The 220,475-nt window shown below is 61.5% G+C and carries 240 protein-coding genes and 5 tRNA genes (2 of these 245 cut by a window edge); 173 read left to right on the top strand and 72 right to left on the bottom strand.

The genetic code is table 11. The features are described 5' to 3' along the window. Window positions 1–696, bottom strand: partial view of a M20/M25/M40 family metallo-hydrolase gene (locus AB8B20_RS08765; protein ID WP_439072288.1) — the 5' portion only. Its footprint begins 438 nt before the window's first position; only the first 696 of its 1,134 coding nucleotides appear in the window; it begins with the start codon at window positions 694–696; its stop codon lies beyond the left edge, outside the window. A gap of 330 nt (window positions 697–1,026) precedes the next feature. Here AB8B20_RS08765 and AB8B20_RS08760 point away from each other — a divergent pair, with 330 nt between their 5' ends. Beyond that, on the top strand, window positions 1,027–2,646 hold the full coding sequence (locus tag AB8B20_RS08760; RefSeq protein ID WP_439073047.1) for an ABC transporter substrate-binding protein: 1,620 nt from the start codon (window positions 1,027–1,029) through the stop codon (window positions 2,644–2,646). Here the strand turns inward: AB8B20_RS08760 and AB8B20_RS08755 are convergent. Further along, window positions 2,643–2,873 carry a hypothetical protein gene (locus tag AB8B20_RS08755; protein WP_089264939.1) on the bottom strand — a complete coding sequence of 77 codons (231 nt, stop codon included), beginning with the start codon at window positions 2,871–2,873 and terminating at the stop codon, window positions 2,643–2,645. The genes AB8B20_RS08760 and AB8B20_RS08755 overlap by 4 nt on opposite strands. A gap of 169 nt (window positions 2,874–3,042) precedes the next feature. Here AB8B20_RS08755 and AB8B20_RS08750 point away from each other — a divergent pair, with 169 nt between their 5' ends. Continuing rightward, window positions 3,043–4,668 carry an ABC transporter substrate-binding protein gene (locus AB8B20_RS08750; protein WP_439072287.1) on the top strand — a complete coding sequence of 542 codons (1,626 nt, stop codon included), beginning with the start codon at window positions 3,043–3,045 and terminating at the stop codon, window positions 4,666–4,668. Between the two features lie 212 nt (window positions 4,669–4,880). Further along, window positions 4,881–5,078, top strand: a complete 198-nt coding sequence (locus AB8B20_RS08745) for a hypothetical protein (protein WP_089264937.1) — start codon at window positions 4,881–4,883, stop codon at window positions 5,076–5,078. Between the two features lie 5 nt (window positions 5,079–5,083). Here AB8B20_RS08745 and AB8B20_RS08740 read toward each other — a convergent pair whose 3' ends face one another. Next, window positions 5,084–5,647, bottom strand: coding sequence for a helix-turn-helix domain-containing protein (locus tag AB8B20_RS08740; protein WP_439072286.1), 564 nt, complete (start codon window positions 5,645–5,647; stop codon window positions 5,084–5,086). Between the two features lie 329 nt (window positions 5,648–5,976). Between AB8B20_RS08740 and AB8B20_RS08735 the strand changes: the two genes are divergently transcribed. The 8 genes from AB8B20_RS08735 (at window position 5,977) to AB8B20_RS08700 (ending at window position 13,882) form a co-directional block, all read left to right on the top strand. After that, window positions 5,977–6,324 (top strand): RidA family protein, encoded by a 348-nt coding sequence (locus AB8B20_RS08735; RefSeq protein WP_439072285.1) that lies wholly within the window; start codon window positions 5,977–5,979, stop codon window positions 6,322–6,324. 200 nt (window positions 6,325–6,524) lie between these two features. After that, a complete protein-coding gene (locus tag AB8B20_RS08730; protein ID WP_439073046.1) occupies window positions 6,525–7,781 on the top strand; it encodes an MFS transporter in 1,257 nt (418 codons plus the stop codon). 155 nt (window positions 7,782–7,936) lie between these two features. Continuing rightward, entirely contained in the window at window positions 7,937–8,452 is a 516-nt protein-coding gene (locus AB8B20_RS08725; RefSeq protein WP_439072283.1) for an MOSC domain-containing protein, read from the top strand. Beyond that, entirely contained in the window at window positions 8,449–9,405 is a 957-nt protein-coding gene (locus AB8B20_RS08720) for a PDR/VanB family oxidoreductase (protein WP_439072282.1), read from the top strand. Before AB8B20_RS08725 ends, AB8B20_RS08720 begins: the two co-directional genes overlap by 4 nt. A 285-nt stretch (window positions 9,406–9,690) precedes the next feature. Continuing rightward, window positions 9,691–10,719 (top strand): 2-keto-3-deoxygluconate permease, encoded by a 1,029-nt coding sequence (locus AB8B20_RS08715; RefSeq protein ID WP_439072281.1) that lies wholly within the window; start codon window positions 9,691–9,693, stop codon window positions 10,717–10,719. 1 nt (window position 10,720) lies between these two features. Further along, on the top strand, window positions 10,721–11,971 hold the full coding sequence (locus tag AB8B20_RS08710; protein ID WP_439072280.1) for a four-carbon acid sugar kinase family protein: 1,251 nt from the start codon (window positions 10,721–10,723) through the stop codon (window positions 11,969–11,971). Next, window positions 11,968–12,969, top strand: coding sequence for a 4-hydroxythreonine-4-phosphate dehydrogenase PdxA (gene pdxA, locus AB8B20_RS08705; RefSeq protein WP_439072279.1), 1,002 nt, complete (start codon window positions 11,968–11,970; stop codon window positions 12,967–12,969). Before AB8B20_RS08710 ends, pdxA begins: the two co-directional genes overlap by 4 nt. A 148-nt stretch (window positions 12,970–13,117) precedes the next feature. After that, entirely contained in the window at window positions 13,118–13,882 is a 765-nt protein-coding gene (locus tag AB8B20_RS08700; protein ID WP_439072278.1) for a DeoR/GlpR family DNA-binding transcription regulator, read from the top strand. A 45-nt stretch (window positions 13,883–13,927) separates the two neighbouring features. Here AB8B20_RS08700 and AB8B20_RS08695 read toward each other — a convergent pair whose 3' ends face one another. Further along, window positions 13,928–15,874 carry a glycosyltransferase gene (locus tag AB8B20_RS08695; protein WP_439072277.1) on the bottom strand — a complete coding sequence of 649 codons (1,947 nt, stop codon included), beginning with the start codon at window positions 15,872–15,874 and terminating at the stop codon, window positions 13,928–13,930. Beyond that, complete coding sequence (locus tag AB8B20_RS08690) at window positions 15,871–17,238, bottom strand: HlyD family secretion protein (protein WP_439072276.1); 1,368 nt, start codon at window positions 17,236–17,238, stop codon at window positions 15,871–15,873. The genes AB8B20_RS08695 and AB8B20_RS08690 overlap by 4 nt, the downstream gene beginning before the upstream one ends. A gap of 212 nt (window positions 17,239–17,450) precedes the next feature. Between AB8B20_RS08690 and AB8B20_RS08685 the strand changes: the two genes are divergently transcribed. The 3 genes from AB8B20_RS08685 (at window position 17,451) to AB8B20_RS08675 (ending at window position 18,483) form a co-directional block, all read left to right on the top strand. Then, a complete protein-coding gene (locus AB8B20_RS08685) occupies window positions 17,451–17,774 on the top strand; it encodes a c-type cytochrome (protein WP_210185290.1) in 324 nt (107 codons plus the stop codon). A gap of 126 nt (window positions 17,775–17,900) precedes the next feature. Next, window positions 17,901–17,987 (top strand) — tRNA-Leu (locus tag AB8B20_RS08680). Window positions 17,988–18,069: 82 nt separating this feature from the next. Next, complete coding sequence (locus AB8B20_RS08675; protein WP_439072275.1) at window positions 18,070–18,483, top strand: twin-arginine translocation pathway signal; 414 nt, start codon at window positions 18,070–18,072, stop codon at window positions 18,481–18,483. Between the two features lie 10 nt (window positions 18,484–18,493). On the opposite strand, the gene AB8B20_RS08670 is transcribed toward AB8B20_RS08675, so the two are convergent. Continuing rightward, complete coding sequence (locus tag AB8B20_RS08670) at window positions 18,494–19,660, bottom strand: FAD-dependent monooxygenase (protein WP_439072274.1); 1,167 nt, start codon at window positions 19,658–19,660, stop codon at window positions 18,494–18,496. A gap of 9 nt (window positions 19,661–19,669) precedes the next feature. Next, window positions 19,670–19,915, bottom strand: a complete 246-nt coding sequence (locus AB8B20_RS08665; RefSeq protein WP_089265655.1) for a zinc-finger domain-containing protein — start codon at window positions 19,913–19,915, stop codon at window positions 19,670–19,672. Window positions 19,916–20,144: 229 nt separating this feature from the next. Between AB8B20_RS08665 and AB8B20_RS08660 the strand changes: the two genes are divergently transcribed. The 4 genes from AB8B20_RS08660 (at window position 20,145) to AB8B20_RS08645 (ending at window position 23,620) form a co-directional block, all read left to right on the top strand. Then, a complete protein-coding gene (locus AB8B20_RS08660; RefSeq protein WP_439072273.1) occupies window positions 20,145–21,353 on the top strand; it encodes a hypothetical protein in 1,209 nt (402 codons plus the stop codon). 67 nt (window positions 21,354–21,420) lie between these two features. Next, window positions 21,421–22,173 carry an alpha/beta fold hydrolase gene (locus tag AB8B20_RS08655; RefSeq protein ID WP_089264925.1) on the top strand — a complete coding sequence of 251 codons (753 nt, stop codon included), beginning with the start codon at window positions 21,421–21,423 and terminating at the stop codon, window positions 22,171–22,173. Window positions 22,174–22,399: 226 nt separating this feature from the next. Beyond that, complete coding sequence (gene cysE, locus AB8B20_RS08650) at window positions 22,400–23,227, top strand: serine O-acetyltransferase (protein ID WP_068736178.1); 828 nt, start codon at window positions 22,400–22,402, stop codon at window positions 23,225–23,227. A 174-nt stretch (window positions 23,228–23,401) separates the two neighbouring features. Then, window positions 23,402–23,620 carry a DUF3126 family protein gene (locus AB8B20_RS08645; protein WP_068736180.1) on the top strand — a complete coding sequence of 73 codons (219 nt, stop codon included), beginning with the start codon at window positions 23,402–23,404 and terminating at the stop codon, window positions 23,618–23,620. Between the two features lie 77 nt (window positions 23,621–23,697). Here the strand turns inward: AB8B20_RS08645 and AB8B20_RS08640 are convergent, their stop codons facing one another. Next, complete coding sequence (locus tag AB8B20_RS08640; RefSeq protein ID WP_439072272.1) at window positions 23,698–24,348, bottom strand: response regulator; 651 nt, start codon at window positions 24,346–24,348, stop codon at window positions 23,698–23,700. Then, window positions 24,345–25,724 carry a histidine kinase gene (locus tag AB8B20_RS08635; protein ID WP_439072271.1) on the bottom strand — a complete coding sequence of 460 codons (1,380 nt, stop codon included), beginning with the start codon at window positions 25,722–25,724 and terminating at the stop codon, window positions 24,345–24,347. Before AB8B20_RS08635 ends, AB8B20_RS08640 begins: the two co-directional genes overlap by 4 nt. 194 nt (window positions 25,725–25,918) lie before the next feature. On the opposite strand from AB8B20_RS08635, the gene AB8B20_RS08630 reads away from it, so the two are divergent. The 3 genes from AB8B20_RS08630 to AB8B20_RS08620 are packed head-to-tail and all read left to right on the top strand — an operon-like array spanning window position 25,919 to window position 27,925. After that, on the top strand, window positions 25,919–26,680 hold the full coding sequence (locus tag AB8B20_RS08630) for a MotA/TolQ/ExbB proton channel family protein (protein WP_231080120.1): 762 nt from the start codon (window positions 25,919–25,921) through the stop codon (window positions 26,678–26,680). Further along, window positions 26,677–27,315 (top strand): hypothetical protein, encoded by a 639-nt coding sequence (locus AB8B20_RS08625; RefSeq protein WP_439072270.1) that lies wholly within the window; start codon window positions 26,677–26,679, stop codon window positions 27,313–27,315. The genes AB8B20_RS08630 and AB8B20_RS08625 overlap by 4 nt, the downstream gene beginning before the upstream one ends. 4 nt (window positions 27,316–27,319) lie before the next feature. After that, complete coding sequence (locus AB8B20_RS08620; protein ID WP_089264920.1) at window positions 27,320–27,925, top strand: hypothetical protein; 606 nt, start codon at window positions 27,320–27,322, stop codon at window positions 27,923–27,925. A gap of 1,053 nt (window positions 27,926–28,978) precedes the next feature. Here the strand turns inward: AB8B20_RS08620 and AB8B20_RS08615 are convergent. Then, window positions 28,979–29,686: a hypothetical protein gene (locus AB8B20_RS08615; protein WP_439072269.1), complete on the bottom strand. Its 708-nt coding sequence runs from the start codon at window positions 29,684–29,686 to the stop codon at window positions 28,979–28,981. A gap of 229 nt (window positions 29,687–29,915) precedes the next feature. Here AB8B20_RS08615 and AB8B20_RS08610 point away from each other — a divergent pair, with 229 nt between their 5' ends. Beyond that, window positions 29,916–30,245 (top strand): DUF6949 family protein, encoded by a 330-nt coding sequence (locus AB8B20_RS08610; protein WP_089264917.1) that lies wholly within the window; start codon window positions 29,916–29,918, stop codon window positions 30,243–30,245. A gap of 48 nt (window positions 30,246–30,293) precedes the next feature. Beyond that, the gene (locus AB8B20_RS08605) at window positions 30,294–30,824 is read left to right on the top strand and encodes a gamma carbonic anhydrase family protein (RefSeq protein ID WP_089264916.1); all 531 of its coding nucleotides are present in this window, start codon (window positions 30,294–30,296) and stop codon (window positions 30,822–30,824) included. A 120-nt stretch (window positions 30,825–30,944) separates the two neighbouring features. Here the strand turns inward: AB8B20_RS08605 and AB8B20_RS08600 are convergent, their stop codons facing one another. The 3 genes from AB8B20_RS08600 to AB8B20_RS08590 are packed head-to-tail and all read right to left on the bottom strand — an operon-like array spanning window position 30,945 to window position 31,655. Next, window positions 30,945–31,118, bottom strand: coding sequence for a hypothetical protein (locus AB8B20_RS08600; protein ID WP_170849843.1), 174 nt, complete (start codon window positions 31,116–31,118; stop codon window positions 30,945–30,947). Continuing rightward, a complete protein-coding gene (locus AB8B20_RS08595) occupies window positions 31,087–31,365 on the bottom strand; it encodes a hypothetical protein (RefSeq protein WP_439072268.1) in 279 nt (92 codons plus the stop codon). The genes AB8B20_RS08600 and AB8B20_RS08595 overlap by 32 nt, the downstream gene beginning before the upstream one ends. An 8-nt stretch (window positions 31,366–31,373) precedes the next feature. Beyond that, a complete protein-coding gene (locus AB8B20_RS08590; protein ID WP_093762019.1) occupies window positions 31,374–31,655 on the bottom strand; it encodes a hypothetical protein in 282 nt (93 codons plus the stop codon). A gap of 108 nt (window positions 31,656–31,763) precedes the next feature. Between AB8B20_RS08590 and AB8B20_RS08585 the strand changes: the two genes are divergently transcribed. From AB8B20_RS08585 to AB8B20_RS08575, 3 genes are all read left to right on the top strand, one after another. Further along, on the top strand, window positions 31,764–32,060 hold the full coding sequence (locus tag AB8B20_RS08585) for a hypothetical protein (RefSeq protein ID WP_175365517.1): 297 nt from the start codon (window positions 31,764–31,766) through the stop codon (window positions 32,058–32,060). A 155-nt stretch (window positions 32,061–32,215) separates the two neighbouring features. Then, window positions 32,216–32,587 carry a hypothetical protein gene (locus AB8B20_RS08580; protein ID WP_439072267.1) on the top strand — a complete coding sequence of 124 codons (372 nt, stop codon included), beginning with the start codon at window positions 32,216–32,218 and terminating at the stop codon, window positions 32,585–32,587. A gap of 65 nt (window positions 32,588–32,652) precedes the next feature. Then, window positions 32,653–32,892 (top strand): hypothetical protein, encoded by a 240-nt coding sequence (locus AB8B20_RS08575; protein WP_439064307.1) that lies wholly within the window; start codon window positions 32,653–32,655, stop codon window positions 32,890–32,892. 247 nt (window positions 32,893–33,139) lie between these two features. Here the strand turns inward: AB8B20_RS08575 and AB8B20_RS08570 are convergent, their stop codons facing one another. From AB8B20_RS08570 to AB8B20_RS08560, 3 genes are all read right to left on the bottom strand, one after another. Further along, on the bottom strand, window positions 33,140–33,763 hold the full coding sequence (locus AB8B20_RS08570; protein ID WP_089264910.1) for a transglutaminase-like cysteine peptidase: 624 nt from the start codon (window positions 33,761–33,763) through the stop codon (window positions 33,140–33,142). Between the two features lie 331 nt (window positions 33,764–34,094). Next, window positions 34,095–34,709, bottom strand: coding sequence for a PilZ domain-containing protein (locus AB8B20_RS08565; protein ID WP_093762168.1), 615 nt, complete (start codon window positions 34,707–34,709; stop codon window positions 34,095–34,097). 155 nt (window positions 34,710–34,864) lie between these two features. After that, window positions 34,865–35,422, bottom strand: a complete 558-nt coding sequence (locus AB8B20_RS08560; RefSeq protein ID WP_089264908.1) for a PAS domain-containing protein — start codon at window positions 35,420–35,422, stop codon at window positions 34,865–34,867. Between the two features lie 588 nt (window positions 35,423–36,010). On the opposite strand from AB8B20_RS08560, the gene AB8B20_RS08555 reads away from it, so the two are divergent. Together AB8B20_RS08555 and AB8B20_RS08550 are read left to right on the top strand one after the other, a co-directional pair. Beyond that, window positions 36,011–36,784, top strand: coding sequence for a rhomboid family intramembrane serine protease (locus AB8B20_RS08555; RefSeq protein WP_231080204.1), 774 nt, complete (start codon window positions 36,011–36,013; stop codon window positions 36,782–36,784). Window positions 36,785–37,021: 237 nt separating this feature from the next. Further along, a complete protein-coding gene (locus tag AB8B20_RS08550; RefSeq protein WP_093762031.1) occupies window positions 37,022–37,450 on the top strand; it encodes a CBS domain-containing protein in 429 nt (142 codons plus the stop codon). An 11-nt stretch (window positions 37,451–37,461) separates the two neighbouring features. Here AB8B20_RS08550 and AB8B20_RS08545 read toward each other — a convergent pair whose 3' ends face one another. Next, complete coding sequence (locus AB8B20_RS08545; RefSeq protein ID WP_170849844.1) at window positions 37,462–38,514, bottom strand: patatin-like phospholipase family protein; 1,053 nt, start codon at window positions 38,512–38,514, stop codon at window positions 37,462–37,464. Window positions 38,515–38,740: 226 nt separating this feature from the next. On the opposite strand from AB8B20_RS08545, the gene AB8B20_RS08540 reads away from it, so the two are divergent. Beyond that, window positions 38,741–39,811, top strand: coding sequence for a hypothetical protein (locus AB8B20_RS08540; protein ID WP_439072266.1), 1,071 nt, complete (start codon window positions 38,741–38,743; stop codon window positions 39,809–39,811). 239 nt (window positions 39,812–40,050) lie between these two features. Then, window positions 40,051–42,519 carry a putative bifunctional diguanylate cyclase/phosphodiesterase gene (locus AB8B20_RS08535; protein ID WP_439072265.1) on the top strand — a complete coding sequence of 823 codons (2,469 nt, stop codon included), beginning with the start codon at window positions 40,051–40,053 and terminating at the stop codon, window positions 42,517–42,519. Window positions 42,520–42,526: 7 nt separating this feature from the next. On the opposite strand, the gene AB8B20_RS08530 is transcribed toward AB8B20_RS08535, so the two are convergent. The 3 genes from AB8B20_RS08530 to thrS form a co-directional block, all read right to left on the bottom strand. Then, on the bottom strand, window positions 42,527–43,093 hold the full coding sequence (locus AB8B20_RS08530) for a nitroreductase family protein (RefSeq protein WP_439072264.1): 567 nt from the start codon (window positions 43,091–43,093) through the stop codon (window positions 42,527–42,529). A gap of 122 nt (window positions 43,094–43,215) precedes the next feature. Continuing rightward, on the bottom strand, window positions 43,216–43,428 hold the full coding sequence (locus tag AB8B20_RS08525; protein WP_068731927.1) for a hypothetical protein: 213 nt from the start codon (window positions 43,426–43,428) through the stop codon (window positions 43,216–43,218). A gap of 4 nt (window positions 43,429–43,432) precedes the next feature. Next, on the bottom strand, window positions 43,433–45,466 hold the full coding sequence (thrS, locus tag AB8B20_RS08520; protein WP_439072263.1) for a threonine--tRNA ligase: 2,034 nt from the start codon (window positions 45,464–45,466) through the stop codon (window positions 43,433–43,435). A 197-nt stretch (window positions 45,467–45,663) separates the two neighbouring features. Between thrS and AB8B20_RS08515 the strand changes: the two genes are divergently transcribed. Beyond that, complete coding sequence (locus tag AB8B20_RS08515; RefSeq protein ID WP_439073045.1) at window positions 45,664–46,788, top strand: MFS transporter; 1,125 nt, start codon at window positions 45,664–45,666, stop codon at window positions 46,786–46,788. Here AB8B20_RS08515 and AB8B20_RS08510 read toward each other — a convergent pair. Next, entirely contained in the window at window positions 46,785–47,111 is a 327-nt protein-coding gene (locus AB8B20_RS08510; RefSeq protein ID WP_093762042.1) for a GrlR family regulatory protein, read from the bottom strand. The genes AB8B20_RS08515 and AB8B20_RS08510 overlap by 4 nt on opposite strands. 202 nt (window positions 47,112–47,313) lie before the next feature. On the opposite strand from AB8B20_RS08510, the gene AB8B20_RS08505 reads away from it, so the two are divergent. Next, a complete protein-coding gene (locus tag AB8B20_RS08505) occupies window positions 47,314–47,685 on the top strand; it encodes a DUF3574 domain-containing protein (RefSeq protein WP_439072262.1) in 372 nt (123 codons plus the stop codon). Here the strand turns inward: AB8B20_RS08505 and yidD are convergent. Then, window positions 47,682–48,020 carry a membrane protein insertion efficiency factor YidD gene (yidD, locus tag AB8B20_RS08500; RefSeq protein WP_439072261.1) on the bottom strand — a complete coding sequence of 113 codons (339 nt, stop codon included), beginning with the start codon at window positions 48,018–48,020 and terminating at the stop codon, window positions 47,682–47,684. The genes AB8B20_RS08505 and yidD overlap by 4 nt on opposite strands. A gap of 237 nt (window positions 48,021–48,257) precedes the next feature. Here yidD and AB8B20_RS08495 point away from each other — a divergent pair, with 237 nt between their 5' ends. Then, entirely contained in the window at window positions 48,258–49,196 is a 939-nt protein-coding gene (locus AB8B20_RS08495; protein ID WP_439073044.1) for a hypothetical protein, read from the top strand. Between the two features lie 11 nt (window positions 49,197–49,207). Here AB8B20_RS08495 and AB8B20_RS08490 read toward each other — a convergent pair whose 3' ends face one another. Both AB8B20_RS08490 and AB8B20_RS08485 read right to left on the bottom strand, forming a co-directional pair. Continuing rightward, window positions 49,208–49,672: an iron-sulfur cluster assembly scaffold protein gene (locus AB8B20_RS08490; RefSeq protein WP_439072260.1), complete on the bottom strand. Its 465-nt coding sequence runs from the start codon at window positions 49,670–49,672 to the stop codon at window positions 49,208–49,210. Between the two features lie 256 nt (window positions 49,673–49,928). Next, complete coding sequence (locus tag AB8B20_RS08485; RefSeq protein WP_439072259.1) at window positions 49,929–50,459, bottom strand: hypothetical protein; 531 nt, start codon at window positions 50,457–50,459, stop codon at window positions 49,929–49,931. Window positions 50,460–50,946: 487 nt separating this feature from the next. On the opposite strand from AB8B20_RS08485, the gene folE reads away from it, so the two are divergent. Both folE and hisI read left to right on the top strand, forming a co-directional pair. After that, window positions 50,947–51,669, top strand: a complete 723-nt coding sequence (folE, locus tag AB8B20_RS08480) for a GTP cyclohydrolase I FolE (protein ID WP_089264896.1) — start codon at window positions 50,947–50,949, stop codon at window positions 51,667–51,669. Window positions 51,670–51,772: 103 nt separating this feature from the next. Beyond that, window positions 51,773–52,213, top strand: coding sequence for a phosphoribosyl-AMP cyclohydrolase (gene hisI, locus AB8B20_RS08475; RefSeq protein WP_309944859.1), 441 nt, complete (start codon window positions 51,773–51,775; stop codon window positions 52,211–52,213). Between the two features lie 18 nt (window positions 52,214–52,231). On the opposite strand, the gene AB8B20_RS08470 is transcribed toward hisI, so the two are convergent. Further along, window positions 52,232–52,927, bottom strand: coding sequence for a hypothetical protein (locus tag AB8B20_RS08470; protein WP_439072258.1), 696 nt, complete (start codon window positions 52,925–52,927; stop codon window positions 52,232–52,234). 227 nt (window positions 52,928–53,154) lie between these two features. On the opposite strand from AB8B20_RS08470, the gene AB8B20_RS08465 reads away from it, so the two are divergent. Further along, window positions 53,155–54,144 carry a transglycosylase SLT domain-containing protein gene (locus AB8B20_RS08465; RefSeq protein ID WP_439072257.1) on the top strand — a complete coding sequence of 330 codons (990 nt, stop codon included), beginning with the start codon at window positions 53,155–53,157 and terminating at the stop codon, window positions 54,142–54,144. A gap of 296 nt (window positions 54,145–54,440) precedes the next feature. Beyond that, window positions 54,441–55,613, top strand: a complete 1,173-nt coding sequence (locus tag AB8B20_RS08460; protein ID WP_439072256.1) for a DUF2336 domain-containing protein — start codon at window positions 54,441–54,443, stop codon at window positions 55,611–55,613. A gap of 148 nt (window positions 55,614–55,761) precedes the next feature. Here the strand turns inward: AB8B20_RS08460 and AB8B20_RS08455 are convergent, their stop codons facing one another. From AB8B20_RS08455 to AB8B20_RS08435, 5 genes are all read right to left on the bottom strand, one after another. Continuing rightward, complete coding sequence (locus AB8B20_RS08455) at window positions 55,762–56,343, bottom strand: Hpt domain-containing protein (protein WP_231080216.1); 582 nt, start codon at window positions 56,341–56,343, stop codon at window positions 55,762–55,764. Between the two features lie 22 nt (window positions 56,344–56,365). Continuing rightward, entirely contained in the window at window positions 56,366–56,911 is a 546-nt protein-coding gene (locus AB8B20_RS08450; protein ID WP_068731951.1) for a response regulator, read from the bottom strand. An 87-nt stretch (window positions 56,912–56,998) separates the two neighbouring features. After that, entirely contained in the window at window positions 56,999–57,778 is a 780-nt protein-coding gene (locus tag AB8B20_RS08445) for an NAD kinase (RefSeq protein WP_093762060.1), read from the bottom strand. Window positions 57,779–57,900: 122 nt separating this feature from the next. Beyond that, a complete protein-coding gene (locus tag AB8B20_RS08440) occupies window positions 57,901–59,289 on the bottom strand; it encodes a serine hydrolase domain-containing protein (RefSeq protein WP_439072255.1) in 1,389 nt (462 codons plus the stop codon). 115 nt (window positions 59,290–59,404) lie between these two features. After that, the gene (locus tag AB8B20_RS08435) at window positions 59,405–59,965 is read right to left on the bottom strand and encodes a tetratricopeptide repeat protein (protein WP_120286901.1); all 561 of its coding nucleotides are present in this window, start codon (window positions 59,963–59,965) and stop codon (window positions 59,405–59,407) included. A 292-nt stretch (window positions 59,966–60,257) separates the two neighbouring features. Here AB8B20_RS08435 and AB8B20_RS08430 point away from each other — a divergent pair, with 292 nt between their 5' ends. From AB8B20_RS08430 to AB8B20_RS08410, 5 genes are all read left to right on the top strand, one after another. Continuing rightward, on the top strand, window positions 60,258–60,542 hold the full coding sequence (locus AB8B20_RS08430) for a His-rich protein BRANT (RefSeq protein WP_093762066.1): 285 nt from the start codon (window positions 60,258–60,260) through the stop codon (window positions 60,540–60,542). Between the two features lie 213 nt (window positions 60,543–60,755). Next, window positions 60,756–61,187 carry a hypothetical protein gene (locus AB8B20_RS08425; protein WP_439061759.1) on the top strand — a complete coding sequence of 144 codons (432 nt, stop codon included), beginning with the start codon at window positions 60,756–60,758 and terminating at the stop codon, window positions 61,185–61,187. 33 nt (window positions 61,188–61,220) lie between these two features. Next, window positions 61,221–61,514, top strand: coding sequence for a hypothetical protein (locus AB8B20_RS08420; protein ID WP_439072254.1), 294 nt, complete (start codon window positions 61,221–61,223; stop codon window positions 61,512–61,514). Beyond that, window positions 61,511–62,230, top strand: coding sequence for an outer membrane protein (locus tag AB8B20_RS08415; RefSeq protein WP_089264886.1), 720 nt, complete (start codon window positions 61,511–61,513; stop codon window positions 62,228–62,230). Before AB8B20_RS08420 ends, AB8B20_RS08415 begins: the two co-directional genes overlap by 4 nt. 1,255 nt (window positions 62,231–63,485) lie before the next feature. Further along, window positions 63,486–63,560, top strand: a tRNA-Thr gene (locus AB8B20_RS08410). Between the two features lie 60 nt (window positions 63,561–63,620). Here AB8B20_RS08410 and AB8B20_RS08405 read toward each other — a convergent pair. After that, window positions 63,621–63,932 (bottom strand): hypothetical protein, encoded by a 312-nt coding sequence (locus AB8B20_RS08405; RefSeq protein WP_439072253.1) that lies wholly within the window; start codon window positions 63,930–63,932, stop codon window positions 63,621–63,623. A 467-nt stretch (window positions 63,933–64,399) separates the two neighbouring features. Between AB8B20_RS08405 and AB8B20_RS08400 the strand changes: the two genes are divergently transcribed. Then, window positions 64,400–64,621 carry a hypothetical protein gene (locus AB8B20_RS08400; protein ID WP_141137104.1) on the top strand — a complete coding sequence of 74 codons (222 nt, stop codon included), beginning with the start codon at window positions 64,400–64,402 and terminating at the stop codon, window positions 64,619–64,621. A 9-nt stretch (window positions 64,622–64,630) separates the two neighbouring features. Here AB8B20_RS08400 and AB8B20_RS08395 read toward each other — a convergent pair whose 3' ends face one another. Both AB8B20_RS08395 and AB8B20_RS08390 read right to left on the bottom strand, forming a co-directional pair. Further along, on the bottom strand, window positions 64,631–64,834 hold the full coding sequence (locus AB8B20_RS08395) for a hypothetical protein (RefSeq protein WP_089264883.1): 204 nt from the start codon (window positions 64,832–64,834) through the stop codon (window positions 64,631–64,633). 94 nt (window positions 64,835–64,928) lie between these two features. Continuing rightward, on the bottom strand, window positions 64,929–65,192 hold the full coding sequence (locus AB8B20_RS08390; protein ID WP_439072252.1) for a hypothetical protein: 264 nt from the start codon (window positions 65,190–65,192) through the stop codon (window positions 64,929–64,931). A 287-nt stretch (window positions 65,193–65,479) separates the two neighbouring features. Here AB8B20_RS08390 and AB8B20_RS08385 point away from each other — a divergent pair, with 287 nt between their 5' ends. Together AB8B20_RS08385 and AB8B20_RS08380 are read left to right on the top strand one after the other, a co-directional pair. Further along, entirely contained in the window at window positions 65,480–65,905 is a 426-nt protein-coding gene (locus tag AB8B20_RS08385) for a hypothetical protein (protein ID WP_439072251.1), read from the top strand. A gap of 50 nt (window positions 65,906–65,955) precedes the next feature. Then, the gene (locus AB8B20_RS08380) at window positions 65,956–66,588 is read left to right on the top strand and encodes a hypothetical protein (RefSeq protein WP_439072250.1); all 633 of its coding nucleotides are present in this window, start codon (window positions 65,956–65,958) and stop codon (window positions 66,586–66,588) included. Window positions 66,589–66,712: 124 nt separating this feature from the next. Here AB8B20_RS08380 and rlmB read toward each other — a convergent pair whose 3' ends face one another. After that, the gene (gene rlmB / locus AB8B20_RS08375; RefSeq protein ID WP_439072249.1) at window positions 66,713–67,576 is read right to left on the bottom strand and encodes a 23S rRNA (guanosine(2251)-2'-O)-methyltransferase RlmB; all 864 of its coding nucleotides are present in this window, start codon (window positions 67,574–67,576) and stop codon (window positions 66,713–66,715) included. Between the two features lie 244 nt (window positions 67,577–67,820). Between rlmB and AB8B20_RS08370 the strand changes: the two genes are divergently transcribed. Further along, window positions 67,821–67,906 (top strand) — tRNA-Tyr (locus AB8B20_RS08370). A gap of 853 nt (window positions 67,907–68,759) precedes the next feature. On the opposite strand, the gene AB8B20_RS08365 is transcribed toward AB8B20_RS08370, so the two are convergent. Further along, window positions 68,760–69,572 (bottom strand): hypothetical protein, encoded by an 813-nt coding sequence (locus AB8B20_RS08365; protein ID WP_439072248.1) that lies wholly within the window; start codon window positions 69,570–69,572, stop codon window positions 68,760–68,762. A 568-nt stretch (window positions 69,573–70,140) separates the two neighbouring features. Here AB8B20_RS08365 and AB8B20_RS08360 point away from each other — a divergent pair. From AB8B20_RS08360 to AB8B20_RS08350, 3 genes are all read left to right on the top strand, one after another. Then, window positions 70,141–71,190 (top strand): YeeE/YedE family protein, encoded by a 1,050-nt coding sequence (locus AB8B20_RS08360; RefSeq protein WP_439072247.1) that lies wholly within the window; start codon window positions 70,141–70,143, stop codon window positions 71,188–71,190. A gap of 133 nt (window positions 71,191–71,323) precedes the next feature. Beyond that, entirely contained in the window at window positions 71,324–71,752 is a 429-nt protein-coding gene (locus AB8B20_RS08355; RefSeq protein WP_439072246.1) for a DsrE family protein, read from the top strand. A gap of 30 nt (window positions 71,753–71,782) precedes the next feature. Then, window positions 71,783–72,235, top strand: a complete 453-nt coding sequence (locus AB8B20_RS08350) for a DsrE family protein (protein ID WP_184518027.1) — start codon at window positions 71,783–71,785, stop codon at window positions 72,233–72,235. 6 nt (window positions 72,236–72,241) lie between these two features. Here the strand turns inward: AB8B20_RS08350 and AB8B20_RS08345 are convergent, their stop codons facing one another. The 3 genes from AB8B20_RS08345 to AB8B20_RS08335 all read right to left on the bottom strand — a co-directional run bounded on the left by AB8B20_RS08345 (window position 72,242) and on the right by AB8B20_RS08335 (window position 74,232). After that, complete coding sequence (locus AB8B20_RS08345) at window positions 72,242–73,351, bottom strand: YeeE/YedE family protein (protein ID WP_439072245.1); 1,110 nt, start codon at window positions 73,349–73,351, stop codon at window positions 72,242–72,244. Between the two features lie 69 nt (window positions 73,352–73,420). Continuing rightward, window positions 73,421–73,798, bottom strand: a complete 378-nt coding sequence (locus tag AB8B20_RS08340) for an ArsR/SmtB family transcription factor (protein WP_068731992.1) — start codon at window positions 73,796–73,798, stop codon at window positions 73,421–73,423. Window positions 73,799–73,833: 35 nt separating this feature from the next. After that, window positions 73,834–74,232: a thioredoxin fold domain-containing protein gene (locus AB8B20_RS08335; RefSeq protein WP_165826790.1), complete on the bottom strand. Its 399-nt coding sequence runs from the start codon at window positions 74,230–74,232 to the stop codon at window positions 73,834–73,836. A gap of 49 nt (window positions 74,233–74,281) precedes the next feature. On the opposite strand from AB8B20_RS08335, the gene AB8B20_RS08330 reads away from it, so the two are divergent. Next, window positions 74,282–75,025, top strand: a complete 744-nt coding sequence (locus tag AB8B20_RS08330; protein WP_439072244.1) for a cytochrome c biogenesis CcdA family protein — start codon at window positions 74,282–74,284, stop codon at window positions 75,023–75,025. Window positions 75,026–75,046: 21 nt separating this feature from the next. Further along, complete coding sequence (locus AB8B20_RS08325; protein WP_439072243.1) at window positions 75,047–75,634, top strand: SoxW family protein; 588 nt, start codon at window positions 75,047–75,049, stop codon at window positions 75,632–75,634. 8 nt (window positions 75,635–75,642) lie between these two features. Here the strand turns inward: AB8B20_RS08325 and AB8B20_RS08320 are convergent, their stop codons facing one another. Genes AB8B20_RS08320 through soxA form a run of 3 tightly spaced genes read right to left on the bottom strand, consistent with a single transcriptional unit; the run spans window position 75,643 to window position 77,628 of the window. After that, a complete protein-coding gene (locus tag AB8B20_RS08320) occupies window positions 75,643–76,143 on the bottom strand; it encodes a GlcG/HbpS family heme-binding protein (protein ID WP_439072242.1) in 501 nt (166 codons plus the stop codon). A 22-nt stretch (window positions 76,144–76,165) separates the two neighbouring features. Further along, window positions 76,166–76,792, bottom strand: coding sequence for a sulfur oxidation c-type cytochrome SoxX (soxX, locus tag AB8B20_RS08315; protein WP_439072241.1), 627 nt, complete (start codon window positions 76,790–76,792; stop codon window positions 76,166–76,168). 11 nt (window positions 76,793–76,803) lie between these two features. Further along, entirely contained in the window at window positions 76,804–77,628 is an 825-nt protein-coding gene (soxA, locus tag AB8B20_RS08310) for a sulfur oxidation c-type cytochrome SoxA (RefSeq protein WP_439072240.1), read from the bottom strand. 165 nt (window positions 77,629–77,793) lie between these two features. Between soxA and soxY the strand changes: the two genes are divergently transcribed. The 6 genes from soxY to AB8B20_RS08280 all read left to right on the top strand — a co-directional run bounded on the left by soxY (window position 77,794) and on the right by AB8B20_RS08280 (window position 82,927). Next, the gene (soxY, locus tag AB8B20_RS08305; RefSeq protein WP_092151766.1) at window positions 77,794–78,258 is read left to right on the top strand and encodes a thiosulfate oxidation carrier protein SoxY; all 465 of its coding nucleotides are present in this window, start codon (window positions 77,794–77,796) and stop codon (window positions 78,256–78,258) included. A gap of 48 nt (window positions 78,259–78,306) precedes the next feature. After that, entirely contained in the window at window positions 78,307–78,636 is a 330-nt protein-coding gene (gene soxZ, locus AB8B20_RS08300; protein ID WP_089264796.1) for a thiosulfate oxidation carrier complex protein SoxZ, read from the top strand. Between the two features lie 102 nt (window positions 78,637–78,738). Then, complete coding sequence (gene soxB, locus AB8B20_RS08295) at window positions 78,739–80,436, top strand: thiosulfohydrolase SoxB (protein ID WP_439072239.1); 1,698 nt, start codon at window positions 78,739–78,741, stop codon at window positions 80,434–80,436. A gap of 38 nt (window positions 80,437–80,474) precedes the next feature. After that, window positions 80,475–81,752 (top strand): sulfite dehydrogenase, encoded by a 1,278-nt coding sequence (gene soxC / locus AB8B20_RS08290; protein WP_439072238.1) that lies wholly within the window; start codon window positions 80,475–80,477, stop codon window positions 81,750–81,752. Next, the gene (locus AB8B20_RS08285) at window positions 81,736–82,437 is read left to right on the top strand and encodes a c-type cytochrome (RefSeq protein ID WP_439072237.1); all 702 of its coding nucleotides are present in this window, start codon (window positions 81,736–81,738) and stop codon (window positions 82,435–82,437) included. The genes soxC and AB8B20_RS08285 overlap by 17 nt, the downstream gene beginning before the upstream one ends. 73 nt (window positions 82,438–82,510) lie before the next feature. After that, on the top strand, window positions 82,511–82,927 hold the full coding sequence (locus AB8B20_RS08280; protein WP_439072236.1) for a c-type cytochrome: 417 nt from the start codon (window positions 82,511–82,513) through the stop codon (window positions 82,925–82,927). On the opposite strand, the gene AB8B20_RS08275 is transcribed toward AB8B20_RS08280, so the two are convergent. Beyond that, window positions 82,914–84,881, bottom strand: coding sequence for a methyl-accepting chemotaxis protein (locus tag AB8B20_RS08275; protein ID WP_092151755.1), 1,968 nt, complete (start codon window positions 84,879–84,881; stop codon window positions 82,914–82,916). The genes AB8B20_RS08280 and AB8B20_RS08275 overlap by 14 nt on opposite strands. A 968-nt stretch (window positions 84,882–85,849) precedes the next feature. On the opposite strand from AB8B20_RS08275, the gene AB8B20_RS08270 reads away from it, so the two are divergent. Both AB8B20_RS08270 and AB8B20_RS08265 read left to right on the top strand, forming a co-directional pair. Next, the gene (locus AB8B20_RS08270) at window positions 85,850–86,305 is read left to right on the top strand and encodes a type II 3-dehydroquinate dehydratase (RefSeq protein ID WP_093762104.1); all 456 of its coding nucleotides are present in this window, start codon (window positions 85,850–85,852) and stop codon (window positions 86,303–86,305) included. 11 nt (window positions 86,306–86,316) lie between these two features. Further along, entirely contained in the window at window positions 86,317–87,231 is a 915-nt protein-coding gene (locus AB8B20_RS08265) for a 2-hydroxyacid dehydrogenase (RefSeq protein WP_439072235.1), read from the top strand. Here the strand turns inward: AB8B20_RS08265 and AB8B20_RS08260 are convergent. Continuing rightward, entirely contained in the window at window positions 87,199–88,146 is a 948-nt protein-coding gene (locus tag AB8B20_RS08260; protein ID WP_068732018.1) for a LysR family transcriptional regulator, read from the bottom strand. The two genes, AB8B20_RS08265 and AB8B20_RS08260, sit on opposite strands and share 33 nt — an antisense overlap. Before the next feature lie 91 nt (window positions 88,147–88,237). Here AB8B20_RS08260 and AB8B20_RS08255 point away from each other — a divergent pair, with 91 nt between their 5' ends. The 7 genes from AB8B20_RS08255 (at window position 88,238) to AB8B20_RS08225 (ending at window position 94,710) form a co-directional block, all read left to right on the top strand. Beyond that, a complete protein-coding gene (locus AB8B20_RS08255; protein ID WP_089264772.1) occupies window positions 88,238–89,698 on the top strand; it encodes a 4-hydroxyphenylacetate 3-hydroxylase family protein in 1,461 nt (486 codons plus the stop codon). Continuing rightward, window positions 89,695–90,198, top strand: a complete 504-nt coding sequence (locus AB8B20_RS08250; RefSeq protein ID WP_093762112.1) for a flavin reductase family protein — start codon at window positions 89,695–89,697, stop codon at window positions 90,196–90,198. The genes AB8B20_RS08255 and AB8B20_RS08250 overlap by 4 nt, the downstream gene beginning before the upstream one ends. Before the next feature lie 11 nt (window positions 90,199–90,209). Then, on the top strand, window positions 90,210–90,620 hold the full coding sequence (locus AB8B20_RS08245) for a RidA family protein (RefSeq protein WP_089264770.1): 411 nt from the start codon (window positions 90,210–90,212) through the stop codon (window positions 90,618–90,620). Window positions 90,621–90,795: 175 nt separating this feature from the next. Further along, window positions 90,796–91,833: an ABC transporter substrate-binding protein gene (locus AB8B20_RS08240; RefSeq protein ID WP_116661736.1), complete on the top strand. Its 1,038-nt coding sequence runs from the start codon at window positions 90,796–90,798 to the stop codon at window positions 91,831–91,833. Window positions 91,834–91,911: 78 nt separating this feature from the next. Continuing rightward, the gene (locus AB8B20_RS08235) at window positions 91,912–92,766 is read left to right on the top strand and encodes an ABC transporter permease (RefSeq protein ID WP_093762116.1); all 855 of its coding nucleotides are present in this window, start codon (window positions 91,912–91,914) and stop codon (window positions 92,764–92,766) included. Further along, window positions 92,763–93,578, top strand: a complete 816-nt coding sequence (locus AB8B20_RS08230; RefSeq protein ID WP_089264767.1) for an ABC transporter permease — start codon at window positions 92,763–92,765, stop codon at window positions 93,576–93,578. Before AB8B20_RS08235 ends, AB8B20_RS08230 begins: the two co-directional genes overlap by 4 nt. After that, window positions 93,562–94,710: an ABC transporter ATP-binding protein gene (locus tag AB8B20_RS08225; RefSeq protein ID WP_439072234.1), complete on the top strand. Its 1,149-nt coding sequence runs from the start codon at window positions 93,562–93,564 to the stop codon at window positions 94,708–94,710. The genes AB8B20_RS08230 and AB8B20_RS08225 overlap by 17 nt, the downstream gene beginning before the upstream one ends. A gap of 11 nt (window positions 94,711–94,721) precedes the next feature. Here AB8B20_RS08225 and AB8B20_RS08220 read toward each other — a convergent pair whose 3' ends face one another. Then, entirely contained in the window at window positions 94,722–95,375 is a 654-nt protein-coding gene (locus AB8B20_RS08220) for a DUF1028 domain-containing protein (RefSeq protein WP_439072233.1), read from the bottom strand. A 39-nt stretch (window positions 95,376–95,414) separates the two neighbouring features. Here AB8B20_RS08220 and argE point away from each other — a divergent pair, with 39 nt between their 5' ends. Genes argE through AB8B20_RS08200 form a run of 4 tightly spaced genes read left to right on the top strand, consistent with a single transcriptional unit; the run spans window position 95,415 to window position 98,688 of the window. Next, window positions 95,415–96,590 (top strand): acetylornithine deacetylase, encoded by a 1,176-nt coding sequence (gene argE, locus AB8B20_RS08215; protein ID WP_439072232.1) that lies wholly within the window; start codon window positions 95,415–95,417, stop codon window positions 96,588–96,590. Continuing rightward, on the top strand, window positions 96,590–97,597 hold the full coding sequence (locus AB8B20_RS08210; RefSeq protein WP_439072231.1) for an NAD(P)H-quinone oxidoreductase: 1,008 nt from the start codon (window positions 96,590–96,592) through the stop codon (window positions 97,595–97,597). Before argE ends, AB8B20_RS08210 begins: the two co-directional genes overlap by 1 nt. A 48-nt stretch (window positions 97,598–97,645) precedes the next feature. Continuing rightward, window positions 97,646–98,071, top strand: a complete 426-nt coding sequence (locus tag AB8B20_RS08205; protein ID WP_439072230.1) for a GlcG/HbpS family heme-binding protein — start codon at window positions 97,646–97,648, stop codon at window positions 98,069–98,071. A gap of 8 nt (window positions 98,072–98,079) precedes the next feature. After that, on the top strand, window positions 98,080–98,688 hold the full coding sequence (locus AB8B20_RS08200; protein WP_439073043.1) for a glutathione S-transferase: 609 nt from the start codon (window positions 98,080–98,082) through the stop codon (window positions 98,686–98,688). Between the two features lie 8 nt (window positions 98,689–98,696). Here AB8B20_RS08200 and AB8B20_RS08195 read toward each other — a convergent pair whose 3' ends face one another. After that, the gene (locus tag AB8B20_RS08195; RefSeq protein ID WP_439072229.1) at window positions 98,697–98,969 is read right to left on the bottom strand and encodes a hypothetical protein; all 273 of its coding nucleotides are present in this window, start codon (window positions 98,967–98,969) and stop codon (window positions 98,697–98,699) included. A 73-nt stretch (window positions 98,970–99,042) separates the two neighbouring features. Beyond that, window positions 99,043–100,188: a diguanylate cyclase gene (locus tag AB8B20_RS08190; protein WP_439072228.1), complete on the bottom strand. Its 1,146-nt coding sequence runs from the start codon at window positions 100,186–100,188 to the stop codon at window positions 99,043–99,045. A 219-nt stretch (window positions 100,189–100,407) separates the two neighbouring features. Here AB8B20_RS08190 and AB8B20_RS08185 point away from each other — a divergent pair, with 219 nt between their 5' ends. Together AB8B20_RS08185 and AB8B20_RS08180 are read left to right on the top strand one after the other, a co-directional pair. Next, window positions 100,408–100,656, top strand: coding sequence for a hypothetical protein (locus AB8B20_RS08185; RefSeq protein WP_439072227.1), 249 nt, complete (start codon window positions 100,408–100,410; stop codon window positions 100,654–100,656). Between the two features lie 171 nt (window positions 100,657–100,827). Further along, complete coding sequence (locus AB8B20_RS08180) at window positions 100,828–101,097, top strand: hypothetical protein (RefSeq protein ID WP_231080251.1); 270 nt, start codon at window positions 100,828–100,830, stop codon at window positions 101,095–101,097. A 9-nt stretch (window positions 101,098–101,106) separates the two neighbouring features. Here the strand turns inward: AB8B20_RS08180 and AB8B20_RS08175 are convergent, their stop codons facing one another. After that, complete coding sequence (locus tag AB8B20_RS08175) at window positions 101,107–101,520, bottom strand: hypothetical protein (RefSeq protein ID WP_439072226.1); 414 nt, start codon at window positions 101,518–101,520, stop codon at window positions 101,107–101,109. A 210-nt stretch (window positions 101,521–101,730) separates the two neighbouring features. Here AB8B20_RS08175 and AB8B20_RS08170 point away from each other — a divergent pair, with 210 nt between their 5' ends. Genes AB8B20_RS08170 through AB8B20_RS08150 form a run of 5 tightly spaced genes read left to right on the top strand, consistent with a single transcriptional unit; the run spans window position 101,731 to window position 106,283 of the window. Then, window positions 101,731–102,738 carry an ABC transporter substrate-binding protein gene (locus AB8B20_RS08170; RefSeq protein WP_089265637.1) on the top strand — a complete coding sequence of 336 codons (1,008 nt, stop codon included), beginning with the start codon at window positions 101,731–101,733 and terminating at the stop codon, window positions 102,736–102,738. A gap of 42 nt (window positions 102,739–102,780) precedes the next feature. Further along, the gene (locus AB8B20_RS08165) at window positions 102,781–103,596 is read left to right on the top strand and encodes an ABC transporter permease (RefSeq protein ID WP_068732044.1); all 816 of its coding nucleotides are present in this window, start codon (window positions 102,781–102,783) and stop codon (window positions 103,594–103,596) included. Between the two features lie 4 nt (window positions 103,597–103,600). Beyond that, window positions 103,601–104,386, top strand: coding sequence for an ABC transporter permease (locus AB8B20_RS08160; RefSeq protein WP_439072225.1), 786 nt, complete (start codon window positions 103,601–103,603; stop codon window positions 104,384–104,386). Beyond that, window positions 104,383–105,444 (top strand): ABC transporter ATP-binding protein, encoded by a 1,062-nt coding sequence (locus tag AB8B20_RS08155; protein WP_439072224.1) that lies wholly within the window; start codon window positions 104,383–104,385, stop codon window positions 105,442–105,444. Before AB8B20_RS08160 ends, AB8B20_RS08155 begins: the two co-directional genes overlap by 4 nt. After that, window positions 105,441–106,283 carry a phosphodiesterase gene (locus AB8B20_RS08150; RefSeq protein ID WP_439073042.1) on the top strand — a complete coding sequence of 281 codons (843 nt, stop codon included), beginning with the start codon at window positions 105,441–105,443 and terminating at the stop codon, window positions 106,281–106,283. Before AB8B20_RS08155 ends, AB8B20_RS08150 begins: the two co-directional genes overlap by 4 nt. Window positions 106,284–106,453: 170 nt before the next feature. Here the strand turns inward: AB8B20_RS08150 and AB8B20_RS08145 are convergent, their stop codons facing one another. Both AB8B20_RS08145 and AB8B20_RS08140 read right to left on the bottom strand, forming a co-directional pair. Then, a complete protein-coding gene (locus tag AB8B20_RS08145; RefSeq protein WP_439072223.1) occupies window positions 106,454–107,932 on the bottom strand; it encodes a GH1 family beta-glucosidase in 1,479 nt (492 codons plus the stop codon). Window positions 107,933–107,963: 31 nt separating this feature from the next. Next, the gene (locus AB8B20_RS08140) at window positions 107,964–108,800 is read right to left on the bottom strand and encodes a siderophore-interacting protein (RefSeq protein WP_439072222.1); all 837 of its coding nucleotides are present in this window, start codon (window positions 108,798–108,800) and stop codon (window positions 107,964–107,966) included. 315 nt (window positions 108,801–109,115) lie between these two features. Here AB8B20_RS08140 and AB8B20_RS08135 point away from each other — a divergent pair, with 315 nt between their 5' ends. After that, window positions 109,116–109,937, top strand: a complete 822-nt coding sequence (locus AB8B20_RS08135) for an aspartate dehydrogenase (RefSeq protein ID WP_439072221.1) — start codon at window positions 109,116–109,118, stop codon at window positions 109,935–109,937. A gap of 3 nt (window positions 109,938–109,940) precedes the next feature. On the opposite strand, the gene AB8B20_RS08130 is transcribed toward AB8B20_RS08135, so the two are convergent. The 3 genes from AB8B20_RS08130 to AB8B20_RS08120 form a co-directional block, all read right to left on the bottom strand. Continuing rightward, on the bottom strand, window positions 109,941–110,615 hold the full coding sequence (locus AB8B20_RS08130; protein WP_093762138.1) for a peptidoglycan recognition protein family protein: 675 nt from the start codon (window positions 110,613–110,615) through the stop codon (window positions 109,941–109,943). 121 nt (window positions 110,616–110,736) lie between these two features. Then, window positions 110,737–111,552 carry a MetQ/NlpA family ABC transporter substrate-binding protein gene (locus AB8B20_RS08125; protein WP_093762140.1) on the bottom strand — a complete coding sequence of 272 codons (816 nt, stop codon included), beginning with the start codon at window positions 111,550–111,552 and terminating at the stop codon, window positions 110,737–110,739. Window positions 111,553–111,585: 33 nt separating this feature from the next. Beyond that, entirely contained in the window at window positions 111,586–112,494 is a 909-nt protein-coding gene (locus AB8B20_RS08120; RefSeq protein WP_089265635.1) for an aliphatic sulfonate ABC transporter substrate-binding protein, read from the bottom strand. A 423-nt stretch (window positions 112,495–112,917) separates the two neighbouring features. Between AB8B20_RS08120 and AB8B20_RS08115 the strand changes: the two genes are divergently transcribed. The 9 genes from AB8B20_RS08115 (at window position 112,918) to AB8B20_RS08075 (ending at window position 121,327) form a co-directional block, all read left to right on the top strand. Then, window positions 112,918–113,880: an aliphatic sulfonate ABC transporter substrate-binding protein gene (locus AB8B20_RS08115; protein WP_439072220.1), complete on the top strand. Its 963-nt coding sequence runs from the start codon at window positions 112,918–112,920 to the stop codon at window positions 113,878–113,880. Between the two features lie 207 nt (window positions 113,881–114,087). Next, window positions 114,088–115,209 carry a methionine ABC transporter ATP-binding protein gene (locus AB8B20_RS08110; protein ID WP_439072219.1) on the top strand — a complete coding sequence of 374 codons (1,122 nt, stop codon included), beginning with the start codon at window positions 114,088–114,090 and terminating at the stop codon, window positions 115,207–115,209. Continuing rightward, window positions 115,199–115,864 carry a methionine ABC transporter permease gene (locus AB8B20_RS08105; RefSeq protein WP_068732062.1) on the top strand — a complete coding sequence of 222 codons (666 nt, stop codon included), beginning with the start codon at window positions 115,199–115,201 and terminating at the stop codon, window positions 115,862–115,864. Before AB8B20_RS08110 ends, AB8B20_RS08105 begins: the two co-directional genes overlap by 11 nt. 45 nt (window positions 115,865–115,909) lie before the next feature. Continuing rightward, complete coding sequence (locus tag AB8B20_RS08100; protein ID WP_439072218.1) at window positions 115,910–116,704, top strand: MetQ/NlpA family ABC transporter substrate-binding protein; 795 nt, start codon at window positions 115,910–115,912, stop codon at window positions 116,702–116,704. 1,119 nt (window positions 116,705–117,823) lie between these two features. Continuing rightward, window positions 117,824–117,897: transfer RNA gene (locus tag AB8B20_RS08095), tRNA-Gly, on the top strand. Window positions 117,898–118,185: 288 nt separating this feature from the next. Next, window positions 118,186–118,695: a hypothetical protein gene (locus tag AB8B20_RS08090; protein WP_439072217.1), complete on the top strand. Its 510-nt coding sequence runs from the start codon at window positions 118,186–118,188 to the stop codon at window positions 118,693–118,695. Between the two features lie 2 nt (window positions 118,696–118,697). After that, entirely contained in the window at window positions 118,698–119,054 is a 357-nt protein-coding gene (locus tag AB8B20_RS08085; RefSeq protein WP_439072216.1) for a hypothetical protein, read from the top strand. Between the two features lie 473 nt (window positions 119,055–119,527). Continuing rightward, window positions 119,528–120,652: a serine hydrolase domain-containing protein gene (locus AB8B20_RS08080; RefSeq protein WP_439072215.1), complete on the top strand. Its 1,125-nt coding sequence runs from the start codon at window positions 119,528–119,530 to the stop codon at window positions 120,650–120,652. Between the two features lie 507 nt (window positions 120,653–121,159). Next, window positions 121,160–121,327 carry a hypothetical protein gene (locus AB8B20_RS08075; RefSeq protein WP_439072214.1) on the top strand — a complete coding sequence of 56 codons (168 nt, stop codon included), beginning with the start codon at window positions 121,160–121,162 and terminating at the stop codon, window positions 121,325–121,327. A gap of 30 nt (window positions 121,328–121,357) precedes the next feature. Here AB8B20_RS08075 and AB8B20_RS08070 read toward each other — a convergent pair whose 3' ends face one another. Then, complete coding sequence (locus AB8B20_RS08070) at window positions 121,358–121,972, bottom strand: hypothetical protein (protein WP_439072213.1); 615 nt, start codon at window positions 121,970–121,972, stop codon at window positions 121,358–121,360. A 189-nt stretch (window positions 121,973–122,161) separates the two neighbouring features. Between AB8B20_RS08070 and AB8B20_RS08065 the strand changes: the two genes are divergently transcribed. Next, window positions 122,162–122,395, top strand: a complete 234-nt coding sequence (locus AB8B20_RS08065) for a hypothetical protein (protein ID WP_093762152.1) — start codon at window positions 122,162–122,164, stop codon at window positions 122,393–122,395. Window positions 122,396–122,512: 117 nt separating this feature from the next. On the opposite strand, the gene AB8B20_RS08060 is transcribed toward AB8B20_RS08065, so the two are convergent. Then, the gene (locus AB8B20_RS08060) at window positions 122,513–123,241 is read right to left on the bottom strand and encodes a YkgJ family cysteine cluster protein (protein WP_439072212.1); all 729 of its coding nucleotides are present in this window, start codon (window positions 123,239–123,241) and stop codon (window positions 122,513–122,515) included. A gap of 85 nt (window positions 123,242–123,326) precedes the next feature. Then, a complete protein-coding gene (locus tag AB8B20_RS08055) occupies window positions 123,327–123,998 on the bottom strand; it encodes a TetR/AcrR family transcriptional regulator (RefSeq protein ID WP_089265633.1) in 672 nt (223 codons plus the stop codon). A gap of 269 nt (window positions 123,999–124,267) precedes the next feature. On the opposite strand from AB8B20_RS08055, the gene AB8B20_RS08050 reads away from it, so the two are divergent. The 5 genes from AB8B20_RS08050 to AB8B20_RS08030 all read left to right on the top strand — a co-directional run bounded on the left by AB8B20_RS08050 (window position 124,268) and on the right by AB8B20_RS08030 (window position 130,091). Beyond that, a complete protein-coding gene (locus tag AB8B20_RS08050; RefSeq protein WP_068731553.1) occupies window positions 124,268–125,503 on the top strand; it encodes an acyl-CoA dehydrogenase family protein in 1,236 nt (411 codons plus the stop codon). A gap of 22 nt (window positions 125,504–125,525) precedes the next feature. Next, on the top strand, window positions 125,526–126,587 hold the full coding sequence (locus AB8B20_RS08045) for a phosphotransferase family protein (protein ID WP_439072211.1): 1,062 nt from the start codon (window positions 125,526–125,528) through the stop codon (window positions 126,585–126,587). A gap of 119 nt (window positions 126,588–126,706) precedes the next feature. After that, on the top strand, window positions 126,707–127,618 hold the full coding sequence (locus tag AB8B20_RS08040) for a DMT family transporter (protein WP_439072210.1): 912 nt from the start codon (window positions 126,707–126,709) through the stop codon (window positions 127,616–127,618). A 199-nt stretch (window positions 127,619–127,817) separates the two neighbouring features. After that, on the top strand, window positions 127,818–128,729 hold the full coding sequence (locus AB8B20_RS08035; RefSeq protein ID WP_439072209.1) for a DMT family transporter: 912 nt from the start codon (window positions 127,818–127,820) through the stop codon (window positions 128,727–128,729). Between the two features lie 105 nt (window positions 128,730–128,834). Then, a complete protein-coding gene (locus AB8B20_RS08030; protein ID WP_439072208.1) occupies window positions 128,835–130,091 on the top strand; it encodes an MFS transporter in 1,257 nt (418 codons plus the stop codon). Between the two features lie 29 nt (window positions 130,092–130,120). Here the strand turns inward: AB8B20_RS08030 and AB8B20_RS08025 are convergent, their stop codons facing one another. Continuing rightward, a complete protein-coding gene (locus AB8B20_RS08025; RefSeq protein WP_439072207.1) occupies window positions 130,121–130,906 on the bottom strand; it encodes an SDR family NAD(P)-dependent oxidoreductase in 786 nt (261 codons plus the stop codon). Window positions 130,907–131,040: 134 nt separating this feature from the next. On the opposite strand from AB8B20_RS08025, the gene AB8B20_RS08020 reads away from it, so the two are divergent. Beyond that, window positions 131,041–131,784: a histidine phosphatase family protein gene (locus AB8B20_RS08020; protein WP_093762162.1), complete on the top strand. Its 744-nt coding sequence runs from the start codon at window positions 131,041–131,043 to the stop codon at window positions 131,782–131,784. Window positions 131,785–131,976: 192 nt separating this feature from the next. Next, window positions 131,977–132,744, top strand: a complete 768-nt coding sequence (locus AB8B20_RS08015) for an SDR family NAD(P)-dependent oxidoreductase (protein ID WP_439072206.1) — start codon at window positions 131,977–131,979, stop codon at window positions 132,742–132,744. A gap of 156 nt (window positions 132,745–132,900) precedes the next feature. Here AB8B20_RS08015 and AB8B20_RS08010 read toward each other — a convergent pair whose 3' ends face one another. Continuing rightward, window positions 132,901–134,124 (bottom strand): serine hydrolase domain-containing protein, encoded by a 1,224-nt coding sequence (locus tag AB8B20_RS08010; RefSeq protein ID WP_439072205.1) that lies wholly within the window; start codon window positions 134,122–134,124, stop codon window positions 132,901–132,903. A 174-nt stretch (window positions 134,125–134,298) separates the two neighbouring features. Between AB8B20_RS08010 and tuf (AB8B20_RS08005) the strand changes: the two genes are divergently transcribed. From tuf (AB8B20_RS08005) to AB8B20_RS07990, 4 genes are all read left to right on the top strand, one after another. Further along, window positions 134,299–135,489: an elongation factor Tu gene (gene tuf / locus AB8B20_RS08005; RefSeq protein ID WP_184517871.1), complete on the top strand. Its 1,191-nt coding sequence runs from the start codon at window positions 134,299–134,301 to the stop codon at window positions 135,487–135,489. 7 nt (window positions 135,490–135,496) lie between these two features. Then, window positions 135,497–135,748, top strand: coding sequence for a hypothetical protein (locus AB8B20_RS08000; protein WP_439072204.1), 252 nt, complete (start codon window positions 135,497–135,499; stop codon window positions 135,746–135,748). A 142-nt stretch (window positions 135,749–135,890) separates the two neighbouring features. Then, window positions 135,891–135,966: transfer RNA gene (locus AB8B20_RS07995), tRNA-Trp, on the top strand. 496 nt (window positions 135,967–136,462) lie between these two features. After that, entirely contained in the window at window positions 136,463–137,737 is a 1,275-nt protein-coding gene (locus AB8B20_RS07990) for a hypothetical protein (protein WP_439072203.1), read from the top strand. A 117-nt stretch (window positions 137,738–137,854) separates the two neighbouring features. Here the strand turns inward: AB8B20_RS07990 and AB8B20_RS07985 are convergent, their stop codons facing one another. Together AB8B20_RS07985 and AB8B20_RS07980 are read right to left on the bottom strand one after the other, a co-directional pair. Further along, a complete protein-coding gene (locus AB8B20_RS07985) occupies window positions 137,855–138,058 on the bottom strand; it encodes a hypothetical protein (protein ID WP_439072202.1) in 204 nt (67 codons plus the stop codon). 132 nt (window positions 138,059–138,190) lie between these two features. Further along, window positions 138,191–139,342, bottom strand: coding sequence for a diguanylate cyclase (locus AB8B20_RS07980; RefSeq protein ID WP_439072201.1), 1,152 nt, complete (start codon window positions 139,340–139,342; stop codon window positions 138,191–138,193). A gap of 323 nt (window positions 139,343–139,665) precedes the next feature. Between AB8B20_RS07980 and AB8B20_RS07975 the strand changes: the two genes are divergently transcribed. The 6 genes from AB8B20_RS07975 to AB8B20_RS07950 all read left to right on the top strand — a co-directional run bounded on the left by AB8B20_RS07975 (window position 139,666) and on the right by AB8B20_RS07950 (window position 145,108). Continuing rightward, window positions 139,666–141,822: a hypothetical protein gene (locus AB8B20_RS07975; RefSeq protein WP_309945074.1), complete on the top strand. Its 2,157-nt coding sequence runs from the start codon at window positions 139,666–139,668 to the stop codon at window positions 141,820–141,822. Between the two features lie 247 nt (window positions 141,823–142,069). Beyond that, window positions 142,070–142,261 carry a preprotein translocase subunit SecE gene (gene secE / locus AB8B20_RS07970; protein ID WP_068731532.1) on the top strand — a complete coding sequence of 64 codons (192 nt, stop codon included), beginning with the start codon at window positions 142,070–142,072 and terminating at the stop codon, window positions 142,259–142,261. A gap of 12 nt (window positions 142,262–142,273) precedes the next feature. Further along, a complete protein-coding gene (gene nusG, locus AB8B20_RS07965; RefSeq protein ID WP_068731530.1) occupies window positions 142,274–142,804 on the top strand; it encodes a transcription termination/antitermination protein NusG in 531 nt (176 codons plus the stop codon). A gap of 129 nt (window positions 142,805–142,933) precedes the next feature. Continuing rightward, window positions 142,934–143,362, top strand: coding sequence for a 50S ribosomal protein L11 (rplK, locus tag AB8B20_RS07960; protein WP_068731528.1), 429 nt, complete (start codon window positions 142,934–142,936; stop codon window positions 143,360–143,362). Between the two features lie 6 nt (window positions 143,363–143,368). Then, complete coding sequence (gene rplA, locus AB8B20_RS07955; RefSeq protein ID WP_089268281.1) at window positions 143,369–144,061, top strand: 50S ribosomal protein L1; 693 nt, start codon at window positions 143,369–143,371, stop codon at window positions 144,059–144,061. 96 nt (window positions 144,062–144,157) lie between these two features. After that, entirely contained in the window at window positions 144,158–145,108 is a 951-nt protein-coding gene (locus AB8B20_RS07950; protein ID WP_309945085.1) for a 2-hydroxyacid dehydrogenase, read from the top strand. Between the two features lie 76 nt (window positions 145,109–145,184). Here AB8B20_RS07950 and AB8B20_RS07945 read toward each other — a convergent pair whose 3' ends face one another. Further along, window positions 145,185–146,249, bottom strand: coding sequence for an FAD-dependent oxidoreductase (locus tag AB8B20_RS07945; RefSeq protein WP_439072200.1), 1,065 nt, complete (start codon window positions 146,247–146,249; stop codon window positions 145,185–145,187). Window positions 146,250–146,356: 107 nt separating this feature from the next. On the opposite strand from AB8B20_RS07945, the gene AB8B20_RS07940 reads away from it, so the two are divergent. From AB8B20_RS07940 to AB8B20_RS07890, 11 genes are all read left to right on the top strand, one after another. After that, window positions 146,357–147,037, top strand: a complete 681-nt coding sequence (locus AB8B20_RS07940) for a TetR/AcrR family transcriptional regulator (protein ID WP_120286931.1) — start codon at window positions 146,357–146,359, stop codon at window positions 147,035–147,037. Between the two features lie 161 nt (window positions 147,038–147,198). Then, window positions 147,199–147,663, top strand: a complete 465-nt coding sequence (locus AB8B20_RS07935) for a (2Fe-2S)-binding protein (RefSeq protein ID WP_068731522.1) — start codon at window positions 147,199–147,201, stop codon at window positions 147,661–147,663. Window positions 147,664–147,666: 3 nt separating this feature from the next. Beyond that, complete coding sequence (locus tag AB8B20_RS07930) at window positions 147,667–149,832, top strand: molybdopterin cofactor-binding domain-containing protein (protein WP_439072199.1); 2,166 nt, start codon at window positions 147,667–147,669, stop codon at window positions 149,830–149,832. Further along, on the top strand, window positions 149,829–150,470 hold the full coding sequence (locus tag AB8B20_RS07925) for an Isoquinoline 1-oxidoreductase subunit (protein ID WP_231080285.1): 642 nt from the start codon (window positions 149,829–149,831) through the stop codon (window positions 150,468–150,470). The genes AB8B20_RS07930 and AB8B20_RS07925 overlap by 4 nt, the downstream gene beginning before the upstream one ends. Window positions 150,471–151,126: 656 nt before the next feature. Next, window positions 151,127–151,645, top strand: a complete 519-nt coding sequence (rplJ, locus tag AB8B20_RS07920) for a 50S ribosomal protein L10 (protein ID WP_089268275.1) — start codon at window positions 151,127–151,129, stop codon at window positions 151,643–151,645. Window positions 151,646–151,699: 54 nt separating this feature from the next. Then, window positions 151,700–152,077 carry a 50S ribosomal protein L7/L12 gene (gene rplL / locus AB8B20_RS07915; RefSeq protein WP_089268274.1) on the top strand — a complete coding sequence of 126 codons (378 nt, stop codon included), beginning with the start codon at window positions 151,700–151,702 and terminating at the stop codon, window positions 152,075–152,077. A 430-nt stretch (window positions 152,078–152,507) separates the two neighbouring features. Next, window positions 152,508–156,623: a DNA-directed RNA polymerase subunit beta gene (gene rpoB / locus AB8B20_RS07910; RefSeq protein ID WP_089268273.1), complete on the top strand. Its 4,116-nt coding sequence runs from the start codon at window positions 152,508–152,510 to the stop codon at window positions 156,621–156,623. 125 nt (window positions 156,624–156,748) lie between these two features. Beyond that, a complete protein-coding gene (rpoC, locus tag AB8B20_RS07905; protein ID WP_093762211.1) occupies window positions 156,749–160,948 on the top strand; it encodes a DNA-directed RNA polymerase subunit beta' in 4,200 nt (1,399 codons plus the stop codon). A gap of 94 nt (window positions 160,949–161,042) precedes the next feature. Continuing rightward, complete coding sequence (locus tag AB8B20_RS07900; protein ID WP_439072198.1) at window positions 161,043–161,504, top strand: GNAT family N-acetyltransferase; 462 nt, start codon at window positions 161,043–161,045, stop codon at window positions 161,502–161,504. Window positions 161,505–161,770: 266 nt separating this feature from the next. Next, a complete protein-coding gene (locus AB8B20_RS07895; protein WP_439072197.1) occupies window positions 161,771–163,825 on the top strand; it encodes an FAD-dependent oxidoreductase in 2,055 nt (684 codons plus the stop codon). 125 nt (window positions 163,826–163,950) lie between these two features. After that, entirely contained in the window at window positions 163,951–165,981 is a 2,031-nt protein-coding gene (locus AB8B20_RS07890) for an ABC transporter ATP-binding protein (RefSeq protein WP_439072196.1), read from the top strand. Between the two features lie 25 nt (window positions 165,982–166,006). On the opposite strand, the gene AB8B20_RS07885 is transcribed toward AB8B20_RS07890, so the two are convergent. Then, a complete protein-coding gene (locus AB8B20_RS07885) occupies window positions 166,007–166,579 on the bottom strand; it encodes a TetR/AcrR family transcriptional regulator (RefSeq protein ID WP_439072195.1) in 573 nt (190 codons plus the stop codon). Between the two features lie 134 nt (window positions 166,580–166,713). On the opposite strand from AB8B20_RS07885, the gene AB8B20_RS07880 reads away from it, so the two are divergent. From AB8B20_RS07880 to AB8B20_RS07720, 33 genes are all read left to right on the top strand, one after another. Beyond that, the gene (locus AB8B20_RS07880) at window positions 166,714–167,112 is read left to right on the top strand and encodes a RidA family protein (protein ID WP_175365590.1); all 399 of its coding nucleotides are present in this window, start codon (window positions 166,714–166,716) and stop codon (window positions 167,110–167,112) included. Between the two features lie 734 nt (window positions 167,113–167,846). Further along, entirely contained in the window at window positions 167,847–168,218 is a 372-nt protein-coding gene (gene rpsL / locus AB8B20_RS07875; protein WP_068731626.1) for a 30S ribosomal protein S12, read from the top strand. A gap of 15 nt (window positions 168,219–168,233) precedes the next feature. Continuing rightward, window positions 168,234–168,704, top strand: coding sequence for a 30S ribosomal protein S7 (rpsG, locus tag AB8B20_RS07870; RefSeq protein WP_068731502.1), 471 nt, complete (start codon window positions 168,234–168,236; stop codon window positions 168,702–168,704). A 31-nt stretch (window positions 168,705–168,735) separates the two neighbouring features. Beyond that, window positions 168,736–170,808, top strand: a complete 2,073-nt coding sequence (gene fusA / locus AB8B20_RS07865) for an elongation factor G (RefSeq protein ID WP_089268268.1) — start codon at window positions 168,736–168,738, stop codon at window positions 170,806–170,808. A 39-nt stretch (window positions 170,809–170,847) separates the two neighbouring features. Beyond that, complete coding sequence (gene tuf, locus AB8B20_RS07860) at window positions 170,848–172,038, top strand: elongation factor Tu (RefSeq protein ID WP_184517871.1); 1,191 nt, start codon at window positions 170,848–170,850, stop codon at window positions 172,036–172,038. Window positions 172,039–172,121: 83 nt separating this feature from the next. Further along, complete coding sequence (gene rpsJ, locus AB8B20_RS07855; RefSeq protein ID WP_013166261.1) at window positions 172,122–172,430, top strand: 30S ribosomal protein S10; 309 nt, start codon at window positions 172,122–172,124, stop codon at window positions 172,428–172,430. 51 nt (window positions 172,431–172,481) lie between these two features. Further along, window positions 172,482–173,207: a 50S ribosomal protein L3 gene (rplC, locus tag AB8B20_RS07850; protein ID WP_068731496.1), complete on the top strand. Its 726-nt coding sequence runs from the start codon at window positions 172,482–172,484 to the stop codon at window positions 173,205–173,207. Between the two features lies 1 nt (window position 173,208). Continuing rightward, window positions 173,209–173,829 (top strand): 50S ribosomal protein L4, encoded by a 621-nt coding sequence (rplD, locus tag AB8B20_RS07845; RefSeq protein WP_089268169.1) that lies wholly within the window; start codon window positions 173,209–173,211, stop codon window positions 173,827–173,829. Beyond that, window positions 173,826–174,125 carry a 50S ribosomal protein L23 gene (locus tag AB8B20_RS07840; RefSeq protein WP_068731492.1) on the top strand — a complete coding sequence of 100 codons (300 nt, stop codon included), beginning with the start codon at window positions 173,826–173,828 and terminating at the stop codon, window positions 174,123–174,125. The genes rplD and AB8B20_RS07840 overlap by 4 nt, the downstream gene beginning before the upstream one ends. A gap of 12 nt (window positions 174,126–174,137) precedes the next feature. Then, window positions 174,138–174,971 (top strand): 50S ribosomal protein L2, encoded by an 834-nt coding sequence (gene rplB, locus AB8B20_RS07835; protein ID WP_068731490.1) that lies wholly within the window; start codon window positions 174,138–174,140, stop codon window positions 174,969–174,971. Window positions 174,972–174,983: 12 nt separating this feature from the next. Then, entirely contained in the window at window positions 174,984–175,262 is a 279-nt protein-coding gene (rpsS, locus tag AB8B20_RS07830) for a 30S ribosomal protein S19 (RefSeq protein ID WP_089268170.1), read from the top strand. A 10-nt stretch (window positions 175,263–175,272) separates the two neighbouring features. Next, window positions 175,273–175,659, top strand: coding sequence for a 50S ribosomal protein L22 (gene rplV, locus AB8B20_RS07825; RefSeq protein ID WP_068731486.1), 387 nt, complete (start codon window positions 175,273–175,275; stop codon window positions 175,657–175,659). 19 nt (window positions 175,660–175,678) lie between these two features. Further along, window positions 175,679–176,377: a 30S ribosomal protein S3 gene (gene rpsC / locus AB8B20_RS07820; protein WP_068731624.1), complete on the top strand. Its 699-nt coding sequence runs from the start codon at window positions 175,679–175,681 to the stop codon at window positions 176,375–176,377. A 32-nt stretch (window positions 176,378–176,409) separates the two neighbouring features. Then, window positions 176,410–176,823: a 50S ribosomal protein L16 gene (rplP, locus tag AB8B20_RS07815; protein WP_089268171.1), complete on the top strand. Its 414-nt coding sequence runs from the start codon at window positions 176,410–176,412 to the stop codon at window positions 176,821–176,823. Between the two features lie 4 nt (window positions 176,824–176,827). After that, window positions 176,828–177,037, top strand: a complete 210-nt coding sequence (gene rpmC / locus AB8B20_RS07810) for a 50S ribosomal protein L29 (protein ID WP_089268172.1) — start codon at window positions 176,828–176,830, stop codon at window positions 177,035–177,037. A 10-nt stretch (window positions 177,038–177,047) separates the two neighbouring features. Further along, the gene (rpsQ, locus tag AB8B20_RS07805) at window positions 177,048–177,296 is read left to right on the top strand and encodes a 30S ribosomal protein S17 (RefSeq protein WP_089268173.1); all 249 of its coding nucleotides are present in this window, start codon (window positions 177,048–177,050) and stop codon (window positions 177,294–177,296) included. A gap of 41 nt (window positions 177,297–177,337) precedes the next feature. Then, on the top strand, window positions 177,338–177,706 hold the full coding sequence (rplN, locus tag AB8B20_RS07800; RefSeq protein WP_068731479.1) for a 50S ribosomal protein L14: 369 nt from the start codon (window positions 177,338–177,340) through the stop codon (window positions 177,704–177,706). Beyond that, window positions 177,706–178,020, top strand: a complete 315-nt coding sequence (gene rplX / locus AB8B20_RS07795) for a 50S ribosomal protein L24 (RefSeq protein ID WP_068731477.1) — start codon at window positions 177,706–177,708, stop codon at window positions 178,018–178,020. Before rplN ends, rplX begins: the two co-directional genes overlap by 1 nt. Continuing rightward, window positions 178,013–178,573, top strand: a complete 561-nt coding sequence (rplE, locus tag AB8B20_RS07790; RefSeq protein WP_120291946.1) for a 50S ribosomal protein L5 — start codon at window positions 178,013–178,015, stop codon at window positions 178,571–178,573. The genes rplX and rplE overlap by 8 nt, the downstream gene beginning before the upstream one ends. A gap of 43 nt (window positions 178,574–178,616) precedes the next feature. Beyond that, the gene (gene rpsN, locus AB8B20_RS07785) at window positions 178,617–178,922 is read left to right on the top strand and encodes a 30S ribosomal protein S14 (protein ID WP_089268175.1); all 306 of its coding nucleotides are present in this window, start codon (window positions 178,617–178,619) and stop codon (window positions 178,920–178,922) included. A gap of 12 nt (window positions 178,923–178,934) precedes the next feature. Next, a complete protein-coding gene (rpsH, locus tag AB8B20_RS07780) occupies window positions 178,935–179,333 on the top strand; it encodes a 30S ribosomal protein S8 (protein ID WP_089268176.1) in 399 nt (132 codons plus the stop codon). Window positions 179,334–179,346: 13 nt separating this feature from the next. Further along, a complete protein-coding gene (rplF, locus tag AB8B20_RS07775) occupies window positions 179,347–179,880 on the top strand; it encodes a 50S ribosomal protein L6 (RefSeq protein WP_089268177.1) in 534 nt (177 codons plus the stop codon). Window positions 179,881–179,891: 11 nt separating this feature from the next. Further along, a complete protein-coding gene (gene rplR, locus AB8B20_RS07770; protein WP_068731467.1) occupies window positions 179,892–180,254 on the top strand; it encodes a 50S ribosomal protein L18 in 363 nt (120 codons plus the stop codon). A gap of 87 nt (window positions 180,255–180,341) precedes the next feature. Then, window positions 180,342–180,914, top strand: a complete 573-nt coding sequence (rpsE, locus tag AB8B20_RS07765) for a 30S ribosomal protein S5 (RefSeq protein ID WP_068731465.1) — start codon at window positions 180,342–180,344, stop codon at window positions 180,912–180,914. An 80-nt stretch (window positions 180,915–180,994) separates the two neighbouring features. Then, entirely contained in the window at window positions 180,995–181,189 is a 195-nt protein-coding gene (gene rpmD, locus AB8B20_RS07760; protein ID WP_068731463.1) for a 50S ribosomal protein L30, read from the top strand. Window positions 181,190–181,304: 115 nt separating this feature from the next. Continuing rightward, on the top strand, window positions 181,305–181,790 hold the full coding sequence (rplO, locus tag AB8B20_RS07755) for a 50S ribosomal protein L15 (protein ID WP_068731461.1): 486 nt from the start codon (window positions 181,305–181,307) through the stop codon (window positions 181,788–181,790). A gap of 150 nt (window positions 181,791–181,940) precedes the next feature. After that, window positions 181,941–183,272, top strand: coding sequence for a preprotein translocase subunit SecY (gene secY, locus AB8B20_RS07750; protein ID WP_089268179.1), 1,332 nt, complete (start codon window positions 181,941–181,943; stop codon window positions 183,270–183,272). Further along, window positions 183,269–184,198 (top strand): adenylate kinase, encoded by a 930-nt coding sequence (locus AB8B20_RS07745; RefSeq protein ID WP_439072194.1) that lies wholly within the window; start codon window positions 183,269–183,271, stop codon window positions 184,196–184,198. Before secY ends, AB8B20_RS07745 begins: the two co-directional genes overlap by 4 nt. Before the next feature lie 179 nt (window positions 184,199–184,377). Next, window positions 184,378–184,746, top strand: coding sequence for a 30S ribosomal protein S13 (gene rpsM / locus AB8B20_RS07740; protein ID WP_068731455.1), 369 nt, complete (start codon window positions 184,378–184,380; stop codon window positions 184,744–184,746). A gap of 108 nt (window positions 184,747–184,854) precedes the next feature. Continuing rightward, the gene (rpsK, locus tag AB8B20_RS07735; protein ID WP_068731453.1) at window positions 184,855–185,244 is read left to right on the top strand and encodes a 30S ribosomal protein S11; all 390 of its coding nucleotides are present in this window, start codon (window positions 184,855–184,857) and stop codon (window positions 185,242–185,244) included. Between the two features lie 99 nt (window positions 185,245–185,343). Further along, complete coding sequence (locus tag AB8B20_RS07730; RefSeq protein ID WP_089268181.1) at window positions 185,344–186,375, top strand: DNA-directed RNA polymerase subunit alpha; 1,032 nt, start codon at window positions 185,344–185,346, stop codon at window positions 186,373–186,375. A 123-nt stretch (window positions 186,376–186,498) separates the two neighbouring features. Next, window positions 186,499–186,912: a 50S ribosomal protein L17 gene (gene rplQ, locus AB8B20_RS07725; protein WP_320444597.1), complete on the top strand. Its 414-nt coding sequence runs from the start codon at window positions 186,499–186,501 to the stop codon at window positions 186,910–186,912. Between the two features lie 136 nt (window positions 186,913–187,048). After that, window positions 187,049–187,843, top strand: coding sequence for an SDR family NAD(P)-dependent oxidoreductase (locus AB8B20_RS07720; protein WP_120291950.1), 795 nt, complete (start codon window positions 187,049–187,051; stop codon window positions 187,841–187,843). A gap of 95 nt (window positions 187,844–187,938) precedes the next feature. Here AB8B20_RS07720 and AB8B20_RS07715 read toward each other — a convergent pair whose 3' ends face one another. Beyond that, window positions 187,939–189,384 carry an OprO/OprP family phosphate-selective porin gene (locus tag AB8B20_RS07715; RefSeq protein WP_309945172.1) on the bottom strand — a complete coding sequence of 482 codons (1,446 nt, stop codon included), beginning with the start codon at window positions 189,382–189,384 and terminating at the stop codon, window positions 187,939–187,941. Between the two features lie 366 nt (window positions 189,385–189,750). Then, complete coding sequence (locus AB8B20_RS07710; protein ID WP_439072193.1) at window positions 189,751–190,764, bottom strand: zinc-binding alcohol dehydrogenase family protein; 1,014 nt, start codon at window positions 190,762–190,764, stop codon at window positions 189,751–189,753. Window positions 190,765–190,883: 119 nt separating this feature from the next. Here AB8B20_RS07710 and AB8B20_RS07705 point away from each other — a divergent pair, with 119 nt between their 5' ends. From AB8B20_RS07705 to AB8B20_RS07645, 13 genes are all read left to right on the top strand, one after another. Next, window positions 190,884–191,288: a winged helix-turn-helix transcriptional regulator gene (locus tag AB8B20_RS07705; protein ID WP_115029367.1), complete on the top strand. Its 405-nt coding sequence runs from the start codon at window positions 190,884–190,886 to the stop codon at window positions 191,286–191,288. A gap of 65 nt (window positions 191,289–191,353) precedes the next feature. Next, window positions 191,354–192,766 carry a DegQ family serine endoprotease gene (locus AB8B20_RS07700; RefSeq protein ID WP_439072192.1) on the top strand — a complete coding sequence of 471 codons (1,413 nt, stop codon included), beginning with the start codon at window positions 191,354–191,356 and terminating at the stop codon, window positions 192,764–192,766. Next, window positions 192,763–194,094: a replication-associated recombination protein A gene (locus tag AB8B20_RS07695; protein WP_439072191.1), complete on the top strand. Its 1,332-nt coding sequence runs from the start codon at window positions 192,763–192,765 to the stop codon at window positions 194,092–194,094. Before AB8B20_RS07700 ends, AB8B20_RS07695 begins: the two co-directional genes overlap by 4 nt. Next, window positions 194,091–195,548 carry an RluA family pseudouridine synthase gene (locus AB8B20_RS07690; RefSeq protein WP_439072190.1) on the top strand — a complete coding sequence of 486 codons (1,458 nt, stop codon included), beginning with the start codon at window positions 194,091–194,093 and terminating at the stop codon, window positions 195,546–195,548. Before AB8B20_RS07695 ends, AB8B20_RS07690 begins: the two co-directional genes overlap by 4 nt. A 52-nt stretch (window positions 195,549–195,600) precedes the next feature. Further along, the gene (bluB, locus tag AB8B20_RS07685; protein WP_439073041.1) at window positions 195,601–196,233 is read left to right on the top strand and encodes a 5,6-dimethylbenzimidazole synthase; all 633 of its coding nucleotides are present in this window, start codon (window positions 195,601–195,603) and stop codon (window positions 196,231–196,233) included. Window positions 196,234–196,262: 29 nt separating this feature from the next. Next, complete coding sequence (locus AB8B20_RS07680) at window positions 196,263–196,586, top strand: hypothetical protein (RefSeq protein WP_439072189.1); 324 nt, start codon at window positions 196,263–196,265, stop codon at window positions 196,584–196,586. A gap of 76 nt (window positions 196,587–196,662) precedes the next feature. Then, window positions 196,663–197,454 (top strand): ATP12 family chaperone protein, encoded by a 792-nt coding sequence (locus AB8B20_RS07675; RefSeq protein WP_439072188.1) that lies wholly within the window; start codon window positions 196,663–196,665, stop codon window positions 197,452–197,454. Between the two features lie 57 nt (window positions 197,455–197,511). Next, on the top strand, window positions 197,512–199,236 hold the full coding sequence (gene fliK, locus AB8B20_RS07670) for a flagellar hook-length control protein FliK (protein ID WP_439072187.1): 1,725 nt from the start codon (window positions 197,512–197,514) through the stop codon (window positions 199,234–199,236). Continuing rightward, window positions 199,233–199,499: an EscU/YscU/HrcU family type III secretion system export apparatus switch protein gene (locus AB8B20_RS07665; protein ID WP_093761235.1), complete on the top strand. Its 267-nt coding sequence runs from the start codon at window positions 199,233–199,235 to the stop codon at window positions 199,497–199,499. The genes fliK and AB8B20_RS07665 overlap by 4 nt, the downstream gene beginning before the upstream one ends. A gap of 237 nt (window positions 199,500–199,736) precedes the next feature. Further along, window positions 199,737–200,186 (top strand): hypothetical protein, encoded by a 450-nt coding sequence (locus AB8B20_RS07660; protein WP_439061716.1) that lies wholly within the window; start codon window positions 199,737–199,739, stop codon window positions 200,184–200,186. Then, complete coding sequence (locus AB8B20_RS07655) at window positions 200,179–201,408, top strand: HlyD family secretion protein (RefSeq protein WP_439072186.1); 1,230 nt, start codon at window positions 200,179–200,181, stop codon at window positions 201,406–201,408. The genes AB8B20_RS07660 and AB8B20_RS07655 overlap by 8 nt, the downstream gene beginning before the upstream one ends. Before the next feature lie 111 nt (window positions 201,409–201,519). Further along, window positions 201,520–202,005, top strand: a complete 486-nt coding sequence (locus tag AB8B20_RS07650; RefSeq protein WP_439072185.1) for a hypothetical protein — start codon at window positions 201,520–201,522, stop codon at window positions 202,003–202,005. Further along, window positions 201,981–202,187 (top strand): hypothetical protein, encoded by a 207-nt coding sequence (locus AB8B20_RS07645; RefSeq protein WP_439072184.1) that lies wholly within the window; start codon window positions 201,981–201,983, stop codon window positions 202,185–202,187. The genes AB8B20_RS07650 and AB8B20_RS07645 overlap by 25 nt, the downstream gene beginning before the upstream one ends. Window positions 202,188–202,197: 10 nt before the next feature. Here AB8B20_RS07645 and AB8B20_RS07640 read toward each other — a convergent pair whose 3' ends face one another. Further along, entirely contained in the window at window positions 202,198–202,656 is a 459-nt protein-coding gene (locus AB8B20_RS07640) for a DUF4260 domain-containing protein (protein WP_120291964.1), read from the bottom strand. A gap of 179 nt (window positions 202,657–202,835) precedes the next feature. Between AB8B20_RS07640 and AB8B20_RS07635 the strand changes: the two genes are divergently transcribed. From AB8B20_RS07635 to AB8B20_RS07620, 4 genes are all read left to right on the top strand, one after another. Continuing rightward, the gene (locus AB8B20_RS07635) at window positions 202,836–204,368 is read left to right on the top strand and encodes an acyl-CoA carboxylase subunit beta (protein ID WP_439072183.1); all 1,533 of its coding nucleotides are present in this window, start codon (window positions 202,836–202,838) and stop codon (window positions 204,366–204,368) included. Window positions 204,369–204,466: 98 nt separating this feature from the next. Then, window positions 204,467–204,841 carry a hypothetical protein gene (locus AB8B20_RS07630; RefSeq protein ID WP_439072182.1) on the top strand — a complete coding sequence of 125 codons (375 nt, stop codon included), beginning with the start codon at window positions 204,467–204,469 and terminating at the stop codon, window positions 204,839–204,841. A gap of 33 nt (window positions 204,842–204,874) precedes the next feature. After that, window positions 204,875–205,168, top strand: coding sequence for a hypothetical protein (locus AB8B20_RS07625; RefSeq protein WP_439072181.1), 294 nt, complete (start codon window positions 204,875–204,877; stop codon window positions 205,166–205,168). A 99-nt stretch (window positions 205,169–205,267) separates the two neighbouring features. After that, window positions 205,268–205,579 carry a twin-arginine translocation (Tat) gene (locus tag AB8B20_RS07620; protein ID WP_439072180.1) on the top strand — a complete coding sequence of 104 codons (312 nt, stop codon included), beginning with the start codon at window positions 205,268–205,270 and terminating at the stop codon, window positions 205,577–205,579. Window positions 205,580–205,602: 23 nt separating this feature from the next. Here AB8B20_RS07620 and AB8B20_RS07615 read toward each other — a convergent pair whose 3' ends face one another. Continuing rightward, window positions 205,603–205,872, bottom strand: a complete 270-nt coding sequence (locus AB8B20_RS07615; protein ID WP_439072179.1) for a hypothetical protein — start codon at window positions 205,870–205,872, stop codon at window positions 205,603–205,605. A 122-nt stretch (window positions 205,873–205,994) separates the two neighbouring features. Between AB8B20_RS07615 and AB8B20_RS07610 the strand changes: the two genes are divergently transcribed. After that, window positions 205,995–206,627 carry a trimeric intracellular cation channel family protein gene (locus AB8B20_RS07610; RefSeq protein WP_439072178.1) on the top strand — a complete coding sequence of 211 codons (633 nt, stop codon included), beginning with the start codon at window positions 205,995–205,997 and terminating at the stop codon, window positions 206,625–206,627. A 9-nt stretch (window positions 206,628–206,636) separates the two neighbouring features. Here the strand turns inward: AB8B20_RS07610 and AB8B20_RS07605 are convergent, their stop codons facing one another. The 4 genes from AB8B20_RS07605 to AB8B20_RS07590 form a co-directional block, all read right to left on the bottom strand. After that, on the bottom strand, window positions 206,637–207,881 hold the full coding sequence (locus AB8B20_RS07605) for a glycerophosphodiester phosphodiesterase family protein (RefSeq protein WP_439072177.1): 1,245 nt from the start codon (window positions 207,879–207,881) through the stop codon (window positions 206,637–206,639). A 120-nt stretch (window positions 207,882–208,001) separates the two neighbouring features. Next, the gene (locus tag AB8B20_RS07600) at window positions 208,002–208,262 is read right to left on the bottom strand and encodes a GCG_CRPN prefix-to-repeats domain-containing protein (RefSeq protein ID WP_439072176.1); all 261 of its coding nucleotides are present in this window, start codon (window positions 208,260–208,262) and stop codon (window positions 208,002–208,004) included. A 187-nt stretch (window positions 208,263–208,449) separates the two neighbouring features. Continuing rightward, complete coding sequence (locus tag AB8B20_RS07595) at window positions 208,450–209,457, bottom strand: alpha/beta fold hydrolase (protein WP_439072175.1); 1,008 nt, start codon at window positions 209,455–209,457, stop codon at window positions 208,450–208,452. Window positions 209,458–209,527: 70 nt separating this feature from the next. Continuing rightward, entirely contained in the window at window positions 209,528–210,241 is a 714-nt protein-coding gene (locus AB8B20_RS07590; protein ID WP_439072174.1) for an ArsR/SmtB family transcription factor, read from the bottom strand. A gap of 70 nt (window positions 210,242–210,311) precedes the next feature. On the opposite strand from AB8B20_RS07590, the gene AB8B20_RS07585 reads away from it, so the two are divergent. Next, window positions 210,312–210,620, top strand: a complete 309-nt coding sequence (locus tag AB8B20_RS07585) for an NIPSNAP family protein (RefSeq protein WP_439072173.1) — start codon at window positions 210,312–210,314, stop codon at window positions 210,618–210,620. A 59-nt stretch (window positions 210,621–210,679) separates the two neighbouring features. On the opposite strand, the gene AB8B20_RS07580 is transcribed toward AB8B20_RS07585, so the two are convergent. Next, a complete protein-coding gene (locus AB8B20_RS07580; protein WP_439072172.1) occupies window positions 210,680–211,141 on the bottom strand; it encodes a hypothetical protein in 462 nt (153 codons plus the stop codon). Here AB8B20_RS07580 and AB8B20_RS07575 point away from each other — a divergent pair. Next, a complete protein-coding gene (locus AB8B20_RS07575; protein WP_439090607.1) occupies window positions 211,131–212,042 on the top strand; it encodes a formyltransferase family protein in 912 nt (303 codons plus the stop codon). The genes AB8B20_RS07580 and AB8B20_RS07575 overlap by 11 nt on opposite strands. On the opposite strand, the gene AB8B20_RS07570 is transcribed toward AB8B20_RS07575, so the two are convergent. Further along, window positions 212,039–212,290, bottom strand: a complete 252-nt coding sequence (locus tag AB8B20_RS07570; RefSeq protein ID WP_184517809.1) for a hypothetical protein — start codon at window positions 212,288–212,290, stop codon at window positions 212,039–212,041. The two genes, AB8B20_RS07575 and AB8B20_RS07570, sit on opposite strands and share 4 nt — an antisense overlap. A 210-nt stretch (window positions 212,291–212,500) precedes the next feature. On the opposite strand from AB8B20_RS07570, the gene AB8B20_RS07565 reads away from it, so the two are divergent. The 3 genes from AB8B20_RS07565 to AB8B20_RS07555 all read left to right on the top strand — a co-directional run bounded on the left by AB8B20_RS07565 (window position 212,501) and on the right by AB8B20_RS07555 (window position 218,117). After that, the gene (locus tag AB8B20_RS07565; RefSeq protein WP_439072170.1) at window positions 212,501–213,988 is read left to right on the top strand and encodes an RAD55 family ATPase; all 1,488 of its coding nucleotides are present in this window, start codon (window positions 212,501–212,503) and stop codon (window positions 213,986–213,988) included. Window positions 213,989–213,990: 2 nt separating this feature from the next. Beyond that, entirely contained in the window at window positions 213,991–214,356 is a 366-nt protein-coding gene (locus AB8B20_RS07560; RefSeq protein ID WP_068731403.1) for a response regulator, read from the top strand. A 272-nt stretch (window positions 214,357–214,628) separates the two neighbouring features. Continuing rightward, window positions 214,629–218,117: an indolepyruvate ferredoxin oxidoreductase family protein gene (locus AB8B20_RS07555; RefSeq protein WP_439072169.1), complete on the top strand. Its 3,489-nt coding sequence runs from the start codon at window positions 214,629–214,631 to the stop codon at window positions 218,115–218,117. 880 nt (window positions 218,118–218,997) lie between these two features. On the opposite strand, the gene panC is transcribed toward AB8B20_RS07555, so the two are convergent. Further along, window positions 218,998–219,849, bottom strand: a complete 852-nt coding sequence (panC, locus tag AB8B20_RS07550) for a pantoate--beta-alanine ligase (RefSeq protein WP_231080316.1) — start codon at window positions 219,847–219,849, stop codon at window positions 218,998–219,000. 234 nt (window positions 219,850–220,083) lie between these two features. Here panC and AB8B20_RS07545 point away from each other — a divergent pair, with 234 nt between their 5' ends. Beyond that, window positions 220,084–220,475: the start of a division plane positioning ATPase MipZ gene (locus AB8B20_RS07545; protein WP_184517799.1), read on the top strand. Its footprint extends 532 nt past the window's final position; the window shows 392 of its 924 coding nt (coding positions 1–392); it begins with the start codon at window positions 220,084–220,086; its stop codon lies beyond the right edge, outside the window.

Genomic DNA, 220,475 nt, shown 5'->3' with positions numbered 1-220,475 from the left:
GCTGAACGTGCAGTCCGGTCCGGTCATCTCGTCGATCTGCACGATCTTCTTCGCCATTTCGCGAATCGCAGAGCGGCCGTTCGACAGCGTCGCGCCCGAATGGCTGGGCCGGCCGATGGTTTCGAGATTGAAGCGGGCGATCGCATAGCGGCCAGTGGTGACACCGTTGCCCGCACTACCGGGCTCCGGCACCAGCACGTATTTGTTCCGCGCGGCTTCAGCTTCGATGATGTCGCGGGTCGATGGCGTGCCGACTTCCTCGTCGGGCGTGAACAGCACGGTGATGGGTAGCGGCGTCGCATAGGAGATGCGTGCGAGCTGGCGGATGGCTTCCAGCGATAGATAATTACCGCCCTTCATGTCGCAGATCGCCGGGCCGTAGCAGCGCTCGCCATCGCGGCGCCACTTCAGCTTTTCAATGGTGCCAACCGGATGAACCGTATCCATGTGGCCCGCGATCAGGATACCGGGTTCGCCGAATTTCGGATGTGGAAAACGGGCGCGGATGCAGCCGCCGAATCCCTCACGTCCCGCGATGCGCTCGATGGTCGCACCCATGATTGCCATGTCGCGTGCAGCGAGGTCGAGCATGCTGTTGACCGCATTCGCGTCCCATGTGGGGCTCTCGCATTCGACCCAGATGCGCAGGCCCTGCAACATGTTCTCGAGATCAAACGGGAGTTCGGCGGGGTTCATCAAGTCATTCCTCTTGGATGAGAATTTCGTCACGGATGATCAAGGCGCTCCGTGCCTGCGCACATTGCGAGAGTTTGTCGGCGAGAGTTCGCGCATGACTTAGCAGCAGCGCAATCGCCTTTGCAAATCGACAATGTGCATTGCAATGCATTCTACACCGTGTGGATGTATCGCGTGGAAAACGCGATTGACGCGCATCACGCTTGATGCCAAGTCCTTGAAGCCTAAATGATAAAGGCAATACGCGAAGGCGCCTAAAATTCTATCGCGTTGCATAATCGATCATCGATCGATGGTCAGATTCCAGTCAGGAGAGATTGAGTGTCCTACATGTCACGTTGGCAGCATTCTGCGGCCTTCACGAAATTTGCGCTGCCCGGTCTGGCGGTCGCCGTTGCGCTCGCGCTGCCGGTGCTGTCGTCGCCCGCGCATGCTGCAGGTAAGACCATCACTGCAGTGATGCATTCCGATCTGCGTGTGATCGATCCCGGTATCACCACCGGTTATATCGTCCGCGACCACGGCTACATGGTTTACGACACGCTGCTCGGCATGAACTCGAAATACGAGATCAAGCCGCAGATGGCCGACTGGAAGGTCTCCGACGACAAGCTTGTCTATACATTTACCCTGCGCGACGGCCTGCTGTGGCATGACGGCAAGCCGGTCACCGCCGAAGACTGCGCCGCGTCGCTGCAGCGCTGGGGCCGCAATGACGGCATGGGCCAGAAGCTCATGGATTTCACCAAGAGCATCGAGGCGCCCGACGCCAAGACCATCGTGCTGACGCTAAAGGAGCCCTACGGCCTCGTTCTGGATTCGATCGCCAAGCCATCGTCGCTGGTGCCGTTCATGATGCCGAAGCGTCTGGCTGAGACGCCTGCCGGCAAGGCGATCGCCGAGCAGGTCGGTTCGGGTCCGTTCAAATTCGTGCAGTCGGAATTCCAGCCCGGCGTGAAGGCCGTCTACGAGAAGTTCAAGGAGTACAAGCCGCGCTCCGAGCCGACCGACTGGCAGGCCGGCGGCAAGGTGGTGAAGGTCGATCGCGTCGAATGGATCACCATGCCCGATGCACAGACCGCGGTGAATGCGCTGCAATCGGGTGACATCGACTTCATGGAAAATGGTCCCTACGACCTGCTGCCGGTCCTGGCGAAGGATCCGGAGCTTAAGATCGAAGTGCTCAACCCTCTGGGCTTCCAGACCTTCGGCCGCATGAACTTCCTTAACCCGCCCTTCGACAATCCGAAGATTCGCCGTGCCGCGTTTTTGGCAATGAGCCAGAAGCCGGTGCTGGATGCGCTGGTTGGCGATCCCAAATATTACAAGGTCTGCGGCGCGGTGTTCGGTTGCGACACGCCGAATGCGACGGATGTCGGTTCGGAAAGCCTTGTGAAGGGCAATGGCGTCGAGGAAGCCAAGAAGCTGCTCGCCGAGGCCGGTTATGACAGCACGCCGGTGGTGATCATGGCGCCGACCGACGTGACGACGTTGAAGGCGCAGCCAATCGTTGCGGCGCAACTGCTCCGCAATGCCGGCTTCAAGGTCGAAGTGCAGGCCACCGATTGGCAGACGGTGCTCAGCCGTCGTCCGAGCCAGAAGCCCATCAAGGAAGGCGGCTGGAACATGTTCTTCTCCAACTGGGTCGGCGCCGACATTCTCAACCCCATCAGCAATGTCGCGACCTCCGGCCGCGGCAAGAGCAATGGCGGCTGGTTCGGCTGGAGCGAAGATGCCGAGCTGGAAGTGCTGCGCGACAAATACGCACGCGCGACCACGCCGGAAGAGCAGAAGAAGCTCGCCGCCGAGATCCAGAAGGAGATCTATGACAAGGTCATCTACATCCCGCTCGGCGAATACAAGGTGCCGAGCATCTGGCGCACCTCGCTGACCGGCGTCACCCAGGGCGCTGCCATTCCGATGTTCTGGAACATCGACAAGAAGGACTAACCGGCGCCGCTGTCGCGGTTCGTGTGAAGTAACAGAACGCCGGCCTGAGTGATCAGGCCGGCGTTCTTGTTTTTGCGAATGACCTCTCCACGAGCGATGCGTTCGATGGTCGCACCCATGATTGCCATGTCGCGTGCAGCAGGGTCCAGCATGCCGTTGACTGCGTGCGTGACTTGGCAGCAGCAGGCAATCTCCTTTGCAAATTGACGATGTGCATTGGAATGCATTCTGCAGCATGTGGATGTCGCGCGTGGAAAACGCGATTGACGCGCATCACGCTTGATGCAAGTCTTTGATGTCTAAAAGATAAAGGCAACGCGTGGTCGCGCCTAAATTTCTATCGCGTTGCACAAGCAATCATCGACCGATGGTCAGTTTCAAGTCAGGAGAGATCGAATGTCCTACATGTCACGTTGGCAGCGTTCTGCGGCCTTCACGAAATTGACGCTACCAGGTCTGGCGGTAGCCGTTGCGCTCGCGCTGCCGGTGCTGTCGTCGCCCGCGCATGCTGCCGGCAAGACCATCACCGCAGTGATGCACTCGGATCTGCGCGTGCTCGATCCGGGCATCACCACCGCCTATATCGTGCGCGATCACGGTTACATGGTTTACGACACGTTGCTGGCGATGGACGCAAACTTCAAAGTCCAGCCGCAGATGGCGGAGTACAAAGTCTCCGATGACAAGATGGTCTACACTTTCACGCTGCGCGACGGCCTGAAGTGGCACGACGGCAAGCCTGTCACTGCGGAAGATTGCGCCGCCTCGTTGCAGCGCTGGGGCCGCAATGACGGCATGGGCCAGAAGCTCATGGACTTCACCAAGAGCATCGAAGCCCCCGACGCCAAGACCATCGTGCTGACGCTCAAAGAGCCCTACGGCCTAGTGCTGGATTCGATCGCCAAGCCATCGTCGCTGGTGCCGTTCATGATGCCGAAGCGTCTCGCCGAGACGCCCGCCGGCAAGGCCATTCCAGAGCAGATCGGTTCGGGTCCGTTCAAGTTCGTGCAGGCTGAATTCCAGCCGGGCGTGAAGGCGGTCTATGAGAAGAATAAGGACTACGTGCCGCGCTCCGAGCCTGCGAGCTGGGCGGCCGGTGGCAAGGTCGTCAAGGTCGACCGCGTCGAATGGGTCACGATGCCCGATGCGCAGACGGCGGTGAACGCGCTGCAGTCCGGCGACATCGATTTCATGGAAAACGGTCCCTACGATCTGCTGCCGATCCTCGCCAAGGACAAGGAGTTGAAGATCGAGGTGCTCAACACGCTTGGCTACCAGACGCTGGGCCGCATGAACTTCCTGTTTCCTCCCTTCGACAACGTCAAGGTTCGCCGCGCAGCCTTCCTGGCGATGAGCCAGAAGCCGGTGCTCGATGCGCTGGTCGGCGATCCGAAATACTTCAAGACCTGCGGTTCGGTTTTCGCCTGCGGCACACCGTTCAGCAACGAGGCTGGCGGCGAGACCCTAGTGAAGGGCAACGCAATGGCCGAAGCCAAGAAGGCGCTCGCGGAATCCGGCTATGACGGGACGCCCGTCGTGATCATGGCGCCGACCGACGTGAGCACGTTGAAGGCTCAGCCGATCGTGGCGGCGCAGTTGCTGCGCGATGCCGGCTTCAAGGTCGAGGTGCAGGCCACCGACTGGCAGACCGTCGTGACGCGCCGCGCCAGCCAGAAGCCCGTCAAGGAGGGCGGCTGGAACATGTTCTTCACCAACTGGGTCGGTGCGGATATTCTCAATCCGGTCGGCAACGTCTCGATCTCGGGGCGCGGTACCAAGGGCGGCTGGTTCGGTTGGTTCGACGATCCGAAGATCGAAGAGCTGCGCGACAAGTTTGTGCGTGCCACCGACCTCCAAGAGCAGAAGAAACTGGCTGCGGAAGTCCAGGCCCGCGCCTATGAACAGGTCGCCTATCTGCCGCTCGGCGAATATACTCTTCCGAGCGTGTGGCGGAAGTCGCTGACCGGCGTGCTGCCGGGCGCCGCCACTCCGGTGTTCTGGAACATCGACAAGACAGAATAACCGGCGCCGCTGCGGCGGGCAGGTTTGAATAAGAAAGCGCCGGCCTGAGTGATCAGGCCGGTGCTTTTGTTTTGAGGCAGGCTTTGCCCGTCCTGCGGTGTTGGTATAAACAGATTTAAAGTTGCTCTCGCCCACGCCCGATCTGTTCGACATGCCTATGGGAACGAAGCGCAAAGCCCAGCCAGCAGCCGCTAGCAAGAAGAGATGGCCACATGACGTATGACGAGCGCGTTGAGCAGGCGATCATGGCCCATGACGTCGATGCGTTGATTGAATTTGCTTATGGTTATCCCTGCAAATGCACCACGCGCAGGGGCGAGCCGATGTGCGTCTGCAAAATGCAGGCACAGGCCTTGCGCAAGAAGGTCGCGCCGCGCGCGCTTTTCAGCGGAAGAATTGAACGCGTCTAGGAAACTCAGCGCTCGGGCGAGGCGGCGGACACGACCAGCAGCACATCGGCCTTGGGCTTGCCGATGCTGCGCACCCAGTGCGGGGTCTCTCCGGAAAAGTACAGGCAGTCGCCTTTCTTCAGGACGATCTCTTCGTCCTCGATCTTGATCGCCATCTTGCCTGATATGACGAACAGGAATTCCTCGCCCGCATGCGATGCGCGCGGCGCGAATTTCAGCGGCGGCCGGATCAGGAACGGCTCCATCATCTTGCGTGTGCGTCCCGCAGCCAGGGCCAGCAGATCGACGCCGTCGTCCTGCATAGGCGTTTGCTGTTCGTCCTGGCGGAATAGCGTGTAGCGCGGCGCCGGCGTTGGGTTGGGATCGAACAGATAGGTGACGTTGACATCGAGCGCGGCGGCGAGCCGCAGCAGCGCATTGACCGACGGCGTCTTCAAGCCGCGCTCGACAAGCGAGATATAGCCGCGCGTCAGCTCGCTCTGCGTGGCGAGCTGATCCAGCGTCAGTCCCTTGGCGGTGCGTAGCTGGCGCAGGTTGAAGCCAACCGCATTCTTGCTGACGTCGAGCAACGTCGATCTCCTGATGAAGCACCCGTTCTTTTAGATGGCGCGCGGCGATGACGGAAGGGCCGTCTCGCTCATCTCCTCGAAAGAACTCCAGGGCGGTGCCGGAGTGTTTCTGCTGGAAAACATTGCTGCAGATATTTCCAGCACGGGCAAGGATAATTTAGGCAAAATTGCCCGAAAGTGCATATTTTTCGCCTTCCGTATGTGCACTGGCTGCTTTCTGCCAGTTTAGTCATCAGATGCCGATTTTCGTGACGTTGATTTCTGTCAGTAAACATGTTGGATTTTGATGACGGGAATATGTCCTCAGAAAACGACACGAAGGCAGATATATGATCAAGCGTTTGAAGCCCGGTAAGCGGCTCAGCATGGCCACGGTGCATGGTGGTCTCGTTTATCTCGCAGGGCAAGTGCCGGACGATCTGTCTATCGGTGTCGAAGCGCAGGCCGCCGAAGTGCTCGCCAAGATCGATGCACTGCTCGGCGAAGCCGGCACCGACAAGTCATCGATCCTGAGCGCCACGGTGTGGCTGCCCAACATCGCGGATTTCGCGGCTTTCAATACGGTCTGGGATGAGTGGGTGCCGGCAGGCGCATCGCCTGCACGCGCCTGTGTCGAAGCGCGGCTCGCCAATCCCTCGATCAGAGTCGAGATCGCAGCCATCGCTGCCATTCCTTAAGCATCGCCGACGCCTGCGCTGAGGCGACTGAAGCAACAGCGAAAGTTCACGAGAAGACCCGGACTGCGCCGCGAGATGTCGTGGCACGGAACGAGCCCACGCGCCTGAAACTGAACATGTCTTTTGAAGGAGTGAACATGACCGTCGCAGAAGAATTCAATACAGTCACCGCCACGGCGGAGAATCCCGACGATGCGGCCATGCGCAAGATCGTCTGGTCGAGCGTGATCGGCACCGCCGTCGAATGGTACGACTTCCTGATCTACGGCGCGGCCACCGCGCTGGTGTTCAACAAGGTGTTCTTCGCCGCTGGCGATCCGGCGCTCGCGACTATTGCAGCCTTCGGCACCTATGCGGTTGGCTTCCTCGCGCGTCCGCTTGGTGCCGCGATCTTCGGTCACTATGGCGACCGTGTCGGCCGCAAGGCGATGCTTGCGATTACGATCATGGTGATGGGCCTCGGCACTTTCGCCATCGGCCTGCTGCCGACCTATGCGCAGATCGGCATCGCGGCGCCGATCCTGCTCATCGCACTCCGCTTCCTGCAGGGCATCGGCCTTGGCGGTGAATGGGGCGGCGCGGTTCTGATGGTGGTCGAGAATTGTCCTACGCATAAACGCGGCTTCCTCGGCAGCATGGTGCAGGTCGGCAATCCCGTCGGCAATCTCGCAGCCATCGGCATGTTCGCGCTAGTGTCGCAACTGCCTGAAGAAGACTTCATGAGCTATGGCTGGCGTATTCCGTTCCTGATCTCGATCCTTCTGGTTGGCGTCGGCCTCTGGATCCGCATGAGCATGGAAGAGACTCCGGCCTTCCGCGCGCTCAAGGTGAAGAATGAAGTCGCCAAGATGCCGATCGTTGACATCTTCAAGTATCACCGCCGTCCGTTCTTCACCGCCGTCGGTCTGAAGATCTCGGAGATCGCTTATGCCAGCATCGCCGGCGTGTTCATCATGTCCTATGCGACGTCGAAGCTCGGCCTGTCGCGCGGGCTGGTGCTGAACGGCGCCTTCATCGCATCCTTCGTTGCGTTGTTCTCGATCCCGTTCTTCGGCTGGCTGTCGGACAAGGTCGGGCGCAAGGCGATGTTCTATGCGAGCTGCCTCTTTTGCGCGGCTTTCGCATTCCCGATGTTCTGGCTGCTCGATACCCGCGATCCGACCATCGTGATCCTCACCATCGTCGTCGCAATCTCGTTCGGCCAGATGGTGATGTTCGGCATCGGTGCGCCCTGGTATTCGGAGCTGTTCACCGCGAAGCTGCGCTATAGCGGTGCCTCGCTCGGCTTCCAAGTCGGAGCGGCTATCTCTGGCGGTCTCAGCCCGCTCATCGCGGCGTCGCTGATGACCTGGGCCGGTGCGACCTGGCCGGTGTCGGTGTTCCTGATCTTCTGCGCCTGCATCACCGCGATTGCGACGTCCTTTGCGCCGGAAATGGCGAACAAGGAACTGACCTGAACGCAGTCTTCGTCATGCCCGGCGCATGCCGGGCATCCACGTCTTTGACCGCATGAAGACGTGGATGGCCGGGACATCCAGCGAAGCCGCGCTTCGCGCTTTACCCGGCCATGACGAAGTGATGTGTCGCCCAAGCCTCTACAAGGACGAAAGCAATGCTCGATACCGTTACTTCCGCAACCACTGCCGTGGTCCCGTCATGGACTGGCGTAGTGCGCTATCTCCACATCACGCCGCGCGCGTTCCTGCCGATGCGCGAAATGCCCGAACTCACGCTGGTCGCCGGCAAGGGTATCGAGGGCGATCGCTACATGATCGGCCGCGAGGAGGGGTTCTATTCGCACAAGCCTGAAGAAGGGCGCCAGGTCACGCTGTTCGAATATGAGACGCTGGTAGCGCTGAAGCGTGATCACAATATCGATCTCGCCCCCGAAGAACATCGCCGCAATGTCACTGTATCCGGCGTACCGCTGACGCATCTTGTTGGCCGTCAGTTCTGGCTCGGCGAGACGCTGCTGGAATCGACGCGGTTGTCGATCCCGTGCCGGCATATCGAGGAGATCACCGGCAAGGCGATCTTCGATCCGCTGATCAATCGCTCCGGCCTCAACTGCAGGATCCTGCAGGGTGGCACCGTGCGCGTCGGCGACGCCGTGCGGAACGTGCAATGAGCGCCGTGGCGATCACCAGGGTCAGGACCGTCGTCGACAAGATCGAGGACGGCGGCCAAGGCATCAAGCTGTTCTCGCTGGTCGATCCCGATCACTGGGAGCTGCCGCCGTTCCGGCCGGGTGCACATATCGATCTGCATTTGCCCCGTGGATTGGTGCGGACTTACTCGCTCTGCAACGATCCCGCCGATGACAAGCGCTATGTCGTGGCAGTGAAGCGCGAGGCCGAAGGGCGGGGCGGTTCGATCGTGCTGCATGATGAGGTCAAGGTAGGCGACACCATCGGCGTGACGCTGCCGCGTGGCGGGCTAGATCTGCCGGAGGATGTGACGCGCTTTACATTCGTTGGCGGTGGCATCGGCGTGACGCCGTTCCTGTCGGCGGCGGCCTTCCTCAAGCGCATGGGCCGTTCGAAATTCACGCTGCACATGATTGCACGCGGTGAGCCGCCACTGGCCGATCTGCTCGCGCCGCTGCGCAAGTCCGGTCATGTGGTGATTCACGACACGTCGAGCGGGCAACGCCCGGATATCGCGGCACTGGTCGGCCGGCCGCTGTCGGATGTCGCGCTTGCCTGCTGCGGCCCTGACGGCATGATCGATGACTTCGAACAGGCGTCACGCAACTGGCCCGCCGATCGCGTTCATATCGAGCGCTTTGTGCCGCCGCCGCTGCCGGTCGATCCTGACGCCAAGCCCTATGTGCTCGCGCTCGCAAAATCGAACCGGGAAATCACCGTGGCCGCAGGGCAGACCATGCTGTCGGCGCTGACAGATATCGGCATCGACGTGCCGGCATCCTGCTGCGGCGGCATCTGCGGCTCCTGCAAGGTGGACTGGCTGGAAGGGCAGCCGGTGCATCGCGACCGCGTGCTGTCGCCGGCGGAACGCGAACGCAGCCTGCTGGTCTGCGTGGCGGGTTCCGCTGGGGATCGCCTGGTTCTCGATCTCTGACTGCTGATCTGACGGCCAAACAGGCGGCAACGGTCATCCGTTGCCGCCTGTTTGCGTTTCATGCAGCGCATCGCGACGCGCGACGTTCCGGTCAGCGAAGCGCCCGCTTTGGATGGCTTACAAACATACCTTGACCGCTTAACTAATTTTTAGAAATTGCGCAAAGTGCGCAAAAAGTGTTTGATGTCTGCGCAATTTGCGCATATCGGGCGGTGTGCGCAGGGGCTCCTGAGGGAAATTGCGCAGAATAATGAGTGATGCGCACGGCGCGGGAAGGAAATAACCATGCAGATTCCAATTAAGCGGGCGATTGAGAAGGTGCCGGGCGGCATGATGACGGTGCCGCTGCTGATCGGCGCGCTGTTCGCGACCTTTGCCCCCAACACCCCGAAATTCTTCGGCTCGTTCACTGGCGCGCTGTTCTCCGGCGGCGCTCTCAGCATTCTCGCCGTGTTCTATGTGTGCATGGGTGCGAGCATCGACTTCAAGGCGACGCCTTACATCGTGAAGAAGGGCGGCGCCCTGATGATCGTGAAGGTCGGTACCGCCATCATCCTCGGCCTGATCTTCGGCCGCTTCCTCGGTGAAGCGCCGGTCACCGCCGGCATCTTCGCAGGCGTGTCGACGCTGGCGATCGTCGCCGCCATGAACGACACCAATGGCGGTCTCTACATGGCGCTGATGGGCCAGTATGGCCGTCCGCGCGACGTCGGTGCCTATAGCATCATGACGCTGGAAAGCGGTCCGTTCCTCACCATGGTGACGCTCGGCGTTGCCGGTCTGTCGTCGTTCCAGTGGCCCGCGCTCGTCGGCGCGATCCTGCCGCTGGTGGCCGGCATGATCCTTGGTAATCTCGATCGCGAGCTGCGTGACTTTCTCAGCAAGGCCGTGCCTGTGATGATCCCGTTCTTCGCCTTCGCGCTCGGCACCGGCCTGAACCTGACGCAGGTCTGGCAGGCGGGTCTGCTCGGCGTCGGCATGGGCGTGGCCGTCGTGATCGTGACCGGCATCCCGCTGTTTTTCGTTGACCGTCTCACCGGCGGCAACGGCGTTGCGGGTGTTGCTGCAGCGTCGACCGCTGGCAATGCGGCGGCTGTGCCTGCGATCGTCGCTGCGGCCAATCCGGCCTATGCGGCTGCTGCCGGTCCGGCGACCATCCTCATCGCGGCCTGCGTGGTCGTGACGGCGATCCTGACGCCGATCCTCACCTCGTGGGTTGCCGGCATCGTCGGCCGTGATGTCGAGCCGGAAGCGGAGGCGGCGGCGCCTGCCGCGCCGAGCGTCGCAGCACCCGCACCAGTGGCTGGGCACTAAGATGGCGGGACGCTGGCTGATCCTCGCCGATGATCTCACCGGTGCAGCGGACTGCGCCATCGCCTTCGGTCGCCGGGGCCTTGCGGCTGCCGTGACCTGGGGCGACGTCGCAAGCGCCGGGGATCGCCAGCATCCGGTTATCTCCTATGATGCAGCGAGCCGCGGCCTCACGGCCGAGGCCGCTGCGCGTCGGCATGCCGAGATATTGCAGCAGTTGATGGAGCCGGATCGGCTCCTGTTCAAGAAGATCGACTCCACGCTGCGCGGCCAGCCGGCCTCCGAGACGGCCGCTGCGCTGGCGCATCTCAAGGCGCAGTCCGGTTCGGCCTTAGGCATCTTCGCGCCGGCCTTTCCCGCGACCAACCGGACCACCATCAATGGCCGCGTCGTTGTTGGCGGCCGTCCGCTTGAGGAAGCCGAGGTCTGGAAGCGCGATCACACCTACGACAATGCCGACATCGCTGATGTATTGGCATCGGCTGGTATTCGCAGCGAGAAGGTGCTGCTTGCGACGATCCGCGGCGGCCATCTCAAGGCTCACTTGGCGCGTATCGCGTCCGAGGACAGCGTCGTTGCGATCTGCGATGCGGAGACCGAGCACGATCTGCATCTGATCGCGGAAGCCAGTTTGAAGATTTCACCGGCGACAGTGTTCATTGGCAGCGCCGGGCTCGCGCATGCGCTGGCGGCGCTCGATGACACCAGTGCCACCGAGAAGCTGGAAATTTCCACTAGCACATATGGCACGCTGATCGTGGTCGGCTCGCTCGCCGGCGCGTCGCGCTCTGCAGCGCGCAAGCTGGTCGCCAGCGGCACCGTGACCCATCTGCCGGTCACACCGGAAGTCCTGCTCGGCGACAAGGCAGGGCAGGCGGCGCTGGCTGCACGCGTGACCGAAGGATTGACTGCAGGCGGCGATGTCCTGGTTGAGATCGTGATGGACGACAATCCGAAAATGTCGCTCGGCCCGCAGCTCGCGCAGAATCTTGCCGATGCGCTGATGCCCGTGGCGTCCAGCATCGGCGCCTTTGCAGCAACTGGCGGCGAGACCGCCGCTGCACTGCTGTCGCGCTTCGGTGTCAACGGAATCCGTCTGGCCGACGAGATCGAGCCCGGCGTTTCGCTCGGGCTTACGCTCGGCGCATTGTCCGTGCCGATCGCCACCAAGGCCGGCGCCTTCGGCGACGAGAACAGCCTGATCAAAATTCGCGAACGTCTTCACACCGTCCGAACTCAAGGAAGCTTCACATGACCCGTCCGACCATTGCGATCACCATGGGCGATCCCGCAGGCATCGGGCCCGAAGTGATTATGAAGGCCTTCGCCCATCCGGAAATGCTCGCGATGTGCAATCCGCTGGTGATCGGCGATGCCAATCGTCTGCGCAAGGCCGGCGAGATCGTCGGCGCCAAGATCGGCGTCGACTCGCTCAGCGATGCAAAGGCTGCGAATTTCGCGTCGAAGAACGTCCAGTGCGTGGACTTGAAGATCGTGCCGGATGATTTGCCATTCGGGCAGAACTCCCCGGTGGCAGGCGAGGCGGCTTACCGTTTCATCGAGAAGGCCGTCGAAATCGTTCAGGCCGGCATCGCCCAGGGTATCTGCACCGCACCGCTCTCCAAGGAAGCGCTGCATGCAGCCGGTCACAAATATCCCGGGCATACCGAACTGCTCGCACATCTGACCGGCACGCCTGAAGTGTCGATGATGCTGGTGTCGCCGAAGCTGCGCGTCATTCACGTGACGACGCATATCGGCCTGATCGATGCCATCAAGAAGATCGAGCCGGGCCTGGTCGAGCGCGTCATCACCCGCGGCCATGAAGTGCTGGTCAAGGCCGGCATCAAGAATCCGAAGATCGGCGTTTGCGCCATCAATCCGCATGCCGGCGAGAACGGCCTGTTCGGCTATGGCGAAGAAGCCGAGAAGATCACGCCCGCGGTCGAAGCCTGTCAGAAGAAGGGCTGGGACGTCCGCGGTCCGCTGCCCGCCGACACGCTGTTCTTCCTCGCCGGCCGCGGCGACTACGACATGGTGGTGGCGATGTATCACGATCAGGGCCATGGCCCGATCAAGGTGCTGGGTCTGGAATCCGGCGTGAACATCACGGTCGGACTTCCCGTCATCCGCACCTCGGTCGATCACGGCACCGCCTTTGACATCGCCGGCAAGGGCATCGCCGATGAGCGCAGCCTTCTCGAGGCGCTGCGGCAGGCGGTCGATCTCGCACCGGGATCCAAGGCGGCTTGACGCATCCTTCGTCATTCCGGGGCGCGCGCTCTTGCGCGCGAACCCGGAATCTCGAAGTGTCTGTCACATATCGAGGTTCCGGGTTCGTCGCCGCGAAGGCGCGGTGACGCCCCGGAACGACGAGCGTGATGAGAGGGCAGGGACATTCATGTCGATGCGGAGCAAGGAGCGTCACGCCCGCTTGTTGGACGCCCTGAACGCCGGCGAGATCGATGTCGACGATCTCGCACGGCGCTTTGGTGTGTCCGGGTCCACCGTGCGGCGCGACCTGCAGCATCTCTCCAAGAACAATGCGGTGCGCCGTACTTACGGCGGCGCGATTCTCACCGGCCATGTCGCAGAGACCACGCTCGACCAACGCTTCGCGGTCCAGGGCAAGGAAAAACAGGCCATCGCGCGTGCCGCGATCGACCTGATCGAGGACGGCGATACGCTGATCCTCGATGCCGGATCGACGGTCGCCGCTTTCGGCAAGCTGCTGCTGCAGCGCCGCCTGCGCATCATCACCAACAATATCGCGCTGCTGCCGTTTCTCGCCAAGGCACCAAGCATCGAACTCGTGGTGCTGGGCGGCGCGCTGCGCTCGACCAGCATGAGCACCATGGGACCTCTGGCCAGTGAGGGACTGCGGCGTCTCACCGCCGACCGCGCCATCATGAGCGCCGACGGTGTCGTGAGCGGTCGCGGGTTGTGCGAGGCCGACCTCGATCAGGTCGCCTTGAAGTCCCTGATGATGCAGCAGGCCAAGGAGGTCATCGTGCTCGCCGACGCCGGCAAGCTCGGCCGCGCCGAACAGGACGCCTGGGCGCCGCTCCCGCCGCGCTGGACGCTGGTGACGGGCGCTGGCGCCTCGACGGAGCAGCGCAGGCTGATGGAGCATGCAGGGGCGCATATCGTCGTGGCGGGGGCGTAGCGCGGCTGTATGCGTGTTCTGACGCCGTGCCGATATGGGTATGGTTCAATTGAACAGTCGCATCAGTAAGGCTTTGCCAACCGGGACTGCCCGGACACCGTGAAAAGCGCGAACATATTCTCCCGCGTAAAAGGCGCGTACAACGCGAATTCGCGTTGCAGCGGCTTCTTCGAAGCGAACGCCGAAACCATCGCTCGTTCGTCGCATGACCGTTGCCGACACATTCTGACCGTATACATTGCACTTGAGAACAGTCCCCACCTGCGGCGGCGCAGGATCGATAAAGCGAGCGCCGGTTATCGAGATGTCTGCCATGCGAACCAGCCGCGGGGCGCTGTCCTCGTGAATGAGGACGGGCTCATTGCGCTCAAATCGCTCGGCTTTCCGACGGCGAGGCTGCTCGATACAGATGAAGCACACGATTGCGAGGACGACGCAGTTGTACAAACTCCAGCCAAGCGCTAGTCCGCCGTAAGCAATGCTCTCTCCCTTCAGATTGATAATGAAAGCGTAAGCGATCGCCAGCATGGTTATCAGCAACGCGGATCCGTAAAGCCGCAGAAGCGGCCACTCGATGAACCTCTGATTGCGATCGCCACCTTTGGCGGTGACCTTGAACTTGTGACCCTTTGGTCTGATCAGACCCGTGATGATTGCTTTCAGGACTGCTGGCGCCGCGATGTACTGCGAGACGTCCGTCATAATCGCCAGCGAACGACCACGGGAAATCCAGGTCATCGTAAATGCGTGCCAGACGTAGAAGGGCAGGAAGTATGTCAACAGTTCGGAGAGATCGGCGTAAATCGCCTTGATCCCGAACAGGAGATAGAGCCACGGCACGATCAGGCCAAGCATCTTCGTTCCATAAGCCCCGGCCCAGCTCATGAAAGCGTCGACGAGCGAAAGCCGGTCGATCAGGGCGAGTTTTGATTGCGATGAAAAGGGCCCGCTTCGGCCTCTTACGATCTGCATGAAGCCGAGGCACCATCGACCGCGTTGGGTGATGTATTCCTTGAGGCCTTCGGGCGCCAATCCAAGCGTGAGCCGTTCGTTCAGATAGACCGTGAGATAATTACGCTCCTTCAGACGCAACGTGACGAGATAGTCCTCAGTCACCGAGTCCGTCGGGAATCCACCGATCTCCATGAGGCCTGAAAAGCGGATCACCGACGATGTGCCGCAGCAGAAAGCCACCCCCCAGGCGTCTTTGGCCGGCATCAGAATATCAAAAAAGAAACGTTGCTCGTCGGGCCATACCTCGGTGGCGGCCAGATTGGACTGGATCGGATCCGGATTGATGAAGTGCTGCGGCGTCTGCACGATGCCAATGGTCTTGTCTTCCATCAAACTGGTCGCGCGCGTGAGAAACTCCGGCAGAGGGACGAAGTCGGCATCCAGGATGGCAACGAAATCCGGTTTGTTGTCCAATCCGGCGACATGACGCAAAGCGTGATTGATGTTACCTGCCTTTGCATGCTGATTGTCTGGACGAGTCAGGTAATGACAGCCGAGCACTTCGGTCAGGCGTTTGAGCCATAGCCGTCGCCCATCATCCAGGACCCAGACACGATAGTTGCCGTAGTCCAGTCCCGTGGCGCCGATGATCGTGCGTTCGAGGATCGCTTGCTCCTCGTTATAGGTGCAGATGAAGACATCGACGAGCGGAACCCGCGCGGCGGCCGCGGCTTTTTTTATTCCGACCTCGACGTCGGCAGAGCGATCAATCGTTCGGCTGAGAAACAGCATCGACAGGCAGACGCCAAGTAACGAGGCAGCTTCCGCCAGCATGAAGGGGTATCCGACGAGAAAGTCGGCGGTAAAGCCGGGTGGCGGAAGCGTCTGCGTGACACGCCACGTGAAGTATCGGATCAGCAGAATGACGGATATCCCGGTCATCAATGATCGGGCGAACGTGCTGTCGCGCCTCAGCATCGGCGTGATTGCGAGACAAGCACCGAGAGCGGCGATGCCTGGTGCGAAGGCTGAGATCATGGTTTTGACGTGTCGTGATTGAACACGACCCGTCCCGTGCGCCCCACTGCGCAGTCTTTGCCCGTGGTATCGAGATTGGGCATCGAGACCGTCACACGATAGGGTTCCTTGTTCAGCGTGTCGGGATTGATGGCCAGGTTCGCGGGCGCACCAGACGCGCCAGTGAGATTCACGATCGACCCCTCTATCGCCGGACTGCCGTCATTTGGCTCAAAAGTCGCCTGCTCGCCCAGCCTGAGCCTGTTATAGACACGTTCGGTGACATTCGCCGTTACCACAGCGCCGCTGCAATCAAGTAGCTTCAGCAATGGTTGTCCGGCCCGGACATCCTCGCCCGGCGACGTCATCATCTCCCAGATCCGGCCAGTCACGGGCGCTTTGATGTCCGCTTCCGATCGGCTGACATAAAGCAGTTGCTCGGACGCGATCTCGCTCGCGAGCCACGCGATCTGGGCATTCGCATGCGCCAGATCGGCTTGGAGATCATTTGCACGTTGCCGCATCTCTTCTTCGCGCTGGACCGAACTTGGGCGGTCATTGTAGCTATCGCCCAGATACGTGCCCTTCTGCGCGGCAATGAGCTCGATCTTGGCGGCATCAAGTCTGCGACGGGCGCCGATTTCGGTTTGCTGGGCGACCGATTGTTCCCGGGTCAAGCGGGCGAATTCCACGCTGGAGACGCTGCCCGACTTGATCAGCGACGATGCCCGCTCTACGGCGGCGGTTGCCTCTTCCCGCCGGGACGCAGCGGCTTCGATCACCGACTGTATTTCAGCGATGCGCGCTTCCAGTTGGAGGGTACGGCCTTCCCTGAATTGGGAGGCCTGCCGCGCGAGATCTTGCTGTGCGGCTTGAGCTGAGGCGAATTTGGTCGCCAGACTTGGGCGCTCATTGTCCAGTCGCGACATCTGTCGTCTGAGATCATCCAGCCGATTTCGATCGCCCCGTGCATTCACGACGCGAAGGAGGAGGTCACCTTCATTCACTGCGCTCGACGTCGAACGGCCGGACTTCGAACTGACTTCGCCATCGATCGGCGACCTTAGCGTCACGAGTCTGGCGTTGACCACCGCCTCCACGCTGGAGGTCTGCAGGATTGCCCTGAGTGGCAGCCATCCGAACACGGCAACAATGGTGAGACCGGCAGCGATCTTCAGCACCCGCCGAACGGTGCTATATGAGCGCGGAGGCGTTGTCTGATCAGGCGAACCGCGGTTTGCGGGCTCGTCGATATCCGGCTTCAGCCGGTCTTCCAGATCGCGCTGCAATCCTCTGGCGCCGGGATCGAAGGATGGAACATCTTCCTCGACAACGGACGAAGGTGCGAACCCCGAAGGAAATTGAGTCTTTTGCGCACGATCCATGGCAGCCGAACCCAAATTGTCGGTGAGCGGACCAACTCGGTCCTTCGAAGCGATTCCATGTCAGGTGAGTAGAGTGTGCGCCCGCTTAAGAGCCCGCTAAGGTAGACCCCGCATCTTTCGATAAAACTGCGCAATCTCGGAGGCCGGGCGCTATGATACCTAGGAAGGGAGGCATTGCTGCTGCATTAGCGATCGTGCTTTGCATGCCGTCGATGTCTCTTGCAGACAACAGGAATGGCGAGCGGATTTTCTTGAGCCGCTGCGCGATGTGCCACGGAAATGACGTTAAGGGCACAGGGCCTTTGGCTGATAAGAGCAATCCGCCTGCACTCGATCTCACGACACCCGAGTTCAAGAAGCGCCTGCTTGATTATCCCGGCGTGATCGTATCGTCCGTCATACTCCGTCCCAACGGCGATCTCATTCCAAGAACCTTGCGCGAAAACGGCGTGAAATTGCCTCCGTTCGCATGGACGGTCAGGGACTTTCGGGATCTGAATGAGTACCTGACTGACAAGATCGCCAAGGCCAAATAATCTGGATGTCGCGCAATTCCTGATGACTCGTTGCTGACGGGGCTCAGTGCGGTCTGCAAAACACGACGGAAAAGCTGCAAAACATGCGTTGACCGGAAGGCCAAAAGCCTAGAAGAAACAACGCGCGCGGACGTGGCGGAACTGGTAGACGCAAGGGACTTAAAATCCCTCGATGGCAACGTCGTGCGGGTTCGATTCCCGCCGTCCGCACCAGCCTTCAGGGGAACTTCGGCCTCAATCCGGCCACCGGCGGCTGCTTTACGCAACCTCAATACTGCCCGGCTAGAAAGTCCCGATGATCGACCGTTACCCTCTTTTCCGCCTGCCGACGCGCGCTGCTGCGATAGTGTCGTTGTTTGTCCTTGCCGGCTATCTCGGCGGCTGCGCCAGCATGGGCGATGGCATGGTGTCGGGCGCTTTCGTCGATCCTGCGAAATATGACCTCTATGACTGCCCGCAGCTTGAGACCGAGCGCAAGACGCTTGCGACGCGGACGGCCGAATTGCAGGGGCTGATCGACAAGGCGCAGACCGGCACGGGCGGCGCGGTGGTCAGCGAACTCGCTTATCGCAACGATTACATCTCGACGCGTGCGCAGGCCAAGCTGGCAGAAGAGAACTGGCAGAAGAGCAAGTGTGTGGCGAGTGCGCCGGCCGCTCCTGTCAAGCCAGCGCCTGCCGCTGCGAGACGATCAGGCGCGCGTTCCTGAGCCATCCGGTTCAAAGCTTCCAGTCGTAGATCCAATCCTGCCGCGCCTGTAGACGCTCTGCACCGAGCGCGCGCATGGCGAGGTCGCGCGCTAGCGCCATGGGGCCACGCAGATGATAGATCTGCCCGGATTGCCGGGCGGTGCGCTGTATCAGGGTGACGCGCGGCTGGCGCAGCGCGGCGTAGCGCGCCAATGCGGGCGCGATCGCTGCGGCATCGTGGCCAGCGGCGGCAAGGCACTCCGCCAGCACCGCCGCATCCTCGATGGCCATGCCTGCGCCCTGCGCGGCGAAAGGCAGCATCGCATGGGCGGCATCACCCAGTAGCGCCACGGATCCCTCGTGCCACATGCCGCCGTCCGGCATCGTGAACAGCGGCCAGCGCCGCCAGTTATCGACGCTGTCGATGATGCCGCGTGCATTGGCGGGCCAGCGCGACGCTGCAAAATGTTGGCGGATCTCGCTGGCGTCGCCAGCATCGCTGCCGCCCGGCTGTATCGCGGCGCCGGGCATGATCGCGACCATGTTGATCCGCTCGCCCGATGACACCGGATAGACAACGAGATGGGCCTTCGGCCCCATCCAGAGCTGGACGCCATGGGGGACCAGGTCGCTTTTCGGCCGGCTCGTTTCCAGCGTCCCACGCCAGGCGATGAGACCGGAGAAGTGCGGCTGCGTTTCGGGAAACAGTTGCCGTCGCACGAAAGACCACGCGCCATCGGCGCCGATCAAGGCCAGCACCGACTCGCCGTTGACGATGATACCGGCGGGCGTGGCGCGGAGGTTGTCCACGGGACAGCCAAGGCGCAGTTCGATGTCGGAATGCGCGGTGACCGCACCAAGCAAGGCCGATTGCAGATCGGCGCGATGCACCAGCCAGTAGGGTGCGTCATCGCGGGCGCTGCCGAGTGGCAGGCGGATCACTTCGCCGCCGCTGCGCGCGGTCATGATGCTCACACTGGCCGGCGTCGTGACATGGGGCGCAAGGCGTGGTTGCAGGCCAAGGCCGATCAGTATGCGGGTCGCATTGGGCGAGAGCTGCAGTCCGGCGCCGGCTTCTTCAAGCCGTCCGGTCTTCTCACAGATGAGGACGCGAAAGCCCCGGGCGGCCAGCGCCAGCGCGGCCGTCAGTCCGCCGATGCCCGCACCAGCGATGACGATGGTGCGCGGCGCCGTCACGGCCGGAAATCAGGCAACCTTGTCTTTCACCACGCATTCCGGCGGACGTGACTGGCCGGCGCCGAGATCGGCGGCAAAGCGATACAGGGTCGAGCAATACGGGCAGATGATCTCGTTGTCGTTGCCGAGATCGAGGAAGACGTGCGGATGGTCGAACGGCGGATTGGCACCCACGCACATGAATTCCTGCGAGCCGATCTCGATGATCGGGACGCCGGCGTCATTGTGAAAGTGCGGAACCACGTGGTCGGACATCTTCTCTACCTTTGCTCGCAATAGCCGCGGGCGTATGAGCCGGCGCGCCATTCAGTGCGGCGCACCATACTGGTCCGGAACCATGATTCCTAGACCGTGCAGGGGTCATTCATCCGTACAAATTCGACACAATTCGGGTGTCTCCGAATAGCCCTTCTTTCGTCGGGGCAGTTGTGTCCACGATGTGACGCACCATTTCTAAAGAGGTGCAAGGATAGGGTTTTCCGCCATGTGGTTCCGGCTCGACACAGCTTTGACGGGGGTAGCGGTCTGCGCGACCGCCGGCCTGCTGTTGCTGCCGCATGCGCGCGACGCCGGCGCCGTGCTGACCGCGCAGGATGACCCCGTTGCTCTGGCCGATGCGCAACTCAGCTCTGCATTGCGGAATGATCCCGCGGTGCTCGCCCGCAATATCGAGGAGGCGCTCGCGGCCAGGGATGCCGACCTCGCCAAAAGCTTTGCTGATGTTGCGGCTGCCAGACATGTTCAACTGCCGGACGATCTCGCTAGGCGCGTGACCGAGGCGGTTGCGGACGAGAATTCGGCGTCCCATTTCGCCAGCCGCTTTGCGAATGGCTTTGTCACCGGCAATGCCGACGATGTCGGCAGCCTGTCGGGTACCGTCGCCGGCGATCTGTTCGTATTCGGCGATATCCGCGACGTCGTGCGCGAGGGCAAGCACATGGCGATGGGTGAGGACACCGATCACCTCATTCTCGGCCTTGCTGCTGCAGGTCTCGCTGTGACCGCCGCGACCTATGTCAGCGTCGGCGGCGTCGCGCCGGTGCGCGCGGGCCTCACGCTGGTGAAGGATGCACGCAAGGTCGGGCGGATCGGCGAGGGACTCACCACCTGGGCGGCGCGCTCGGCGCGCGGCGTGGTGGACGGGCCCATGCTGCGCGCCGCGGTGGCCGATGCGTCGATCCTGCGGCCGGGGCAAACTATCACTGCGGTGAAGGCGGCGTTCCGCACCGAGAAGGCCGGCGGCATCGTGCGTCTTGCCGGGGATGTCGGCCGTGTCGGCGAGAAGGCCGGCACGCGCGGCGCGCTCGATACGCTGCGTATCGCCCAGAGCCCGAAGGACGTCACGCGCGCGGCACGACTCGCCGAAGTCAAAGGCGGCCAGACCCGCGCCATCATGAAGATGTTTGGCCGCGGCGCGCTGCTGCTGGCGGCTGGCGCGTTCAATCTTTCGATGTGGGTGTTCTGGGCATTGTTCGCGCTGTTTGGATTTGTCGTGTCGATCAAGGCAACCACCGAGCGCGTCACCTGGTCGTGGCTGCAGCGCTCCAAGGCGAGGCGCGCGCGCCGCGACCTGGCGGTACGACAGGATGCTCTGCTGCAGGACATCTCACGCAAGGACGCATTACTCAGGGACATGGCTCTCCGCCATCCCGCGCCGGCTCACTCACTGGCGCCGGTGCTCGTCCACGGGTAAACTGCGCGCTTCCCATCACCATTCATTCTCTCAATCACCCCATCTCTCAATCGTAACGGAATTCTGGATGCCGAGCTTTCACAACGGCGCTGTCGAAATTGCTTATCTCGATGAAGGCGAGGGCGATCCAATCGTTCTCGTGCATGGCTTTGCATCGAGCAAGAACGTCAACTGGGTCTATCCGACCTGGGTGTCGGAATTGAAGAAGCACAATCGCCGCGTCATCGCGCTCGACAATCGCGGCCATGGCGATTCCAGCAAGCTCTACGATTCCGAACAATACAGCATCGGTGCGATGGCCGCCGACGTGCGCGCGCTGCTCGCGCATCTTGGTATCGTGCGCACCGACATGATGGGTTATTCGATGGGCGCGCGCATCACTGCCTATATCGCCTATAGCCATCCCGAATTGATCCGCAGCGCGATCTTCGGCGGTCTCGGCATTGGCCTTATCAAAGGCGGCGGTCCCGGCGAGAATGTCGCCCTCGCGCTCGAGGCGGACTCGCTCGACGACGTCACCGATCCCGTCGGCCGCACCTTCCGCGCTTTTGCCGATCAGACCCGTTCGGATCGCCGCGCGCTCGCAGCCTGTTTGCGCGGTTCGCGCCGGCTGATGACGAATGAGGAAGCCGCCGCCATCAAGGTGCCACTGCTGATCGCGGTGGGAACGACGGACGAGATCAGCGGTTCCGCGCAGGAGTTGCAGAAGGTCATCGCCGGCTCTGAAGTGCTGGATATCCCGAACCGCGATCACATGCGGGCGGTCGGCGATCGCGTTTACAAGGAAGGCGTGCTGGATTTCCTGTCCCGCCGCCCGTGATGACAATTGGCGAGGGGCGCACCTTGTTTTGATCACACGAGCGCCCACTTCTGATGCACGCCCGGTTTGTGGGCGGGGTGGGGTCGTCCCGGGAATGTCTGCGCTTTCAACATGTTAGCGGGGGATTGCCGGGTAAGCCACCGTTCACGATGGCAGGAGCCGTGTCACGACAGCGACGCGTCTTGTGCTATAACCGATGCACTATTCAGGAAATTGCGAGTCCGCCATGGCCGTGCAGAGCATCAATCCGCAGAATTCAAAACTCGCAACGCTGGATCCGATCTGGGATCGCATCCGTTCCGAGGCGGAAGACATCGTCCATCGCGAGCCTGAACTCGCATCCTTCATCTATTCGACCGTGCTGCATCACAACCGTCTGGAAGATTCGGTGGTGCACCGCGTTGCGGAACGTCTCGATCATGCGGCGCTGTCCGGCGACCTGATCCGCCAGACCTTCGACGAAGCGCTGCGCGACGAGCCGGATCTTGGCAATGCGTTCCGCGCCGACCTCGTCGCCGTGTTCGACCGCGATCCTGCCACCACGCGCTTCATCGATCCGCTGCTGTACTTCAAGGGCTTCCACGCCATCCAGGCGCATCGTCTTGCGCATTGGCTCCACAAAAAGGGCCGCAAGGACTTTGCGTGGTATCTGCAGAGCCGCTCGTCGGCCGCTTTCCAGACCGACATCAATCCCGCCGCCAAGATCGGCCGCGGAATCTTTCTCGATCACGCGACGGGCTTCGTTGTCGGCGAAACCGCGGTCATCGAGGACGATGTCTCGATCCTGCACGGCGTGACGCTCGGCGGCACCGGCAAGGAAAACGAGGACCGCCATCCGAAGATTCGCCACGGCGTGCTGATCGGCGCCGGCGCCAAGATTCTCGGCAATATCGAGGTCGGCCATTGCGCGCGGATTGCCGCGGGCTCGGTTGTCGTCAAGCCAGTGCCGCACAACGTCACCGTGGCCGGCGTGCCGGCGAAGATCGTCGGCGAAGCCGGCTGTTCGGAGCCGTCGCGCACCATGAACCAGATGCTGAACGCGATCGGGCTCTGATTTTCAGGGGCTGAGACTTCTGGGCTTGCGATTTGCAAGCGCTGATATTGCACGCGTTTTCGTTCACTTGTGGGATGGCGTGATTTTTCGAGAAACGGCCTAGCCGTGGCCGTCATCTCGCATTAAAGCTTCTCTCCATCAGCTCAACAGACATCAATTGCATTGGAGACACCTGTGGACGTTCAGGAAGTCAGAAAGCTCGACGCCTATCTCAAGCGCGTGTTCGGCAACCAGAAGCTCCGCGTGGTGCCGCGCCCGAAGAAGGACGACTCCGCCGAAGTCTATATTGGCGAGGAATTCATCGGCGTGCTGTTCGTCGATGACGAAGACGACGATCGTTCGTTCCAGTTCCAGATGGCGATCCTGGAAGAAGACCTCGTCGATAACGGCTGAGGAGGCACCTTGCCCCGCTTGGCGGCGGCGAGATCAGCGCAAGCGCTGTGCGGGCCTTCGCGCTTAGGCACCAGACGCTAGGCCGCGTTGTCCGGCGCGACCAGGCCGGCGGCGGTGGCAAGCCAGACCAGGTGCGCGTCGGTGCGCGCGCCGATCTTCGATTTGATCTGGTAGTGATAATTCTGCACGGTCTTTGTGCTCAGATTGAGCGACGTCGCGATCTGCTCCGTGGTCCAGCCTGACGCCACCAGCCGCAGGATTTCCGTTTCGCGCGGCCCGAGATCTTCCACCACCGACCGTTCGTTGCCGAGCCGCTCGCTGGCGATTTCGCGCGCGATGTCTTCGCTCAATGCGCGTCCGCCGCGGGCGACGGTGGCGATGGCGCGCACCAGTTCGTGCGGCGCGCTGCTCTTTGTGATGTAGCCGCAGGCGCCAGCCTCGAACGCTTTCAGAGCGAACGCGGCGCTCGCATGCATGGTGAACACCAGCAGGCGCGCGGTGCGATCCCATTGCCGGATATGCCGGATCGCTTCCAGCCCGCCGGGGCCGGGCAGCGACAGATCCATGACCACCACGTCCGGGCGCTCTGCCTGATAGGCGCGATAGGCCGCAGCGGCATCCTCGGCCTCGGCGCTGACGCGAAAACCGGGCTGCCGTTCCAATAGCCGGCGATAGCCTTCGCGCACCACCGGATGGTCATCGACCAGCAGGATGCTGACGGCGGTCATGCCGCCGCCTGTCGTGGCAGCAGCGGAATCACCGCGGCCACGCGGATACCGTGTGCGGCCGGAGCGATCGACAGGCTGCCCCCAAGCGCTGCGATGCGTTCGCGGATGCCGAGTATGCCGTGGCCGGAGGCGGTGTGGGCCTGCGCGGCGTCGCCGCCGCCGTCATCCTCGACGCTGACGGCGACGGCATCGCGGATCTCTTCCCCATGGTTGACGCGGAGATGAACGTGCTGCGGCCGGCCGTGGCGTGCGGCGTTGGTGAGGCACTCCTGCGCGATGCGGTAGATGTTGACGGCGGCTTCTGCGGGGACGGCGGTGAGATCGCCGGTTACGTCGAGATGAAACACGGCGCGCCGCGTTGTGCTCGCATTCCACTGCGCCACCAGTTGCACAAGGCTGGCCTGCAATCCCAGTTCCTCGAGATCCTGCGAGCGCAGCCGCGCCAGCGCGCTGCGCAGCGTCGTCATCATTTGGCCGGTGATGCGGGCGACGGCGCGGGCATCGTCGGCCAGATCGGGACGGGACGGCGTGGCGCCGGTCTCGATGGCTGCGGCGAGCGCCGCGGTGGCGGTGAGGCACTGGCCGAACTCGTCGTGCAGATCGCGCGCCAGTGCGCGGCGTTCTTCTTCCTGTACCTGAAACAGTCGCTTGGTCAGCGCGACGCGTTCGGCAGTGGTGGCCGCGAGACGGCCGGCGAGATCGTTGACGGCGCGGGCGATATGGCTGAATTCGGTGGCGCCAAAAGCGGGCAGGCGATGGCGGTGGTCACCATGTTCGAGGCGGCGCAGGCCGCGTACGATGCTCCGGGCCGGCATCAGCGCATGACCGATCAGGAGGATCGCGAGCAGACTGATGCCCAGCGCCATCGCCGCGGCGATGCTGACCATCACGGTCACCTGCCGCCATGCCTGACGCACGGCGGCGACAGGTTCGACACGGGCTTGCACGGTGCCGGCGTCGCGCTGCCGTACGGTAAGCGGCCGCGTCTCCGTGGCATGTGGCCCGAACAGCGCGCCGTAGAGACTGACGAACCATGATGGCGCCGGGCTGCCGATGTCTTCGGTCTGGCTGCACAGGTCGAACGGCGGCGCGCTGCCGAGCCGGAAGTCAATGCACACGCCTGGCGCGATCACCTTCATGGTGGCAATGGATTTCCAGTCCGGCAGCGGCAGCAGTGCATCGCGGTAAGTGCCGTCGCGCCACAGCAATTCGCGCCAGTACAGGTTCTGCAGGGTTGTCGCGACGCGGTCGGCGGAGGCGGCGGTGTCGGCCTCGATGGTGCGGTGCGCATCGACCAGAATCCATCCGATCGTACAGGCCAGACAGAGCAGCACCACGGCGACGAGACGAAGAACGAGATGTATCAGCAGGCGCATGATCGCATTCCCCGCGGTGAGACACTGATATTAAAGCGGCACGCACCGCGGTCTGGCAAGCGGTTCTGCATCGTTTGGGCAATTTGCCCGGTATGTCGCGGGTGCGATGCCCTTGGAGGCTCAGTCATACAGGCGGCAGATTGAAGCCAACCGCCGATCGTGATCGGTGAAACAACCAGCAGGAGGGACATGTGGTGAGCCGGCATCATCTCGATCCGGCGGATCGCGCGCCGCTGCTGCACTGGTTGATCTTTACCGGGCTCTGCCTGTTCGCCGCGGTTCTGCTTTGGCACTATGGCCTGGTGCGGCAGATGCTTGCCGTCGATCGCACCTATATCTCGTCAGTGATCGTCCTGCTCTATTTCGGTGCGTCGCTGCATTGCCTGTGGCGCCTGATCGCAGTGTCGCGCGAAGCCGACGCGGCGCGGGGTGCAGCGGAGCTATTCGCGGAGGGCGGCCAACGCATCGTCGTGGCCGGCGACGGTGTCGCGATCGACGGCGTCGGTGCGTTACCAAAAGGCTTGATGGCGTCGCATATCCGCGACCTCGCCGTGAAGTCCGCACTGCAAAGCGGTCGGCAGCTCGACCAGACGCTGCTGCTGCGTCGTCTCGCCGGAAATTTGCGCGGCTCGAACGGCTTCGGCGGCTTTGCCGGTGACACGCTGATGAAACTCGGCCTGATCGGCACGATAGTTGGCTTCATCATGATGCTGGCGCCGATCGCTGGCCTCGACACCGGCAATCAGGGCGCCATCAAGGCCTCCATGAACCTGATGAGCGAGGGCATGGCGGTGGCGATGTATACCACGCTGGCGGGGCTGATCGGTTCGATCCTGATCCGCATCCAGTATTACATGCTGGAGGATGCGACCGCCAAACTGTTCGCCTTTGCCGTCGGCGTCATCGACGTCCACGCCGTGTCGCTGCTCGAACGTGAAGCGGAGCATGCGAAGTGATCGACGAGTTTGAATTCTCTGGCAAGGAAGCACCGTTCGATCCGCTCGGCGTCATGCTGTTCAAGGCGCTGCAGGTGATCGCCTTCCTGTTCTTCATCGCGCTGCTGGCGATCAAGACCAAAGACGACGAAGGCAAGGTCGATCCCAAGCTGGAATTCATAATCACGGTGAGCTGGCCCGACAAACACCCGGACGACATCGACATGTTCGTGCAGGATCCGCTCGGCAACATTGTATGGTACCGGCGGCGCGAGACCGGCTTCATGGTGCTCGACCGCGATGACCGCGGCGGGCTCAACGATTTCATCATGGTCAACGGCCAGAAGGTGCTCTCGCCGATCCGCCAGGAGATCGTCAGCCTGCGCGGCATCGTGGCCGGCGAGTACATCGTCAACATCTACCATTTCGCCGCGCTGACCGGACAGCCAGTGCCAGTGACGGTCAAGGTCGAGAAGCTGAATCCGAAAGTACAGGTGGTGCACTACGACACCGTCAATGTCGATCATGGCGGCGCCGAGACCACCGCGGTGCGCTTCATCATGGACAAGACCGGCAACGTTACCGAGGTCAATCACGACCAGACATCGCTCGTGCAGATGCTGAACAAGCGGTACAGGGAGCGCAAGGCCGGATGAAGCGATGAGCCTGCAAACCAGCATTATCGGTCTGTCGCTCGGCTACGTGCTACTCGGCCTGTTGCTGTTGCTGGCGGTGGTGCGGACGCGGCTGCCGTGGCCGGTGAAGGCCGGCGCGGTGGCGGTGACTTCGGCGTTTTACGTGCTGGTGTTCTTCCGCACCCAGGGCCTGCTAGGCTGGTCGGCGGACGATCCGCTGCCGCCGAACTTCCAGTTGTTGTGGGTGCGCAGCGTCGAGCCCAACATCGCCCAGGGCGAGCCCGGTGCCATCCACATGTGGGTCGAGGCCCTCGACGACGACAATCTCCCGAGCGGGGCGCCGCGGGCCTATCGGCGGCCTTACTCCACTGCGCTCGCGCGCAAGGCCGAGCGTGCGCGCACCGAGATCGCCGCGGGTCATCCGCAAGGCGGGCGTGCCGCGCAATTCGGATCCGGCGAGGGCGAGTTGCCACCTGGTGGCCCGCCAGGTGCGCTGTTCGCCAGCGGGGAGCCGGGTGGCGATCCGTCCGGCGGTGGCCTGCTGGACCCCGCTTTCATGCGCGGCGACTCCCAGTCCATCACATTCGCCCCGCTGCCCGTGCCCGTCCTGCCAGCCAAAGATGTGCCGTAGCGGCGATGGCCGGCGCGAAGGTTAGCTCCGCGCAGCTCCGCTTGGGGTGGCGGTCGGATCTCGTCATTCCGGGGCGCGCGTCGCCGGCGAAGCCGGCAGAGCGCGAACCCGGAATCCCGGAATGTTTTGCGCAAAGCACGCCGGGATTCCGGGTTCGTCTGCGCGAAGGTGCGCAGCCGCCCCGGAATGACAGTTTGGGGTTGGAAAGGCGCCAAACATTTTTTCCTATCTCCCGTTGACACCATCCCCATCAGGTTTATATTCCCCATCGTCCTGCCCCACCGAGAGGGGCGATCGCGATCGTCACGTTCGCGGGGTGGGATGCGGTGGACGCCGGAGATGCGGCGTCACGCGGTTCATGGGTGACGTCTGTCTTCGGGCAGGACGGATCTGCGCCAGGACTGCCACTGGCAAGGACACGGCCGACCTTGAGATGGAAAGAGCCTTGGACAGTGTGACGGACGACCAAATCGAAACGCGTTCGGCCAAGTGCTTTGCGGCTACCCTGTCCCTCCGCCCTGGGACATTAATTTTGGTGATGGGACCGTTCGCCATGGCAGATGTGCAAGCAACCGAAAAAACACCGCATGCGGAACGCCGGGCAATCGCTCGGCGCCTCCGAAAGTCCTGATGCACACTAACCTGCGGAAGACCGCATTCGCATCAGGCCCAAGGGTGCAACGGGCACCCGGCGTTCCGCACGCCCTCTCACAAGAGGGTGGGAATGCAAGCGACGACGGCGCCCCCGCGCCGCAAACAATGGGGGTGATGACGCATGTCTGAAGAGCAGTGGCTGTTTGGCAGTTGAATCTGAACTAGCGTGACGCGCGCACGCTCAAACCAAACGCCGTCATGCCCGGCGAATGCCGGGTATCCACGCCTTGGCCGCGGAGAAAGGCGTGGATGGCCGGAACATCTAGCGAAGCTCACTTCGCGCTATCCGGCCATGACGACGGAGAGGGTTAAGCAAGATCGTGGGATGGAGTGAGCGCAGGCGCATCGCGCAGACGCTCACCCCACATCCTACGATCAACGCAATCACGACGAGGGCGTTTACCGCAGCCCGCTGAGCTGCGTCGTCAGTCGATCCATCGCATTGCCGACATCGCGCCATTGCGCGAGCCAGCTACGCGGAAAGCGGAAGATGAGATCGGCGCCGCCGATGCGGCGTTCGCTCATGCACATGCCTTCCGTGGCACCGTCGCGCGTGCAGCGCGCCACCAGCGCTGGCGTCGTGCCGAGAAACAGATCTTCATTGCTGTAGGACGAGTTGTCGCGGAATGGCTGCGTGGTCAGCCCGTCTTCGCTTGATGTCGCACGGTCGATATAGCGCGGATAGATCGTGCGCAGGCGGGTGTCCGGCGAGGTCGCATCGTGATGCGCCGAGATCGAGACGAAGATGCGATCGATCGGCTGCGCGTTCTCATCGAAATTCTCGACGCTGACATGCCTCGGCAGGTTGCTCGCTTCCAGCGATGGATAGACATAGCTCAGATCGACGCGTTCCTGCGGCCCTGAATGTTTCTGCACCTTGCGGCGAAACGCATGGGTCGGGACGTTGAACAGTGTGGCGCCCACGCTCACCGGGATGCGGTCGGGATCGCCGGGCTTCTGGCTCTGCCAGGTCGGCCACAACAGATAGGCCACCACTGCGATAGCGGGGGCTGCAAGCGCTGCACCGATCAGCATCGGTACGACGTGGTTGCGGCGGTGGCGGCGCCGCGGCCGCGTCGTCGGGTGGGTCGGAAACAGCAGAGACATGCGCACGCTAAATTGGAACTGGGACGGTGTACCGGGTGGGCGAATCAACCGCGAATATGCCAGCCGATGGTTAACGGCCTCGCGCGCCTCGCCGCAGGCGGTATCCGGGAGCCATGCACCGCACGCGGTTCCCGACCGTGCCGTTAACCCTTTATTAACGTTGTGCTGGCGGGGAGCTTCGCATTTTGCGATGCAGGGCGGTGTTTGTATGTGCCGTGAAAGAGCTTCGATGTCCCCCGATGCGTTGAATTCATTCTTCCAGCTATGCATTGGCTTCGCGCTCGCAGGCGCCATTGCAAGCGCCTATCAGGCCTTTGCCAAACGTCCCCCGAGCTTCAGCCTGCTCCAGCAGGGGCCGTCCCCTGAAGCCTTCGCAGCCGTGCCGCTGCTGGTCTTCACGGCGCCCTTCATCATCATGCGCAACACCCTGCGCAACGGCGCGGCCGAGCAGCATCGCGTTCAGTTCGTGATGATCGCGACAGTGCTGTCGGGCATCTGGAGCCTGATGTCCGGCACCTTCATCGTGATGACCCTGGAAGCGCTGGGCATACTGGCCTAAGCGCAAGAATCCGTGGCAGTGTCTCCCGCAAAGGGAGACCACTAAATCATGGCAATCTACGAACTCGACGGGCAGGGACCGGATCTTCCGGCTAGCGGAAATTACTTCATCGCCGACACGGCCGATGTGATCGGCAAGATTCGTTTGCTGGAGCAGGCGAGTGTCTGGTTCGGCGCGGTGCTGCGCGGCGACAACGAATGGATCGAGATCGGTGAAGGCTCCAATGTGCAGGACAACTGCACGTGCCATACCGACAAGGGCTTTCCCCTGACCATCGGCAAGAACTGCACCGTCGGCCACAACGTCATCCTGCACGGCTGCACCATCGAGGATGGCGCGCTGATCGGCATGGGCTCGATCGTGATGAACGGCGCAAAAATTGGCAAGAACAGCATCGTGGGCGCCGGCTCGGTGATCACCGAGGGCAAGGAATTTCCGGAGAATTCGCTGATCATCGGATCGCCGGCGCGCGTCATTCGCACGCTGTCGCCGGAGCAGGTGACGGCTATGGGCAGCGCGGCGCGGTTCTACGCGGCAAACGGCCCGCGCTTCCAGAAAGGTCTCAAGAAGATCGGCTAGAGCGTTTTCGAGCGAAGCGGGTACCGGGTCGCATCAAGAAAACGCGTCAACAAAAGGCCAGAGCCTCGGTTCTGATTTTAAGATCCGAAAAGGCTCTCGTTGTGATCGTGCTGCGCGCGATCACGTCCCTTCGGACTCATTGGCTTCTGTTTCGCCGGCCACGCGCTCGTGGCCGGCGCTCCATAGCGAATGCTCCTCGGTGCCGTCCTGATAGGGATTGGCCTCGGCAGGAATGCCCTCGCTGGCGGCACGCTCGCCTTCCTCAAATGGATCTTTTTGCGGATCGTTTGGCATGGGCCTTCTTCCTTGCTGGACGTGACGAGGCGGGGCGCATCGCAGTGTTGCGGCTTGATGCCGATGATGGACCGGTGGCTTTCACGCTCTTGCGGAGCGCATCCTTGAGATCGATCGGAACGCCGTGCTTCTTCAGGAGGTCGGCGAAAGCTTCATCGGCAAGTTCTTGCGCCGTCGCCATGCGGTCGCGGCCGAGCTGGATGAGCTTGTCGAGGGTCTCGTCGTCGAAGTCGATCAGCTTGCGCATGACATCTGCTAACTGAGGCCCGGCTTGCGCCAGCGCGATCGCTTGCGCGTCGGGTCGAATACTTTCTCCTGATGGCGATGCAGTGCCTGTGCAACGCCGAGCCGCGCGAAACTGATGGGGCCGCCGTAGTCGGCCGCCTCGATCAGGCAATGCATCGCAGTCTGCCACTCCTTTGCATCGTGTTCAGATGGTGACAGCTGTGTGATGTAAGCGCCGGCGTCGCGCAGCGACACCAGCGTGTTGCCGTCGGGCAATTCGATCGGTTCGCGAAACGGCTTGTCCCAGGACACGCAGGCTTCTCCTCGGCAATGTCAGGGATTCAAGCCGCCGGCGCCAAATTCGTTCCCGCAACGGAACCCGTTTCCGCTGGTCTCGTTGAACGCCAAAGGAGATTTCCAATGGCGCATTCCTCGAAACTCATCGCGGCTGCAACGGCTACCGTCCTGTTGTCTTCAGTCGCGGCGTTCGCCCAATCCGGCAGTGCAGGTGGCGGCGCGACCGGTGGCGCTGCGGGTACCAATAGTGCAGGCACGGCGAATGCGAGCGGTGGACGCGCCGCGACCGGGATCACGGCAGGCGCGAGCGGGACCGGACAGGCGTCGCCCGATGGCAAGCCGGCGACAGGCGATGCAGCAGTCGATGCGCAGGATCGTGCCGTCGATCGCAAGGTGAAGAGCATCTGCAAGGGTTGCTAGCGCAGCTTTGCGAGACAGGCGTTCAGCAACACACCGTAACCGACAGTCGCGAACAAGTGACGGCTATTGATCGTAGCACCGTGGCGGTTCGCGAACGAAAGAGCTACCTATTTGACTGGGCGGCGCTGTAAGTGACCCGTGACGGAGTGTAGTTGATGTTACGCAAATTGGTGTTTGGTCTGTTGACCCTTGCCGCAGTCGCGCTGGTCGCGCCGACAGCCGCATCGGCGCGCGGTGGCGGCGGGCATGGTGGCGGCGGATTCCACGGCGGTGGATTCCATGGTGGTGGTGGCTGGCATGGCGGCGGCCCCGGCCGTGGATTTCGCGGTGCTGGAATAGGATTGGGATTTGGCCTCGCCGGCGCCGGCCTTTATGGCGGTTACTACGGCTACGGCCCCTATGCGTATTACGGTGGGTACCCCTACGCTTATGGCGGTTATGATGACGATGGCGGATGTTACATAACGCGTAAGCGCGTACGGACACCGGCTGGATATCGGGTGCGTCGTGTCGAGGTTTGTGACTGATTGGCCTTGAGCGACGCCACCTGATTACCTCGTCGGCTCCAGCATAGCTGTGCTGGAGCCACATCATGGCTGGTCAGATTGTCTGGTACGCGTTTTGCAAAATCGAAACGATGACCATGACCCTCGACATTGCCAGTCTCACGCTACTGTTTGTCACCACCGTCTTTGCGCTGGTGATGGCTTTCGTCTGGATGTTCTGTGAGTTCGAGCGCCGGTTCGGGAAGCGGTTGACAGCGATTGCACTCGTCCGCTTCGGCTATCGGCCCGACGGCACCATCGACCGAAACGCAAACCGCCGCGACTAGCGCGGCGATTTTTTGTCGGTTCGGGTTTCTCAGACAGCAGTCCGGGATCAGCCCAGCACTTTGTACTTTGTCAGCCAGGCCTGCATCTGCTTCCACGCGTCGTCGGCCGTTTCCTGTCGGAGGCTGCGTGGCCACCACCTCAAAAAGTTGCGCCCGAACCTTGGGGGAGGTTCGGGCGCGCGCGATCCGGTCTGGGACGGGGAGGGGTGGGGATGTGACCGGGTCGCGTGTCTCGAATTCGTGTTGTTTAGCGATCCCGCGCGCTGGCCGTAGCCACTGCAGGACGGTTGTCGCCGAGCGAGACCCACACATTCGGATCGCTCTGTGACTGGCGTTTGACGAAGCGGTAGCCGGTCTCGGTCCAGGCGAGGACGTTCTCATTCTGGTTGTCCAGAACGTATTCGCCCTTGTCCGTCTTCACCGTGAGTACGGCGTGGCCTTCGCCCTTCTTGTCACGCACCACGGTGATCAGCAGCGCCTCACGTGGCCAGCCTGCTTCGATCAGCATCTTGCGCTTCAGGAGTACATAGTCTTCGCAGTCACCGTAACCGTCTGATGGCAGCGACCACTTTTCGATCACGCCCCAATGATCCATGTCGGTCATTGGCTTGATGGTCTCGTTGACCCAGCGATTGACCCGCACCAGATCCTTCCACGCAGTCTGCGTGATGACGATGTCACGTGCTTGCGTCGCACCGCCGCGGCAGTCGGCCGGATTGTCTGAACAGAATTCGACCCAGCCGATCGGTGCGCGTGTGCTGTCGCCCAGGCTTGCGTAGAGTTTTTCGTTGCCGGCACGTGCCGACGAAGTCACTCCAAGAAGGACTGCTAAAACGGCCAGTCCGAAGTATCGCCCCTTGTTACCAAACATTGTGGCCCCCGTTTTCTTGTTGGGACCATGTTTCGCACAAAGGATTTTCGTCGCCGCTAAATCGCTCAAGTACAATTGAAGCGATTACAAGTAAAAGGCGCGGCGAATTCGAACTATACTTGAATCGAATGTGATTCAAATTTTAGCTAATTGTATTTGATTCAAATTTTACGCGTTAATGGCTTGAATGCTGCAATTCAGGAACTTGCGTGCGCAAAGCGGCGTGAAATTAACCCCTCGCGCCCGCGTGCAGATGACGCGCAACGGTATCCGCTGACGCATATAGCGCCTTCAGGACATTGAAAAACGAGGATCGGGGGCGTTCGGCCGTTTACCGGGCGTTGACGCTGTCTTCGAGCGTCTCTGCCAACTGCTCGTGGAAGAACTCCAGCGCGAAGCCTTCTTCGAGATGGCGGACCACGCGGGACTGGATTCGGCCGAGCATGACAATCGAGTTCAGCGGCGGACGCTTCTCTGCCGCAATAGCGGCGCCGGACAGCGACAGGTCGATAATGCGGCCGTTCATCTGGACGCCATCCTCGAGGGTGAGGAGCACCATCGGATTGCGCGGCACGATACGGTCGTGGCGGCGGTCTTCCGGCAGATTGAGAATGTCGCGGTTGGCCAGCCAGGTCAGCTGGGCTGCCAGTTTGTCGCGTTTGCGCGGTGTCGCACCCACGGTCATGGCGAAGCCGTTGTCGATGATCCGGGTGATTTTACCTTCGACACGGCCGATATGATCGAGATAGGCGATGACGCGGTCGCCCACATTGCCGATGCCGGGACCGAGCAGCGCGAGGCCGCCGGGCGACATATTGATGACCTGACACGGAAACTCGCGGCGATCCGGCAGCATATAGCGGCCAAGCAGGTGCACTTTCACCCGCTGAAAGCGACGGCGTTCTTCTGCAGACGGAAGAATCGATTTTGTTTGCGCGAACGCCATCAGTGTCGTGCCGGTCATGCTGGTCGAGTTTCGACCGACCCTACGGCCCGTAGGGTTAACGCCGCGTTAGCAAATACCGAACTGGCGCAACCAGTTGGCGTGATTGTTCTGCGCGACACTTATACTTATAATGAGCAGCGTATGTAGAAGGCTGCTCAGCGCAGCCCTTCATAGACCATCAGGCCGCGGGCAACCTGCAGTTTGCGCAGGGCGCGCGGCGCAAAGCGCTGCGGCTGGTGGGCGAGATAGCGGAACGACGTCAGCTGGAATGCGCCGAGCCGGCCGCGGACTTCATACATGGGCGCCAGCAGGCCGGTCAGGCTGATAGGGGAATGCGCGCGCGTCGCGAATGGCAGCAACAGCAGTTCCAGATGCGCCTTCTGACCGAATTCGGTCATTGCGGTCACGCCAGCAACGGCGACGAGTTGCTCCTCGGATACGACGGTGATCATGTCCCGGATCTCGTCGCGACACTCGGGGGCGAACAGCAACGGAAACGGCTGGTTCTTCAGGTCGCGGCCCAGCAGGGCACAAACTCTTGTGCCGGCCACGCGGAACGGGAATTCGACGGGCTGGTCATAGGACAGCACGAAGATATCGCCGAGCAATTCGCGCACGGGGCCGGGTTCCAGCTCGCTCCGATCGGGAGCGCGTGCAAAACCGCGTTTGTCGTCCCAATAGGCGAAGAACGCGCGGCTGGATGGATGTTTCATTCGCCTGATCCTGACCCGGCTTGCAGTGGATCGGGGACATTTCTGTCCCGAATCCATCCATCGCTCGCCGCTACATGTTGTGCAGATCAGTCATTGCAGCGTCCATGCCGAAGGCGCGTTTTCCACCGCGTTCGGGCGGGTATCCGCCGTTAAGGTTAAGTTTACTATGATTGTTAGGATCTCATTAACCGTCCGGTTTCGGAGCGGGTGGACCGGTTCGCCGTTAACTCTAAGTTAAGCATGCGCTTGGCAACGCGGGGATTGCCGGTAGTCTCCTGCTCACTCCAGAGCGGAGCGGACTGTCTCCAGCAGTTCGTGACGCGCTTCGATAAACAGGTGGCTGAAAACAGAATTGGTCATCACGCGGGGAGGGGTGGGGATGTCGGCTTGTCCGGCACACCGGGACATCCATCCGCGGGAAAAGATCAAGACGGACCCGGGGAGAGCCTTTCTCAGAGGCTCTCCCTTTTCTTTTCGGGTGGGTTTGCTGCCCCGCGGCGATCCCGAGCTTGCGTGGTACCGGCAAAGCCGACTATCTGGAGCATCGCTCGCCAGAGCCGCTGACAGGCCGTTATCCCCTTGGACACCTTGGATTCCCCCGCTCCCCCGCGCGAACCGATCCTGACCCTGCCGGGTGCCCTGACGGCCTATGTCGGGTTGCTTGCCGTGATCCACATTATCCGCATGTTGCTGCCGGTGGATCTGGAATACTGGACCATTGAGGTCTTCGGTTTCATTCCGAAGCGCTACGACCAGACGCTGCTGTCGATGCCTTTTCCCGGCGGCAATGGCGCCAAAGTATGGAGTTTCGTCACTTACTCCCTGTTGCACGCCAATCTCAGCCATATCGGCTTCAACGTGTTGTGGCTGCTGCCGTTCGGCAGCGCGCTGGCGCGGCGCTTCGGCGCGGTCCGCTTCTTCATCTTCATGGCGGTGACGGCTGTGGCTGGTGCCGCCGCGCATCTGGTTACCCATGAACACGCACTCGCACCGATGATCGGCGCCTCGGCTTCGGTCTCCGGCGCCATGGCCGCGGCCATCCGTTTTGCCTTCGTGCGCGGCAGCTTCCTGTCGTTCAACCGCGGCGATGCCGATGAAGCGGCACGTGTGCCGGCGCTTCCTTTGTTGCGTTCGTTGCGCGATCCGCGCGTGATCGGATTTCTGGCGGTCTGGTTCGGCGTCAATATCATCTTCGGTGTCGGCTCGATTGCGATCGGCGCGGAAGGGGCGAGCGTTGCGTGGCAGGCGCATATCGGCGGCTTCTTCGCCGGGCTGCTGCTGTTCTCGCTGTTCGATCCTATTCCGAGGTTGCAACGCACGGGTTCGCAAACATCGTCTCCGGACATCTCCGACCTGCATTAAGCGCGTACCGGCTTCTTGCGAGGCCGACGCATTTGATCCATCTTATGTATTCGACAGGTGACTCACGTTGGCAGGTTCGGCCCTTGAGGTCGATCCCGTTCCCGGCGCGAACGGTGTTTCAGTGCGATCACCACATCTGAACGACTGTTGAACTGCGCTGTTACACTGCATCTGTCTGACGACCCTAGAATGAAAGACCGCGCCCGACAAAGGGCATGGTCGACTTAGGAGGCGACAATGACGGTACGTGCAATTCTCGATTCCAAAGGCCACCAGATCATCAGCGTCTCGCCGAACGATAAGGTCTCGTCGGTGGTGCAGATGCTGTCACAGCGAAGAATAGGTGCCGTGCTGGTGATGAGCCATCACCACATCGATGGTATCCTGTCTGAGCGTGATATCGTGCGGGTGATCGGAGAACGCGGCGCCTCGGCGCTGGATGAAGACGTGAGCGCCGTAATGACGCGCAAGGTCATTGGCTGCAAACCGGCCGATACGGTCGGTGCAATCATGGAAAAGATGACGACCGGAAAATTCAGGCATCTGCCCGTTATCGAGGACGAGAAGGTCGTTGGTCTGATCTCGATCGGTGACGTCGTCAAATTTCGCTTGCGCGAATTCGAACGCGAACAGGAAGCGCTGCGCGAATATATTGCGACGGCCTGAGCCCGCCGCGCTCAACTCTGCGAAGTGGTCGGCTTCTGCGCAACGACGGGCGCAGGTGAGTTTGCCACTTCGGGGGCGAGGATCTCGATCGCCTCTTGAATGGACTCGACGGCGCGTTCTGCAGCACGCGCGCCGAGCGTGATCATTTCTTCGGCGCGGTGGAAATCAAACCAGCCGATGCGGCCAACGCGCGGTGCGATCAGGAGATCCGGCGGATCGCCGGCAAGGCGCGCGCGGGTGATGCGATCCTGCATGATGTTGAAGGCATCGACCATTACGGTAGAGATGCCCGGTCGTCCGCCGCCACCGAAGAATTCGCGTTTCATGGTGCGCTCGGCCGAGAAGAACTTGCTGAAACCGCGCTTGGGCTCTTCGACTTCGATGATGGGCTCGGCCATTTCAGGTCCCGTGCCATGGTCGAAAATCGTGGTCGAATGGCCAAACACGTCATTGCTGAGATTGGCTGCGATGACAATCTCAGCGCCCAGCGCGCGCGCCGCCGATACCGGCACCGGATTGACCAGCGCGCCGTCGACCAGCCAGCGATCGCCGACCAGAACCGGAGAGAAGATGCCCGGCAGCGCATAGGACGCGCGCATTGCATCGACCAGGCGACCATGAGTCAGCCAGATTTCATGACCGGTGCGAACTTCAGTGGCGACGCTGGCGAATTTCAGCGGGAGATCTTCGATCAGTGTATGGCCCAGCGACGCTTCGAGCTGTGCGGCCAGCTTGTTGCCGCCGATCAGGCCTGAGCCGTTCAGGCGAATGTCGAGATAGCTGAGAATATTGCGGGGCTGCAGACTGCGCGCCCATTCCTCGAGCGTATCGAGGTGGCCGGCGGCGTAGGATCCGCCAACTACGGCACCGATCGAGGTGCCCACCACGACGTTCGGGACGATGCCATGGGCGAGCAAAGTGCGGAGGATCCCGATATGGGCGAAACCGCGCGCCGCACCGCCGCCCAGCGCCAGACCGATGATCGGACGTCGAACGCTTCCCAAACCAGGCTTGTCGCGACCGTTCGCGCCATTCTGGCCGCGCCCCATCAAAATCTCCAGCACACAAAGCTCCTCGACACAGCCGATATTAAATGCAGCTGCGCCATCATTCCAGACGGTAGCTAATTCATGATTTATGTCGCGTTTGCGAGGTTTAGGCACCAAATGTGACTGCAGAGCGACCCGTTACCGCACGGTGCACCGGTTCCTGGGGGCCTCACGCGATTGTGGGTCTGGCGGCGAGACATCCGCGTCAAGGCTTGAATTTGTCGCGTTTTAGGTGAAAAGCATGACCATGACTGCACGGGGCCATGATTTGCGAACATCCGGCCGGAGCGGACGGCTGGCCATGGTGCTGGCCCTCGCTCTGCTGCAGGCTGTTGCCTTGCCCCGGATAGCGTCCGCACAGTTCTTTTCGGACCGCCCGGCACCGGTTCCGCCGGGCTCGATCCCGGATGTCCCATCGGGGCCGGCCATCAGCCTCGCGCCGCCGTCCGGTCCTGCTTCCACCCCCCTGTTGCCGGCACCGCTGACGCAACCGCCGGTGGCCAATGTCGCACCGCCCGTGCCATCGCCGGTCCAGGCTGCTCCAACGGGCCCCGCACAGGGCGTGCTGGCGCTGACGGCGCGCTACGGCAAGGATATGCCGGTCATCAATAGCGGGCTGGTCTGGCGGGTCTATTCGGATCGACCGGACGAGACTGGTGCCTTCAAGCTGATCCGCGAGGATCGCGGCGCCACGCCCAATATCGTGCTGCCGCCGGGCAGCTATGTGGTCCATGTGGCGCTGGGCCTTGTGAGCGCCGTTCGTCCGGTGACCATCAAGTCCGAGACCGATCGTGAAGCGTTCGTGCTGCCCGCAGGCGGATTGCGGATCGAGGGCCGCGTCGGCACCACGAAGATTCCGCAGAACCAGATCTCGTTCTCGATCTACAAGGGCAGCCAGTTCGAAGGCGGCGAGCGCACGCCACTGCTGCCGAGCGTTCCCGCCGGCGATGTCGTGCTGCTGCAGGAAGGCACCTACTACATCATCTCGAATTACGGCGACGCCAATTCGGTGGTGCGCTCCGACATCCGCGTGCAGGCGAGCAAGCTCACCGACGTGACCATCACGCATCGTGCGGCAGTCATCACCATGAAGCTGGTGAGCGACAAGGGCGGCGAGGCCCTGGCCAACACCGCATGGTCGGTGATCACGCCGGCCGGCGACGTCATCAAGGAATCGATCGGCGCCTTCCCGCGCGTCACACTGGCGGAAGGCGAGTACCGCGCGATCGCCAAGAACGAAGGCAAGGTGTTCGAGCGCCCCTTCAACGTCGTGAACGGCGTCGACGGCGAGATCGAAGTCGTCGCGCGCTAACTGCTGCTCGCAAGCTACTCAACAATCTTCCAGAACAAAGATCTCGTTGCAGACAACACGCTTCAAACGCGAATGAATTGTCATGCGCGTGTCATGGTCCTGAATCGCCAACTAACCATCGTGCCAGTTTATCGCGTTACAACACGTCGTTGCCGTGCGCGGCCGCGGAACGTTTACATGACGTTAATCCCCATAGCCCGAATAGCAAGTATCGCTACAAGTGTTCCGAAGGGGATGTCGTGACCGCGGCCAGACAGTTATCCGGAAGCCCGGACGTCAAGTTGTTCGACGACATTCCCGCCTTGCAACGCAAATGGCGGGCGGCCGTTCGTCCCGGCCAGATTCTGCCCGGCTATGAAGAAGTAATGCTCGGCAGTCTTGGCCGGATGGCCGATCACATCGTCCTGCTGAAGGTCGAAGGTGAGACGCTCGAAGTGTCACGCAGCGGCCGCTATGTGCAACAGTGGTTGGGTGACGATCGCTGGGGCATTCCGCTCGACGTGCTGGCACCTGATTGCGTGCGTGCGCTAACGGAAGCCGCAAACTGCGCGTTGCAGGCCAACAGGCCGCATCTGATGGTGGCGCATTGCGTGCGTGACGGTCTCGTCCACACCTATGACATTCTGGCGCTGCCGACAGCGTCACGCTGGGGTGGCCGGTTGGTCGGCGTCTATGTCAACGAGCAGGGCACCCGTTACAATCTGGTCGATGCGATCTTCTCGTCGACGGACGAAGGCATCGTGTCGCTTGCGGCAATCCGGGATTCCGCAAGCCAGGCTTTTGACTTCCAGATCGTGCATCATAATCAGGGCGCTTCGCGCCTGCTGAAAGTATCACCTACCGACCTTCAGTGGCGCAAGCTGAGTGCAGGCGGCCACGCATTGTCGCTGCCGAGCGTGACGAAATGGCTGCTGTCCATGATCGCCAATGGCCAGAGCGGTCAGCTTGAAATCGACAGCGATGATCGCAACCTTCGGCTCAGCGCCACCGCTTTTGGCGACCTGGTGTCGCTGACTGTGTCTGACGTCACCGACATTAAGCGCCGCGAGGCCTCGTTCCGGCTGCTGTTCGACAGCAATCCGATGCCGATGTGGGTGTTCGATGCCGAGACGATGGATTTTCTCAGCGTCAATGACGCGGCTGTCGCGCATTACGGATACGATCGCGCCACTTTCCTGCGCATGCAACTCAAGGAAATCTGGCCGCGCGATGAATGGGAGCTCCACACGCGTGCGCTGATGCAGCTCGGAGATATCTATCAGTCGGATCGCAACTGGCGCCACCTGAAGGCCGACGGAAGCGAGATCGAGGTGCTGACCTATGGCCGCCGCGTGATGTTCGAAGGCCGCGACGGCTTCCTCGTGGCTGTCGTCGACATTACCGAGCGTCGCAAGGCCGAGGCGCGTGTGGCGCATATGGCGCATCACGATGCGCTGACGGATTTGCCGAATCGTGTTTTTTATCAGGAGCGTCTGGCCCAGGCGCTGGATCACGACAATCCGACCAAACATGTCGCGGTTCTCTGCATTGATCTCGATCTGTTCAAGAACGTGAATGACTCATTCGGTCATCCGATGGGCGATCGGCTGCTGAAGATGGTCGCCGCGCGAATGCGCGCCGAGGTCCGTGGCAACAATCTCGCAGCCCGGCTCGGCGGCGACGAATTTGCCGTGGTGCTGGCAGCCGATATCACGCCGAACGAAGCCAACGATTTTGCCGCGCGGCTGATCGAGATCATCAGCGCGCCCTATGACATGAACGGCGTCGAGGTTGTGATCGGCGCCAGCATCGGTATCGCCATGTCACCTGGCGATGGCGATACCAGCGAAGAGCTGATGCGCAATGCCGACATGGCATTGTATCGGGCCAAGTCCGAAGGTGGCGGTGTGCATCGCTTCTTCGAGCGCGAGATGGATCGTCAGGCGCAGAAGCGCCGCGACATGGAGCTCGATCTGCGTAGCGCTTTCGCTGATGGTGACTTTGAATTGCACTACCAGCCGCTGGTCGATCTGGCCGCCGATCGCATCACTGGATTCGAAGCGCTGCTGCGCTGGAAACATCCCGAGAAGGGCATGATCTCGCCGGCGGATTTCATCCCGGTCGCCGAGGATATCGGCCTCATCGTCACGCTCGGCGAGTGGGTGCTGCGCAAGGCCTGCGCCGAAGCTGCCAAGTGGCCGGACGATATCAAGGTCGCGGTCAATCTCTCGCCGGTGCAGTTCCGCAGCCGCAACCTGGTGCAGGTCGTGGTCGCTGCGCTGGCCTATTCCGGCCTGTCGCCGCATCGTCTTGAGCTGGAAATCACCGAGTCAGTCTTTCTTGCAGAAACCGAGGCCAACCTGGCTATCCTGCATCAGCTACGCGCGCTGGGCGTCCGCATCTCGATGGACGATTTCGGCACCGGCTATTCCAGCCTGAGCTATCTGCGGAGTTTTCCGTTCGACAAGATCAAGATCGATCGGTCATTCGTGAAGGATCTGATCGAGCGGCCGGATTGCGTTGCCATCGTGCGCGCGATCTCCGGGCTTGGTCGCAGCATGAACATCACCACGACGGCTGAGGGCGTCGAGACGATCGATCAGCTGGACTGGCTGCGCGCGGAAGGCTGCAACGAGGTGCAGGGTTTTCTGTTCAGCCCCGCCAAGCCAGCTTCGGAAATCGAGAACCTGCTGCGCCGGTTCGGCAGCCAGGCGTCCCAGGCCGCGTGAATCCGGTTCAGAACCGGGTCACGACGTCCTTGAGTTCCGGCCGCGGCCGGTCCTCGATCACCTTGTCGGGTTTGCCGCCGATATGGATGAAGCCGGCCAGTTTTTCATTGGCGGCGAGGCCGAGGCCTTCGAGCACGTCGCGGTCATAGACCATCCAGCCGGTCAGCCAGTTGGCGCCATAACCCATGGCTGTGGCGGCCGACACAATATTCAAGCAGCTCGCACCTGCGGACAGTTCCTGCTCCCATGGCGGAATCTTCGGATGCGGCTTGATGATGCTCACCACGCCGATCACCAGCGGCGCTTCCGTCAGCTTGTGTTTCTGCGCCTCGATCTCCTCGACAGGTGCATCGGGATTCTTCCGTGCGAACACGGTGGCGATGACGTTGCCCGCGCGTTTGCGGGCGTCACCCTCGAAAATGATGAAGCGCCATGGCGCCAGCTTGCCGTGGTCCGGCACGCGTGCCCCAATGGTCAGGATGGTTTCGAGTTCGGCGGATGAGGGGCCGGAGCCGGTCATTTCGCGCGGCTTGACGGAGCGGCGGGTCTTCAGGAAGTCGATGATGTCGGGCACGGGCAGTTCTCACAGATGAGGATGCAAAGAATTTGCAGGAATTGAATGACCGCTTACCACGCGAAAAGGCCCGCCACGAGGCGGGCCCTGCTGATTTAGACGGATTGTGACCGTGCATCCGCTCAGCTAACCGTTTTGTGCTCCGGCATCTTGGAGGCACGGTCCAGCAGATCACGGCCCAGATCCTCCAGCACGGCCCGCGAGGCCAGATAGAGGCTATGGCCACGCTCAGTCTCGAATGCCAGCGCGACCACGTCCGGCCGGTTGGGATCGGCGATCAGCTGATAGGACCGAAGCGGATAGGCTTCGATCTCGATCTCTTCATCGTCGCTCATCGGCTCAGCCCTCCGCCAGTGCGCGCTTCACGTCGGGCGGTGTCGCCTCATCGACCAGTGCGGCGAGGGCTTCCTCGAGCGAACTGACCTTCTGGCCGTCGCTGCCGAGGCGGCGCACCGAGACCTGGCCGGTTTCGGCTTCCTTCTTGCCGACCACGAGCAGGGCAGGGATCTTGGCCAGCGAGTGTTCGCGGACCTTGTAGTTGATCTTTTCGTTGCGCAGATCGATCTCGACGCGGAGGCCAGCCTTGCGCGCGGCTGCGGCGACGACCTTGGCATATTCGTCGCCTTCCGAGGTGATCGTGGTGACCACCACCTGTACCGGCGACAGCCAGAGCGGGAAGTTGCCGGCGAAGTGCTCGATCAGGATACCGATGAAGCGCTCCATCGAACCGCAGATCGCGCGATGCACCATCACCGGCGCCTTCTTCGATCCGTCGGCGTCGATATAGAACGCACCGAAACGCTCCGGCAGGTTGAAGTCGACCTGCGTAGTGCCACACTGCCAGTCGCGGCCGATGGCGTCGCGCAGCACGTATTCGAACTTCGGTCCGTAGAACGCGCCTTCGCCGGGGCTGATCTCGGTCTTGATGCGACCGCCGGACTGGCTTTCGATCACCGACAGCACGGTGGCCATCACGCGCTCGGCGTGATCCCACATCTCGTCGGTGCCGACCCGCTTCTCCGGCCGGGTCGACAGCTTGACCACGATGTCGCCGAAGCCGAAGTCGGAATAGGTCGACAGGATCAGGTCGTTGATCTTGAGACATTCGTCGGCGAGTTGGGCCTCGGTGCAGAACACATGGGCGTCGTCCTGGGTGAAGCCGCGCACGCGCATCAAGCCGTGCATGGCGCCCGATGGCTCATAGCGATGCACCACGCCAAACTCGGCAAGGCGCAGCGGCAGGTCGCGATAGCTCTTCAACCCGTGCTTGAAGATCTGCACATGGCCGGGGCAGTTCATCGGCTTCAATGCGAACCAGCGCTTGTCCTCGGCCTCATCGCCAGCGGATTGCGCTGCGAACATGTTCTCGCGGTACCATTCCCAGTGGCCTGAGGTCTCCCACAGGACCTTGTCGAGGATCTGCGGCGCATTGACTTCGCTGTAGTCGCCATTGAGGCGACGCCGCATATAGGCGATCAGCGCTTGGAAGATGGTCCAGCCCTTGGGGTGCCAGAACACGACGCCCGGGCCTTCTTCCTGGAAGTGGAAGAGGTCGAGTTCGCGACCCAGTTTACGGTGGTCGCGCTTCTCCGCTTCCTCGATCTGCTTGAGGTACGCGTCAAGGTCTTCCTGTTTGGCGAAGGCCGTGCCGTAGATCCGCGTCAGCATCGGATTGTTGCTGTCGCCACGCCAATAGGCGCCGGCCACCTTCATCAGTTTGAAGGCGTTGCCGACCTTGCCGACCGACGTCATATGCGGGCCGCGGCAGAGGTCGAACCAGTCGCCCTGGTAGTAGATCTTGATCGGCTCGTTGCCGGGAATGGCGTCGACCAGCTCGACCTTGAAGGCTTCGCCCTTGTCGCGGAATACCTGCTTGGTCTTCTCGCGATCCCAGACGTCCTTGGTGAACGGTTTGTCGCGCGCGACGATCTCGCGCATCTTCTTCTCAATCGCGCCGAAGTCCTCGGGCGTGAATGGCTCGTTGCGGAAGAAGTCGTAATAGAAACCGTTCTCGATCACCGGACCGATGGTCACCTGGGTGCCCGGCCACAGCGTCTGCACGGCTTCGGCCAGCACATGCGCCGCGTCATGCCGGATCAGCTCCAGCGCGCGGGGGTCGTCGCGGTTGATGAAATCGATCTTGGCGTCGGCGTCGATCGGATCGGAGAGATCCGAGACGGTGCCGTCCAGCGCCATTGCGACGGTACGCTTGGCCAGCGACGGCGAGATGCCCTTGGCAATCTCGAAACCGGTCGTGCCCCTGGCGAATTCGCGCTTGGCGCCGTCAGGGAATGTAACGGTGATATTGTTGGTTTCGGCGGGGGTGAGGTTGGCGAGGCCGAACTTGAATCCCGAGCCTTCATTCTCTGTCATGTCTTCTCTCCTGTGGCTCACTCCTGCACACGGGCGCAGGTAAGCGGACGAGCGGTATAGCAGCCGATTCGGGCGTTGCAACACCAGTCTGGCTGATCTGATTTGCACGCTTGGCTTGCAGGTTTGACTTGCATGCAGTTGCATCCATAAGATGCGATATCTTGACAGTCTCCCGCCCTTACGCGCCCACCGCACTCATGATTGGCAATTTCGTCACCGGCATCGGCCTGCTGGGGCCGACGGCGATGCTTGGCGAGCTGTCGGCGGGGCTGGGTGTCACGATCCGCGAAGCCGGGCTTTTGATCACCTTCGGCGCAGTGATGCTGTGCATCTGCTCGCCCCTGATGTCGTGGCTGACCAGCCGGATCGAGCGGCGGCACATGTTGATCGGCGTCATCGCGGTCGTGGCCGTGTGCAATCTCGCTTCGGCCCTTGCGCCCAGTTATGCGGTGCTGCTCGCGATCCGCCTGGTGATGTGCATCGCTGCGGCACCGTATACTCCGCAGGCGGAAGGCGTGGTCGGCATGCTGGTGCCGCCGGAGAAGCGGGGCAGCAGCGTCGCTTACGTCTTTCTCGGCTGGACCCTCGCCGCTGCGGTCGGTCTGCCGCTGGTGACGTTCATCGCCAGCCGCTTCGGCTGGCGCGAGGTCTATGGCTGCGTCGGCGTAATGAGTTGCATCAGTCTCGTGTTGCTGGTGTGGCGGATTCCGCGCGGGCTGTTCGGCGCGCCTGTGGATCTCAGCACATGGTCGTCGCTGGCGCGCAACCGGCTCGTGCTGTTGTTGCTGTCGATCACCATGCTGCAGATCGCCGGGCAGTTCTCGATCTTCACCTTCATGGCGCCGCTGCTCGAACGTCTCGCGGGCGCAGGGCACGATGCAGCGGCATCCGTCTTCGCGATCTACGGCGTCTGCGGTTTTCTCGGCATCATGACGGCGACGCGGATCGTCGATAGCTGGGGGCCGCTGAGAACCTCCATTCTATCGACATCGCTGGTGTTGGCCGGCATGACGGTCTGGACGCTCGGCGCAGGCCTGCTGCCGGTGATGGCGCTCGGCGTCGCAATCTGGGGGCTCGGCTTCGGCGCCATCACGTCGATGCAGCAGGTCCGCTTGATCATGGCGGCACCGTCGGCCGGAGCGGCGTCGGTCTCGCTCAATACATCGATGCTCTATGTCGGCCAGGCGATTGGATCGGGCATCGGTGGCGCGCTGTTCGCCGGCGGATACTTCCACGCGTCGGGGTTTGTCGCCATGGGTTTCCTGACGACGGCACTGGTGGCCATCGCGTTCAGCCGTAAAATGTCCGGACGTGTCGCTTAGTCGCAGATGCGGGTCAGTTGCGCCTTGAACGGCACGCCGGGCAATTGCAGCGCACTGCCTTCGAAATCGAGCAGGTCGCCATTGACGCGGCCGGTCAATGCCAGTGTGACACCTTCAAAGCCGAACACCGACTTGAAGCTCTGATCCGGGTTGTAGCGTTTCGATGACACCTTGACAGAGATAGTCTCGCCTCTGTTTTGATAGTTGCCCATGAAGGCGAAAGCGGAGTTGCCGCCGCGCAGCTTTCCGCCGATTGCATAGACGACGCCGGTCCCGGTGCCATGAATAGTATGAAAATGTACTTCGTATAGGCCGTCTTCCACCTGAGTGCCCCGGGCAGTGATGTTAAGTGAAGATGAATTTGGCGAGATGAAGTGGCGGCACCCTATGGTATCAAATGTTATTCAACAATCCCACCAGTAGGCATTTTGTAAAAATAGCTTTGATAATTTGAGGTTCGGTGTGCCGCGACATATACGCCAACTGTTCTCCGCATGCCTTGCTACATTAACAGTCAGTGTGCTGATGAGCGGCTGTGCATGGCTGCCGCCGCAAGCCTGTCTGCCGCCGTCGCGCATCATGGTGTCTGCGGAGATGATCTTTGGCCGCAACATTGGCGATCGGCCTGGTATCAGCGAATCTGCATTTGCAAATTTCGTCGCAAGGGAAATCACACCCCGCTTTCCCGATGGTCTCACCGTCATTGATGGAGACGGGCAGTGGCGCGACGGCGTGCGTAATGTTGATGTCCGCGAAAGGGCAAAGGTCGTTCTGATCACTTTCGCCGACGACGCTCAGAAACGTGCCGACCTCGTTGCCATCGCGGACAGCTATAAGCGGCAGTTCAGTCAGCAGTCCGTGCTCACGAAGGTCGGCAATGTCTGCGTAAGCTTCTAGTTTGCGCTGTCATTGACGCCGCGCCAGCGCGCGTAGCGCCACGGTGTATACCAACGGGCATCGGGCGACAGCTTGGCCGGCACGTTATCGATACCCGACGTGCCCCATGGCTGGCAGCGGAGCAGCCGGGCCAGCGTCATCCAGCCGCCGGCCCACAATCCGTAGCGCTCGATCGCTTCGTCGCCATAGACCGAACAGGTCGGCAGGTGCCGGCAATTGTATCCGACGAGCGGAGACAGCGTGTGGCGGTATATCCAGATCATGCCGCGACCGGCATTGCGCGGCAGCCGTTGAATAGTACCGGCGCAGTTCGGGCACATGCATGAATGTTTCATGGTCGGATTGCTATCAGATCAGCCGGGTTTTGCCCGGTTCCTTTGCATGGAACCCATCTACTTATGCATTGGAGACACACCTGCCAATTTATCGCATGCAGTGCAGCAAAAGTAACTGGACGCTGAGGCGAAGCCCGTTAGGTTTTCACGTAACGCCCGTGTGACAGAATCATGAGCGTTGTTTGGGGCCGTTGCCATTGCTCATGAGAGTGCGGGGAAGGAACCGACTTGGGACGTATGAGGTCGCTTCGATCAGGTAGTTCGGCGCTGTTTCGCGCCGCGGCCTTTTGTATCGTTCTTCCCGGACTCGCGGCGGGCCTGCTGGCTTCGGCCGCGTCCTCTGCCCAAGCTGCAGCCGTTCTCGAAGAACGCAAACTCCCGATGCGCTTCACCTGGGTCGCCTGCGAGCCGAATTGCGGTGGCTGGATCGGCGCGGTGGGGATTGTCACCGGCGACACCGTCAGGGATTTCGACGAGTTTTCCAAAGGCCGCGATCTGACTGACGCGACAGTGGTGCTGGATTCCAGCGGCGGCTCGGTCAATGACGCCATCACCATGGGCCGGCGCTGGCGCAAGCTTGGTCTGCGCACCACAGTCGGTATCACGGTCGACCTGCAATCGTCCTCGGGCGTCATGAAGCCGGCGGTCGTGCCGCAGGCTTATTGCGAATCTATGTGCGTGTTCCTGCTGCTGGCGGGCAAGACCCGCTATGTGGCCGAGGAATCCCTGGTGCGCGTCCATCAGATCTGGATGGGCGACCGCGCCGACGACCCGAAGGCTGCGAGCTATACGGCAAATGATCTGATGATCGTCGAGCGAGATATCGGCCGTCTCGCCAAATACACCTTCGACATGGGAGGCACGGGCGATCTTTTGTCGTTGTCGCTCAGCGTGCCGCCGTGGGACGATCTACATCGGCTTACGGAAGCCGAGTTGAAGCTGACCAATCTGGTCACCAGCCATAGTGTCGGTGATGTGTTGCCCGAGCCTCGCGAGCAGCAGGCGCCGGTCGCATCACTGGTGCCGAAGTCGGTACAGGATCGTTTCGTGAGCGGGCCGGAGAATGAAAACACCCCGGTTGCTTCGGCGCCGGTCGTGTCTTCGACGAAGTCGACGAAGACGGCCGAGGCTTCGGTGCCGACTGGCGGCGTCGTATCGGCACCGTCAGGGAAATAGCCTCGCAGACGTCACGCCGGCGTCGACTGGCTGGCTCCTGCGTTTGACTTGGCTTCAATCTGCCCGATGGCGTCCACGACCGCATCGAATGTGAGAAGCGTCGAGGCGTGGCGCGCCTTGTAGTCGCGCACCGGTTCGAGCAGGGCGATATCTGCCCACTTTCCATCCGATGGCGGTGCACCGTTTTCCTTCAGCATCTTGCGCACGGTCTCGCGCAGCGCACGCAATTCTTCGGCCGTCGAGCCGACCACATGGCTCGCCATGATCGATGACGAGGCCTGGCCAAGTGCGCAGGCCTTCACGTCATGGGCGAAGTTGGTGACCACATCGGCATCCATCATGAGGTCGATCTTCACGGTCGATCCGCAGAGCTTGGAATGGGCGGTGGCTGACGCATCGGGGGCAGGGAGGCGGCCCAGCCGGGGAATGTTACCGGCGAGCTCGATGATGCGCTTGTTATAGATGTCGTTCAGCATCTGGTTCGGACCTTAACTGTGCCATCGGTCACCGGGATCACGTCTTTGGCGCGCGAGGAATCTGGACTCTATATAGCGTCCATTCCATGAAATAAAAGATCAGCAGTTTCAATGGTCTGTGAGCAGCTATGTTTTTGGCGACGCACGGATTTTGCGCGTCGCAGCCGTCTCGTTCATGTAGGGACACTCTAGCGACCGCCCAACATCTTCAGAAAGAAGGCACGCCGATAGAGAATTCCGGATCCCTCTGCGCCGCTCAATCGCTTCCGCGACTGACGTCTCGCCGAGCCTGCGCACGCTTGTTCGCCTGCGACACACTTCCAATCCGCGAAGGAGGGATCTTGATATTCCGGCGCCGACTCGGGATGGAGCGCATTCCTTCACCGGGGCGAAGATCATTCTGAGGTCGCGAGAATTGCTGTGCGCGTCGCAGGGCCAATGCGCGCCTGGCGGCCTCTCCAAGTTCCTTTTTCGCTTCGAAGTTCTGCAGGCGCCTTAGCTCCTTGCTAACGCGTTTCATAGCGGCAACGAAGACTTGCTTGCGCTGAGTTGCATGCTCGGCTGTTCCCGAAAAGCTGCTGCCCCTCGGTTCGGCTTTTCCTCTTGCTTCGCGCTGTCGATGCCGCGCTAGGGTGTGCTCCTTGCTATGAAAATCCTGTAGCCTCGAACGAAGGCTCTCCAGCTTGTCGCGCGTTAATTCGCCGATGGCGGGATGATGAGTAGCAAGAACGATTTCTTGCTCGTCGTGTTTCAGAATGCTGATTTCATACTTGCAGGATGCCGCCATCGCCTTTTCCTCCAACCAATGCCTGGGTTACGGATCGTTCGCGCTGTTTCTCGCACCTCCCTCCGAACCAGCGTCCTCCAAAAGAGTCGCGCGGGGAGCTGTTTGACGCGATGCGCGCTGCCAAGATTGTTCCTCCGTGCCGTTCTGAAGTATCGGGTCATCACCCTAGGCTCACATGGGAACTGCCCGCATTGCCCTTGAATGGCGTGCTGGGAATAATAGGAAAAAGACCAACGATTTAAATGTGATGAGTGGGTAGCCTGATGGCTGGCAACAGTCGCAATGGTCCACTATATAGGGCGGAGCCCGGCGAACAGAGCGCCGGGCGTTCTCCAGATCGCCGGAATTTGAGAATTCAGTTCGGCGGCCTCGGTGTTATTGTCGCAAGACGATGTTTTATTGACGGACTCAGGCGTCCGGCGGCCTTGCCGCCCCGTCTGCCCGGTGACACTCCGGCCTCCCGTGGGGCCGGTCGAACGGAGTAAAGATGGACGCTGTGATCAAGCCGCTTCGCGGCAAATCCCCGGATGGCAAATCTTCTGAAGTCAGATCTGCCGAGAGCAAAGTGCAGGAATTCCGGCCGGCGGAGCTCGATCCCGCCGAATTTCTGGCTGCGGCGGTTAATCCCGACCAGCTGCGGCCCTCGCGCGCCGAGGCAGAGCAGGCCGTGCAGACGTTGCTCGCCTATATCGGCGAGAATCCGCAGCGCGAAGGCCTCATGGACACCCCGCGACGCGTGGTCGAGGCCTATGACGAGCTGTTCCAGGGCTATCATCAGTGCCCGGCCGAGGTTCTGAATCGAACCTTCGGCGAGACCGCAGGCTATGACGATTTCGTGCTGATCCGCGACATGGCCTTCGTCTCCCATTGCGAGCATCACATGATGCCGTTCTACGGCAAGGCGCATATTGCCTATACGCCGGTGGAGCGCGTCGTCGGTCTCTCCAAGCTCGCGCGTCTCGTGGATATCTTTGGCCATCGGCTGCAGACCCAGGAGCATCTGACCGCGCAGCTTGCTGCCGCGGTCGATGAAGTGCTGAAGCCGCGCGGCGTTGCCGTGATGGTTGAAGCCGAGCACACCTGCATGTCGGCCCGCGGCATCCGCAAGGAAGGCTCGCGCACTTTCACCACGCGTTTCACCGGCAATTTCCGCGACAATCCTGCCGAGCAGGCGCGGTTCATGTCGATGATCCAGTCCATGTCTCGTTAAACGATTGTCGCGCTGATCGCGCGACGATCGCGATTTGTTGCTAGAGTGTCGGGCGCATCAGGCGCCCGATTTTCGTTTGACGACCACAGCGAGAGATTTTCCCGTGTCCAATACATCGCACGCGCACAGCCATGATCTCGAAGAAGGCCTCGTGCTCACGCCGAAATTCGACGCTGCCGGTCTCGTTACCGTCGTGACGACCGACGTGGCGAATGGCGACGTGTTGATGGTGGCGCATATGAATGAAGAGGCGCTGCGCAACACTATCGAAACCGGCGATGCCTGGTATTACAGCCGTTCGCGCAAAGCGCTATGGCGCAAGGGCGAGAGCTCGGGCAAGACCCAGCGCGTGGTCGAGATGCGGATGGATTGCGACCAGGATGCGATCTGGATCAAGGTCGAGCAGATCGGCGGAGCCGCCTGCCACACCGGCCGTCGCTCATGTTTCTACCGCGCGATCACCAAGGGCGAGGCTGGGGCAGCGAAGGTCTCGTTCATCGATGCGGACAAGGTGTTCGATCCGGCGTCGGTCTACGGAAGCTGAACTGGCTCTGATCTCAGGTTACGCCAGCCGGCTGGCGAAATCCTGCCGGGATTCGGCGGCGCTGATGCCGGTCGGATCCGCGATCATGTCCATGTAATCGACGGCCGCCGACCGCAGTTTGCCGTCCTTCATGGTCATGACGCCAGACAGGGTCTGGATGTTCATCGAACGGATATTGTAGTTCTTCCAGGCTTCCGCCTGTTTCGCTTCGCTATTGGTCGATTTTTTCTGCTCGTTGTAGAGATCGAGCGAAGCTTGCGCGGCCTTCAGGGCATTCAGGCCCGAAACTTCCTTCATCTCCTTGGCAAGCGCCGGATCGTCGCTAAACATCTTCTCGATCTTGGCTTTCCAGGGGCCTTCGGCAGTCACGTTGCCGAATTTGTCGACCTTCATGTGGGTCGCATATTCCGGCGGGATGTTCATTTTCTCGAACGCTTTGGAGAGGCGGTCGGCCAGGGCGTCGGTCCGCTTCGTCAGCATTTCGTCGAACGTATCGGTGAGTCCTTCAGTCGCGGCCTGATCGGCCTTGGCCTTTTCGATGATCGCCTTGGCGCGGTCTGACAGCGATACGAAGGCGGCAGGGGCTGTCGGCGCAGATGCAGGCTTGTCGGATGAGACGGATGGCTTGGCGGGCGCAACGGCGGCGGGGGCCGCTTTGTCCCACGGTTGGGTCGACGTCGAATGCGCGTTTGCGCCATTTGCGACCGCAACCATCGTGAGCTCCATTTCCGCTGCCGACGGGAGCGAATCTCCGTCAGACACATACGGAAACACCCTCGCGTTAATGCTCTGTAAAATATGCAACCAAGGATGGAGGTGTTGGGCGCCAAAACCGCCTTAGCGTTTCGTTAACCATGAATGTCCCACTGTGTCCGCGGCTTCCGCACGGCTGGCAGGGCGCGATTCCCGGTAGTCATGTCGCGGCAGCGGGGCACAACACTATGGCGGTCGACGCGACCAACCTCGCATCAGCACTCTCGTCAACGCGCAGTCAGGTGACCGGCGCGATCAAGAATGCTGCCGGCACCACGGGCACGAGCTTCGAATATCTGCTCGCCACCGCCAAGATGGAATCCAATTTCAATCCCTCGGCCACGGCTTCGACATCCTCGGCCAAGGGCCTGTTCCAGTTCATCGAGCAGACCTGGCTCGGCACCGTGAAGGAAGCCGGCACGCAGCTCGGCTACGGCAAATATGCCGACGCCATCACCAAGTCGCCGTCGGGAAGTTATTCGGTGAGCGATCCGGCTGCGAAGGGCGAGATCCTGAAACTGCGTGACGATCCCGTCGCGAGTTCAGCGATGGCCGGCGTGCTGACGCAGTCCAACAGTTTCAAGCTCACGGGCGAGATCGGGCGCCGTCCCAGCGACTCCGAACTATACATGGCGCATTTCATGGGCGTCAGCGGCGCCTCCAAGCTGATCAACAATGCGGCGAACAATCCGAGCGCATCGGGCGCTGCACTGTTTCCGAATGCCGCCGCAGCGAATCGGCCAATCTTCTACGATCAGAGCGGCAGCGCGCGCAGCGTGTCGCAGGTCTATTCGGTGCTGTCGGCGCGTTATGACAGTGCTGCGAATTCCACGGCGACGCGGACGGCGATGGCATCCGCGGGTGTGGTGACGGCGCAGGCAGTCTCGCCACTGACGCCGTCCAGCAATGCGACGTTCCTGTCGCGCTTCCCGGATCTGAGCACGGCGCAGGTCGCAAGCTTTGCATCCGATCAGTCGTCGACGGCCGTGCAGGAACAGCCGATTTTCCGGTCGCTGTTCCAGGGCGGTGATCGTGCGCAACCTGTGTCGCCGGCCGTGCAGGAATTGTGGGGCAACCGCACGTCACTGACGTCCACGTCGCTGCCGAAGGCACCTGAAGTCGGCGTGCCCAAGCCGCTCGATCTGTTCAGCGATCGCGCCGGGACTTTTAGTAGTTAGCTCCGTCCCCTCATGGTGAGGAGGCGCGCAGCGCCGTCTCGAACTATGAGCTGTTGGCAGGCATCGCCGCTAGCGGCCATCCTTCGAGACGCGCGCAAGGGCGCGCTCCTCAGGATGAGCGCGGAGTGTGTGATATTCACCGGGAGCCACAGATTTCCCCGCGTGTCCGATCCCTTAATAAAACCTCAACAAACCCATAAGCTTATGGTGAACCGTTTGTTAAGTGGGATGGTTTATTTTCTCTGACAGTGGCATCGCGTTTCGGTGTTGATCTTGTTGCGTAGGCTGGCAGAACCATGATTGTTCGGCAGTTCATCAGTTGGGTACGGACCGCTCCAGCCAGCGAGCGGGCAGAGGCAACGCGCTCTTTGGCGCGGGCCTGGATTTTTTCTGATCTTTCAGACGACGACCGTGCCGCCGCCGAAGGCGCGCTGCTGATGCTGCTCGATGACGCATCGCCGCTGGTGCGCCAGGCCATGGCGCAGGTTTTTGCCCGCGCGCCGTCGGCGCCCCCGGCCATCGTGCAGGCGCTGTCGGTGGATCAGCCCTGTGTGTCGCTTCCAGTGCTCGAACATTCGCCGCTGCTGATCGATGCCGATCTGGTCGACATCGTCGCGACGGGGAACAGCGAACTGCAATGCGCGGTCGCGCGCCGCATCAATCTGCCGATTTCGATCTGCGCCGCCATTGCCGAAGTCGGCTCTGCCGCTGCAGCGCTCGAGCTGATTGAAAATCCATATGCCGAACTGGCGCAATTCTCCTGGGACCGTATCGTCGAGCGTCACGGTCATCTCGCAGCCATCCGCGAAGCGATGCTGGCCCTTGGCGACTTGCCAGCCACGACGCGCCTCGCACTGGTGGCCAAGCTCTCCGAAACACTGACCCGCTTCGTCGTTGCACGGAACTGGCTGTCGCCGGATCGTGCCGAGCGCATTGCCGACGAGGCGATGGCGCGCTCCACGGTCAACATTGCCTCGCGTTCGCGCGGCGACGAGATGCGCGATCTCGTGCATCACTTGCGCGAAGCCGGGCAGTTGACCGTCGGACTGATCCTCCGTGCCCTGCTGTCCGGTAATCTCGACCTGTTCGACCAGGCGCTGGTGGAGCTGTCCGGCCTGCCGCAGAGCCGCGTGGCCGCGCTGGTCTATGACGGCGTCGGTGCCGGGCTGAACGCATTGCTTGCTCGCGCAGGCCTGCCGGAGTCGGCATTCCCTGCCTTCCGCGCCGCGCTGGCTGCGCGCAATGAAATCGGTTTCATCGGCTCCGTTGGTGGCGCCGTGCGGCTGCGCCGTCGCATGGTCGAGCGGGTGTTGACGGTGTGCGAGACCGATGAAGCGGCGTCCGAGCCACTGCTGATCCTGCTGCGGCGTTTCGCAACGGAATCGGCTCGCGAGGAAGCGCGGGTGTTCTGCGATGAACTGGCCGAACAGGCGAATGCGCGCGACGAGTATCAGCTGATCGCGGCGTAAGCGTCGAATATCTCAGTCGTCATGCCCGGCCTTGAGCCGGGCATCCATCGTTCGACATCAGCGCATTTCAACAGATGGATGGCCGGGTCAAGCCCGGCCATGACGTGGAGAGTGTTTCGATCGCGTCAGACGAAATTGCGGAGCGACGCTATTCCTTCGGCACGATGCTCGGCGCCGAGATCATCTCAAGATGATCCGGCCGATCGCGATTGACCAGCGTCAGATAGTCGTCCGCGACGGCACGCAGGCGGGCGCTGAGTTCGTTGGCTACGCCGGCCTTCTCGATGGTGTTGTGTTCGCGCACGATGGCCTGGATCGCATCGATATGGTGCTGGATCAGATCCGCCGGCACCGCATCGAGATCGGGGGCGTGTTCGAGAATCCGGCACAGGCTTTCGGCGGCGACGCCAGCGGCAGGAAAGCCGAAGGTCGAGGCGTCGCCCTTGATGTCGTGAGCGGCGCGAAACAGCTCGCCGCGAGTGTGCGTATCGAAGCCCTTCTTCAGGATCGCGGCATGTGCTGCGGCAAGGCGGTCGCATTCGCTGCGCATCCAGGTCTTGAACTCGCCGGAGAGATTGGCCAGAGCCTGTTCGGCGCGCGCGACGGGATCGTCGAGCTCGCGATCGATCACGCGGCGGATCGCGTGCTTCAGTGTGTTCGGCGGCGTGATGACCTGGTGATCGGCGAAAGCCTGCACCTTCGGCGGCGCCGGCGCTTTGTTCTTGGCCATGGTCGTTTCTCCGAACATTGCGCTAGCCAGTGACACGGGCTTTATCCAGCAGCGACGGCTGCTGCAGAACCTCGGCTTCACCGCCATTGCGGCGTTCCGGTCCGATATAGGCGACGGTGGTGTTGCGGCGGCGGTCGGGCCCGAAATAGTTCTTCGTCTTGATGAAGGGGCGGGGATGCGCGACCACGCTCATGATGCGCAGATAGAGGCCCTTGGCCGAAATCGGCTTGGCCAGAAATTCGGTGACGCCGGCATCGCGCGCCATGGTGATGCGACGCTTCTCGGAGTGGCCGGTCAGCATGATGATCGGCGCGTAGGGATTGCCCTTGGAATCCGGCTGACGGATCATCTGCGCCAGTTCCAGCCCGTCGAAAATCGGCATCGCCCAGTCGGCGATCACGATGTCAGGCACGTAGTGGCTGTACATTTCCAGCGCCGTGGCGCCGTCCTCGGCTTCGTAGACTTCGCGGGCGCCGAACGAATGCAGCAGCGTGCGCAGGATGCGCCGCATGTGCGGATTGTCGTCGCAGACCAGAAAACGCAGCTTGTTGAAGTCGATACGGAACATGATGCGGCTCGAACCGGGCTGGGACCGTTACCCGATGTTAACCATACCGCGCCGCGTCTTAACGAATGGTTGAGGCGGGCAGGCGCCTCAATATCCGAACTGTTCGCTCAGGATGCGTTCTTCCAGGCTGTGGCCGGGGTCGAACATCATGCGCATCGAGATCGACTTGTCGGAGATGATTTCGACCCGCCGGACGTCGCGGGCTTCCTCGTTGTCGGCGACGGCGGCCACCGGGCGTTTTTCGCCTTCCAGCACCTCGATCGCGACGATCGCCGTATTGGGAAGTAGTGCGCCGCGCCAGCGCCGTGGGCGGAACGCGCTGATCGGCGTCAGCGCCAGCAGCGCGGCATTGATCGGCAGGATCGGACCCTGCGCCGACAGGTTATAGGCGGTCGAGCCGGCCGGCGTCGCCACGAGGATGCCATCGGCGGCAAGTTCGGCCATCCGTTCGCGTTCATCGATGAGGATGCGCAGGCGCGCCAATTGATGCGTCTGGCGAAACAGCGAGACCTCGTTGATGGCGTGATGGATGTGCACGCCGCCATGGACGTCCGTGGCGCGCATCAGCAGCGGGTTGATCAGCGTCTCGCGCGCCGCGGTGAGGCGCGCATGCAGATCGAGCGTCGAGAACTCGTTCATCAGGAAACCGACGGTGCCGCGATGCATGCCGTAGATCGGTTTGCCCGTGCGCATGAAGTCGTGCAGCGTCTTCAGCATCAACCCGTCGCCGCCGAGGGCTACGATGATATCGGCGGTTTCCGGATCGGCATTGCCATAGAGCTGCGTCAGTTGGTCGAGCGCTGCCTGCGCTTCACCGCTGGTACTGGCCACGAAGGCGATCCGGTCATAGCGCTTGGACGGGTTCATCAGGGGATCGCCGGCTCATGCTGCGTGATTGCGCGGGGTCGTCTAGCCGACCTCGCTGGGGCTTGTCGAGCGAAAGGATAGCAGGTCTTTGAGACGGCCGGGCTGCAGGGAGCGCCGCATCGTTAACGGGGCGAGCGGCGCCCGGTTGCTCCATATTTGCGGGTCAGCTCCTCCGCGACCGCCTTTTCGGGCCTTAATTTGCTGCCGGCGAGCCAAACCTCGGTCACTTTCCCGGTCTTGCCACGGACCCTCCGGACTGCTTCCCCATAACTGGAATAACCCGCGGCCGCGGCGATCGTGCCCTTGTCCTTGCCGGTCACCTCGATCTCTGCGACGTCCATGAAGGGATTGATCGCCTGAGGCGTGGCGACCAGCACCCGGTCTCCGATGGGCACCAGATCAAACGCGCTCCATGAGGTCCACATGCGTCCCGTCCAGTCGCGGACGCGCTTTTGCGGCGCGCCGCGCTGGGCGAATGCGCGCAGGATATGCATGGCGCCATCAACCCAGATGGGCGCCCAGCCGTCGGTGGCATTGGTGAAAACCGAGATCGTCAGCTCGCAGGCCGGGATCGCGGCGGTGCGCGAGATATAGCCATGAAATCCGCCATTGTGGCCGAACCAGTCCCAGCCGGCGGTGGTGCCGTTCATGGTGCCGAGGCCGTAATAGCTCTCGATAGTTGCGTGCGGATTGCGCCAGTGCCGCCGCGTCATCTCACGCCGGCCCGCCGCAGACAGCACGCTGTGCTTTGCATTGGGTGCAAGCTGCGCGAAGAAGCGCGCGACGTCGGCTGCGGTGCTGACGAAGCCCGCAGCAGGCGTGATGGCGTGGCACGGCGTGTCGCCGGGAATGACCAGACGGCGGTCGAGCGGAAGCCGCGGCGTATGACCTTGTGCGAGGGGCGCGCCCTTTGCCAGCGGCATGTCGGGCTGGGTCTCGCGCAGGCCGACCGCATCAATGATCTCGCGCCTGATCCAGTCGCGATAGGGCTCGCCGGTGACAGCTTCGATGACGAGGCCGAGCAGGCCAAAGCCATGGTTGGAATATTTCAGCCGCGTGCCGGGCGCAATCGCGGGCGGTTGCTGCAGCTCGGACAATAGCTCCTTCTTGTCGAGATAGGGGCGGCTGTCGATGAACTGCCCGGCATCGACGCCGTCGCGCGTGAGGCCGGCGCTATGCGACAGTAATTGTCCGATAGTCGTTGCAGCGACCTGCGGATGCAGGCCTTTCACATGGTCGCCAACGGGATCGTCGAGGCGCAATTTGCGTTGCTCGCGGAGCTTCATCAGTCCGGCAGATGTGAAGCTTTTCGAATGCGAGGCGATCCGGAAGCGATGCCGCGGCGTCAGCTTCTCGCCGGTCGCGAGGTCGGCGTGACCGAAGGCATATTCAGCGACGATCTTGCCGCGATGCGCGATGGCCACGAGGCAGCCGGGTTGCTGCGTCGTTGCCATCTGGAATGAGAGCCAGTCGTGGATGTAGTCGAGCGCGGGCTTCAGCCAGGGATCCATCAGAGGTCTCAATGTGAGGAGAGCGTCGCACCCGCGAATATGAACAGATCTCTCAGCCATAACAAAGCCGGCACAATCCGAAGGATTGCACCGGCTGACTGATCCGCGAATGGGATCAGTAGGTGGGACCGGAGCCGGGCGCCTTGTCCAGCGCAGCAGCGAGCGATTTATATTCGGCGGAGTCCTTGCCGCTCAGCGAAGCAATCTTGTTGAGATGATACTGCGCCTGATCGCGGTTGCCCTGTTCGACCTGCCACAAGCCGTAATACTGCCAGGTGCGGACATGGGCGGGGTCGGCCTTCAGCGCGCGCTCGTACCAGATCTGCGAGACCTTGTAGTCGCCGAGCTTGCGATAGGAGTAACCGATCAGATTGGCGACATCGGCGCGGTCGTCCTGGCCGAGCGCCTTGAGCTGCGCGATGGCGGCCGTGTAGTCCTGCTTGTCATAGACCGTGGCATAGGCCGCGCGATAATTGGCGAGGAACGCGGTATTCTCGCTGTTCGGATTCCTGGTCTCGGTTTTCTTCTTCTTGTCCTTGGTGCCCTTGGTGTCGGACGCCGGCGGTGCGGAAGGCGTATCGCCGCCTGCGGCATAGGCCGAGGTCATGAAGGGCGTGGCGGCAACGGCCACGGAAAACATTGCCAGCGTCGTCAGCCTGATCGCGAGGTGGGTCATGCAGCGCTCCTGTTTGCAACAGCAATAATCTGACACGGAAGTCTCAGGTTGTGAACACCGGGCGTGGGTGTTCATTCCCGCCTTTGCCGGCATGGGAGCAGACTTGTGGCAGCAGACTTGGGGCAGGACGCCTGACCCAGCCGATCATGACGAGGATGTCACCGAGATGAACGAAGCCTGTCCGGCTTCCTCAGAGTGGGTTCAGCGCAGCGTCGCTAGTCTGACTGCATTGATCGACAAGCCCGGCCAACCGACCGGTCAACTTCGTGATCGAGACCGACAGGAGACGACCATGTTGAAGAAAATTTCCACCGCGTTGATCGTAGTTTCCATGCTTGCCGCTCCCGCGATGGCTGCCGGTATCGCCAAGACCACGCCGGCGCCGATCACCAAGCCGGTGACGTCGGCCGATAACAAGGTGCAGGCCAAGCCCGGCGTGCTGAACGCAAATGCGAAAATGGTCCGCCATCATCACCGCCATGCCCGTCCTCATCATCGCTTCCACAAGAAGATGAGCGTTCACAAAGTTCACAAGCACACCGCCATCCAGACCACAGTCGCGCACAAGCGCGGCTGAGGGGGCTCCGCGGTCGCGGCCTCATATTGCCCAGCCGCAATCGCGGAGTTTCAACGGCCGGCCTGCTGCGCCTATCCCCTGGGATGCATAACATCCCTGAGGTGCAGCAGGCTGGTTCGTGTCCGTCACCGAGATGCGAATTCCAATTCCCGGGCGAACCGTCTAGGACAGGCATGACGGGGACACGCCTGCGTAATTGAGACGGCACGACGGATGAGACGGCATTTGGGGATATCGGCGAAACAGGCAGCAGCGGTGCTGTTGCCGCTGTGGCTTGCAGCATGCGGAGGAGGCGGCGCCGGTGGCATCAGCTTCACGGATGACCAGGGCGTTGCCGCGCAGCCATTTCCGACCAATTATCGCGTCGATCTGCTGGCGTTCTTCAAGACCTATTTGAACAATCCGGTCGGCGTTCGTGACGCCATGATGGCGGAGCCGGTGCAACGCACCGTTGGCGGTCGCCTGCGCTATGTCAGTTGCGTGCGCTACACGGCGAAGGATTTTGACGGCCGCTACACAGCGCCGCAGGAGCGGGCGGTATCCTATGTCGACAAGCGCCTCGATCGCATTGTCGAGAATGTCACTGAGGCCTGTGCCGGCGCCACTTACGCGCCGTTCCCTGAAATGGAAAAGATGACGCGGTAGCGCGTTGTTGGCAGCTCTTTAGGTCTGCTGTCGGTGCTCGATGCGAGCACGATCAATGTCGACGTTGGCGCCCTCAACCGACCGCAACGTCGCCACAAGATTGCCGCAGCCCGACGTGGGTATCTGGACACTGAAAAACCCGATCAAGTTCGCGTGAGCGCTGAACCAAAAGCCATTTCGCACCGCCTGAAAATGAATAAATCCAAAAGTGTTGCTGCTTTGTCGCAGTCGGCAAACATCGATGTGGCAACGCCTGCCGTGAAGCAACCAAACTGCCGCCACGTTGTTTTTCGATGGTCATTACGCAACACAGGGGAACAACCATGAAGAAGCTTTTGCTCAGCGCGTCGGCCATCGTTGCCGTGGCCGCGATCTCGTCTTCAGCCTTCGCTGCCGACCTTCCGGCGCGGACCTATACCAAGGCCCCGGCCTATACGGCGCCGGCTCTGGTCTACAACTGGACCGGTTTCTACATCGGCGGCCATCTCGGCGGCGCCTTCGGTGACGGCAACAGCCTCGTCGGCGATAGCGGCCGGTTCATGGGCGGTGTGCAGGGCGGCTTCGACTATCAGTTCGCCACCAATTGGGTGGTCGGTGTCGAAGCCCAGTACAGCTGGCTGGCGAGCAGCAATACCAGCCTCGTCTTCCCGAATGGCACGACCATCACGGGCGGCGGTAACGATCAGCTCGGCTCGGTCACCGGTCGTCTCGGTTACACTTGGGGTCCGGCACTGCTCTACGCCAAGGGCGGTTATGCTTGGAAGGATAACAACAACCTGACCATCGCCGCTGTGGCTCCCGCGGTTGCTGTCATCGATGGCAACAAGAAGGACGGCTACACGGTCGGTGGCGGTCTCGAATACATGTTCTCGCCGAACTGGTCGGGCAAGGTCGAATATCAGTACTATAACTTCGGCAACACCACGATCACCTCGACGGCCATTCCCGGCGGCTCGACCAGCTTCAACAACGACGAGCACACCATCAAGGCCGGTCTGAACTATCGCTTCGGCTGGGGCGGCCCGGTGGTCGCCAAGTACTGAGCAAGTACGACATCGATTCGATCTTCGACGGAAAGGCCGGCATCACGCCGGCCTTTTTTGTTTGTGGGGGTGTCGTTCTGCCGCTGCGTGTGTGGCGCTGATAGCGCGTTACGTCGTCACGGATTCAAATTTCAAACAGCCACTGCGCTTCAGACATGCGTCATCGCCCCCATTGTTTGCGGCGCGGGGGCGCCGTCGTGCTTCGCATTCCCGCCCCCTTGTGAGAGGGCGTGCGGAACGCCGGGTGCCCGTTGCACCCTTGGGCCTGATGCGAATGCGGTCTTCCGCAGGTTAGTGTGCATCAGGACTTTCGGAGGCGCCGAGCGATTGCCCGGCGTTCCGCATGCGGTGTTTTTTCGGTTGCTTGCACATCTGCCATGGCGAACGGTCCCATCACCAAAATTAGTGTCCCAGGGCGGAGGGACAGGGTAGCCGCAAAGCACTTGGCCGAACGCGTTTCGACTTGGTCGTCCGTCACACTGTCCAGGGGTCTTTCCATCCGAAGGTCGGCCGTGTCCTTGCCAGTGGCAGTGCGGGCGCAGATCCGTCCTGCCCGAAGACAGACGTCCCCCATGAACCGCGTGACGCCGCATCTCCGGCGTCCACCGCATCCCACCCCGCGAACGTGACGATCGCGATCGCCCCTCTCGGTGGGGCAGGACGAAGGGGAATATAATCCATCTCGGGATATTGTCAACACTAGATAGGAAAAAATGTTTAGCGCGTCCCCGGCCACAAATTGTCATTCCGGGGCGCGGCCGGCACTTGCCGGACGCGAACCCGGAATCTCAGCGTGGGAGTCTACGATCGCGCCAAACACAGCGGGATTCCGGGTTCGCGCTCTGCCGGCTTCGCCGGCGACGCGCGCCCCGGAATGACGAGCGCGGGGCACTAGACAGTCGAGCTCTCCGCCACCCCCGCACCAGGAATCGAAAGTAAACGAGTCCTGAATCCCGGGAAAAATAAGGTTCGAGACTCCCTTGCCAGAATCGCTTGATGGTTGTCGGGCGATGAGAATGATCGACAATATCCGCAGCGACGGGGTGCAGGTGGCACTCACGGTCGCCCTGATGGCCGCCTGCGCGGTCAATCTGCTGCTGCTTTACGCGTGGCTGTGAGCCCGCGCGCCGGTTTGGCGCGCGCGGGAGTAGCCCTTGCCGGACAACTCTGATATCTGACTGCGCGACGCGGGCAGGCGACTGGTCCGGACGTCCTGTTTCGATCTCGGGTAATCAATTAACCCATTGATCTTGTTGCCGGTTTAGCTCAGCGGTAGAGCAGCGGTTTTGTAAACCGAAGGTCGGGAGTTCAATCCTCTCAACCGGCACCACCATTTCAATAACTTGTCAAAACGGTCTTTTCGCACCGGCTCGCCATCGGTGGGTTCAACCTATGAACGTTGTTCCAAGGTAGCCCGGACTTTTGCGATGACCTCGTGATAATCGGCCTCCCGCTTGTCTTGCATTTCCTGCTGCCGTGCCTTGAATGATGCCACGCGATTGCGGATGTCTTCCCGGAGATCAGTCAGCTTCATCGGCTGCGCAGGTTCCGGGACGATCTGCTTCGGATTTTCAGCGGCTTTCATCTCGGCGTCTACCGCAACGGTCAACTTCGCGGCCAGCTCGGGCTGGTTGCCCGAGACCTCTTTTACAAACGCCAATGTCTCCGCGATTAAACGATCGCACTCTTCAACCCAATTCATGGCGTCATCATTTAGATTGAGCGACGTTAGTGCAAGCGCGTCAGCGGGTTAAGCCTAACGGGGGCAGTGCAAAATCCGGCTCCGTTGTCGTGTCAGCGCCAATGCGTCTCCAAGCGGCCTGCTGACGCCTTTGGGCGGCTGGCTGTGGGAGGTTCGCCGAAGGCGAACGGGCGTCAAATAAACAGACAGGCTGCGAACGAGGCCGTCAGGCCGAAGAGTAGGGCGCCTGCGCAGAGGGCGCGCTCCCAAACCTCGCGTGCGTGATGTCGCTCGAAGCACTGCCGGCTGAAATACTGGTGAGTGAAGTGGTCTTCCATCTCCGCCTCCCTGAACGGGGATAGAGAATCCTTCATGTGATTCGCCGTCAAGCGGCGTGTGTGTTAAACTGTTAAATAAGCCCCGCGGCGAGTTGAACCAATTTGCCGTTCGCGCGACCAAAGCGCGTCTCAATGAGTAAGGGGAATCGCATGACTTTTCGCGAATCCATCACCCGGCTTTTCGGCAGCACCTCAACGCCCGAATCTGAAGAGCGCGCCAGGCGACTGAACGCGTCCATGGATGAGTTTGTGCGGCTACTGCATACCAATGGCTACGACAGCAAAAGCCCCACCACCCCTGGAGAGGTGGCAGGACTTTCGGAACGTCCATCCTGCGCTCAGGACGCTCAGTCTTCCAACCAAGGATTGTGAGAGTCGTTCCTAGGTCACTGCCGGCGGTACCGCGATCGGCTTGCCCGTGTCCTCTTCGGTGCTGCACGGCTGAATAGTGTAGCCGTCCTCCAGCACCGTCTTGCCGTCCACAACATCAACGAGTCCGGCTTCGTCGGCATGTTGCCAGACGTCCTCCTCGGTCGGGAATTCCTGGCTGAGCTTCTGGTCGTCTTCGAATAGCGCGTAGGGCATGTGCCACCTCCGGCGCGGCAACGCGGCAGAGGTTGAGTAAGTTCGATCGCAGTGGCCAATCTGCCCACCCGTCAACCGGCCTGTGGAACCTCAATCAGAAGCAGGGATACGCCCGGCCGTCCTGGCCGCGATAGGCCGCGGCCGATTGCTTGCAGCGGGCGGCGAGGGGACCGTCGTAATAGGCGAAGGTGCCCGGCTGCAGACCCGGACCGTAATTGTGCCCGAACTGGATCCGGTAGGGCTGGCCGGGTGCGGCAAAGACGAAGGTTTCGGCGCGGTGATGATGTTTCCAGTGGCGCGCGAAAGCAGGGGTCGCGACCAGCGTCGACAGGATGATGGCTGCACTGAGGAACTTCATCGGGGCTCTCCGGACATGACGACTGCAGATGTCTGCGACAACGGCTGAAGGGATCAGATCACGTTGCGACGGCGATGCGCAAGATGTGCGCGGCGCGTGCTTGACGCCTTTGGACCGGGATCAGATCGCCGCGCGAGCGCGTTGCGTTAACGAATCCACGCTGCGATCCCGCGCATTTGAACTTCGCCTGATGCTTGCGCGTTAGGCTTACCGGCAGTTTAGACCGCGCCCTTAACCCATCCTGCCAGGCGTTCGAATATCGTACCGCCCAGATGCAGGACATGGCCATGCGAATCCTTTCAGCACTGCTTTTCGTGATCGCGACCACGCTTCCGGCGGCAGCCGCCGATGGATTCAACATCGTCATACCCGGCCGTCAGGGCGTGCCGATCATCATCAACGGCGTCGATGCGTCGTATCGCGTGATCGAAGGCGACTGGGGCTTGCAGCGCGGCATCCATATTCAGCCGACAGTCTATGGCGGACGCTATATCGATCCGGTCCCGAATGTTGGCCACTACTATCCGAGCCTTGGTCACAAGCCGGGCTACGGGCGTTTGGAAATCGAGCCGCCGGCCAATCGCAAATTGCCGCAGCCGGCCGAGAGCTTCCACGAGCACTGGTCGGCGAAATCCGCGCCGATGGAGCGGCATAATGAAGTGCCGTTCAATCCACCTGAGGTCATCGTCGCACCGCCGGAATTCCGACGCTGACCGACCAATCACCAACACCAAAAAAAGACACCCGACAGGAGAGAGTATTCATGCGTAACGCGATTTCAAAATGGGTTGCGGCATTTGCCGTTGTCACCGCCACGGCCGGCGCTGCGCCTGCAATGGCCTGCGGCGGCGGCCTGTTCACCTCAAACGGCTGCTCGCCTTGCGGCCAGGCCTATGTCAGCCCCTGCGGCTATGGCGCCGGTTATGAGCGGCTGCCCGATCCGACGCCGGTGACGCGTCAGTATTATTACGCCAATCAGGGCCCGACCTTCAGCGGCCCGGGCATGTTCGCGCCGGTTCCGACCTATCAGGAAACCGCGATCGGCTGGCGCGGCTATGGCCAGGGTTACGGTCAAGGTTACGGTTACGGCTATCGTCGCGGCTATTACGGCGGCCCCTATGCCAATCCGGTGAACTACTCCTATGGTCCGGCCTATCGCGCGCCGGCGATCTACAGCTATCCGTCGCGTTCGCAGTACCGCGCGCGTCCGAGCTATCGTTACGGCTACAGCATGCAGCCGCGCACGCGTTACGGCTACTCGCAGCGCAGCTACGCGTCGCGCACCGGTTATCATCAGGCGCATCGCTATGGCGCGCCGAAGGTGATGTATGCGCCGCGCGCCGCAGGACCGCAGCGTGGTTATCACCAGTCGCAGCAGCATCGCCGCGCGTACTGATCTGATCGAACGAAGAACGCCCGCTCGCAGCAATGCGGGCGGGCGTTTTCGTTTTGGATAGAGGGATTCTTGTTTTGACGCGTTTTCTTGACGCGAACCGGGACCCACTTCGCTCGAAAACGCTCTAGCCCATCAGGCCGAGCTTGCTGGCGCCGACATAGAGCGCGAGCACGGCGGCGTTCGACACGTTGAGGCTCTTGATCTCACCGGGCATGTCGAGCCGCGCGACGACGCTGCAGGTCTCGCGCGTCAGCCGTCGCAATCCGCTGCCTTCGGCACCGAGCACCAGCGCCAGCGGTTGCTGCAGCGGGATCGCGCTGATGTTCTCACTGCCTTCGCTGTCGAGACCGACGGTCATGAAGCCGAGGTCGTTCAATTCGTTCAGCGCCCGCGCCAGATTGGGCACCGTGATCATCGGCACCAGTTCCAGTGCGCCCGAGGCGGATTTCGCCAGCACGCCGGTGGCCTCCGGGCTGTGCCGCGCCGTGGTGATGATCGCCTTGACCGCAAAGGCCGCGGCGGAGCGCAGGATGGCGCCGACATTATGCGGGTCGGTGATTTGGTCGAGCACCAGCACGATGCCGTCCTGGGACAGGCTGTCCAGATCCGGCGATTCCAGCGGCTCGACCTCGGCCAAGAGGCCCTGATGGACGGCGTCGGGCCCCAGCCGGCGGTCGATCTCGTCCGGACGGACCAGGACCGGTGCCACGCGGGTATCGATCTTCTCCTCGGCGAGGCGCCGGGCAGCATTCTCGGTCAGAATCAGCTTGAGAATTTTCCGCTGCGGATTGGCCAGTGCCATGGTGACGGTATGCCAGCCATAGAGGATGGCCGGGCCGTCACCGCCGGATTCCCGGCCACGCCGGGGCGGGCGCCTGCCGTGATCCCGGCCCTGATCGCGCGGTTTGTCCCGGTTTTGACTGCTTTGGCCGTCGCGTCCCTTGTCAGGTCCACGCTGGAATCGCTGTTTTCGTTCTCGATCGCTCATGGCTGGCTTGTCTCACGCATGCCGAATAATGGCAATTTGGGGCCCCGGAAAGAGGTCGGGAAGGGCGGATATTCCTGCCAGGGTCGGTTGACTTTGCCCCATGGCTTCCGTCATAAACGCGCCAACCGGGAGCCCGTTTACGGGCGCGCGTTTTAACGTCATCCATGGCCGTCCAGCCACTTATTCGGTGGGACTGCCGTGTTGGGCCAAGGTCTTGTTGGGCTTGGTTCCGATGGCGTCAGGCGGGGGAGTGTCCCGAGTGGCAAAGGGAGCTGACTGTAAATCAGCCGTCTTATGACTTCGAAGGTTCGAGTCCTTCTTCCCCCACCATTTTCAAATCGCTAGCGAATTGGCCCTGCGGGGCGGCGGCTTGTCAGCAATCCTGTAAGCAATTCCATTTTCGGCGTTTGTTCGCTTCAGGCAGCGCGTATTTGCCTGGTTCCGAACACGCCAGCCTAATTCGATTTGGGGTCCGACGGTGGCTTCCGCAGGTTGGCGGTCTCGGGATCGAAGCCAATAGCGTAGACGTCTAAGACGCCAGCTTCACGCAGCTTCCGTAGCTCGCTCGCCGTCTGATCGAGGGTCTGTACGGTTCCGTAGCAGATCTTCTCAGGCTGTCCGTGAGGGGTCCCGTAGATACTGTAGGCCACGACTGAAACACACCCCGTGATTGCTGCGAAAGGCTTGCAAACGCTACCGCAGTCATTGGCGTGTTGTCTATAAAAATAGACAACTTGGTGGTGGAGCAACTTTCTGGCCCAAAGGTCGCTGGCGGGCGCCGAGCTTTTACCGGCGCCCTGTAGCGTTTAGCGGCAGCCGCAGGATTGCTTGCCGTTGAATGTAGTCTGGCAGTCGTATCGCGTCCCTGGAGGGCATCCCGCGTTGGCAGGCGGGATCATCGTTGCGAGAAATGACAGAGCGGCTAGAGCCAGAAACAGGTGCTTCATTCGTGTTCTCCCGCCCCGCAATTGAGGCTAGGCGAGGCTCCCTCAACCGGAAGTCGAGAGCAAGGACTATGCTCGCTGCGGTGCAACCTATGCTGTGGGCTTTTTCCTCACAGTGACCCGACTCCGCCCACCCGCCGCAGGATTTCGACATTGGCGATGTAGTCCGCCTTGGTGGTTTCCATTCTGCATGTCAGGGAGATCATAACGTCGGTAACTGAGACGGCCCATTAAGGCGTTCAGAACAGCTTCAACCCCGGGTTTCCGATCGAGTAGTCGCCGATCTCTTTTCCGGTTTTGCCGTCGTATATGCGGACGCTGTCTGCGATGTTCGTGCCACCAAAATAATAAGCATAGACGACGCTGACGAACTTCTGCTTGGCTTCGAAGTCGGCGGAGTGGAAGGCTGGGCCCACCCAGAGCCGAGGCAAGTTTCCTGGCATCTCGACTTTCTGGAAAAAACCTTGTGCCCTCAGCTTCTCCATGAGTTTTAGGCGGTTGGACTGCATCTCGTCGGATCTATCGACTGTCGCCTTGGTTGCTTCGGGGGAAGTGGTCAGCGCCTTGGTTTGCCCGGATTGCGTAGTACTTATGACTGCCACGTTTTGAGCAGCGATTTTCTTCTCGGATGCAGGCACCTGAACCGCGTTGTTCATCACATCATTCGATGTTGTTCGCGAAACTATCGCAAAACCCAATAATACAGCGCCGAGCGCAACGACGCAGATCGCCAGCCGCCGGTACGTCGGGGACGTGTGCTCATTGGCGTTGGACAAGAGTTTGTCCACCGGTGAGTCCTCACGAGCCTTGGAAACGAGCGCACGTTCAATGCGCTCCATTCGTGCTTCGTTGCGCTTGGTTGAAATCGCGATACCAGCAAACACCCAAGCGGCAATCCAGAAAATGACGGAAAGGCCGAATGTCGGGACCGCTCCGACAGCCGCGATGAGGCAGCATAAGAACGCAAGGAATTTCCAAATCCCGCGCCCGCCGAGTGATACGAGGGCAGGCAAAAATGAGACTATGACGGCAACTACTAGAAGGCCTTCCATGGTCGCCCCCTGCTAAAGGGAATATGGAAGCGCAACCCCGGCGCGAAGGCAATCACTCTTTAGCCTCGCGCGCGAGCTATATGGGAAGGCTAGCTTCCGCGCCTTTACTTCTTCCCCACCGCCGCCCGACTTCGAGCCACCCGCCGCGTGGTCTCCACATTGCCGGCGATGTGTTCGCGCCTGGAGCCTTCCATGTCTGACTTCTGCATGTGATCGGTGGTGTCCTCGATCAAGGCATCTGACGCGCGCGCTTCCGTGCCGCCGTTGTGGCGGGCGCGGAAGTTCCGGATTTTGTTCGCCAGATAACAGATGATCGCAACACTGTCGGCGACGCGAGTGGCGATCGTTCCTGATCCAGAATTGGGTGTGAAACACGCGTGTGGCGATCTCTGCCGCTCCCAGAGCGATAGTCATTCTGCATCGGGGTTTCTGGATCTGATGGAATTATGTTTCCTGTTTTTCAGCGTCCGTAGAACTTCTTTCTTAAATCATGCGTCAACTGGACCGCTTCTGAAACTGCCAGTAGTAATCTGGCGTCATCACCTCAAAATCACGTTCGGATCATTCGATGTTTGCGCTCCCGGTTATCGCGGGTTTTGCGATTGGCGCCGTTTTCGGCGTGGTCGGTCTGCTGAGCGGGTTCTGCCTCATGAGCAGCCTGCGCGACTGGTGGGCGCATGACGACGGACGGAAGATCCGGAGCTACGCACTGGCGCTGGCCGTTGCCGTGTTCGGTACGCAGTTCATCGCCGGCACCGGCGTGGTCGAGATCGCAAAATCGCTTTACCTGCAGCCGTCATTCTCTGCTCCGTTGATCTTCGTCGGTGGGCTGTTGTTCGGCTTGGGCATGGTGCTGTCTAACGGCTGTGCGTCCCGTGCACTGGTGTTGCTCGGCAAGGGAAATCTGAGGTCGCTGGTCGTGATCGCGATCATCGGCGTCACGGCGCAGATGACCTTGAAGGGCCTGCTCGCGCCGATGCGGCTGTCGATCCTGCAATGGACGCAGACGACGCCCGGGGTGAATTCTCTCCCGTCGCTGTTCGGAACGCTCGGCCTGTCTGACGCGACGGCGCGCGTCGTAGCAACTTTGATTGTCGGCGCTGCGCTGTTGGTCTTCGCACTGTCGCATCGTGCGTTCCGACGTTCGCCGGGGCAGCTCGTGGCGGGGTTGGTAATGGGCCTGCTGGTGATCGCCGGCTGGCTGACGACCGGTTGGCTTGGTGCCGATGAGTTCGATCCGATTCCGGTGGCGTCGCTGACATTCGTGTCGCCGGCCGCCGATACGCTGCAATTCATCATGCTGTCGACCGGCATGACGCTGAATTTCGGAATTGCGCTGGTGGCGGGTGTGTTCATCGGCAGCCTGCTGACAGCCCTGCTGACCGGACGCTTTGAGTTCGAGGGCTATACGTCGGCACGCCATACGGGCCGTTCGATGGCAGGTGCCGCGCTGATGGGGATCGGTGGTGCGATGGCTTATGGCTGCTCGATCGGGCAGGGGCTGACAGGTGTGTCCACGCTCGCACTGCCATCCTTCGTCGCGGCTGCGGGTATCTTTGCGGGCGCTGCAGTTGCTATCCGCGGCCTTGCACTGCGTCCTGTGTTTGCGACGCAATAAATCCTCTCTAGTCCGCTTCGTTAGTTTGATTGCGCTGGCGCAGGGCGATTGCTAATCAATCCTCTGATCGTCAGAGGTTTTGTGCGCAATGAATAAGCGAGGACTGTTTTTCTTTCTGTCGATCCTTGCGCTTATGTCATTTGCAATCGGCCCGGTCACTGCGCAGACACGGCCCGCCAAGCAGGATGCCGCGCCGGACAAGCCCTTCGCCGAGCATTTCATCGCCTTGCAGCTGTCCGATTCCGATCCGAAGAAAGAACGCCTCGTTCTCAGCGTCGCGAGCAATCTGTTGAAGGCCTATGGGCCGGACAAGGTGGCGGTCGAGGTGGTCACTTTCGGGCCCGGCATCGATCTGTTGCGCGACACCAACGAACACCGCGCACTGGTCGATAGTCTGGTCACCCAAGGCGTGCGCTTCAGCGTCTGTGGCAACACGCTGGATACGATCGAGCGCGACACCGGCAAGCGGCCGGCGATCAATCCGCATGCGGTTGAAGTGCAGGTCGGCGTCGGCCATCTGCTGGATCTGACCGAGCGCGGTTTCACGATTGTGCGTCCCTGAAATTGTATGTCCCTGAAAAGGAATTTTGAGATGCGATCATTGTTGAGATCGATTGCCGGAGCCGTCCTGTTGTCGCTGATCGCGTTGTCCGCCTATGCAGCGGGCGCGAAGGAGCATCGCGTCGCCATTCAGGTCAATCAGAACGATCCGGCCCTGATGAATCTGGCTTTGAACAACGCGACCAACGTCATGGAGTTCTACAAGGCAAAGGGCGAGGACGTTCAGATCGAGATCGTCACTTATGGGCCAGGTCTGCACATGCTGCGCGACGACACGTCGCCGGTGAAGGACCGTATCAAGCAGATTGTCGATGCCAGCTTTCCGTCCAGCGTCAAATTCATCGCCTGCGGAAATACCAAAGAGGGCATGGAGAAGCGTGAGGGCAAGGCTATCAGTGTCGTATCCGAGGCGACGGTAGTGCCATCGGGCGCCGTCAGGCTGATCGAATTGCAGGAAGCCGGCTGGAGCTATCTCAAGCCTTGAGTTTGATCACTTCGACGGCGGCGCTTTCCGCGCCAGCAGCATCCAGTTGCGCTGGATGAGGTCGCGTGGCGAGCCATCGACCAGGATCGCAATGCCGATGCGCGCGCCAAGTATCATACCGCCGACGGCAATCGGCCAGGACAGCGCCAGCATCGATCCCGCGGTGATGCCCTGACCGATGGTGCAGCCGCCGGCCAGAATGCCGCCGACGCCCATCAGGCAGGCGCCGACAAGATGGCGGCGCATTTCGTGATCGTCGTCGAAGGCTTCCCAGCGCAGTTCTGCGGCCAACCACGCTGCGGCCCATGCACCGGCAATGACGCCGAACACGCTGCCGACGCCGAAATCGGCGAAGTTCGCGACATTCAGAACCCCGGCATACAGTGCTTTTCCGATCGTCGATACGAATGTCAGGCTTTGTGGGCGGGGCGGGCCAGCGAATTCATCGGTTAGCCCGACCGTGACGAGCCAGCCGGCAATCGTGAGCAATCCGAGTGCGACACCGGCAGTGAGCAGACGCGGTGCGCGGCGCAGGCGTTTGTCGCTGAGTGCCAGCCAACAGAGGCCACTGCCGACAATGATGGCGAGCGGCAGGCGCAGATCGCGGCCGGTCGCTTGCGTCAGCAGCGATGCAAAGTCGGAGCGTATGCCGTCCGGCATCCGGATCGCTAGCTGCTCAAGCACGCCAATGCGGAGATCGGCGAACAATCCGCGCAGAGTGGCATAGGCCGTCGCGCCCAGCACGAGGATCACGATCAAGCTCCTGAGATCGCCGGTGCCGAGCCGGACCAGCGAGCCGAAGCCGCACGTGCCGACCATCGCCATGCCGGTGCCGAACATGATGCTGCCGATGACGATCGTAATGAGGGGCAATGCAATGGGAACGTAAGTGGTGTGTTCGGGTGCGAGAAAGCCGGAGAGCACCAAGGCCTGAGTGCCGAGCACGGCGATACCCAGCGCCAGACCGAAAATCTTGAGGCGACGGTTGTCACCGCCCATCAACGCATCTTCAATCGCGCCAAATGTGCAAAGGCGCGCGCGTCGCACGGCAAATCCCGCAGCAGCGCCGATGGCAAAGCCAGCCAGCGCCGATAACCAGGCAGACATGTTCTGCATGGGTTTCCTCCTGATGTGAGGTGCGCTGGCCTTACGGGCCGCGCGCCTCCGCCTGCCAGATCGGCGGCGTTATTTTTTCTTGGTCGGCGCCGGTGTGGCGCAGAAGATATCGTAGATGACCGAGATGACGCTTCGCACGTCGTCATTGGCCAGGCTGTAATAGATCGTCTTGCCGTCGCGGCGGGTCTCCACCATGCCGTCGTAGCGCAGACGCGCGAGTTGCTGGGACACGGCAGACTGCCGCAGCGACAGGATGTTTTCCAGTTCGGACACCGATCGTTCACGTTCCGCAAGCAGGCACAGCAAAAGCAGACGATTTTCGTGCGAGATCGCTTTCAGGAAATTGCTGGCCTTGCGGGCCTTGCGCATCAACTGGTCGAGTTCGGGGGAATATTCCGCACCGTCGCGCAGTTCGTCTTCGAGTTCGGATGGGATGATAGAAGCCATGGCAGCGTGCGTGTCCCGCGAATGTTTGAAGAGGATCAGGAACGATTGGCGTTGGGCTGTGAGGTGGTCAGTCTGGCAGCATACTTCCCGAGCAGGCTCCAGAAAGATTCGTCGTTCATGTAACCGGTGATGCGGCCAATCTCGCGGCCGTTGTCGACGATCAGAAAGGTCGGCGTGAAACGCACCGGGGAAGCCAGTGCGACGCCGGGCGATTTGTCGCGATCCATATCGATGCGGCGCAGCGGAAGAAGTTTGGCTTCGTCGGTCTTGTCATAGACCGGAGCGATTTCGCGATTCCAGCGCGCGCACCAGACGCAGCCATCGCGCTCGAACATCAGTAGTTCGGACGCATCAGCGATGCGCGGCGACAGCGCCGCAGTCATCACCAACAAAGTCGCGATCAACGAGGTTTTCAGAGGCAATTTCCACGTCATGTGTTACACATACACGAATTCGAATATTTATGCCAGAACCGGATCCGCCGTGGTGTCCTCAATCTCGTTCCTTGGTGCGCTGGGCGCAGGGCTGTTGTCGTTCCTGTCGCCATGCGTTTTGCCGCTGGTCCCGCCCTATCTCTGCTTTCTGGCAGGCGTCAGCCTGGGCGAACTCGACGATCGCGGTGGTCAGGCCGGCTGGCGTCCGAACGGGCGCGTGGTCGCACTGTCCTTTGCGTTCGTGCTGGGGTTTGCGACGGTCTTCATCGCGCTCGGCGCATCGGCGTCGCTGATCGGCAAGGCGATCACGGCGCATTTCGAGACACTGGGCATCATCGCCGGTCTGCTGATCGTCATTCTCGGATTGCACTTTCTCGGCATCTTCCGGATCGGGTTGTTGTTTCGCGAAGCGCGCTTTCAGGCGGTGCGCAGACCGGCGGGCTTTCTTGGCGCCTATCTGGTCGGCCTCGCATTCGCCTTCGGCTGGACGCCCTGCGTCGGGCCGGTGCTGGCGGCCATTCTGATGGTCGCAGGCGCGGAAGGTGCGCCGGCGCAGGGCGCACTTCTGCTTGCGGCCTATGCGATGGGGATTGGAATTCCCTTCATGCTGGCCTCGCTGTTTTCGGGGCCTTTCATGCGGCTGATGGCGCGACTGCGTCAGCATATGCTGGCTATCGAGAAGGTGATCGGCGCCGGCCTTGTCCTGACAGGTGTTCTGTTTTTGACTGGTGCCATGCCGCGGATTTCAGGTTGGATGCTGGAGACCTTTCCGGCCTTCGGCACGATCGGATGATGTGTGGCTCGGGAGGATCGAATGTCTGAGGTAACTGGCGTGATCACCAGACGGCATGCGCTTGCCGCGCTCGGTGTCGGCATGCTCGGATTGCGAACGGCGCCGGCATCCGCGAAAGCGACGCTCGGTGATGACGGGCTCTATCAGATGGACTGGTATCTGGAGAGCTTCCTCGATCTCTCCGAGGATCTGGCGGGCGCGACCGCCAAGGGCAAGCGCTTCGCTGTGATGTGGGGGCTCAAGGGCTGCCCGGCCTGCAAGCGCATGCATGAGAGCTACATGACCGATCCGAAGATCGAGAGCTACATCCGCGACAATTTCGAAATCCTGCATCTCAATCACATCGGCGCACGTGAGGTGACGGATTTCGACGGCCGCAAGCGCGGCGAGAAGGCCTTTGGCGAAGCCTATGGCATTCGCTTCACGCCGACGATCCAGTTCTTTCCGGAGACGACAGCGGGACTGGCCGCGAAAAGCGGGCAGGCGCGGGAAGTCGCGCGAATGCCCGGACTGCTGGAGCCCGTGGAATTTCTGGCGATGTTCCGCTACGTGCGCCAGAAGGGCTACGAGACCGCGACGTTTCCGGAATGGCTGAAGAAGCAGGCGTAGTCCGCAGCTCAGAAATCGAGCTTGTCCTGGATCGCGGCAATGCCCGCCTTGGCGCAGAGTTCGTCCGCGTCGCCGCCCGGTGCGCCGGAGACGCCGATGGCGCCCAGCATTGCACCGGCGCCTTCGATCATCATGCCGCCGCCGATGATCACGACATTCGGCAGGTTGCGTAGCCCGGCCTGCATCATGCCGGGCTGGCTGATCGCATTGAGTTCGGTGGTGCTGTTGCGGAACGTCGCGGAGGTCCACGCCTTGCCGGTCGCGGTCGGCGGCGTGTGCGGTCCGGCAAAGCGATCGCGCAGCAGGACTTGCGGCGTGCCGAAGCGATCGACCACAGCAACCGCCACCTGGTAACCGCGCTTCTGGCACTCCTTCAGCGCCGCACGCGCGGCATCTAGCGCCAGTTCAAGTCCGAGGGACTTGTAACTGACGACGGCTTCTTCCGCCTTTACTGCAGATGACGCGAGCGTCGACAGGACGATGGCAATCCATGCGTTTCGCATCGTCATATCGATCCCCTCTCAGCTTCGGTTACTTGTTGACCGGCGATTCCGGATCGAACAGGAAAGCCACAATATCCTTGATCTGCTGTTCGCTCAGCACCTTGTTGACGCCGAAGCGCGGCATGTTCGAGCAGGCGAACATGGCTTGCGAGTCGTAGACCTTGGTGAAGGCGTTCTTGATTTCCTGCGGATCGTATTTGCGGTCCTTGCCGTAATTGGTCAGGCTCGGCCCGAGCGTGCCGTAGCTGACCTCCTTCTGCTCCATCTGATGGCAGGCGTAGCAGTTGCCGCCGGCCACGGTGTCGGGCGGATCGGAGAACTGGCCGCCGCGGCCGTTATTGGCGATCTTGGCGCCTTCCTTCCAGTTGCCGAGGAATTTGCCGTCGGCGGGATAGACCACCCGCGCCATTTCGCGCGCGGTGATCTTCTCGGCCTCGGCGCTGGGCACCTCGTTGTGATAGGCGTTGCAGGTCTTCAGCGTCTCGTCCGGCTCGATGCGTGCCTGCCATTCCGGCGGTGCCTTGCCGAAGGTCGATTTCATATAGGCATCGACGAGCGCTGGATCCGGCGCCTTGGCGGCGGTCTGCGCGTATGTGGTCGTGGTGGGCGAGCCTGCTGCGAGAACGAGCGCGGCGAGTGTCAAAACGCGTTTCATCTCGAGGCTCCTTATCGCTTGATCGACGGGACGTTGAGTTCGCCGGCCGCCGCTTGTTTCTGCAGGAAAGAGGTGAGGGCGGTCAGTGCGTCCGAGCCATATTCCGGCACGGGCCAGCGCTGCTGACGGAAGCAATCCCACAGACGATGCTGCATGGTGCGCAGTGCGCCCTGCGAGACGCGGTAGGTTGGCCAGCCGCCCATGGTTTCCTGCGCCGGCTTGCCGGGTTTGGAGAAGTTCGGCAGTCCCTGCAGCCGGATGCGCTTGCCTTCGTCGGCATGGCAGGTGGCGCAGGAGAAATCGTTGACGCCGCCGCGGCGATAGAACAGCGCTTCGCCGACCGCCACCATCTCCTGCTCCTTGGGATGGCTCAGCGGAATGTCGATCTTCATGCCGTTCGATTTGTTGGCGATGTAAGCGACGAGGTCTTCCATGTCCGACGCACGGCCCGGGCCTGAAAAGCGCCGCGCGATGACATCCTTGGTGTCGAGGCCCTGAATGTTCTGCATGCACCACAACAGGCGCTGCTCGAGGTCCATGACCTTGTCGGCATCGGCGAAGTAGCGCGGCAGTTGCGCGAAGGCGCCTTCGAGCTTGCCGGCGCCGAGACCGAGATTGCAGGTTTCCAGCGAGACGTTCTTGGTGCCGCGGGCTTCGCCCCACAGCGCTTCGCCGCGATCGACGGCGAGATAACCGGGATTGGACATCGGGTCCGAGATCATCTCGCGATAGCGTTCGATCTCTTTCTCGCTGGCGTCCTGCGCATGACTGCCGAAGCTCCCCGCGCAGAGTACCAGAATGGCCGCTGCCGCTGACCGAATGACGGTCTTCCTCATCTGTCCCCTCCCACATCGCCGTCTCTGCGGCACTTGTGCATTTCAGATCTTTACATTCAAGAAAAAGAATATAATGATATGTCCCAGATAAGATAGATCAGACTTGGAATCGTCAAGCGATACTATTGTAAAGGGATCGTCCAAATCCCGCAGGAGGATACACCCATGGTTCTGAAGTCGGTCGAGAAAACCCGTCGCGAAACGCTGGCCATGGCCGCGATCGCCGGTCTCGCAGCAATCCTCGCTCCCAGACTGTCGCTGGCCGATGAGCAGGCCGTCGCCGCCGAAATCAAGAAGTTGTACGGCGACAAGAAATTCGAAAGCGGCAAGATCAAGCTCGACGTGCCCGAGATTGCCGAGAACGGCCTTGTGGTGCCGGTCAATGTCGATATCGAAAGCCCGATGACCGATGCCGACTATGTCAAGTCGGTGCATGTGTTCGCGGAAGGCAACCCGCTGCCGGCCGTCGTCAGCTACCGGTTCACGCCGGCATGCGGCAAGGCCTCGGCCTCGACGCGCATGCGTCTTGCGGAAACCCAGAACATCGTCTGCATCGCCGAAATGTCCAACGGCAAGCTGCACATGGCGAAGGCCAATGTGAAGGTCACGATCGGCGGCTGCGGCGGCTAGTCGCGCAGCTTCGTTCACAGAACAGATTTATCAGGCGAGGACTTTCTCATGGCAACCAAACCAACCCCGCGCGTTCGCGTTCCGACCCAGGCCAAGCCGGGCGAACTGATCGAGATCAAGACGCTGATCTCTCACGAAATGGAATCGGGCCAGCGCAAGGATGCAGCCGGCAAGGTCGTGCCGCGCAAGATCATCAACAAGTTCACTGCGGCCTTCAACGGCAAGACGGTGTTCGAGGCCGACTGGAATCCCGCCATCTCGGCCAATCCCTATCAGTCGTTTTTCTACAAGGCTGCCGAGTCCGGAGAATTCACCTTCACCTGGAAGGATGACGATGGCTCCGACTATGTCGCGACCAACAAGCTGACCGTGGCCTGACGGATTGCAGACTTTGTATTGCAGATCCTGAATTGAAGATCCTGGATCTGACGTTCTTCTGAACATTCACCCTTCCATAGCGGAAGGGATCATAGGTGGATCATGATATCGAGGCGGGATTTCCTGCAAGCGACGGCGGCTGCGTCTGCGCTCACGATCGGCAGCGGCCTTGGCCCGCTGGGTCGGGCTGCGGCACAGCAGCGCCTGACACAGGCCGATATTCTGCGGTTCGATCCGCTGGGCACGGTGACGATCCTCTATGTCGCAGATACCCACGCGCAACTGATGCCGCTGCACTTCCGCGAACCGTCGGTCAATCTCGGCGTCGGCGAAGTGAAGGGCATGCCGCCGCATCTCACCGACGCCGAGTTTCGCAACTACTTCAAGATTGCAGCCGGTTCCGCCGATGCCTTCGCGCTGACCGCCGATGACTTCGTTGCGCTTGCGAAGAACTATGGCCGCATGGGCGGCATGGACCGTATCGCGACACTGATAGGCGCCGTGCGCGCCGAGCGCGGCGACGACAAGGTGCTGCTGCTGGATGGCGGCGATAGTTGGCAGGGTAGCTGGACGTCACTGCAGACCAAGGCGCAGGACATGGTCGACGTCATGTCGGCCCTGAAGCTCGACGCCATGGTCGGCCATTGGGAATTCACTTACGGCGCCGAACGCGTCAAGCAGATCGCCGATAGCGCGCCCTTCGCCTTCCTGGCGCAGAACGTTCGCGACAACGAATGGCAGGAGCCGGTGTTCGAGGCGCGCAAGATGTTCGAACGCGGCGGCGCCACCGTCGCCGTGATCGGTCAGGCACTGCCACGTACGGCCGTCGCCAATCCGCGCTGGATGTTTCCGAACTGGGAATTCGGCATTCGCGAGGAAGACATCCAGAAGCAGGTGGATGAAGCCCGCGCTGCCGGTGCGTCCATCGTGGTGCTGCTGTCGCACAATGGCTTTGACGTCGATCGCAAGCTGGCGGGCCGCGTGAAGGGCCTCGACGTTATCCTGACGGCGCATACCCATGATGCCATGCCCGGCCTGGTCAAGGTTGGCAATACGGTGCTGGTCGCAACCGGCTCGCACGGCAAGTTCGTGTCGCGCCTCGATATCGAGGTGAAGGACAAGAAGGTCTCGGATATCCGCTTCAAGCTGATGCCGGTGTTCGCCGATGCCATTAAACCCGATCCTGCAATGACTGCGCTGGTGGAGAAGGTGAGGGCACCTTTCGCGGGGGATCTGGCGCGCGAGATCGGCAAGACGGATTCGCTGCTGTATCGCCGCGGCAATTTCAACGGCACCTTCGACGATCTGATCTGCAACGCGATGATGTCCGAGCGCGATGCGGAGATCGTGCTGTCGCCCGGCTTCCGCTGGGGAGGCACGCTGATCCCCGGCGATGCGATCACCTGGGAGCATATCACCAACGCCACCGCGATCACCTATCCGAACTGTTATCGCAACCAGATGACCGGCACCCAGATCAAGGAAGTGCTGGAGGACGTTGCCGACAATATCTTCCACCCCGATCCGTACTTCCAGGGTGGCGGCGACATGGTCCGCATCGGCGGCATGGGCTACGCGATCGATATTTCCAAGCCGATGGGATCGCGCATTTCCGGGATGACCCACCTGAAGTCCGGCAAGCCGATCGAAGCCAGCAAGACCTACACGGTCTCGGGCTGGGCCAGCATCAACGAGAATACGCAGGGACCCCCGATCTGGGACGTGGTCGCGGCGCATGTAGCGAAGGTCTCAACCGTCAGGATCGAACCGAACACCGCGGTCAAGGTGACCGGGGCCTGATTCAGGCGTCGTATTGTAGAGACAGGAAAGCTTGTCGTATGACTGATCGAACATCAGCGGAAACGCTCAATCGCCGCCGCTTTCTCGGCGCAGCGGGTCTGGCCGGTGCCGGTGCAGCATTGTCGGCGATCCCCGCACTTGCGGAGGCTGCGAAGCCTGAACCTCTGATTACCGAAGTGCAGGATTGGCAGCGTTATCTCGGCGACGGCGTCGACAAGCATCCTTATGGCGTTCCCTCGAAATTCGAGAAGAACGTGATCCGCCGCGATGTTCCCTGGCTCACCGCATCGGCGGAGTCCTCGGTCAATTTCACGCCGCTGCACGAACTCGACGGCATCATCACGCCGTCCGGCCTGTGCTTCGAGCGTCATCACGGCGGCGTCGCCGAGATCAATCCTGCCGATCATCGGCTGATGATCAACGGGCTTGTCGACAAGCCGCTGGTCTTCACCATGGACGACATCAAGCGGATGCCGCGCATCAACAAGGTGTACTTCCTCGAATGCGCCGCCAATTCCGGCATGGAATGGCGCGGCAGCCAGCTCAATGGCTGTCAGTTCACGCACGGCATGATCCACAACGTGATGTATACCGGCGTGCCGCTGAAAGTGTTGCTGGATGAGGCCGGGCTGAAGCCGAATGCCAAGTGGCTGATGCTGGAAGGCGCCGATTCCGCCGGCATGAATCGTTCGCTGCCGATCGAGAAGGCGCTGAACGATGTCATGATCGCTTTCGCGATGAACGGCGAGGCACTGCGCCCTGAGCAGGGCTATCCGCTGCGTGCCGTCATTCCCGGCTGGGAAGGCAATCTGTGGGTCAAGTGGTTGCGCCGCATCGAGGCTGGCGATCAGCCGTGGCAGACCCGCGAGGAGACGTCGAAATATACGGATCTGCTGGCCGACGGAAATTCCCGCAAGCATACATTCGTGATGGATGCGAAGTCGGTGGTGACCAATCCGTCGCCGCAGGCGCCCTTGAAGCACAAGGGCCGCAATGTGCTGAGCGGACTGGCATGGTCCGGCCGTGGCACGGTAAAGCGCGTCGACGTGTCGATGGATGGCGGGCGCAACTGGCAGACCGCGCGCATCGATGGCCCGGTCTTCGACAAATCCGTGGTGCGCTTCTATGTGGATTTCGACTGGAACGGACAGGAGCTGATGATCCAGTCCCGCGCCATCGACTCCACCGGCTATGTGCAGCCGTCGAAGGACGATCTGCGCAAGGTGCGCGGCGTCAATTCGATCTACCACAATAACGGCATTCAGACCTGGCTGGTGCGTTCGGGCGGGGAGACTGAAAATGTCGAAATCGGCTAACGCCCTGACACTGGTGCTGGCGGCATGTCTGCTCGGCGGCACGAGTGCGCCAAGCGCTGCCCAGCAGATGGCGGGCCGCGAGGTAGCGAAGCCTGCGGTCAAGCTTGGGCTGGGGCGGGCGGCCACGGCTGAGGAAATCGCGGCCTGGGATACCGACGTGCGGCCGGATGGGCGCGGCCTTCCGGTCGGCAAGGGCACCGTGAAACAGGGCGACGATCTGTTTCAGGAGAAGTGCGCGTCCTGTCACGGTGAATTCGGACAGGGCGTCGGTCGATGGCCGGTGCTTGCCGGCGGCGCTGGGACGTTGAAGGCGGACCGGCCGGACAAGACCGTCGGTTCGTTCTGGCCTGATCTGTCCACCGTGTTCGACTACATCAAGCGCGCGATGCCTTACGGCAATACGCAGTCGCTGACCAATGACGAGGTCTATGCGCTGACGGCCTACATCCTCAGCATGAACGATATCGTCAAGGACGAGACATTCGAACTCAACGAGAAGAATTTTACGTCGATCAAGATGCCGAATGCAGCGGCGTTTTTCGAGGACGATCGCGAGACGTCCGAGAAGCATTTCTGGAACAAGACCCCATGCATGAAAGATTGCCGGCCGGCGCCGAAGGTCACCGGGCGGGCCATGGCCATCGACGTCACGCCTGACGGCAAGTCCGGCCCCAAGGTCGAGTAGCAGGCGAGGGCACTCGTCTTTGTCACGATGGCGCACACGCCATAACAATCACTCCATTTGAGGTTTGATCAGGATGACGCTTCGCTTTTCGCTGCTCGCTTTGTCACTCGCACTGATGACGACCGATGCCATGGCGCAGGATGTTGCAGCCGGGGAGAAGTCCTTCAACAAGTGCCGCGCCTGCCATCAGGTCGGTGAGACCGCGAAGAACACCGTGGGGCCGATCCTGAACGGTCTGTTCGGGCGCAAGTCCGGCACCGTAGCGGGCTACAATTACTCCGACGCCAACAAGAATTCCGGCCTGACCTGGGATGATCAGGTGTTCACCGACTATATCAAGGACCCGAAGGGCAAGATCCCCGGCACCAAGATGAGCTTTGCCGGCATCAAGAACGAGCAGGAGATCAAGGATCTCGCCGCGTTCCTGAAGCAGTTCGCGGCGGACGGCAAGAAGGGCAGTAAAGCGCTGTCACTTCTTAAGCGGCCCTGATGCTCGCCAGGAAGCGGTCGACTTCGTTGCGCAGCACTTCCGATTGCGATGCGAGTTTTGTCGCCGAGCCCAGCACCTCTTGCGCGGCGGAGCCGGTCGTGGAAATGCCTGATGTCACGCTGGAGATATTGCGAGATACGTCGTCGGTACGCGCCGCTGCCTGATTGACGTTGCGGGCAATCTCCTGGGTTGCGGCACCCTGTTCTTCAATGGCTGCGGCGATGGCCGATGAAATCTTGTCGACTTCGTCGATGGTGGAGCAGACGGCCTGAATCTCGTCAACGGCGGCATTGGTCTCGTTCTGGATCGACGCGATCTGGGCGCGGATATCCTCGGTGGCCTTGGCGGTCTGGGTCGCCAGCGATTTGACTTCACCGGCCACGACGGCAAACCCTTTGCCGGCTTCCCCGGCGCGCGCCGACTCGATCGTAGCATTCAGCGCCAGAAGATTGGTCTGGCTGGCGATGTGATTGATCAGCGCGACGACTTCGCCGATCTTCTGGGCCGCTGCGGCCAGACTCTGCATGCGCGCATTCGAGCGCCGTCCACTGTCGGCGGCCTTTCCGACCGCAGCGGAGGATTGCGCCAGTTGCCGGTTGATCTCGCCGATCGAGGACGACAGTTCTTCGGATGCCGCAGCGACGGTCTGCACATTGTCGGAGGCCGACAATGACGCGCCGGAGACTTCGTCGGACTGTGCCCGGCACTGTTCGACCACCGACGACATCGACTGCGCCGTGTTCTGCATCTCTGCTGCGGCCGATGAGACGTGGTCGACGACCTTGCGGACATTGCCCTCGAACTTGTCGGCGAGCGAGGCGAAGATGGCGCGCTTTTCCTGCTCCGCCCTCTCGTTGCTTTCGTCCTGATCGGCCTGGATACGGCTCACCCGGATGGCGTTCTGCTTGAAGACCTCGACCGCCTGCGCCATCTGGCCGACTTCGTCCTTGCCGCGATGTTGCGGCAGGACAACCGACAGATTTCCTTCGGCGAGTTCGCGCATCGCCTGCGTGATAGCAAGAATTGGCCGCGAAATGCCGCGGGCAATCAGAAGGCCGCCGGCGACAGCCAGCACCAGACAGATCGCTGCGATGCCGGCGGCCAGCAGACGCGCATGCGCGATGGACGCCGCATATTCGCTGTTGTCCATGACGATCTCGACGGCGCCGATGGACTGACCCGAGAAATCCTTGATCGGACCCAGCAAGGCGACGACCGGTGTCGTCTTCATCTCGCCCTGCCGGACGATGAAACTGCCATTCGTCGCGCTGCGATAGGCGTCGGCATCGAAGAAACTCGTGTTGCCCAGCGTGCCGCCGAATGTCTTGAAGCCTTCGTTTCCGGCGAGATAGAACGCGACATCGACGTTGCGCGCGCGCTTGAACTCGTCGAAGAAGCCCTGTCCGAACGTCAGCCCGAACTCGACGGTGCCAAGATGTTTGCCTTTCTGTGCAACCGGCACGACACCGCGGATGCCGAGGCCGGCGACGCCGCCTTCCAGGCCCACGACGGGTTTCATCGTCGCGTTGGCCACGACCACCGTCTTGCGGAAGCCGGTCAGGTCGTCGCCGAACTTGGCGGGCTGATGGACACGAAACTGGGACAAGCCTGCGGGCGTATGGAATTGAAACTGGTCGACGCCGTAGTCCGACTTGAGCTGGGCAAAGCCCGGTCCGAACAACTGCAGCAGCGCCTCGCGATCGTTACGTGCGACCGCGTCCTGCACCGCTGGAATAGTTGCGACCACCGCGCTCATGGCCGCCGCCCGGCGGGATTCCTGCATCAATCGCGATTGCAGGGCATCGTAATTGCCCTGTAGTTCACTGCGATCGGCCCGATCGACGATGCCACCGATGATCCACATGGCCCCGAAAAGCACGGCGAGGGCGGTTGCTGCCGCAGACGCTGCGAGTGCTGCTGTAATGCGGGCCTTCAGGCTCAGATTGGCAAGCATGTCTTGTTCCGTCTGGCGGCGTCGCGCCGAACTACTCAACTTCTGACGAGTCTTTGGTCAACTGTAGATTGAACAGGTTAAAATACCGTCGAGCGCCCGGATGCTGGCGGATTCGTCGCGGCGACCCGTGCAAAAGCCAAAGCCCGGGGGCCGCTTACGGCGGTGGCACGGCGATCCATCCCCGGGCAATTGGATGACGAGCGTGATCGAAGACGAAGAGCAACTGAAATTCGAACAGTGCCGCTCAGTACCGCGGCATGCTGGACGATGAATAGAAGTGCATGCCACTGGAGGAGGCGGGCTCCCACGTTATGTCGTCACTCTGTTAGTGCTGTTGTTGGCACGACTCTTGCTCACCGCAAAAGGAGATAGAACGGCTAGCGAGAGTGAATCTTGAAAAATGTGTTGATCCATAGAGCGAGACATTGGTGTGTGAATATCTGGCGCGAAATCAGGGATTCCTTGAAACATGTGCCAATGCACTAGTGCCTTTTCGGTTCTGATAGAATCAGAACGGAGGCTCTAGCTTTTTGTTTAGACGCGTTTTCTTGATGCGAACCGATCTTCGCTTGGTTCGAAAACGCACTAACCGGATGCCGACTGTGCACCGCAGGTAATCCGGGCCGATTTTTCGACCGATTTCCTTCAATAGGTCGCCTCGCACACTCTTACCCAGCGATGGACGACGCCGCCTTCGGGCGCTTCACCTATGGCAAAGGCAACCTTTGAACCATATTGAAATCCGTCGAACCGCATAGGTTCTTTCGATTTCTACACTGCAGAAAGCCTCTTTAAGGTCCTGTTTGTGGGTGAGCGGCGTGGCGCGCGGCCGCGTGCGCTTCACCTTGGGGACGGAGTGAACATCTGAGATCAACTGGCCCCCGTTGTTCGTTCGTGGCTTTCGTCGGTCCCCGTTTTGTCTCCAGCAGATGCTCGATTGCCCTCCCAATACACATGAAAGCGCAGCCATGAGTTCTCCCACTGTCTATTTTCTCAATGGTCCCAATGCCAATCTTTATGGGCTGGACAAAAGCGGTACCTATGGCCGTGAAAGTTTCGTCTCGATCAAGAAGCGCTGTGAAGATCACGCGGCGTCACTCGGCCTGACGATCGACTTCCGTCAGTCTAATCATGAAGGCATTTTGGTCGACTGGATCCAGGAGGCGAGGGAGAAGGCCGAGGGGATCGTCATCAATGCCGCCGGTCTCACTTACTCGTCGGTCCCGATCCTCGATGCGTTGCTCGCTTTCGAGGGACCCATCATCGAGGCGCATATGAGCAATATCTGGAAGCGCGAGCCGTTTCGCCATCATTCCTATGTGTCGCGTGCTGCAACGGGCGTCATCGCCGGGCTCGGCGCACTCGGCTATGAATTGGCGCTGACAGCGGTGTCGCGTCTGATCGCCGAAAAGGCCGCGCAATGACGTCAGAGGTGATGGCATTCTACAGCGTCCTCGATGACTTCAAAACCTGGCGTGCGGCGCTGGCCGCGGAGGGGATCGATCTTCGTCAGGCTGACGATATCGCTGACCCCGCCAGCGTGCGGCAGGCACTTGTCTGGAAGCCGCCGCATGGCTTCTTTGCGCGCTATCCAAATCTTGGTCTCGTCGTCAATCTAGGCGCCGGCGTGGATGCGCTGGTCGGGCGCGACGACCTGCCGGAGGTTCCGATCACGCGCCTGTCCGATCCGAAGATGGCGCGGATGATGGCTGGCTATGTGTTGTTCGCCGTGATGCGCCATGCGCGCGACATTCCAGCCTTCGAGCGCGCCCAGCGCGAGCGCCGCTGGCATTATATTCATCCGCGCGATCCCGAGACCATCACCGTCGGCATTCTGGGCCTTGGCGAACTCGGACTGACAGCGGCGCTTGAATGCGCCCGGCAAGGTTATCGCGTGCGCGGCTGGTCCAACACCTTGAAGTCGGTGGAGGGCATCGAGACGTCGGCTGGTCTGACGGCTTTGCCGGATATCCTGGGCGATAGCGACATTCTCGTCTGCATGCTGCCCCAGACGCCACAGACGCGCGGGCTGCTGAATGCCGAGCGCCTGGCGCAGATGAAGCGCGGCGCGATCTTCGTCAATGTTTCGCGAGGCAGTATCGTCGATGAGCCGGCCTTGATCGAGGCGCTGCGTTCCGGCCATGTCGCGGAAGCGACGCTGGATGTTTTCGCCACCGAGCCGCTGCCGCCGGAGAGCCCGCTCTGGGCGATGGACAATGTTCTGATCACGCCGCATCTCGCATCGGTGGCGCTGCCGGGCTCCGCGGCACAGCAGATCGGCGAGAATGTGCGCCGGCTGCGTGCGGGGCAGGAGCTGCTAAGCCGCGTCGATCCGCGCCGGGGCTATTGAGCCCGGCGCGAATTGGCCGCCAACGGCAAAGGCGTCGCGCGCGTAGTCGGCGAATGTCTGTACAGCCGGTCGCAGCGCGTGGCGTTTCAGACGCAGCGCCATCACATGCGTGGCCGGCAGTTTTTCGGTGATGGGCACCACGGCCACGCGACTGCCGTCATAGCCGATGGTGGTGCGCGGCACGGCATTGTGGATCGAATATCCCTGGCCATTCCCGATCAGTCCGCGGATCAGCTCGAATGATCGGGTCCGGAAGGAAATACGCGGCTCGATACCGGATGCCGTAAATAGGCTGGCGAAGTAGTCGCGCGAATGCGGCAGGTCCAGCAGGATGAACGGCTCGTCGCGCATTTCGGTCAGGCTGATCGACGACCGGTTTGCCAGAGGGTGATCCGCCGACAGCACGATATAGGGTGGCAGCTCGCAGAATTTTTCACCGACGATCTCGTCAGGGACGGCAAAGGAATAGGACAGCGCGAGTTCGGTCCGTCCGGAGACCAGCCCGTCGATGATCTCCTGCTGGTCGCCTTCCTCAAGTTTTACCGAGATGCCCGGCTGCCGTTCGCGAAAGCCGGACAGCAGCCCCGGCATGAAGCGTGTGGCGAGGGTCGAAAAGCTGCCGACCACGATCTCGCCGTGCAGCGTGCTGCCAAGCGACTGGGCGCTCTGGGCAAAATCGCGCGCATGCGCGAGCAGCAGTCTCGCGTCGTTTACCAGCCGCTGGCCGGCGGGGGAGAGGGTCACGCCCTTGGCGAGATGGCGAATGAAGATCTGGACGCCGAGTTCGGCCTCCAGCTGGCTGAGTGCTGCCGAGATCGAGGGCTGCGACACGTTCAGGCGCTTGGCGGCTTCTGTCACGCTGCCCGCATCGGCCGTCTCAACCACATAACGCAGGGCCCGGAGCGAGAACCTCATCGTGTTTTCCTATGCATCTCCAAACATAAAAATATTTTCCTTATGATAGGCCCTTCGGCACCCTGTCGTCTAGTCGAACAGGAGCCGATCAATGATCCGCACGGGTGAAGAATACAAACAGGGCATTCGCGATGGCCGCGAGGTCTGGATCGATGGCGAGCGGGTCAAGGACGTGACCACGCACCCGGCGCTGAAGCCGATCATCGACGTCAAGGCCCGGATGTATGACATGGCGCGTGAAGAGCGTTACGCCGCCGACCTCACTTACGTTGAAGACAACGAGACACATTCGGTCTTCTACAAGCCGCCGACGGAGCAGAAGGACTGGCACGACAAGATCAAGGCCGTCGATCACGTGATGAAGGACATCGGCGGCGTGGTCACCCGCGTCGGCGATGAGACCATCGGCGAGATGTGGTCGCTCACCGACGGGCGCGACGTGCTGGCCGAGATCGACCCGCGCTTCGCCGCCAATATCGATCATCACATCCGTGCCGTGATCGAGAAGGACATCTTCCATGTCTCGGCCAACACCGATCCGAAGGGCGACCGTTCGCTGCCGCCGCAGCAGCAGGATCCGGACCTGATGGTTCACGTCACCCGTGAAACCGATGCCGGCATCATCATTCGCGGCGCGAAATACGAGACCGCGGCGGCTTATGCCGATCAGGCCTATCTGAAGCCGACCGTCGGCGCCTGGGCCAATGAGAAGCTGTCCGACTATGCGGTGGGCTGCATCGTCAAGATGGGTGCGCCGGGCGTAAAACATATCTGCCGCGGCGGCTTCGCCAATCGCAGCAGCGCTAATGCCAAGGACTATCCGCTTGCAAATCGCTTCGATGAGGTCGAGGCGCTGGTGGTGTTCGACGACGTGCTGATCCCGTGGGAAGACGTGTTCTTCTACCGCCATACCCGCGCTGCGCAGTTCGTACGTTCGACGCTGCATCGCTACTCGGCATTCCCCTACGTGCTGCGTCTCCTTTACACCGCCGACATGATGATCGGCGCGGCGATGTGGAACGCCAAGCAGACCGGTCTCGACAAGCTGCAGTCGGTGCGCGAGAAGCTCGCCGATCTGGTCTGCTATCGCGAAGGCATCAACGCGCATCTCACCGCCTCGATCGCCATGGCGGAGAAGAGCCCGGGCGGCCTTCTGATGCCGCAGCAGTCGATGCTCTATGCCGGCCGCGTGTTTGCTTGTTCGCAGCTTCCGGCGATGATGCATATCGCCCGCGAGCTGTGCGGCGGCCAGATCTGCATCACCCCGAATGCCGATGCGTTCGAGGCCGAGGGATCAGGCAAGTGGCTCAACAAGTTCTATTCCCTGAACGACCAGTGGCAGGCCGACGATCGCCGCAAGCTGCTCGCCTTCGCGCGCGATCTCTTGAACTCCGACTATGCCGGTCATCGCCTGACCTTCGTGCAATTCGCACAGGCGCCGCACTTCAATCATCTGGCGGCGGTCTATAACAGCTTCGACTTTGCCGGGCCGCTGGATTTCGTGAAGAAGTCGGCCGGGCTGTCCGACCGTATCGACGGGGTGAAATCATGAGCGCTGCGGCGCATCCGCTGGTCGAGGTCGATATCTTCCGCGACGCCATGCGGATGACGGCCTCGGGCGTGGCGGTGGTGACAACGGATGGCGAAGCGGGCCGCGCGGGCGTCACGGTGTCGTCGCTGTGTTCACTGTCAATGGAGCCGCCATCGGTTGTATTCAGCGTTCACCGCGACAATCGCCATCTCGAAAAGCTGCTGGCCAATGGCGTGTTCGTCGCCAACATTCTGTCTGATACGCAGGAGCGTGTTGCCAACAGCTTCGCCGGGTTGATCCCTGAACTGCGCGACAACCGTTTTCTTGCCGGTGACTGGTCGGAACTGCTGACCGGCGCGCCTGCGCTCGATGGCGCGTTGTGCAATTTCGATTGCCGCGTCGCCAGCGTGTTCGATTTCGGCTCGCATCGCATCGTCGCGGGCGAGGTGCTGAACGTTCGCAACCAAGCTGCGCTGCCCCTGATCTTTTCCGATCGCACATTCCGTCGTCTCGCCGCCTGAGGATTTGCTCTATGACCACCCATCAGCGTTTTCGCAAGTTCAACACCAAGGAAGCCTATCCCGAGCAGTCGCTCGACAACGATGTCTGCATGGTCGTGCGCGCCAACAACACCGTTTATGTGCGCGGCCAGACGGCCATGGATCTCGACGGCAAGATCGTCGGTATCGGCGATGCCGCTGCGCAGACCGAGAATGCCATGACATGCGCCAAGGTGCTGCTTGAAGAGGCAGGCTCCAAGCTCGAGGACGTGGTGAAGATCGTCATCTACATCACAGATCGCGCCTATCGCGAGCCGGTCTATCGCGTCGTCGGCAAATGGCTGAAGGGCGTCTATCCGGTTTCGACGGGGATTATCGTTCAGGGCCTCGCCAAGCCTGAATACCTGATGGAAATCGACATCATCGCGGAAATTCCGGCGTAACGACGCATTTTTCGCCGGCACTACAGAGATCAATCGGACGTTTGCGGCTTCATCCTTCGCATGATCGATGAGTGCGGATGCGCGCGGCCGTGCGGCGGAAATTCTTGAGGTAAATCAATCGTCTGGCATGATGCTTGCTTTTCTTTCTACGTCATAATCCTTGTGAGGTTTCGAGATGAAGCGCGCTTTGAAGTTTACTGCATTGATGTTGCTGTCGACGCTCGCGATCGGCGGGCAGGCATCCGCCCAGGAGAAGCTGGTGGTCAGCACCTGGGGTGGAAGTTTCCGCGATCTGATCGATGAAGCGATCGCCAAGAAATTCACCGCCGACACCGGCGTGAAGGTCGAATACATCACCGGCGGCACCATCGACCGCCTCAATCAGGCCAAGCTCGCTGCTGCCAAGCCCGAGAGCGACGTTACCTTCACGACGGCCCATGTCGGCTGGCTCTATGCCAACGACAATCTGTTCGAGAAGCTCGACATGGCGAAGATCCCGAATGCCAGCCATCTGGTCGAACAGGCCAAGATCAGCCCGTATCACATCGGCTCGTGGGCCTATGTCTACACCATCGGCTATCTGCCCGATCAGTTGCCGAAGGGCGTGAGCTTCGAAAGCTGGGAAGGCCTGTGGAATCCCGCGCTCAAGGGCATGATCTCGTCGCCCGATTTCGATCCGAGCCATGTGATGGTCGTTGCGGCCAAGTTGTCCGGCGGCGATGCGTCGAATTGGGAAGTCGGCGAAGCCAAGATGAAGGCGCTGAAGCCGAACTATAAGGCGTTCTACACCAACGATGCCAACAGTCAGCAGCTCTTTGCGACTGGTGAGACGCCGGTGCAGGTCGTGCTGTCGATGAACGCCTATTACATGCAGGCCCAGGGCGTGCCGATCAAGCTGGCGATTCCGAAGGAAGGCGCCGTACTCGGCGTCGATACCATGGGCATCACCAAGGGCTCGACCAAGGCGGAGCTGGCCTACAAGTTCATCAACACCGCGCTTGATCCGGAAGTGCAGGCGAAGATCGCCGAACTGAAGAAGGGCAGTCCGGTGGTGGACAACGCCAAGGTCAAGCCCGAGATCGCAGCACTGCCGGGCGTGTTCACGACCGCGGATCAGTGGGCGAAGCAGACGCTGGTGATCGACGCCAAGCTGCGTGCCGAGAAGACCGGTACCTGGCGCAAGTGGTTCACCGAAAACATCATGGCTCCGTAAACGAGTCCCGGTCGCGATCCGGCTGATTTCGCCGGATCGCGGTCCACGACGTCACGTTCGCCCACTTCGAGTTTGTCCATGAACACACGTCCATTTCTCGGATGGTTTGTCTCGCCGGCCGGCCTCGTCGCCGTGGGCCTGATCGCGGCGATGCTGGCTGTGTTTCAGTACAGCGTGCGGGCCTATATTCCAGGCACGCTCGAAGTCGGTGGCTTCACCTGGGCCAATTTCGAAGCCATGCTGCGGCCGCTTTACGCATTGGCATTCTGGAATACGGTGCTGATCTGTTTCGAGACGGCGGTGTTCACGCTGCTGCTTGCCTATCCGCTAGCCTATGCGTTGACGCGCACCAACAGCTCCGCGCTGCGCTCCTTCATCCTGATCGTGTCGGTCACGCCGCTGTTTCTCGGCGAGGTGGTGCGGACCTATTCCTGGATGATCGTGCTCGGCAATAACGGATTTCTGAACACGCTGCTGCTCAAGCTCGGCCTGGTGGATCGCCCGTTGCGGATGATGTTTACCTCGGGCGGCGTGATTGCGGCCTTGGTGCATGTGACCATGCCGATCATGGTCATCATGCTGGCCGCGGCGCTGTCGCATATCGATCGCAATTACGAGAAGGCGGCCGAAAGTCTCGGCGCGGGTCCGATCCGCATCTTCATGACCATCACGCTGCCGCTGTCGATGCCGGGCATCGTTGCCGGCTTCTCAACCGCCTTCGCCTGGACCTTCAGCGCCTTCGCAACGCCGCAACTGATCGGCGGCGGCCGTGTCGCCACCGTATCGACGCTGATCTATCAGCTCGGCTTCTCGTCGTTCAATTTCCCCTTCGCCGCCAGCCTCTCCATCATCGGCCTTGCACTCTCGCTGGCGGTAATTGCGTTGCTGAAGAAGGCCGCGAGCCCGCTCGAACGTATGGCGGGCACCACATGAAGCGCTCACCTGCAACCCTTGCGCTGCGCTGGTCGGGCCGCGTCCTCGTCGCCGCTATTCTCCTCTTCGTGCTGCTGCCCGGCGTTGTCGTGGCGATCTCGGCTTTCAACGATCGTGCGATTCTGCAGTTTCCGCCGCAGTCCTGGTCGCTGCGCTGGTTCTACCGCGCCTTCTCTTATGCCGATTTCGCGAAGGGGTTCTGGAATGGCCTGACCGTGACGGTCTGGGCATCCAGCATCGCGGTCGTCGTGGGATCGGCCTTTGCCTTTGCCATTCATCGCTATAAATTCGCGCTCAGGGATTTCCTTGAAGGCATTCTGCTGTCTCCGCTGATCATCCCGCATTACACCGTCGGTCTTGGCATTCTCATCCTCGCCTCGCAGACGGGGATTGGACGCGGCTTTCCGCTCGTCATCTTCGCCCATGTGGTGATGGTGTTGCCCTTCGTGATGCGCAGCACTTACATTTCGCTGGAAAATCTCGACACGCGCCTGGAGCTGGCCGCGTCCAGTCTCGGTGCCACGCCGCTGCGGATCCTGTTTACCGTGACGATCCCGCTGCTGATTCCGGGCTTGCTCAGCGGCTGGCTGTTCGCGGCGATCCTGTCCTTCAACGAATTCACGGCGACTTTGTTCGTCAGCAGCCAGGCCACGCAGACGCTGCCGGTCGCCATGTATAATTACGTCCGCGAATTCGCGGATCCCACATTGGCCGCACTGTCGGTCATCTACATCGTCGTGACCGCAACCTTGCTCACGATCGCCAATTCCTTCCTGGGCCTCGGGAAAATCCTGAATGTTGATGCGCACTGATCCAATGACGGCACACACGCCAGCCGCGGCGAGCGACAAGATCCGTCCGGCGGTGCAGCTCGACGGCGTCACCAAGCGCTTCGGCGATTCCATGGCGCTGCATGAGGCCTGGCTGAAGATCCGGCCGAGCGAGTTCATGACCTTGCTGGGCCCATCCGGCTGCGGAAAGACGACGCTGCTCAATCTGGTTGCCGGCTTCCTCGAAGCCGATAATGGCGAGATCTTCATCGACGGCGATCTGGTCACGGAGACGCCGGCGCATATGCGTGAGATCGGCATCGTGTTCCAGAACTATGCGCTGTTCCCGCATATGAGCGTCGCCAAGAACGTGGCTTACGGATTGAAGACCCGCGGCGTCGAGAAGAGGGAGATCGCGCGCCGCGTCGACGAGGCGCTGGCGCTGGTCAAGCTCACAGGTTTTGCCGATCGCAAGCCCAAGCAATTGTCCGGCGGCCAGCAGCAGCGCGTCGCGCTTGCGCGGGCGCTGGTGATCAAGCCGAAGGTGCTGTTGCTCGACGAGCCGTTCTCGGCGCTCGACAAGAATCTGCGCGGCTCGATGCAGGTCGAGCTCAAGCAGATCCAGCGCGAGCTTGGCGTCACCACGATCTTCGTGACGCATGATCAGGGTGAGGCGCTGTCGATGTCGGATCGTATCGCGGTGATGTCGGCCGGGCGCATCCGCCAGATCGCGGCACCCGACAATATCTATCGCCGTCCGGCCGATCGCTTCGTCGCGTCCTTTGTCGGTGATGCCAATATCCTCAACGGGCGCCTTGTCGAGAAGCGCGGCGATGTCGCGGTCGTTTCGGTCGGCGACATCAGCGCCGACGTTCCTGCGGCGCCGATTGCCGCGCTTTCGATCGGCGATGCCGTGGATGTCTTCGTGCGGCCGGAGCATCTCGCCGTCACGTCGCGCGGCGCTTCGGGATCGCTGCCCGGCACCGTGACGACGCAGGTGTTTCAAGGCGGTCATGTCGATCTCTATATCGACGCGCCCGGCAGTGCGGGCGAGCGCATCCTGCTGCGTTCGCCGGGCATTGCGACGCTGTCGTCCTGTCCGGTCGGAGCCGAGATCGGATTGACCATCGGCTCCGACGATATCGTGGCGTTTCCGCCAGGCGAGGCGGCGTGAGGCGGTCGCGTCTAGAACGACGGCGCAGCGCCCGGATTCATCGCGCGCGCGACATAGTCCTTCTGCTGCGGCCGGTAGCGCTCCCACAGCGTGCGGAGTTCACCGATCGGAGCGTCGTGCCAGTCGACACGCAGGTCGACCACCGGCCAGTCAAACATGTGGGCGACATGCAGGCCCGCCGCATGTTCGTCGTCGGTCTCGCCGCCGGCGTCGAGACCGGCTTCCAGCGCCGACAGCAATCGCTCCGCCAGCGGCTGTCCGGCCGTAGCTTCGAACTTTGCGATCATCACGCTCGGGACTTTTTCATCGACCAGCAGATTGCCCATCGCGAGACAACCATTGCCCTGCGCAATGCCAACGATCGGCAGCGCCTGCGCGCCGGAATGCCACGCCACCTGGCCGTAGCGATCGATCACACCGACCTGCCGCCATGCGGGCTGCGGCGTGCCGAGCATGAGATTGTTGAGGACGGCACCCGCGCCGAGGCCCTGACGCAGCAGTGCAAGGCCGGTCGGGCCGAGCGACGGATCAGTGACATTCTGCGACACCACGAGGCCGAGCGGTCCCACCCAGGCGCAGCGCGCCGGCACGGCAATGCTCGACGACGTAATGGCAAGGCCGAACGCGCCGGTCTCCGGACAGCGTGCCGAGATGGAATAGGTCATCGTGATGCTCCTGCAATCGTAAAAGTATTGGTAGTATAGATGATCGAGAAAATAGCTCAAATACTTTGCGAGCTAATCAGTATCGAAAGTATAAGTGCGAATTCGAATCTCGATATCATCGCGTATATCGAGCGGATACTTGCGTCGTCGGGCGTGTCTTCGCGCCGCGTGCCGTCGCCTGATGGCTGCAAGGCGTCATTGCTCGCGACGATTGGTCCGGCAGATCGACCGGGTGTTGTCCTGTCGGCGCATACGGATGTGGTGCCGGTGGAGGGGCAGGCCTGGACCGTGCCGCCATTCGCTGGCGTCATCCGTGACGAGCGCGTCTATGGTCGCGGTGCCACCGACATGAAGGGCTTTCTGGCCGTGGTGCTCGCGGCCGTGCCGCGGTTGAAGGAGGCGGCAACGGCCGCGCCCGTGCATCTGGCGTTTTCCTATGACGAGGAAGTCGGATGCCGCGGCGCGCCCGATCTGGTGCGCGCGCTGATGCAATCTATTGCATCACCAGCGCTCGCCATCGTCGGTGAGCCAACCACGATGCGCGTCGTTCGCGCGCACAAGGGCAAGGTCGCGCGTCGCCTGACAGTAACAGGCCGCACCGGTCATTCGGCGATGCCGCATCGTGCGGCCAATGCGGTCGATGCGGGCGTTGCGATCGCGCATGCGCTGCGTGGCTTCGCTGATGAGGAAGTCGCGCGCGGCGGCGATGCTGCTTTCGATCCGCCGTTCACCACCATCCATGTCGGCTCGCTGCATGGCGGCAGTATGGTCAATCTGGTGCCGGAATTGGCCGTGCTGGAATACGAGATCCGCACCATGCCAGGCCGTGACGCCGGCGAGATTCTTGCGCGGGTCGATGAGGTGGTTGCGCGCGAGCGCGATCGGCTGCGCGCCAATGCGCCGGAGGCTGACATCGTCTCCGAGGAACTGTCGGCCTATCCCGGGCTCGAGACCGCCGCCGATGCCTCCATGACGCGTCTGGTCGCAGTAATGGCAGGCGATACGCAGCCCGCAACCACAGTCGCCTTTGGCACCGAGGCCGGCCTCTACGCAGAGGCGGGCATCCCGACGCTGGTCTGCGGACCCGGCGATATGGCGCGCGGGCACAAACCCGACGAGTGGATCGGTTTCGACGAACTCGCGGCTGCGAACGCGATGATGGACAGGCTGGCAGATTTGCTGCGTCGGCCGAGTGAAGAGTGGATGCGAAATTGATGAAGAACGGAAGCTCGGCGATGACGTCCACCATGCAGGCCATTATCGCAACGCAGGCAGGCGGACCCGAGGTGCTTACGCAAGTTGAACGACCCGTGCCCGTTCCTGGCCCCGGCGAAGTGCTGATCGAAGTCGCCGCCGCAGGCGTCAATCGCCCGGACCTGATGCAGCGAAGCGGTGCCGTGCCGCTGCCAGTCGGCGTGACCGATGTGCTCGGGCTCGAAGTCGCTGGCCGCGTGGTCGGCGGTGACGCGGCATTGCAGGGGCAGGCGGTGATGGCCCTGGTGAAGGGCGGCGGTTACGCGCGCTATTGCATCGCCAAGGCGTCGCATTGTCTCGTGGTGCCCGAGGGGCTGACGATGGAGCAGGCGGCGGCATTGCCCGAAGCGCTCTTCACCGTCTGGCACAATCTGTTCGAACGTGGCCGGTTGTCGAAGGGTGAGACCGTGCTGGTGCATGGCGGTGCCAGCGGTATCGGTACCATCGCGATCCGCATGGCCGTTGCCCGCGGCGCGACGGCGATCGCGACCGTGGGCAGCGATGCCAAGAAGAGGGCGGTGGAAGCGCTCGGCGCCATCGCCATCAACTATCGTACCGATGACTTCGTCGCTGCCGCACGCGATGTCACAAGCGGGCGGGGCGTCGATGTGGTGCTCGATATCGTCGGCGGTTCCTATGTGACGCGCAATCTCGATGCGCTGGCGCCGGGCGGGCGCCATGTCAGCCTGTCCTTCATGGAAGGCGGCGTGGTGCCGATCGATCTCGGTTTGGTGATGCGGAAGGGATTATATCTGACGTCGTCGACGCTGCGGCCGAAGTCCGACGAGGAGAAGACCGCAATCGCTGCCGCGCTCCGTGCCGAGGTACTGCCGCTGGTGGCATCCGGCGTAGTGAGGCCGCTGATCTGGCGCCAGTTGCCTCTCGGAGATGCAGCGCAAGCTCACCGCATTCTGGAAGCCAATGAAAACATCGGCAAAGTGCTGTTGCTGCCGGCCGGCGCCGCATGAGCAGCGATGTCGAGCGCAAAAGCCGCATATCGATACAGGAGTAGTCTCATGGCGACGACTAAACCCTCTCTCAAGCTGACACATGAAGGCGCGCTCAAAGCGCTGGCGGGTGCCGTCGCCAAGGCGGAGGAGCTCGGCGTGGCGCAGAACATCACGATCGTCGACGACGGCGGCAATCTGCTGGCTTTCGTCCGCATGGACGGCGCCAAATTGCTGTCGCGGGAAACATCGATGTCCAAGGCCATTACGGCCGCGTCGCATCGGCAGCCGACATCACGACTCAATCCCGCCGACGAGATCAAGCTGGCTATCGCCGGCGGTGGCCGCCTGACCAATCTCGAAGGCGGATTGCCGATCGTGATTGCTGGTCAATGTATCGGGGCGGTCGGCGTCGGGTCGGGCACCGGCGCGCAGGACGTCGAAGTCGCGCGTGCCGCGCTGGCGGCCATCGACGCGGAGGATCAGAAGCCATGAGCGACAAGATCGAACTGTTTTACGCGCCGACATCGCCCTATGTCCGCAAGGTCATGGCCTGTGCGATCGAGCTCGGGATCGCCGATCGTATCGTGAAGCTGCCCAGCGCCGCGCATCCGCTCAAGCGCGATGCGCGGATCGCAAGTTTCAACCCGCTCGCCAAGGTGCCGGCGGCGAAGCTGGCGGATGGTACGCTGCTGTTCGACAGCCGGGTGATTTGCGAATATCTCGACGACCTCGGACATGGTTCGCTGTTTCCGCGCGGCGCCGAGCGCTGGCAGGTGCTCACCGAGCAGGCGCTCGGTGATGGCCTGCTCGATGCGGCGCTACTCACGCGCTACGAGAATACCTGCCGGAGCGACGAGATCAGATCAGCGGAGTGGATCGATGGTCAGATGGTCAAGATCGCTGCGGCCCTCGATCAGATGGAAAACGACGTCGCAGTGTTTGGTACCCGCATCAGCATCGGCAGCCTCACCATCGCCTGTGCGCTCGGCTATCTGGATTTCCGTTTCGCATCATTCGACTGGCGCAGCTCGCGGCCGGCCCTGACCGACTGGTTCGCAGCCGTGTCGGAGCGGCCGTCACTGCGAGATACGTTTCCGGCCGAGGGGTAATTCTGTCGTCAGCTTTCAGCCTCGACCCAGTTCAGCGTCATCCGCATCGCATGGCTGTGCCGGGCTTCGATCAACCACTGTTCTTCGCGATAGCAGATCGAGCGCAGCAGGCTCTCGATGGCGAAGGAGGCGAAGAACCGTGGCGTGACTTGCTCGACCTCAATAGGACCGAGCGGAAATGCGATAATCGACGCCGCCTTGAGGTGGCTGTCGTTGGGACGTGGTTCCGAGGCGCGCAGCAGATTGAGCGTCTCTATGGCAATGGTTTTCTGACCGGGCATCGGGGCATTCTGCCGAAAAACCTTACGCTGCCAGCCAGTGCTTAATTTTTCGTAGAACCGGGCGTCGCGCGGCTTAGGCGGCCAGATGAAAATCAGAAACCTGTACGCGATTTCGGCCTGCCGCCTTGGCTTGGTAAAGCGCAGCATCTGCTCGGCTAAGCAATGCCTGCAGTGTTTCAGGCTCGGCTGACCGGATCGCGATGCCTACGCTGACCGTGGCGTGGATAACACCGGCGGAAGTCGGGAACGTCTTTGTCTCCAGCGTTGATCGGATGCGCTCGGCGACAGCGGCCGCTGCTTTTGGGCTCGACGCGGACAGGACGATGCAGAATTCCTCGCCGCCCAGACGCGCGGCAACATCTTCGGCGCGAATGTTCGAGAAGATGACTTCGGCAAAGGCCCGCAGCACGCGGTCGCCGGCGGCGTGGCCGAACTGATCGTTGATCGTTTTGAAGTGATCGAGATCCATCACCAGATTTGCGGTGTTGGATGCTGTCTCCGTTACCTTTTCGCCAAACAGCGCGCGCCGATTGAGCAGGCCGGTCAGAGGATCGGTCATGGCATCGGATTTATGCCGGTTCGACGTCCGGATCTGGTTGATTGTCAGTGACAGCGCACCGATCCCGGTCAGACCGACAATCACCATCAGTGAATTGAACTGTTCTGCCCAATTCATCGGTCGATCGGTCAGCACGAATTGCCCGGTACGCAAGAGTTCGGCACCGCAAGCCACGAACGATGCGGCCGTGACGAGATAAAGCAACGCATTTGCGACCATCAGCAGCGGTGCTTCGGCGCGCGCGTGCCAATATTGGGCAGCCGAGAGCGCAACGAGAAGGCCCGTGCCAAAATTCGCGGCCATCGTGCCGGTGCCGGTGTAACCAAGCGCAAAGCCGATGATCATCGGAACGAGCCCTGCAGTGGTGACGAGGGCGGCGCGGATCCAATGGGCCTGGTTCGAGCAAAATTGCGTGGTGCCCGCATAGATCACTCCGAAGCCGACAAGCAGCAATATGAATGCAGCGAGCTGTAGCCTCGAATCATACTGTTCGAAGCCTGCATAGATGATGACGGCAACGACCGTGGTCGCGAGACCGATCGACCAAGTCAGCAGATAGGTCTCGGATCGCGCGACGAGCCAGGTGGCGAGCAATGTGAGCGCGAGCGCCGCGCTCGAGAGTCCGATCGCTGCGAAGATGGAGGACTGATCTAGCAACATGATGTCCGAACGCGGTGTAATTTATTTGATGCGCAATAAGTAGCACCCACTTACCACCGATCGCGGTCGGGGCCACCCATTTTGTATGGTGAGCAAAGCGTTACCAGACCGATGGAAGGGATGTCCGGAGATCGTCGTAAGATCGTTTTTGCAACGATTTGTGCCGGAACGAGACGCAGCTACCGGCGTTTTCCTGCAGGGCGTTACAGAGGGTTGAACATGAAAAAGATTCTGGCGACGGCGGCAACTGCACTGATGATCGCGAGTTTCACGGCGACGGCGGCGTCTGCAAAGAAAGTCCATCGTGGCTACAAGGCGCACCACGGATATTACGGGGCCTATGGCCAGATGCGGGGGCCGGCGATCTTTCGTGGTAATGCCGCGATGAGCGGCAATCACGGCAATTCTGCCTATGGCAGCAACTCGCTCGGCCATATCAAGGGCGGCAATATCGGGGGCGGCAAGTAGCGCGGCATTACATTGGGGAAGGCGAGATCGATCGTTTCAATGCGACCGATCTGGTTAACGTCTTTCTGATGGGTTGGTGGTAATTGGCTGTACCGCAACTTACAGTTCAGGTTTGTCATGCTCCCGGATGGCCGTTACTCGGCGTGGTTTCGTATTCCCGAAAAGGAAGGCATGGGGATTATCACGCTCGCTGATGGTCGATTGTCGGGCGGCGATACGGTGATTGCCTATAGCGGTTCCTATATCCAGAACGGCGATGCTTTCACGGCGACGATTGCGACCCGCCGGCATGCGGACGGCCAGCCAACGATCTTCGGCATCGACGAGGTCGAGATTGATCTGGTCGGGACATCCAAGACCACGACGGCGTCCTGCAGAGGTGTCGTCAAGCAACGGCCCGGTGTGCCTTTTGAGGTCGTGCTGGTGCGCATGGAAGGCTAGGCCTCCGGTCTATTCGCGCAACTCGTATTGATGTCGCAACAGCTGAACCATGTCCTGGACCCGCTGGCGCCAGGCACGCGCGTCAGGCACAGCGCCGGCGGCCGGCGTGATGCGCAACATGGCGTTCCATGGGCGCGTACCATAGACGACCACCTCGAAGCCGGCTGTCGGACAGCCATCGATACCCCTTAGCGCGCGCAGGATCACATCCGCGATTTCCGAGCGGTCAAGCGTGCGGGTGCTCTCGACCGCAAGTTGCGGCTCCAGCGATGCCGCCGGATTCTCCTCCGCGACGACCGGATCGAAACCATCTCTGGTGTCCGCGTCTGGCTCAGGCCTGATCGGTTCGGGATCGCCCGGCCTCCTCATGAGTCGTTCGACCAGACCGAGCAGGCCTCGATCGCGTTCGGGCGTCTCTTTCACATCAACGGTCCAATATCAGCGGCGACGGGCGATTTCACATCCTCCGCGGGGTGTTGTCGATGGGCTTCACGGTCATTGCGGTGCACAAATGCGCTGCGGGTTGGCTTTGTCGCAAAAGTTTCATCCGCGGCCTATAGTGGGGCGTCACGCATTCCCCTCAGACTTCTATGCGCCGGCCTTAAAGCCTGCGTCAGGATGGAGAGGATCGCCGTGAAACCGTTCCGCTTGGTATTTGCTCTGTCCGCGCTGGCGCTCGCCGCCCTATCGCAGCCCGCCCGTGCTGCGGATGTCATCTGCTACAACTGTCCGCCGGAATGGGCCGACTGGGCGTCGATGATCAAGGCGGTGAAGACCGACCTCAGCATCGAGATGCCGCATGACAACAAGAATTCCGGTCAGGCGCTGGCGCAGATCCTCGCCGAGAAGGCCAATCCGGTCGGCGACATCGGCTATTTTGGTGTCACCTTCGGTATGAAGGCCAAGGCGCAGGATGCACTCGAACCCTACAAGCCCGCTGGCTGGGATCAGGTCGATGCCGGCCTGAAGGACTCCGAAGGCTACTGGACCACGATCCATTCCGGTACGCTCGGCTTCTTCGTCAACAAGGATGCCCTCGCTGGCAAGCCGGTGCCGAAGTGCTGGAAGGATCTCGCCAAGCCCGACTACAAGGGCATGGTCGGCTATCTCGATCCGACCTCGGCCGCCGTTGGCTATGTCGGCGCTGTTGCGGTCAATCTCGCGCTCGGCGGCACCGACCAGAATTTCGATCCGGCCATCGCCTTCTTCAAGGAGCTGAAGAAGAACGACGCGATCGTGCCGAAGCAGACATCTTATGCTCGTGTCGTCTCCGGCGAGATGCCGATCCTGCTGGACTATGATTTCAATGCCTATCGCGCCAAGTATTCCGAGAAAGGCAGTTTCGAATTCGTCATTCCCTGCGAAGGCTCGGTCGTGTTTCCCTATGTGGTCGGTCTCGTGAAGAACGCGCCGCACAAGGACAAGGCCAAGAAGGTCATGGACTATCTCCTGTCCGACAAGGGCCAGGCGATTTGGACCAATGCCTACCTCCGTCCGGCCCGCAAGATCGAATTGCCGGAAGCCGTGAAGGCCAAATTCCTGCCGGATAGCGAATATGCCCGCGCCAAGAGCGTGGACTGGGGCAAGATGGAGCTGGCGCAGAAAGGCTTCAGCGACCGCTATCTCGCCGAAGTCCGTTGATGCACAATGGTGCCCCGGCGGGGGCAGGGGCACCATAGTTTCATGTCGCATCGTAATTTCATCTGGATCTGCCTGCTGCCGCTCGTGGTGGTGACAGCAGCCTTCTTCCTCTTGCCGATGGCGCAATTGCTCGCCGTCGGTGCCGGTGGATCGCGCGGCGTGTCCGCCTATCTCGCGATCATCACCGAGCCGCGCTATCGTGCCACGCTGATCAATACGGTCGTACTCGCTGCGGCGACGACCATCGCCACGCTGGTGATTGCCACCATCGCGGGCCTGTTTCTGCAGCGGCATCGCTTCCCCGGCCGCGCCGTGCTGATCGCGATGCTGACATTTCCGCTGGCATTTCCCGGGGTTGTGGTCGGCTTCCTCATCATTCTGCTGGCCGGACGACAGGGCCTGATCGGTGCCATCACCGCCGCGGTGACGGGCGAGAAAGTCGTATTCGCTTATTCGATCTTCGGTCTGTTTCTCGGCTATCTCTATTTCTCGATTCCGCGCGTGATCCTCACGGTGATGGCCGCGGTGCAGAAGCTCGATATCGGATTGGAGGAGGCAGCGCGTTCGCTCGGTGCGAGCCCGTGGGCGGTCCAGCGCGATGTGGTGCTGCCGGCGCTCGGCCCGGCTTTCGTCGCCTCGGGCGCGATTGCCTTCGCGACGGCGATGGGCGCGTTCGGCACGGCCTTCACGCTTGCGACCAACATCGATGTGCTGCCGATGCTGATCTATACCGAGTTCACATTGGCGGCGAATTTTGCGATCTCGGCGGCGCTGTCGATCGGACTCGGTGTGATCGCCTGGGCAATCCTCGCGCTGGCCCGCTCGATGAGCGGCGGCGCTGTCGCGGCGGCGGGGTGAGCCGATGCGCGGCCGCCTGATTTTCGCTGGCCAGCTCGGATTCACGTTGCTCGTTGCGGCGTTTCTCGTCGTGCCGGTGGTGCTGTCGATTACCGCCGGCGTCACCGTCAACTACTTCCGTGGCATCCAGTCGGGCGTCACGCTGCAATGGGTGGTGCAGGTCTGGAACCTCTATGCCGGTGAAATCGGGCTGTCGTTCCTGATCGCCTTCGCGACCCTGGCGGTGACGCTGGTTGTCGGCGTGCCCGCAGCTTATGGACTACACGTGAAGGGCGGTAGGTTGTCGCGCGTGATCGAGGAGATCATCACGCTGCCGCTGGCAATCCCTGGCCTGGCCATCGCGCTGGCGCTGCTGCTCACCTATGGCGGCTTCGGTGGCTTCAGGCAGTCGTGGGTCTTCATCCTCACTGGCCACGTGATCTTCACCATGCCCTTCATGGTGCGCTCGGTGATGGCGGTGTTCGCTTCGGTGGATATCAAGACGCTGGACGAGGGGGCTGCCTCGCTCGGCGCCTCGCCATGGACGCGGTTTTGCAACGTCATCGTTCCGAACGCCATGCCCGGCATTCTCGCCGGATCGCTGATGGTGGTGACGCTGTCGCTCGGCGAGTTCAACCTGACCTGGATGCTGCACACGCCGCTCACCAAGACGCTGCCGGTCGGTCTCGCCGACAGCTACGCGTCGATGCGGCTCGAAGTGGCATCGGCCTACACACTGATCTTTTTCATCATGATTGTGCCTCTTCTGGTGGCGATGCAGATGTTTGCCGAGAAGGGCGAAAAGAAATGAGCGGGATCGCGGGCCACGGCGCGGCCGTCCATATCCAGAACTGCGGCAAGACCTTTCCGGACGGTACGCAGGCTCTGGCGCCGGCTTCGCTGGATATCGTCAGTGGTGAGACGCTGGTGCTGCTCGGTCCCTCCGGCTGCGGCAAGACCACCATGCTGCGGATCATTGCCGGGCTGGAGACGCCCGATGTCGGTGGTCGTGTGCTGTTCGACAAGACCGACATGACGGCGGTGCCGATTGAGCAGCGCCATGTCGGCATGGTGTTCCAGTCCTATGCGCTGTTTCCCAACATGACGGTGGCCGAGAATATCGGCTACGGGCTCAAGATCCGCGGCGTCGACAAGGCCGCGCGCGCGGCGCGTGTCGCCGAGATGGTGGCGCTCACCAATATCGGCGGGCTGGAAAACCGCCGGATCGATCAATTATCTGGCGGTCAGCGTCAGCGCGTCGCGCTGGCGCGCGCGGTGGCCGTGCGCCCACGGGTGCTGCTGCTGGATGAGCCGTTGACCGCGCTCGATGCGTCGCTGCGCGACCGGCTGCGCAGTGAACTCAACAGCCTGCTACGTTCGCTCGGGATCACCGCGATCTATGTGACTCACGACCAGGCTGAAGCGATGGAACTCGGCGATCGCATCGTGGTCATGCGCAAGGGCGCCATCGCGCAGATCGGCACGCCGCGCGAGATCTACTTTGCTCCCCAGAACCGTTTCGTCGCCGAATTCGTCGGCGCCGCCAATATCGTCGAGGGGCCGGTGGCGAGCGGTCGGCTGACGCTGCCCGGTGGCTGGCTGGCGCTCAATGATGCCGCCGACAACGCTGCGGCGGTGGCGATGATCCGGCCGGAGACCATCGGAATTGTTGCCGAGGCGGATGCTTTCCTGCGTGGCATGGTTGAAAGCGTCGCCTTTATCGGTGATCGCCAGCGCCTCGTGGTGACGGGTGCGGCGAACAAGCCGTTGACGGTGGACGCGTCGAACACCATCAATGTGCGTGCAGGGGAGCGCGTCGGCCTGTCGGTCACGCCTCAAGCGGTTCGCGTGTTGCCGAAAGAAGACTGATGTCTAAGCCCACCATCATCGCGCAGATCTCCGATCTGCATATCAAGGCGCCGGGCGAGCTGGCCTATGGCAAGGTCGACACGGCCAAGGCGCTGGAGCGCTGTGTGGCCGAGCTGAACGCACTCGATCCGCGGCCCGATCTCGTCGTCATCTCCGGCGATCTCGTGGATACGCCGACGCCCGGCGAATACGAGTATCTGTGGCGACTGCTGGCGCCGCTCAAGATCCCGTTCATCGGTGTTCCCGGCAATCACGACGCCCGCGACATGATGCGTGCGGCATTTCCCGATTGGGCCTATGCCAAGTCGTCGGGGCCGCTCGATCAGGCGCGGACGGTTGGTCCGCTCGATATCATCCTGCTGGACTCGCATGTTCCGGGAAAGCCGCACGGCACGCTGGAAGCGGCAACGCTGGAGTGGCTGGATGCCACGCTGGCATCATCGCGCGAGCGGCCGGCATTGTTGTTCCTGCATCATCCGCCGTTCCGCACTGGCATCACCCATATGGACGTGCAGGACCTGTTCAATGCGGATGAGCTCGCTACCATGGTCCGCAAGTATCCGCGTGTGCGGATCGTCGCTGCCGGCCACGTGCATCGTGCGACGCTGACGACATTCGCCGGGACGGTTGCGACCATTTGCCCGGCGCCGAACCATGCGGTCGATCTCGACATCGCCGAATTGCGTCCGCCGTCCTTCCGTGTCGAGCCACCGGCTTTCCACCTGCATGTCTGGTTTCCGGATGGCGAGGAGGGCGGCCATCTGGTCACGCATCAGGTGCCGATCGGTGACTTCGACGGCCCGCATCCGTTCTTCGGAGCGGATGGGAAATTATTGTAAGGCACTGTCATTCCGGGGCGCGTCGGATCGCGCAGCGAGCCGGCGTGAACCCGGAATCTCCATCTGTGATTTAACCGGCGTTTCAACCATCCTGAGATTCCCCGCCACTCCAATTGGAGTGGCTGAGGTTCGCGCGCGAAGATGCGCGCGCCCCGGAATGACGGATGTGGCTACACCACCGCATTCGCCGCGATCAGGCTGCGATAGAACTCCGCGCTGAGCTTCGGCGCTCGTTTCTGCGTTTCGAAATCGACGTGATACAGCCCGAAGCGCTTTTCATAACCATCCGACCATTCGAAGTTATCCATCAGGCTCCAGTGGAAATACCCCCTTACGGGGATGCCTTCCGACGTCGCGCGCTGCAGATGCGTGAGATAGTTCCTGAGATACATGACGCGGTCGAGGTCGTGGATCTTGCCGTCACCGGCCGGCCGGTCGGCGGCCGATGTACCGTTCTCGCTGATATAGATCTGCTTGACGTTCCAGACCTTGGCGACATTGCGGGGCGCCCAATACAGCGCCTCCGGCCCGATCCGCAGCCAGTCCGAATCCATGCGCGGGAACGACGTCGGGAACGGCACCAGTGCGAAGCCGTGCTGATCGCCACTCGCTACCACATAATATTGCGGCATGTAGACGTTGAGACCGACGAAATCGACGGGGGAAGAAATGATCTTCAGTTCTTCGGCGGTGAAGCTCGGCGCATTCTTGCCGGCATAGGCCAGGAATGCATCGGTGTATCTGCCTTCGAGGATGACGGTCATGTAGCCACCATTCATCTCGCGCGTTGCGATTTCGGCTGCGCGGATATTGGCAGGCGTCTCGATGGCCGGAACGCAGGATGCGACATTCTCGGCAACGCCGACCTTGGTGTCGGCGCGTCCATTGGCGCGGATCGCCTGCACAGCCATGCCGTGGCCCAGTGCGACGTGATGGCGAACCTGGTTGAGCTGCGGCTGTGGCAGCTTCAGGCCGGGCGCGAGCTCGACCGGGCCGTGACCATAGCCGAAATCCACGAAGGTCCCGCATTCATTGATGGTGAAGATGTTTTTGACGCGGTCGGTGATGCGCTGTGCGACATGGCCAGCATAGTCGCCGAACGCCTTCGGCGTATCTAATAACGCCCAGCCGCCAACGCGATCCTGCAGCGCCTGTGGCAGATCCCAGTGATACAGAGTGGCGAATGGCTCGATGCCATTGGCCAGCAACTCGTCGATGAGACGATTGTAGAAATCCAGCCCTTGCGGATTGGGCGTGCCCACGCCGGTCGGAAACACGCGCGACCATGAGATGGAGAAGCGATAGGCCTTCGCGCCCAACGCCTTCATTAGCTGGATGTCTTCCTTGTAGCGATGGAAATGATCCACCGCGCGGTCGCCGTTGCCGCCGCCGCGGATCTTGTTCGGGGTATTCGAATAGCTGTCCCAGATCGAAGGGCCGCGGCCTTCGGCCGAGACGGCGCCCTCGATCTGATAGGCCGACGTTGCGGTGCCCCAGACGAAATCCGCCGGAAAACGCCGGTCGTTGGCAAGCGCCGCCGGTGTGGCCGAGACTGTTTGAGCCTCAGCCTGCGCAGTCGGGACGGCGAGGCCGGCGGCGAGCGCGCCGGCCGCCCCAGTGAAATCGCGGCGCGTGAAACGATGGGACACCGGTACTCCCTGCTATCTGCAGATGTGACGATCAATCGTCATGCGGCTCATGATAATTCTCTGCGCCGCCTTTCCAATAGCCTGACGCCTTGACCCATGCCTTGGGATGTTGCCGCTCGTCGACGAGAATCCTGCGGAGGCGCTTGGCTACCTCGGATTCTCCGGCGATGAAGGCATAGCCGTCTCCAACGGGAAGTTTAAGGCTGCGCAAAGCATCCTCCATCAGCGTGGTCGATCCGGCGCCTTGTCGGCCACGATGCAGCCAGTTGATCGTAACGGACGCCTTGGATGCGAAGACCTGTTCCTCGGCGGCGTCGGCGACTTCCGCGATCACGATGGCCCGTGTGGTGGGGCGTAGTTCCTCCAGCCGGCGGCCGATGGCGGGCAGGGCAGTTTCGTCGCCGATCAGCAGATACCAGTCGAAGTCGTCCGGCACCACGAACGAGCCGCGCGGGCCGCCGATGCCGAGCTTGTCGCCTGGCTTTGCATTCGCAGCCCATGTCGTGGCCGGCCCGGCATCATGAATGGCGAAATCGATGTCGAGCTCTTGCGCGGCTGCGTCATAGCGCCGGGGCGTGTAGTCCCGCGCGATTGGCCGCGCGCTCTCATCGACCAGCACGCGGCCTTCGCTGAAGGCGGGCATCAGGGGCTCGGCTTCGCCGGGGCGCGGGAAGAACACCTTGACGTGGTTGTCATAGGACGCGCTGACGAAGCCTTCGAGGTCGTCACCGGTGAGGGTGATGCGCTTCATATGCGGCGTCACCGACGTCACGCGCTTGACGGTCAGCAGACGGCGCTTCAGCTCGTGACGAACGCGCGTGATGCGATGAAGGTCGTTGGAAATTGCTTCTGAAGATGTGTCGGTCATGTGGATTCCCGGGGAATCCAGATCGGCCTGTTTGACGCGATGTCGCGCAGGTCGAGCCTGGATCAGGTTCGATCGGCGCGTTGGTTCACGTTAACGCTTACGTGCGGCCTCGCCGAGACAGCAATCACCGCAGAGGTAGCGAAACGTCCTTTTACGTGCAAGCCCGGGATTGTCGCACGTGCTGCACGATGGCGTGAGGCCGGAAGCCTTCTAAACTGGCTGATGTCACCGCATGGACATTGCGGCCTTTCCGGGGGAGAACCGTTTCCGGATGTGGCGGCGTGCCCCCCGAAATTGTTGGACGAGATAGACCTGATGAGCACTGAAGCAAAGTCTCCCACGCGCGTGGCCATTGTCGGCCTCGGCCCGATCGGCCGCAAGGTGGCCGAAGCCCTGGACCGCGGCATCAATGGCCTGGTTCTGGCGGCGGTCGCCGTGCAGAATCCGGAGAAGCATCAGGCGTTCCTGTCCGGTCTCGGCAAGGCGCCGCCGGTGCTGCCCATCGCAGGCCTCGTGGATGTCGCCGATATCGTGATCGAATGTGCGCCCGCGGCGTTGCTGCCTGAGATCGTCAAGCCGTTCGTCAGCAAGGGCAAGACCGCGATCGTGCTGAGCGCTGGAGCGCTATTGTTCAATGAGGATCTCGTCGCACTTGCCAAGGCGAACGGCGGTCAGATCGTGGTGCCGACCGGCGCCCTGATCGGGCTCGATGCGGTGACCGCAGCGGCCGAAGGCAAGATCAATTCGGTGAGGATGGTGACGCGCAAGCCAGTGAAGGGCCTCGCCGGCGCGCCCTATATCGTCGAGAACAAGATCGACATCGAGAGCATCACCGAACCCCTGAAGATTTTCGAGGGCACGGCGCGCGAAGCCGCCAAGGGCTTTCCCGCCAATCTCAACGTCGCCGTCGCGCTGTCGCTTGCGGGCGCGGGGCCTGATGCCACGACGCTGGAAATCTGGGCCGATCCGGCGCTGACCCGCAACGTCCACCGCGTCGAGGTGGATTCGGATTCCGCACGCTTCTCGATGCAGATTGAAAACATCCCGTCAGAAAATCCGAAGACCGGACGCATCACGGCGCTGTCGGTGATTGCCTATCTGCGCAAGCAGCGCGCGGCGCTGCGCGTCGGGACCTGAAGCCTATTTGCTGCTTTCGGCTTGATGCGCAGGGGCTATCTGCTGCGCAGTCTCGATTCCCTGGGTCCGGGCGATCCTGGCGAGTTCGCAGCCTTCGCAATAGCGGCGATCCTTATAGTCGATCCAGTTATGGGCGAAGACACGCTCATTCGGGATGTCGTAGCGGGCCTGCAGCACGCGGACGAGTACGCGCCAGGCTGCGATCTGCGCGTCAGTCGGTGGCTTGCGGACATTGGGGTAGTTGCCGACGAACTCGACCCCGATCGATGAGTCATTGTCGATCTGCTGATAGGTCCCGCTGTTGTCGATATACTTGTTGTCGTTGCGGTTGCCGCGGTTGAGATGGTTCGGCACCGCCCATTCGGGCGTCGACCAGTAAACCGTGCCGTCGGTCTCGATCCAGATGGCGACGCCGCGACGATCGGGTTTCTGCATCTGCGCGACCGCGTTACGCCAGGCGGAGCCGACCGCGCCTTCCGACTGATGCACGACGATGTTGCGCCATTCACGGGCGTGGCGGAGATCGGTCCATGGCCTTAGCCAGACCATGTTGAGGCCGGGAATGTCGGGGGTGCCGCGCGAGCGGGCGGCGATCTCGAAGTTTGACAGCGTCTGGGCGGTCGCCGGTGTGGCGATCGCGCACAAAGCCAGCAATACCCCGACGATCCGATCTCTCATGTCCTCGTTTCCGAAGGCGTCTCATAACGCCTCCGGAAAGCGTAACCGAGCCGCGCTGGGAGTCAAATCCGCGGCTCGGTATGATCGTCGCGCTAGGGCAGCCTGCGCGCGTAGGTTGCGCTCAGTTGAAGTATTCGGGCAGGGTGAAGCCGGCGTAGAACTTGTCGTTGCGGATCGCGGCCTTGAACGTGTCCGATTGATAGGCCGCAACGATGTCCTTCGCCCACGGCGCCTCGGCATTGCCCCGGCGGACGGCCACGACATTGGTGTAGGGCTTGGTCATCTTTTCCAGCGCGAAGGCCTCGGTCAGCTTCAGCCCGCTATAGATCGCGAAATTGCCCTGCACGGCGGCGAAGTCGGCATCGCCGAGGGCGCGCGGCGCCTGCGCGTTTTCCAGCGGCACGATCTTGATGCCCTTTGGATTCTTGATCACGTCGAGCTCGGTGACATCGACGGGGTTATTGTCCTTGATCTCGATCCAGCCGAGATCGCGCAGGATCCACAGCGCGCGCTGCAGATTCACGGGATCATTGGGCACCACCACGGTGGCGCCGGCCTTCACGGCATCGGACGTCTTGTGCTTGGTCGAATAGAGGCCCATCGGCGGCGTCGGCACCGTGATAATGCCGGTCAGGTCGGTCTTTTGGCGCTGGTTATAGCTGTCGAGGAACACCGTGTGCTGCATCACATTGGCGTCGATGTCGTTCTTGAACACTGCGGTGTTGGCTTCCAGGCCCGTCGAGAACTCATAGTATTTGACGGTGTAGCCCTTCTTTTTCAGCTCGGGCTCGACGCCCTTCTTGAAGCCGTCGATATAGGGGCCGGGTACGAAACCGACCTTCAGTTCAGGCTTGGTGGCGGACTGCGCGTCGGCATGATCACCAAAGGAGACGAGTGCGAGCATCGCGGCGGCGATGACGGAGAGGGCGGTCTTCATTGTCGTTGTCTTTCAGGGAATGTCAGAATGGGATTATTTCGGCGCCCAGATCTTCACGTCGCTGGCGTCGACCTTCACGGGGATCAGCTTTTCGTTGAAGAACGCATCGGCGATGATCTGCTGCTCGGACAGGCCGGCTTTGGTGACGGCGCCGACCTTGTAGGAGCGGTGGCTGTTGGCTTCCTCGACGGTGGCGGCGTCGATGCCCCACAGGCTTGAGAGGAGCTTGGCGGCTTCCTTCGGCTCGGCCTTGGCCCATTTGCCGGTCTCATCGAGCTTCTTGAAAATGACGTTCAGCACGTCACCGCGCTTGTCGGCATAGGCGGCCGATGAGAGATAGTAGCGCTTGTAGCTGGCAAGCCCGTTGCTGCCGTCGGCGAGGACACGGGCGTTGGACTGGCGCTGCGCGCTGGTGAGGAACGGATCCCATGCCACCCAGGCATCGACATTGCCGCCGACAAAGGCGATGCGCCCGTCGGCTGGCGGCAGATAGGCCGGCTGGATGTCCTTGAAGGTGAGGCCGGCCTTGCTCAGCGCAGCGAGCAGCAGGAAGTGGCTGCCGGCACCCTTGGTCACCGCGACCTTCTTGCCCTTGAGATCGGCGACCGTCTTGAGCGGCGATTCCGCCGGCACCACAATCGCCTGCGCGGCAGGCGAGGCGGCTTCCTCGGCGATGTAAGCGAGCTTGGCGCCGGCTGCCTGCGCGAACAGCGGCACGGTGTCGGCGACGTCGGCGCCGAAGTCGACATTGTTGGTGTTGATGGCTTCGAGCAGCGGCAGGCCGCTGGTGAATTCATGCCAGCTGATCTTCACGCCGAGCGGCGCGAGCGCCTTCTCCAATTCGCCATTGGTCTTCAGCACCGCGATCAGCGTCGACGACTTCTGATAGCCGATGCGCACCGTGTCCGGTGTCTGCGCGCAGGCGAATGAGACCGACAGCATGGAGGCTACAGCGGCCAGTTGCAGCGCCCGGGTGCGCCGGAACACGAAGCGTTCGATGAAGCGGGCGATGTGGATCGGAAGCATGTTGGCACTGCTTTGCTGATGATGTTTCGTGAGCAGCAAAGGTGCGAGAGCGGCTCGTTTCCGTCAATGAAATGGCCAACTGTAGTTCCGGGCGCGGCGATGCAGGCATGCTGCGATAGCCTTGTTGTGCAGCGGAAACGTTCTCCGCATGCCTTCTGGCTGGCTCCGGAAGAGCAGGTTATTTCCCTGCGGCGGAGATGAAGCTGCTCCCGGAGCTGACCTTCGGATTGCAAAACTTGCAGACTGCCCGCGACCTTTGAAAGCACAATCTTCGCAATCGCGCGTAGCGTTTGACCATCACGCCCTTGCATCCCCCGGGCGCAAATGGAGCAACAGCGCATGTCCTATTCCCGACGATCCGTGGTCGCAGGTCTCTCCGCAGCCTTGTTGCTGTCCGCCGGGCTCACCGCATCGCCGGTGACTGCGCAGGAGCTGAAGGAAATCCGCATCGGCTTTCAGAAGGCCGGCATCTTCCCGGCCGTGAAGCAGCGCGCGACGCTGGACAAGGTGTTCAAGGAAAAGGGCATCAGCGTCCGATGGGTCGAATTCCAGTTCGGGCCGCCGATCCTCGAAGCGATCAACACCGGCAATGTCGACTTCGGCTATGCCGGCGATGCGCCGCCGATCTTCGCGCAGGCCGCGCGTGCCAATCTCGTCTATATCGCCGCCATCCCGTCGCGCGGCTACAATCAGGGCATCGTCGTTCCCGAGAATTCACCGATCAAGACGCTCGCAGATCTCAAGGGCAAGAAGGTCGGCTTCGGCAAGGGATCGAGCGCGCATAACACCATCATCGCCGCGCTGGAGAAGGCCGGCCTGACCTATGCGGATATCACGCCGGTCTATCTCGGCCCCGCCGACGCGGTGGCGGCATTCGCCGGTGGCAATATCGACGCGTGGTCGATCTGGGATCCGTATCTGGCGCTCGCCGAGGGCAAACAGGCGCGGGTGATTGCCTTCTCCAAGGATGTGCAGGATTCCATTTCGTTCTTTCTCGCCAACAAGGATTTCACCACCAGACACCCGGACATCGTCGCGCTGTTCAACAAGACCTTTGCCGATGAAGGAAAGTGGGCCGAGGCCAATCGGCCGGAGGTCGCAACGAAGCTTCAGGAGGCGACCGGTGTCGAGAAGACCGCCACCACGCGCGCCGTCGAGCGGTCGAACTATACGGTGGTGCCGATCAATGACCGGATCATTGCCACCCAGCAGGAGACGGCGGATCGCTTCCACAAGCTCGGCCTGATCCCCAAGGCGATCAATGTGAAGGACATCGTCTGGACCTGGACCCCGGGCTCCTGAGCTCCCGAAAACTCGCCGGGAGACGATTAGCGCTGTCACCAGCCGTCTCCCGGCACTCTTTTACTCCCGCAGGCCATTGAAACCGCTGGATTTTCCTCATTTGTGCAGTGCGGTTGAAATAATGCCCAAAATCAGTAGGTTGCCGCCACGGCGCCCGCGACACGCAGGCCGGCCCCGTGCTTCACAACTGCGCAGAAACGTCATTCAATGAACGCTCCCCTGTCCAAGCCGACCGGAGCGCCCGTGCCAGTTCTCGATCCGCAAGATCCTGGCCAACAAGGGCGTGCCATCATCTCCTTCGATGGCGTCAGCAAGATCTTCCCGTCGCGGAAGGATTCCGCCGAGGTGAAGGCGGTCGACGACATCGACCTCGTGGTGCCCGAAGGCGCCATTGTCGGCGTGATCGGCAAGAGCGGCGCCGGCAAGTCGACCCTCATTCGCCTCATCAACGGGCTCGAGCAGCCGACCCGTGGCAAGGTCACCGTCGACGGCCTCGACATCGGATCGCTGGATGAGAAGGCGCTGCGCCAGGCGCGCCGCTCCATCGGCATGATCTTCCAGCATTTCAACCTGCTGTCGTCACGCACCGCCTTTGACAATATCGCGCTGCCGCTGGAGATCGCCGGCACGCCGCGCAACCAGATCAAGGGCATCGTCGAGCCGTTGCTCGACATGGTCGGCCTTGCCGACAAGCGCGACCGCTATCCGGCCGAACTCTCCGGTGGCCAGAAGCAGCGCGTCGGCATTGCACGCGCGCTCGCCACCAAGCCGAAAGTGCTGCTGTCGGACGAGGCGACTTCCGCGCTCGATCCCGAGACCACGGCGCAGATCATCGCGCTGCTCAAGCAGATCAATGCCGATCTCAACCTGACCATTCTCTTCATCACCCATGAAATGTCCGTGGTGAAGAAGCTGGCTCAGCGCGTCGCCGTGATGGAAGGCGGCCAGATCATCGAGCAGGGCACGACCTACGAGATCTTCTCGAAGCCCACGCACGCGACGACCAAGCGCTTTGTCGGCGAAGTCACCGGCGGCAATGTGCCGGAATGGCTGCAGGCCAAGCTGCTCGCGGACTATGCGCCCGGTCGTCAGGCCGTGATCCGCATCGCCTTCACCGGCGCCGATGCCGATGAGCCCGTACTCTCACGGCTAACGCGTGCCTATGGCGTGGACTTCAACATCATGCATGGCCAGATCGAATATGTTGCCGATCATCCGTTCGGCACGCTGATCGCATCGGTCGCAGCAGAGCCGGAATTGCAGGCGAAGCTGATCGCCGACCTCACCGCGACCCGCAACACCGTGGAGCATCTCGGCTATGTCGCCTGAACTGATCAACATGATCCTGTGGTCGACGCTGGACACGCTCACCATGGTGGCGCTGGCGGGCATTTTCGGCACGCTGGCCGGCCTGCCGCTCGGCATCTTCCTGGCGACCAGCCGCGCCGGTGAGCTGTTCCCGGCGCCGAACGTCAATCGGCTGCTTGGCCTCGTCGTCAATGCCACGCGCTCGACGCCGTTCATCATTCTCGTCGTCGCCATCGTGCCGCTGACGCGGCTGATCGCCGGCACCTCGATCGGCACCAGCGCCGCCGTGGTGCCGTTGACCATCGCTGCGACGCCGTTCATCGCGCGTGTCATCGAAGGCGCCATCCGCGAAGTCGATCAGGGCCTCGTCGAAGCCGCGCGTGCCTTTGGCGCCAGCCCGTTGCAGATCGTCTGGAAGGTGCTGCTGCCGGAAGCGATGCCGGCGGTGACGCTGGCGCTGACGCTCGCGACCGTCAGCCTGATTGGTTATTCGGCCATGGTCGGCGCCGTCGGCGGCGGCGGGCTCGGCGATCTCGGTATCCGCTACGGCTATCAGCGCTTCATGCCGGAAGTCATGGCGACGGTCGTCGCCGTGCTGATCTGCCTCGTGCAGGGCGTGCAGAGCCTTGGCGACTTCATCTCGCGCCGCCTCGACAAGCGCACGCGACATTCCTGAGTGGTCACCCGCTGCAGCGGGCCCGCTCACACTCGTTTACTCACAATGGAAAACACAATGTCTCTTCGTCGCTATCTTCTCTCCATCCTCGCTTTCGCCGCGCTCACTGGTGCTGCCAGCGCCGAGACCATCAAGGTCGGCGTGACCCCCGGTCCGCATGCGCAGGTGCTGGAAGCTGCTAAGGCCGTCGCCGCCAAGAAGGGCCTCGACATCCAGATCATCGAATTCTCCGACTATGTGGTGCCGAATGCGGCGCTGGAAGCCGGCGACCTGCAGGCCAATTCGTTCCAGCATCAGCCCTATCTCGACAACCAGGTGGCCGATCGCAAATACAAGATCGTCGCTGTGGGCAACACCATCAACTTCCCGATGGGCATCTATTCGAAGAAGGTGAAGACCTGGGACGAGGTCAAGTCAGGCGCTACGCTGGCGATCCCGAACGATCCTACCAATGGCGGCCGCGTGCTGATCCTGCTGCGTGACAAGGGCATCATCAAGCTGAAGGACGGCGTCGGCTTCAAGCCGACCCTGCTCGACATATCAGACAATCCGAAGAAGCTGAAGATCACCGAGGTCGATGCCGCGCAGCTCCCGCGCACGCTGCCTGACGTCGACGTCGCAGGGATCAACACCAATTACGCCACGCAGGCCGGTCTCGATCCGGTGAAGGACGCGATCCTGCGCGAGGATCCGAAGGGCCCGTATGCGAACATCATCGCGGTGCGCGCCGTGGACAAGGATAAGCCCTGGGTGAAGACCCTGGTGGAGAGCTATCAGTCGCCGGAAGTGAAGGCGTTCATCGACGAGAAGTTCAAGGGCTCGGTGCTCGCGACCTGGTAAGGTCCTTCTTTTCCCTCCCCCTTGCGGGGAGGGTGGCCGGCCGCTTGGCCGGTCGGGTGGGGGTGCCACAAGCGGCGCCCTCACGTGGGGCAACCCCCACCCCCACCCTCACCCCGGCCTCCGCTTCGCTCGGCCGACCCTTCCCGCCTAGCGAAGCTTCGCTTCGCGCGGGGGGAGGGATATTTCTGGCGCCGTCGCGCCATCGCATCTCCAAAATTTCAAAGAGCCACGCGCTCGCATTCTCGCGGCGCCAATGGCGTCCGAGTTTTGCGCATTCCTTCCCACCCTCAATCGAGAGGGCGTGCGGAACGCCGGGTGCCCGTTGCACCCTTGGGCCTGATGCGATGCGGTCTTCCGCAATCTATAGAGTGCATCAGGACTTTCGGACGCGCTGGGCGAAGTGCCCGGCGTTCCGCCTGCGGTGTTTTTTCGGTTGCCTGCACATCTGCCTTGGCGAACGGCCCCATCACCAAAATTAGTGTCCCAGGGCGGAGGGACAGGGTAGCCTCAAGCACTTAAGCCGGACGCGTTTCGATTTGGTCGTCCGTCACACTGTCCAGGGGTCTTTCCATCTCAAGGTCGGCCGTGTCCTTGCCAGTGGCAGTGCTGGCGCAGATCCGTCCTGCCCGAAGACAGACGTTCCCCCATGAACCGCGTGACGCCGCATCTCCGGCGTCCACCGCATCCAGCCCCGCGAACGTGACGATCGCGCTCGCCCCTCTCATCGGGGCCGGACGAAGGGGAATATAATCATGATGGGGATATTGTCAACGGAATATAGGAAAAAATGTTAAGCGCCGTATCGCTCCCCCAACACTCGTCATTCCGGGGCGCGGGCGCGCCTTCGCGCGCGAACCCGGAATCTCAGCATAGGAATCTCCAGACAGCGCAAAACACTCTGAGATTCCGGGTTCGCATTTCAGCGGCTTCGCCGCTTCCATGCGCCCCGGAATGACGAGCGAGGCGGCCCGGCATCTACGGCCGGCCTCCAGCCGCAAATCCCATGTCCACACGCCATCCCTTTGAAATCCAACCGCAATCCGCCGATCGTAGCGGGCAGGGGATGCGACCTCACATGAGGTTGAGACGCGCCGCGCAACGTGTTACCTGACGCGGCACGCGGGTATAGCTCAATGGTAGAGCAGCAGCCTTCCAAGCTGAATACGAGGGTTCGATTCCCTCTACCCGCTCCAATAAAATCAATAGGTTCGCGGCAACTTGCATGTGCCGCCTGCTGTACCAATCAACAGCGTCATTTGCGGGCTGTTGCCAGCAGTTTTCACGATTCCGGCGATCACTACGCTGGTCCGAACTACTCTGTATTAGATGCGGCACATGAAACGGGACGGAAGTTCAGTGAACGTTCTCGCGCCAATGAAGTTCTTAAGTATAGTTGTGCACATCTGCGCAGTCGGCTTCCAGTTGTAGAGAAGTAATGTTTTTATGTTTGAGCGGTGCGTCCGCCCAACAATAGGCAAATTGTGGCGACTGACATTCTTAGCTGGCTAAAAGCATACGACTTGGCTGGAACTTGGGCCGACGTCGCCGGCTTGATCGGTTTCGCTATCACAATCTTGGCGACGTTTTCAGCCCGACGTGCAGCCGTTGCGGCGAAAAAAGCCTCTGAGGATACTCGTAGCACAATCCGATTGTTCGATACTGCGGTCGACACTCAAGCCATCATCGCTGCGTTGGATGAAATAAAGCGGTTGCATCGTGGTCAAGTCGACTGGAACGCCTTGCCTGATAAATACGGGGCCGCGCGCAAGCAACTCATTACACTTCGTGAAGGCGGCATGATCGTGAGCGACACTGAGTTAGCAGTCGTTCAAAGTCTCATCTCCAATCTTTCGGATATGGAGCGCCAAGCTGAATCTCACCTCAAAGGCCGAGCTGCACCTCGTGGTGAAAAGTTCAACATGCTGATATCGGATGATAACGATGCTCTCATTGCAATTTTGCAAGCTCTTAAGACGCGCGGAGGAGCCTAGTTATGGCTTTTGATAAGCAAATCAGGTTGCTTGAGCGACTAGTCTATAAGACCCGTATTAGCGAAATCGAGTGGAAGCGCACTGCGGAGGATGGCGTTTTCCAAGTCATTTTGCGGAAGAATACCGTAAAATTACGAATGACGCCGCCGTCGGGCACGTCTGAGATGTACACCATAGAGCTCGTCGATAGCACCGGGGAGGTTGCCGATAGCTTCAATGACGCGGACCTGGATAACGAGGTTTATGGTCAAGCGGACCAAGAATATTATAGGATGATGAAAGGCCTATACGAGACTAGTCGGCGACAGGCATTTGGTTCAGATAAAGTTCTGAATGAGATACTCAGGGATCTCGAATAGAACGCAAAAAAAACAATGCGTCGAAAAGCACTGGCGTTACCGGCTCGATTCGGTGACCAGCTCCTAGCCACTGGCTTGCTCCGTGTCCCCTTTAATGACGTGCTGTCGAGCGCACCGAGCATGTCTAGTTTGAACCCGCGCAGTGGTTACCGGTATTCCTCCGCTGGGGCGCAAACGGGGCATGCTTTTCTGGGAGAGATTCCGTAAGTGATTGAAGCTGAATCTCTTATCGTTAGAGTATCAGTTTTTGTGGCTGACAATCTGATCGCGCGGTCTCTGACGCGTCGTGGCTATCAAGCGTAGCGCGCATGAGTACAGCGATTGTGGGCGGGGGCGACTAATCCCGGATGTCGCTTCGCTCATTCGGGCTGCGCTCCTCCCCAAAAAAATCATACGCGTCTCGATAGCTTGCCGCCGCTCCCTATCCGGTCAATAACCCCCGGGCGTGTTGTCCAAAGCGAGCCCGATCCCCCATGACCGATCCCCGTTATTTCCCCACCGCAACCGCCTGGGACAAGGTCGATCCGCGCGCCGCCGGCTATGCGCCGGACAAGCTCGCTGCAGCAGTGGCGTTTGCGCAGGCCAATGAAACGCCGTGGCCGCGGGGCTTCTATTACGATGACGGCCGCTACGCGCCGAATGTGGACTGGAACGAGACCGGGCCATGGAGCGCGGTGCTGGGGCCGGTCAAGGAGCGCGGCGGGTCGGCGGGCGTGGTGCTGCAAGGCGGTCGCGTGCTGGCGTCGTGGGGCGAGATCAACAGGCTGGATATGACCTTCTCCATCGCCAAGAGCTATCTCGCCGTGCTGACGGGCCTCGCGGTCGATGACGGGCTGATCGGGGATATCGACGAGCCGGTGGCCACACGCGTGCCCGGGCCGCTGTTTACGGATGCGCATAACGCCAAGGTTACCTGGCGGCATCTGCTGGAGCAGACCAGCGAATGGCGCGGCGAGCTGTTCGGCAAGCCGGACCAGATCGATCACAACCGTCTGGTCGCGCCGAATGCCGACAATAGCCGCAAGGGCGAGCTGCGTGAGCTGCAGGCGCCGGGCAGTTTCTACGAATATAACGATGTGCGCGTGAACCTGCTGTCGCTCTGCCTGCTGAATCTGTTCAAGCACCCGCTGCCGGATGTGCTGCGTGCGCGCATCATGGATCCGATCGGCGCGTCCAAGGACTGGAGCTGGGTCGGCTATGAGAATTCCTTCGTCGAGATCGACGGACAGCGGATGCAGTCGGTGCCGGGCGGCGGCCATTGGGGCGGCGGGATGTTCATCGGCGCGGAGGACCATGCGCGCTTCGGCCTCTTGATGGCGCGCGGCGGCGACTGGAATGGAAAGCGGCTGCTGTCGCAGGCCTGGGTCGACGCGATGTGGACGCAGTCGTCCCAGCAGCCGAATTACGGCTTCCTGTGGTGGCTGAACCGGGGGCCGCATGCCAACACAAGCGCGCCGGACACAGCCGTCTATGCGCTCGGCGCTGGTGGCAACATGATCTGGATCGACCGCGACGCCGAGATGATCGCGGTGACGCGGTGGCTCCCCAGCGCGAAGGCGCCGGAGTTCATCCGACAGCTGATCGCGGCGCGGATCTAGGACGCTTCCGTTCGGGCGTGGAGTTTTAAAGCTCGCATCTTGGCGGTGCCGCGCAAGGGAGGCAACGCAGGCGGGGCGTTGCGGGATAGCGCATTCTTCCGCTTCCGGATGAGCCGCTGCTCGGTTTCCGCGTCGCTTTATCTCAAGCCGATTCCGGTCGTGAGATAAACGGCAATCAGGAAGGCGCAACCTGCCAGTGGCAGGGCAATCAAACGTAAAATTTGTGCTTCCGAAATCATCTGAGGCACCTATGTCGGCAGCTTCGATGCGAAGATGGCAGTTTATGCTTAATGCGCGGTAAATAGCTCCGGCCAGTCGTTGCGTCCGGTATCGAGCAGGGCCCGTATCAACCCGTCATCTCGTCAGCAGTGCCTGCGCCAGTCCCTTCTGCGCATCCGGCAACTGATCGCGGCGCGGATCCAGGACGCTCCCATTCAGAACGCAGACGTCGCCTCCCATGCAACGGATTGCACGGGGCCGCGTTGGCTCGCACAGGGAGGCACCAGCATGAATGTTCGCAAGCCAGCGGAGCAGGCCCCGGAAGGTCCGGGCGAAAAGCCGGACCCGCTCACGATTCCCGGAGATCACCCCGCTCCGGAGGATCAGTTCGGTGGCGGCGACATCTGCTCGCCGGAGACAGAGCCTCCGACCGACGACGATAAGCCGCTCGACTGATCCCCCGGCGCAATGCGCGCTTCGCGCGGGCTACATCGGCGGCACGACGCCGTTGGTGCCGGCGACCACGTTGCCGGTGGTGAGCGTTCCGTCGTCCGCCTTCTGCGACGGTACGAACACCGTCATGCCCGGCTTCAGGTCGCCCTGCGCGGCAGCCGCAAAGGTCACGACCGTCGTGTCGTCCGCGACCGAGATGGTCTTTTCCTTGCCGTGAAAGGTCACCGTGATGTTGCGGCCGTCGACGTCCTTGACGGCGTTGGTGACGGTGGCGTTGGTCATGGTGCTGTTCGGCTTCAGATCCCAGGGATAGCTGCCTTCGCCGGTGCCCTTCATGCCCGCCGGGAAGATCAGCACCTCGAGGGCGCCGTCGCCGCCGCGCGATTTGGGCAGCGAGGCGATGCCGACGAAGTCGCCGGGCTTGATGTCGTTGAGCGAGGCCTTGGCCACGCCGGTGACTTTCCAGTTATCGTTCAGCTTGATCGCGGTCGAATTGCCCTCGCGGGTTTTGACCGTCAGCTTCGCGCCGTCGACACTCTCGACCGTGCCGCGCACGCGAACCGTCTCGGCTGCGCTTGCGGCGGAAATGGTGGCTGCACTCAGCAGGGCAATGCCCAGCCCGGTGATTACAGCATAAAACGCTCTCATATTTCGTCCTTTCGCTTTGGCGTGGTGCCGTGAGAGTTACGTTAGGGGATCGCGATGATTACGCGGGGGAGCATCACGGTGCGGTGATCGGGAACACTGGTGCGCTCCCGCAGCCTCATTCCATGTGCCATGTGATTGTCGGAACGATTTTGCCTTGCTCTGCTTGCTCAGGTCGGAGAGGTTCGAACAATGACCATCATGTCAAAGAAAGCTGCGCTGCTCATCCTGGCTGCCGTTGCTGAACTCGCGCTCGCTGACGCGGCATCTGCCCGAGGCGGTGGCAGCAGCTTCATGAACTCGCCGGGCTACCAGCGCCGGCTGCAGGAATCGCGCGGCTACGTCACAAACCAATCGGGCTCACTCGTGTCGCAGCCGGCTGCGCCTGCGCCAGTCCAGCACTCACGCAAATCGCGGCGCCGATAGCCGGTGGCGGGGAGGGCGTCAGCCCCTGGATATGAATGTAGAGTCGCGCGACGAAGGGACGGAAATACTCATCGATCATGTCGGCTGTTGGTCGTGAGCGGGGTCGCGCATTCGCCATCACGAACCGGCATGGCGCTTAGCTTCCGGTGCAGGCCCAGCGATGGTTCCCATCTCGTCCAGCAGCGCCTGGGCCAGTCCCTTCTGCGTATCGGGCAGGCCGCGATTGCGTGCTGCCTGTTCCAGCGCGAAGGTCGCTTCCATGTGAATGCGGAAATGCGCGGCGTTCTGTTCGACGCCGGTGCCCTCAGGCACGTCGCCGAACACCACGTCGTGGCAGCGCGCCACCGAGCGCGAGGTGAAGGCGCGGCAGGTCAGCGGGCGGACCTCATAGACCGTGCAGCGATTGTCCGATCCGAGCAGCGCGCAGCGCATGCGAAGTTTCATGACGTCGGCGGCATCGCGTGCGGCAGCCGCGGCAACTTCGAGGCGGGTGCGGAGTGCCGTCTGTTCGTCCGGCGTGAAATGCGCGGCGATATGTCTTGCCATCACGGTCGCGGTGCCGGGCGGCACCTGGACATAGAGATGACAGCAGGCGGCGCAGCCGCTGGTGCAGGCATTGCCCGGCTGGTTCGGGATGTTGTCGCGAAAACTTGCGGTGGCGGCGTCCGCAATGGCGGTCGCATCGCGGGCGGCGTCCGCGATGCTGTCCGCCTGTTCGAAGGCGACGCCATAGGCCGCGCGCAGATTGCCGAAGATGCCTTCATAGCGGCCGGACAGCGAGCGCATCAGCGTGCCCACTTCCGCGATATTGTCCGACACGAAGTCGATGGCGTCCTGTGCGCTCATGCTGGGGTCCCGATCCGCTCCCGGAATACGCTGCGAATCGCGGGGGCGTCACGCGCAATCTGGGACGGGAACCGGGCTTTACCGTTCAGGCGCGCGCTTTCGCTTTGGCCGGTTCCTTCTGCGCGGCCTTGGCCGGTTTCCCCGTCAGCGCCATGACCGCGACCGCGACCACGCGGTCGGTGATCGCCTGCACATCGTTGAGGTCGCACAGCCCGTCGGACATGCGCGTCAGGCGTTCGCTGTCGCGGATGGTCTGGTGCGCCATGGCCAGCGCGAAATGCAGCGCCCAGAAGATATCCGCGGGATCCTGATCGGGCAGGGAGCGGCGCATCGCCGCGGCGAAGCGCTTGAGGTGATCGACCTCGCGGTTCTTGATCTTGCGGATCGGCGGCACGGATTCGATCGAGGCGCGGATCATGAAACGCGCGGCGTCCGAGCGTTGTTTCTCGGGGCCGAGGCAGCCGCGCAGCGTCGGGCCGACCAGCGCGGCAAAGATCGCATGGATGTCGGCGCGGCCGTCGCCGGCTTCCTCCGCCGCCTTCAATTCGCGCAGGCGCTCGCGATTGGTGGCGAGGCTGCGCGTCACGAACAGTTCGGCGATCAGTTCGTCCTTGCTGCCGAAATGATAATTCACCGCCGCGAGATTGACGTCCGCCGCGGCCACAATGTCGCGCATGGTCACATCCGCAAAGCCGCGTTCGGCATAGAGCCGTTCGGCTGCGGTGATGATCGCCGTCCGTGTGTGGTCTGCTGCCATGCGATCGTCCTGATCAAAACGGTCCTTTTGCAACATGGCCCCATGCAAGTGGCGCGGATCGGGGTCATTGCATTTCAAACGCGTGTATGAAACTATCGTTTGAGCGTCGGGAAATGTCAATGTGCGCCTGATGGCATATTGCATCTGCTCAACGCCATCGCCCCCGCGCGGATCTGTGCCGCATCAGCAGAGACAAATTTGCTCTTGCGGTGATCCAGCGACGGGACAACAGTGCCGCCAACAATTCTAAAAAACGCGAGGATCGCCCCATGGATTTCAATATGTCGGACCGCCAGCGCGAATGGCTCGAGCGCGTGTCCTCCTTCATGACCAAGCATGTCCGCCCCGCCGTGCCGATCTATCGTCAGCAGGACGAAGCGGGCGAGCGCTGGAAGGTGATCCCGATCGTCGAGGAATTGAAGAAGAAGGCGAAGGCCGAAGGCCTGTGGAACATGTTCATGCCGCCGTCGTCGCATGAAGACGACGAATTCCACGGCGCGGGACTGAGCAATCTGGAATATGCGCTGCTCGCCGAACAGATGGGCCATATCGGTTGGGCCTCGGAAGTGTTCAACTGCTCCGCGCCGGACACCGGCAATATGGAAGTGTTCATGCGCTATGGCTCGAAAGAGCATAAGCAGAAGTGGCTGAAGCCGCTGATGAACGGCGAGATCCGCTCCGCCTTCCTGATGACCGAGCCGGATGTCGCGTCGTCGGACGCGACCAATATCGAGACCTCGATCAAGCGTGACGGCGACGAATACGTCATCAACGGCACCAAGTGGTGGTCGTCGGGCATGGGCGATCCGCGCTGCGCCGTCATGATCGTGATGGGCAAGACCGATCCGAGCGCGGCGAAGCACCAGCAGCAGTCGCAGATCCTGGTGCCGCGCGATGCCAAGGGTGTGACGATCGAGAAGATGCTGCCGGTGTTCGGCTTCGACGATGCACCGCATGGCCATGCGCGGGTGAAGCTGGACAATGTCCGCGTTCCCGCCAGCAACATCCTGCTCGGCGAAGGCCGCGGCTTCGAGATCGCGCAGGGCCGTCTCGGTCCGGGCCGCATCCATCATTGCATGCGCACCATCGGCAAGGCCGAAGAGGCGCTGGAGAAGATGGTGCGCCGGCTGTCGTCGCGCACCGCCTTCGGCAAGAAGATCATCGAATATTCGATCTGGGAGCAGCGCATTGCTGAAGCCCGCACCGATATCGAGATGAACCGTCTGCTCTGCCTCAAGGCCGCCGACATGATGGACAAGGTCGGCAACAAGACCGCCCAGCTCGAAATCGCGATGATCAAGGTCTCCGGCCCCAACATGGCGCTGAAGATCATCGACAACGCGATCCAGGCTTATGGCGCCGCTGGCGTGTCCGACGATGCGGGTCTCGCCCGTGACTATGCGTCGATGCGCACCATGCGTCTCGCCGACGGTCCGGACGAGGTGCACAACCGTGCCATTGCGCGGCTCGAACTGCGCAAGTATGCCAATGAGTCGAAGCACTAAGAAACGCTAAGCGGAGACTGACGTGACCGATGGTGTGAAGCGCGACGACGAGTATAACGGCACGAGGCCAGTGGAGGAGCGGCATCGCTTCGACGAGATGAGCCTCGAAGCCTGGATGCGCGAGCATGTGGAAGGCCATGAGGGGCCGCTGACCGTCCTGCAGTTCAAGGGCGGACAAAGCAACCCGACCTATCGGCTGAATACGCCGAAGCAATCCTACGTGATGCGGCGCAAGCCGTTCGGCAAGCTTCTGCCATCGGCGCACGCCGTCGATCGCGAATACAAGGTGATCGCGGCGCTCGGCAAGCAAGGCTTCCCGGTCGCCAAGGCCTACGCACTCTGCACCGATGACAATGTCATCGGTTCGGCGTTCTACATCATGTCGATGGAAGACGGCCGGATCTTCTGGGATCCGGCGCTGCCAACGGTGCCGAAGGAAGATCGTCGCGCGATCTTCACGGCGAAGATCGAGACGCTGGCGCAACTGCACAGTTACGATCCCGAGAAAATAGGGCTGGGCGATTTCGGCCGTCCCGGCAATTACTTTTCCCGCCAGGTCGATCGCTGGACCAAGCAGTATCGCGCCTCCGAGACGCAACTGATTCCGGAAATGGAACGGCTGATCGAATGGCTGCCGACCTCCGTGCCGGAGCAGGAGCGGGTGTCGGTGGTGCATGGCGACTATCGCATCGACAACATGGTGTTCCATACGACGCAGCCGAAGGTGCAGGCGGTGCTCGACTGGGAACTGTCGACATTGGGCGATCCGATGGCCGACTTCACCTATCTTTTGATGCAGTGGATCATGCCGGGCCTCGACGGGCTCGACTTCAAGGCGCTCAACATCCCGACCATGGACGAGGCCGCCAAGATCTATTGCGACAAGGCCGGCCGCAAGAGCGTGCCGGATCTGAACTGGTACTATTGCTACAACCTGTTCCGGCTCACCGGCATTCTGCAGGGCATTGCCGGTCGTGTTCGCGATGGCACCGCGTCGTCCGCCAAGGCGATGGAATCCGCCAAGCGCACGGTGCCGCTGGCGCAGGCGTCGTGGAAATACGCACAGCTCGCGGGCGCGAAATAAACGATTGAAGAGGCGCGACCGACTGGGGATCGCGCCTCTTTCATGATCGCTTCAGAGATGCCCCGCCAAGAGGGCCGGCCGCAGCAAGTGCTGCTGCGTCGATCGACCTGGAAACGCACTTGCCTCTCTCTCCCAGTCTTCGCGGCAGCGTGCTGATGGCCATAGCCATGGCCGGCTTCAGCCTCAACGACGCGCTCACGAAATTCCTGACGCTGCACATGAACTTCGGCCAGGTGATGCTGGTGCGCGGTCTGTTCGCCGTCGTGCTGATCGGCGCGCTCGCCACCCAGCGGAAGGCCCTGCGTCCGCTGCGCATCCTGTTCGTGCCGTCTGTGGCGCTGCGCGTATTCGGCGAGATCGGCGGCACCGTGACTTTTCTGGCGTCGCTCGCACATCTGCCCCTTGCGAACGTATCGTCGATCTTTCAATCGCTGCCACTCGCGATCACGCTCGGTGCGGCACTCATCTTCGGTGAGCAGGTGGGCTGGCGGCGCTGGCTGGCGATCGCCGCGGGCTTCGTCGGCGTTCTCATTGTGGTCCGTCCCGGCATGGAGGGATTCAACCAGTTTTCGCTGCTGGCGCTGTTGTCGGTCGCGTTCTGTACCGTGCGCGATCTCGCGACCAAGCGCATTCCGGCCGAAATCCCTTCACTGTTCGTCACGTTTTTGACGACGATCGTCGTGACGATCGTTGGCGCCATCCTGCTCGTTCCGCTGGGCGGCTGGACGCCACCCTCGAACCGGTCGCTCGGCCTGCTGGCGCTCGCCGCTGTGCTGGTGCTGATTGGATATCAGTGCGTGATCCTGGCGCTGCGCGCCGGCGATATCTCCGCTGTTGCGCCGTTCCGGTACTCGCAACTGCTGTGGGCCATGTTGCTTGGCTACCTCGTGTTCGGCGACGTGCCGGACGGCCCGATGGTTCTCGGCGCGTCGGTGATCGTGCTGTCCGGTCTTTATGCGTTCCATCGCGAGCGGGTTCGCAACCGGTTGCCGGCGGCCAGTGCGCCGAGCATGCCGCCGGATGGGTTGTAGGGCGATCACAGCGGATCCTCAGGATGGGCGTCGCTCCACTCGGCTGTCAGCGCCGGGCCCAGCGCGCAGTGAATGGCAGGGACGCGCGGGTCGTCTGGCTCGCGTTTCTGTTTTGGTGCACACGAGGCGCAATCATTTGGCCTGAGTCTTGCTCTGTTCGGAGCCTGTCCGCTCTGACCGTAACTCATCCAGGATTGTCTTGCCTCTCTCTCCCAATCTGCGCGGCAGCCTGCTGATGGCTGTGTCCATGGCAACCTTCAGCGTCAACGACGCGATCGCCAAATTTCTGACCGTGCAGATGCATTTCAGCCAGGTCATGATGCTGCGCGGGCTATTCGCCAGCGTCATGATCGGTGCGCTGGCGGTGCATCAGGGCGCGCTACGGCCGCTGCGGTTGCTGTTCGTGCCGTCAGTGGCGCTGCGCATCTCCGGGGAGATCGGCGGCTCGGCGCTGTTCCTGGTCGCGGTGAGCGCGCTGCCGCTCGCCAATGTGACCGCCATCGTTCAATCGCTGCCGCTGGTGATGACCTGCGGCGCCGTGCTGATCCTGGGCGAGCCGGTGGGGTGGCGGCGATGGTTGGCGATTGCCGCGGGTTTCATTGGCGTGCTGATCATCGTGCGGCCGGGCGCCGAGGGGTTCAGTCAGTTCACGTTGGTGGCGCTGCTGTCGGTGTTGTTCTACGCCACGCGCGATCTCGTCACCAAACGCATCCCGGCCGAAATTCCCACGCTGTTCGTCACCTTTCTCACCGCCGTTGCGGTGACGCTGGCAGGGGCAGTGTTCACTCTGCTGCACGGGGACTGGACTGCGCTATCGTTTCATTCGCTCGCTTTGCTGGCGCTGGCGGCGGTGATGACGCTGATCGGATTCCAGTGCGTCATCCTCGCATTGCGCGTCGGTGACGTCTCATCGGTCGCGCCGATGCGCTATTCGCAGATGCTCTACGCGATGCTGCTGGGCTATCTGGTCTTCGGTGACGTGCCCGACGCCATGATGGTGCTCGGCGCGAGCGTGATCGTACTGTCCGGCATCTACACATTCCACCGCGAGCGCGTGCGCGACCGCTTGCTGGCGACGAATTCGTCGAACGCTCCGCCCGATGGATTGTAACTGTCTGCGTTATTTCTTGACCGCCCATCCGATACGCAGCGATGGCATGGCGCCGCAATCATAGGTAGCGTTCTATGAGGACGCATTGAGCGCGGCGGTGGGGAAATGCAAACGCATGCGATGGCCGAGACCGATCCGGCTGACGAGACGTCGTTGCGCTATATGGGCTGGCGGATTGTTGCCGCCCTGTTTCTGGTCCAGATCTCGATCTTCGGTTTCGGCCTGTACGGGCAGGGCATCTATGTCGCCGAACTCCGCCGCCTCAACGATTGGCCGACCGGGCTAATCGCAACGGGAAGTACGCTCTGTCTCGTATTGGGCTCCCTGCTATCGATGTTCGTCAGCGATCTGTTGCGCTGGATCGGGCCGCGCAGCCTGGTCCTTGCGGGTATCGCCGCGCTTGCGACAGGTCTTGTATTACTGGCATCGGCGGACTCCCTCCTGCATCTCTATGCAGGCTTTGTCGTGCTCGCGCTGGCCTGGGTCGGCCTTGGCACGATCACCGCTGCGGCGATCGTCGGTGCCTGGTTCGACCGCAAGCGCGGCCTGGCGATCAGTCTCACCTTCACCGGGGCGACGTTCAGTGGCATCTTGTTGATGCCCGGCCTGGTCCTGCTGGTCGAAGCCACCGGATTTCGTCACGCGCTGGATATCGCCGCCGCCGTGTTGGCGATCGTGCTCGTGCCGGTCGTGGCAATCATGGTTCGATTCCCGCGCGCAGGGGAACGGCGGATTGCCGAAGCTGTGCATGCGGCTCCGCCATTGTCACGTGCAGACCTCCTGCGCGATCCCGGGTTCTGGAGCTTGACCGCACCATTCGCGTTCGCGATCCTGGTGCAGGTTGCGTTCATCGTGCATCAGATATCGATCCTGACGCCGGTAATCGGATTTCAGTCGGCGGGCGGCGCGGTCTCGCTCACAACGGCCATGTCGCTGGTCGGGCGCATTACGCTTGGTCTCGTTGCCGACCGCGTCGACCCACGCCGCGCTGCCGCGGTATCGATCTTCAGCCAGGCTGCGGCACTGAGCGTATTGGGGTTATCGACCAGCACGACCGGGCTATTCCTTGCCTGCGCGGTGTTCGGCTTTTCCATGGGCAATCTGATCACGCTGCCGGCGCTGATCGTTCAGCGCGAATTCCCGTCGAACGCGTTCAGCGTGGTGCTCGGGCTGTCCATCGGGATTGCCGGCGTGATCAATGCCTGTGGGCCGGCAACCATGGGGCTTCTGCGAGACCTTACGGGCGGCTACGCGACACCGATTTTCATCGGCGTCGCCATTCAGGTGGCCTCGGCGCTTGCTGTGCTGGCCGCCCCGCGGGCGACGCATGCAGCAGTTGTTCTGGATCGCAGGATGAGTTGAGCGAAGCCAAACCCATCCCGCGTTCCGTCTTAGATCGGCTTGCCCGCATAGGGCATCGACGCCGTCAGGCCGCCGTCCACCGGGATTGCCTGGCCGTTGACGTAGGACGCTTCGTCGCTTGCCAGGAACAATCCCATCGCCGCGAGTTCATGCGGCTGGCCGGCGCGCTTCAGCGGATTGAGCTGGCCGATCTTGCCCTGCGTGCCGCGTTCCTTGGCGTTGTCGAAGATTGGCTTGGTCATGCCGGTCTCGATGAGGCCGGGACATACCGCATTGATGCGCACGCCGGTGCCGGAGAGCGAATAGGCCGTGGTCTGCACCAGGCTGATGACGCCGGCCTTGCTGGACGCATAGGGATGGCCGGAGGCGCCGGACTTCAGGCCCGCGACAGAGGCGGTGAGGACGATGGAGCCGTGGCCCTGTTTCACCATATGCGGCATGGAATGCTTGATTGCGAGGAACGGCCCGATCAGATTGATGCGCAGGATCTCCTGCCATTGCTCGACGGTCTGCTCCAGCAGCGGCACGAGGCCGCCTGATATGCCGGCATTGGCCCAGATCGCGTCGAGCTTGCCGTATTTTGAAAGCGCCTTTTCGACATAGGCTTTCACATCGCTCTCGGAACCGGCATCCGCCGTGATCGCTTCAATGGTGCCGCCGGCATCGCTCACAAGTTTGGCTGTCTCATGCACGCTCTCGCTGCGGTCGACGATGACGAGCTTCGCGCCTTCCAGCGAGAACAATTGCGCTGCGGCGCGGCCGATGCCGCTGCCTGCGCCGGTGATGATGACGGATTTGCCTGCGAGGCGGCCCATAACTCTCTCCCTGTATGTTTTTGTGCGGCGTGCCGCCATATGGAATTCAATGATGCGTGCCAAGCTGCGAAGATGCTTGAGGCGCTTCGCGCTCTGACGTAGGACGGATGAAACAGTATTGAAGGGTGGTCACGATGTCCAACGCCGAGAAACCGTTCGTGGCGCAGCATACAGTCCCTCAAGGCGTGACGGCGACGCGGTGGTGGTGGGTGCGACACGCCCCGGTGCGGAGTGACGGCGGCAACATCTATGGCCAGAAGGACATGGACTGCGACTGCAGCGACCGCGTGGTGTTCGATGCGGTCGGCAAGATCCTGCCACGCAATGCCGTCTGGGTCGCCAGCAATCTCAAGCGCACGCATCAGACGGCGAGTGCGATCTGGGCCGCAGGATTTCCGAAGCCCGACGCGATGCCGCATGAAGCGGATTTCGCCGAACAGCATCTCGGCGACTGGCAGGGCATGAACCGCGCCGCGTTCTTCGCCAGCCGTCCCATCAATGTCGGCAGCTACTGGTTCGCGCCCATCGATGAACCATCGCCGAATGGCGAAAGCTTCATGGACCTCTACAACCGCGTGCGCCGTGGCATCGAGCGCATCAATGTCGAGCACGCCGGCAAGGATATTATTGCAGTGGCGCATGGCGGCACGATCAAGGCGGCCATCGGTCTTGCGCTCAACGATCAGCCGGATCGTGGCCTCGCATTCACCATCGACAACTGCTCGGTGACGCGGCTCGATCATCTCGCCAGCGACGGCCACAGCGGCTGGCGCATCCCGATGGTCAACCAGCAGCCATGGATCGCCGATCCCTCGCATGCAGCGATGCATCAGCCGGCGGGGCCGGAAGTCGCGACGTCGAGCACAAAGCTGGCGTAGTTGCTAACCTCTCCCCGCTTGCGGGGAGAGGTCGGATCGCGAGCGCAGCGAGTGATCCGGGTGAGGGGGACTATCCATTCGCTCCGAGCTTGCGGAGGCTCCCCCTCACCCCACCCCTCTCCCCGCAAGCGGGGAGAGGGAGCGAGAGGCCGGCGTTTTAAACAACATCAACAACATCAGGGAGAAACACACATGAAGCTGTTCGACATGACCGGAAAAGTTGCCGTCATCACCGGCTCGACGCGTGGCATCGGCCGCGCCATTGCCGAGCGCATGGCCGAGCACGGCGCCAAGGTGGTGATCTCGTCGCGCAAGCAGGATGTCTGCGACGACGTGGCGAAGGAGATCAACGCGCAGTTCGGCGCGGGGACGGCGGTGGCCGTCGCCGCGAACATCTCCAGCAAGGAGAACCTGCAGAACCTCGTCGACGAGAGCAAGAAGGCGTTCGGCAAGATCGACGTGCTGGTGTGTAACGCTGCGTCGAATCCGTATTACGGGCCGCTGGCCGGCATTTCCGACGATCAGTTCCGCAAGATTCTCGACAACAACATCGTCGCCAATAACTGGCTGACCAGCATGGTCGTGCCCGACATGATCGAACGCAAGGACGGCTCGGTGATCATCGTGTCGTCGATCGGCGGGTTGAAGGGCTCGACGATCCTGGGCGCCTATGCGATCTCGAAAGCCGCCGACATGCAGCTCGCGCGCAATCTCGCCTGCGAATACGGCAAGTTCAATGTGCGTGTGAACTGCATTGCGCCGGGCCTCATCAAGACCGACTTTGCCAAGGCGCTGTGGGACAATCCGGAGAACCTCAAGGCCTCCACCGCACGCTCGCCGCTGCTGCGCATCGGCATCCCCGATGAAATCGCGGGCGCCGCGGTGTTCCTGGGATCCGCAGCCGGGAATTTCATGACCGGGCAGACCATGGTGATCGACGGCGGCGCGACGATTAGTTGAGCCTCACATTCGTCGTTCCGGGGCGCGGGCGCATCTTTGCGCACGCGAACCCGGAACCTCGGCATGGGAGTCTCTGACGGCGCCAGGCGATGTCGGGATTCCGGGTTCGTGTCCGGCAATTGCCGGCCACGCCCCGGAATGACGAGTTTTTCTTGCTTACTCCACCGCCGCGTAGACGAGACTCCGGATCAGTGTCCTGAAATATTCCCGCTGCCCCGGCCCCTGCGACATGAACACCGCGAACAGTTCTTCCTGCGGATCGATCCAGAAGAACGTGCCGGCGACTCCGCTCCAGAAGAACTGACCCTTCGATCCCGCATAGGGCGCGTGACCATCGTCCGTGCGCACGGCGAAGCCGAGGCCGAAGCTGTGGCCGGGCGGCACGAGATGTGTCTCCAGCTTCACATTGGGGTTGAGGTGATTGGACGCCATCAGATGCAGCGTGCGGCTGCCGATCACGCGGTTGCCGTCCAGCGTGCCGCCGTTGAGCAGCATCTGGCAGAAGCGCGCATAGTCCATGGTCTTTGATACCAGTCCGCCGCCGCCAGATTCCATCTTCGGAATTTCGAGCGGATCGAACAGCGCGACTTTCTCGCCGGTCCACGGATCGGTGAGGAAGGGCTGCGCGATACGGTCCTTGTTCGCGCTTGCAGTGTGGAAGCCGGTCTCGGCCATCTGCAGCGGTGCAAGAATATTCTCGGTGAGATAGCTGCCCAGCGACTTGCCGGACACGACCTCGATGACGCGGCCGAGAATGTCGGTGGAGCGGCTGTAATTCCATTCACTGCCAGGCTGGCAGATCAGCGGCAGGCCGGCAACGATTGTCGCATGTTCTTCATTGGTGATGTTGCGATTGCGCAGATTCGACTTCTGGTACATCCGCTGCACCATGCCGTTGCCGGTGATCTCATAGGAGATGCCCGAGGTGTGGCGCAGCAGGTCGTGGATCGTGATCGGGCGCAGCGGCAGCGCCAGTTCGAGCGCGCCGTTGCGCTCGACGCCGACCTTGGTGTCGGCGAATGCGGGGATGTATTTCGCCAGCGGGTCGTTCAGCAGGATATGGCCGTTCTCGACCAGCTGCATGATGCCCAGCGAGACGATCGGCTTGGTCATCGAGAAGATGCGGAACAGGCTGTCGCGCGTCATGGCCGCGGAGCCGTCCGGGGTCTGCTTGCCGAAGGCCTCGAAATAGCCGATCTGGCCGCGGCGGGAGACCAGCATGGTGACGCCCGGCGTGGTGCCCTTGTCGATCTCGCGCTTGAACGCGTCCGACATGATTTGAAGACGGTTTGATGACAATCCCAGCGTTTCCGGCCGGGCCTGCGGCAGCTCGGGGGTCTCGAGGGAAATGGCGTGTTTTGCGGCAGTTTGGGCGTTCATGGGGGCTCCCGATAGTGCTTTGATTGATCTTGTCATTTGCCGGCTTACATAGGGGGCTCGCCGGCATGGTTGGACGAGCTTGGCCCAGAAGTTCGGGCTTGAACAGGGCCGTTTTCCCTTGTAACCAGCCGCCGGTTTGGTGCTGCGCACGGGCGTGGCTTAACAGGTGGATCTATGGCCAAAGCAAAATTTGAACGTAACAAGCCGCACTGCAATATTGGTACGATCGGTCACGTTGACCACGGCAAGACGTCGCTGACGGCGGCGATCACGAAGGTGCTGGCAGAGACGGGCGGTGCTACGTTCACCGCTTACGACCAGATCGACAAGGCGCCCGAGGAAAAGGCCCGCGGCATCACGATTTCGACCGCGCACGTCGAATACGAGACCGCCAACCGCCACTACGCCCACGTCGACTGCCCTGGCCACGCCGACTATGTGAAGAACATGATCACCGGCGCCGCGCAGATGGACGGTGGCATCCTGGTCGTGTCGGCCGCTGACGGCCCGATGCCGCAGACCCGCGAGCATATCCTGCTGGCCCGCCAGGTCGGCGTTCCCGCGCTGGTCGTGTTCCTGAACAAGTGCGACATGGTCGACGATCCGGAGCTGCTCGAGCTCGTGGAAATGGAAGTGCGCGAACTGCTCTCGAAGTACGACTTCCCGGGCGATGACATTCCGATCATCAAGGGTTCGGCGCTGGCCGCTCTCGAAAACTCGGACCAGAAGCTCGGTCACGACGCCATTCTCGAACTGATGAAGAATGTCGACAGCTACATCCCGCAGCCGGAGCGTCCGGTTGACCAGCCGTTCCTGATGCCGGTGGAAGACGTGTTCTCGATCTCGGGCCGTGGCACCGTTGTCACCGGCCGCGTCGAGCGCGGCATCGTCAAGGTCGGCGAGGAAATCGAAATCGTCGGTATCCGCGCCACGCAGAAGACGATCTGCACCGGCGTTGAAATGTTCCGCAAGCTGCTCGATCAGGGTCAGGCCGGCGACAACATCGGCGCGCTGCTGCGCGGCACCAAGCGTGAAGACGTCGAGCGCGGCCAGGTGCTGTGCAAGCCGGGTTCGGTGAAGCCGCACACCAAGTTCAAGGCCGAAGCCTACATCCTCACCAAGGAAGAGGGTGGCCGTCACACGCCGTTCTTCACCAACTACCGTCCGCAGTTCTACTTCCGCACCACCGACGTGACCGGTGTTGTGCATCTGCCGGAAGGCACCGAAATGGTGATGCCGGGCGACAACATCGCCATGGAAGTGCACCTGATCGTACCGATCGCGATGGAAGAAAAGCTGCGCTTCGCCATCCGTGAAGGCGGCCGCACCGTCGGTGCAGGCGTCGTCGCTAGCATCATCGAGTAGGTGTGAGATGACCGACTATCCTGTTCGCGTTTTTGTTGGACCGACAAATTCGAAGGCCGAGATTATTCTCGACCAAGCGCGACGGATGGTCGATTTGATGGGACGTTTCACCACGAAGCGCGGGCAAACCAACAGCCGGTTTGCCCGCGTAGGTTACCTTCGATTTGTGTTTCCCACCCGCCGGATTGCTCGCAAGTTTCAATCGTTGGTTTCCCAGTACTGTGCACCGTCTGTAACGACGAAGCGCTACCGGCGGTGATACTCAAGAATCCACACGTTGGCCCCGGGACCAAAATCAGGAACCGGCCAGTTAAGTCGTCCGGAACGAGCTTCGCCTCTTGCAAATCAGGCGTCGCATATGCTTCAAACGGCGCGGAAATGACGGTGCGCCGTTTTCCTGTAGGGGTGTAGCTCAGTTGGTAGAGTACCGGTCTCCAAAACCGGTTGTCGTAGGTTCGAGCCCTACCGCCCCTGCCAATGTTTTCAATGACTTAGCGTAAGTCGCTTCCGCCAAATCCGTCGATTGCCACCGGAAAGCGGGTCCATTCGTTCTATCTCTGTGCTTAAAGTGCTTAGCGCGGCCTCGATCGCCGCCGCGGCCTTGTCGTCTGTCTGGGGCATAAGGTGGCCGTAGCATCTAGTGTGATCGTCGGGGAAACGCTTGAGTGACCTTCTGGCTGCAGCCGGGGTGTGATCATGAGGGCGGTCTTGGCGATATTCGACTGCATCATGATCGCAGTGGCATTTGTGCTTCTGTTCCTGATCGTTGGGATATGCCATCCGATCATCCAATGAGCTTCACGACTTGCCCGTACGAACTCGATGCCCGGGCGGTCCCGGGCATCCGACTGCGTGGTGTTTGAAGGGGACCCGCGGAGTGACCTTGGCGTTTTCATGCCATGAGTTGTGGCGCGCCGCGTTGGCGCCTTGATGCAGGTTGTGCTTCAAGCCATGGTGGTGCGGGGGGAACATCATGGCTGACAAAATCAACGTTATTCCGCGTCTTGACGATCAGACTGTCTTGCGTCTGTTCCGGGACATTGACGAGAAATACCCAGCTCAAAATTTTTCGCTCTACATCATGGGGCTGGACCCGATCAACTTTCGCGACGCGCCTGCCGAGCGAAGCCGGCTTGTCGAAGCAGTCGACGTTCCGGGATCGTATTTAGTTTCGCAGGTTGGCGTGCACTACAATGGCTTCAGTGTTCAGTTTTTTCGGGGATGCGAGCCTGGACGGATCCCAACGTCTCCTTATACCGACGAAATCAAGGTGGCGGGCAGCGGCAGCGCTTTCGGAGAGGCGGATCGGCTAAGTGTGATCTCGATGCTCAACGGCGTTTTCGACGCGAAGATTATCGGGAGTGCGGGGCCTGGCCCCGTCTCTTCCATCGATCAGCTTGCTGAAGTTTATCAATCCACCGTCCTTAAGCTTGAGACCAAGTTCGCGGAGCAGATTGAGAATATATCCTCTTGGACGGTAGAGCAGGCAGCGGCCTACGAGAAGCGCAAGTTAGCGCTTGCCGAAGAAACGCAAATCGAGCGTGCGGCGCTTCAACTAAATTTTGATCAGAGAGACGCTGCGCTCAAACATCAGGCCACTGAGTTAGACGAGCTACGTAAAAAGCTGGATGATCGAGACTACATGCATGTTCGTCGAGCGATCCGCGGTGAACTGCAAGAGATCGTCAAAGCGAGGGAAGAAAAGTTCACGTTGACGAGCAACACTCGTCAGCTGCGCGGACCAGTTCATCTGGCGATGATGCTGTTGTTGCTCTTTCTGCTCGCCTTGAACGGCATTTTTCTTTGGCAGCTCATGGGGGTTGATGTCGGTAATGCTTCAATAGCTGTATTGGCTTGGGTATTCGCGAAACAGGGTTTGGCGGCAATCGCTTTTATCGGCTCCATTTACTACTATGTGCGTTGGATGAACCGGTGGTTCGAGCAGCATGCTGCTGCCGAATTTCTGCTCAAGCAGTTTCAGCTCGACATTGATCGCGCGAGTTGGGTGGTCGAAACGGCTTTAGAGTGGAGAAGGGACCAACAGAGCGAGATCCCGGCTCCGTTGCTTGAGGGAATCAGCCGTAATCTTTTCGTAGATCGTGATCGCGATACCGAAAAAACGTCTGCCGCAGACGATCTGGCGTCAGCGTTGGTCGGCAATGCCTCCGCCGTTAAACTTAAGGTGGGCGAGAACGAGGTCAGCATTGACAGAAAGGGGCTGTCCGGGCTCGCAAAGACACCGGCTTAGTGAGCGAGATTCCAAGCGCGTCTCGCAAATCTCTATTTGCCACCGGGATTGCTACTGGACGCGAAATGATAGGCTGGGATTAACGCGCCGTCTCGCTCTGCGATGCGTGACGCCGCTCTAGGGGTAATAGAACGACGCTGCGCCGTCCTTTGTATAGATCCAGGTGCCGTCCTCGTAAAACTGTGGGCCGCCGCTTGGGGAATGCCACCAGCCATCATCGCGCCAGAATGCGCGGGTGCCGTCGATACCGTAAATATTGTCATCGATCCGGTAAAAGGCGGCCGTGCCGTCTTTTGCGTAGATCCACTGTTCGTCAGCCATGTCCGAGACTCTCGTACCGATATGTGCTGCATGTAAACCGCTGGCGGGATGTCGACAACTATGCTGGCGAGGGCGGCGTGAGCCATGTCTGACAGGTCTTCTCGCGGGTCGCGGGAAGCCGGCGATGTCCGCTCAGCTGAACTGCCGCTTTTGCGGCGCTGCCACCACGCGGTCGCGGCCGGTATCCTTGGCTCTGTAGAGCGCAAGGTCGGCGCGCGCCAAAATGTCTTCCGGCGTATCGTTGTGCCTGATGGCGCTGATCCCGGCGGATATCGTCAGAGTCAGATCCTGCGCAATCGCTGACCAGTTCAGTTCCGTGATCAGGCCGCGCAATCGATCCAGCGTCTGGATCGCAAGATCAATGTCGGTGTCCGGCAGGATCAGCAGAAACTCCTCGCCGCCCTGACGGCCGAACCTGTCGATGGTGCGGATATTGGCGAAGACCGAGATGGCAAAGGCGCGCAGCACTTCATCGCCCACCGGATGTCCGAAGTGATCATTGATCTTCTTGAAGTGATCGAGGTCGATGATCGCGATGCAGCAGGTTGTGGCGTTGCGCTGGGCCTTGGCGATCTCGTCGTTCAGGCACTTCATGATGTAGCGCCGGTTCAATGCGCCGGTGAGCTCGTCGAGTTGCGCCAGTTCCTCGATCCGCGCATTGGCGGCCGCGAGGTCGTTGCTGCGACGATACAGCAGTTCGCGCATCGAGCTGCCGTAGAGGCCGGCGCTGGCGCAGCGGCCAAGCGCGCTGACGAAACAGGCCAGCGCCAGAGCGCGCTCGGTCGCGGTGGCCATGGGAATGCCGATCGGCTTGTCGGTCATCAGAAAAAGCAGTGCGAGGCCCAGCGTTGCGGTGGACCAGACGATGCCGGTCTGGCGCGCACTCATGCGGAGTGCGGCGAAGCCGAGCACGACGAAAATGATGGAGATGAAGTAGAAGCCGATCTGCGGCACGAGATAGATCGCACCGATCTGGACGATGATGCTGACGATGGAGAGGGGGACCGTGAGGTAGGGGTCCTTGAAACGGTCGTTGACCTGGATTTCCGAGAGATAGGCAGCAATGCCGACCACAGCGAGCCTGATGGCCAGATACACGACCCCCGTCGCCACGGTGGTCACGCCGATCATGGCGTAGAGCAGCAGGATCGCGGCATCGATCAGATAGCTCGACGCCTGCGCGATATAGGCGGTTCGCCGCCGCGCGATCCGCAATGCCGAATCCTTGCGGAGGTCCCTCGTGGAGGCGTCGGTTCCCTCGGACAGGGTGGTGATGCTGGTCATTCGCTGATGCCCGTCGCATTGCCGATCAAACAAGCAATCTGCCGATCAAAACATTTAGGTCTGCTAATACATCCACTTACTGGAGTACCTGGGTAGCTTCTCGCGTTTTAGTCTGGCCGCGGGGTTAATGGAATCTGACGATCCGCGGGGCAATTTGCTCAATAGGCTGATGGCCATGTCCGACATCGGCTTTGCCAATCATGCGCGATCGTGCTGCTCCCCGCGTTTGCGTTTCTGCGTCCCTGCGGCGTGCGGTCGCGGCGATGAACCTGGCTTGCCGCGCGCGCGACACACCCGTTGGGAATTTCAGCCGGAAGTCGAGAATGAAATTACTTGTGACGTTCGTCGTGGGGGCCACGACGTTACTGGTGTCGTCCTTTGGACATTTGTCATTGAGTCATGGCGCTCATGCCGCCGACCTGCTCTGGCAGGTGGAAAGTCCATTTCGCTTCTTCAAGAATGCAGCATCCTTCGCGATGTATGAGCGCGGCTATCCTGCTGCGCGCAACGAGATGGTGCTGCCGCCCGCCGATGTGGTGTGGCGCACCGAGCGGCGGCTGAACGATCCCGATTGCCGCGACATGACCAGCCCGACCAGTTGCGCCGACACCGCGCGGGCGCGCTACGATCGCTCGCGTCTCGGCTGGGCGTCGCAGACCGTCGACGCCGTCTGCTACGACAGCCGGCAGGGCCGCTATCTCGCGAGTTGCGACCGGCGTTATTCGTGGGGCACGGCCAAGGAAGATTACGTACTGCCGGATGCGCATACGGTGCTGATCCGGCTGTCGCCCGAGCGCATTGCCGAAGCTGGCGCATATGATTGCGTCTGGAGCTGGACGCCGCGGCGGCCGGGCAGCAGGACCGAGTCCACAACGCAATCCTGCGCGACGCCGCTCAAGATCACGCGCCTGCCTTATGCCGTCGATCGCAACCTGTCCGGTGCATCGGTCCAGGTCAAATTGCCCGACGGTCGAATGTTGAACGACCCGCAGGTCGTCGTCGAGGATCTGTTCATCGTGGCGCTCGGCGATTCCTTTGCCTCGGGCGAAAGCAATCCGGACGTTCCGGTGACATTCAGCGCCGTCCGCGAGATGGTCTACGATCCCACCCTGATGCGCGAGGAGATGGCGACGCGCAGCACCGCCAAGTCGCTGCAGAAACTGACCCCCGCTGCACCGGTGGGAAGTTTCGACTACAAGAACCTGCCGCGGCGCAAGCTCGCCGACGAGGAGCAGGAGCTTTATTTCCCGCTCGCGTCTGCGCAGTTCGACAAGGCCTTCAACGCTGCCAATCCGCGCTGGCTCAGCCCCGATTGCCACCGCTCGCAATACGGCTATCCGTTTCGCGTCGGGCTGCAACTCAGTTTGGAAAATCCGCACCGGTCGATCACGCTGGTAAGCCTTGCCTGCACCGGCTCGGAGGTCACCGAAGGTCTGTTCCTCGAGAAGAAGGCGCGTGAGGGCGCCGGCAACGCGATGGTGCGCTCGCAGCTCGATCAACTTGCCGATCTGATCTGCAAAAGCCCCGCGGGTCGCACGCAGCGTGCGACCTACAATCTGCCGACCTATGCCAGCGGCAGCGTGCAGGTCGCCAATATGCCGGTGACAAAATCCTGGTGTGCGCCGAATGAGCGCAAGCGGCCGATCGACACACTGCTGCTGTCGATCGGCGGCAACGATGTCGGCTTCTCGCCGCTGATGGTCTATGCGATGACCGAATCCGCGGGTGATCTGGCACCGATCGCGAACCTGCTCGGCAAGCAGATCCGGTTCTCGCCGCAAGTTTCGCGCGCTTACATGGAGCAGCTCGACGAGCGCATGGTGGCGCTCCGCGATGCCTTGCGCGACGGCTTTGGCGTGGCGCCCGCGAAGGTGTTGCAGACGGCTTACGAGCCGATCCAGTTCGACGAGACAGGAGCCTTGTGCGGCGCGCAGCCGACGCTCGGCCTCGACGTCCACAAGAAGCTGGTGCTGTCGCGCGAACGGCTGGCCGAGACGGTCAACTTTCTGAACGATTTCTTCGCCCGGACCGCCTGCATCACCAACGGGCGGGGCGGGGGCTGCCCGGCGCTGGCCACCGGCGCTGGAACCGGCTTCCAGCTCATCACCGATCACCAGAGCGAATTCGCCAAACGCGGGCTCTGCGCGCGCGATCCGAAGCGGCCGCAGGCAGACGGCGAGGCGATGGCGATGCCGCGGCGCTGGATCGGCAAGGAAGACTTCACGCCCTATTCGCCGGCGGCCTATCTGCCCTATGCGTCGCGCTGGCGCCTGTTCCGGACCCCGAATGACGCGTTTCTGACCGCAAACGTCCATTCGCCGGGCTTTACCCAGTTCGACATCCTGCAGCCGGTCTATGCGGCCATGTATAGCGGCGCGGTGCACCCGACCGCGGAGGGCCACGCCATCGTCGCCGATCATGTCGTCCGGCACGTCCGTGCGGCGGTCGGCAAACCGTCGCCGGGGGTGGGCGGACGCTGATCCAGGTGGTATCCGGTGGCGGGAAGGGTTCCCGCTGGTCCGGCCCGGATACCTTGACCTTTGGTCCGGTCCGAAGTAGGAAGCTGCACTCGCTGTCGGCCCGGTGACCGGATATCCGACGCGGCAAATCCCCGAACGAACGAGCCCGCTTGGCGGCTCATCCTTGAATAAAGGGTTGGGCGCAAGAGGGCTGTTCGGATTCTGAAACCAATTCAATCGTCTCACGACGGATGCGGATCACATAACGATGGCGTTCAGCCCGTTCAAATTCCTGCAGGAAGTGCGCACCGAGACCAACAAGGTCACGTGGCCCTCGCGACGCGAGACGACCATCACGACCATCATGGTTTTCGTCATGGTGGCGCTGTCGTCGATCTTCTTTTTTGCGGCGGATCAGGTCATCCGCTACCTCGTCGCCTTTTTGCTCACGATGCACTGACGGAACAGAATTATGAGCATGCGCTGGTACATCGTTCACGCCTATTCGAATTTCGAAAAGAAGGTGATGGAGTCGATCAAGGAACAGGCCAAGCAGCGTGGCCTGGAAGACCTGTTCGAACAGATCCTGGTTCCGGTCGAGAAGGTCACCGAAATACGTCGCGGTCGCAAGATGGACGCCGAGCGCAAGTTCTTCCCGGGCTACGTGCTGGTGAAGATGCAGCTCACCGACGAAGCGTTTCATCTGATCAAGAACACCCCGAAGGTCACGGGCTTCCTCGGCGCGGAAAACAAGCCGATGCCGATTTCGGAAGCCGAAGCCATGCGCATTCTGCACCAGGTGCAGGAAGGCGTGGAGCGCCCGAAGGCGTCGGTGTCGTTCGAGATCGGCGAGAACGTGAAGGTGGCCGATGGTCCGTTCGCGTCGTTCTCCGGCGTCGTCGAGGAAATCGACGAGGCACGTTCGCGCGTGAAGGTCGCAGTGTCGATCTTCGGCCGCGCCACGCCGGTCGAACTGGAATTCGGTCAGGTCGAAAAGGTCTGATCGCAATAGCGCGAGGTTCGCCTCGCGCTTCTAAGGCCGTGGGAGGAAGAGGGCGGTTGCCAACCGCTTATCGACCGAACCACGAAACCTGAAACAGCCGGTCGATGACCGGCACAACAGGAGTGACACATGGCAAAGAAAGTGACCGGATACCTGAAGCTTCAGGTGCCGGCCGGTGCGGCGAACCCTTCGCCCCCGATCGGTCCCGCGCTTGGTCAGCGCGGTTTGAACATCATGGAATTCTGCAAAGCGTTCAACGCGCAGACGCAGAAGGAAGAAAAGAACACCCCAATCCCGGTGGTGATCACGATCTATGCCGATCGTTCGTTCACCTTCGCCCTCAAGACCCCCCCGATGTCCTTCTTCATCAAGAAGGCCGCCAAGCTCACCTCCGGCTCCAAGCTGCCGGGTCGTGACAAGGCCGGCGCGGTGACCAAAGCGCAGGTGCGCGAGATCGCCGAAGCGAAGATGAAGGATCTGAATTGCGACACCATTGAATCGGCCATGAAGATGGTTGAGGGCTCTGCCCGTTCGATGGGTGTCGAGGTCGCGGGGTAAACGGTCATGGCAATTGGAAAACGTTTGAAGAAGGCCCGTGAGGGCATCGACCGCGAGAAGCTCTATCCGGTCGCCGAGGCCATCAAGATGGTCAAGGAACGCGCCAAGTCGAAGTTCGATGAGACCATCGAAATTTCGCTGAACCTCGGCGTCGATCCGCGTCACGCCGACCAGATGGTCCGTGGCGTCGTCACCCTGCCGAACGGCACCGGCCGCACCCTGCGCGTCGGCGTGTTCGCCCGTGGCCCGAAGGCTGAAGAAGCCAAGGCTGCCGGTGCAGACGTCGTCGGTGCAGAAGACCTGTTCGAGAAGGTCCAGGCCGGTCAGATCGATTTCGATCGCTGTATCGCAACCCCCGACATGATGCCGCTGGTCGGTCGCCTTGGTAAGGTGCTCGGTCCGCGCGGCATGATGCCAAACCCGAAGATCGGCACCGTGACCATGGACGTCACCGGCGCAGTCAAGGGTGCCAAGGGCGGTTCGGTCGAGTTCCGCGTCGAGAAGGCCGGCATCGTGCAGGCTGGTATCGGCAAGGCATCTTTCTCGGAAGAGAAGCTCGTCGAAAACATCAAGGCTCTGGTCGATGCCGTCTCCAAGGCGAAGCCGGCTGGCGCCAAGGGCACCTATCTGCAGCGCGTTGCTGTGTCTTCGACCATGGGCCCCGGCGTCAAGGTTGAGACGGGCACCGTGCTCGGCTAAGCCGGAACAAGGCTTGCAAGAAACCAGGGCGGAATCGGGCAACCGGTTCCGCCCTTTCTTTTGTCTTCCGCTCTTTGACCCAGCAGGAATGTCACGATGGCCGAGAAGGTTCTGATCTATTCGCGTTTCCCGAAGTCCCAGATGGTGCGCATCGGCGAGCACTTCGACCTACTAGACGCTGCAGGCAAGCCACCGCTGCAGACCTTTTCCGCTGACCAACTGAAAGACGTGCGCGCGCTGATCACCGCGGGCGGTCAGGTGCTCAAGGCAGACGTGATGGACATGATGCCGGCGCTCGGCGCCATCATCTGCTACGGCACCGGCTATGACGGCGTCGACTTCAAGGCCGCGGCCGAGCGCAAGATCGTGGTCGGCAACAGCCCGGGCGCAAATGCGGCCTCGGTCGCCGATCTGGCACTGACGCTGATGCTCGCGGTGACGCGCCGTCTGCTGCCAGCGGATCAGTATCTGCGCGAAGGCGGCTGGTCCTCCGCAAAGCCGTCGCCGCTGATGTCGCCGCAGCCCGGCAATCCGGGCCGCAAGGTGGGCGTTTACGGCATGGGCGAGATCGGCCGCAAGATCGCATCGCGCGTCGCGGCCTTCGAATGCGATGTCGCCTATCACAGCCGCAGCAAGCATGATGTGCCGTATCGCTATGAGCCCAGCCTCGAAGCGCTGGTCGAATGGTGCGACGTGCTGATGATCGCCGTGCGGGCAGGGGGCGATACCAACCGCATCATCGATGCCGCGATGCTGAAGAAGCTCGGCGCGAATGGCGTCGTCGTGAATATCTCGCGCGGCTCGGTGATCGATCAGGCTGCACTGACAGCGGCGCTGACGGACAAGACCATCGCCGGCGCCGGCCTCGACGTGTTCGAGAAGGAGCCGCATGCACCCGATGCGCTGACCGTGCTGCCGAATGTTGTACTGACGCCGCATATCGGTGGTCACACACTCGACTCGCACACGGCGATGCAGGACTGCGTCATTGCCAATCTCGACGCGTTTTACGCAGGCAAGGGGCTGCCATACGCGGTGGCGGTCTAGGGCAGCTATTCGGTGATCTGGAAACTGGTGAACAGGTCAACCACGCTCTGAGGCGCGTTGTCGTTGAAGAACAGCTTCAGATTCCGGTCAGTCTCCGCGGCAACAGACGCGCTGCGGGGAAAGAGGTCCGTTTCATAAGCGATAAGCGCGGCTTCGACGTCTTCCGGATTGGCGGCAAGTGCCCGTCCGAGCTCGGCGCCGTCATACATTGCGAGATTGGCGCCTTCGCCGCGAATGGTGACATCAGGTGCGCCGCATCGCCGAGCAGCGTCACGCCGGCTACGCGATCCCATCGGTGTTCGATCGGCAGCGCATAGATCGGGCGAAGCACAGGGGCGGCCTCGCTGTCGGCGATCAGGGCTGTCAGTTCCGGAGCCCAGTCGTCGAATTCTGCGGCGATGCGGGCGAGGGCATTCGTCCAGTTCGAGAAGTCGATGCGGGCAATCCAGTCCTCCGGCTTGTTCAGGGCCACGTAGCCTTGCAGCGTTCCATCGGCGTGTCGGTGCGCAAAGATTCCCTGGCCCGGTGCAATCGCCATCAGTGTGCCGCCGCCAACCGCGTCCGCGCTGGCCTTGTGGCGGGTGTCGGCGTCGAAAAGAAACGTCTCGATGAATGACGTGCCGACATAGGCCGGTTTCTCCCCGGAGAGGAGCGGGCGAACACGTGACCAGGCGCCGTCGGCACCGATGAGGAGATCGGTCGATACCGTTGAGCCATGGGAGAAGGTCAGTGCGTGCCGCCCGCCGCCGAGCGGAGACGCCGCTGCAAGTTTGTGTCCCCAGCGGATCGTGTCGGCAGGAAGGGAATCGAGCAGAATCTGGCGAAGCTCTCCGCGATCCACCTCAGGTCGACCGCCGTTGCCCATGTCGGGCCTGTCAAACAGCAGCTTGCCGTCCTTATCGCGTATCCGCTTGGCGTCGGCACCGACGATGATGATGTCGCGGAAAGCTTCGAACAATCCCGCCGCCTTGAGGGCGAGCTGCCCGTTATATTCGTGAATATCGAGCAGGCCTCCTTGTGCCCGCGAGTCGGCCGCGGCTTCAGCTTCATAGATCGTCGCTGCGATACCGTGAACATGGAGCACGCGGGCAAGCGTCAGCCCGCCGAGCCCCGCGCCGACAATCGCCACATGAGTATTCATCTCGCCACCTTCGCAGTCGCAGGCTGTCCCGGGACATTTCCAAGACCTCAAATGGAACGTCATTCCATTCTATTGGAACGGTGTTCCATTTATGTCAAGGTGGGGACATGGCCAAGAAAACTCGCAGCAGCCCACGACGCGAAGACTCGCTCTCCCGGGATCGCATCATCGAAGCGTCGATCGCGATCCTGGACGGCAGCGGGGAAGATGGTCTGACATTCCGTGCCCTGTCGGAGCGGCTCGCCACTGGTCCCGGGGCTATTTATTGGCACGTGCCCAACAAGGGCGATCTGCTGACTGCTGCCTGCGACGCCATCATCGCCCGCGCGATGAACGCGCCCTTGGTCGGCGCGACGCCTCAGGCCATCATTCGCACCCTCGCGCTAGGCATGTTTGACGCGATCGACGCGCATCCGTGGGTTGGGTCGGCGCTCACACGCGCTCCCGGGCAGTTGCCCATGGTGCGAATACTCGAACGCATCGGCCGACAGGTGAGCGCCCTTGGCGTGCCGGACGAGGAACAGTGGGCGACGGTGGGTGCGTTGCTGAACTACATCCTCGGCGTCGGTGCGCAGAACGCGGCCAATGGGCAGCTCGGCCGGACGCGAGGAATCGACAGGTCTGACTTTCTGGACGCGGTCGCAACCACCTGGTCTCAGCTCGATCCGGACGCGTATGCATTCACCCGCAGCATGGCTGCACATTTGCGGGGGCACGACGACCGCAGGGACTTTCTCGCCGGAATCGATCTCATCCTGAGCGGCATCGAAGCGTCGCGGCGCCTCTGAAAAGCTGACGACTGGTCTGAAGGGCCGTTTCGCAAGAACCAATTTCGTTCCCGCGCGGTACAAAAATAATTGAATGGGTTATTCCGCAATGCGGATGTAGATGTCGGCTGTTTAGAACAACTCGAATGTAGGCGTACATTCGACGACATAGGACATCAGCGATGGCTGCGTTCACTCTCAAGATCAACGGTCAGGCCCGTCAGGTCGACGTCGATCCCAACACACCTCTGCTCTGGGCCATTCGAGATGGGGCCGGTCTCACCGGCACCAAATATGGCTGCGGGGTCGCGCAATGCGGCGCCTGCACGGTCTATGTGGACGGCCAGACCGTCCGCTCGTGTTCAATGCCCGTCTCGGCCATCGGCACCAGCGAAATCACCACCATCGAAGGGCTCGACTCCAAGGAAGCCAAGGCAGTGCAGGCTGCCTGGGTCGCGCTTGACGTGCCGCAATGTGGCTACTGTCAATCCGGCCAGGTGATGAGCGCCACCGCGCTGCTTAGCGTCAATCCGACCCCCACCGACAACGATATCGATCTGGCGATGAACGGCAACATCTGCCGCTGCGCCACCTATGTCCGCATCCGCGCCGCCATTCATGGCGCCGCCAAATCTCTGGAGGGTTGAGCCATGACCGTTCATGACACCAAGCTCTCCCGTCGCACGCTGCTCAAGGGCAGCGCTGGCCTCGTGCTCGGCGCCTATGTTGCGCGCGCCGACAAGCTGTTTGCGCAGGCGGCGGCAAAGCCGTCGGTCAATATCGCGCCGAACACCTTCCTGATCATCAAGCCCGACAGCACCGTCACGGTGCTGTGCAAGGGCATCGAATTCGGGCAGGGCCCGTTCACCGGCATGGCGACTTTGGTCGCCGAAGAACTCGACGCAGACTGGGCGCAGATGCGTGCCGATCATGCACCGTCGAATCCGCAGCTCTACAAGAATCTGGCGTTCGGCATGCAGGGCACCGGTGGCTCGACGGCCATCGCCAATTCCTACATCCAGATGCGACAGGTCGGCGCCGCCGCGCGCCAGATGCTGGTTGCGGCTGCGGCCGACGCTTGGCAGGTGCCGGCAGGCGAGATCACTGTCGATAACGGTGTGATCAAACATGCGTCTGGCCATGAAGGTCGCTTCGGCGAATTCGCCGACAAGGCGATGGCCATGCCGGTGCCGGCTGATCCGAAACTGAAGGATCCGTCGCAGTTCAGGTTGATCGGTAAGGAAGGCGTCGTGAAACGCCTCGACAGCGCCGACAAGACCAATGGCAAGGCCTTCTACACGCTCGATATCAACGAACCAGACATGCTCACGGTGGTCGTGGCGCGTTCGCCGAAATTCGGCGGCAAGGTCGCGTCATTCGATGCGACGGCTGCGAAAGCCGTGGCTGGTGTCGTCGACGTCAAGCAGGTGTCGAATGGCGTCGCTGTCTACGCCAAGGGTTTCTGGCCCGCGAAGATGGGCCGCGACGCGCTGAAGATCACCTGGGACGACAGCAAGGCGGAGAAGCGTGGCAGTGCGGAACTGCTGCAGCAATTCCGCGGGCTGTCGAAGACGGCCGGCAAACTCGTGAAGGCCGAGGGCAAGTTCGAAGAGTCGATGGCCAAAGGTGGCCGCGTGATCGAGGTTGAATACGTCTTCCCGTATCTGGCCCATGCCGCGATGGAGCCGCTCAACGCCTATCTGAAATGGGACGGCGACACCGCCTATGCGCGCTATGGCTGCCAGTTTCCGACGCCTGACCATATGGCGATCTCCAAGGTGCTCGGGCTGCCGATCGAGAAGGTCAAGATCGACGTTCTTCTGGCCGGCGGCAGCTTCGGCCGCCGCGCCCAGCAGAGCACGCATCAGGCCATCGAGCTCGCCGAAGTCGCGAAAGCGATCGGACCGGGCAAGCCGGTCAAGCTGGTGTGGACACGCGAGGACGATATGCGCGGTGGCTATTATCGGCCGTATTGCATCCACCGCATGCGCGGTGCGGTGCGCGACGGCAAGATCGAGGCGTGGAGCGACACCATTGTCTCGCAGTCGATCATGAAGGGCTCCTTCTTCGAGTCCATGATGTTCAAGGACGGCCTGGACCCGACGTCCTATGAAGGCTCGAACGAAATCCCGTACGACGTCGAGAACTTCCGCTGCGACATGCATCAGGTTGATGTCGGCGTGCCCGTGTTGTGGTGGCGCTCGGTGGGCCACACCCACACCGGTTATGTTGTCGAAGCCTTTGTCGATGAACTGCTCGAGGCCGCCGGCAAGGATCCGATCGAAGGCCGGCTTGAACTCCTGAGCAAGAAACCGCGCCATGCGGGCGCGCTGAAGGCCGTCGCCGAACTCGCCGACTGGAAGAACTACAAGGTGCCGGCAGGCCGCGCGCGCGGCGTTGCGGTGGTCGAGAGCTTCAACACCTTCGTCGCGCAGGTCGTCGAACTGTCCATGACCGACGACGGTCCGAAGGTGCACAAGGTATGGTGCGCGGTGGATTGCGGCGTCGCCGTGAACCCCGACATCATCCGCGCGCAGATGGAAGGTGGCATCGGCTTCGGCCTCGGTCACATCCTCTATGCGGAACAGACGCTGGATGGCGGCGCGCCGGTGTCCGGCAATTTCGACACCTATCGTTCGCTGCGCATCAACGAGATGCCGGAGATCGAGGTGGTCATCGTGAAATCGACCGAGAAGCCATCAGGCGTCGGTGAACCCGGCGTGCCTCCGCTCGGGCCTGCCGTTGCCAACGCGCTGGCGAAACTCGGAGTGGGAAGACCGCGGCAATTGCCGATCGTACCTGGAGCCTCAGCATGAGCTTGTTCAAACATTCGATGCTGGCGCTGGTTGCCGGCGGCCTCGCGGCGGGTCTCCTCGCATTCGCGGAGCCGAGCTTCCAGGAGGCCGATGCAGCGGTCAGCAATCCGACCAAGCTGCAGTCGGTCTCGGCCTTCGCCAAGATCAAGAACAAGAACGAGCGTGCCGTGGCGCTGTTCACGGAAGCCGGCAAGGTCATCCAGTCGCCGCGCTGCATGAACTGCCATCCGGCCACCGAACGCCCGACCCAGACCGACCGCATGCGGCCGCATATCCCGCTGGTCGTGCGCGGCGAGGGCGGTGTCGGCGCAGCCGGTGGTCTCGCTTGCGCCACCTGCCACCACGAGAACAACTTCGATGCCGCCAACGTCCCCGGCAATCCGAAGTGGGCGCTGGCGCCCATCGAGATGGCCTGGCAGGGCAAGACGCTTGGCCAGATCTGCACCCAGATCAAGGACAAGGAGCGCAATGGCGGCAAGGACATGGCCGCACTTGTGAAGCACATGGCCGAAGACGAGTTGGTCGGCTGGGGCTGGCATCCCGGTGGCAACCGGACCCCGGCGCCGGGTACCCAGAAACAGTTCGGTGAACTGATCAAGGCCTGGGCCGATGCGGGAGCGGCCTGCCCGAAGGGGTGATGCAATCAAAAGTGGAGCCGGTTCAGCCGGTTCCACTTTTGCGCTCTGAGCGCCCTAAACGGCTCCCTGCAGAAAAGATGCCACATCGGCATTTCGCGCTTGGCAACACGAAAAAGACTCGTTAAACAACCGTTTCCGGGCGTGCTGGCTGGTAGCTGGCGCGTCTGTGTTCGCACTCCGACAACCCACATCGCAGGAGACTTTTCCTTTCAGGCTGTCCATACGGATCGCTCGACGGGGATGGGACGCGCGACGCGGATTTGAGGAAGGCGAGCAGGGGTCACCAATAGGCCGGATGATGGCTTATCGATGATCCTGAATCCTGTCCGAGACTGCTGGCGCCTTAGATAAACGCAAGTTTCATCAACGGCTTAATCGTAAAACTTGATGCAGCCAGCATAGACGGGTGAAGACTGGATTTCGCCAATGTCGTTTTGTGCGGCATGACGCGTATTTGGTTCGAACCTCGACACCCCGCGCCAATGCTGGTTCGCCAGGACGGTTCGGGAGGGCAGGCTATCATATCGTCTCGCCCGACGTGTCTTTAGACCATGTGTTTTAACGAGCATGGGTCTTGAGGTCAGGTTCAGGTGGGACGGTGGGTGTAACCCGGCGGTCCTATCTCGATAGAGGCCGCCAACCGGAGAGAGCTTGCTGTGGAAAGAGCGGCTAAAAAGGACGCGGTCGACGCGCTGAACGGGGTCTTCAAGACCACCAGCGTTGCGGTCGTCGCCCATTATTCCGGCCTCACCGTTGCCCAGATGCAGAACCTGCGTTCGCAGATGAAGCTGGCTGGCGCCTCGGTGAAGGTCTCGAAGAACCGTCTCGCCAAAATTGCTCTTGAAGGCACGGATGTTGCTGCCATCGGTTCCCTGTTGAAGGGCCCGACTGTGATCGCCACTTCGGACGATCCGGTAGCTGCACCGAAGGTTGCCGTCGAATTTGCCAAGGCGAACGAGAAGTTCGTCATCCTTGGCGGCTCGATGGGTAAAACCGTCCTGAACGTCGACAGCGTCAAGGCCTTGGCCGCGCTGCCCTCGCTCGACGAACTGCGCGCGAAGATCCTCGGCCTCCTTGTGGCGCCGGCGACCAAGATCGCTCAGCTCTCGACAGCTCCCGCGGCGAAGCTCGCGCGTGTTGTTCAGGCCTATGCCTCAAAGAGCGAAGCGGCCTGACGCCCTTCGCATTCAAACCCTGGTTCGAACCAAATACGCTTAAGGAAATAGACAATGGCTGACCTACAGAAAATCGTTGACGATCTCTCGAGCCTGACCGTGCTCGAAGCTGCCGACCTCGCCAAGATGCTCGAAGAAAAGTGGGGCGTTTCGGCTGCTGCTGCTGTTGCAGTTGCTGGTCCGGCTGCTGGCGGCGGCGGTGCTGCTGCTGCTGAAGAAAAGACCGAGTTCACTGTCGTTCTGGCTTCGGCCGGCGACAAGAAGATCGAAGTCATCAAGGAAGTCCGTGCGATCACGGGTCTTGGCCTCAAGGAAGCCAAGGACCTGGTCGAAGGCGCTCCGAAGCCCGTCAAGGAAGGCGTTGCCAAGGACGAAGCCGAGAAGATCAAGGGTCAGCTCGAGAAGGCTGGCGCGAAGGTCGAACTCAAGTAAGACCCTTTATGGGTTCCATCTGGAGGGCGGCCATTTGGTCGCCCTCTGGGCCGGAACCCGATGACTACACAGGAATGTGTGGGGATGCGCTGGGAACCACCCTCGAATCTCCATGATTGCCATCCCATATCGGGACGGCAGCACGAAAAACACGGTCTGACAGCGGAAACGGCGACGTTTCCGGTTAAGCCGTTGGGAGATGGGCAATTTTCGGGCTTTTCGGTCCGTAGCTAGACGGTTTGGACGGGCGAGATGCAGTCGGGCATCGCGCACGTCGTTTTGCGTTCTGCGATTCAAATGCTCGGGAGAGGGATTTTGTTCCTCACATTGGGCGCTGAATTCGGAACGTTCTTGGAAATTCAACCCGGAGGCGATGGCAGTCGCGCTCTGGAAGGTTCGCCCCTTTCGGGCGACGCAATGAGAGGCCACGATGGGTCAGCAGACGTTCACAGGTCGCAAGCGCGTTCGCAAGTTCTTCGGTCATATTAAAGAAGTCGCAGAGATGCCGAACCTCATCGAGGTTCAGAAGGCGTCCTACGACCAGTTCCTGATGGTCGATGAGCCGACCGGCGGTCGCCTCGACGAAGGTCTGCAGGCTGTTTTCCGTTCGGTGTTTCCGATCTCGGATTTCTCGGGCACCTCGATGCTGGAATTCGTGCGCTACGAATTCGAGCCGCCGAAATATGACGTCGATGAGTGCCGCCAGCGCGGCATGACCTATGCTGCGCCGCTGAAGGTGACGCTGCGCCTGATCGTGTTCGATATTGACGAAGAAACCGGCGCCAAGTCCGTCAAGGACATCAAGGAGCAGGACGTCTACATGGGCGATATCCCGCTCATGACCATGAACGGCACCTTCGTCGTTAACGGCACCGAGCGCGTCATCGTCTCGCAGATGCATCGTTCGCCGGGCGTGTTCTTCGACCACGACAAGGGCAAGACCCATTCGTCGGGCAAGCTGCTGTTCGCTGCCCGCGTGATCCCGTATCGCGGTTCCTGGCTGGACATCGAGTTCGACGCCAAGGACATCGTGTTCGCGCGTATCGACCGTCGCCGCAAGATTCCGGTGACGTCGCTGATGTTCGCGCTGGGTCTGGACGGCGAAGAGATTCTCTCGACGTTCTACAAGAAGATCCAGTTCAAGAAGATCAAGGAAGGCTGGCGCGTTCCGTTCGACGCCACCCGTTTCCGTGGCTACTCCACCGTCAACGACCTGATCGATGCCGACACCGGCAAGGTCGTGCTCGAAGCCGGCAAGAAGCTCACTGTGCGCGCTGCCCGTCAGCTCGCCGAGAAGGGCCTCAAGGCGCTGCGTCTGACCGATGAAGAGTTGGTCGGCAACTATCTCGCCGAGGACCTCGTCAACGTGAAGACCGGTGAAATCTACGCCGAAGCCGGCGAGGAAATCACCGAGAAGTCGCTGAAGGCGCTGAACGAGGAGGGCTACAAGGAACTCCCGCTGCTCGACATCGACCACGTCAATATCGGTGCCTATATCCGCAACACGCTCTCGGCAGACAAGAACCTGACGCGTGAAGACGCGCTGTTCGACATCTACCGCGTGATGCGTCCCGGCGAGCCGCCGACGCTCGAATCCGCGCAGAACATGTTCCAGTCGCTGTTCTTCGACAGCGAGCGCTACGACCTCTCGGCCGTGGGCCGCGTGAAGATGAACATGCGCCTCGAACTCGATGCGCCGGATACTCATCGCACGCTGCGCAAGGAAGACATCCTCGCCGTCATCAAGACGCTGGTGGACCTGCGCGACGGCAAGGGCGAAATCGACGACATCGACCATCTCGGCAACCGCCGTGTGCGTTCGGTCGGCGAGCTGATGGAAAATCAGTATCGCGTCGGCCTGCTGCGCATGGAGCGCGCCATCAAGGAACGCATGTCGTCCGTCGACATCGACACCGTGATGCCGCAGGACCTGATCAACGCGAAGCCCGCGGCTGCCGCGGTGCGCGAGTTCTTCGGTTCGTCGCAGCTGTCGCAGTTCATGGACCAGACCAACCCGCTCTCGGAAATCACCCACAAGCGTCGTCTTTCGGCGCTTGGCCCGGGCGGTCTGACCCGCGAGCGCGCCGGCTTCGAAGTCCGCGACGTCCATCCGACCCACTATGGCCGTATCTGCCCGATTGAGACGCCGGAAGGCCCGAACATCGGTCTGATCAACTCGCTCGCCACCTTCGCGCGCGTCAACAAGTATGGCTTCGTCGAGACCCCTTACCGCAAGGTCAAGGACGGTCGCGTCACCGATGAAGTCGTGTACCTCAGCGCGATGGAAGAGGGCCGCTACTCGGTCGCGCAGGCGAACGTGTCGCTCGACGCCAAGGGCAAGTTCACCGAAGACATGATCATCTGCCGTCACGCCGGCGACGTGTTGCCGCTGCCGGCCGACAAGGTCGACTACATGGATGTGTCGCCGAAGCAGCTCGTTTCGGTCGCTGCGGCGCTGATCCCGTTCCTCGAGAACGACGACGCCAACCGCGCGCTGATGGGCTCGAACATGCAGCGTCAGGCCGTGCCTCTGGTGCGCGCTGAAGCGCCGTTCGTCGGTACCGGCATGGAAGCCGTCGTGGCCCGCGACTCCGGTGCTGCGATCGCTGCCCGCCGTTCGGGTGTCATCGACCAGATCGACGCCACCCGCGTGGTTATCCGCGCGACCGAAGATCTCGATCCGACCAAGTCGGGCGTCGATATCTATCGCCTGATGAAGTACCAGCGTTCGAACCAGTCGACCTGTATCAACCAGCGTCCGCTGGTGAAGGTTGGCGACATCATTCGCAAGGGCGACATCATTGCCGACGGTCCGTCGACCGATCTCGGTGAACTCGCACTCGGCCGCAACGTGCTCGTCGCGTTCATGCCGTGGAATGGCTACAACTTCGAAGACTCGATCCTCCTCTCGGAGCGGATCGTGAAGGAAGACGTCTTCACCTCGATCCACATCGAGGAATTCGAAGTCATGGCCCGCGACACCAAGCTCGGCCCTGAGGAAATCACCCGCGACATTCCGAACGTGTCGGAAGAAGCGCTGAAGAACCTCGACGAAGCCGGTATCGTCTATATCGGCGCCGAAGTTCGCGCCGGCGATATCCTGGTCGGCAAGATCACGCCGAAGGGCGAAAGCCCGATGACGCCGGAAGAAAAGCTTCTGCGCGCCATCTTCGGTGAAAAGGCGTCGGACGTTCGCGACACCTCGCTCCGCGTGCCTCCGGGCGTGCAGGGCACGATCGTAGAAGTCCGCGTGTTCAACCGGCACGGCGTCGACAAGGACGAACGTGCTCTGGCGATCGAGCGGGAAGAAATCGAACGTCTTGCCAAGGACCGTGACGACGAACAGGCCATCCTGGATCGTAACGTCTACGGCCGTCTGGCTGATCTTCTAGAGAACAAGGTCGGCATCGCCGGTCCGAAGGGCTTCAAGAAGGACGGCAAGATCACGCGCGCCGTGCTCGACGAAAATCCGCGGTCGCAGTGGTGGATGTTCGCCACCGCGAACGACAAGCTGATGACCGAAATCGAAGCGATGCGGAAGCAGTACGACGAGTCGAAGAAGGGCCTTGAACAGCGCTTCCTCGACAAGGTCGAGAAGCTGCAGCGTGGCGACGAATTGCCGCCAGGCGTGATGAAGATGGTCAAGGTCTTCGTCGCGGTGAAGCGCAAGATTCAGCCCGGCGACAAGATGGCCGGACGTCACGGCAACAAGGGCGTGGTGTCGAAGATCGTTCCGATCGAAGACATGCCGTTCCTTGAAGACGGTACGCATGCGGACATCGTGCTGAACCCGCTCGGCGTGCCGTCGCGCATGAACGTCGGTCAGATCTTGGAGACGCATCTTGGCTGGGCCTGCGCAGGCATGGGCAAGAAGATCGGTCAGACCATCGACGCCTATTACCAGAAGCAGGATCTGAAGCCGCTGCGCGACACCCTGAAGAAGGTTTACGGCGAAGACGAAGTCATCAAGTCGCTGAACGACACCGAGCTGCTTGAACTGGCGCGTAACCTGAAGCCCGGCGTGCCGATTGCGACGCCGGTGTTCGACGGTGCGAAGGAAGCCGACATCGAAGAGATGTTGAAGATGGCTGGCTTCGACGCGTCCGGTCAGTCCACCGTCTATGACGGCCGGACCGGCGACCAGTTCGATCGCAAGGTGACTGTGGGCTACATCTACATGCTCAAGCTTCACCATCTCGTGGACGACAAGATCCACGCGCGTTCGATCGGTCCGTACTCGCTCGTCACGCAGCAGCCGCTGGGTGGTAAGGCGCAGTTCGGCGGTCAGCGCTTCGGTGAAATGGAAGTGTGGGCGCTCGAGGCTTACGGCGCGGCGTACACGCTCCAGGAAATGCTGACGGTGAAGTCGGACGACGTCGCAGGCCGTACCAAGGTCTACGAGGCGATCGTGCGCGGCGACGACACGTTCGAGGCCGGTATTCCGGAATCGTTCAACGTGCTGGTCAAGGAAATGCGCTCGCTCGGCCTCAACGTCGATCTGCACAATTCCAAGCTGCCGGGGCCGACCTCCGAAGCTGCCGAGTAAGAACAAGCGTTACGCCCGGCCTGATGGCCGGGCGTCCGCACCCAGCCGGGACGTGGGGCAGGGTGTGTGGCTCTAAAGAATTTCGAATTTGCTGCTGATGGCGATCGGCACGCGAGGAGAAGACGATGAACCAAGAAATTATGAATCTCTTCAATCCGACGACTCCGGCTCAGGTCTTCGACCAGATCCGGATCTCGATTGCGTCCCCGGAGAAGATTCTGTCGTGGTCCTACGGCGAGATCAAAAAGCCGGAAACCATCAATTACCGTACCTTCAAGCCCGAGCGCGACGGCCTGTTCTGCGCCCGCATCTTCGGGCCCATCAAGGATTACGAGTGCTTGTGCGGCAAGTACAAGCGCATGAAGTACAAGGGCATCATCTGCGAGAAGTGCTCGGTCGAAGTGACCCTGTCGCGCGTCAGACGCGAGCGCATGGGTCACATCGAACTGGCCGCTCCGGTTGCGCATATCTGGTTCCTGAAGTCGCTGCCGTCGCGCATCGGCCAGTTGCTGGACATGACGCTCAAGGATCTCGAGCGCATCCTGTATTTCGAATACTACGTCGTTCTCGAGCCGGGTCTCACCGCGCTCAAGGACCGTCAGCTGCTGTCTGAAGAAGAATATCTGAAGGCGCAGGACGAATACGGCCAGGACTCGTTCACCGCGATGATCGGTGCCGAGGCGATCCGTGAACTGTTGAAGGGTCTGGAGCTCGAGAAGCTCGACGAGCAGCTGCGCGTCGAGATGAAGGAGACCGAATCCGACATCAAGCACAAGAAGCTCGCCAAGCGCCTGAAGATCGTCGAGGCTTTCCGCTATTCCGGCAACAAGCCGGAATGGATGATCCTCACGGTGGTGCCGGTGATCCCGCCGGATCTGCGTCCGCTGGTGCCGCTCGATGGCGGCCGCTTCGCGACGTCGGATCTGAACGATCTGTATCGCCGCGTCATCAACCGTAACAACCGCTTGAAGCGGCTGATGGAGCTCCGCGCGCCGGACATCATCATCCGCAACGAAAAGCGCATGCTGCAGGAGGCCGTCGACGCACTGTTCGACAACGGCCGCCGTGGCCGTGTCATCACCGGCGCCAACAAGCGTCCGCTGAAGTCGCTGGCGGACATGCTGAAGGGCAAGCAGGGTCGTTTCCGTCAGAACCTGCTCGGCAAGCGCGTCGACTATTCGGGCCGTTCGGTCATCGTCGTCGGTCCGGAACTGCGTCTGCATCAGTGCGGCCTGCCGAAGAAGATGGCGCTCGAACTGTTCAAGCCGTTCATCTATTCGCGTCTCGACGCCAAGGGGCTGTCCACCACGGTGAAGCAGGCGAAGAAGCTCGTTGAAAAAGAACGTCCCGAGGTCTGGGACATCCTCGACGAGGTCATTCGCGAGCATCCCGTTCTGCTGAACCGCGCGCCGACGCTGCATCGTCTGGGCATCCAGGCGTTCGAGCCGGTGCTCATCGAAGGCAAGGCGATCCAGCTGCATCCGCTGGTCTGCTCGGCCTTCAACGCCGACTTCGACGGCGACCAGATGGCCGTACACGTTCCGCTGTCGCTCGAAGCGCAGCTGGAAGCGCGCGTCCTGATGATGTCGACCAACAACATCCTGCATCCTGCGAACGGTCAGCCGATCATCGTGCCGTCGCAGGACATCGTGCTGGGTCTGTACTACCTGTCGACCATGCGTGCGGGTCTCCCGGGCGAAAACAAGCTGTATCGTGAGATGGCGGAGATCGAGCATGCGCTGCATGCGAAGGTCATCCACCTCCACACCAAGATCAAATACAGCTGGTCCGGTCTCGACGCGGACGGCAAGCCGGTCACGCGCATGGTGGAAACCACTGCCGGTCGTGCGATGCTCGGTCAGGTTCTGCCGAAGTCGCCGAAGATGCCCTTCGACGTCATCAACAAGCTGATGACCAAGAAGGAAATCTCGGGCGTCATCGATCAGGTCTATCGTCACTGCGGTCAGAAAGAGACCGTGATCTTCTGCGATCGCATCATGGCGCTCGGCTTCTACAACGCGTTCAAGGCGGGCATCTCGTTCGGCAAGGACGACATGGTCGTGCCGGGTTCGAAGTGGAAGATCGTCGACGCCACCCGTGCGTTCGCGAAGGACTTCGAACAGCAGTACAATGACGGTCTGATCACCCACGGTGAGAAGTACAACAAGGTCGTCGACGCCTGGTCGAAGGCGGGTGAAGAAGTCGCCAAGGAGATGATGAAAGAAATCTCCTCGGTGAAGAGGAATGCGGCGGGTGAAGAAGCCCAGATCAACTCGATCTACATGATGGCGCATTCCGGTGCCCGTGGTTCGCCGGCCCAGATGCGTCAGCTCGGTGGTATGCGCGGCCTGATGGCCAAGCCGTCGGGCGAGATCATCGAAACGCCGATCATCTCGAACTTCAAGGAAGGTCTGTCGGTTCTCGAATACTTCAACTCGACCCACGGCGCTCGTAAGGGCCTCGCGGACACCGCGTTGAAGACCGCGAACTCGGGTTACCTGACCCGCCGTCTCGTCGACGTGGCGCAGGACTGCATCATCACGCAGACCGATTGCGGCACCAATCTCGGCATCAAGATGCGCGCCATCATCGACTCCGGTTCGGTGGTCGCATCGCTGGCGTCGCGTATTCTCGGTCGTTCGGCCTGCGAAGACATTCGCGATCCCGCGACCAACAAGGTGCTGATCAAGCGCAACACGCTGATGGAAGAGAAGGACGTCGATCTGCTCCAGCAGGCCGGCATCCAGGAAGTGAAGATCCGTTCGGCTCTCACTTGCGAACTGGTCAACGGCATCTGCGGCACCTGCTACGGCCGCGATCTGGCCCGCGGCACGCCCGTCAACCACGGTGAGGCCGTCGGCGTCATCGCGGCGCAGTCGATCGGCGAGCCCGGCACGCAGCTGACGATGCGTACGTTCCACATCGGCGGCGCGGCGCAGCTCAACGAGCAGTCGGTGATCGAGTCGAACTTCGACGGCAAGATCACGATCAAGAACGAGAACATCGCCAAGAACGGCGAAGGCCACATGGTTGCAATGGTGCGCAACATGGTCATCGCCATCTCTGACGCCGATGGCACCGAGCGTGCGACGTACCGTATCCAGTACGGTGCTCGCGTTCACGTGGCTAACGGCGACATGATCAAGCGTGGCCAGCGTATCGCGGAATGGGATCCGTATTCCCGTCCGCTGCTGACCGAAGTCGACGGCACGATCGGGTTCGAGGACCTGATCGACGGCCAGTCGATTACGGAAACGCTCGACGAGTCCACCGGTATCGCCAAGCGCGTCGTTACCGACTGGCGTTCGTCGCGTGGCGGTGCGGACTTGCGTCCGGCTATCGTCATCAAGGGCAAGGACGGCAAAGTCCTCAAGCTCGCACGTGGCGGCGACGCCCGTTACATGCTATCGCCCGACGCCATTCTGTCGGTCGACGTCGATGCCAAGGTGACCTCGGGTGACATTCTTGCCCGTGTCTCGATGGAAAGCGCGAAGACGCGTGACATCACCGGCGGTCTGCCGCGGGTGGCCGAACTGTTCGAGGCGCGCAAGCCGAAGGACGCGGCGATCATCGCGGAAATCGGCGGCACCATCCGCTTTGGACGCGACTACAAGAACAAGCGTCGCATCTCGATCGAGCCGCTCGACAAGAACGAGGAGACCCGCGAGTACCTCATTCCGAAGGGCAAGCAGATCCATCTGCAGGACGGCGACATCGTCGAAAAGGGCGATTACATCGTCGAAGGCAATCCGGCGCCGCACGACATTCTGGCGATCAAGGGCATCGAGGAACTCGCTGCCTATCTGGTCAACGAAATCCAGGAAGTTTACCGGTTGCAGGGCGTGCTCATCAACGACAAGCACATCGAAGTGATTGTCCGTCAGATGCTGCAGAAGGTCGAGATTACCGATCAGGGCGAGACCGACATGATCTCGGGCGAGCAGATCGACAAGATCGAGTTCGACGCGCTGAACCTGAAGGCGAAGGAAGAAGGCAAGAAGATCGCGACCGGAAACCCTGTGCTGCTGGGCATCACCAAGGCCAGCTTGCAGACCCGTTCGTTCTTCTCGGCAGCGTCGTTCCAGGAGACCACGCGCGTGCTCACCGAAGCTGCCGTCAACGGCAAGGTGGACCCGCTCGAAGGCCTCAAGGAAAACGTCATTGTCGGCCGCCTGATCCCGGCCGGTACCGGCGCATCGATGGCGAAGATCCGCGAAGTCGCAATGAAGCGCGACAAGATGATCCTCGACGAGCGCGAGAAGCAGGCGGCGATCGTGCCGTCGGCTCCGGCAGAAGAACCGCTGATGCTGCCGTCGGCCGAGTAATCGGACCGGGCAGACTTAAGAATCGAAAGGGCCGGCGCAAGCTGGCCCTTTCTCGTTTTGATCTGTTCATTCGTTGGGAACGGAGAGCGGTCAGATGACATGCGATATTCGGCCGGCTCAAGCCGGCGATGCAGCAGGTATCAGCCGCGTCATCATCCGCGCGCTGCGCGAAACCAATGCGAAGGATTACACGCCCGATATCATCGCGCGGGTTGAACTCAGTTTTAGCCCCGCGGCTGTCGAACGATTGATCGACCAGCGCGATGTGTTCGTTGCCGAGATGGACAATCGTGTTGTCGGCACGGCGAGCCTGGATGGGCAGGCCCTGCGGACCATGTTCGTCTTGCCGGACGTGCAAGGGCGCGGCATCGGCCGTTTGCTGGTGCAGCGGATCGAGAGGGTCGCCCGCGAACGACAGCTTGCGATTTTGACGGTTCCGGCGACGGTCACCGCAGAGGCTTTTTACGCGAGACTGGGCTTCACGGCCGTTCGCGAGGCCTATCACGGTGAGGAGCGGACCATCATCATGGAGCGTGTCTTGTCGCCGACCAACTGACCTGCCACGCAGATCCCATCAATGCCATGGAAAAGGCCGGCGAAAGCCGGCCTTTTTCGCGTGTGACGTGTATTGCAGCGCACTACATGCTTTTGTTCATCTTTCCTTCAGCTGAAAAATGTTTTCACTTGGAGGGGGTTAGCGCGAGTCGACGGGGTCGACGGGCCAGCCTTGCAGCGTCAGCGGATTCCGCTTTGGCTGGGAATACGTTACATCGACCGTTGCCGGATATTGCCGCCGGCAAACACGACGCGTGAAAGAAACATATGCTTGATCTTGCAATTGTTGGTGGTGGTCCAGGCGGCCTGATGAGCGCCTGGTATCTCAAGAAGAAGCTCGGCGATCTCTGTCGTGTCACCATCTACGAGGCGTCCGACCGCGTCGGCGGCAAGATTCTCACGCGCAAATTCGATAGCGCGCAAGCCATGTACGAAGCTGGCGTTGCGGAAATCTACGATTACTCGATGACAGGGCCGGATCCGCTGCGCGAGCTGATCCAGCATTTCGGCCTGCAAACCATTCCGATGGATGCCGAGCAGGTGCAGCTGGACGGCGAGCTGCTCAACGACGTGCCGGGCATGCGCAAGAAATACGGCGCCAAGACCGCAGCCGCCATCGAAGCTTTCCGCAAGAAGTGCGCGAGCATGGTGTCGCCGATCGAATATTACGAAGGCGTCGGTTCGCACGACAACGAACACCCCTGGGCATGGATAAATGCCGAGGAGCTGCTTGATAAGGAAGTCAGCGATCCCATTGCCAAGCGCTTCCTGAAGGTGATGGCGCGCTCCGACATCGCGACCGAGACGCACAACACCAACGGCCTCAATGCGCTGAAGAACTTCGTGATGGATGTCGATGGCTATATCGGCCTCTATTCGATCCAGAACGGCAACGAGCAGCTGATCTCCTGCCTGCAGTCGGAAGTCGATGCCGACATCCGGCTGAATCACCGTGTGCTCAAGGTCGGCAAGACCGAGCAGGGCCGCTATCAGCTCGACATGATGAACGGCAAGGGGTCGGACACCCGCGATTTCGATCTCGTGGTGATGTGCCTGCCGCATTCATGGCTGGCGACCATGCGCTGGGACGGCGAGCAGCTGCGCAAGTCGATGGTCAAACACGTCGCTTACTTCGACCGCCCGGCGCATTATCTGCGGATCTCGCTGCTGTTCGACACCCCGTTCTGGGGCGATCAGATTCCCGGTGCTTGGTTCATGTCGGAAGCCTTCGGCGGCTGCTGTGTCTATAACGAGGGCGCGCGCCACGATGTCGGCAAGCATGGCGTACTGAACTGGCTGGTGCCAGGCTCCGACGCGCTGGCTTTTGCCAACCTCACAGATGATGAGTTGATCGATGCCGCGCTGAAGTCGTTGCCGGCCTCGTTCGGCGATGCGCGTGCGCATCTGCTGGAAGGCAAGATCCATCGCTGGCTGTCGTCGGTCAATGCGATCCCCGGCGGCATGCCGGTGCGCGACGTCATGACCAATCACCGGCCGGAGCCGAAGGATCATCCGGGCCTCGTCGTGGTCGGCGACTATCTGTTCGACTCCACGCTGAACGGTCTGCTCGACTCCTCCGATGCCGCCACCGACATCATCCTCACCGAGATGATGCGCCTGCGCCGTGCGCAGGGTCAGAATGGCACGACGATCTCCGACAAGATTGATCGCGACTATTTCCAGAACTATCGCGGTGTCGGTCCTTATAGCGAGGTCTGGAGCCAGTTTACCGACCCGGCCTATCTGACAAATCTCATCAAGATCGTCTGGGGCCGCGCCAAGGGCTACAAGCTGCTGGTCGCCGGCTCGGCATCAGGCGAACTGGTCGGCGCGTTGCGTGCCAGGGGGATCGACGCCTGGGGTGTCGAGAACAACAAGGCGATCCACGCCCGGACGCCAAAGGCGCTGCAGAAGTTCAACAAACTCGGATCGATCACCGATCTGCCCTTCAAGGCTGGGCAGTTCGATTTCGTGTTCGAGACCAGCCTGTGTCACGTGAGCGACAAGCAGGTGGTGACGGCCGTGCAGGAGCTCAACCGCGTCGTGAAGACCGGCCTCGTCTTCGGCTCGGTCACGTCTGACATGGCGCCGGCGGTGATCGATCGCTATGACCTGCTGCGCGGCGTCAAGAAGCTCGGCACCTGGTGGGAGTGGTCGGAACTGTTCTTCGGCAACGGCTTCGACCTGTCGATGCATCGCCGCGACTGCACCGAAGCGGTGTGGGAAGCCACATTGGCCGCCGGCAAGGGGCCGGGCCATTGGTATGCCGACGCGGACAGCCTGCGTTACTCGTTCTTCGACAAGGTCGATGCCGAGGATTGATCTTTGGCATCCGCCCTCGGTTGCTTTGCCGAGGACATTCTGATCGCATAGGATCATTGCCGTGGCTGTCCGGGCCGCTTCATTGATTCTTGCGGTCGAAGGACCGTGCAGCAACGGTTCGTTCCATGGCGTCGAAGCCACCTCCAAAGCCTCCATCTGACGACAAGAACGCGGCCGAGCCGGCCACGCCGCTCGATGACAAGTTTGCGCTCCCGGTTGGCGCCGCCGCCGCTTCGGTTCCCAGCACGAAACCGCCGGCTGTCGAGAAGGCGGCAAAAGCCAAGCCCGCCGTCGATGATGACGACGAGGATGAAGACGACGAGCTCGATGACGATGATGACGAGGAACTCGTCGTCTTCACCGCGCGCGAGGCCGCCGGCGCATTCGGAACGGTCTATCGTTTCACGCGGCCGTTGCTCGGCAAGTACCGCAAGCTGCTTGGTTTCGTTGGCTTCGGCGTTCTGGTCGAAACGCTGTTCAACGTCATCATGCCGCTCAGCCTCAAATATCTGATCGACGACGCGCTCGGCGAGGAGGATTTCGACGCGCTGTTCAAGATCCTGTCGGTGCTGGCCGTCGCTGGCATTGTCACGTCGATCGTTGCGATCTGGTATGAGCGCTGGGACGCCAAACTGGCTGCCTCGATCATCACGGACGTCCGCTCGCGTCTGTTCGATCACGTGCAGGATCTGCCGTCGGCCTATTTCGCCCGCACCAAGCGCGGCGAGATTCTGTCGCGCTTCTCGATCGATCTGTCGTCTTTCGAGACGGCCATCAAGAGTTTCGCCAACAGCGCATTGCTGCCGTTCCTCGAACTGATCGCCGGCATCGGGCTGATGCTGTATCTGAACTGGCAGCTTGCCGCCGTGGCGCTATTGATTTTCCCGATCACGCTGATCGGCCCGCGCATCCTGACGCCGAAGGCCGTGCAGGCCAATTACGACCAGAAGCTCAGCGAAGCTTCAGTGCTCGGCATGGTGCAGGAGAACATCGCGGCACAGGCGGTGATCAAGGCCTTCAGCCTGCAGCGGCGTACCATGGGCTGGTTCCGGCTACGCAATAACGAAACGCGAGACAGGATTGCGGCGGCGACCTTCCTGTCCACGATGGTCGAGCGCTCGGTCACCGTCTCGGTATTGCTGCTGCATTTGGTGGTGCTGGCGATCGGCGCCTATCTCGCCACCAAGGGGCAGATCACGGTCGGTACCTTCGTCACCTTCGAAAGCGCGTTCTGGGAGGTGTCCTACAACATCGCCCATGTCATGCATTTCATCCCGGTGTCGATCCAGGCAGCGGCCGCGGTGCGGCACATGGAGGAAATGCTCGACGAGCCGACACGCGGCGCCGACAAGCCCGGCTCACCGGAGCTGCCGCGCATCGTCAACGACATCACGTTCGATCGCGTCTCGTTCAAGTATGAGAACAGCCAGCAGCCGGTGCTCGACAATCTCAGCCTCAAGATCAATGTCGGCAAGACCGTCGCCATTGTCGGCCCATCCGGTTCCGGCAAGAGCACGTTGCTGAACCTGATCCTGCGGCTCTATATGCCGGACGAGGGCAGGGTGACCATTGACGGCGTCGATATCCGCAAGATCACGCGCGAGTCCCTGCGCGGCCACATGGCCGTGGTGTTCCAGGAGAACATGCTGTTCAACATGTCGATCCGCGAGAACATCCGGCTCGGCAAGGAAGGCGCCACCGACGAGGAAGTCGAGCAGGCGGCGCGCAAGGCCGAGATCCATCGCTACATCATGAGCCTGCCGGACAAATACGATACGCAGGTCGGTGAACGCGGCGATACGCTATCGGGCGGCCAACGCCAGCGCATTGCGATCGCGCGGGCCGTCGTCCGCAATCCGTCGGTGCTCCTGCTGGATGAGGCGACATCCGCCCTCGACCAGACAACCGAGGCGGCGCTCAACAAGACGCTGTTCAAACTCGCCAAGGGCCGTACCCTGATTTCGTCGACGCACCGGCTGGCCGCCGTGGTGGATATGGACGAAATCATCGTCATCAATGGCGGCAAGGCGATCGAGCGCGGCTCGCACAAGGAGCTGCTGGCGCTGAACGGTACCTATCGCCAGCTCTGGGACGACCAGCGGCACAGGTCATCTGCCAGCGACGATGATGATGACGAGGATGACGACGACGAGTGAGCGCATCTGAAGATGTGTGAGGCGATCATCCCGCCGTTCGCAGCAAGCCTGCCGCGAGCTGGCGGAAAGCCTCGACAGCTTTCGCAAGGACCGTGTGGGGATCGTCGGCTGCAGCGACCCAGAGAGCGGCGTTGAGCGCCGCGCCATTGATCAGACGGGCCGCCGCTTCGGCATCGACAGGCTTGACCGTTCCATCGTCGATCAGTCGCTGGATCGCCTGTGTTGTCGTGCGCAGACATGCGGTCTGGTTCGGCCATTGTGAGGGATCGCCGAGCACGGCGGGGCCGTCCAGCAGCATGATGCGCTGGATCTCCGGCTCGAGGGACATTTCGATATAGGCGACGCCCTCGTTGAGAAACCCGTCCCATGCGGTGTCCGCCTGACCGCGGGCAGCGCGCATGCGCGCCAACATTTCCGCGTCGATCTGATCGATGACGGCCTGCAGCAAACCCTTCTTGTCGCCGAAGTTGTGATAGAGCGCGCCCCGCGTCAGGCCGGCTTCGGCGGTCAGATCGTCCATCGATGCCGCCGCATAGCCTTTGGCGGCGAAAGCCGTCCGGGCCGCCCGGATGAGTTTGGCCCGGGTTTCCTCCACCATTTCCGCTCGTCGTCTCGCGACCACTGTCATCTCCGCAAAGTAACCTACGCGCTGTATGCGTATTAACATACGAGGCGTATGCTTGAATATACTGACATACGGGACGTATATAATCTTTGAACAGGACTGACACCATGACCAAACGCGACGCGATTTTCCCGGCCGGCCGGCAGGCGCTTTACGAGATCAACCGGTATTCGGCGGCGATACGATCGGGCGACCTCTTGTTTGTCTCCGGCCAGGTTGGCAGCCGGGAAGACGGGTCGCCGGAGCCGGTCTTCGAAAAGCAGGTCCAGCTGGCATTCGATAACCTCGCGGCCGTGCTGAAGGCTGCAGGTTGCACATTCGACGACGTGGTCGACGTGACCACTTTCCACACCGACCCGGCCACGCAGTTTGCGGCGGTCAACGCCGTCCGATTGGCCGTAATTGGCGAGCCGCCTTACCCGAATTGGACCGCGGTCGGGGTCAACTGGCTGGCGGGCTTCGATTTCGAGATCAAGGTCATAGCGCGGCTCCCTGCATCCGCCTGATTGGCTGACCGTGGGCGTCGAATGAGCGGCGGCGTACCGCTCCACTCGACGCTCCGGTAACATTTGCTCCTGATCAGCGCTGCCCGGTGTGCCGATTCGGGACGCGATACGGCTTGCGTCGGATGCGAGTCGGTGGGGCAGGGCGCAAAAATTCCGCAACCCAGGCGATTCTCTTTCATCAAACTGCAACGAATCCGAGTCGCAGATTCTTTCGTGGATGACATGGCGGGCGTCGAAATCGCGTATGTTCTGTCATGATCCACATGCTAGAAGATGCAGTGCGAGAAGCGTTTCTTTCATCGCGCTTTGTTGTTGACTTGGGTATCCCCTGCGGATACAACCCGGCCATTCAACGACAGGCGGTGAGCTTCGCCAGTGTCGGAACGGATCACCCAATCGGCTTTTCGGAGCTGATCGGGCACCAACCTCGACCAAGAAGCTCAAACGCTGTCGCTATATCAAGGCAATGCCAAAACGACGTTTGTCTCCTGAGAGACTTCTCTCTTGAGATTAAATTCGAATGCATGACCTCGGTGCAGACCTAAAGACGTAAGTCTGGCGGTCATGATCGCGGTCCTCTGTGGCGTTAAGCGCTTTCCGTTCAGCAATGAATGGTTGGCGTGATTTCGTTTTGCGTGAAGCTTTTCACGTGATGCGAACCGTGGGGCAGGTTGCTCCGAGTGATTTTGAGGAAGCCGTTACGGCTTCGAGCGAACTAAAGGGTGAAGGCTGACATGCCGACGATCAACCAGCTGATCGCTACTCCGCGCGCAATTCAGAAGTCGCGCAAGAAGGTTCCTGCGCTGCAGCAGTCGCCGCAGAAGCGCGGCGTTTGCACGCGCGTCTACACGACGACTCCGAAGAAGCCGAACTCGGCGCTTCGTAAGGTTGCCAAGGTGCGTCTGACCAATGGCTTCGAAGTCATCGGTTACATTCCGGGTGAAGGTCATAACCTTCAGGAGCACTCCGTGGTCATGATCCGCGGCGGTCGCGTCAAGGATTTGCCCGGCGTGCGTTACCACATCCTCCGCGGCGTGCTGGATACCCAGGGCGTCAAGAACCGTAAGCAGCGTCGTTCGAAGTACGGCGCGAAGCGTCCGAAGTAAGCCGGGGTCTGATCGATGTCTCGTCGCCATTCTGCTGAAAAGCGTGAAGTTAACCCGGATCCGAAGTTCGGGAACGTCATCGTCACCAAGTTCATGAATTCGATCATGTATGACGGCAAGAAGTCTGCCGCCGAAACCATCGTTTACGGTGCTTTCGAAATGATCGAAGCGAAGACCAAGCAGGGTCCGCTCGGCGTGTTCGAGCAGGCTTTGGAAAATGTGATGCCGACGATCGAAGTTCGTTCGCGTCGCGTCGGTGGCGCCACCTATCAGGTGCCGGTTGAAGTCCGCAGCATTCGGCGCCAGGCGCTGGGCATTCGCTGGCTGATCACCGCTGCGCGCGCTCGCAACGAGAAGACCATGACCGAGCGTCTCTCGGCTGAGCTGCTCGATGCGTCGAACAACCGTGGTAACGCCGTGAAGAAGCGGGAAGACGTGCACAAGATGGCGGAAGCCAATCGCGCATTCTCGCACTATCGCTGGTAACGGCGAAACTCCGGAATTTAAGGAACATCCCATGCCTCGCGTACATGCCATTGAGGACTACCGTAACTTCGGTATCATGGCGCATATCGATGCCGGTAAGACGACAACGACCGAGCGCATCCTCTATTACACCGGCAAGAGCCACAAAATCGGCGAAGTGCACGAAGGTGCCGCGACGATGGATTGGATGGAGCAGGAGCAGGAGCGTGGCATCACCATCACGTCCGCCGCTACCACTGCATTCTGGAACGGCCATCGCCTGAACATCATCGACACCCCCGGCCACGTCGACTTCACGATTGAAGTCGAGCGTTCGCTGCGCGTGCTCGACGGCGCCGTGTGCGTTCTCGACTCCAACCAGGGCGTCGAGCCGCAGACCGAAACCGTCTGGCGTCAGGGCGACAAGTACAAGGTTCCGCGGATCGTTTTCGCGAACAAGATGGATAAGACCGGCGCTGACTTCTACAAGTGCCTGCAGGACATCATCGACCGTCTCGGCGCGAAGCCCGTTGCGATCCAGCTGCCGATCGGCGCTGAGAACGACTTCGTTGGCATGGTCGATCTCGTGATCATGAAGGCCTATATCTGGAACAACGAGGCCCTCGGCGCGAAGTACGAGACCGTCGACATTCCGGCTGACCTGGTCGAGAAGGCCAAGGAGTATCGCGAGAAGCTGCTCGAAGCCGCCGTCGAACTCGACGATGAGGCGATGACTGCTTACCTCGACGGCACCGAGCCGGACGAGGCGACCCTCAAGCGTCTGATCCGTAAGGCCGTGCTGACTGGCGCGTTCTATCCGGTTCTCTGCGGCTCGGCCTTCAAGAACAAGGGCGTGCAGCCTTTGCTCGACGCGGTTGTCGATTATCTGCCGTCGCCGGTTGACGTTCCTGCCATCAAGGGCACGGACGAAGACGGCAACGAGATCCTCCGCAAGGCGGACGACAAGGAGCCGCTGGCTCTGCTCGCATTCAAGATCATGGACGATCCGTTCGTCGGCACCATCACGTTCTGCCGCATCTATTCGGGTGTTCTGCAGAGCGGCACCGGTGTCGTGAACTCGACCCGTGAGAAGAAAGAACGTATCGGCCGCATGCTGTTGATGCATGCGAACAACCGCGAAGACATCAAGGAAGCCTTTGCCGGCGACATCGTCGCTTTGGCTGGCCTCAAGGAAGCCCGCACCGGTGACACGCTTTGCGATCCGGACAAGCAGGTCATTCTCGAGCGCATGGAATTCCCGGAGCCGGTGATCGAAATCGCGATCGAGCCGAAGTCCAAGGCCGACCAGGAAAAGCTGGGCGTCGCTCTGGCGAAGCTCGCTGCAGAAGATCCGTCGTTCCGCGTGTCGACCGACCACGAGTCCGGCCAGACCATCCTGAAGGGCATGGGCGAACTCCATCTCGACATCAAGGTCGACATTCTGCGCCGTACCTACAAGGTCGACGCGAATATCGGCGCACCGCAGGTGGCGTTCCGTGAGAAGATCACGAAGCGCGCTGAAGTCGACTATACCCACAAGAAGCAGACCGGTGGTACCGGCCAGTTCGCCCGCGTCAAGTTCGTGGTCGAGCCGGGCGAGCCGGGTTCGGGCTTCGTGTTCGAATCCAAGGTCGTCGGTGGTTCGGTTCCGAAGGAATACATCCCCGGCGTCGAAAAGGGTCTCAACAGCGTCATGACCTCGGGCGTGGTCGCGGGCTTCCCCGTGGTCGACGTTCATGTCCAGCTGGTTGACGGCGCCTATCACGACGTCGACTCGTCGGCTCTGGCCTTCGAAATTGCTTCGCGCGCGGCACTCCGCGACGCGCTGCAGAAGGGCAAGTCCGTTCTGCTCGAGCCGATCATGAAGGTCGAATGCGTGACCCCGGAAGACTACACCGGTTCGGTCATCGGCGACTTGAACTCGCGGCGCGGTCAGATCCAGGGTCAGGACATGCGCGGCAACGCCAACGTCATCAATGCGATGGTGCCGCTCATGAACATGTTCGGTTACGTGAACACGCTGCGCTCAATGAGCCAGGGTCGTGCAACGTTCTCGATGTCATTCGATCACTACGCGGAAGCGCCGGCTAATGTGTCGGCAGAAGTCCAGAAGAAGTTTGCCTGATTGTCGTTAGCGACAGTTGACGACTAAACGGAGAGAGTCATGGCCAAAGCAAAATTTGAACGTAACAAGCCGCACTGCAATATTGGTACGATCGGTCACGTTGACCACGGCAAGACGTCGCTGACGGCGGCGATCACGAAGGTGCTGGCAGAGACGGGCGGTGCCACGTTCACCGCTTACGACCAGATCGACAAGGCGCCCGAGGAAAAGGCCCGCGGCATCACCATTTCGACCGCGCACGTCGAATACGAGACCGCCAACCGCCACTACGCCCACGTCGACTGTCCCGGCCACGCCGACTATGTGAAGAACATGATCACCGGCGCCGCGCAGATGGACGGTGGCATCCTGGTCGTGTCGGCCGCTGACGGCCCGATGCCGCAGACCCGCGAGCACATCCTGCTCGCCCGCCAGGTCGGCGTGCCCGCGCTGGTCGTGTTCCTGAACAAGTGCGACATGGTCGACGATCCGGAACTGCTCGAACTGGTCGAGATGGAAGTGCGCGAACTGCTCTCGAAGTACGACTTCCCGGGCGACGACATTCCGATCATCAAGGGTTCGGCGCTGGCCGCTCTCGAAAACTCGGACCAGAAGCTCGGTCACGACGCCATTCTCGAACTGATGAAGAACGTCGACAGCTACATCCCGCAGCCGGAGCGTCCGGTTGACCAGCCGTTCCTGATGCCGGTGGAAGACGTGTTCTCGATCTCGGGTCGCGGCACCGTTGTCACCGGCCGCGTCGAGCGCGGCATCGTCAAGGTCGGCGAGGAAATCGAAATCGTCGGTATCCGCGCCACGCAGAAGACGATCTGCACCGGCGTTGAAATGTTCCGCAAGCTGCTCGATCAGGGTCAGGCCGGCGACAACATCGGCGCGCTGCTGCGCGGCACCAAGCGTGAAGACGTCGAGCGCGGCCAGGTGCTGTGCAAGCCGGGTTCGGTGAAGCCGCACACCAAGTTCAAGGCCGAGGCCTACATCCTGACCAAGGAAGAGGGTGGCCGTCACACGCCGTTCTTCACCAACTACCGTCCGCAGTTCTACTTCCGCACCACCGACGTGACCGGTGTGGTGCATCTGCCGGAAGGCACCGAAATGGTGATGCCGGGCGACAACATCGCCATGGAAGTGCACCTGATCGTGCCGATCGCGATGGAAGAAAAGCTGCGCTTCGCCATCCGTGAAGGCGGCCGCACCGTCGGTGCAGGCGTCGTCGCTAGCATCATCGAGTAAGGACGCGAACAGGAAGTCGTGAGTAGCGGGTCTCGCTACTCGCTACTCGCAACAACCATTCGCTTTCAAAGAAAGACACGGCAATGAACGGCCAGAATATCCGCATTCGTCTCAAGGCGTTCGATCATCGTATCCTCGATGCATCGACCCGTGAGATCGTAAGCACCGCGAAGCGCACGGGTGCACAGGTCCGTGGACCCATCCCGCTGCCGACGCGCATCGAGAAGTTCACGGTCAACCGTTCGCCGCACGTCGACAAGAAGAGCCGCGAGCAGTTCGAGATGCGCACCCATAAGCGTCTTCTCGATATCGTCGATCCGACCCCGCAGACAGTCGATGCTTTGATGAAGCTCGACCTGGCCGCCGGTGTCGACGTCGAGATCAAGCTCTAAGTATTTAGGTCCCGTCCGGTCAAACGGACAGAAAGAACAGGAAGCACGCCGATGCGCTCCGGAGTGATCGCACAAAAGGTCGGGATGACCCGGGTCTTCACAGACGCCGGTGAACATATCCCTGTGACCGTGCTCAAGCTGGGTAACTGCCAGGTGGTTGGCCACCTCACCAGCGAGAAGAACGGTTACGTCGCGCTGCAGCTCGGATCGGGCTCGCGCAAGACCGTGTATTTGCCCAAGGCTGAACGCGGCCAGTTCGCGGTCGCCAAGGTTGAACCCAAGCGGAAGGTCGCGGAATTCCGCGTGTCGGAAGACGCGCTGATCCCGGTCGGCGCCGAGATTCAGGCAGACCACTTCGTGGTTGGCCAGTTTGTCGATGTCACCGGCACCTCGGTCGGTAAGGGCTTCGCCGGTGGTATGAAGCGCTGGAATTTCGGCGGTCTTCGCGCCACGCACGGTGTGTCGGTTTCGCATCGTTCGATCGGTTCGACCGGTGGTCGTCAGGATCCCGGCAAGACCTTCAAGAACAAGAAGATGCCCGGTCATATGGGTGTCGATCGTATCACCACGCTCAACCTGCGCGTCGTGCAGCTTGATGTCGAGCGCGGCCTGATCCTCGTCGAAGGTGCCGTTCCCGGCTCCAAGGGCGGCTGGATTTCGGTTCGCGATGCGGTGAAGAAGGCTCTGCCGAAGGACGCGCCGAAGCCCGGCAAGTTCAAGCTGGCAGGAGAGGGTGCGACCGTTGAAGCACCTGCGGCCGAGCAGGAAGGAGCGTGAGATGAAACTGAACGTCACCACGCTTGAGGGCAAGGACGCCGGCTCGATCGAGCTGTCGGATGCCATCTTCGGTCTCGATCCGCGCGCCGATATCATCCAGCGTTGCGTCAACTGGCAGCTCGCAAAGCGCCAGTCGGGCAACCACAAGGCCAAGGGCCGCGCCGAAATCTGGCGCACCGGCAAGAAGATGTACAAGCAGAAGGGCACCGGCGGTGCTCGTCACGGTTCGGCTCGCGTTCCGCAGTTCCGCGGCGGTGGTCGTGCCTTCGGTCCGGTCGTTCGCTCCCATGCGTTCGATCTGCCGAAGAAGGTCCGTGCACTCGCGCTGAAGCATGCCCTGTCGGCGAAGGCCAAGGACGGCGGCTTGATCGTGATCGAGAACGCCAACCTGGAAGCCGCCAAGACCAAGGCTCTGCTCGGTCACTTCACGGGTCTCGGCCTGACCAACGCGCTGATCATCGATGGCGCCGAGGTTCATGTCGGTTTCGCTCAGGCGGCCCGCAATATTCCGAACATCGACGTGCTGCCGATCCAGGGCATCAACGTCTATGACATTCTGCGTCGTCAGAAGCTGGTTCTGACCAAGGCGGCGCTTGATGCGTTGGAGGCGCGCTTCAAATGAAGAACATCGACCCGCGCCATTACGACGTGATCGTCGCCCCTGTGGTGACGGAAAAGGCCACTGTCGCTTCTGAATTCAACAAGGTTGTTTTCAAGGTCGACGGCAAGGCCACCAAGCCGCAGATCAAGGAAGCCGTCGAAAAGTTGTTCGACGTCAAGGTAAAGAGCGTGAACACGCTGGTTCGCAAGGGCAAGACGAAGATCTTCCGTGGCAACCTCGGTTCACAGTCGAACGTCAAGCGTGCGATCGTGACCCTCGAAGAGGGCCACCGCATCGACGTTACGACCGGACTGTAAGGGCGATCAACGATGGCACTTAAGACATTCAACCCAACGACACCCGGCCAGCGTCAGCTGGTCATGGTGGATCGTTCCGCGCTGTACAAGGGCAAGCCTGTCAAGGCTCTGACCGAAGGCAAGCACTCGGCTGGCGGTCGTAACAACACCGGTCGCATCACGGTGCGCTTCCGTGGCGGTGGCCACAAGAAGTCCTATCGTATCGTCGACTTCAAGCGTTCCAAGGTCGACGTTCCGGCCGTGGTCGAGCGTCTGGAATACGATCCGAACCGCACCGCGTTTATCGCGCTGATCAAGTACACCGATGGCGAGCAGGCTTATATCCTGGCGCCGCAGCGTCTGGCCGTTGGCGATACCGTCATCGCCGGCAGCTATGTCGACGTGAAGCCGGGCAATGTCATGCCGCTCGGCAACATGCCGATCGGCACGATCATCCACAACGTCGAGATGAAGATCGGGAAGGGCGGCCAGATCGCTCGTTCCGCCGGCACCTATGCCCAGCTCGTCGGTCGTGACCATGATTACGTGATCATCCGTCTGAACTCGGGCGAACAGCGCCTGGTTCACGGTCGTTGCACCGCCACCATCGGCGCTGTGTCGAACCCGGATCACATGAACATCTCGATCGGCAAGGCCGGTCGTACCCGCTGGCTCGGCTGGCGTCCGCATAACCGCGGCGTCGTCATGAACCCGATCGACCATCCGCACGGTGGTGGTGAAGGTCGTACCTCGGGTGGTCGTCACCCGGTTACGCCCTGGGGCAAGCCGACCAAGGGCAAGAAGACCCGGTCGAACAAGTCGACCAACAAGTTCATTCTCATCAGCCGCCACAAGCGGAAGAAGTAAGGATCGCCGGACATGGTTCGTTCAGTCTGGAAAGGCCCGTTCGTCGAGGGTTCGCTGCTCAAGAAGGCAGATGCCGCTCGTTCGTCTGGTCGTCATGATGTGATCAAGATCTGGAGCCGTCGCTCGACGATCTTGCCGCAGTTCGTGGGTCTCACCTTCGGCGTTTACAACGGCCAGAAGCATGTACCTGTCGCTGTGAACGAGGAAATGGTTGGTCACAAGTTCGGCGAGTTCTCGCCGACCCGTACCTTCCATGGCCACGCCGGCGACAAGAAAGCCAAGAAGGGCTGAGGACTAAGTCATGAGCAAGCCAAAGCGCGAACGGAGCCTCCCGGATAACGAGGCCAAGGCGATCGCCCGCATGTTGCGCGTGAGCCCGCAGAAGCTGAACCTGGTTGCGCAGATGATCCGCGGCCGCAAGGCCTCGGCTGCACTCGCCGACCTGCAGTTCTCGCGTAAGCGGATCGCGGTCGACGTGAAGAAGTGCCTGGAATCGGCGATCGCTAACGCCGAGAACAACCATGACCTCGACGTTGACGCACTGATCGTCTCCGAGGCGCATGTCGGCAAGGGCATCGTGATGAAGCGTTTCAGTCCGCGCGGCCGTGGCCGTTCGGGCCGTATCTTTAAACCGTTTGCGCAGCTGACGATTGTCGTTCGTCAGGTCGAAGCAGAAGCAGCAGCGTAAGCAGGCGCAGGAGAATAAGATGGGTCAGAAGATCAATCCAATCGGTCTGCGTCTTGGCATCAACCGTACGTGGGATTCACGTTGGTATGCCGGCAAGAACGAATACGGCAAGTTGTTGCACGAAGACGTCAAGATCCGCGAGATCCTGCACAAGGAGCTCAAGCAGGCTGCCGTCGCCAAGATCATCATCGAGCGCCCGCACAAGAAGTGCCGCGTGACCATTCAGTCGGCTCGTCCGGGTGTTGTGATCGGCAAGAAGGGCGCTGACATCGACAAGCTTCGCAAGAAGGTTGCCGACATCACCTCTTCGGACGTGGTGATCAACATCGTCGAAATCCGCAAGCCGGAGCTCGATGCGACCCTGGTCGCCGAGTCGATCGCACAGCAGCTCGAGCGCCGCGTTGCGTTCCGCCGTGCGATGAAGCGGGCAGTGCAGTCGGCCATGCGTCTCGGCGCCGAAGGCATTCGTATCAACTGCTCGGGTCGTCTGGGCGGTGCGGAAATCGCGCGTATGGAATGGTATCGCGAAGGTCGCGTGCCGCTGCACACGCTGCGTGCGGATATCGATTACGGCGTAGCCACCGCGTTCACGACGTTCGGCACCTGCGGCGTCAAGGTCTGGATCTTCAAGGGCGAAATCCTCGAGCACGATCCGATGGCTCAGGACAAGCGCATGGCCGAGGGTGACAATTCCCGGCCGCGTCGCGACGCTGCTTGAGCGTTTAATTAGAAGGTTTGAGGGCGTAAGCCATGATGCAACCAAAGAAGACCAAGTTCCGGAAGGCGCATAAGGGCCGGATCCACGGCGTTGCGACTTCGGGCGCCACGCTGGCTTTCGGTCAGTTCGGCCTGAAGGCAATGGCGCCGGAACGTCTGACCGCGCGTCAGATCGAAGCTGCCCGTCGCGCGCTGACCCGTCACATGAAGCGTGCCGGCCGCGTCTGGATCCGGGTGTTCCCGGATCTTCCGGTTTCGAAGAAGCCCGCTGAAGTCCGAATGGGCTCCGGCAAGGGTACTCCGGAACTGTGGGTTGCGCGCGTCAAGCCAGGCCGAGTGATCTTCGAGATCGACGGTGTCACCACGCAGATTGCCAAGGAAGCGATGACCCTCGCTGCCGCCAAGCTGCCGATCAAGACGCGTTTCGTTACGCGCATTGCGGAGTAGAGCCATGGCCGAAATGAAAACCAGCGATATCCGCGCAATGAGCCCCGATCAGATGGACGACGCCGTCCTCAATCTGAAGAAGGAGCGTTTCAACCTGCGCTTCCAGCGCGCCACCGGGCAGCTGGAAAACACCTCTCGCCTTCGTGAGGCGCGTCGTGATATTGCACGAATCAAGACCATCGCCGCGCAGAAGCGCGACGGTAAGTCGAAGTAAGGGGCCGAACATGCCGAAACGTACTCTGCAGGGCGTGGTCGTCAGCGACAAGCAAGCCAAGACGGTTGTTGTTCGCGTTGACCGTCGCTTTACGCACCCGATCTACAAGAAGACCATTCGCCGTTCGAAAAACTACCATGCCCACGACGAGAACAACGAGTTCAAGCCGGGCGACATGGTGTGGATCGAAGAGAGCAAGCCGATGTCGAAGCTGAAGCACTGGACGGTTGTCCGGGGCGAACAGAAGAAGACTGCCTAAAAATCGCGCATTAGCGCATAAACAGAGGACGAGGTGCATCAATGATTCAGATGCAGACCAACCTCGACGTGGCCGATAATTCAGGCGCACGCCGTGTCATGTGCATTAAGGTGATTGGTGGATCCAAGCGCCGTTATGCATCCGTTGGCGACGTAATTGTCGTATCGATCAAGGAAGCCATCCCACGTGGGAAGGTGAAGAAGGGCGACGTCATGAAGGCGGTCGTCGTGCGCGTCCGCAAGGACATTCGCCGCCCGGATGGCTCTGTCATCCGCTTCGATCGCAACGCTGCCGTGCTGATCAACAATCAGTCCGAGCCGATCGGTACCCGTATCTTCGGGCCCGTGCCGCGTGAGCTGCGCGCCAAGAACCACATGAAGATCATCTCGCTTGCGCCGGAGGTGCTGTAATGGCTGCCAAAATTCGCAAGGGTGACAAGGTCATCGTGCTGAACGGTCGCGACAAGGGCCGTACCGGCGAAGTGTTTGAAGTGCGCCCGACCGAGGGCAAGGCGCTGGTTCGCGGCGTCAACCTGGTCAAGCGTCACCAGAAGCAGACCCAGGCACAGGAAGGCGGCATCATCTCGAAAGAGGCGCCGATCCAACTGTCCAACATCGCGATCGTCGGCAAGGACGGCAAGCCGACTCGCGTTGGTTTCAAGATCCAGGCTGATGGCACCAAGGTGCGTATCGCCAAGCGTTCGGGAGCAGAGATCGATGTCTGAGACCGTCTACATTCCGCGCCTGCGCGTCGAATACGACAAGTCCATTCGTGCCAAGCTGACTGAACAGTTCGGCTACGAAAACGTCATGCAGGTTCCGCGCCTCGACAAGATCGTCCTGAACATGGGCGTTGGCGAAGCTGTGAACGACCGCAAGAAGGCCGAAACCGCTGCCAGCGACCTGTCGCTGATCGCCGGTCAGAAGGCCATCGTGACCTATTCGCGCGTTGCTATCGCGACCTTCAAGCTGCGTGAAAACCAGCCGATCGGCGCCAAGGTGACTCTCCGCAAGACGAAGATGTACGAGTTCATTGATCGTCTGGTGAACGTCGCTCTGCCGCGCGTGCGAGATTTCCGTGGCCTGAACGCCAAGAGCTTCGACGGCCGTGGCAACTACTCGCTCGGTCTCAAAGAGCACATCATTTTCCCGGAAATCGATTTCGACAAGGCCGGGGATACGCCGCTGGGCATGGACATCACGGTGTGCACCACTGCGCGCACCGACGACGAGGCCCGCGCTTTGTTGACCGCTTTCAATTTCCCGTTCCGGCAGTGAGTAGCTGAAAAGCTTCTCAAACGCGGTAACCCAGGAGCCAAGCATGGCAAAGAAGAGTTCGATCGAGAAGAACAACCGTCGGAAGAAGATGTCCGCGAACGCTGCGCCGAAGCGCGCGCGTCTCAAGGCCATCATCGCCGACAAGACCAAGCCGATGGAAGAGCGGTTCGCCGCAACGCTGAAGCTCGCCGAGCTTCCGCGCAATTCATCGCCCGTTCGGATCATGAACCGTTGCGAAATCACCGGTCGTCCGCATTCGGTCTATCGTATCAACAAGCTCAGCCGTATCGCGCTGCGTGAACTCGGCTCGAAGGGCCTGGTTCCCGGGCTCGTGAAGTCCAGCTGGTAAGGGGGGCGGAACATGTCGACCCACGATCCAATCAGCGATCTCATCACCCGTATCCGCAATGCGCAGATGCGTACCAAGTCCAAGGTTTCGACCCCGGGCTCCAAGATGCGCGCCAACGTGCTCGAAGTGCTGAAGAACGAAGGCTACATCCGTGGCTTCGCCAGCGTCGAGCATTCGTCGGGCCGTTCGGAACTCGAGATCGAACTCAAGTATTTCGATGGCGAACCGGTCATCCGCGAAATCGAGCGTGTTTCGAAGCCAGGACGTCGCGTTTACGTCTCGGTGAAGAACCTGCCGCGCGTGAAGAACGGCCTCGGTATCTCCGTTTTGTCGACGCCCAAGGGAATTATGGCCGACCACGACGCGCGCGACGCGAATGTGGGCGGTGAAGTTCTCTTCACGGTGTTCTGAGGAAGGATCAGTCATGTCACGAGTTGGCAAGAAGCCAGTGGCGGTGACCGCGGGAGTTACCGCGTCCGTCGAAGGCCAGACCGTCAAGATGAAGGGCCCCAAGGGCGCTCTTCAGTTCGTCGTGCACGACGACGTGGTGGTGAAGATGGAAGAGGGCGCAATCAAGGTTGCTCCTCGCGTCGAAACCAATCGCGCCCGTGCACTGTACGGTACCGCTCGCGCGCAGATCGCGAATCTGCTCGAAGGCGTTACCAAGGGTTTCGAGAAGAAGCTCGAGATCACCGGCGTCGGTTATCGTGCGGCCCTGCAGGGCAAGAACCTGCAGCTGGCGCTCGGTTACAGCCACGATGTCGTCTACGCGATCCCGGAAGGCATCACCATCACGGTGCCGAAGCCGACCGAGATCAACGTCGCCGGCAACGACTCGCAGCGCGTCGGTCAGGTAGCCGCGGAGATCCGCAGCTATCGTCCGCCGGAGCCCTATAAGGGCAAGGGCGTACGTTATTCCGACGAGTTTATCTTCCGCAAGGAAGGCAAGAAGAAGTAACGGAGCCGGTCATGTCGAAACTCAAGATTACGAATGCCCGGCGCAAGCAACGCGTGCGGCTCTCGCTTCGCCGGACTGCCAATGGCCGTCCGCGCCTGTCGATCTTCCGCTCGTCGAAGCACATCTACGCGCAGGTCATCGACGACCTGAAGGGCGAGACGCTCGCTTCCGCGTCGTCGCTGGAGAAGGCGATGCGCGAAACGGGCAAGACCGGTGCGGACGTCGATGCGGCGCAGGCTGTCGGCAAGCTGCTGGCAGAGCGCGCGGTCAAGAATGGCGTCAAGGAAGTGGTGTTCGACCGTGGTCAGTATCTGTACCACGGCCGCGTCAAGGCGCTGGCAGATGCGGCTCGCGAAGGCGGGCTCAGCTTCTAAGCGATTTCACTTTCGTTGATTTGCAAGTTGCAGATTTGAACGGACACAGGGTTAGAAGCGAAAGCTTCGCAAGGATTGGAAAACACCATGGCAGGTGAACGCGAACGCGGCGGACGCGACCGGGGCCCCCGGGAAGAGCGTGATAGTGAGTTCGTCGACAAGCTCGTCCACATCAATCGTGTGGCGAAGGTCGTCAAGGGCGGTAAGCGCTTCGGCTTTGCAGCTCTGGTCGTCATTGGCGATCAGAAGGGCAGGGTCGGGTTCGGTCACGGTAAGGCCCGTGAAGTTCCGGAAGCAATCCGCAAGGCAACCGAGTCGGCCAAGCGCAACCTGACGCGCGTCGCTCTGCGCGAAGGTCGCACGCTGCATCACGACATCGCTGGCCGTCATGGCGCGGGTCGCGTGTATCTGCGTGCCGCTCCAGCTGGTACCGGCATCATCGCCGGCGGTCCGATGCGCGCTGTGTTCGAAACGCTGGGTATCCAGGACGTGGTGGCCAAGTCGATCGGTTCGTCGAATCCTTACAACATGGTTCGCGCCACTTTCGACGCGCTGAAGCATCAGGATTCGCCGCGTTCGGTTGCTGCTCGCCGCAACATCAAGGTGTCCACTCTGCAGTCGCGCCGCGTTGGCGGTGACGCCGAGCTGGTTGCCGAATAACAGGCATGATTCGGAAAATTGGATCTCCACTTTTCCGATAAGGATCATGCCCTCTAAAAAGACTTTTTGGAGTTATCACGATGGCCAAGGCCGCAAAGATGATCAAGGTCGAGCAGGTCGCCAGCGCAATTCGCCGGCACCACTCGCAGCGTTCTACGCTGATCGGCCTCAAGCTCAACAAGATCGGTCGCGTCAGCGAATTGCAGGACACCCCTGAAGTTCGCGGCATGATCACCAAAGTGCAGCACCTCGTCCGCGTGGTCGAGGATAAGTAAGTTCACGTCGTCTCACTGCGGCCGCCAGGTTGCCGCAGGGATGACACTGTTGACCTTCGAGGTCCGGATCTGCCGGTAAGCCTCGGGAAGACAGGGCGAAACAGGGAAAAGAACGATGAAGCTCAGCGATATCGCCGATAACGCCGGCTCCCGTAAGAAGCGTATGCGCGTCGGCCGTGGCATCGGCTCCGGCAAGGGCAAGACCGCGGGCCGCGGCGGCAAGGGCCAGACCGCGCGTTCAGGCGTCCGCATCAAGGGCTTCGAGGGCGGCCAGATGCCGTTGCATCGTCGTCTGCCGAAGCGCGGCTTCAACAACATCTTCCGTCTCGATTACGCCGAGATCAACCTGGACCGCCTCCAGGACGCGATCGATGCGAAGACCATCGACATCAAGGCCGTGATCAACGCTGAATCGCTGGTGAAGGCTGGCGTTCTGCGCCGCTCGAAGGCTGGTGTGCGTGTTCTCGGCCGTGGCGAGATCAAAGCCAAGATCAACATCGAAGTGCACGGCGCCACCAAGACGGCGATCGAAGCCATCGAGAAGGCTGGCGGTTCGGTGAAGATCATCGCGCCGAAGAAGGCCGACGGCGAAGCTGCGTAACATCTGCGGCATCGCCTGCGTCTGTGGGCGGCCTTGCGTGACGTGGCAGTAGATTTTATCAATGCCGAGCACCAAATAATGTCCGGCCTCCGCTGCATGCCCCGCTCTTTCGGGGCATGATGGCGAAAGGGGCGCGGGAGAAAGCCAAACATGGTCTCTGCAGCAGAGCAATTAGCAGCAAACCTCAACTTTTCGGCCCTCGGCAAGGCCGATGAACTGAAGAAGCGCATCTGGTTCACACTGGGTGCGCTGCTTGTTTATCGGCTCGGCACCTATATTCCGCTGCCCGGCATCGATCCGGCCGCGTGGGAACAGGTGTTCAAGCAGCAGGCCGGCGGCATCCTCGGCATGTTCAACATGTTCGCGGGCGGCGGCATCAACCGCATGGCGATTTTTGCGCTGAACATCATGCCGTATATTTCGGCATCGATTATCATTCAGCTGCTGACCACCGTGTCGCCCCAGCTCGAAGCTCTCAAGAAAGAGGGCGAGGCGGGCCGCAAGACGCTGAACCAGTACACCCGTTACCTGACTGTCATCCTCGCTGCATTCCAGTCCTATGCCATTGCGGCGGGTCTGCAGGGCGCCGGCAATGTCGTCAGCGAGCCCGGCATGTTCTTCCTGATCTCGACCTCGGTCACGCTGACCGGCGGCACGATGTTCCTGATGTGGCTGGGTGAGCAGATCACCTCACGCGGCATTGGCAATGGTATCTCGCTGATCATTCTGGCCGGCATCGTGGCCGAGCTTCCGTCGGCGATCGCCAATATGCTCGAACTGGGCCGTCAGGGCGCACTGTCGACCGGTCTGATCCTGGTCGTCATCGTGATGGCCGTGGTCGTGATCGCCTTCATCGTGTTCATGGAGCGCGCCCAGCGCCGCCTGCTGATCCAGTATCCGAAGCGCCAGGTCGGCAACAAGATGTTCGAGGGCCAGTCCTCGCATCTGCCGCTGAAGCTCAACACCTCGGGCGTGATCCCGCCGATCTTCGCGTCATCGCTGCTGTTGCTGCCCGCGACCATCGCGAGCTTCAACGCAGGCAAGGGGCCGGAGTGGTTCCAGTGGCTGACCACGCAGCTCAGCCATGGTCGTCCGCTGTTCCTGATCATGTATGTGTCATTGATCGTGTTCTTCGCGTTCTTCTACACGGCGATCGTGTTCAACCCGACCGAGACTGCCGACAATCTGAAGAAGCACGGCGGCTTCATCCCAGGCATTCGCCCGGGTGAGCGGACCGCAGAATACATCGACTATGTGCTCTCGCGTATCACTGTGCTCGGCGCTGCCTATCTCGCCGTGGTCTGCTTGATCCCCGAGATCCTGATTTCCTACGCCTCGGTGCCGTTCTACTTCGGCGGCACGTCGCTGCTGATCGTAGTCAGTGTCACCATGGACACTGTGGCGCAGGTGCAGGGCTATCTGCTGGCGCACCAGTATGAAGGTTTGATCCGCAAGTCGAAGCTGAGGGGCCGGCGCAAATGAGGTTGATTCTTCTCGGGCCGCCGGGGGCGGGCAAGGGAACTCAGGCACATCGTCTTGTCGAACGTCACAACATCGTTCAGCTGTCCACCGGTGACATGCTGCGTGCTGCCGTGGCCGCCGAGACCGAAGTTGGCCTCAAGGCCAAGGACATCATGGCCGCTGGCGGCTTGGTGCCCGACGATATTGTGATCGGGATCATCTCGGATCGCATCGAACTGCCGGATGCCGCCAACGGCTTCATCCTCGACGGCTTCCCGCGCACCGTGCCGCAGGCTGAAGCGCTGGATGCACTGCTGAAGTCCAAGGGGCTTCATCTCGATGCTGCCGTTGAGCTCCGCGTCAACGAAAGCGCGCTGTTGCAGCGTGTCGAAGCCCGTGTCGCGCAGATGATGGAGCGCGGCGAGACCGTGCGCATCGATGATACGCCGGAAGTGCTGTCGAAGCGCCTGGCGAGCTACCGCACCTCGACCGAGCCGCTGGTGCATTATTATTCGGAGAAGCGGAAGCTGGTGACCATCGATGGCATGATGACCATCGAAGAGGTGACGGCTGAAATCAACCGCGTGCTGGCAGCGATTCTCGCCGCCGATGAGTCGGCGAAGAAGCCGGCCCGCAAGCCCGCCAAGAAGGCTGCTGCCGCCAAGCGCGGATCTGCTCCGGCCAAGAAGGCAGCCAAATCGGCCAAAAAAGCCGCGAAGGCAGTCAAGAAGGCCAAGAAGGCGCCGGTAAAGGTCGCCAAGAAGGCAAAGGCGGCCAAGAAAGCCGTAAAGAAGACTGCCAAGAAAACGGTCAAAAAGGCGGTAAAAGCAGCCAAAAAGGCTGTAAAATCGGCTTCGAAGGCCAAAACCAGCAAGTCGGCCAAAAAGCCAGCCAAGAAGGCCGGTAAAGTGGCCAAGAAAGCCGGCAAAAAGCACGTCAAACGCTAGAGCAGGTTGACGAAACGAAGTCGAATACTTTAATAAGGCCCTCATCCAGTCGGAAGATTCCAACGATGCCGGGCCCCACTGAAATCCAGGGGACGGGCGTCGTGTTCGCGTTTGTGAATACCCGCCCGACAAATGATGATAATGCCGGTTCGTGATGGACTGGTGACAGGAGAGAAGTTGTGGCCCGTATCGCCGGTGTAAACATCCCGACCAACAAGCGCGTGCTGATCGCGCTGCAGTACATTCATGGCATCGGCCAGAAGAACGCCGCCGATATCATCGAGAAGGTGAAGATCACTCCTGAACGCCGCGTCAATCAGCTCAGCGACGCGGAAGTTCTGCAGATCCGCGAAGTCATCGACCGCGACTATCTGGTCGAGGGCGATCTTCGTCGCGAGACGGGCATGAACATCAAGCGTCTGATGGACCTCGGCTGCTATCGCGGCCTGCGTCATCGTCGCGGTCTGCCGGTTCGTGGCCAGCGCACGCATACCAATGCGCGCACCCGCAAGGGTCCGGCCAAGTCGATCGCCGGCAAGAAGAAGTAAACTTTCGAATACGAGTTTGCGGAAGCGGATGATCATCCGCTTCTGCAATTATTTTTTGGTGTAGCCGCTGGCATTACGGCGGCGTTGAGATCCTCAGAAAGGTTAGAGATGGCAAAGGAAGCCGGACGTATTCGTCGCCGCGAGCGCAAGAACATTGCATCGGGCATCGCGCACGTGAATTCGTCGTTCAACAACACGACCATCACCATCACCGACGCGCAGGGCAACACGATTGCCTGGTCGTCGGCTGGCACGATGGGCTTCAAGGGCTCGCGCAAGTCGACCCCGTACGCAGCGCAGGTTGCTGCTGAAGACGTGTCGAAGAAGGCGCAGGAACACGGCATGCGCACGCTGGAAGTCGAAGTCGGCGGTCCGGGTTCGGGTCGTGAATCGGCTCTCCGCGCTCTGCAGGCCGCGGGCTTCACGGTCACCTCGATCCGCGACGTGACCTCGATCCCGCATAACGGTTGCCGCCCGCGCAAGCGTCGGCGCGTTTGATACTTTTTGATCGCGGGTGGCTCGGCTGCCCGCGATCGCTTTTGCGATGCGACTTACGCGGACTGATCCGCGATCTCCAACGCCAGTGAGTTTGATGGCATGGGTGACACAGTGACGATCCAGAAAAATTGGCAAGAACTTATCCGGCCGAACAAGCTGCAGGTAACCCCTGGCAGCGATCCAACTCGTTTTGCGACCCTGGTCGCCGAACCGCTCGAGCGTGGTTTCGGCCAGACCCTCGGTAACGCACTCCGCCGCATCCTGCTGTCCTCGCTGCAGGGCGCTGCCGTGCAGTCGGTGCACATCGACGGCGTGCTGCATGAATTCTCCTCGATTGCCGGCGTGCGTGAAGACGTCACCGACATCGTGCTGAACGTGAAGGACATCTCGATCAAGATGCTGGGCGAAGGCCCGAAGCGCATGGTCGTGAAGAAGCAGGGCCCGGGCGTCGTGACCGCCGGCGACATTCAGACTGTCGGCGATGTGACCGTTCTCAATCCCGACCTGCAGATCTGCACCCTCGACGAGGGCGCCGAGATCCGCATGGAATTCACCGTTGCCGGCGGCAAGGGCTATGTCGCTGCCGAGCATAACCGTCCGGAAGACGCGCCGATCGGCCTGATCCCGATCGACAGCCTGTACTCGCCGGTTCGCAAGGTGTCGTACAAGGTCGAGAACACCCGTGAGGGCCAGATCCTCGATTACGACAAGCTGACGATGACCATCGAGACCAACGGCGCGCTGACGCCGGATGACGCGGTGGCTTATGCCGCGCGCATCCTGCAGGACCAGCTCAACGTGTTCGTGAACTTCGAAGAGCCCCGCAAGGAAGTTGCTCAGGAAGTCATTCCGGATCTCGCTTTCAATCCGGCTTTCCTCAAGAAGGTCGACGAACTCGAGCTCTCGGTGCGTTCGGCAAACTGCCTGAAGAACGACAACATCGTTTACATCGGCGACCTCGTTCAGAAGTCGGAAGCAGAAATGCTCCGCACCCCGAACTTCGGCCGCAAGTCGCTGAACGAAATCAAGGAAGTGCTCGCCCAGATGGGTCTGCACCTCGGCATGGAAGTGCCCGGTTGGCCGCCGGAAAATATCGACGAGTTGGCCAAGCGCTTCGAAGATCACTACTGAGCATCACGAGCGGCATGGCCGGGGTCTACCCGGCCATGGCGTTATGGGCGAACGCAGGCAGCCCACCTGCAACATGATGTCCGACGAACCGTCGCGGCAAACTGAAATCTAAGGAATATTCCAATGCGTCACGGCAAGGTTCATCGCAAGCTCAACCGCACCGCAGAACATCGCAAGGCGATGTTCGCCAACATGTGCGCGTCGCTGATCAAGCACGAGCAGATCATCACCACGCTTCCGAAGGCCAAGGAGCTCCGCCCGATCGTGGAGAAGCTCGTCACCCTCGGCAAGAAGGGCGGCCTCCACATGCGCCGCCAGGCTATCAGCGAGATGAAGGACCAGGATCAGGTTCGCAAGCTGTTCGACGTGCTGGCCAAGCGCTACGCTGATCGTCAGGGTGGCTACACCCGCATCATCAAGGCCGGCTTCCGCTACGGTGACAACGCCCCGATGGCGCTGATCGAATTCGTCGATCGCGACGAAGACGCCAAGGGCAAGGATTCGGGTCCGGTGCAGGGCACGTCCGAAGCGGCATAAGCCACGTCACTTCAGATTTTCGGAAAAGCGGCGCCTTGTGCGCCGCTTTTTTGTTGCGCTTTCGTCTTTTGGATGCAGTTGCATCTTTCAATCCGCGTTCCGATATCAGCTCCGTCATTCAAACGGGAGTACGCATATGAAGATCGATCTGACGGGCAAGACAGCACTCGTGACGGGCTCAACCTCGGGCATTGGTCACGCCATTGCCAAGGGCCTGGCCGCCACTGGCGCTCAGGTTGTTGTGAACGGCCGCAGTCAGGGCAAGGTGGACGCGGCAATCGCCGCGATCACCAAGGCCGTGCCCGGGGCCAAGGTGAAAGGCGTCGCTGCCGACGTGTCGACCGCGGAGGGCTGCAACGCGCTCGCCTCGGCACTCCCCGAGGTCGATATCCTCATCAACAATGCCGGTATCTTCGAGCCCAAGGGCTTCTTCGATATTCCCGATGAGGACTGGACGCGCTTCTTCGAGGTCAATGTGATGTCGGGCATCCGTCTGTCGCGCGCCTACATGCAGGGTATGCTGAAGCGCAACTGGGGCCGCATCGTTTTCATCTCATCGGAGTCCGGACTGAACATTCCCGGCGAGATGATTCACTACGGGATGACGAAGACAGCGCAGCTCGCGATCTCGCGTGGCCTCGCGGAGCTCACCAAGGGCACGGCTGTGACGGTCAATTCCGTGCTGCCTGGACCGACCATGTCGGAAGGCGTGGAGACCTTCGTCAAGGATCTCGCCAAACAGAATGGACAATCGGTCGAAGAGGCTGCTTCCAACTTCGTCAAGCAGCATCGTTCGACGTCGCTGATCCAGCGTTTTGCGACCGTCGAGGAGATCGCGAACATGGTCGTCTATGTCTCGTCGAAGGAGGCATCGGTGACCAACGGTGCAGCGTTGCGTGCGGAGGGCGGGATCGTCCAGACCATCGCATAAGCCTACGCCCCGCAAAGATAAAAAGGCGGCGCCGAAGCGCCGCCTTTATTCGTTGAGGACGTCATGCCGCGAGACCGCGGAGACGATGCGTGCGCTTAGAAGGCCACCTGAGTGCGCATCGCGAACGCGTCATAGTCGGCACCGGTGTTCACGTTGCTGTTGACGGCGAACTTGTCGACGGTGCCGTGGATCCAGTTGAACATGAAGCGCATGTTCTGGTTCACGTACCAATTCACGCCGACCGTGGTGTTCTTAAGCTCACCGCCGCGAATGACGCCGTCATTCAGGCTGGCATAGCTGTAGCGCACCGCGAGTTCCCACGCACCGAGATCGCCGGTTGCGAAGTTGACTGGACGGGCCGGGTTGATGCCGCCGAAGGCACCGGCCGATGTGTTGTACTTGTGCTGTTCGCCGGTGATGACGTAGCTGGCCTGGCCGTAACCGCCATTGAAGCTCAGGTCCGACAGACCGTTGCTGCGCTGGATGTTGTAGTCGAAGTATTCGCCCGATGCCATGAAGCTGCCGAACTTGACGGCGGCTTCACCGCTCAGCACACGGGCATTGTTCACGAAGTTCATGGTGCCGGTGTTAAGCAATGCGTTGGTCGCCGGATCGACGCGAACTTCGATGCGATCGGACATGCCGAGTGTGTTGTTGGTCACTCCACCGGTCTGGGCGAGATACAGCGCGTCGAAACCGACGAGGACGGTGCCGACTTCGTTGTTGATCGGCAGACCGACGGCGCGGAAGGTGGCGCCGAGCGGCTGCGGCTGGCTGTGATTGACGTTGAGGCCGGTCGTCGGACCGGTCACGTAAGCGCCGACCCAGTATTGATCGCCGAATACCTGACCACCGAACGCGGCGCGGTTGTCGCCTGCCGCGAGGCTGGTCGCGAGAACCTGCGAAGCTGCGCGTTCCATGAACATGATGTTGTTCGAGCTGGTTGCTTCGTCCAGCGTATAGGGGACGTCGATGTAACCGCCCTGGATCAACAGGCCCTTGACGCCCTTATAGGCGACATAGGCGTTGTTGAGAGTGACGTCGCCATCGGTGGTACCGCCGGCATCGACAATCACGCCGTATTCCCAATCCTTGTTGAAGGTGCCGATCAGGCCGAGACGTGCGCGACGGGCATTGATGCCGTCATTCACGCTCTGCGGGCTGGTGCCGGCGGACTTTGGCGAGAACGAATAGGCGGCGGTGTCGAGGTGCAGACGGCCGGTGATGGCGATGCAGTTCAGACCGTCGTCGGTGCAGAAGGTCGGACGGTTGCCGGGCATCGTCAGGTTCGCGTTGATGAAGGGCACAGCCTTCTTGTGCATGGCAGCGTTGGCATTCGCGAAGTTTTGCTTGACCGATTCCGTCTGCTTTTGCGTGGTGTTCGCCTGCTTCTGAACGTTATCGAGCTTCTTTTCCAGCGCGCGGAGCTGCGCTTTCAATACGGCGATCTCGTCATTCGATGACTGCGCATGCGCCGGGCCTGCGGCCAGCGCACCGATCACGCCGAGCGTGCCCAGGATTTTGTGTGTCGTGAAAGACATGGAGTACCCCTGTAGAAGACAAAATCCGACACGCCCCGCGAATTGCTCCGCAGGTGATGGACGCGTATGGATCTGTGTTTGTGATCTTGCGAAAGAGAACGTCCGGAGGCTCTCGCCAGGGGGGCGTTCTCATTTTACAAGCGAGCTACCGTTGAGCTCGCGGGCAAACTAGGCAAGCTTTGCGACAGTTCTGTAAAACCCGCATCGCATTGTGGTGAACGACACCGCGGTGTCGCTTTTCGATCACAAGCGATTTAGATAATTAGCTATCTAAATTAGCTATCATGTGATAAGAACGCATCCATGGATGCGCTCTGTTGTCGTAGGTGTCTCCAGGCGGGAATTTCGTGGGTAGCAGTTCCGTGATCACCAGCCTTCGAGCACGATCTTGCCGTGCGACTTGCCGGATTCGAGCAGCGCATGCGCGCGCTTGAGATTCGCGGCGTTGATGGTGCCGAAGGTCTTGTCGAGCGTGGTGCGCAGCACGCCCTTGTCGATGAGATCCGCGACATCGTTGAGGAGGTAATGCTGCGCGATCATGTCGGGCGTCTGGAATGACGATCGCGTGAACATGGATTCCCAGTGCACCGAGACGGCCTTGCCCTTGAACGCGGACATGTTGAATTCAACGGGATCGTCGATCAGTCCGAGCTTGCCCTGCGGGGCGATCAGATCGGCAAGTGCCTTGTAGTGCTGCTCCGTCCCCGTGAGGCTGGCGATGAGGGCGACCCGCGGCAGTTTCAACGCGTCGATCTGCTCCTTCAGCGGCTTGCTGTGATCGATTACCGCATGTGCGCCGAGATCCTGGCACCACTTGATCGTCTCGGGCCGCGATGCCGTTGCCACAACGGTGAGGCCGGTGAGGCGGCGTGCGAGCTGGATCAGGATTGAGCCGACGCCGCCGGCACCGCCCATGATCAGCAGCGTGCGTGGATCGAGGCTCTTGCCGGGCGCGACGCCGAGCCGATCGAAAAGCAGTTCCCAGGCGGTGATCGCGGTAAGCGGCAACGCTGCAGACTGTGCGAAGGAGAGCGAGGAGGGCTTACGGCCGACAATGCGCTCATCGACCAGATGGAACTCGGCATTGGTGCCTTGGCGCTGGATCGAGCCGGCATAGAACACCTCGTCGCCCGGCTTGAACATCGTCACATCGGGGCCGACAGCATCGACGACACCGGCAGCGTCATAGCCGAGGATCTTGGTTTCGCCGGTCGGCGGCGCTGCGCGCTTGCGCACCTTGAAATCGACGGGATTGGCCGAGATCGCCTTTACCGATACGCGGATGTCGCGACCGGTCGGTTCGGGCTTCGGAGCCTCGAAATCGACCAATGCGTCAGTTGCGTCGATCGGGAGGGATTTGGTGTAGCCGACTGCCTTCATTGGGTGCGCTCCGTGCTCCTGGCGGGAATGTCCCGAAGAGGTGTCCCGAGGCGACAATAATTGCAAGTACTGTCATTTCAGGGATATAGTCACCGAATGGATACTATTGGGTATTTGCGATGAAACGGCGTGATTTCGGCAATGGGCCGGGCTGTCCGGTCGAGGTGACGCTCGATCTGATCGACGGCAAATGGAAGGGCGTGATCCTGTATCATCTGCAGCAGGGGCGGCTGCGTTTCGGCGAACTGCGCAAGCTGATGCCACGGATCACCCAACGTATGCTGACCAAACAGCTGCGCGCGCTCGAGGAGGATGGGCTGATCGTCCGGACGGTCTATGCCGAGGTCCCGCCGCGGGTCGAATATGCACTGTCGGAAACCGGGCTCGGATTGCGCCCGGTCATCGATGCCCTCAAGGCGTGGGGTGATGCGCACAAGATGCGTCAGAAGTCGGTCGCGGCCGTAGTGCCCCAGCCGCGCAAAAAAGCGCCGGTGGAGAAGGATGTGCCGGCGGACGCAAGCTAGTTCCCGCCCTTCTATTGCCCCGCTCAGCAGCCTATATTCGCCGCGATTTCCTCAAAGAGGCCCCGATGATCCCATTTTTCCGCAACGCTGCGACCGCTTCCGCTCTGTGCGCCATTGTCCTGTCGTCCGCACTCGCGCCGGCTGTTGCACAAGATCGCCGGGTCCCGACATCGCCGACGGAAATGAAGCTGTCCTACGCGCCGATCGTGCAGCGGGTGCAGCCGGCCGTGGTGAACGTCTATGCAGCCAAGACGGTGCAGAACCGCAATCCGCTGCTGGACGATCCGGTGTTCCGCCGCTTCTTCGGCGGCCAGGGCATGCAGCCGGAGCAGATGCAGCGTTCGCTCGGTTCGGGTGTGATGGTCGACGCATCGGGCCTCGTCGTTACGAACAACCACGTCATCGAAGGCGCCGACCAGGTGAAGGTGTCACTGGCGGACAAGCGTGAGTTCGAGGCCGAGATCGTGCTGAAGGACAGCCGCACCGATCTGGCAGTGCTGCGCATCAAGGATACGAAAGAGAAATTCCCGACGCTGGATTTCTCCAACTCCGACGATCTGCTGGTTGGTGATGTCGTTCTCGCCATCGGCAATCCGTTCGGCGTCGGCCAGACCGTGACCCACGGCATCGTGTCGGCGCTTGCTCGCACGCAGGTGGGCATCACCGACTATCAGTTCTTCATTCAGACCGACGCTGCGATCAATCCCGGCAATTCCGGCGGCGCGCTGGTCGACATGACCGGCAAGCTGGTCGGCGTGAACACCGCGATCTTCTCGCGCTCCGGCGGCTCGCAGGGCATCGGCTTTGCGATCCCGGCCAATATGGTGCGCGTCGTCGTTGCCTCCGCCAAATCAGGCGGCAAGGCCGTGAAGCGCCCATGGCTCGGCGCGCGGCTGCAGAACATCACGCCTGAGATCGCCGAGACGCTCGGGCTCAAGACACCGTCAGGCGCGCTGGTCGTCAATGTCACGGCGAACAGCCCGGCGGCGAAGGCTGGTCTCAAGGTCTCCGATCTCGTGACCGCCATCGATGGCCAGACCATCGAGGATCCGAACGCGTTCGAATATCGCTTCGCGACGCGCCCGCTCGGCGGCACTGCACAGCTCGATGCGCAACGCAGTGGCAAGCCGGTGAAGCTGACCGTTGCGCTCGAGGCGGCCCCTGACACGGGCCGTGACGAGATCACGCTGACGGCGCGCTCGCCATTCCAGGGCGCCAAGGTCGCCAATATCTCGCCGGCCGTTGCCGACGAGTTGCGGCTGGATTCCAGCACCGAAGGCGTCGTCATTACAGAGCTGACCGATACGGCCACAGCGGCTGGCGTCGGCTTCCAGAAGGGCGATCTCATCATCGCGGTCAACGGCATCAAGATCGGCAAGACCAGCGATCTCGACAAGGTGACGCGCGAGGGTGCGCGGCTGTGGCGCATCGTGGTGGTGCGCGGCGGCCAGCAGATCAACGTTACACTCGGCGGATGAGCCCGAAACAACCCACTCTGTCCGCAAACCTGTTTGCCGCAGCCGGGCTGGAGCAGGACGCGCCGCGTCCGCTGCCGGAGCGGCTGCGGCCGCGTGTGCTGTCCGACGTGGTCGGGCAGGATCACATTCTCGGTCCTGATGGTGCGCTGACGCGCATGCTGGAAACGCGCACGCTGGGTTCGCTGGTATTCTGGGGACCGCCAGGCACCGGCAAGACCACCGTTGCGCGGCTGCTTGCGGACGCAACGGAGCTTCAATTCGAGCAGATATCTGCGGTGTTCTCTGGCGTCGCCGATCTGAAGAAAGTGTTCGAAGCTGCGCGCGCGCGCCGCGAGATGGGCAAGGGCACGCTGCTGTTCGTCGACGAGGTGCATCGCTTCAACAAGGCGCAGCAGGACTCATTCTTGCCGGTCATGGAAGACGGCACCGTGGTATTGGTCGGCGCCACCACCGAGAATCCATCCTTCGAACTCAACGCCGCTCTTCTGTCGCGCGCGCGCGTGCTGGTGTTCCAGTCGCTGGATGCCGCGGCGATCGAGAAACTGTTTGCGCATGCGGAGAAGGTCGAAGGCCGCGCGCTGCCGCTGGACGCCGAGGCACGTGCGGTGCTGGTGCGGATGGCCGATGGCGATGGCCGCGCTGCACTGACGCTGGTCGAGGAGGTCTGGCGCGCCGCGCGGACCAATGAAGTATTTAACGCGGCGCAACTGCAGGACATCCTGCAACGCCGTGCGCCGATCTACGACAAGTCGGCCGATGGCCATTACAATCTGATCTCGGCGCTGCATAAGTCGGTGCGCGGCAGCGATCCCGACGCAGCGCTGTATTACCTGTGCCGCATGCTCGATGCTGGCGAGGATCCGCTGTTCCTGGCGCGCCGCGTGGTGCGGATGGCGGTGGAGGACATCGGTCTCGCCGATCCGCAGGCGCTGGTGATCTGCAACGCCGCCAAGGATGCCTATGATTTTCTCGGCCATCCCGAAGGCGAACTCGCCATCGCCCAGGCCGTGATCTACATCGCCACCGCGCCGAAATCGAACGCTGCCTATATGGCCTACAAGGCTGCGATGCGGGCTGCGAAAGAGGGTGGCTCGCTGCTGCCGCCGAAGCACATCCTGAACTCGCCGACCAAGCTGATGAAGTCCGAAGGCTATGGCGACGGGTACCAATACGACCACGACACGCCCGAAGCTTTCTCTGGCCAAGACTATTTCCCGCAAGCCTTGGGACGGCAGACCTTCTATGATCCGCCGGAGCGCGGGTTCGAACGCGAGATTCGCAAGCGGCTGGATTACTGGACCAGACTGAGGAACGAGAGACAATCATGAGCCGTCGCGACAAGAAGCCTCTCGCCAAGCGTGGTCCCGGTGGTGAGCGCAGCAAGGCGCCGCGGAAGGGTGTGGCCCCGAAGGGCGCTACCTCCAAAGCCGCCCCGTCGAAGGGCGAGCGGCCGTCATTCGGCAAGGCTGGCCGCGTGAGCAGCGATCGCCCGATGAGTGCGCGTCCGCCGCGTGCGCGTGTCAGTGAACGCTCAGAGTGGGCCGAGCGGCCGGAACGTGCCGAGCGATCCGAACGCCCTCAGCGTGCCGAACGAAGCGAGCGCTTCGATGCGCCGCAGCGCTCCGAGCGTCCGGCCGGCAAGCGTCCGCCAAGCGCGCGTCCTTCCGGTTCGCGTCCGGGCGGCAAGGCCGCGCCGCGTTATGGCAACGCGCCGCTGCGTGAGCCGCGGATGCCCGTGCCTTATCTCGATGAAGAACCGGCGAAGCCGGAAGTTGCGCCAGCGCCGCTGCCTACCGCCGTGCAGAACGTCATCGTCACGCCTGACGAGAACGGCATGCGCGTCGATCGCTTTCTCGAAGCGCATTTCCCCGGCCTGTCATTCTCCCATATCCAGCGCATCGTCCGCAAAGGCGAGCTGCGCGTGAACGGCAAGCGCGCTGACAGCAAGGACCGGCTGGAAGAAGGACAGACGGTCCGCATTCCGCCGCTAAAGCTCGATGCGCCGAAGGTTGTCGGTGAACTCTCGGAGGCTGCCAACAAAACTCTGCAGGCGCTCAAGGAGATGACGATCTACGAGGACGCCGACGTCATGGTGCTGAACAAGCCGGCCGGTCTCGCGGTGCAGGGCGGCTCGGGCATGACGCGTCACGTCGACATGATGCTGGAGGTGATGCGCGACGCCAAGGGGCAGAAGCCGCGTCTGGTGCACCGTCTCGACCGGGAGACGTCGGGCTGCCTCTTGATCGCCAAGACGCGTTTTGCGGCGACCAAGCTCACCGGTGCGTTCCGCGAACGCTCCGCACGAAAGATCTATTGGGCGCTGGTTGCCGGTGTACCGAAGCCGAAGCAGGGCCGCATCTCGACCTATCTGGCGAAGGAAGAAAACGAAGAAGACACCATCATGCGCGTCGCCAAACATGGCGACGAGGGCGCAAGCCATGCGGTGACCTATTACGCCGTGGTGGAGACGTCAGCGCAAAAACTCGCCTGGGTGTCGCTGAAACCGGTGACGGGGCGTACGCATCAGTTGCGCGCGCATATGGCGCATATCGGCCACGCGATCGTCGGCGACCCGAAATATTTCAACATCGAGAACTGGCAGTTGCCGGGCGGCATTCAGAAGCGTTTGCATCTGCTGGCGCGCCGCATCGTGATCCCGCATCCGCGTGGCGGCGTGATCGACGCGACGGCGCCGCTGCCGCCGCATATGCTGCAATCGTGGAACTTGCTCGGTCTCGAACACGACCGGTTCGATCCGATCGAGAACGCACCGGAAGAGTAGGGCGTTGTCGGGCTCCGACAACATCCCGTGCGCGACGTCGGCAACCGCCGACGTGCCCGATTTCGATGCCGCGTTTCGCGCGCGTCTGCATGATCTGTTTGTGTGGCGTCGCGATATCAGGCGCTTCAAGTCCGATCCACTGCCTGCGGGCTTTCTCGATCGCCTGCTCGATACCGCGTGCCTCGCGCCTTCGGTGGGCCTGAGCCAGCCATGGCGCTTTGTCATCGTCGACGATGCGTCACGTCGTCAGGCGGTGCTGGAGAATTTCAGCGCCTGCAATGCCGAGGCGTTGAGCGCCTATACCGGCGAACTCGCGCAGAGCTATGCGGCGCTCAAGCTCGCCGGTCTGCGCGAAGCGCCATGCCACCTCGCGGTATTTGCAGACCACGCGACGGATGTCGGCCACGGCCTTGGCCGCCGCACCATGCCGGAGATGGCGGACTATTCGGTGGTGACGGCGATCGCAACCATGTGGCTCGCCGCACGCGCTGAAGACATCGGCATGGGCTGGGTCTCGATCCTCGATCCTGCTGCAATTGCCGCGACACTCGATATACCCCGTGACTGGCGGTTGATCGGCTATTTCTGCATCGGTTATCCGGAGATCGACGACGATCGGCCGGAACTCGAGCGCGCCGGATGGGAACGCCGTCATTCGGCAGCGGATCACATTGTCCGGCGCTGACACTTGATGTGATGCGGGATCGTGACAACATGAGACCAATGAGACATCGCTCCATCCCATTCGCTCTGTCGGTCGCCGTTGCGGCGGCGCTCTCTGCTGCGCCTGCGGTCGCGCAGGTTATCGGAGTGCCCGGCAACCCGGCCTTGATCACGCCACTGCCGCCCGCACCGCCACCGCCGCGGATCGAAGTACCTGTCGTGCCTCAGCTCGGCGATCTGCCGCGGCAGCAGAATGTCCCGCAGGCGCGGAGGTCCTTCAGCGATCGTATCACCGACTGTTTGCAGGATGGCGCCGCTGCGGGTCTCGGCCCGAATGATCGTGCGACCTATTCGCGAGCCTGCGCCAATCGCTGATACGAGCGATTTGGTCTCGCGTGGCGCCCGTCTGTCGCGTAAATTGACGGCTGGCGAACAGGAATTGAGACCATCGATGCGTGAATTGTTTGACGAAGTGTACGGCCAGTCGCAGCTCGATCCGCAAGAGGCGGTGCGACGGTCGACGCGTGGTCCACAGCGCAAGCGTTTCTACAAGACCGTCGGGTTGAGCGAAACACCGGACGGCTATGCCATCATGCTTGACGACAAGACCGTGCGCACGCCATCGCGCCATCCGCTGGTCATTCCCAAGCGCGCCATTGCCGAGGTCATGGTCACGGAATGGGATGCGCAGCAGGATGTCATCGATCCCACGAGCATGCCGGTGACGCGCCTTGCCAACAGCGTGATCGATGCGATCCGCGACGAGGCGCAGACCCAGGCGGTGGCTGACGATATCGCAAAATACTTCGGCACCGATCTGCTGTTCTATCGCGCGGGCTATCCCGAGGCGCTTATCGCGCGCGAAGCTGCGGTATGGGACCCTGTCTTGTTCTGGGCTGCCGATGATCTCGGCGCGCATTTCATTCTGGCCGAGGGCATCGTGCATGTCAGCCAGCCCGAACAGGCCATCGCATCTGCCCGTGCGGCGCTGCCGAGCGATCCATGGGCGATCGCCGCGCTGCATCTGGTGACGACGATCACCGGCTCGGCGCTGCTCGCGCTGGCGCTGCTCCATGGCCATCTGAATGCCGATCAGGTCTGGACCGCCGCCTTTGTCGACGAGGACTGGAATATCGAGAAGTGGGGCCTCGACGAGGAGGTCGCTGCGCGGCGTGCGGCGCGGCAGGTGGATTTCAAGGCTGCCGTGCTGGTGCTGAAGGCGGTCACGCCGTCAGCGGGTTAATCGGAAGTTAACGACCGTTAACTAGCGTAGCTGCACCATTGTCCGGTGCCGCTCACCATGCCGACTCCCGTCAATTCGATCTTACCGGTTGTCTCCGCGCAGGGCGTGGCGAGCGAAGTCGCGTTTCAGCCCGGCAGCGTGATTGCCGGCCGCGTGCTCTCGGTCTCGCCAGACAATCAGGTCCGTATCGCCATTGGGCACAGCACGATCGACGTGCAATCGCAGGTGCCGTTGCAGGCCGGGCAGGTGCTGCAATTCGCAGTGTCGAAGACGGACAACGGCAATGTCCAGCTTGCCGTCGTCACCCCGCAGAACACAGGTGCAGGGCAGGCGGGTGGCGCGTCCTCCGGCAATGTGACGCTCGCGCCAGACGTGCCAATCAATCTCGCCAATGCCATCGCGACCTCCAAGATCCAGCTGACATCGCTGGAAGCACAGGCGGTCTCCACCGCCACGCAAAGTGCCGTGATGCAGCAGGCGAGCCTGGCCACGCTGTTTGCCAATCTCGGTGCCGCCACCTCGCTGAAGGGGCTGCCGCAGCAGTTGCAGCAGGCGGTCGCGCAGGTACTGGCGCAACGTCCGCCGCTCGACGCCCAGCTCACCGGCGAGGAAGTCAAATCGGCGTTCCAGAATTCCGGCCTGTTTCTGGAATCATCGCTGGCCAAGGGATCGCTGCCGCAAGGCGGGCTGCCCGATATGAAGGCGGCATTGATCGTGTTGCGCCAGGCGTTGGCGACGACGCTCGCCACCGCGAGTCCGACCCAGAGCACGACTCCAGCACCGGCGAATGCAGCGACACCGGAGCAGCCGGTATTGGCTCCGGCAAACGCGCTCCCCAATGCAGCGGCGCAGATCACGACACAGCAGGCGCAGGCCGCTGCAGCGACGGTGGTCATGCTGCCCAAGACTGACATCAAGAACGATCCGCTACAGCAGGCTGGACTTCTCGCCGCAGACGAGCCCGTGCTCGATGTTGTGGCTCAGACCGCACCGGCCGTGGCAAAAGCTCCCGAAGCGGCTGCACGCTTGGCTATCAATGGCGCAGCGCTCAACCTGCTTCGGGAAGCGCTGCAGACGGCTCCGAAGGGCGTGGGAAGCGCAGCATCGCTGGTGTTCGACGACAGCATGATGATGGATCTGCTGCCCGCCGCGAAGGCGCCCACGGGCCAGACAAGTGCCGAAGCGAACATCGCGCGCAACACCCTTCCGCCGCCGCCGTTGCGCGGCGGGTTGCCGACGGCACAGCCGATGGCTTTGCCGACACTCCCGGCAAATGCGCCACTGGGCACCACCGTACATCATCTGCTCGCGGATACCGATGCGGCGCTGGCGCGCCAGACCCTACTGCAGGTGGCATCCTTGCCGGATCGTGCGGATGGTCTTGCAGCGCCGCGGCTCGATCAGGCATCGCCGCGCTGGAGTTTCGAAATTCCGTTCGCGGTGCCGGCCGGCACGGCCATGGCACAGTTCGAGATTTCGCGTGATGGCGGCAATGGCAGCGAGGCCGAGGCGGCCAAGCAAGTCTGGCGGGCGCGCTTTTCGCTTGATGTCGAACCGGCCGGCCCGGTCCATGCGCTGGTCTCCCTGACTGGCGACAAGACGTCGGTGCGGATGTGGGCCGAGCGTCCGGCGACAGCACGGCAATTGCAGGCCGGTACGGCGCAGCTCAATCAGGCGCTGATTCGCGCCAATCTGCAGCCCGGCGATATCGTGGTCCGCGAGGGCGCACCGATGCAGCCCGCGCCGGCATCGGCGGGGCATTTTCTGGATCGCGCGCTATGATCGTGCAGCCCAAAAGATCGCTGGCGGTCGCGCTGCATTACGACAAGACCGGCGCGCCTGTTGTCACCGCGAAAGGCAAGGGCGCGATCGGTGAGAAAATCATCGAGGTCGCCAAGGCCCACGACATTCCCATCGAGGAAAATGAGGTACTCGCCGGCGCACTCTCGAATGTCGAAATCGGTGATGAGATTCCAGCCGAGCTCTACAAGGCTGTCGCGGAAGTGCTGGTCTTCGTTCTCAGGCTGTCGGGCCGCGCGCACTAGCCTCGTCATTTGCTACGATACATGTCAGATCGTTGAGCTGTTCTGCAGCGACCTTTCGAGGCTGGTGATCTCGCATCCGCGAGTTATCAACCCGCAGTCCGCCCGTTATGAATGTAGATTTGTTGCAGCGCATTTCCTATCGCGCACAAGCTGATGCTTGCCAAGTTCCAGCTTTGTGCAACTATGAAACCCGGGAGGGGCTAGTGCTCGCCTGACGCTGTTGGAATGGGGGATCACGTGAGTGAGACGCTGCATCCGAACGCTCCGCATCATCTGCCTGGCTTCATTACCGCTCCCGGTGAGACTGATACGCTCATGGTTGTGGTCGGAATCGTTCTGATCGGCTCCATCATGATGGTCGGCAATCTGTATCTGCGCCTGCACAGCATGCCGGAGCGGATGGCGCACAAGTCGCAGAAGCTGCAGTTTGAAATCGTGGCCGTGTTGGGTTTGATCGCGTTGTTCACCCACAACCATCTATTCTGGATAATCGGGCTGTTGCTGGCGATGATCGATCTGCCGGATTTCAGCACGCCGCTGCGCAGTATCGCAGGATCGGTGCGGAAGATTGCCGACGGCGATGCTACCAGCGAAACCACGGAGCTGTCCGGTGAACCACCACCGCTCCCTATCGCGGCAGAAACATCGAGCCGTCCCGGCGAAGCCGGAGGGCACGGTCATGCTTGAGCTTCTCCTCTGCTCGCTGCTGACGGTTTTTCCGGATTATCTCTATCGTCGCTATGGACAAGGCAAGCGACTGGGGAGGGAGATCACGTTCTATTCGGTGTGGTTCGAACTCAGATGGGGAATCACGGCCTGCGTGATGCTGACCGTCGCTCTGATCACCGTCATCTTCTATTTTCATCCATCGACGACAAGTGCGACCTTGTTCTATCGGACCGTGCCGATCCTGCCCGAGGTCAATGGACGGGTGGCGGAGGTGCACGTCCAGTTCAGCGCGCCGGTCAAGAAGGGCGATGTGATATTTCGTCTCGATAACGCCAAGCAGGAAGCGTCGATGGAGACCGCGCGGCGCAAGATTGCCGAGGTCGATGCGGCCATGCTGGCGGCGCAGGCCGATATTCTGAAGGCCGAAGGACAAGCGCAGGAGGCCAAGGGTTCCTATCAGCAGACCTCGGACGAACTCGATACCAAGCGTGAGCTGCAGAAGCGCAATCCTGGTATGGTGCCGCAACGTGATATCGAGAAACTCGAGGTGCTGCTGACCGGCCGCCAGGGCGCGCTTGATGCAGCCATGGCCGCGCGACAATCCGCGATGACGCGTATCTCCGCGCTGCTGCCGGCGGAGAAGGCGAGCGCGCAGGCGGCACTTGCGGAGGCACAAGTCGATCTCGACAAGACGTTCATTCGCGCAGGCGTGGACGGGCGCGTCGAGCAGTTCACGCTTCGCGTCGGCGATGTCGTCAATCCCGTCATGCGATCAGCGGGCATTCTCATTCCGGAGAATGCGGGCCGCGTGCTCTCTGCAGGATTTGGGCAGATCGAAGCGCAGGTGATGAAGGTGGGCATGGTTGCCGAGGCGACCTGTATTTCGAAGCCGTGGACCGTCATCCCGATGGTGGTGACCGGCGTCCAGAACTATATCGCGGCCGGTCAGTTTCGCGGCGGCGAGCAGTTGGTGGAAGCGCAGCAAGTCCGCGCGCCGGGTACCATCCTCACATTCCTGGAGCCAATCTATCAGGGCGGTCTCGACAGCGTGACGCCCGGCAGTAGCTGTATCGTCAATGCCTATACCAGCAATCATGACGCCATCGCCGCGAAGGGGATCGGTTCTTTCAGGTGGCTGGCGCTTCATGCCGTCGATGCCGTTGGGGTCGTCCACGCGATGTTGCTGCGGATCCAGGCGTTGTTGCTTCCCGTCAAGACGCTGGTGATGAGCGGTCACTGAGCTCCGCGCGTCCTGCGGGGCGAGGCGATCGTTCTGGGACGCTCCGGAACTGGCGCTGTCATGCCCGTTGAACTAGCCTTCGTGAACAAGAAAAAGCTCACGGAGGAAATCATGAAATCGACGCTCTGGATGTCGTCCATCGGACTGTCGTCGCTTGCAGTTGCAGCAGCCAGCGGCTGGTTTGCCGCCACCATGTTTGCCCAGCCTGCCACCAGCAAGGAGCCGCGTTTTCCGCAGCTCACCATGGATCAGCTCGACGCCAGGCAGAAGCCGCTCGGCGAGCAGGTGATGAAGGTCTCAAGCGTGGGGCTCGCCGGTCCCTATAATCCGATGATGCGCAGCCCGGTGCTCGGGCAAAAGCTGTTCGATCTGTTCGCCTATCTGCGCTGGGATACGTCCGTTCCCGTCAAGCTCAACGAATTTGCGATCATCATCATCGGCCGGCAATGGCGCTCGCAGGTCGAATGTTCGCGCATGCGCCGCTCGCGCAGAAGGCGGGGTTGTCGCCCGATATCATCGCCGATCTCAAGGCCAACAAGCGGCCGGCGAACATGGCTGAAGACGAGGCGACGGTGTACGACTTCGTCACCGAGCTGACGGGCACGCACAAGGTCTCCGACGCGACCTATGCGCGTGCCAGGAAGATCTTCAACGATCAGCAGATCGTCGATCTCACGGCCGTGGCCGGCAATTACGTGATGGTAGCGATGTTGCTGGCGATGGCCGAGGAGAGCACACCGCCCGGCAAGGAAGCGCCGTTCAAGCCCGGCGAGCCGTGAGGCCGACGCGTCAGGCAGCCTTGATCGGGTTGCCGGTGGTCGGATTTTCCGCCGTGGCCGGTGCGGTCGCATCCTTGCCGATGCGGCCGAGATGGGTGAAGCGGAAACCGGCGTCGTATTTGAGGCCGTAGCCAAGCGCGCGGTCGAAGCCGATATGGGCGAACCAGACCAGTGCGATCGAACCGGCGATCGGCTCGGCGGTGGCGATACCGGCGAGCGCGAGCAGCAGCGGCGCGATGGTCGCGTGCACCAGATTATAGACCCCTGCGCCGATCCGCGGGCCGGCCAGATAGGCCAGCATGCTGAGGTCCGGGACGAAGAAAAACAGGGCATAGATCTGCCAGGGCGCGCCCGAGATCCAGTAGAACAGCGTCATTCCGACAAACAGCGCCGCGCCTTCCCAGCGCAGCAGGTCACGCACGCCACCCGTGGCTGCGCCACTGTTTTCATTGATCACGATATTGGTCATCCGGCGCTCTCCCTTGTCTGATCCGGATATAGGCAGGATCGCCGCCGGCGCCATGCGATTTTGGGGGATTCAACCCTTCCTGATGGGCGTTTCCACCGCTCAAAACCCCATGCTAGAACCTCGCCCAAACCCCGCGGCTGCCGCGGGCGATAACACGTGACATTGACGGGCTGGAGCACATGAAAGACATCCTGGACACCCTCGAAGCGCGTCGCGCAGGCGCCAAACTGGGCGGCGGCGAGACGCGGATCGAGTCGCAGCACAGCAAGGGCAAGCTGACCGCCCGCGAGCGCATCGAGCTTTTGCTCGACAAGGGGTCGTTCGAGGAATTCGACATGTTCGTCGAACACCGCTCCGTGGAATTTGGCATGGAAAAGTCCAAGATTCCCGGTGACGGCGTCGTCACCGGCTGGGGCACCGTCAACGGTCGCAAGACCTTCGTCTTCGCCAAGGATTTCACCGTGTTCGGCGGTTCGCTGTCCGAGACCCACGCGCTCAAGATCACCAAGCTGCAGGATATGGCGATGAAGGCGCGGGCGCCGATCATCGGCCTCTATGACGCCGGCGGCGCGCGCATCCAGGAAGGTGTCGCGGCGCTCGCGGGTTACTCCTACGTGTTCCGCCGCAACGTCCAGGCCTCGGGCGTGATCCCGCAGATCTCGGTCATCATGGGACCCTGCGCCGGCGGTGACGTTTATTCGCCGGCCATGACTGACTTCATCTTCATGGTGAAGAACACCAGCTATATGTTCGTCACCGGCCCCGATGTTGTGAAGACCGTCACCAATGAGGTGGTCACGGCCGAAGAACTCGGCGGCGCCAGCGTGCACGCGACGCGCTCCTCGATCGCCGACGGCGCCTTCGAGAACGACGTCGAGACGCTGTTGCAGATGCGCCGGCTGATCGACTTCTTGCCCAGCAACAACACTGCCGGCGTTCCGGAATGGCCCAGCTTTGATGACATCGAGCGCGTCGATTACTCGCTGGATACCTTGATCCCCGACAATCCGAACAAGCCCTACGACATCAAGGAATTGATCCTCAAGGTGGTGGACGAGGGCGACTTCTTCGAGATCGCGGAGACGTTTGCCAAGAACATCGTCACCGGTTTCGGCCGCATCGCCGGCAAGACCGTCGGCTTCGTCGCCAACCAGCCGATGGTGCTGGCCGGCGTGCTGGATTCCGACGCCTCGCGAAAGGCCGCGCGCTTCGTGCGCTTTTGCGATGCCTTCAACATCCCGATCGTGACGTTTGTCGATGTGCCGGGCTTTCTGCCGGGCACCGCGCAGGAATATGGCGGCCTGATCAAGCACGGCGCAAAACTGCTGTTCGCGTACAGCCAGTGCACGGTGCCGCTCGTCACGGTGATCACGCGAAAAGCCTATGGCGGCGCGTTCGACGTGATGGCCTCGAAGGAAATCGGCGCCGATATGAACTACGCCTGGCCCACCGCACAGATCGCCGTGATGGGCGCCAAGGGCGCGGTGGAAATCATTTTTCGCCAGGATATCGGCGATGCCGAGAAGATCGCTGCGCGCACCAAGGAATATGAAGACCGCTTCCTGTCGCCGTTTGTGGCCGCCGAACGCGGCTATATCGACGACGTGATCATGCCGCACTCCACCCGCAAGCGCATCGCCCGCGCGCTGGCAATGCTGAAGGACAAGCATTTGGAAGTGCCGATGAAGAAGCACGACAATATGCCGTTGTGAGGGGACCAGGTTCATCAATGACGCCATAGCGGTCGACGTTGATGTCCTTTCTTTGTGGTAGCATTCGTCTCTGACAAGGACCTGCGAGGATGCGCATGATGATGAAAGCCCGTAGCCGGATCTTCAGCATTCTTGCCATGCTCGTTGGCCTCGCGAGCACCGGCGCTCTCGCCGACGAGACCGTCACCATCGGCGGCTCACGCGCGGTGCTGATCAAACCCGCATCGCCGCGCGCGAGCGTGATCCTGATGCCGGGCGGCAGCGGTGCCATCAATCCGGGCGAACATGGCGAGATCAACGGGCTGAAGGGCAATCAGCTCGTGCGAACCCGCAGCGCCTATGCGGCGCGCGGGCTGGCGGTGCTGGTGGTCGATGCGGGGACTGATCTGTCCAGCGCGGTGCAATACATGGCCGCGATCAAGCGTCCGGTGACGGTGGTGGCCACCAGCCGCGGCACGCAGCGTGCCGCCTAGGGGATTGCGCGCGGCGCGCGGCCGGATGCGCTGGTGCTGACCTCGGGCTTTCTCAGTGCGGAGTCGGGTGGCGGCAGCAATGTGATGTCGATCGTCGGCTCGCCCTCGGCATTGCCGCGCACGCTGGTCATCCATCATCGCAATGACGGCTGCAAGTTTACCGCGCCGGCGGGCGTCGATCCCTTCGTGAAATGGTCGGCCGGGCGCGCCCGCGTGGCGTGGCTGAGCGGCGGACGTAACGACGGCGATCCCTGCGAGGCGCGGGGATATCATGGTTTCAACGGCCTCGATGGTCAGGTGGTCGGGCTCGTTGCAGGTTTTCGATAACGGCGAGATGCTGAATGTGCGAGTTCCCGCGCGCATTCAGTTTCCATTCATGCCGCTGGTCCGATCCTGATGCCCTCACGGATATCAGGAGGGATCGCGATGGAACGCCGTCATTTTCTGAAGATCGCCTTCGGCTTTGCCGCGGGCGTCGGCTTGGCCGCTCAGGCCATCACGCAGGCTCAGGCCGCGCCGCTGCTGCCGACCAATCCGCTCGACAACCACAAACCGGGCAACGAACCGCAGCCTGCGGTGGCGTCGCAGGACGACGTCGATCGTCTCCAGCCCGAGCAAGTCCAGTGGCGTCGCCGCGGCTGGCGGCGTCGCCGGTTCTGGGGCTATCGCCGCCGGCATTGGGGCTGGCGTCGCCGTTATCGGGTCCGCCGTCGTTACTGGCGCCGCCGGTACTGGTAGGGCAAGCCCGTTTGTGCTGACGCTCAGTCTCTCCAGGGCGTCAGCGGTTTGGTCTGGCCGGGTTCAATGCCGCTCAGGTGGCGACGCACGTTGTCATAGCTGCGATCACCGGGGGCAAAGGTCTGCGAGCCGTCAGCCGGCTTGCCGTCCACCGTGCGGGTGAAATGCAGCACCAGACTGTCATCGGCATTCATGGTGGCGCTGCCGTAATAGGGCATGGACAGCCGCGCGTCCTCCGCCAAGGCCGCGCCAGCCATGAGTAGAATGGGGAAAGTGAGAAACAGACGGGTCATGACACCTCCTGCTGTGAGGTTGTGATGGAGGCTCAGGAAGATGGCGGGGATTTGTCCGCCGCCGGTCACCGCATGCACGGATTTGTGTTACAGGTCGCCGTCATCCGCTGCCGACGAGTCCCATGCCCCATACCGAAGCCCTGCTGTTTCCGCTCGCCATGATCGCGCTCATTGCCGAGGCGATGACGGCTGCGCTGGCGGCCGGGCGACGCAAGATGGATTGGCTTGGCGTCGCCATGCTCGGTTGCATCACGGCGCTGGGCGGTGGTTCGGTGCGCGACATGCTGCTCGGGCACTACCCGCTGTGGTGGGTGAAGAGCCCGTATCTCCTGCTGCTGACCGGCGGCGCTGCGCTGCTGACCATCGGGCTCGCACGGGTCGTGCATCGTTTTCACGCGCTGTTTCTGGTGCTCGATGCCATCGGCCTCGTGGTCTTCACCATCATGGGCTGCAACATCGCCCTCGCCATGGATCAGCCGCTGCTGATCGTCGTGGTGGCCGGCATGATCACCGGCTGCGTCGGCGGCGTGCTCCGCGACGTGCTGTGCAACGACGTGCCCCTGCTGTTTCGCGCCGAACTCTATGCCAGCGTGTCGATCGTCACGGGGCTTCTCTGTATCGGCGGCATCAAATACGGATTCAGTCCCGATCTCGTGACGCTGGTCGCCGCCGTGACCGGTTTAGTATTCCGCCTGCTGGCAATCCGGCTGAAGCTGGAGATGCCGAAATTCGTCTATGACAGCGACGCCAAATAGCGCTCTGCGTCAGCGCAGCCCCATGCAGCTCGCATAGAACGTGGTCGTCGCCGGCCAGTCGGAAAACACACCGCGCACGCCGACGTCTCTCGCCAGCACGTCCAGCACCGTCAGCGTGTCGCCCTCGCGATCGATGGCGGGTTTGATCGAGCGATGGAAGAAACCGCCGCCGTTTGCGAGCGGCCCGTCGCGCTCCAGCGACCAGGTGATCAGATCGAGCCCGGCGTCGCGCGCTGCCTTGGCATAAGGGGAGGGCACGATCTTGTTGGTGCCATCAAGCGTCAGCAGCATGTAGATCGGCGGCGCGAGGATCTTGACGCCGGCAGCCTTGAGTTCGGCCATGGACGGCTTCCACGTTTCCGCGCGCATGTGATCGAAGCCGGGTGTTTCATAGCGGCCGTCGAGATAAACCGCCTGTGTGCCAAAGTCCGACGCGGTGCGGATCCAGAACTTGATGTCGTTGAGATCGAAGCTCTGGGCAAATACGTCACCAGGCGGAATGCCGGCGGCGCGATACTCGTCGAGCATCTGGGTCGCGTATTTCTCCTGGCTGTAATCGCCGTCGAACGGCATCGGCACTTCCGGCGCCTTCAGCTCGGGCGTGAATTTGGCACCGAGGCTTTTGATCAGCGCGATGCTCTCGGCATGGGTCATCAGTGTGCCCGAGCTGGCATAAAGGTCAGTGCGCCAGCGCGGCGTACCGTTCTGATAGTCGGCAACGGTGGTCGCCGATGTGTTGGCGGCATCCATCTTCGCTGTCAGCGTCCTGAACTCCGCCAGCGTGATGTCGCTGGTACAGCATTTCGCCGACGCCTTCCTGCCGGTGGCGGGATCGGCAGGGCTGAAGGGCTGCGTGCATTTATTCGCCAGCGCCGGCACCGAGAGAATATTGGTGGTCGTATGCAGGTCGCATTGCGAATGCCGGCAGACCAACTGGCGGTCCTTCGTAAAGGTCACGTCGCATTCGATCACGCCGGCGCCCATGCGCGCCGCAGCGAGATAGGACTCGCGGCTGTGCTCGGGGAATTGCAGTGGCGCGCCGCGATGGGCGATGGAGAAATCGCTCTTGCGAAACGGCCCGGTGCAGGTGCTGAGCTTTGCCTTCAGCGGGCCGTCTTTCATCTTGTCGACGAGATAGAACGGCCGCGGACCCAGCTGCGGCTCGGGCAGTGCGATGGTGTCGGCGCGGCCGGTCGTCAGCGATGAGAGGCCGAGCAGCCCGGCCAGTATGAGACGACGCAAAGCGCGCGACATGACGATCTCCAGAATAGCGAAGTGCCATTCTGTCATCTTCGTGTGACGGCTGTAACCGGCGCGTGGGCAACAAAAAACCCCGCCATAGGCGGGGTCTTCGTCGTCAGGATTGTGCAGCGATCACCAGCGGCGGATGCAGCGGCCGTAGGGATTGCGGAAAAAGCCGGGGGGGCAGTAACCCGGGCCACGCGGCGGCGGACCACGGAACATCGGACGACAACCGCCATAGGGACCGCGGGCATAGCCGGGGCCACAGCCTTGAGCGACCTGGATTACGCCAGCCGTCTCGGCTGCGCTGAGTGGTGCCAGTGGCATTGCATTGGCGGCACTAAGGCCTCCGACGCTGACGGCGAACAGAGCCGCAGCAAAGATCGTCTTCATTCGTGTTCTCCCTCGATGGTGCCGCGATGCGGCGCAGAGAATAATGATGGCATCGCATCACCCGCTGCAGGACTCTTACGGGCAAGAAAATTGCTGGGGATCAACGCTGCACAGCACGATTAAGCCGATTCGATCTGAATACAGCATGAATGTTTCGGGATATCCGCGTAGCAGTGCGCGGCAGTTGCTACTTCGCCGCGAGGAAGCCCAGCATCAATTCGTTGAATTTGGCCGGTGCATCGAGAAACACGATATGGCCCGCGTCCGGAAGCAACTCGGCCTTCGCGTTCGGCATCTTCGCCGCCAGCGCCTTGGCCAGATCGGCATTCTGGCCCATCTTCGGCCGCAACGCTTCCGGCGCATTCGGCTTGCCCGGTGCGTTGTGATCGTCGGCGCCCATGATGAACAGGGTCGGCAGGGCGATGAGCGGAATTTCGTGGACCACGGGTTCGCGATAGATCATCTGCGCCGAACTGACGAAGGCGCGCAGCCAGCGCGGATATTCCGGCGACCCCTTGATGTTGAAACGCGCGTCGATGAAGGGAGTTACCTGGTCGGGCTGCATCTTCAGCGAATAGTTCACCTCGAGCTGTTTGCGGTAACCTTCCGCCGTCAGCTTGTCTTCGTTCTCCAGGATCTTCTCAGTCGGCGTCGGTGGCACATAGAGCCGATAGTCTTCCAGTCCGATCGGCGCCGCGAGCAGCAGGTGATCGATGCGATCGGGATAAGCGCGGGCAATGCGCACGCTCAACATGCCGCCCAGCGAATGCGCCACGATGTCGAATTTCGCGATCCCAAGGTGATCCATCAGCGCGACGGTGTTACGGGCGAGGGTGTCGAAATGCAGATCGCCTGATGGCTTCGATGATTTGCCGAAGCCGATCTGGTCGGGGACCACGACGCGGTAACCTGCCTCGTTCAACGTACCGATCACCGGCGCCCAGTAGCTCGATGGAAAATTGCGGCCGTGCAGCAGTATGACGGTTCGACCATTGGGCTTGGTCGATGGCACGTCCATATAGGCCATGCGCAGCTGTTCGCCGTCATTGACCAGCGGCAGCATATTGACGGGGTAGGGATAGGGGAAACCTTCGAGGCCGATGCCGTAGGGCTCGCGTGCCGCAGGAGGCTCGGCCGCTTGCGATGAGGTGAACGGCAGGGTTGCAATCAGCGCAGTGAGCAGCAGGCGGTTCATCGGGGGCTCCGGGAGAAGGAAGGTCCGGCGCGGTTTCGGGCTGCATTGCGGCGAAGGTAAGCCGGCGTCTTCACGTTTTCCGGATGGCGTCGCCGGTGGTGCCGAACAATGCCTCGAAACGCTTCTCACCGCTACGGGTGAAATGCACTACGCGGCTGCCGGGCGAGGGGTCTCTGGCCGCCCATTTCATGGCAGTGAATGAGGTCATGATGGCGGCGCCGAGTGTGCCGGCCAGATGATGGCGCCGCTCGCTCCAGTCGAGGCAGGCCTTGCAGACCGGCCGGCGCGGATGAGTCAGCGTCGCCGGATCGATCCTCAATTCTTCAGTAACGAACCGGCTGCCCTGGGTCGTGAGTTCGATGACCCGCTCGGTCTGCCGGATCAGCTTCTGTGCCCGCATACTGTCGAGCATCTGCACGCCGAGATCGCCGGCGAGATGGTCGTAGCAAATCCGTGCGCGGCGCAATGCGGGTTCTTTCGGCCCGGTGCGAACGCGGAGATGGCCGGCGCGGGCTGCCAAGCCGGCCAGACCTTCCAGCACTCCGGCGACATCGGGACCGGTGAGGCGATAATAGCGATGGCGCCCTTGTTTTTCCGGCTCGATCAAGCCGCCTGCTTCGAGTTTGGAAAGGTGTGAACTCGCGGTCGGTGCCGTAATCCCGGCTTCCTGGGCGAGTTCGCTCGCGGTCAGCGCACGGCCCGTCATCAGCGCCGTCAGCATATTGGCGCGTGCAGGGTCGCCAACAAGTGCGGCGACCATGGCGATGTCCGGACCTGCTTTCATACTTCGACGCTAATCGAAGTATTACAGTCGATCAAGCGGCTATATCCAGGCATCTACAGAGGGAGCCGCCATGACGATCACTGTCTTCATTCGCTATCAGATCGATCCGTTCAAACGCACATTGTTCGAGGCCTATGCCAAGCGCTGGCTGACGATTATTCCCAAATGCGGTGGCGATCTGCAGGGCTATTGGATGCCCCATGAAGGAACGAACAACGTCGCATTCGGCCTGATCTCGTTTCCGAGTCTCGCGGCCTATGAGGCGTATCGCGCCAGACTGCGGAGCGACGCGGACGGCGTTGCGAATTTTGCTTCGGCCGAGGAGCACCAGTTCATTCTGGCGGAAGAGCGCACATTCCTGCGCCAGGTGACCGCATAGTCCACGCGCGACAAAGCCGCGGACATTGCTGTCCGCAGCTTTGTCTGCCCGTCGCGCCGTTACTTCGGCGCGCCGCCCTTCGAGCTGTCGATCTCGGTGCCGGTCGGAGCCGATTGAGGGGCCTGCGATCTCGCAGGTGCCGCACCGGTGGTGACGCCGGGCTGATTATTGGTCGGCGTCACATCCCGCACGCCGGGAGCTACTGGCGGCTTCGAATAGGAATCCGCGACATTGTTGGTTGGCGCCGGCGCCTTTGGCGTGCTGTCCTGCGTCGCGGGGGCGGATTGGGATGCGGTCTTCGTCGCGTCGCCCGGATTCATCGATGTATTGTTCAGGCCGTAGAATACGGCGCCGAGCAAGACAACAATCCCAAGTGCATAAATAGCCATGCGGCTACCGCTGGCTGGCCCTTCCGCGAGTTCGGGATCGGCCTGCAGCTCATTGTCGAGCCGCGCAGGATTGCGGATGTCATCAGCGGGATTTGGACGATACGGATCATTGGGATTGGGAATGTTCGCCATGTCGTGTCCTCCTGTGCGGCAAGACAACAGTCAGATGAGGTGCATGTTCCAGAGATTGTGCCATTCCAGAGCCGCGTCCTATCCAGAGCCGCGTCCTATGTGGCAATGCAGCGTGATCGGGTCTGCTCATCAGATGTTAAGGCCTGGCTGCGACGCTGAGGCGATTATTGATTCGCAGAAGCGCGTGGCAGCCCGAATGTTCGATACGATTATCCTCCTGACGGGTCCTGCTGAGCACTCGGTCTTTACAACTTTGCTCCGTGGTCACAATCCGGCCCTGACGGTCCTTCCTGTTTTCACAGCTGAAGATCTGGCGGCGATCGAGCCCGATTGGCTGCGCCGGGCGCGGATGATTTCGTTCACCACTGGCGTGATAGTCCCCGGCGCGGTGCTCGATCAGCTTGGCTTTGGCGCCTACAATTTCCATCCCGGCCCGCCGCAATATCCCGGCTGGGCCCCGGCACATTTTGCGCTCTACGATCATGCGACCGACTTCGGCTGCACGGTCCATCGCATGATTGCACGTGTCGATGCCGGACCGATCGTGGATGTCGAGGCGTTCCCAATTCCGGCGGACATCAGTGTCGCGGGTCTGGAAGAGATTGCCTATACGAAGCTGGTCCAGACTTTCTGGCGGATGGCACGCGTCCTGGCCACACAGCCGGAGCCGCTGATCGAGCGGGCGCTGCGCTGGGGCACCACGCGTCACACGCGTAAGGCCTATGAGCAGATCTGCGATATCCCGGTAAGCATCGAGAAAGACGAATTGCAGCATCGGGTCAAAGTCTTCGGCACCGACCATTTCGGCATCGTGCCGACCATCGGTCTGCACGGCTTCCAGTTTCGGGTCGTCGTGCCCGAGACTGAAAGCGCTATTGCGGACGAAGCTGCCGAAGCCTAGCGGTTAGCCGCGAAGCTCTGGTGCTGCGCGGGCGGCGTCGCTGACGTGTGCGTCTTGGACACCTTGCCGTTGAATTCATAGAGCAGGAAACTCAGCACCACGAGTAGCCCCACGCCGATGATGGCCTTGGTCGGCTTGTGATCATGCTCTTCGCCGCAATCCGGATGATAAGAACCGTCATTCGTCGACGCCATATCGCTGCCGGCGAGTTCAGGCTGCGACGTCCAGGTATTCAGCTTCTGATCCATTTCCGTCCTCCATGCCTGATGTTGTCAGGGTGACCGGACAGAAATGGCCCGTAAAGGCCGATGTTCCGTTTCGGGGGTGCTATTAGCGGGATGCTGCCTTGCTGAGAGGCAGCGTTTCGAAATATTTCTGAAAAAGCTTTGGAACCCATCGCTCCCCGACACGTTTCAACATCTCACCGGTATAGGTGACACGTTAGGGGCAGTTTCGGAATGAGTGGCGATAACGGCCGGTTTGCAACCGGCGTACCGGGTCTCGATGCGATCCTGGGCGGGGGCGTTTTCGACGGCGGCATCTACATCATTCAGGGCGCCCCGGGCGCCGGAAAGACGATTCTGGGCAACCAGATCTGTTTCGCGCAGGCCGCCCAGGGGCGGAACGCGCTTTACATCACGCTGCTTGCCGAAAGCCACGCCCGCATGATCGGACACATGCGGCGGATGACCTTCTTCGATGAAGCAGCAATTCCCGACCGCATGTCCTATGTTGGCGCCTTCAAGACGCTGGAAGACGACGGGCTGCGCGGACTGCTGGACGTGGTCCGCCGTGAGGTCCGTACCCGCAAGGCCAGCATCCTTGTGCTCGATGGTCTCATCACCGTGCACGAAAAGGCGCGCTCCGAACTCGAGCTGAAAAAATTCATCCACGAATTGCAGACCCAGGCTGCCTTCAGCAACTGCACCATGTTCCTGCTGACCAGCGCCTTCGACGCCGATGCGCATCCGCCTGAGCATACGATGGTGGACGGTCTGATCGAGCTGCAGACCTCGTTGCACGGCCGCCGTGCCGAGCGTTCGCTGCAGGTCCATAAACTGCGTGGCACCTGGTTCATGGGCGGCAAGCACTCCTATCGCATCACCGAGAATGGACACGCCATCTATCCGCGTATCGAGGCGCTGCTGGAGACACCGAGCGTTTGGGACAGCGCCGACGGTCCGATGGTCTCGGTCGGCATTGGCGGCGTCGACAAGATGCTCGGCGGCGGCGTCGATACGCATTCGGTGACGGTGGTGCTCGGGCCTTCCGGTTCGGGCAAAACCACGGCCGGTCTTCAGTTCCTGACCGGCGGTCCCGCCAATGAACCGGCGATGCTGTTCGGGTTTCACGAGAATCCGATGGCGCTGCGGATCAAGGCCGACAGCCTCAAGCTGCCGCTGAAATCGCGGGGCGACAAGGTCACGCTGATGTGGCGCCCGCAGACAGAAGCGGTGCTCGACGAGGTCGCAACCGAGCTGCTCTCGACCATCAGGCAGTACGGCGTGCGCCGTCTGGTGATCGATGGCATCGAAGGCTTCTCGAAGCTCACCGACGAAAAGGAGCGCATCGGCTCTTTTTTGTCGGCGCTGTGCAACGAGTTGCGCGCACTCGGTGTTACCACGCTGGCAACCGCAGAAACGGACCACGCTGGCATGACACCCGGGCAGCCGCTCAAGGGCGTCAACCAGACGGGTCTCTCCGCGGTTGCCGAGAACATCATCGCGCTGCATCTCGCAGCCTTGCGCTCGGAAAACCATCGTCTGATGACCATTCTGAAATCGCGTGACCGCCGGACCGATATGCGCATGCGCCGCTTTGAAATTCTCGACGGCGGCATCGTTCTCGATGCCGATTTCCAGAGCGCGGAGCGCATCCTCAGGGACATTTCTAGTCAGGGACCTGCACCAACTCCATCGACGGATCTTAAGTTGACTGGAGAATAGCGGTGCGAACTGTCCTGATTGTCGAGGACGAATGGGCGATCGCCGACTGGCTCGAAGTCCTGTTGAGCGAATATGCCTTCAATGTCCTCGTAGCCGGCAACGGCCGTGAGGCGCTCGACATTCTGCATCGGGACACGCCCGATCTCGTGCTTACCGATTTCATGATGCCGTTCCTCGACGGCGCCGGCCTGATCGCAGCGATGGGGCAGGACGAGCGGCTGAGCGGAATTCCGGTGGTCGTCATGACCTCGTTGCTGGAGCATGTCGTGCGCGACCGAGCAGGGCGTTTTCGCGCCTATCTGCGCAAGCCGTTTCGCGAGGCCGATCTGATGAAGATCATCAGCGAGATATTCCCGGGCGAGGCCTGAGCCTCCTTTGGCAGTTTGTGCTGCATCGCACTGCAGCGTGAAGCCGTTACGTCCTTGCGCCAAAGGCCTTTGCGGCGACACAACGTGACAAGCCTACCGGCCGCATTCATCACGAAATTGCGTTCTTTGGACGCGGGGCTCCATTGCCCAGAATTGTGGTGCGCCCTGTTCAAAATCCAACATAGACTGTTTCTAAGGGAGTCGAACGACCCCAGATAATAGGCGCGAGCAGGCCGGGCGACAGCTCAGTGGCCGCAGTGACGAGGGTGGGAATGGGAATCAATCAAGGCGCGATCAGTCTCGATCAGAAATACACCCAGGGCTCTGGCCACATTTTCCTGACCGGCATTCAGGCGCTGGTTCGGCTGCCGATGGCACAGGTCCGCAGGGACCGCGCGGCGGGTCTGAACACCGCAGCCTTTGTTACCGGCTATCGCGGCTCGCCGCTCGGCGGCTACGACCAGCAGCTCGTGGCCGCGCGGAAACATCTCGATCAATACGGCGTCAAATTCCAGCCCGGCGTCAATGAGGACCTCGCAGCCACCGCGATCTGGGGCACCCAGCAGCTCAATCTCTCGCCCGGCGCCGAATATGATGGCGTGGTCGGCATCTGGTACGGCAAGGGCCCCGGTGTCGATCGCTGCGGTGACGTCTTCCGTCACGGTAATGCTGCCGGCTCCGCGAAATTCGGTGGCGTGCTCTGTCTCGCCGGCGACGATCACGGCGCCAAGTCGTCGACCGTTCCGCATCAGTCCGACCATGCCTTCATCTCGGCGCTGATGCCCTATCTCTACCCGTCGTCGATCCACGAGATGATCGAGATGGGTCTGCTCGGTATCGCGATGTCGCGCTATTCCGGCTGCTGGGTTGGCATGAAGGTGATCACCGAGACCGTGGAGACCACGGCGGAGATCAACCTCAATGACGAGATGACGCCGTTCAATATTCCCACCGATTTCGAACTGCCGCCGGATGGTCTGAACCTGCGCTGGCCGGACGATCGCTATGTGCAGGATCGCCGCTTGCAGGACTACAAGGGCTTCGCTGCGATTGCCTTTGCCCGCGCCAACAACATCAACCGTGTCACCATGGACTCGCCAAATGCGCGCTTCGGCATCATGGCCTCCGGCAAGAGCTATGAGGACGTGCGCCAGGCACTGCGCGAGCTCGGCATTACCGAAGAGGTGGCCGCGAAGATTGGTCTGCGGCTGTACAAGATCGGCATGCCGTGGCCGCTGGAGCCGGAAGGCGTGCGCAAGTTCGCGGTAGGTCTCGATGAAATCTTCATCGTCGAGGAGCGCCGCGAGATCGTCGAAAACCAGGTCAAGCAGGAGCTGTTCAACTGGCGCGACGATGTGCGGCCACGCATCGTCGGCAAGATGGATTCCCACGATCATCGCTTCCTGCCATTCGCCGAAGAGCTGAGCGTCGCCAAGGTTGCGACCTCGCTGGTGGATCGCCTGCTGGCGATGGAGATCGATCCGGAGATCGCGGCACTGCTGCGCGCCAAGGCCGACTGGTTTCACGGCCGCGAGGCCTCGCAGGTCCAGAACGTCGTGCCGATCACGCGCACACCGTATTTCTGCTCGGGCTGCCCGCACAATACTTCGACCAAGGTCCCGGAGGGCTCGCGTGCGCTGGCCGGCATTGGCTGCCACTTCATGTCGCTGTGGATGGATCGCTCCACCGAGACCTTCACCCATATGGGCGGTGAGGGCGTGCCATGGACCGGCATTGCGCCGTTCACCAAGGAGAAGCATATCTTCGCCAATCTCGGCGATGGCACATACTTCCATTCCGGTTCGCTGGCGATCCGTCAGTCGATCGCCTCCAAGGCCAACATCACCTACAAGATCCTCTACAACGATGCGGTGGCGATGACCGGTGGTCAGCACCATGACGGTGACCTGTCGCCGCAGAAGATCACGTTCCAGCTCCACAGCGAGGGCATCCGCGAGATCTATCTCGTGTCGGAGAATCCCGATGCCTATCCCGCCAACACCATTGCGCCGGGCGTGAAGCTGGCGCATCGCGACGAACTCGACAACGTGATGAAGACGCTACGGGACGTGCCAGGTTGCTCGGCCATCGTGTTCGTGCAGACCTGCGCTGCCGAGAAGCGTCGCCGCCGCAAGAAGGGCATTCTGGAAGACCCGCAGCGCCGCGTGCTCATCAACCCGGCAGTCTGCGAAGGCTGCGGCGATTGCTCGGTGCAGTCGAACTGCATTTCGGTGGAGCCGCTGGAGACCGCACTAGGTCGCAAGCGCACCATCAATCAGTCGTCCTGCAACAAGGACTATTCGTGCCTCAAGGGCTTTTGCCCGTCCTTCGTCACGGTCGATGGCGGCAAGCTGAAGCGCAAGGCGCCCGTTGAACTCGGCACCATCGGTATATTGCCGGAGCCGGCCACGCGGCCGACGCTCGACAAGCCCTATAATGTCGCCGTCGGCGGCGTCGGTGGCACCGGCGTGCTGACCATCGGCGCGCTGCTCGGCATGGCCGCGCATATCGAGGGCAAGGCCTCGATGATCCTCGACATGTCTGGTCTCGCGCAGAAGGGCGGTGCGGTGCTCAGCCATGTGCGTCTCGCCAACGACACTGGCGACGTCACCTGCTCGCGCATCGTCACCGGCACGGCCGATGTCCTGATTGCTGCGGATGAAGTGGTGGCCATCGCCAAGGATACGATCTCGCTTTGCGAGAGCTCGCGCACCACTGGCATCGTCAACACCCATCTCATTCCGATCGCGGATTTCGTGCGCAACCGCGACTTCAATTTCCAGTCCCGCAAGGTCAACAACGTGCTGGAAACGTCGCTGCGCAAGGAATCGACATTCCTCGACTTCACCAAGGCGGCTGAAGCGCTGCTTGGCGATTCCATCGCCACCAACATGATGATGATGGGCTTTGCCTATCAGCAGGGGCTGCTGCCGTTGCAGGCGGCGTCCATCGAACAGGCCATCGAACTCAATGGCGTCTCGATCAAGATGAACATGCTGGCGTTCCAGCTTGGCCGTCTTGCCGCCGCCGATCCGGCACGGCTCGCGGACATGCTCAAGGGCGCCGATGAGACCATCGCGCCAAAGACGCTGGATGAGATGAGCCTCGACGAGATCGTCGCCCATCGCAGCGGATTGCTGACGGACTATCAGAACAGCAAGCTCGCCGAGCGCTACCAGGCGATGGTCGATCTGGTCCGTGAGGGCGCCATGCGTGGTGGCTATGACGATGAACTGCCGCGCGCGGTGGCGATCAACTATGCCAAGCTGCTCGCCTACAAGGACGAATACGAAGTCGCGCGGCTCTATACCGATGGCAAGTTCGAGAAGCAGTTGCGCGATCAGTTTGAGGGGGACGTCAAGATCAGCTTTAACCTCGCACCGCCGATGCTGCCCGGCACCGATGCGTCGGGCCGCCCGAAGAAGCGCGCCTTCGGCGCCTGGATGCTGCCGCTGTTTCGCATTCTGGCGAAGCTGCGCAGCTTGCGCGGCACGCCGCTGGATGTGTTCGGCTACAGCGCCGACCGCAGACTGGAGCGCGACCTGATCGCCGGCTATGAGAAGGACGTGGCCACAGTGTTGAACCTGCTGTCGCCGCTCACGGTGGATACTGCCGTGCAGCTCCTCTCGCTGCCGGACAGCATTCGTGGCTACGGCCCGGTGAAGGAAGCCTCGGTGCAGGCCGCGAAGGTGCGTTACGCCGAACTCGCCAAGGACCTCGCCAATCCGCCGCCGGCGCCGCGCCAGATCGCAGCGGAGTAGGGCTTTCTTTTCTCTCCCCCCAAGCGGCGAAGCCGCGCAGTGGGGGAGGGATGCCTCTGACGCCAGAGCGCCATCGCAGATGTGAATTTCAAACAGCCCCCGCTCTTCAGACATGCGTCATCGCCCCCATTGTTTGCGGCGCGGGGGCGCCGTCGTCTTTTGCATTCCCGCCCCCTTGTGAGAGGGCGTGCGGAACGCCGGGTGCCCGTTGCACCCTTGGGCCTGATGCGAATGCGGTCTTCCGCAGGTTAGTGTGCATCAGGACTTTCGGAGGCGCCGAGCAAGTGCCCGACGTTCCGCATGCGGTGTTTTTCGGTTGCTTGCACATCTGCCATGGCGAACGGTCCCATCACCAAAATTAGTGTCCCAGGGCGGAGGGACAGGGTAGCCGCAAAGCACTTGGCCGAACGCGTTTCGATTTGGTCGTCCGTCACACTGTCCCGGAGTCTTTCCATCCCAAGGTCGGCCGTCTCCTTGCCAGTGGCAGTGCTGGCGCAGATCCGTCCTGCCCGAAGACAGACGTCCCCCATGAACCGCGTGACGCCGCATCTCCGGCGTCCACCGCATCCCGCCCCGCGAACGTGACGATCGCGATCGCCCCTCTCGGTGGGGCAGGACGGAGGGGAATATAGTCCATGCAGGGATATTGTCAACGGGAGATAGGAAAAAATGTTTGGGGACTGTCTTGCCGCCCCACACTGTCATTCCCCGGCAAACCAATTGGTTTGCCTGAGGGCGCGGCCGGCACTTGCCGGACGCGAACCCGGAATCTCGGCATGGGAGTCTCTAGTCAGTGCAAAACACTCTGGGATTCCGGGTTCGCACTTCAGCGGCTTCGCCGCTTTCGTGCGCCCCGGAATGACGAGTCAGGACGAAAGCCTCACACCCCGATATTGTCGATCAGCCGCGTCTTGCCGATCCTCGCGGCCACCAGCAGTCGCACCGGGCCGTCCTTCATCGAAGTGACCGGCGCCAGTGACTCCGCATGGCGCGCCTCGAAATAATCCAGCGCGAAGCCGGCTGCCGTAATCATCGCGGCGCCACCGGCCATGGCGGCTTCAAGGTCATCGCCTGCCTTCAGGCGCTTGGCGGTTTCCTTCATCGCCTTGTAAAGCACCGGCGCCGTGGCGCGGTCTTCCGGCGAGAGATAGACGTTACGCGACGACATCGCGAGACCGTCGCGCTCGCGCACCGTGGTTGCGCCGGTCACCTTGACGCCGAGATCGAGATCCCGCGCCATGCGCGTCACGACCTTGAGCTGCTGGTAGTCCTTCTCGCCGAAGAACGCCATGTCCGGTCGCACCTGCGTGAACAGCTTGCCGACGACTGTCGCGACGCCGCCGAAGAAATGCGGGCGGAAGCGATCTTCGAGATCGGCGGTGGCCGGGCCTCCGGTGGTGATCTTCGTCGCGAAGCCTTCCGGATACATGATCTTGGCGTCGGGATTCCAGATCAGGTCGACGCCGGCTTCGGTGAGTTTGGCGACGTCGCTCTTCCAGGTGCGCGGATAGGAGCCGAAGTCCTCGGTCGGCGCGAATTGCGTTGGATTGACGAAAATCGACACCACGACCTTGCTGGTGCGGCGCTGGGCGAGGCGCACCAGGGAGACGTGGCCGTCATGCAGCGCTCCCATGGTCGGCACCAGGCCGATGGTCGCCTTGCGCGCGCGCAGGCCGTCGAGCGCCTTGCGGAGGGCGGGCAGGGTGCGGGCGACGATCGGGGTGCGGGGCATTGCGGCTCGTTCTTGTTGTTGGCGGCGGCGGGTGGGGGCGTGCGCGCCCTGCTTATCAAAGCTCGCGGGATCACCCAAGCCTCACGATACCGGGCTGGCGGGTGTCCTGATGCCGCAACCGGCCGCCGGGATTCATGATTAAGCGCGGCTGATCGCCCGCACAGCAGGATGCCCCTGTATTTAGCTTGACCCTTGCCACGCCTCGCGATTTGAAGATGATCGAAGGATCGCGCGATGTTGATGCAAACCACCCAGGGCCAGTCCGGCACGGCGCATGTGATCGTGCTCGGCAATGAGAAGGGCGGGTCGGGCAAATCGACCACTGCGCTTCATATTGCTGTGGCGCTGCTGAAGGCCGGTCAGCGCGTCGCCACCATCGATCTCGACAGTCGCCAGCAGAGCTTCACGCGCTATATCGCCAACCGCGCAGCCTGGGCGCAGAGCGCCGGACTTGCGCTGGAAGTGCCGACCCATAGCTGCGTCAAGCTCGGCGAGACGATGCAGATTGCCGACAACGAAGCCTTTGAACTCGATCAGTTCATGACCGCGGTGAGCGCGGTTGAGCGTACTCACCATTTCATCGTCATCGACACGCCTGGCAGCGATACCTATCTGATGCGTCTGGC

The organism is Tardiphaga sp. 866_E4_N1_4 (genome assembly GCF_052076075.1).
GTDB classification, from domain to species: domain Bacteria; phylum Pseudomonadota; class Alphaproteobacteria; order Rhizobiales; family Xanthobacteraceae; genus Tardiphaga; species Tardiphaga robiniae.
Note: the sequence above shows the minus strand (reverse complement) of the source record. Positions and strands in the feature narration are given on the sequence as shown.

Bases quoted from the DNA above. Each gene is read 5' to 3' on its own strand.
- AB8B20_RS07605 (WP_439072177.1), bottom strand. From the start codon at position 207,881: ATGTCGCGCGCTTTGCGTCGTCTCATACTGGCCGGGCTGCTCGGCCTC.
- AB8B20_RS07930 (WP_439072199.1), top strand. From the start codon at position 147,667: ATGACCGTTCATGACACCAAGCTCTCCCGTCGCACGCTGCTCAAGGGC.
- AB8B20_RS08490 (WP_439072260.1), bottom strand. From the start codon at position 49,672: ATGCTGAACGACATCTATAACAAGCGCATCATCGAGCTCGCCGGTAAC.
- AB8B20_RS08455 (WP_231080216.1), bottom strand. From the start codon at position 56,343: ATGGCCAAGAACAAAGCGCCGGCGCCGCCGAAGGTGCAGGCTTTCGCC.
- AB8B20_RS08390 (WP_439072252.1), bottom strand. From the start codon at position 65,192: ATGAAGTTCCTCAGTGCAGCCATCATCCTGTCGACGCTGGTCGCGACC.
- AB8B20_RS07630 (WP_439072182.1), top strand. From the start codon at position 204,467: ATGATGAAAGCCCGTAGCCGGATCTTCAGCATTCTTGCCATGCTCGTT.
- AB8B20_RS07590 (WP_439072174.1), bottom strand. From the start codon at position 210,241: ATGAAAGCAGGTCCGGACATCGCCATGGTCGCCGCACTTGTTGGCGAC.
- AB8B20_RS08725 (WP_439072283.1), top strand. From the start codon at position 7,937: ATGCTCGATACCGTTACTTCCGCAACCACTGCCGTGGTCCCGTCATGG.
- rplE (WP_120291946.1), top strand. From the start codon at position 178,013: ATGTCTGAGACCGTCTACATTCCGCGCCTGCGCGTCGAATACGACAAG.
- AB8B20_RS08595 (WP_439072268.1), bottom strand. From the start codon at position 31,365: ATGCGCAAGCTGATCGACTTCGACGACGAGACCCTCGACAAGCTCATC.
- AB8B20_RS07580 (WP_439072172.1), bottom strand. From the start codon at position 211,141: ATGGCGAACATTCCCAATCCCAATGATCCGTATCGTCCAAATCCCGCT.
- AB8B20_RS08560 (WP_089264908.1), bottom strand. From the start codon at position 35,422: ATGAAACATCCATCCAGCCGCGCGTTCTTCGCCTATTGGGACGACAAA.
- soxC (WP_439072238.1), top strand. From the start codon at position 80,475: ATGACTGATCGAACATCAGCGGAAACGCTCAATCGCCGCCGCTTTCTC.
- AB8B20_RS07595 (WP_439072175.1), bottom strand. From the start codon at position 209,457: ATGAACCGCCTGCTGCTCACTGCGCTGATTGCAACCCTGCCGTTCACC.
- pdxA (WP_439072279.1), top strand. From the start codon at position 11,968: ATGACCCGTCCGACCATTGCGATCACCATGGGCGATCCCGCAGGCATC.
- AB8B20_RS08100 (WP_439072218.1), top strand. From the start codon at position 115,910: ATGGAAAACACAATGTCTCTTCGTCGCTATCTTCTCTCCATCCTCGCT.
- AB8B20_RS08335 (WP_165826790.1), bottom strand. From the start codon at position 74,232: ATGACGTGGAAATTGCCTCTGAAAACCTCGTTGATCGCGACTTTGTTG.
- AB8B20_RS08525 (WP_068731927.1), bottom strand. From the start codon at position 43,428: ATGAGCGACGATGAAGAGATCGAGATCGAAGCCTATCCGCTTCGGTCC.
- AB8B20_RS08140 (WP_439072222.1), bottom strand. From the start codon at position 108,800: ATGACCGACACATCTTCAGAAGCAATTTCCAACGACCTTCATCGCATC.
- AB8B20_RS08445 (WP_093762060.1), bottom strand. From the start codon at position 57,778: ATGAACCCGTCCAAGCGCTATGACCGGATCGCCTTCGTGGCCAGTACC.
- fusA (WP_089268268.1), top strand. From the start codon at position 168,736: ATGCCTCGCGTACATGCCATTGAGGACTACCGTAACTTCGGTATCATG.
- AB8B20_RS08440 (WP_439072255.1), bottom strand. From the start codon at position 59,289: ATGGATCCCTGGCTGAAGCCCGCGCTCGACTACATCCACGACTGGCTC.
- AB8B20_RS08270 (WP_093762104.1), top strand. From the start codon at position 85,850: ATGAGTTCTCCCACTGTCTATTTTCTCAATGGTCCCAATGCCAATCTT.
- AB8B20_RS07900 (WP_439072198.1), top strand. From the start codon at position 161,043: ATGACATGCGATATTCGGCCGGCTCAAGCCGGCGATGCAGCAGGTATC.
- AB8B20_RS07635 (WP_439072183.1), top strand. From the start codon at position 202,836: ATGAAAGACATCCTGGACACCCTCGAAGCGCGTCGCGCAGGCGCCAAA.
- AB8B20_RS08070 (WP_439072213.1), bottom strand. From the start codon at position 121,972: ATGAGAGCGTTTTATGCTGTAATCACCGGGCTGGGCATTGCCCTGCTG.
- AB8B20_RS07585 (WP_439072173.1), top strand. From the start codon at position 210,312: ATGACGATCACTGTCTTCATTCGCTATCAGATCGATCCGTTCAAACGC.
- rplV (WP_068731486.1), top strand. From the start codon at position 175,273: ATGAGCAAGCCAAAGCGCGAACGGAGCCTCCCGGATAACGAGGCCAAG.
- AB8B20_RS08575 (WP_439064307.1), top strand. From the start codon at position 32,653: ATGGCTGGTCAGATTGTCTGGTACGCGTTTTGCAAAATCGAAACGATG.
- rlmB (WP_439072249.1), bottom strand. From the start codon at position 67,576: ATGAGCGATCGAGAACGAAAACAGCGATTCCAGCGTGGACCTGACAAG.
- AB8B20_RS08620 (WP_089264920.1), top strand. From the start codon at position 27,320: ATGAGCCTGCAAACCAGCATTATCGGTCTGTCGCTCGGCTACGTGCTA.
- AB8B20_RS07745 (WP_439072194.1), top strand. From the start codon at position 183,269: ATGAGGTTGATTCTTCTCGGGCCGCCGGGGGCGGGCAAGGGAACTCAG.
- AB8B20_RS07690 (WP_439072190.1), top strand. From the start codon at position 194,091: ATGAGCCGTCGCGACAAGAAGCCTCTCGCCAAGCGTGGTCCCGGTGGT.
- AB8B20_RS08745 (WP_089264937.1), top strand. From the start codon at position 4,881: ATGACGTATGACGAGCGCGTTGAGCAGGCGATCATGGCCCATGACGTC.
- rplN (WP_068731479.1), top strand. From the start codon at position 177,338: ATGATTCAGATGCAGACCAACCTCGACGTGGCCGATAATTCAGGCGCA.
- argE (WP_439072232.1), top strand. From the start codon at position 95,415: ATGATCGAGAAAATAGCTCAAATACTTTGCGAGCTAATCAGTATCGAA.
- AB8B20_RS08250 (WP_093762112.1), top strand. From the start codon at position 89,695: ATGAGCGCTGCGGCGCATCCGCTGGTCGAGGTCGATATCTTCCGCGAC.
- AB8B20_RS07890 (WP_439072196.1), top strand. From the start codon at position 163,951: ATGGCGTCGAAGCCACCTCCAAAGCCTCCATCTGACGACAAGAACGCG.
- AB8B20_RS08240 (WP_116661736.1), top strand. From the start codon at position 90,796: ATGAAGCGCGCTTTGAAGTTTACTGCATTGATGTTGCTGTCGACGCTC.
- AB8B20_RS08285 (WP_439072237.1), top strand. From the start codon at position 81,736: ATGTCGAAATCGGCTAACGCCCTGACACTGGTGCTGGCGGCATGTCTG.
- AB8B20_RS08415 (WP_089264886.1), top strand. From the start codon at position 61,511: ATGAAGAAGCTTTTGCTCAGCGCGTCGGCCATCGTTGCCGTGGCCGCG.
- AB8B20_RS08485 (WP_439072259.1), bottom strand. From the start codon at position 50,459: ATGGCGGCATCCTGCAAGTATGAAATCAGCATTCTGAAACACGACGAG.
- AB8B20_RS08080 (WP_439072215.1), top strand. From the start codon at position 119,528: ATGACCGATCCCCGTTATTTCCCCACCGCAACCGCCTGGGACAAGGTC.
- AB8B20_RS08360 (WP_439072247.1), top strand. From the start codon at position 70,141: ATGTTTGCGCTCCCGGTTATCGCGGGTTTTGCGATTGGCGCCGTTTTC.
- AB8B20_RS08600 (WP_170849843.1), bottom strand. From the start codon at position 31,118: ATGCCAAACGATCCGCAAAAAGATCCATTTGAGGAAGGCGAGCGTGCC.
- tuf (WP_184517871.1), top strand. From the start codon at position 134,299: ATGGCCAAAGCAAAATTTGAACGTAACAAGCCGCACTGCAATATTGGT.
- thrS (WP_439072263.1), bottom strand. From the start codon at position 45,466: ATGACAGAGAATGAAGGCTCGGGATTCAAGTTCGGCCTCGCCAACCTC.
- AB8B20_RS07665 (WP_093761235.1), top strand. From the start codon at position 199,233: ATGATCGTGCAGCCCAAAAGATCGCTGGCGGTCGCGCTGCATTACGAC.
- rpsK (WP_068731453.1), top strand. From the start codon at position 184,855: ATGGCAAAGGAAGCCGGACGTATTCGTCGCCGCGAGCGCAAGAACATT.
- AB8B20_RS08085 (WP_439072216.1), top strand. From the start codon at position 118,698: ATGGCTTTTGATAAGCAAATCAGGTTGCTTGAGCGACTAGTCTATAAG.
- AB8B20_RS08495 (WP_439073044.1), top strand. From the start codon at position 48,258: ATGAGGTCGCTTCGATCAGGTAGTTCGGCGCTGTTTCGCGCCGCGGCC.
- rplX (WP_068731477.1), top strand. From the start codon at position 177,706: ATGGCTGCCAAAATTCGCAAGGGTGACAAGGTCATCGTGCTGAACGGT.
- AB8B20_RS08120 (WP_089265635.1), bottom strand. From the start codon at position 112,494: ATGCTGTCGGTCTCATTCGCCTGCGCGCAGACACCGGACACGGTGCGC.
- AB8B20_RS08730 (WP_439073046.1), top strand. From the start codon at position 6,525: ATGCGCAAGATCGTCTGGTCGAGCGTGATCGGCACCGCCGTCGAATGG.
- AB8B20_RS07885 (WP_439072195.1), bottom strand. From the start codon at position 166,579: ATGGTGGAGGAAACCCGGGCCAAACTCATCCGGGCGGCCCGGACGGCT.
- AB8B20_RS08470 (WP_439072258.1), bottom strand. From the start codon at position 52,927: ATGGTTGCGGTCGCAAATGGCGCAAACGCGCATTCGACGTCGACCCAA.
- soxZ (WP_089264796.1), top strand. From the start codon at position 78,307: ATGGCAACCAAACCAACCCCGCGCGTTCGCGTTCCGACCCAGGCCAAG.
- AB8B20_RS07610 (WP_439072178.1), top strand. From the start codon at position 205,995: ATGCCCCATACCGAAGCCCTGCTGTTTCCGCTCGCCATGATCGCGCTC.
- AB8B20_RS08350 (WP_184518027.1), top strand. From the start codon at position 71,783: ATGCGATCATTGTTGAGATCGATTGCCGGAGCCGTCCTGTTGTCGCTG.
- AB8B20_RS07640 (WP_120291964.1), bottom strand. From the start codon at position 202,656: ATGACCAATATCGTGATCAATGAAAACAGTGGCGCAGCCACGGGTGGC.
- rpsE (WP_068731465.1), top strand. From the start codon at position 180,342: ATGGCAGGTGAACGCGAACGCGGCGGACGCGACCGGGGCCCCCGGGAA.
- rpsJ (WP_013166261.1), top strand. From the start codon at position 172,122: ATGAACGGCCAGAATATCCGCATTCGTCTCAAGGCGTTCGATCATCGT.
- AB8B20_RS08325 (WP_439072243.1), top strand. From the start codon at position 75,047: ATGTCTGAGGTAACTGGCGTGATCACCAGACGGCATGCGCTTGCCGCG.
- AB8B20_RS08075 (WP_439072214.1), top strand. From the start codon at position 121,160: ATGAATGTTCGCAAGCCAGCGGAGCAGGCCCCGGAAGGTCCGGGCGAA.
- AB8B20_RS08695 (WP_439072277.1), bottom strand. From the start codon at position 15,874: ATGATCTCAGCCTTCGCACCAGGCATCGCCGCTCTCGGTGCTTGTCTC.
- AB8B20_RS08130 (WP_093762138.1), bottom strand. From the start codon at position 110,615: ATGAGAGATCGGATCGTCGGGGTATTGCTGGCTTTGTGCGCGATCGCC.
- AB8B20_RS07980 (WP_439072201.1), bottom strand. From the start codon at position 139,342: ATGACCAGCATCACCACCCTGTCCGAGGGAACCGACGCCTCCACGAGG.
- AB8B20_RS07650 (WP_439072185.1), top strand. From the start codon at position 201,520: ATGAAATCGACGCTCTGGATGTCGTCCATCGGACTGTCGTCGCTTGCA.
- AB8B20_RS08755 (WP_089264939.1), bottom strand. From the start codon at position 2,873: ATGCATTCCAATGCACATCGTCAATTTGCAAAGGAGATTGCCTGCTGC.
- AB8B20_RS08400 (WP_141137104.1), top strand. From the start codon at position 64,400: ATGACTTTTCGCGAATCCATCACCCGGCTTTTCGGCAGCACCTCAACG.
- AB8B20_RS07935 (WP_068731522.1), top strand. From the start codon at position 147,199: ATGGCTGCGTTCACTCTCAAGATCAACGGTCAGGCCCGTCAGGTCGAC.
- AB8B20_RS08025 (WP_439072207.1), bottom strand. From the start codon at position 130,906: ATGGGCCGCCTCGCAGGCAAATCCGTCATCATCACCGGCGCAGGCAGC.
- tuf (WP_184517871.1), top strand. From the start codon at position 170,848: ATGGCCAAAGCAAAATTTGAACGTAACAAGCCGCACTGCAATATTGGT.
- AB8B20_RS08660 (WP_439072273.1), top strand. From the start codon at position 20,145: ATGTGGTTCCGGCTCGACACAGCTTTGACGGGGGTAGCGGTCTGCGCG.
- AB8B20_RS08615 (WP_439072269.1), bottom strand. From the start codon at position 29,686: ATGTCTCTGCTGTTTCCGACCCACCCGACGACGCGGCCGCGGCGCCGC.
- rplQ (WP_320444597.1), top strand. From the start codon at position 186,499: ATGCGTCACGGCAAGGTTCATCGCAAGCTCAACCGCACCGCAGAACAT.
- rpoC (WP_093762211.1), top strand. From the start codon at position 156,749: ATGAACCAAGAAATTATGAATCTCTTCAATCCGACGACTCCGGCTCAG.
- AB8B20_RS08710 (WP_439072280.1), top strand. From the start codon at position 10,721: ATGGCGGGACGCTGGCTGATCCTCGCCGATGATCTCACCGGTGCAGCG.
- AB8B20_RS08465 (WP_439072257.1), top strand. From the start codon at position 53,155: ATGGCGGTCGACGCGACCAACCTCGCATCAGCACTCTCGTCAACGCGC.
- AB8B20_RS07565 (WP_439072170.1), top strand. From the start codon at position 212,501: ATGAGTGGCGATAACGGCCGGTTTGCAACCGGCGTACCGGGTCTCGAT.
- rpsS (WP_089268170.1), top strand. From the start codon at position 174,984: ATGGTTCGTTCAGTCTGGAAAGGCCCGTTCGTCGAGGGTTCGCTGCTC.
- AB8B20_RS08540 (WP_439072266.1), top strand. From the start codon at position 38,741: ATGACCATGACTGCACGGGGCCATGATTTGCGAACATCCGGCCGGAGC.
- AB8B20_RS08160 (WP_439072225.1), top strand. From the start codon at position 103,601: ATGCGCGGCCGCCTGATTTTCGCTGGCCAGCTCGGATTCACGTTGCTC.
- soxA (WP_439072240.1), bottom strand. From the start codon at position 77,628: ATGAGGAAGACCGTCATTCGGTCAGCGGCAGCGGCCATTCTGGTACTC.
- yidD (WP_439072261.1), bottom strand. From the start codon at position 48,020: ATGAAACATTCATGCATGTGCCCGAACTGCGCCGGTACTATTCAACGG.
- AB8B20_RS07715 (WP_309945172.1), bottom strand. From the start codon at position 189,384: ATGTCTTTCACGACACACAAAATCCTGGGCACGCTCGGCGTGATCGGT.
- secY (WP_089268179.1), top strand. From the start codon at position 181,941: ATGGTCTCTGCAGCAGAGCAATTAGCAGCAAACCTCAACTTTTCGGCC.
- rpsC (WP_068731624.1), top strand. From the start codon at position 175,679: ATGGGTCAGAAGATCAATCCAATCGGTCTGCGTCTTGGCATCAACCGT.
- AB8B20_RS07575 (WP_439090607.1), top strand. From the start codon at position 211,131: ATGTTCGCCATGTCGTGTCCTCCTGTGCGGCAAGACAACAGTCAGATG.
- rplD (WP_089268169.1), top strand. From the start codon at position 173,209: ATGAAACTGAACGTCACCACGCTTGAGGGCAAGGACGCCGGCTCGATC.
- AB8B20_RS08135 (WP_439072221.1), top strand. From the start codon at position 109,116: ATGAGCACTGAAGCAAAGTCTCCCACGCGCGTGGCCATTGTCGGCCTC.
- AB8B20_RS07990 (WP_439072203.1), top strand. From the start codon at position 136,463: ATGGCTGACAAAATCAACGTTATTCCGCGTCTTGACGATCAGACTGTC.
- AB8B20_RS08690 (WP_439072276.1), bottom strand. From the start codon at position 17,238: ATGGATCGTGCGCAAAAGACTCAATTTCCTTCGGGGTTCGCACCTTCG.
- AB8B20_RS07705 (WP_115029367.1), top strand. From the start codon at position 190,884: ATGAAACGGCGTGATTTCGGCAATGGGCCGGGCTGTCCGGTCGAGGTG.
- rplL (WP_089268274.1), top strand. From the start codon at position 151,700: ATGGCTGACCTACAGAAAATCGTTGACGATCTCTCGAGCCTGACCGTG.
- AB8B20_RS07680 (WP_439072189.1), top strand. From the start codon at position 196,263: ATGAGACCAATGAGACATCGCTCCATCCCATTCGCTCTGTCGGTCGCC.
- AB8B20_RS07620 (WP_439072180.1), top strand. From the start codon at position 205,268: ATGGAACGCCGTCATTTTCTGAAGATCGCCTTCGGCTTTGCCGCGGGC.
- AB8B20_RS07950 (WP_309945085.1), top strand. From the start codon at position 144,158: ATGGCCGAGAAGGTTCTGATCTATTCGCGTTTCCCGAAGTCCCAGATG.
- AB8B20_RS08050 (WP_068731553.1), top strand. From the start codon at position 124,268: ATGGATTTCAATATGTCGGACCGCCAGCGCGAATGGCTCGAGCGCGTG.
- AB8B20_RS08245 (WP_089264770.1), top strand. From the start codon at position 90,210: ATGACCACCCATCAGCGTTTTCGCAAGTTCAACACCAAGGAAGCCTAT.
- AB8B20_RS08505 (WP_439072262.1), top strand. From the start codon at position 47,314: ATGAGCGGCTGTGCATGGCTGCCGCCGCAAGCCTGTCTGCCGCCGTCG.
- AB8B20_RS07710 (WP_439072193.1), bottom strand. From the start codon at position 190,764: ATGAAGGCAGTCGGCTACACCAAATCCCTCCCGATCGACGCAACTGAC.
- AB8B20_RS08155 (WP_439072224.1), top strand. From the start codon at position 104,383: ATGAGCGGGATCGCGGGCCACGGCGCGGCCGTCCATATCCAGAACTGC.
- AB8B20_RS08210 (WP_439072231.1), top strand. From the start codon at position 96,590: ATGAAGAACGGAAGCTCGGCGATGACGTCCACCATGCAGGCCATTATC.
- rplP (WP_089268171.1), top strand. From the start codon at position 176,410: ATGATGCAACCAAAGAAGACCAAGTTCCGGAAGGCGCATAAGGGCCGG.
- rplB (WP_068731490.1), top strand. From the start codon at position 174,138: ATGGCACTTAAGACATTCAACCCAACGACACCCGGCCAGCGTCAGCTG.
- AB8B20_RS08395 (WP_089264883.1), bottom strand. From the start codon at position 64,834: ATGCCCTACGCGCTATTCGAAGACGACCAGAAGCTCAGCCAGGAATTC.
- AB8B20_RS08190 (WP_439072228.1), bottom strand. From the start codon at position 100,188: ATGTTGCTAGATCAGTCCTCCATCTTCGCAGCGATCGGACTCTCGAGC.
- AB8B20_RS08265 (WP_439072235.1), top strand. From the start codon at position 86,317: ATGGCATTCTACAGCGTCCTCGATGACTTCAAAACCTGGCGTGCGGCG.
- AB8B20_RS08640 (WP_439072272.1), bottom strand. From the start codon at position 24,348: ATGACCGCCGTCAGCATCCTGCTGGTCGATGACCATCCGGTGGTGCGC.
- folE (WP_089264896.1), top strand. From the start codon at position 50,947: ATGGACGCTGTGATCAAGCCGCTTCGCGGCAAATCCCCGGATGGCAAA.
- AB8B20_RS08280 (WP_439072236.1), top strand. From the start codon at position 82,511: ATGACGCTTCGCTTTTCGCTGCTCGCTTTGTCACTCGCACTGATGACG.
- AB8B20_RS08000 (WP_439072204.1), top strand. From the start codon at position 135,497: ATGACCGACTATCCTGTTCGCGTTTTTGTTGGACCGACAAATTCGAAG.
- rpmC (WP_089268172.1), top strand. From the start codon at position 176,828: ATGGCCGAAATGAAAACCAGCGATATCCGCGCAATGAGCCCCGATCAG.
- rpsL (WP_068731626.1), top strand. From the start codon at position 167,847: ATGCCGACGATCAACCAGCTGATCGCTACTCCGCGCGCAATTCAGAAG.
- AB8B20_RS08260 (WP_068732018.1), bottom strand. From the start codon at position 88,146: ATGAGGTTCTCGCTCCGGGCCCTGCGTTATGTGGTTGAGACGGCCGAT.
- AB8B20_RS07730 (WP_089268181.1), top strand. From the start codon at position 185,344: ATGGGTGACACAGTGACGATCCAGAAAAATTGGCAAGAACTTATCCGG.
- AB8B20_RS07675 (WP_439072188.1), top strand. From the start codon at position 196,663: ATGCGTGAATTGTTTGACGAAGTGTACGGCCAGTCGCAGCTCGATCCG.
- AB8B20_RS08700 (WP_439072278.1), top strand. From the start codon at position 13,118: ATGTCGATGCGGAGCAAGGAGCGTCACGCCCGCTTGTTGGACGCCCTG.
- AB8B20_RS08735 (WP_439072285.1), top strand. From the start codon at position 5,977: ATGATCAAGCGTTTGAAGCCCGGTAAGCGGCTCAGCATGGCCACGGTG.
- AB8B20_RS07840 (WP_068731492.1), top strand. From the start codon at position 173,826: ATGAAGAACATCGACCCGCGCCATTACGACGTGATCGTCGCCCCTGTG.
- AB8B20_RS08065 (WP_093762152.1), top strand. From the start codon at position 122,162: ATGACCATCATGTCAAAGAAAGCTGCGCTGCTCATCCTGGCTGCCGTT.
- AB8B20_RS08180 (WP_231080251.1), top strand. From the start codon at position 100,828: ATGGGGATTATCACGCTCGCTGATGGTCGATTGTCGGGCGGCGATACG.
- panC (WP_231080316.1), bottom strand. From the start codon at position 219,849: ATGCCCCGCACCCCGATCGTCGCCCGCACCCTGCCCGCCCTCCGCAAG.
- rpmD (WP_068731463.1), top strand. From the start codon at position 180,995: ATGGCCAAGGCCGCAAAGATGATCAAGGTCGAGCAGGTCGCCAGCGCA.
- AB8B20_RS08460 (WP_439072256.1), top strand. From the start codon at position 54,441: ATGATTGTTCGGCAGTTCATCAGTTGGGTACGGACCGCTCCAGCCAGC.
- soxB (WP_439072239.1), top strand. From the start codon at position 78,739: ATGATATCGAGGCGGGATTTCCTGCAAGCGACGGCGGCTGCGTCTGCG.
- AB8B20_RS07695 (WP_439072191.1), top strand. From the start codon at position 192,763: ATGAGCCCGAAACAACCCACTCTGTCCGCAAACCTGTTTGCCGCAGCC.
- AB8B20_RS07555 (WP_439072169.1), top strand. From the start codon at position 214,629: ATGGGAATCAATCAAGGCGCGATCAGTCTCGATCAGAAATACACCCAG.
- AB8B20_RS08225 (WP_439072234.1), top strand. From the start codon at position 93,562: ATGTTGATGCGCACTGATCCAATGACGGCACACACGCCAGCCGCGGCG.
- AB8B20_RS08015 (WP_439072206.1), top strand. From the start codon at position 131,977: ATGAAGCTGTTCGACATGACCGGAAAAGTTGCCGTCATCACCGGCTCG.
- secE (WP_068731532.1), top strand. From the start codon at position 142,070: ATGGCGTTCAGCCCGTTCAAATTCCTGCAGGAAGTGCGCACCGAGACC.
- AB8B20_RS07615 (WP_439072179.1), bottom strand. From the start codon at position 205,872: ATGACCCGTCTGTTTCTCACTTTCCCCATTCTACTCATGGCTGGCGCG.
- AB8B20_RS08425 (WP_439061759.1), top strand. From the start codon at position 60,756: ATGAGACGGCATTTGGGGATATCGGCGAAACAGGCAGCAGCGGTGCTG.
- AB8B20_RS08355 (WP_439072246.1), top strand. From the start codon at position 71,324: ATGTCATTTGCAATCGGCCCGGTCACTGCGCAGACACGGCCCGCCAAG.
- AB8B20_RS07720 (WP_120291950.1), top strand. From the start codon at position 187,049: ATGAAGATCGATCTGACGGGCAAGACAGCACTCGTGACGGGCTCAACC.
- AB8B20_RS08565 (WP_093762168.1), bottom strand. From the start codon at position 34,709: ATGGCGTTCGCGCAAACAAAATCGATTCTTCCGTCTGCAGAAGAACGC.
- AB8B20_RS08610 (WP_089264917.1), top strand. From the start codon at position 29,916: ATGTCCCCCGATGCGTTGAATTCATTCTTCCAGCTATGCATTGGCTTC.
- AB8B20_RS08275 (WP_092151755.1), bottom strand. From the start codon at position 84,881: ATGCTTGCCAATCTGAGCCTGAAGGCCCGCATTACAGCAGCACTCGCA.
- AB8B20_RS07925 (WP_231080285.1), top strand. From the start codon at position 149,829: ATGAGCTTGTTCAAACATTCGATGCTGGCGCTGGTTGCCGGCGGCCTC.
- AB8B20_RS08580 (WP_439072267.1), top strand. From the start codon at position 32,216: ATGTTACGCAAATTGGTGTTTGGTCTGTTGACCCTTGCCGCAGTCGCG.
- rpsH (WP_089268176.1), top strand. From the start codon at position 178,935: ATGTCGACCCACGATCCAATCAGCGATCTCATCACCCGTATCCGCAAT.
- AB8B20_RS07945 (WP_439072200.1), bottom strand. From the start codon at position 146,249: ATGAATACTCATGTGGCGATTGTCGGCGCGGGGCTCGGCGGGCTGACG.
- AB8B20_RS07570 (WP_184517809.1), bottom strand. From the start codon at position 212,290: ATGGATCAGAAGCTGAATACCTGGACGTCGCAGCCTGAACTCGCCGGC.
- AB8B20_RS08450 (WP_068731951.1), bottom strand. From the start codon at position 56,911: ATGTTCCGTATCGACTTCAACAAGCTGCGTTTTCTGGTCTGCGACGAC.
- AB8B20_RS08675 (WP_439072275.1), top strand. From the start codon at position 18,070: ATGATCGACCGTTACCCTCTTTTCCGCCTGCCGACGCGCGCTGCTGCG.
- AB8B20_RS08235 (WP_093762116.1), top strand. From the start codon at position 91,912: ATGAACACACGTCCATTTCTCGGATGGTTTGTCTCGCCGGCCGGCCTC.
- AB8B20_RS07975 (WP_309945074.1), top strand. From the start codon at position 139,666: ATGAAATTACTTGTGACGTTCGTCGTGGGGGCCACGACGTTACTGGTG.
- AB8B20_RS08020 (WP_093762162.1), top strand. From the start codon at position 131,041: ATGTCCAACGCCGAGAAACCGTTCGTGGCGCAGCATACAGTCCCTCAA.
- AB8B20_RS08550 (WP_093762031.1), top strand. From the start codon at position 37,022: ATGACGGTACGTGCAATTCTCGATTCCAAAGGCCACCAGATCATCAGC.
- rplF (WP_089268177.1), top strand. From the start codon at position 179,347: ATGTCACGAGTTGGCAAGAAGCCAGTGGCGGTGACCGCGGGAGTTACC.
- AB8B20_RS08340 (WP_068731992.1), bottom strand. From the start codon at position 73,798: ATGGCTTCTATCATCCCATCCGAACTCGAAGACGAACTGCGCGACGGT.
- rplA (WP_089268281.1), top strand. From the start codon at position 143,369: ATGGCAATTGGAAAACGTTTGAAGAAGGCCCGTGAGGGCATCGACCGC.
- soxY (WP_092151766.1), top strand. From the start codon at position 77,794: ATGGTTCTGAAGTCGGTCGAGAAAACCCGTCGCGAAACGCTGGCCATG.
- AB8B20_RS08125 (WP_093762140.1), bottom strand. From the start codon at position 111,552: ATGAAGACCGCCCTCTCCGTCATCGCCGCCGCGATGCTCGCACTCGTC.
- AB8B20_RS08715 (WP_439072281.1), top strand. From the start codon at position 9,691: ATGCAGATTCCAATTAAGCGGGCGATTGAGAAGGTGCCGGGCGGCATG.
- AB8B20_RS08720 (WP_439072282.1), top strand. From the start codon at position 8,449: ATGAGCGCCGTGGCGATCACCAGGGTCAGGACCGTCGTCGACAAGATC.
- AB8B20_RS08380 (WP_439072250.1), top strand. From the start codon at position 65,956: ATGCGTAACGCGATTTCAAAATGGGTTGCGGCATTTGCCGTTGTCACC.
- nusG (WP_068731530.1), top strand. From the start codon at position 142,274: ATGAGCATGCGCTGGTACATCGTTCACGCCTATTCGAATTTCGAAAAG.
- AB8B20_RS08665 (WP_089265655.1), bottom strand. From the start codon at position 19,915: ATGTCCGACCACGTGGTTCCGCACTTTCACAATGACGCCGGCGTCCCG.
- AB8B20_RS08655 (WP_089264925.1), top strand. From the start codon at position 21,421: ATGCCGAGCTTTCACAACGGCGCTGTCGAAATTGCTTATCTCGATGAA.
- AB8B20_RS07880 (WP_175365590.1), top strand. From the start codon at position 166,714: ATGACCAAACGCGACGCGATTTTCCCGGCCGGCCGGCAGGCGCTTTAC.
- AB8B20_RS08205 (WP_439072230.1), top strand. From the start codon at position 97,646: ATGGCGACGACTAAACCCTCTCTCAAGCTGACACATGAAGGCGCGCTC.
- rpoB (WP_089268273.1), top strand. From the start codon at position 152,508: ATGGGTCAGCAGACGTTCACAGGTCGCAAGCGCGTTCGCAAGTTCTTC.
- AB8B20_RS08105 (WP_068732062.1), top strand. From the start codon at position 115,199: ATGTCGCCTGAACTGATCAACATGATCCTGTGGTCGACGCTGGACACG.
- AB8B20_RS08320 (WP_439072242.1), bottom strand. From the start codon at position 76,143: ATGACGATGCGAAACGCATGGATTGCCATCGTCCTGTCGACGCTCGCG.
- rpsG (WP_068731502.1), top strand. From the start codon at position 168,234: ATGTCTCGTCGCCATTCTGCTGAAAAGCGTGAAGTTAACCCGGATCCG.
- AB8B20_RS08060 (WP_439072212.1), bottom strand. From the start codon at position 123,241: ATGAGCGCACAGGACGCCATCGACTTCGTGTCGGACAATATCGCGGAA.
- AB8B20_RS07895 (WP_439072197.1), top strand. From the start codon at position 161,771: ATGCTTGATCTTGCAATTGTTGGTGGTGGTCCAGGCGGCCTGATGAGC.
- AB8B20_RS08685 (WP_210185290.1), top strand. From the start codon at position 17,451: ATGTCTCTTGCAGACAACAGGAATGGCGAGCGGATTTTCTTGAGCCGC.
- AB8B20_RS08115 (WP_439072220.1), top strand. From the start codon at position 112,918: ATGTCCTATTCCCGACGATCCGTGGTCGCAGGTCTCTCCGCAGCCTTG.
- AB8B20_RS08055 (WP_089265633.1), bottom strand. From the start codon at position 123,998: ATGGCAGCAGACCACACACGGACGGCGATCATCACCGCAGCCGAACGG.
- AB8B20_RS08760 (WP_439073047.1), top strand. From the start codon at position 1,027: ATGTCACGTTGGCAGCATTCTGCGGCCTTCACGAAATTTGCGCTGCCC.
- AB8B20_RS08195 (WP_439072229.1), bottom strand. From the start codon at position 98,969: ATGCCCGGTCAGAAAACCATTGCCATAGAGACGCTCAATCTGCTGCGC.
- AB8B20_RS08435 (WP_120286901.1), bottom strand. From the start codon at position 59,965: ATGACCCACCTCGCGATCAGGCTGACGACGCTGGCAATGTTTTCCGTG.
- AB8B20_RS08570 (WP_089264910.1), bottom strand. From the start codon at position 33,763: ATGTTTGGTAACAAGGGGCGATACTTCGGACTGGCCGTTTTAGCAGTC.
- AB8B20_RS08515 (WP_439073045.1), top strand. From the start codon at position 45,664: ATGATTGGCAATTTCGTCACCGGCATCGGCCTGCTGGGGCCGACGGCG.
- AB8B20_RS08255 (WP_089264772.1), top strand. From the start codon at position 88,238: ATGATCCGCACGGGTGAAGAATACAAACAGGGCATTCGCGATGGCCGC.
- AB8B20_RS08585 (WP_175365517.1), top strand. From the start codon at position 31,764: ATGGCGCATTCCTCGAAACTCATCGCGGCTGCAACGGCTACCGTCCTG.
- AB8B20_RS08385 (WP_439072251.1), top strand. From the start codon at position 65,480: ATGCGAATCCTTTCAGCACTGCTTTTCGTGATCGCGACCACGCTTCCG.
- rpsN (WP_089268175.1), top strand. From the start codon at position 178,617: ATGGCAAAGAAGAGTTCGATCGAGAAGAACAACCGTCGGAAGAAGATG.
- AB8B20_RS07985 (WP_439072202.1), bottom strand. From the start codon at position 138,058: ATGGCTGACGAACAGTGGATCTACGCAAAAGACGGCACGGCCGCCTTT.
- fliK (WP_439072187.1), top strand. From the start codon at position 197,512: ATGCCGACTCCCGTCAATTCGATCTTACCGGTTGTCTCCGCGCAGGGC.
- cysE (WP_068736178.1), top strand. From the start codon at position 22,400: ATGGCCGTGCAGAGCATCAATCCGCAGAATTCAAAACTCGCAACGCTG.
- AB8B20_RS08405 (WP_439072253.1), bottom strand. From the start codon at position 63,932: ATGAATTGGGTTGAAGAGTGCGATCGTTTAATCGCGGAGACATTGGCG.
- AB8B20_RS08030 (WP_439072208.1), top strand. From the start codon at position 128,835: ATGCAAACGCATGCGATGGCCGAGACCGATCCGGCTGACGAGACGTCG.
- AB8B20_RS08635 (WP_439072271.1), bottom strand. From the start codon at position 25,724: ATGCGCCTGCTGATACATCTCGTTCTTCGTCTCGTCGCCGTGGTGCTG.
- rplR (WP_068731467.1), top strand. From the start codon at position 179,892: ATGTCGAAACTCAAGATTACGAATGCCCGGCGCAAGCAACGCGTGCGG.
- rplK (WP_068731528.1), top strand. From the start codon at position 142,934: ATGGCAAAGAAAGTGACCGGATACCTGAAGCTTCAGGTGCCGGCCGGT.
- AB8B20_RS08365 (WP_439072248.1), bottom strand. From the start codon at position 69,572: ATGGAAGGCCTTCTAGTAGTTGCCGTCATAGTCTCATTTTTGCCTGCC.
- AB8B20_RS08010 (WP_439072205.1), bottom strand. From the start codon at position 134,124: ATGAACGCCCAAACTGCCGCAAAACACGCCATTTCCCTCGAGACCCCC.
- AB8B20_RS08230 (WP_089264767.1), top strand. From the start codon at position 92,763: ATGAAGCGCTCACCTGCAACCCTTGCGCTGCGCTGGTCGGGCCGCGTC.
- AB8B20_RS07655 (WP_439072186.1), top strand. From the start codon at position 200,179: ATGCTTGAGCTTCTCCTCTGCTCGCTGCTGACGGTTTTTCCGGATTAT.
- AB8B20_RS08345 (WP_439072245.1), bottom strand. From the start codon at position 73,351: ATGCAGAACATGTCTGCCTGGTTATCGGCGCTGGCTGGCTTTGCCATC.
- AB8B20_RS08750 (WP_439072287.1), top strand. From the start codon at position 3,043: ATGTCCTACATGTCACGTTGGCAGCGTTCTGCGGCCTTCACGAAATTG.
- rplO (WP_068731461.1), top strand. From the start codon at position 181,305: ATGAAGCTCAGCGATATCGCCGATAACGCCGGCTCCCGTAAGAAGCGT.
- AB8B20_RS07940 (WP_120286931.1), top strand. From the start codon at position 146,357: ATGGCCAAGAAAACTCGCAGCAGCCCACGACGCGAAGACTCGCTCTCC.
- AB8B20_RS07700 (WP_439072192.1), top strand. From the start codon at position 191,354: ATGATCCCATTTTTCCGCAACGCTGCGACCGCTTCCGCTCTGTGCGCC.
- AB8B20_RS08165 (WP_068732044.1), top strand. From the start codon at position 102,781: ATGTCGCATCGTAATTTCATCTGGATCTGCCTGCTGCCGCTCGTGGTG.
- AB8B20_RS08220 (WP_439072233.1), bottom strand. From the start codon at position 95,375: ATGACCTATTCCATCTCGGCACGCTGTCCGGAGACCGGCGCGTTCGGC.
- AB8B20_RS08185 (WP_439072227.1), top strand. From the start codon at position 100,408: ATGAAAAAGATTCTGGCGACGGCGGCAACTGCACTGATGATCGCGAGT.
- AB8B20_RS08605 (WP_089264916.1), top strand. From the start codon at position 30,294: ATGGCAATCTACGAACTCGACGGGCAGGGACCGGATCTTCCGGCTAGC.
- rpsQ (WP_089268173.1), top strand. From the start codon at position 177,048: ATGCCGAAACGTACTCTGCAGGGCGTGGTCGTCAGCGACAAGCAAGCC.
- AB8B20_RS07600 (WP_439072176.1), bottom strand. From the start codon at position 208,262: ATGAAGACGATCTTTGCTGCGGCTCTGTTCGCCGTCAGCGTCGGAGGC.
- AB8B20_RS08430 (WP_093762066.1), top strand. From the start codon at position 60,258: ATGTTGAAGAAAATTTCCACCGCGTTGATCGTAGTTTCCATGCTTGCC.
- soxX (WP_439072241.1), bottom strand. From the start codon at position 76,792: ATGAAACGCGTTTTGACACTCGCCGCGCTCGTTCTCGCAGCAGGCTCG.
- rplC (WP_068731496.1), top strand. From the start codon at position 172,482: ATGCGCTCCGGAGTGATCGCACAAAAGGTCGGGATGACCCGGGTCTTC.
- AB8B20_RS08110 (WP_439072219.1), top strand. From the start codon at position 114,088: ATGAACGCTCCCCTGTCCAAGCCGACCGGAGCGCCCGTGCCAGTTCTC.